Genomic DNA, 230,686 nt, shown 5'->3' with positions numbered 1-230,686 from the left:
CTCACTGCCAATCACTTCACCAAAAGCCGGGAAAACTTGATTATAAATAAATTGCCAAATATAACCTAAAACCAATCCACCAATTAAGTTAGGTATAAAAAATCCTGCCCGATAAATATTACGTCCCTTAATATTGCTGGAAACCAGCATGGCTAAGCCAAAAGATATAAAGTTAATCACAATCACATTGATAATGGCAAAAATAAAAGTAATCATTAATGAATATTGAAAGCGGGTATCCTTAAAACTCTGAATATAATTTTTAAAACCAACAAAATTTGTCTCAGCTTGTGTCACCCCACCCCAATCAGTAAAGGAATAATAGACTCCTAAAACAAACGGAATTGCAATAACTAATAGAAAAATAAATACCGCTGGTGCTACTAGAATGAAAAAATTACGCGATTCATTGCGTGTTCGATTAAACTTTTTAGGTTGATCTGTTGCCATAAAGCTCACCCTTTCTAATAAATAAAAAGCAGCAGAACTAGGTCTCCCCGTTCGCTGCTTTTCATAGACTGTGTCTACTAGTTACCTAACAACTCAGGAACTTTAGCAATTTCAGCTGTCATTAATTCAATAAATTGAGCTTTATCGATATTTCCTTGCGCGAATTGTCCGTAAATTGGACCTAAGTTATTCATACCAAAGCCATCTGGCATAAAGTACGTATTGTCAAATGAATAGACAGGTTTTTCAGCAGAAATCCATTCAGCTAAAAAGGCTGATAATGGTGCTGAAGGTGTTTCTTCTGTTGTTGAGAAAGCTGAAATCATATTGGCTTGGTTGACCATGAAATCTTGTCCTTCAGGCGTTGAAACCATATCTTCAAAGAATTTATTAATGGAATCTAAAGCAGCTGTGTCTTTGTTAACTACATAGTATGAAGGTGCTCCAATAAATAATCCTTCTGAATTTTCTTCATGAGATGTTTGATAAGGGATGAAGCCCATCGCAAAGTTTGCTTCTAATTGCGCTAAGTTAGGATCTTTCCAGTTACCTTGGTGTAAGAAAGCTGTTTGACCAGATGCAAAAGCGATATCCATATCATCTTGCGTTCCAACCGTTAACATTTGAGGGTCAGTATATTTAAATAATAATTCTACCCAATCTGCATAACCTGCCATACGATCGGCATCTGTTTCACCAGCAACTACTTGTTCCGTTACCGTACGGTCACCATTTGGTAATAAGTTTCCTAAGTATGCATTAAAGTCATGGTTACCCATAATCCAAGTTTCGCCTTCCATAGTTGCATTAGCAACAACTGAAATTAAACCTAATTCATCTTTACGAGCATCTAAATCAGCAAAAGCTGCTTCTAAAGCCTCAAATGAATTTAACGATTCAGGATCAATACCTGCTTCTGCTAATAAATCTGCATTATATGCCAAGCCATATCCTTCAACAGATACTGGGAAGCCATAAACTTCATCGTTTTGAATAAATTCAAATTCTGTTTGGTCTACCCAATCACCAGAAATAGGTTGTAACATATCTGCCCATAAATCATAGCCACTTTGCCCTTCAATAACAAATACATCTGGACCTTCTCCAGCTGTAAAGTCTGCCTTTAATTGATCGCCTAACGAACATGCCCCAGAACAAACTTTAACATTAATGTCTACTCCATTTGCTTCTCCCCAAGCAGCTGCATAATTTGTTAAAGCCTCTTGTGTTTCACTCTTATTGGAATAGAGTGTAAAAGCATTTGGGTCATCTGAAGCCGCCTGTGCTGTTGCTCCTCCAATTGTTGCGAATAAACTGGCGGTTAAAGCGACTTTAGCTAACTTTTTCATCCACTGTGACATACAATTCCTCCTCAATATTTTTTTTAAAACCATTTTCACTTATATTATAACTTAAATAGATCTTAATGCAACCGCTTTCGTTAAATATGTTAGCGGTAACATATAAATGTTTTAACATAAATAACAGCCAAGAATTTATAAGATTATAAACAATTAAAAACACCACTCATTCAAGTGATGTCTTCTAAGCTACCTATAAGATAGCCATACCCTTGCTAAATAGCAATTAATTATAAATGATGTGTTGGTTAATTTTATTAGGAAGTTTATACATTAAGACTGTAGCAACACCAATAATACCGGTGTTAATTGAAATAACATTGTAATAGTTAAGTGTGGAAACAACAATGAATGCAAATAGAATAATTCGATACTTTGATATTCTTCGCATGACTTAAAGCAACAATATCAAGAGCTCCTTGGATTACCTCATCTGTAATTTTATTCTAAATTCCAGATAAAAACTTTTAATTTTTCCACCCACTAAATTGAGGTAAAAAGCCAGGATTTTCAATAATGATCCCGATACCTTCCGGAATATGTTCTGAATTCTCATCTAGAACAATATCACCCACTCGAATCGTTCCTGAAGTCAATTGCATTAAACCACAAATTGACTTCATTAACATCGTCTTTCCTGCCCCGTTTCTCAAATCATCTGGCTTTAAACCTAAAATTACAAAAATGATCCAAACTAAACAACAAAAGTATCAAAATCACAAAATAGTTAACTTGTTTTATCTCATCCCCTTCACTATAATTATTCTATCGCTTACATTAAATTTTTATTATAAACTTAACAGTTGTATTAAATCAACTATATTCTTAACAAAACTGAACTGAAAAAATATGACTCATTAATTAAACAAAAAGACCAGTTTGCTTACGCCAATTACAAGCAAAATGAATCAGATATTTTACTGAAAGGTGGTCACGCTTATGAAATTCGATACAGTCATTGTTGGTGCTTCGATTGCTGGCTATAATGTGGCTAAACAGTTGCGAGCTAGTAATTATCCGGGAACCATTGCTTTAATTGATCAAGAATCTTTTCTGCCTTACGATCGCAAGGAGTTGTCCAAAAATTGGTTAGTCGATCGCGATCAACTAAATCCGCCCTACTTTCAAGATCAAACTTATTTTGATAAACAAAAGATTACGCCCCTTTTAAGCACAACAGTCACCTTTATTAACCCCACTAATAAATATATCCAAACTGCTGATGGCAGAGATATTTATTATGAAGATTTGGTTTTAGCAACGGGTTCACAATTAAGGAAATTAAATATTGAAAATGCAGATGCAAAAGGGATATTTTATTTAAGGAATTTTGAAGATGCTTTAGCGATTAAAAAATGGATAAAAAAAGTTAAGCAGGTGGCGATTGTTGGTGGAGGCTTTATCGGCTTGGAGCTAGCTGCCTCCCTTAACTCGATGGGAATCGAAGTAACCGTGATTAGTTCGTCCCCTCATCCTTTGGCGAAAACTTTAGGTAACGACGCCTCGAATTATTTTGTTAACATGCATCAAGCCCGTGGGGTTGAATTTGTCTTGGGACAAGTTGCTCAGAAATTTTTGGTGGATGCTGACAATCGAGTGAATGCTGTTGAAACGAATCAAGGAGAGGTTGTTCCTAGTGAAATGGTTATTGTTGGGATTGGGGTAGTCCCGAATGTGTCCATTGAGATAGAAGGATTAAACGTTGACCGTGGGATTATTGTTAATGAATTTGGAGAAGCTGCCTTACCGCATATCTATGCAGCGGGGGATGTCGCCATTTGGCCTTATCGTGGACAGATGATTCATATTGAGCATTGGGAAAATGCCTATCATCAAGGGCGGTCGGTTGCCAAAAATATTGTTGAAAATAAAAGCCATGCCTTTAGTTTGATGCCCTATTTCTGGACAGACCAATACGATGAAACTTTTGAATATTTAGGTTATACCCGTGATTGGGCAGATATTGTGGTACGTGGGGATGTCAAGAGTGGTAAATTTGCGCTGGCATATTTGGATCATGATGATATTGCGCAAGGGATATTATTTGCTAATAAGAGCGAATCACGTAAGGATATCCAAGCTCTATTAAATTTGAACAAAGCGTTAGACCGAGATAAATTTATGGATATAAACAAGAAATTAAGGTGATTATTTGATTAAGTTAAAAAGAATTTATGAAGATGTTGAGGAATCTGATGGTTATCGGATTTTGGCGGATCGTTTGTGGCCACGTGGAGTCAGTAAGGAGAAGGCCCATATTGACGAGTCGAACAAAAGTATAACCCCTTCTAATGACCTTGGAAAAAAATATCACAGCGAAGAAATAGATTTTTTAGGAATTAAAAAAAAGAGTTTCTAAAAGAATTGGAAAATACAAAAAAAGATTGTGAAGAGATTGCAAAAAGAAAAGATATAACAACTTTACTCACTGCAACAAAAGTAATCCACAAAAGTCATTTAGTTGTATTAAAAGAGTATATTGAGTCATTATCATAATTTTCCTTTTTGAGTCAAATTATTCGTTCTATATTCGGATAAGGAGTACAATGAATGTATACCGGAGGCGTATACAAATGAAAAACTCAATGAAAAAATGGATGCTAATTTTAAGTACAACAGCATTCATCCCAGGGTTAACTACCGGAGGTATTTATTTGGAGGTGTATCCTGAAACAGTTGTTGAAGCTCAGGATCTTTCCCCGAAAGATCAAGCTCAAAAGATTGTTGATGCGCTGAGTGAGAGTTATCCAGATGATACTTTGCCGACTTATGTGTTGCATGAAGACGATAAATTGTATTTTACGGCGGCGACGACAGGTCAAGAAGATCAAGAGAACTTCAATATTTTGTATTATGCAGAAGATGAGCCCATTGAATTGAATACAACAGCCTTAAATGAATTAACGCCGATTGCAGCTTTTGGAAAAACGACTTATGAAACTGAGGGAGAAGCAGTCGAAGCTGTGGAACAAATTCTGGATTTACAAGGTCAAGAAGTCGATTTAGGTTATGGTATTACGGGCTTTATGCAAGGTGCTGCTGGTTCAACCTATTTGAATTGGCAAGAAGGTAATTGGAGTTTAGTAGTGAAAGCTTCAAATATTGAGGAAGAAGATCCCGTTGCCTTAGCGGTGGAAGTGGTAGAGTATCTGGAAGAAATATACTTGCCTGCCCCAACTCAAGTCGGGCAAATCACTTTATCCATGCCAGATGAAAATAGCACCTATGAAACGAATTCTGTTGTGTGGCATGAAGACAATGTGGTCTATACAGTGACACATCAAGACGCTATGCAAGCCATTCGGATGGCAGGTTCGATTAGCAGTCCAACCGAACAGTAAATGATTTAATTTAAACGGGAAGTGAGCGATGATGCTTACTTCCCGTTTTTGGTGTGGTTGGGGGTGAAGTTTTCAGGGGGGAAGCTGCACGATTCCACTTAGTGCCGGATGTGGCACATTCCGTTGTCATATTGGCCACTTAAGGCGCTATCTAGAACATTCAACTGGCTTATGTGCCACTTAGAATGCAAAACTTGGATTAACAAAATGATCATCTTTCATAACTTGCTTCTCACACTACGATCTATTCAATATTATTTAAAACGAAAAAAATCTGTACTTTTACATTATAGTGTTAAGTACGGATTTTTGAAGTACCAACATTTATATTTAATCAATATTTTTTTCATTTATTAGTTGTTTTTTTCAGAAAAAAGGACTATGATTGTCCATTGTCTACTGACGTTTTTCGACTTCGATGGCAACAAATTCAGGTAAATAACTTGGCGTACAACTTTTAGAAACCATTTCGCCTTTATACAAACCAGTCTTTTCACCAATCGCGATACAACGGTCACGGTATTGTTCATCGTAAACACCAACCCAACCAGCGGTTAAATTCATGGTGAACTGAACTTCCGGTTTTTCATCAACAATATCGGCTTCAATTGCATCAAGCAATGCCTCAGTATTGTCCGGTGGTATCTGCCCTGTCCAACGTTGACGAGCCTGGTAATACCAAAACGTACGGCGTTGGAGTGGAATCTTACTGTGTTGCCAACCATCGATTAAATTTTGTAATTTCTTGAGCTTCGTTAATTGATTTGCATAAAACCAATCCATTAAAGAAATGCGTTGATCGTAGTCATGGTCTTCCATGTCTAGAATAATCCGATCAACATCGTCAGCCGACAACTGTTTTTTATCCATAATTAATAATGTCAATAAGCGAGGCGTATATTCGTGACTTGACCATAATTCCATTGCTAATGCGTGATCCATTTTAATTTCTTTGGCGATTTTTCTAAGTTCACCACGTAACGTTTCAGGACCTAATTGTTCCAATAGTTCTTGGGCTTTTGCTGATACTGCTTGATGTGACATAAAATGACCTCCTAATTAAATATAATTGACAGCTTTGTCTTGTAAACAGTCTTGGTAGCTTGCAGGATTATACACTTTTAATATCAAAAACGCTCTGTAAGTATTAAATCGCCCCATTTTTGACGATTCAACTTCTAAGAACGTTTTGCCAACTTAGCTAGACCCTTTGCCGATATAACCTTTTTTATACGTTTACGAACTAAGGTCAAGGCCGGCTCCATAAGTGACTCGCATGCAAAACCGTCCACCGCGAAGTATTCTAAAGCACGGATGCAGTCATATTTCCAGCGGGATGGGTATTGAAACCTTTTAAAATCTTCGCGAATGACCTCACCCGTTCGTAACGATTTAAATAAATATCTCTGCAACAAATATTCCTGCCCTAGCTTAACAGCTTTTTGGATATCCTTCAAACGGTAGTGATAGCCATTTTTTTCATAGTCTGCTAAACTTTCTAAAATAAGCAAAGTCGTATGAACCGAACTAACTGAAGAACGTCGGTGTAACGCGCATCCCATTGGCAATTCCAGCCACCATCATTTAATTGATGGGCTAAAACATAGTCGAATATCTCAGATATTTTTTCGCTTTGAAGCTTTCCGTATGTGGCTAAAGATAAGATCATCGACGCAATACAAAAATCCAAATGTCGGCCGGATTTTTCGGACGTGCCCTTTCGCCAAAGCTCATTCAATACAGTTTGGGTAGCTTCTTGATATACCGGATGCAAGCTTTCAATTTCCATATATTTTAATTCTAGCAAGACAAACGTACTCGAAACCCATTTATCTGAATAAATATCACTGCCCCAAATTTTTTTTCGTCATAGATGGCTAAGTAATCCGCTATGAGACCTTTATTATTATGATTAAATTTTTGGTCTAATAAATGACTTGAGGTTAATTGTTGTATCACTATATCGCCATCCATTAACATATCGATTACTTTCATAAGTTTCCACCTATTTTCCCTTTATTAATAAAGTAAAGTAACTATAATATAGTTATTATCAGATTTAAAGTCATAGGAGTGAATTAACATTAAACTACTCAACAAATTCGCTTTAGCCATATTTAAACCAAATGTCTCAAACTTGAGCAACGCCCAAAAGATTGCGATAAGTTTTTTAATCGTCATTTTTACAGGTTCGATTTTATTAAGCTTACCCATTAGTCAAACCGCAACATCCGATGCAACTTATTTTGACCATTTATTTATTTCTGTTTCAGCCGTTTGTGTGACAGGATTATTTATTGAATCGATTTTTGATACTTACAATATATTCGGTCAATTTATTATGATGTGTTTGATTCAAATTGGCGGTTTAGGACTGATGTCTTTTATCTCTGTTCTCTATTTTAGAATTGGACAAAATGTGCGTTTTAAAAATCAGATGGCAGTTAGTGATGCCCTAAATAATGCTTCGCTTGATAATATCAGAGATTGGCTGGGAAATATTTTTAAATATACCTTTGTCATTGAAGGCGTTGGTGCTTTACTATTTGCGACTTTCTTCATTCCACAACAAGGGTTTGCGAAGGGGATATTTACTAGTATTTTCATGGCCGTCTCAGCCTTTTGTAATGCAGGTTTTGATCCTCTAGGTAATATTTCCATGATTCCTTACCAAGATGTGCCGCTGATTAATTTTACGATTATGGCACTGATTATTCTGGGAGGAATTGGCTTTAGTGTTTGGTTTGATGTCATGGATCAAATTAAATCGATTGATTTCAAACAGGCAAAAATTAGTGTGAAAACCGCTTTAAGAAGGTTGCGTCCACATACTAAGTTAGCCTTGCTGATGACGGTGGGAATAATTTTCATAGGTACAGTTTTATTTTTATTGGTCGAATGGAGTAATCAAGGTACAATTGGTCAAATGAGCGTTGGCAATAAAATAATGACTGCTATGTTCCAAACGGTGACCATGCGTACGGCTGGTTTTGCTTCAATTGACTATACTCTAGCACATCCACTTTCAAATTTAATTTTTATCGTAACGATGCTTATTGGAGGAAGTCCTGGTGGTACTGCCGGAGGTTTAAAAACAACCACCTTTGCTTTAGTTATAATGTTAGCCGTAGCTGAAATCCGTCAAAAATCGCATATCAACTTTGCGCACCATACCATTCCAATGGCCATTGTTCGTAAAGCTTTTGTCATTTTCTTAATGTATATCACCATTTTAATCTTTGGTTCAGGACTCATTCTCTTGTTTGATACACATGTCGATTATTTATATGTTTTATTTGAATCCATTTCAGCTTTTGCGACTGTTGGTGTAACAGCTAACTTAACGGCTAGTTTATCGATAGCGAGCCAGGTCATTTTAATGCTACTCATGTTTGTCGGACGAATTGGTCCAATGACGATGTTTGTTTCGCTATTGCCGAATAAGAAAAAACAAAGCCCAGACATTCAATATACAACAACCAATATTATCATAGGATAGGAAGAGATTTATTTATGAGAAAAAATAATTTAGTCGGAATTTTAGGATTAGGAATTTTTGGTTCAACACTCGCAAAAGAACTCTCTTTAAATGGCGTGGATGTCATCGCCTGTGATTTGGATCAAAAAAACGTGGATCGGTTAGAAGGTTATTTAGCCGTTGGGAGTGTCGGTGATTTCACTGATTTGGATTATATGCGTGAACTCGGTTTTGGCCAATGTGATGCCATTGTAATTAGTACCGGAACGAGCTTAGAAGCTTCGGTGCTTGGCGTGATTAATGCCAAGGAGTTAGGCATTGATACGATTATTTGTAAAGTTAAAAACAAAACGAATAGTAAAGTTATTTCAGCCTTGGGTGTGAATATTTTAGTTCAACCTGAAAAAGAAGCCGGTTTGAATATGGCACAACGTCTAATCCATAATACGATTGAAGACATTATTAATTTGGATGACGTCACCTCATTGGTGGAATTTAGAGCCCCGGAACATTGGATTGGCAAGCCTCTGACTTCATTGGACTTACGCAAACGTTATGATATCAACATTATCGGAATTCGCAAAAACCGCCACGAAGTACTGAACACCACATTTCCTGCCCAATACATCATTGAAAAAGATGATATTTACGTAGCAGTTGCCAATACAGAAAAATTTGAACAAGCCGAATATTTGGAATATTTGAAGTAAATGAGGAGAGCCGCTATAAGCACTTGATAGTGTTTCTAGCGGCTTTTTGTTTGTTGCAATACTGGCTGTTTTATTCTAATTCGCAGCCATCGGTACCATCGTTCCTATAAACTTTCCAATGAGAGTGCTTGTTGATGGATCTAGTATTTCAGCCTCTACAATGATTTGTCGACTCCCTTTTTTAAGAATCGAGCCTATCGCATGAATAGTTGCGCTGGTAGCAGGTCGCAAATAATGAATTTTGAATTCCGAAGTCACCACAGTTTGCCTTTTTTCCAACACCGTCATCGCAGCCATCCCCGAACAAGTGTCAGCCAACGTTGCTAACACCCCACCGTGAACATATCCAATATGCTGCTGGATTTCCGGCTTGTTTTCAACCGCCAACACCACTTCGCCTTCCTTAACCGACACCAACTCCACACCAATAAACCCTAAAATCGACATCCGATCCAAACCCTTTTACATCGTTTCAAATAAATCCAAACCCTAACCCCCACTCTAATAAATATCACTGCTTTAAGTCTTAGTTTTCTATCGTATATCACTGAAATTTCCAGCGCGCTCGGATGGAATCACTCTTTCAAACGAGCGCGAACCAGCCGCTCGGATGAAATCCACTTTTCATCCGACCGCAGACAAACCGATCGGATGAAATCACTCTTTCAAACGAGCGCGAGCAAACCGCTCGGATGAAACCACCTTTTCAAACGAGCGCGAACCAGCCGCTCGGATGAAACCACCTTTTCAAACGAGCGCGAACAAACCGCTCGGATGAAATCCACTTTTCAAACGAGCGCGAACCAGCCGCTCGGATGAAACCACTCTTTCAAACGAGCGCAGACAAACCGATTGGATGAAACCACCTTTTCAAACGAGCGCAGACAAACCGCTCGGATGAAACCTCCTTTTCATCCGAGCGCTGCATTATCACCGATATTTATTCAAAAGGTTTTCATTTCAACTTGGACGCCAGTGGTGTCTACATGCAAAACATCGATTTGATAGTCTGCAAAATAATAACTTAAGTCTTTTTTTACCGACTCAGCCTTTCCAATGGGCACAAAAAATAGAATCGTTGGGCCAGCACCGCTTAAGGCACAGCCATAAGCATCCAGTTGAGCTAAATGTTCAATACTTTTAGCGAGTTCAGGAACAATTTTCATGCGGTAGGGTTGGTGAAAGAGGTCCTGACGCATCAATTTGCCTGCTAATTCCCATTGATTGGTCAGCAATGCCGCAACCAGAACATTGGAAATGGCACTGACTTTTACGGCATCGCGGTAGACTAAAACATTGGGCAACAATGACCGAGCTTCAACTGTCTTCAGTTGATAACTTGGTATCAGCGCAACCAATTCAACGTCTACTTGATTGGTATGAATGATTTCCGTTTGTGTTTCATCATGGAGGCCAATGACCAGCCCACCATAAACAGAAGCCGCGGCATTATCAGGATGCCCTTCGAAAATACTCGCTATTCTTGCCTTCTTCTTTCTAGATAAATTCAAAGCTAACAATTGATTCGCCAATTCCACCCCACCCACAATCGCAGAAGCGCTACTTCCTAAGCCCCGTGAAAGTGGAATATCACTAGACATGTTAATTCGAAAACCAGGTAAGCTCAGATTAAATTGCTTGGCAACAGATTCTGCCACCTGATAAATCAAATTATCTGCTCCCGTCGCAATCCCTGCTAAACTTTCTGTCTTTGGAATAAATATCGCTTCGTCTCCTGTTACTTCTACCTCTAAACGTAAATAGCGATTCAAGGCTAAGCCAATTGAATCAAATCCAGGTCCAAGATTTGCAGTTGAGGCAGGGATATTTATTGAAAAGATTTTAGGGGTCATGGTTTTTTTCCTAAAATGTGTTCGAAGACGATGTCTTGGTCGGCGGGCAAAACTTTCGGTTCGAAACTTGCGGTGTGGATGGCGGTTTCGGGATCTTTCAAGCCATTTCCGGTCAAGACAGCAACAACAGTGGCTCCTTGCTTAATTTTTCCGTTAGCAACAGACTTAAGAACCCCGGCAATTGAGGCGCATGAAGCGGGCTCTGCAAATATGCCTTCTTGCTTGGCTAGTAGTTGATAGGCAGAAAGGATTTCTTCATCCGTGACTGAATCGATATTCCCTCCAGATTCCTGAGCAGCCTTTACAGCCAACTCCCAGCTGGCAGGGTTTCCGATGCGAATGGCGGTAGCAATGGTTTCAGGGTTTTCTATCACTTGATTTTGGACGATGGCAGCTGCACCTTCGGCCTCAAAGCCGTGCATTTCAGCTAAGCCTGTGGCTTTTAAGTCATGATACTCTTTGAAACCTTTCCAATAAGCGGTTATATTGCCAGCATTCCCTACCGGAATAGCAAGGACATCGGGAGCTTGACCTAATTGGTCGCAGATTTCAAAAGCGGCCGTTTTTTGTCCTTCAATTCGATAGGGGTTCACTGAATTGACTAAGGTAATCGGTGCGATGTCACTTAAATTTCTTACCATCTCGAGTGCACGGTCGAAATTACCGTCAATGGCATAAATTTCAGCTCCATACATCATGGCCTGGGCTAGTTTTCCCATTGCAATCTTGCCATTTGGAATTAGAACAATACAACGTAGGTTGGCTCGTGCGGCATAGGCTGCAGCTGCGGCAGAGGTATTACCAGTGGATGCACACATAATGGCCGAGCTTCCTGCTTCTTTTGCTTTCGCAACTGCCATTACCATACCACGATCTTTAAATGATCCTGTCGGATTCGCTCCTTCATATTTCACATAAAGTTTAATGCCGAGTGGCTGAGATATTTTTTCAAGAGGAATTAAAGGGGTGTTGCCTTCCATTAAAGATAAAAAAGGGGTATTTTCTGTAACTAGTAAAAAGTCTTTGTATTCTTTAATTAATCCTTGCCATCCGTTCATTATTATTCTCCTTCAATCCGATAGTAACTTTTAATATTTTTAACAGCAATTGAATTCTCTAGTGCTTGTAATACTTTATTGAAGTTACTTTTTCTTGTTTTATAAGTGGTGACAACAATTTCAGCATGCGCTTCATTAGCGACGGGAAGTTGTAAAACTTTTTCCAAGCTGATGTCATTTTTTCCAAATAAGGTTGTAACTTCAGCAAATGTTCCTGGAATATCTACTGCTAATAAGCGTACAAAATATTTAGCCGCTACTTCATCGTCTGTCTTTAAATTCTTTTCATATTGTGGCGGCGTCATGCTGTTGCCGGTCACATTTAAGCGCATATTTTTAATCACCGTCATTAAATCCGACACTACTGCTGTCGCTGTCGGCAGCATCCCTGCTCCAGGGCCGTAAAACATTAATTCTCCAATAGCTTCCCCGTTGACATATACCGCATTAAATTCATTATTGACGGCCGCCAAAGGATGTTCATGCGGGATAAGCGTCGGCTCAACACTCACTTCCACTTTGCCATTATCACGGTTTGCTAGAGCAATCAACTTCATGCTATAACCTAATTGATGGCAAAATTCCAAATCATTTTGCGTCACATTTGAAATCCCAGCCACACTAACATCCGCTAAATCAATATCCATTGAAAATCCAAGAGAGGCTAATATTTTCAATTTACGAGCCGCATCTAAGCCTTCAACATCAGATGTCGGATCCGCCTCAGCAAAGCCTAAACTTTGTGCTTCCTTTAAGACATCCGCATAATCCCGACCTTCTTGTGACATTTTCGTCAAAATATAATTGGTCGTCCCATTCAAAATCCCCATTAGATTCGTTAAGCGATCTGGCGCCAACCCCTCTACCAAACTCCTAATAATCGGAATTCCTCCTGCAACACTCGCCTCATAATAAAAATCCACTTCATTCTCTTGTGCCAGCTGCAATAATTCATTTCCATATAAAGCCATCATATCCTTATTTGCCGTCACAATATGCTTTTTATTCCGCAACGCACGACTCACATAATCTTTCGTATCCTCAACACTTCCCATCACTTCAATCACAACATCAATAGTCGGATCATCAATAATATCATTCACATCCTGCGTCAACACAGCATCCTTCAAATCAACTTTCCGTGGCTTCGTTGGATCTTGAACCAAAATTTTACGAATCGACACCTGACACCCCAACTGATGCTCCAACCGATCCTGATGCGCATTAATAATATGAACCACACCACTTCCAACCGTCCCAAAGCCCAACAGCCCAATTGAAACATTCTCCATAAAAACCCCAACCTCTTTCCTTAAAATAAATATCACTGCTGAATATTATCAGCTGATTTTGTATTATTCCAGACTAAAAATTTTAATACGATTAAAACATTTTATTTTTTCTCATTATTATTTAATCATAGACATAATATAATGACTGCTGCTAAAGGTCAATAGCAATCGTGAGTTGAGTATGAAGTAATTGTTTTTTTGAAATGGGGACTGACTAATTGAAGGAACTAGGCGAATGTTTTAAACTCGTTGAAAAAACGAAGAACACTTTGGGTACTCGTCGAAAAAACGAGGAACACTTTGGGTACTCGTTCAAAAAACAAGGGACACTTTGGGTACTCGTCAGAAAAACGAGGGACACTTTGGGCACTCGTCAGAAAAACGAGGGACACTTTGGGCACTCGTTCAAATAACGAGGGACACTTTTGGTACTCGTTGAGAAAACGAGGGACACTTTGGGTACTCGTCAAAAAAACGAGGAACACTTTAGGTACTCGTCGAAAAACGAGGAACACTTTGGGCACTCGTCGAGAAAACGAGGGACACTTTGGGTACTCGTCGAGAAAACGAGGGACACTTTGGGTACTCGTCGAAAAAACGAGGGACACTTTGGGTACTCGTCGAAAAAACGAGGGACACTTTGGGTACTCGTTGAAAAAACGAGGGACACTTTGGGTACTCGTCAGAAAAACGAGGGACACTTTGGGCACTCGTCAAAAAAACGAGGGACACTTCCCGCTTCCAGAACTCAAGCACACAAAAAATCGTAAGCAGCTTTGCTTCATCTTAGCATAGCTACTTACGATTATGATATTTATTTTAACGACTAAGATTTCTTATCTTTGGATTTGCCAGTGGCATTCTTGGATGACTGCATCCATATCATTTGGATACATTAAATTAATGACTTTAATCGCATAGTCAGATGCGGCCATAGCACGTTCTTTCATGTGGTCTAAAGCGACGGCTTGGCCAGCCACACGGAGAGCAGCCATAGTTACCGCATCCGAACTTCTTTTGCTAATCGATGAATTTTAAAAGCTGTTTGACGGACATCGTGCATACGAGCCTTCTCTTTTTGCCAAAGTTCATTAACCGTAAAACCATCTTGAATCACATCAGAAGTGCGCCAATTATAGTCAACAAGCTCCAATATATGTTGAGCTAAATCAAGTGACCATTGTGCGATTTCAACTTTAGACTTCGTTTCATACAAATCATCCAAGATCGCACGAAATTCTTGGGGATCATTAATTTTCAGCTTAACTCTGATTGCCATTAAACAAAGTCCCTTCCAACCAATCGCGGTATCCAGCCGACTACAAAACCTGCTAAACCAATGAAAAATAGAATTGTTGAAAATAAATTTAATCCAATTAACAAGAAATTACTGAAGCTTATTTGTTGCGATTGCATCACGCTTAAGGCTGCACCAGCTAATCCTCCAACCCTGAACAATAGCCCCAGAACGGCCACAAGAAATGCTAGAACAATGTTTGTCCAATACAAATCACGCAATCAACTCGTTTCGTCTGATTCCCAGATCCATGTAAATTCATAACAAATCAATAATCTCGCCACTCGTCAGTTTATCCCACAAAGCCACATCTCCCGGCACATAGGACAAACGTTGATGAATTTCAAAACTTTCCTTCCAAACATCCCGATTAAATATCTCTGCTACTCCCGCATCTTTTTTGATAATACCTAATAATATACGGATGGTAGTTGACTTACCTGCGCCATTGGGTCCAATAAAACCAACAACTTCATCGCGCTTAACATCAAAACTTATATCTTGTAGAGCCATAACCTTTCCAAAATTCTTCGACAGATTTTTAATTTCAATAATTTTTCCCATTATATTTACTCCTGATAATTGTCTTTGTAAAAATGATTTAAAGTAGTTAATTTGATACAATAATCATGTGTCGGTTTTAACATCTGTTTTGTACATATCAACAGAAAATAGCCTATCTTAATTAGTTTTTGTATCTATATTAGTCCACCCAAGCAGCCTTATCCATTGCTGTAATCTCAATTGTCTGCATCATGGGATCTAACACCGGAAAAGACCAATATCCTTCCCATTGTGGCGCAGGGTTAAAACTTGTCACGCTAGCTTCTTGAAGTCTTTTTATAACATGACTAAATTCGTCACTGTCATAAGAAATTGACCAAGATGTTCTAGGCTCTGTACCACCTTCCCAACCTGGTTGCAGAGAAAATTCGGGACTTGATGCTTCCAAAGCTGTATCTAATTGAATACTTAGTTGATGGTCTTCGATTTGGAATGCAAGACTATCTTCTATATCCCAAATAAGTTGGAGTCCTAGCAATGCCTCATAAAAATGTTTCGCCTTAGCTAAATCATTGGTGTACATGTAAGTAAAGCCTAACTTGATTTCTAATCCACCTCTCAATGGATTTAATTTTTCTCTAATTGTTCCAATCGTTCAATTTTGGCCACAATTTCAGCAGATCCTACTGAATCATCTGCCTCTACAAACAAAGCTTGTGATGCCTTAAAATGTGACAAAGCTTTTTCATTCTTCAATTGAATTGCATACAATTCGCCCAAGCCTCGATGTGAGCATGCTTGAGCAATCAAATCCTCCGATTTTCCAGCATAAACTAAACTTTTTTCCAATAAATCTTCCGCCAAGGGTAAATGATTAAGGAGCAAATTCAAATAACCTTGTTCATATAAATTCACTGCTTGCTTTAAAACAATTTCAGAATAATATTTATTAATTAATCTTTCTTCCTCAGTAATGTGTTGCAAAGCCTCATCATATCTACCCATCTCTCGCAAAACCATCGCTACTTGATGATGTGCAACATGCTTTTCTTCATTACTCTCGGCTATTGCTAACAAACGTTTTTGACTGCTTAGCGCCTTTTCAAAATCCTTTTCTTCCAAATAAATATAACCCCACAACATCAATACATTAGCATTATCAATCACATGAATATCCTGATATTTATTTAAATACGCTTTAGCTTCATCAATATCGCCTTTAAACAGTGTTTCATAGACAAAATTGATTTCTTGATTGTCTATTGTTAACCTCTCCTTTCAGTCAATTTTATAGGCGTTCAAGTAAACAAACACACTCCACATGAACAGTTTGTCCGAAAAGATCCACTGGTTGGATTTCCACTAACTGATAACCAGCATCCGCAATCATCCGGCAATCTCTTGCACAAGTAGCAGGATTACAGGATACATAAACAATGCGGTCAGGTCCTAAATCCGTCAAAGTCTCTATAAACTGAGCATCTAAACCCTTGCGTGGTGGATCAACGACCGCTACATCAAAACGCACTCCTTCTGCCTGCCAGTTCGGTAATACCTCTTCTGCTTTTCCGACTTCAAAATGAGCGTTATTTATTTGATTTAAAGAAGCATTTTCTTTGGCCATTTCTATAGCCTCTGGCACAATTTCCATCGCATAAACAGACTTTGCTTTTGTTGCTAAGGCTAAGCTGATACTTCCAATCCCACAATAAGCATCTAAAACGGTCTCGCTTCCAGTCAAAGCGGCATAGTTGATGGCGGTTTGATACAATTTCTCCGCCTGTGGGGTGTTGACTTGGAAAAAAGACTGTGCTGAAATCTTAAATCTCAACCCTAACATCTCATCTTCGTAATAATTTTTCCCCCAATAAATATCACTTTCTCGCCCCATAATGACGTTGCTGTTCTTTAACTGGTAATTTGCCACAATGCTGACTAAATTGGGAATTTTTTTCACCATCATATGAATTATTTCGTCACGGTGCGGCAAAGATTTTCTATTCAGTACTAAAATCACCATGATTTCGCCGGTATAATGACCTCTTTTAACAATAATATGTCGAACCAAACCCGATTGATTGGCTTCATCATATGCTTTAATTTTAAATTTTCTTAAAATATCTCGAACAATTAGGATTGTTTGATCGATTATTGGATGCTGGATATAAAAGTTCTCAATTGGAATTAAATCATGGCTATTTTTTCTAAAAAAGCCTGTTTCTAATTGACCATTTTTCTCGCGAACAGGAATCTGAGCTTTATTGCGATACGCCCAAGGCTCTTCCATCCCGATAGTAGGTAAAATTGTTAAGTCACGAAACTTTCCAATGCGTTCAAAAGCCTCTTTCACTAATTTTTGCTTAAATTTTAGTTGCTCACTATATGCTAAATGCTGCAAAGTCATTGTCCCAATTTGGCGGCCTAAATCGTCTTTCATATCTACTCGATGTGGACTTTTTACTTCAATATTTAATAATTTACCATAAGCAAATTTTTTCCCTAATTTTATCACTTTAAATTCGATGCTTTCGCCAACGAGTGCTCCTTCAACAAAAAAGGGAAAATTATCTATTTTGACAACTCCTTCACCTTGGGACGTTAAGTCAACAACCACTCCCTTTAATTTTTCATTTTTAGATAAATTTTTGATATTCATGTATTATCTCCCATTTTCATTTTAATTAGTTTATAATAGATGTATCTATCTTACCAGATTATAGAATGAATTATTTATTTGGTGATTATTAAATCTAAAGAAGAATAACAATATATTGTATCAGTAAGGAGGCAAAATAATGAGTGATAAATTTGATATGGAAGCAGAATTTCTCAAGTTTGTTAAGAAAAATAGCGATTTATACAAAACAGAAGAAGAAATGGTTCAAGCATTTTTAAAAGATGTCTTCTCTGATTTAGCTTTTGATGATGAATTTTTTGATATCTATGACGATGTCGATGGTAATCCTCAGCAATCAATGGAGTTAGTAGATGAAGCAATGTCAACAACAAACCTAAAAAAACGCCAATCATTACTAAAACAAGCCATTGAAGCATGGCCTGAAAACTATGATGCTCATGTATTATCCATAGAGCCGGATACCAATGTTGTCGAGAAAATCAGCCGACTTGAAGAAGTTTATGATGAAGCTTTTGATAAGTATTTCATGCAAGAGCGAGATGGTTGGTTTAATTTTGAAGAGCGTCCATTTATTCGTTTACAACATTTTTTAGGTAGCCTGTACCTGGAAAATGGCATGTATAACCATGCCTTAGATATATTTTTAGATGTCACCTCAATGGATGAATATGATGGTTCTGGTGTTCGCTATCAGTTAATGACAACTTACACTTTAATGGATGATTATCAATCGGCTTTAGAATTATTCGAAGAAATCCCTAATGCAATTGAAGATGAAGGTATGATTATTCCGTTACTCTTTTCTGCTGTTTTAAACCGAGACGAAGAAAAAGCTAAATCATTACTATTTCAGCTAAACTCAATTAACAAACATGTTTCAAAATTATTTAAAGATGATTTTTGGCCTTTAGAAACACTTATTGAATTAGCTGATCAAAGTTTTGAAACGGCTCTTTCTCTTGATGGATATGTTTATTTAGCAACTGTTATTACAAATATTTTACCTCTTGTCACCAGTTCAGAATATTTGTACAATTATTTAAAAGCAGTTTATAGTGAAATAAAATCTGGTTCTAAATTCAATTATAAAAAGACATCAGAGACAGCGCCAAACAGTGATAATGTCATTGCCTTTCCTAAAGATAAAATCCGCTCGTCCAATGACGAATTAGAAAAACCTTTATATAGCGGGCTGAATCAAAAACAAGTAAAAGCTTTAGTTGAATATCAATTAACAAGCTTTGAAGCTTTTGAAAAGGTCACCGAAAACCATGTCCTCTCAATTTCAGGCATCGGACCTGCTACCATAAAAAAATTAAAAGATAACGGCGTTAAATTCCTAGATATATAAAAAAGACTCCCTGCTTAAAAACAGGGAGTTAATTTTTTATCTATCTTTTTTTTCGTCATCGTTATCAAAGGATTCTTTTACACCTTCGACTGCACCTTTAACGCTATCAGAGGCATCATTAATTCTTTCTTTTAATTTTCCGCCTTCATTTTGTGTTTTTCCTTCGGCTTCCGTTTTTTTGTCGCCCGTTAATTTACCAGCAACTTCTTTTGCTTTACCTTCAAATTGATCTCTTTTATCATCTTTCATAATCATAACCTCCTACTTTCTATATATTAAGGTTAACTAAATGACAGTGATAACACAATTAATATGCTTCATGAAGTTATTTATTTTGATGATTAATAAAAGTATCCATGTATTTTTCAATCTGATCCTTATCACGAGCTTTTTGCGCCTGTGAAATATTAGAAGGACTTAAAGTATAGGTAACTTGACGTTGGTTATTATCATCCATGGCAATAATAACTTCTCCTTCATCCGCATCCTCAGTTAAACGCTGAACTTTCGCATAGTGTTGTTCTAAATAAGAAAAAACTTCTTCTGCCACTGCTTCACGCAAAACCCGGTACATTTCTGCTTGTTGAGTGGGAATAAGATAAGCATCAATTTTTACAAATTCATCCTCTTCTCGATTCTTCCCATTTACTTTTCTTGCCATTCGATCACTTCCTCATAGAAACTAAATATGGTGAATACGATATTCTTCCATAAAATCTAAATTACCTTCTTTTAAATAACGTTCTAGTGTCGATAAAACTGCTTGGTCTTCGTTCGATTCAACTTGGAATCGACAACTGTCTGCTAAATCATGGTCAGCATTTTTCATCGCAACGCTGTATTTAACTTCTTTCATCATACTTTCGTCATTTAAACTGTCTCCAAATGCCATTGATTCATCCGGATGAATATTTAATGTTGCTTGTAAATGTTTAACAGCCGATCCTTTACCACCTTCAGCTGTATAAATATCTACCCAACCATCGCCACTCGTCACAGCATTAATCTCTTCAAAACGTTCGTTAAGAATCCGTACTAAGACTTTATTTTTTTCTAAAGAATGATCGCTCATCACAGCAATCTTTGTAATTAAAGCTTCTGAATCAATTTCATCAAAAGAATTAATTAATTCCAACTTATTATTATATGCGCGAATCCGACTAAAACCAGCTTCATCTTTTTTACGCATAAAAGCTTGATTACCTAAGCTGATATTAATGTAAAAGCCTTCAAACTCATCAATAAAATCAGCAATTTGCTTTAATAAAGACCTACTAATTCCAATAACACGACTCACTTTACCTTCATAAACTAAATAATTTCCATTATCTGTTGCATAATAAATATCGCTATGGTGTTCGACATCAAAATAATCAACAACTTTATGATATGAATTCCCTGTTGCAATACACATTACATGTCCAGCTTGATGTAATTCGGCAGAAATCTGATTAAACTTCTCTACATCATAAGATTTATCCTTACGCAAAAGTGTTTCATCTAAATCAATCATAATTAATTTTAAAGTCATGATATCTCCTTTGAACATTTATTGAAGTCAATGCATCTTTTCTTATTATAGCGAATTTTTTTCAACAATGTTAGGAATCATTTAATTTTTCTTGCTAAGTAGCCAATTTATACATAAAACTAATTTGTGTACATCAAAAATAAAAGACACAAACCAATACTGATTAGCATTGTTTGTGTCTTTATTAGTTTATGGTAATGTATTTCCTGAGCGTAAATAGATTTTATACCATTCTTCGCGGCTTAATTCCAAATCTGCACCTTCAGCAATAGCTTCAATCCGTTCAAGATTCATCGTACCAATAATCGGTTGCATTTTAGCAGGATGACGATTAATCCAAGCTATGGTTAAGGCTTCTAATGTTACTCCTTTTTCATCAGCCATTTCATTTAATGTCTGTGTTAATTCTTTATAGTCAGGGTGTTTAATAAATAATCCCTGTCCTAAATCAACTTGGAATGGAGACCAAGGCTGAATCGTAATATTATGCAAACGACAGTAGTCTAAAATACCACCATCGCGATTAATACCGGCTTCATTTAACATATTAACATTGAAACCAGCATCAACCATTCCTGTATGAGCAGGACCAAATTGCAATTGATTGGCTGTAATTGGCACATTAAGATATTTTTTCAAAAGCTCAATTTGGGAAGGATTTTGATTACTTACACCAAAATATCTTACTTTCCCTTGGCTTTTTAATAAATCAAAGGTTTCAGCAATTTCTTCTGGTTCATACAAGGCATCCGGACGATGCAATAATAGAAAATCTAAATAATCTGTTTGAAGTCTCTCTAAAGATCCATCAACCACTTTAATTAAATGTTCTTTTGAAAAATCAAACATTCCCTTGCGGATACCCGCTTTTGATTGAATAAATATCTCATCACGCTTGATATCGCTATTCTTTAAAGCTTGTCCAAAAAGCTCTTCTGATTTCCCGCCACCATATATGTCTGCATGATCAAAGAAATTAATTCCATGATTAAATGCAGTTTCAAGAATCGTTTGACTTTCATCAACTGTTTTCTCGTTCATGCGCATACATCCTAAAACTACTTGTGATGCTTGGATATCTGCACTGCCAACATTCATATATTTCATTCTCTCACTCTCCTCTATATTACTACCCTTCTATCTTATCATGTGTTTATGAAAACGCATAGCAATATAATATACTTTTTCTAGAGATTATTTATTTTTAAGTTATGCGGTTTCAAGATTATGTTTTGATTATTTTGTTAATTTTAATTTCACAAAGTTATTAATTATCGTTATAAAATCTTTACTTTTACTTATTATACAAGCTTTTGTTTAATTAAATTTATTCTCAAAATAGTGATATTTTCATTTTTTTGACAACAATCATCTTAAATTACAAACAAAAAGTTACCATAGATTAAAGTTTGTGGTAAAATGAACATAATAAAAATTATTTGTATTTTTTGTCTTTTAATCATTGCAAGAATTCTTAAATAATTTTTGTATGCTGATTCACATACATGAATGTTTTAGTCGATGATTTTCAAAAAAGACTTGAAAATACATAACAAGGAGGAAAATAATGAGTAAAAAGATGTATGAATGGCTGTTCCCTAGTCTTTCATTATTGTTATTCGTTACATTATTAGGTGCTATGTTGCTAGAGACTAATACTATGACTATGAAAGCTCTTATTTCATATTCTACAGGTCTATTAGCGTTTACGATGATGTTGGTTGTTACATTTATTGGATCAAGACCACGTTTCATCGAAAAAAATTTTGGTATGCCTGAAATGTATGAAGTCCATGCACTTATGTCAGTTGTTTTATCAATTTTAATCGTAATCCATATGCTTCTTCAATGGGGCGGCTTCAGAAATGTTATGAACATGTCAATCATTTCTCAAACAGGATTTATTGCTGTTGTAGCTTTAATCATTGTTATGTTCACAGGAATTTTTTCATTATCAGGTATTTTTGTTAGCAATAACAAAAAATTACGTGAGTTTAAAGAAACAAAACTAAATCGTGAAATCAACCTTTGGTTACACCGTTTAGCAATTGTTTCAATTATTGCTGTATATTTCCATCTGTATTTCTTACCATTCTTGCAACAAAATGTTATCTTTATGACCCTTTTAAATATTTATACCATTGCAACACTTGGTTACTACGCTTATTGGAAAATAAAAGTTGCTATTGCTCCAGAGTTTAAAGTTTCAAACATTTATCGTGGAACGCCTTCACTTTGGGTAATTGAATTTGAACCTGTTTCTAAACATATTTTACGATATACAGCTGGTGACTATTTCTTTATTCGTTTCATTGGTGATGCAAACATTACAAAAGAAGGACATCCATTCTCTACATCTAGTGCCATTACTTCTCGCTACAAAAATTCTATTGAATTTATGATTAAAGAAGCTGGTGACTGGACTGGTGCTTTACAAAACATTAAGGTCGGAGATAAAGCTAAATTAGAAGGTCCTTATGGTCACTTCTTGCCAGAAAAAGTTGAATATTCAAATGAAGAAGATGTTCCATTCATTTTATTAGCTGGTGGTATTGGCTTAACTCCTAACTTGAGTGTTTTAAGACATGAAATCGAGAAAAAATCTCAACGTCGTATTATTTTAGTTTGGGGACTTTCATATAAAGAAGATATGTTTATGTTAGATGAATTGGATGCCATGAAAGAAGTTAATCCAAACTTTAGCTACCATATTATCTTCTCTAACGAAGAAGTTGAAGGTTACCCATTTGGCTTTATTTCAGATTCATTCTTAAGAGAAATTGGGGCAGCAGAATTTTATCAAACAGGTGAATTCTTTGTTTGTGGTCCCCCAGCAATGTTAAATGCAACTAGAACTTTAATTAAAAATGCAAATATCCCAGAAGAACATGTTCACTTGGATGACTTTGGGTTCTAAACGCTATATTAATCTATATGAAAGGAAGTAAAAAATGGGCAAAAAGACAAAATTTGTTTTAGAACTAATTGCTGTTTCAGTTATCATTTGGATATTGACAGTTATCGTCTTCACCGACCAAGTTACTTTTAGGTCAGCTATTAATAATGAAGAAGTAGCTACAATGCCTACTGGTGAATTAACAGACGGTACATATACCGGTGAAGCGGATGGTCATAACGGTCCACTTAAAGTAGAAGTTGTTGTAGAAAATGGTGCAATTTCTGCGGTTAACTTATTAGAACATGTTGAATCTGAGGCAATTGCAGATCCTGCAATTGATCAAATTCCACAAGCTATTATCGATAATAACTCTACTGATATCGATAGTATCTCAGGCGCAACCGTAAGTTCTAAAGCAATCATCACAGCTGTTAATAATGCTTTAAGTGGTGATGCTAGTGAAACAACCACAGTAGTAACTGAAGAATCTACTGAGGAACCAGATGAAGAAACTCAAGCTGTTACTTTTGAAGATGGTACTTACAATGGTGAAGCTGAGGGACATAATGCTCCTCTAACAGTTGAAGTGACTGTCACTGATGGTGCGATTTCTGATGTTCAAGTTGTTGACCATCAAGAAACTGAAGGTATTTCAGATCCTGCTATCGAAGAAATTCCAGCAGCGATTGTTGAAGCTAATTCAACCGATGTTGATTTTGTATCAGGAGCATCTGTTACATCTGAAGCAATCGTTAATGCCGTTAATAATGCCTTAAATGCTGATGCTTCTACAACTGAAGAAGATTCAAAAGAAACAGATGCTGCAACTTACGAAGATGGTACTTATACAGGTGAAGCTGAAGGACATAACGCTCCTCTAACTGTTGAAGTAACGGTTGCCGATGGTGCAATTACAGATGTCCAAGTTGTTGAGCATGAAGAAACTCAAGGTATTTCAGACCCTGCTATCGAAGAAGTTCCAGCAGCAATCGTTGAAGCTAATTCGACTGATGTTGAAATAGTTTCAGGTGCAACTGTATCTTCACAAGCTATTATCGATGCAGTAAATAATGCTTTAAGTAGCGATGCAAGTGTTACATCTGAAGATTCAAAAACTACAAGCAGTTCAGACCTCACAGTCGTTGAAGTTCCTAATTCTTCTTCTGCAATCGTTGGTTATGTTTTTGCTGATGGTAGCTATACTGGTGAAGCCGAAGGTCGTCACGGTTTAATTGAAGTAGAAGTAACAGTTGAAAATGGCACTATCGCAGATGTTGAAGTATTGAACCATAATGAATCAGAAGACCTTGGTGTGCAAGCTATTGAGGAAGTTACAACTGCTATCGTTGAAAATAATACAACTGATGTAGAAGTCGTTTCTGGAGCAAGTTTAACATCACAAGGTGTCATCAACGCAACTAAAAATGCTTTAGGTATTTTAGTTCAAACAAGTACAGAACCACACTTAGTCTATGAAGATGGTACTTATTTAGGTGAAGCAGAAGGTTTTGGCGGTCCAATCCGCGTTGAAGTAATCGTTAAAGATGGTAAGTTAAATGAAGTTACAATCTTAGAACATGCTGAAACAGACGGTATTTCAGATCCTGCTCGAAACGAAATTCCAGCTACTATTGTTGAAAATAACACAACAGATGTAGCAGCCGTTTCTGGAGCAAGTTACTCATCCTTAGGTATCATTAATGCAGTAAATAACGCATTAAATTTACCAGAAATAACTCAAGAAGATTTAACATTCCTTGATGCTGATGCTCAAAACACTACTGAAGAAGAGTCAACTGAAGAAGAAGCTACTGAAGTAGTTTGGCAAGATGGGACATATACTGCTGAAGCAGAGGGACATAATGATACATTAGAAGTTGAAGTAACCATTACAGATGGCGCTATTACTGAAGTGAATGTTCTAAATCATTCAGAAACAGAAGGTATTTCTGATCCAGCAATCGAAGAAGTTCCAGCTGCTATCGTTGAAAACAATTCAACTGACGTAGACATCGTTTCTGGCGCATCTGTATCCTCACAAGCAATTATTGATGCTGTGAATGCTGCTTTAGCACAAGCTGAAGGCGATACTAATAACGAAGCTGCCTCATTCGAAGATGGAACTCATAATGGTACTGCAAAGGGACACAATGGTCCATTAGAATTAGAAGTCGTTGTTGAAGGTGGAGTTATTACAGAAATTAATGTTCTTAGCCACTCTGAAACAAAAGGTATCTCTGATCCAGCCTTTGAAGAAGTTATTCCAGCTATCATCGAAGCAAACTCAGTAGAAGTTGATACAGTATCTGGTGCAAGCATTACATCTAACGCTATCATCGATGCCGTTAAAGACGCATTAAATATCACTGAATAATTTCATTAGGTTTGGGGACATTGCTCTCAGCCAGCTAAAAACAGAAACCACTTTTCATTTATGAGTTAGTGGTTTCTGTTTTTTTATTGCTATCATTTTGGGAATAACTTTACAGCAGCCAGAAAATAGAACTGTTTTGTCACTTCAAGGGTCGGTTCACAGACAATAAACAGTCTTAATGTCACTCAATAGGTCAGTTCACCTACATTAAAAACACTTTAAATGTCACTCAAAAGCATTGTTCACTGACATTAAAAGTAAGTCCCAGAAATTGTGTAAATTGATTGAGCTATCATATGCAGTATGTATCCAATCTTTCTCTCGACGAGTTCCCAAAGTGGCACTCGTTTTCGCGACGAGTTCATGGATAAAAAAATTTCCAAAGAAGAAGTCTAAGTGAACAGTTTTTAATTGCAATGTTGGACAATTTTCAATTGACATATACATATAAACAAGCAGGCATAAACCGCTCGGATGAAACTAAGTTTTCAAACGAGCGCGAACCAACCGCTCGGATGAAACCATCTTTTCAAACGAGCGCACACGAACCGCTCGGATGAAACTACCTTTTCATACGAGCGCGAACCAACTGCTCGGATGAAATCAACTTTTCATACGACCGCACACCAGCCGCTCGGATGAAACCAACTTTTCAAACGACCGCACACCAGCCGCTCGGATGAAATCAACTTTTCAAACGAACGCGAACCATCCGCTCAGCATTAAATAGCTAATCGTTTCCTCCTCGAATACCAAAAATGACTTCGTTACTAAAACAAGTTTAAAACTTTAGCCTCGTCTATTCATGGTTTTTACACAATTTTATGGCCTTCATCGTCATTAAAGCCTTTTAATATCATTCCAAGTCACCACCTACTTTCTTCCCCCGTCATCATCCCCTATATAAAACACAATAACCTCTTAACAGCACAAAAAAGCCACCCTATCTACCAAAATAAGGTGGTGGTTGTTATGTTAGTTTTTTGCAGGGATATTTATTTGTTTTATTCAGCTGATTCTTCTGATTCTTCAGCTTCTTCTGTTTCTTCTACTTCAAAAGCTGGTCTTAGGTGGCCGTCTTTTTCTAGTTCAGCTAAGAAATCATAGACTTCTTGTGAAGTGAACGCTTCGATAAGTGCTTTAATTTCATCTGAATCAACGTTACCTTCACGTACCACTAATTGGATAGCGAAAGTATTGTCTTCTTGGTCTTCTAAGAAAATGGCGTCAGCAGGAGTTAAATCAATACTGGCAATGTAAGTTGGATAGTTGAAAACTAAATCATAACCATCTTCATAAGCTGCGGTTAAGTTTAATAAATCGATATGCTCAAATTCTAAGTTTAATGGGTTATCAGTGATATCTTCAACTGTTGCAAAGAAACCTGCTTCTTCATCTAAAGTTAGTAAACCTTGATCTTGTAAAATCAATAGGGCACGTGCTTCGTTGGTAGAATCTGAAGGAATCGCTACTTCTGCGCCTTCTTCAATTTCATCGATACTGTCATAAGTCGGTGAATAGAACCCTACAACAGCGTTATAAATTGGTTGTACAGCAACTAAGTCGCCGTCACGTTCTTGGTTGAATACTTCCATAAAAGGTTCGTGTTGAGCAAAGCTTGCGATAACTTCATCATTTAAGAGTGCTTCATTATATTGAATATTATCGGTTACTTCTACTAATTCAACTGAATATGGGTCAACGATTGCTTCACCAGCAATTTCAACAACATCCGTCATTGGTGGTAAGTGTGACGCAACGCGTAAAACATTTTCGTCTTGAGCTGTCACGATGGTTGTTGCGTTAACTCCTAATAATAAGGCTAATCCTGAAATAAATAATTTTTTCATCATTTTATCAATCTATCCTTCCTGTTTATCGTTTATCTAATGAATCGGCTGTTTTCAAACCGAACCACTGTACAATTTGAACTAAAATAATAATGACAACAATTGCTGTATACATTATATCATCTTCGAAACGTTGGTAGCCGTATCGAATAGCAAACTGACCTATCCCGCCTCCTCCAACAACCCCCATAATGGTTGAGTAAGAGATAAAACTAACAAATGAAGTTGTGAATCCTATAATTAAAGAGCTTCTAGCTTCCACATACACAAACTTAGTCACTAATTGTAGCAAGGAAGCTCCCATCGCACGTCCTGTTTCAACAACCCCTTTGGGTACTTCACTCAGAGATTGTTCAACGGAACGAGCATATAAGGCTACTGCAATAACCATCATTGGAAAAGATGCTGCAACTGGATTTCCTGTTGCTCTTCCATATAACATGCGCACTAAAGGTTGCAGGGCAATAACTAACAATAAAAAGGGAAATGAACGGATAATATTGACAATAATATTCGCTGTTTGATACATCCACTTATTTTCCAAAATACGCCCTCTTGCAGTTAAATACAAAAGCGTTCCCATTGGTAAACCAATAATAATTGCGGCAATCGACGCAAATCCGAGCATGATAGCAGTTTCCCAAAGACTTTCTACTAAAGTAGGGCCAAACTCGGCTAGGCGTTCAAAATATAAACTTAAAGCTTCACGATTCATCAGCTAATACCTCCATCGCACGCTCTCTATAAGTCTGGGATTTTAAGACCGAATCACTTGGTGTAATCGTTAATAAATCAATCAACTGTCCCTCTTCCATGATAGCCACACGCTGGCATAATGCTTTAACTACATTTAACTCATGCGTGACGATAACCGTTGTTATATTATATTTTTTGTTAGCTCTACGTAAAACATCAACAATCTCACTTGTCGTTTGTTCGTCCAAGGCAGAAGTAGGCTCATCACACAGTAATATTTTTGGTTTAATAATCAAGGCACGAGCGATTCCGACTCTTTGTTTTTGTCCGCCAGATAAATGAGCTGGATAACTATGTCGTTTATCTTCTAAGCCGACAAAACGTAAGATTTCATTCAAATCTAAAAATTCATCATAATGGTGCAATTTCAATGGCAATAAAATATTTTCTTCTACGGTTAAATTCGAAAGCAGATTAAATTGCTGAAATATCATGCCGATATCTTTGCGATAATAGCGTAAATCATTGGCATTCACTTGACACATATCAACCCCATCTACAATCACACTACCTTGATCTGCTACTTCAAGTTGATTGATCATTCGCAAAAGTGTCGATTTTCCTGCCCCTGATTGTCCGATAACGCCAAAAACTTCTTGTTCATTTATCGTAAAACTAATATTTTTCAAGGCATGTAGTTCTTTATTACTTTTTTCTAATTTATATATTTTACTAACATTCTTAAATTGGATCATTTGTTTCCACCTACCTCCCCCTATTTTACTCCAAACAATAATACAGATTCCTCGATGTGTTTCAGTACACTAACTTTATCATAGTATACATTTTTAAGCAACATTGCATTTTCAATAAAACAGATTACACTTTTCACAAACACAGATAAAAATTGTTCTTATACAAATTTCATAGCTATACCGCATTTTTTCTGAAAACGAATTGACTTATTTTCAAAACAACATTAAAATTATGAGAATATAATTATTTTTAAAGGTGGTATTTAATTGAAAGAAGCTTTTAAATTTGTATTTCCGATGACGATCCCGATTATGACCGGATATTTATTTTTAGGGATTGCATATGGATTTTTAGTTACTTCACAAGGTTTTGATATTTGGATTCCTATCTTTATGAGTATTTTTGTATATGCGGGATCGATGCAGTATGCGGCCATACCTTTATTAGCAGCCTCTTTTGATCCGATCGCTGCTTTTGTTTTGACCTTAATGGTCAATGCTAGACATATTTTTTACTCCATCGCTCTTTTACGTCAATACCATCAAATGGGTTGGCAAAAATGGTACAGTATTTTTACATTGAGTGATGAAACTTTTTCTTTGAATGTTTCTATGCGAATTCCAGAAAATATCAATCCAGCTTGGGCATATTTCCATGTTTCTTGGCTCGACCATTTCTATTGGGTTTTAGCAACAGCCATTGGCGCTTTTCTGGGGAGCTTTATTTCATTTAACACAAAAGGAATTGAATTTGTTTTAACTGCTCTTTTTCTGAGTATTTTTGTCGAACGTTGGCTAAATACAACTGATCATGGCGCTTCATTAATAGGCCTATTGGCGCCACTTTTATGTTTAGCCATTTTTGGGGCAAGCAATTTTATGATTCCATCTATGATCATGATCCTAATTATTTTTGCAGCAGAATATTTCTTAAAGGAGCAATCCCATGTCTAATACTCAATTGATTTTGACCATCCTCATAATTATGGCCGGAACCGTCTTAACCCGATTTTTAGCTTTTATTATTTTCCCACCCCATAAAACACCACCAAAATTTATTCAATATTTAAGCCACACCTTACCAGCTGCCGTTATTGGACTCTTAGTAGTCTATTCTTTTAAAGATACGATTATTTTTCCTTATCCATATGGATTACCTGAAATAATCGCTTCTGTCGTCTTAATTTTTCTTCATGTGTGGAGAAGAAACACAATGTTAACCATTGCTGTGTCAACAATCTTATATATGTTTTTAGTTCAAATTGTATTTATTTAAAATTATTATTTTAAAACCCCCTTAATAAATATCACTATTTTTTAAGGGGATTTTTCTATTATAATATTTTATTGTCTTTTTAAAGCGTTTTATTAGTAAATTTAATTATATTTGTTATAATCAATTTATGGATATAAAGAGTGTTTGATTTCTTTATCGTTCAATTAAAAAAATTTTAGGAGAGATTATAATGAAGAAATCTATTAAGAAATTATTGACAATTGGAACAAGCGCCATGCTAATGACTTCATTATTAGCTGCTCAATTTGTTGTTGCTCAAGAAGAAACTGAATCGGAAGAAACATCTGAATTAGTTTCAGAAGAAACTGAAACAACTGAAGAAAGAGACGCTACCGAATCCGAAGAAGAATCAACTGAATCCGAATCTACTGAAACAGAAACAGAAGAAACTACAACAGAAGCTACTGCGGAACAAACAGCATTTGAAACTGCCTTAAATAATTTCCGCGAAACTTATCCGGATGCGCAAATTAGTCGAATTCACATTTCTGAAATGAGTGAAGATTTATGGACTCAGTTCACCGAACTATTTAACGGTGACGACAACACAGACGAAGTAGACGATGCTGAAACAACTGAAGTTGTTGAAGACCCAGCCAACGTTGAAGAAAGTGTTGAAGTTGAAGGTGACTTAGAGAGCGTTGAGTCTGATCTCGAAGATGAAGTCGACAACCTAGAATCTGATGTTGATGAAGCAACAGCAACAACAGAAGATGAAGAAGAAGTTCACTATGAAATTCGTATTTTTGCTTTAGATGAAAAAACAGAATATGAAGTAGCTTATTATGAAACAGGCGACCTTATTGAAGGTGATATTAACGAACTTGATTCAGAAGATGCTACTGAACGTTTAGCAAATGAAACATTCGATATCGAACAAGCTTTAAGCTTTGATGAAATCAATCAAGCAGCTATTGACCATGTTGGTTACGGTGAAGCCGTTGAATGGGACTTAGTATACAACCAAGACGAACACACAAACCCATATTGGATGATTCAAGTCCACGAAGAATCAGACGAAATGTTTGGTAACCGCAACGCTGAAGTTTGGGTAGATGCGTTCACTGCCGAAGTGTTTGCTGCTTCAGGTGACGATGTTGTTGACCCTTCTGCACCTGCTGAAGAAGTCGCTGATCCAGCAACTGAAGAAGTCATCGAATCTGTTGAAGATCCAGCTTTAGAAAGTGTTGAAGAAGAAGTAGAAAGTGTAGAATAATCGTCTACTAAGATCTTACTGACATATAAATACTCTTTCATCCAGCTGCTTTATGTAGCTGGATATTTTTATTTAAATAAATATCAGTCTCATGACCGATGCTGAGCGATACAAAAACGACTATAATGATATTTATTAGGAGGGATTATTTCATGAATAGTTGGTGGAAAGACTTGCAGCGTATTTTATTGTGGCTCAGTGTTATTTTTGGCATTATTTTTACGATTTTCCTGTTTAATCAATTTATTTTACTGTATCAGCTTTTAGAAACAATCCATCCCCTTTTTGCAGTGGTTGTACTCAGCATCCTTCTAGGCGTTCTTGCCTATGTTGGTTATAAACTTGGTCGTTTGTTATTTAGCAAGCCTCTAACGATTGAATTAGCTGAAAATCATTCACAAGAAGAATACCAAGAGTATTTACAACAACTGGCTGAACAGTTACAAGCAAATTCACAGATTAACTTTGATACAAATCATCCAAATATTGAAGAGCAAATTGAAGAAAGCTTTACGAGTTTAAATGAATTATCACTGCCATTAATTAAAGAAAATGCCAATGCCATTTTCCTAAGTACAGCCATTTCACAAAATGGATCCCTTGATAGTTTGATGGTTATCTTTTCAAATATCCGAATGATTTGGCAATTAGCCAATATTTATGGTACGCGCCCTTCACTAGCGAGCTTAATTAAATTATATGCCCAAGTTGGAAGTATTATGTTTATGGCCAGAACTTTAGAAGATACCGATTTAATTGAAACACAAATGGAGCCATTAATTGCTTCCATTTTAGGTGAAAGTATCGCATCAGCCATCCCTGGTATGGTTCCAATAGCAAATCTTGTTGTCAGTTCGATGATGGAAGGTTCTGTGAATGCATTCTTAACCTTACGCGTTGGTTTAATTACACAAAATTATTTAAGTAGTTATCATAGGTTGAATCAACAAAGTTTGAAACGCAGTACTTCTATGTTGGCCATTAGTTATATGGGGTCAATCATTCAAAGTAATAGTAAAACAGTTTTGAAGACGGTCGGCAACGCCGCTAAAAAAGCTGGTGTTGGGACAGCTAAACGATTCTTTGGCTTTGATAGAAATAAAGAAGCTGCCAATGAAATAGACCCAATATAAAAAACTGGACTGAAATCGTCCAGTTTTTTTATATTACCTAAACTTTCTTAACTACCATACTAATCCCCATACCGCCACCAATACATAAGGAAGCTAATCCATATTCAGCCTCATCTTGGCGTCGCATTTCATGAACTAATGTCGCTGAGATACGTGCTCCGGAAGCACCGATCGGGTGTCCGATAGCAATGGCTCCACCATTCACATTGATTTTTTGAGATAGCTCTTCTTCATCCAAATCTAAATCCTCTGTTAATTGTTTTACAACGGATAGAGATTGTGATGCAAATGCTTCATTTAATTCAATAACTGACATTTGATCCAATGTTAAGCCTGTTTTCTTCAAGACAGAACGGATGGCGCTTACTGGACCAATCCCCATGATACTTGGATCGACACCGCCTTGACCAAATCCTAAAACTTCTACTAATGGTTCTAATTGATGTTCTTGAACAAACTTTTCTGACACTAAGAAAGCAAAAGCTGCCCCATCGTTAATGCCAGAAGCATTACCTGCAGTGACACTACCCTCAGGATCAAAAGCAGGTCTTAATGTACCCAATTTTTCTAAAGTAGTGGAATAATTAATATATTCATCTTCTTCAACAAGGACTTCCACTTTACGTGTTTTAACGGTAATAGGAATAATCTCATCTTTAAATTTACCATCAGTTTGTGCTTGACGTGCTTTTTCTTGCGAAGCAAAAGCAAAAGCATCTTGCTCTTGGCGGCTTAGCTGATATTTATTGGCAAGGTTTTCAGCGGTAATTCCCATATGAATACCTTCAAAGGCATCGGTTAAACCATCAGTCAACATCGTATCACTCATACTGAAATGACCCATTTTTTGACCTTTGCGCAGATTGTTAGCCGCAACAAATTTGGCTTGTGACATGGACTCGACGCCACCAGCAATGATACAATCTGCTTCACTGGCTTTGATATGTGTATAGGCTTCATAGATTGTCTTTAAACCACTTCCGCACAACATATTAACCCCATAAGCAGGCACTTCATTGGCAATTCCAGCATTAACCGAAACTTGACGCGCAACGTTTTGCCCGTGGCCAGCACTTAAAACATTACCGATAATCACTTCTTCAACGTTTTCTTTTACGATCGGATGGTCGGCCAACATTTTTTCTAGTAACTGAGACCCTAATTGAACGGGGGTTAAATCCGATAATGCTCCAAGAAAACTTCCTACAGCTGTCCGATTAATCGCTAAAATATATACTTTTTCCGACATTATATTCTCATGCCTCCATTAACTGCTAAAACATGCCCATTAATATAAGAAGCTTCATCACTGGCTAAGAATAAGGCTGCATTAGCAATTTCAATCGGTTCGCCTAAACGTTTCATCGGATTAGAATCTTTCATTGATTGAATGATTTTCTCTGGCACTGTATCAAGAATTGAGGTATTAATGTAACCTGGCGCAATACAGTTTGTTCTAATTTGAGCCCCTTTACGCGTGAATTCCTTTTCTGCATCGGTCACATTTAATTCAAAAAAATCAGCTTCAAAACCGGTAGGTGTTATCAAATCAAGCGAAACAACGGTTGCGCCCTCTTCTTTGAATCGTTTACACATTTCTCCACCTAAACTTTGACTACCACCCGTTACTAAAGCGATTTTATCTTTTAATCGACCCATCTTAAACTTCCCTTCTTTTTTACTTAGTAAATATCCCATTTTCTAAAATATGCATAAATTCGTCCGCTACCACTTCAATATCTTCATCATTTTTCATCATGCCATAGCGAACCCCTAAAAATGTATGAGCGCCAATCAAAATATAAGCTAATACTTCAGGGTTTTCAACTGATACTTCGCCTTTATCACTGGCAAGTTCAATTTGACGTATGTAAGATTTAGCAAAGTCATGATAATAGTTAAAGAAAATCTCTTTATCTATATAGATTGATTCCCATAAAATATTATACATATCAGGATTTTCACGAACAAGTTCAATAAATGTAACCAAACCTTGTCGTTCAGCTTCTTGTCGGTTATTGACTTTCCCTGTACGTTCTTTAAGTTTCGCACGAATTTCAAGTCCATATTGTTCGACGATGTATTTATACAAGGAATACTTATCTTGAAAATATAAATAAAACGCCCCAATACTTGTATTAGCTGAACTTGTGATATCTTTAATTTTAGTTTTATTGTAGCCTTTTGTATAAAAATGCTGACGTGCTGATTCTACTAGATCATCAACCGTCTTTTTCCCCTTATCCGACAAAGGTTCATTAATTAATTCCATGATAGTTCATTCTCCTAAATGATTTTATTCTTCTATTATAGGTAAATCGAGTCATGGAAACAAACCTAATCATCCAATTGATAAATGTGACGGAAGGGATAAAAAACCGATTAAAGCAGCTAAAAATTCGGCTGGTTTTTCATACATCGATGCATGACCACAAGATTGAATCACCGAAAAATGTGCATGAGGGATTGCTTCAATAAGCTGTTTTTGTTGATCAACCGGTGTAATCACATCATGACTGGCTCCCAGCACATAGGTTGCATGCTTAATTTTATGAAGTTCTTTTCGACTATCATATTTTTCAGCACTATTGATTAAACGATTCAATCTTTGTTAATATCCATCGTCACTAAATACAGTTAATAATAATTCTTTACGCTTGTTAAACCATTCTTGATTTTCATTGTAAAACATGGGCGAATAAATAATAGGGATTGTTGCTAAATAAAATGCCGGTGGACTATGCATCGCCTCAATCCAACTATGACCAATATCTTTTAGCCAAGCATTGGTATAGGGACATGTATTGGCCAGAAACAACTTATTAATATAAGAACCTGCACTGACAGCTAACTGAATAGCCACTTCCCCACCATAAGAAATCCCCATAACATGAACTGATTTTAAATCTAAAAATTTTGTAATTAAATCTACTTGATCTGCTTGTGTATATACGAATGTTGCAGCTTGTGTTTGTCCTTGATCCAACATATCTAATAGAATCACTTGGTAATTTTTAGATAAAGTTGGGACCATAAAGTCCCAACTTTTCGTTGTCATCATCAATCCATTTAAAACAAGCAACGGTTCACGTGAACGTTATTGAACCTAAATAATAACACATTAGATAAACATATCAAACGCTTTCATTTATTTGTTTTTTTCTATTACAAAACTGAATCAATATTTATGAAGTCATTAATTTTTATTTTTATTGTTTTTGAAATAAATAATATTATATTTTCTGGTTGAAAGTGATAGCGCATTCATTTTATTTCGAAAAAATCTGATGGTAAGTAAGTATTTATTAGCGAAGTTTGTGATACCTTCACAATAATATTTAATCAAGATTTCATTAACTGTCGAAATAAAATAATTTTATTTTCTGCAAAAATTTGCGTGTTTTTAGTTCTTTGCAATAAAAATTTGAGTTTTAAAGATAAACTTTACTTTTTATTAATCGAGCTTCTCTGAGCTTTTAATACTCTTAAAATAGCTTCGATGATTAAGCAATACTTTTTTACAAATAAATACAAAACGCAGGGAACTAAATCCAATTTAGGGTAACCCGTTTGTCAAACGCAGGGTACTAAATCCAATTTAGGGTAACCCGTTTAGCAAACACAGGGAACTAAATCCAATTTAGGGTAACGCGTTTGGCAAACGCAAGGAACTAAATCCAATTTAGGGTAACGCGTTTGGCAAACGCAAGGAACTCAACACAATTTACTGTAATGCGCTTGGCAAACGCAGGGAACTAAATCCAATTTAGGGTAACGCGTTTGGAAAACACAGGGAACTAAATCCAATTTAGGGTAACCCGTTTGGCAAACGCAAGGAACTCAACACAATTTACTGTAATGCGCTTGGCAAACGCAGGGAACTAAATCCATTTGAAGGTAACCCGTTTAGCAAACACAGGGAACTAAATCCAATTTAGGGTAACCCGTTTGCCAAACGCAAGGAACTAAATCCAATTTAGGGTAACGCGTTTGGCAAACGTAAGGAACTCAACACAATTTAGGGTAACCCGTTTGGCAAACGCAGGGAACTAAATCCATTTGAAGGTAACCCGTTTGGCAAACGTAAGGAACTCAACACAATTTACTGTAACCCGCTTGGCAAACACAGGGAACTAAATCAAATTTAGGGTAACCCGTTTGGCAAACGCAGGGAACTAAATCCAATTTAGGGTAACCCGTTTGGCAACGCAAAAAAAACTCTTCAAAAGCGCTGCGGTTCGCAACACTTCTAAAAGAGTTTTAGCAGAGATATTTATTTAGGGGTTCCAAGAGATCCGCCTTCTGTTAGGTGGACGGGTAGCCAAAGTTTTTTGGCAGGTTTGTTTTTGAGCATGTCATGTAGCATGTCGCTGATCATGTCGCTCCAGAGTTCAATTTCATAACCGACACTGGTTAGACGTGGGGTCACGATTTGTCCGAGTTCCGAATTATCAAAACCGGCGATCAGAATATCCTGACCGACTTTTAAATCGGTATTCAATAAATAACGGTAAACACCAACGGCCATCTCATCGTTAAAGGAAATCACTTTAAGAGGTTCGCCAGTGTATTTTTCATGCAAGGTTTTTCCGGCATAATAACCGGAAAGTTCCGTGAATTTCCCTGGAATAATTTCATAGTCGTGTTCATGTTCGTCCAGCCATTCAATCGTATGATTCAAGCGTTGCGAATTATCAAATGAATTATCGGGACCGCTAATAATGTAGATTTTTTCCGATGGCGTATTCGTCAAGCGGGTTAGGACCTGCTCTACCCCACTGTAATTATCCACTAAAACTTGCCCTACTCGATCAGATTCAATCTCTCGATCAAGTACTACAAACTTGCGTCCCATTTTAGTGTATTTCAAAATATCTTCTGTTGAAAACTTCCAGTCTAATATTACAGCTGCATCGACCATTTGCTCAGGAATAAAGCGATGTGACTTTATTCCTGTACAAACGATCATTTCATAGTGATATTTTTCAAGTGAAATCTTCAAAGCATCCAGTAAACGACCATAGAAGTTTCCCCCAAAGTCGGCCAAATAAATAGCGACGACATCAGTTGCTTTTGTCTTTAAAGTTCGAGCAGCACGATTGGGTATATAATTCATTTCATCTGCAATTTTTATAATTCTTTGACGTGTTTTCTCATTGACCTTATCAACACCATTTAGGGCGTATGACACAGTTGAAATAGAAACGCCAGCAGCTTTAGCAATGTCTTTGATATTAACCACGTAATCGTCACTCCTCTATATTCCTAAGTAAATAATATCATTAACGCAAGCTTTAAGATACTTAATCTTTAACAAAACCAAGCATCTCAGCACCGCGTTGGACAACTGGATGTTGCATGTATAAATCCCAAATTAAACCTGTTTCGTAATTTTCAATCATTAACAAGCCAATTCCTTTATCAATCCCGATATCACGCTCTGCAATCCAAATTTCATCTTCTTCCCAATTATAGGCATCTAAGAATCCATATTCGCCCCATAAACCTGGCACTTCGTTATAGAAGTATTCAACGGCTTTTTTTGTTTCTTCAGGCGTAAATACTAATGAACCTAATGCTGCACATGGTGCAATCGTACCATCATTAAAGAACTCAATCTCATGACCGGTTACGTAAGGTGGCGCACCGTAAGCACGGTAACCATTTGGCCCATCACAAGCTGTCCAGCCCCATGAATTCTCATGATAGGTCTTGAAGCCATTTGGATTATCGACTGCATATTGACGTTGAGCTAAGGTCGCATTAACGGAATTTTCATGCCAATCTACACCATTTTTGTCTTTAATGCCTTGGAAATTAAACCAAGCATGTGAGAATTGGTGAGTAAACAAAGGATTATTAACTGCTGAGATAAATTTGTAATCACTGTATTCAGCATCTAAACGGTCAAAACCGTCATAAATTTCAACTGGTACAGGATGTGTCGGTGATGCAACACCTAAAATATAGGTCATTAATTGTTCCGAATAGTTCCCCCAGTGTCCAAAACCACCCTTATCTTCTTGAATACCCATAAAGTATAAGTTGTGTGGCTCATCATAATAGACATTCCAATCAATGCGCTCATAAATCTGATCGAATAATGTAGCACACTCACCACCAAAATAAGATGCCGCTACGATAGCACCATTTAAAAACAATGCCGTATCGATAATGGATGGACAGTCATAAAAAGGTAAATTCTTCTCAGCTGTTTCCATATCTAAAAAGTGATAAAAGAAACCTTTATAATGTTCTGCATGATTCCAGAAAGTTTCTAATGTACCTTGTGCACGTTGCAGCCCTTCTTCTTTCGTAATCCAACCGCGCTCAATGGCAATCGGATAACTACTTAAAGCAAAACCAACCGCTGCAATACTCGCCATTTGACGATTATGTTTACCACTTCCATCTCGAACTAGACCATATCCTTTGCTATTTGGGTCTGTATTAGCTTCCTTCCAAAAATAATCAAAGCTCGCGCGAGCTTCTAATTGAAGTATTTCTTCTACAGTTTTCGGCATAATTATCTCCTTTAAAATCTTTTTATAACATTTTAATACAATACTACTCACCCGTAATACCGGATTTATCAATACTATCAACAAACCATCTTTGCGCAATAAAGTAAATAATGAGTAATGGAATGATTGATAGTAAGGTTGCTGCTAATTCAATTGCCTCGTTAATTCCACCTAAGCCATCGACATTTTGTCCGGCTGGGAACATGCTATTGTAGGAAGACACAAAGCGTTGCAATTCTAACTGCAAGGTCGTTAAGGAATCCCCAAAATAGATCGAAGCCAAGTAAGTCTCATTCCAATACCAAACAAGCGAGAACAAGAACGAAATGATAAAGGCTGACGCGGCCATTGGAACCGCAACTCGTGTAAATACCGTAAACTCATTCGCCCCATCCAATCGTGCCGCTTCAATCAAGGATGTTGGAATATTTTTAAAGTTCTGATAGAAAATCAAAATAAATATCGCGCTATTAATCCCTTGGCCTAAGCCCGCTGGAATTAGATAAGCTAAAATACTACCCAAAATACCTAAACGATTAAATAAAATATAGGTAGGAATAACCGTAACTTGTGAAGGTACCAAGAAAGTTGCTAAGACCAAGCCTAACAATAGCTTATGCCCTGGAAAACGATAGCGTCCAAAACCATAGCCTACTAAAGCAGCGACTAGAGTTTGGGCAATCGACGGTAACACAGCTACAATGATCGTTTGACCTAAAGTAGCGACATAATCTAATACTTCATAAGCTTTTCGAATGTTTTCTGTATAAAACTCTGTTGGAATCCAATTTACCGAACTATTAATCAAGTCTCCCATATTTTTAAAACTGGTAGAAATCATATAAAGTAACGGTAAAATAAAACAAAATCCAATCGCAATTAACAAAGTATAGGTTAAGAAACGGCGAAAGAAACCAACATTTTGATTACTTCCAAACAACATTTTGTGGATGCGTGACTGCCCTTTATTTTTCTTTGGTCGACTTGAAAGGGGCATAACACGTCTTCTTTTCGTTGAATCCATTATTTCCCCTCCTATCTCGTACTACTCTTGCGACTAAAGAACCACAGCACACCAACAAAAACTAATAAAATAACAATAATCATTAAGAAATACAGCCATGATAAAGCAGAGGAATAACCAAAGCCTGTCTCAATTTGGAACATATTCGCTTGAATATGATCAATCACTTGATTTAAGCCAGAGACGGAATACATCACTGTTGTGTAGATGATATTAACTAAAATCATCGGATACAGGCTTGGCAAAGTGATTTTCCAAAACGCTTCCCAACCTGATGCCCCATCAATGGCGGCGGCTTCGTAAACTTGCTTATCCACTTTTTGTAAAGCTGAAATAAATATCAGAATTTGAACCCCAGAGAACCAAAGTAGAATAATGATATTATTTACAATATAAGTAATAACACTACCAATCACACTTCCCATCTGCGTTGTCAAAAAGACATATAAGGGATCTGTGTCGACAAAAGGAATGGACGTAATGCCTAATCCAATCAATTTATCCAAGACTGGCCCACTGGAAATAATGACTGGCAAGAAGAACAATGTTCTGAAAAAGCCTTTAAAGCGAATCGGTTGATTCAGTAATACAGCGATAATCAAAGCCAGAATAACAATTAAAGGAACAGCAATGAAAATCTCTCGTAAGAAATTAACCATGCGGTTAATAAATTCAATGTCTCCCGTTAGAGCTTGTTGAAAATTTTGGAATTGCACTGGCTGCGTTTGAATCCCCGTCGAGGTAATCCGCACGGATTGGAAACTCAAATAGATAGAATAGCCTAAAGGAAAAAGGGTCAAGATTAAAAATCCAATAATCCAAGGTGAAACAAATAAGTAACCTTTGAGATTGGTGATCCAGTTTAGTTTCTTTTTCACTTTATTCAACTCCTTCCAAAATTAAATAATCCATAGCAGCAACCTCAAATGAATCATTTGTAAAAGCTTCATTGGTATAGTTAATGACAATGTTAACGCCATTTGAATAGCCTACTTCAACTACTCCATTCGCTAACAACTCACGGCTAGTGATGGTTGCTGCACGCGTAGCTTCATATACCGGCAAATATTGTTGATAATAGTGAACGATGTTTTCATGCCAGCCATCGGCTTGAGTTGTATATAAGTCACTAGACGGCGTATCAATCAAGAGAATTGGATTTTCCTGAGTTAAGATAAACGAAGGAAGAGCTCCATATTCAATATTTTGCAATAAATTTTGCGTTTGATCAGCGGAGAAATTGGCAAATGGTGCATAATAGTTTACATAGCCTTTTAAGACAATTTGCATAAACGGAACAACATCTGAAAAATAAGTATAATTGGAATGTTTCATGGAAATATCATAAATACTATCAGTCCATTCCCATACATAAGCATTCGCATCATAAAAATTTAATTTGTTCCCCATAGCTGAACTTAAATCAGCAACTAATGCTTGATGCAAACGTTTCGTGACTTCACGTGTAAACTGATTTCCAGGATTAAAGGTCGCAAAAAGTTCTTGCCCTAAGCGATCAATCGCAAGATGATGAATATGTGAATCTTGGTATTGGGCTACATCTCTCATAGCCAATTCGTAACTACCATTGGGTAACATCAAATTAACAGGAAGTTCCTCTTTGAGAATTTCAATATCTTGTGAATTCACTTGCTGGGCATAATTGTTCGCATTAACGCCAGCAGCTACGGTGGTAGCTGACACATAGTCGGCATAGAAACTAATGTCAATTCCATGTTGACTTAAGTCAGCTTGCAATTCTTCCAATTCCGCCACAGAACCTATTTGGTTGGCTACAGGAAATTTATTCGGAAGATTTTGCGACATCCCGCCAATGTTCCAGCCACGGTAAACAACTTCCAATTCCTTCATGTCTTGCTCGAGATATTTATTTAAAATATCACGCATTTGGCTAATGGTTGTCATCGTGATGTAGGAGTCAAAAATGAGGCCCTGTTCGGTTTCTCCTCCTAAAAACTCCAATCGCATCATATTAGCAGGATTTTCAAGAGGACTTAAAACCCCTTTTTCAACTAAATACTGCTGATAATCAAGTGCCATGCCAACGTAAGATGCATCCTCTTCACTTAGGAAATGATACTCCAGATTAACATTGAAACGATTCATAGGGTTCGTAAACAAGTTTACAGTTTGCGACCCACTACTATTGGTAGGTTGCTGGTAACTGTGACGGTAAATGAAATTACTGGTCACCCAGTTAAAATCGGTCGCTAAACCTGCTACCTGCGCTTCAATTTGAGCATAAGTATCACCATCGTTAATAATTCCCAACATGGCATGTTGACCATGTCCGTGAACGGCTCCAAAGACCGGCATATGCACACGTTCTACAACTTTAATTTCTGGGCTTAAGCGATTAACCCGAATCCCAGCATCTTGTCCATAAACCGAAGATACGTAAGGCGAACGCATTAAATTATCATTTTGATAATTAATTAAGGCGCCTGATCCATCAGGAACAAAAATATAGCCTGGAACTGAGGCTTCCTTGGTTGCCCCTAGGAAAGGATAAATGGTTAGCTGCATTAAACGGGCATTCTCATTTTCCACAATATGAGCCACTGGAACGTCTACGGATATCCCTTGGTCTGTTAAAGAAACAACTAGGCGCAAGGCTAATTCTGATGGTAAAACAATATCGGCTTGAAAACCATCATCCATTTGGACTAAATCAATCGTTGTTCCCTCAGATAAAATATTCTCTGTGGCTGTTTTATTATCTGCAGTAATAATTTCAGCCGTAATCGCTGATGCAACAAAGGCTTGCCAAGTCGCATTCAAGCGCTCATTATCCATGTCGTCCAGCGTAGAAGACCAGGTATAACTATCAGCCGTATTAATGACTTTAATCGCTAGAGAAGTTGGTTCAACATACAATTGAAACTGATCATTTTCTGCCATTAAGTCAAAGCCATCTAAACGATCATTGAATTGTGTGATTTTACTTTCATCGGTATCGATAAGTCCACTGTCGACATTTTCTTCAATGTCTTCTTCTGTAATAATCTCTTCTATCTCAACATCATCCAGTTCTTCTTGCGCAAAGATATTCGAAAGTGGCGTAAACATCCATTGGCTCGTTAGGCCAACCAGCATGAGCATACGCCAATATTTATTTGTCTTTTGATTAAACACGTAGACTCACCTCCCGAATAATGGAATCAACAAATTCATAAATTTGTGTCAACAACAAGTAAATAACATAAACGACAACTAAGAAAATAAAGATTAAGAACAAAGTCACCACGATATTACGAACAGTTTCCCAAAAAGTAAAATCATGGATTTCCTTAACCATCATAAAGAGTAAAAAGAGTGTATATACCACTAAAATACTCAAGAAAAGTTCGTAAACAAAGGCTTCATTATAAGTAAATATATTCGACATAATAATCAATGGAATCCCACCGATTAAAAATGGTGAAAACGCGTAGGCAGTCCCGATCGTTAATTCTTTAATCGTTCCTTCCCCATCAGTAATCGTACTAACTAAATAGTTCATCGAAACAAAAAGTACAACAGCAGCAATTAACAAGAATATAATGAATAAAATATTCATCGACTCGGTTAATTCTAGATTAAACAAGAAGCCTGTAAAGTAGTTATACAGAACAAAGATTCCGATAAGAGCGGCATAAATCACCATTGCAGTTGGAATAGATCCAATTCGTTTAATCGTAATTTCATAAAAGACATCGACTGGTTTAGTGATGACGTAACGAATCGATTTAAGATCCATCTTCAGATTCGATTGCGGTTCTGGGTTCAAGAAATCATAACTAGAAGCCGCCTCTTCAATCTTATCTTGCTGCGTCACTTTTTCTTCTTTTTTGATAAATCGACGATAGATGGCTCTTAAAACAAAGAAAGCGATGAGAATAGCGACGATAATGAGCGCATATTGTTGCAACCATTGATTCCTTATTTCCCAAAATGATTGGGAATAACCGCCATAAGCTTTACCTAATTCATATTGCTCAAGCGCTTCTTCGTAACGCTGTTCTTTGTATAAAGCATCCCCCATCCCATTTCGGGCTAAAACATAGGAAGGATTCAAATTCAACACTTCTTGCCAAAATGAAGAACTTTCAATGTAACGGCCATCTTCATAAAGAGCTAAACCAGCATGAATTTCACGAGCAAAAGCTGTCGCCGAAAAACGTTGAACAACGCCACCTTCTGCATCTAGAACATATAAAATTCCATCTTCATCCACTTCAATCGCTGATGGTCGAATAAATATCCCCAAACGTTGGGTCGTTGTATCCTGACTACCAAAAGAAAAAAGCAGATTCCCGTAACGAGTAAATTCACTAATCGTTCCTTGGGAAGTTAACACATAAAATCTGTTTTGCGGTCCCACGGTGACATCAATGGGATTTGTCGGATTGAAGGTATTATCAATCATGTTTTCGCCAGCGATATTTAATTTCTTGACACTTTCATTATTCAAAGCAGAAGTAACCGTATAGACTGCTCCTTCGGCATCCATCGTGATGTTTGTTGGCGCCGGTGGTAAGTTACTAAAGACGCGCGCATTCATCGCATCCGTTAAGAAAATATCTCTTAGGGTTTGAATGAAACCAGCTTCAACCGCATTGGCACCAAAGAAACCTAGAAATTCGCCTTCGGCATTTAATTGAATCAAACCATTGGTCGAACCTTCCCCAACAATGTACAAATTACCTCGCACATCCACATAAAGTTTAACGGGACTAAAAGGTGTTTTGGCTCCGAATAAGGGACTGGTTGGGCGTTCAAATTCTTGGACTAATTCGCCATTCGGATTGAATTTAAAAACCTTTTGCGCTACCCCATCCGCAACATAAACATTGTTTTCTTGGTCTAACGCAAGTCCAGTCGGCGTCATTAAGACTTCTTGCCCGAATTGTTGGACCATCGTTCCATCTTTTTCTAAAACAAAGACTTGCCGTGCTCTTGAATCAACAATATACAACAAGTCATTGGCAATGACTAAGTCTTCAGGTAACATCAATTCTTCATGTGTAATTACATCCACCGGCGCATAAGCATCTTGAACTTGAATCAGTTGTCCATCAGCTGAATATGAGTAGGTTTTTGACGTTGACTGGGCTTGGACCAAATTTACACTAGATTGAGCCAGAAATATCATCAGTGTTGTCAATACGAACATAAGCCGTATTGTCCAAGGAGATTGTTTCTTCATGACAATTCCTCCTCTACTTAATTCCAGAATGAGCCATTGTATCCATCACTTGTTTTTGCATGAAGATAAAGATGACTAAATTCGGAATAAACATAATTAAAGCAGCTGCCGCACTCATACCTTGCCCGGCAACCGTATTACCTTGCTGTGAAGATAAAGTACTCATATAAAATGCAAAAGTTTTTAATTCTTCGTTATTTATATATAAATCACTAACTTCCACATTGTTCCAAGTAGCTTGGAAAGCTAAAATTGCGACGGTCGCAATGGCCGGTTTTAACATCGGTAAAATAATTCTAAAGTAAATCGTTAAATCTCCTGCCCCATCGACAACCGCTGCCTCGATGACTTCATCAGGTATTTGATCAATATTTTGCTTAATCAAAAAGAGTCCGACAGGTAATGCTAAGGCAGGTAAAATATGCGCCCAAAAAGTATTAATAATCCCTAAGTTTTCAATCACTAAATAACGCGGAATAGCAACAGCGGTTGCCACAAACATTAACGAAACAGTATTGATTTCATTGATCACATATTTACCACGGAATTCTTTTTTGGATAAAGCATAGCCTGCCATCGTACCAATAATAACCGTCAACACTACAACGACCGAACACACCACAATACTGTTAAATAAATATCGCAGCATCGGCGTTGAGTTAGAATTCGCACTTGAAAACAAATTTTTAAAGTTTTGCCAAGTTGGATTTTGAACAATAAAGGTTGGTGGAAAAGCAAATAGTTCGTCGATTGGCTTAAAGGCATGATTGAAAATATAAACAATCGGTAAGCCCATAAAGATTGCTAGCGGAATTAAGACGGCATAAAACTTTAATTGACTTCTGTGATATCGTTTTGGATTAATTTTCATCCCTTGAAAAGATGCCATTTTTACTCCCCCTTTCTAGTCTGGTCCAAAGAGTTTATTAGCAACACGTGAGAATCCATAAATTAACAACAGTAATAGGACAGATATCCCTGCCGCATAGCCCATCTCATAACGGATAAAACCGTAGTCTTCAATATGGTTGACCATTAATTGACCTGCATATTGAGGCGTTGGGTTAGATCCGGATAATGCGACCCCAATATAACCGGATTGGAAGGCATTTACGACCGCCATTACTGCCCCGAATAACATTTGAGGTCTCATCGCTGGTACCGTAATATAAACAATTTCTTGGAATCTATTACTCAAACCATCGATGTAGGCTGCTTCATAAAGCTCAGGATTAATATTTAAAATCCCTGATAACATAGCTAAGAAACCAACCCCCATACTAGACCATAGTGAAACGATAATCATGATATTCATTAAATAATCAGGCGATTGTAAAAATTGAATGGGCTGTTGAATGACATTAAAACGCATCAAAACACTGTTTAAATAACCGGATGCATCACCACTAAAGATAATGGTCCACAAAACCGTCATAGCCACACCAGCGGTCATCGATGGTGAATACATAATCAGGGCTAAAATATTTCGTGGTCCTTTTGGAATTTGAGCTAACATCCATGCCACTAAAAAGGATATAACATAGCCTCCAGGGCCTACCACAATCGCAAAGCGTAAAGTATTAGGTAAAACATACTGCATAAAAACTTCATCTTGAGTTAATAAGGTAATGTAGTTACTAATACCCGCCCAGGTTGGAAATTGGATGGCATCAAAATAGAAAAATGACAGTAACATTGCTATTAATACCGGGACAATAATAAATACCCCAAATAACAATAGATAAGGTAATAGAAAACCCCATGCTGTCTTTTGATTTTTTGAAAGAGCCGTTGCTGCCATATTAATCCCCCCAACTTTCAACAGTTTCGACTGTTGGTATTTTATATGGTTTAACTACTTGATTATCTTCTATGTAACCAAACTCGGTCATCTTTTTCCTTACTTCACGATCGGCATAAATAATACTATCGTCGACTGTCGCACGAATATTAGCGCCATAGAAAACAATATCGGTCCAAACATTAGAGATTTCACGTTCAATCATATAAGAGCCTGGAATTTTTGGTACTTCTTTTAACTGAGACCATTGCTCTAAAATAATATCTTTGTCTGATTCAGGCCAGGGCAGTTGACTAAAAGCCTCCAAGTTGGCCGTATGCCACATAAACTCTGGACCGTAGGCTGTTTGTATTTCAGAAGCAAAGGCAATTTGCACATCGGCACTCGTCCACCATTTTAAGAACTCCCAGCTTTCATCTGGATAATCTGTTTTACTGAAAATCATTGCCGTTTGTGCGGATCCTGTTGATTGACGATTAATAGTGCCATCATCTTGTTCGACGCCTGGATACAAGGCCAACTTCCATGAATTTCTTATTTCAGGTGCAGCCGATGTTAATTGGACATAGGTTTGGAAGTTTGAAATACCAATCGGTAATTCTCCATATCGGAAAGAATTGTAAAAATTCGGTACTTGTAATGGAATACTATATAAGGTATATAAATCCGTCATAAATTTAATACCTGCTAAAGCTTCCTCAGAATCAATAGCGGTTGACATACCATCTTCAGCATAAATTTCTCCACCAAATTGATAAATAAATGGTGCCGTAAACATAAATGGTTTTGATCCAGCCGTACTCGATAAAGGTATGTAGAAATTCATCCCCGCTCTTTGTAACTCAGGTAAAATATTGACCACATCTTGCCAAGTATCAGGGACAGGTAAACCTAACTCATTCATAATATCTTCACGATAGAAGAGAACATAGAAGTCTTGTGTTTCTGGTAAACCGTAGGCTTGATCATCGAGCATTAAAGGCAGGAATGCCCCTTCTGAAAAACGGGTTGAAACTTCTTCAAAATCATCAAATTGATTTAAGCTCAAAGCAGCGCCTCGAATGGCTAATTCAAACGGCTGACCCACACTAACACCTAAAGCAACGTCTGGTTGTTGATTGGCTGAATTGGCTAAAATAATTTTAGACTCATTCGGCATAACTGATAATTTCACTTTAATCCCTGTTTCTTCAGTAAATTCACGGTCAACCATAGCTTGCATAATCTCAACATATTGTTGCGACCGCCCTACCCAAACTTCGATTGTTCCTTCTTCAACATCGGTAATATCCATATTGGGCTGAGTAAATGAATAGTAAAATTCTTGTGCTTTACTCACAGCCACGTCCGTCCAAGAAGCATTCGCAGCAGGTAATTTAGCATCGGTTTGATGAACAAAAATTTGGTCTAATTGTAATGGGCCCTTTTGTAATTCGACTACCAAATTCCCCATTGCTTGAGTGACAGACCCTGTTCCTTGGGATAATTCACCTAAGTTATTAGGCAAATCATTTGGATCTTCTTTTAAGGTTTTTAAACGGTCGATAATCACTTGTAGCGATACTTGATCAGGCGGGGTCACATCTTGATCATACAGCTGCGCTAACAAATCATAATCAGCTTCCAATTGACTAATCCATCCATCGAATTGTTCCATCAGGTTTGGCATATAATCCATAATTTCCCAATCACGATTCGAATCGATTCGATTACCGGTCAATTGGTTCAATTGAAGTCCTAACTGATTAATTTCTTGCATCATCTGTGTTAAACTTTCAACAATTGGGGTTAATAAGGAAATATCAACTTCTAAAGTCAATTGATTCGTACCTTCATTTAAATAAAATAAATACGGTTCCCCATTATCATCCGCTAAAGTTTGATTAACCCAACTGTCACTTGGAGTCAGACGATAATGCTTCATTTCAGCAAAAGGAATTTCCCCATTTAAATAAATATGTCTAAAAACAGGTGCTTTTTGCTTGGTATTTTGCAAGCTTTTTAAAGTTAATTGATATAAGCCAGCTTCTTCTACTTTGATATCCCAAGTCACACGTTGTCCACCACGCTGCCATGAATTACCACCAAAGGTATTTAATAGATTGCTGGTAGGGTCATAGGGATGAACAGAAATTGTTTTTTGGGCAATCGGACGGATATATGAATCGGATTTGGAGGCAGGTTTTTCTGCTTCAATCTCAATTAAACGCTCGCCCTCTTGATTATCCCATTGACTTATGTAAGAAGCATAATTCATGAGTGGTTTAGGTGTTTGAACAGTGACTTGCCCCATCAAAAACTCACCTGCTTGGTGCGTTATTTCGAGCGTATTATTTCCTTCATTCAATTGAACTAATAAGGGATCAGCTTGTTCAAAATTTGGATCATACATAAAACTACTATTCCATTGGGCCAAAGCAATTTGCTCAGGAATCATTTCATGACCATAGTCATTTACTGGAAAAGTATCGGTAGCGTTTGTCCATAAACTTTTGGCAATCACCCGTCGACTTTCATAATAAGGATATTCCCCATTAACTTTTATTGAAAACTCTGGTTCTATTAAGCCGTCATTTAAACGATAATAATCAAAAGCAAGTTGATAGAGACCCGTTTCTGGCACTTCTAACTCTATGATCGATTGACTTCCGTCTTTCATATGAACGACTGAATTTTGATAACCATTCGTTTCTTCTGCACTTACCAGTTCGGCAGTTGAACTTTCATTTTGGTCAGCCAATAGGAAAGATTCGTTATAATCGCTAGGACCCATGCTGTATTCCGCATTCCATTGATCAATGATTTCAGAATAGGAAGGCTCAACTAACCTTGCTACTTCCTCATCTTGAGCAGATACTTGGATGAGTGTTTGCGTACTAATCATCAAAACTAAAATAAATATTGAAAAAAGATTTAATCTTTTCAATGGTTGATGACACCGCATCCTAATTCAGTCCTTTCTATAATAAATTCGTTTAAGCAATAAAAAAGCTAGCTAATGAAGGTCAATGCAAAACCCATAATCATGCGGTCACAAGCGTTATTAGCGATTGCTTCATGCGATGTCCTATGGAATCTCACAGATCAAACCTTTAGCTAGCTTCATTCCATCAATTAAATACTTAACTTTTTACAATCTATTATTGGATTGCTTCCATGGCTTGAACAGCTTCATCATGGGCTGCTTGTGCCAATTCTTGTAATTGTGCGGCATAATCTTGGTAATTGACAGTACCATTAACAGATGCATTAATAATCGCACCGACATTAGCATTTTCTTGGTCACCTACAGAAACACCTGTTGGAGCTTCAAAACGTGATTGTGCATAGCCTGGAACAACTTTTAATGGATCAATCATGGCGTTATCAAGTTTTTCAAATACTTCAGCAACTCCTGGTGCATCAACTAATGACCAGTAACGGTCTAAGTTTTCTTGGTTAGAAGTGATCGGTAATGTATTGAATTGTAAATCATTTTCTTCTGTTAAATCCATACGTGTACTAAATCCTTCAACACCAAATGACATAAATTTAGCAAATTCATAAGCTTCTTGTGGATGTTCAGTACTTGATGCAATACCTAAGAAGTCGTTTACGATAACATTACGGTCACCTGGTAAACCAATAAATGACCAATCAAAGTTAGCTTGTTCAGCCATCGCTGTATTTAACCATGTACCATCATAGTGGAAAGCAACTTGTCCGCTACGGAAAGCTAGACCACCATCATCACCTGACATGCTGTCTTTAACATCTTGTGGTTGATCAGCATAAGTAAAGCCGTTAGCACCTAAGTCACGCGCCATATTCACCCCTTGAGCCATTTCATTGGAATCAAGTGAGAAAGTACCATCTGTACTGTTGTAAGTGAACCAACCAAAGTCAGGATTCATTGCGCCTGGATACCAGTCTGGAATACTACCTGCTTGAACAATCCCAACATAGCCTTGGTTAACGTCTGTTGCTGAACGAACTAATTCAAAGAATTCATCAACAGTAACATCTTCTGTCATTTGTAAGTTTGCATTATTTAAAATGTCATGGTTAACATAGTAACCTAATAAGTGAGTAGCAAACGGCACTGAATAAATACGATCATTAACTTTCGTTGAATCTATCGTTGCTTCAGGAATCTCAGCGAACTCAGGATCTGCTTCAGCAATATCTGTAATATCTAATAACCATTCATTAGTGTAAGCAGTTGGAATACTGTTTAACATAAATACGTCTGGTAAATCACCCGCACTTGCAGCAGTGGCTAATGAACCAGTCCAGTCACTTGTATCGATATTTTGATCAATCACAACTTCTACTTTATCTTGAGAATTATTGTAAGCCTCAATCATTAAGCGCTCAATACCAATTTCTCCTTCAGTACCAAAGTTCCAGTTCGCATAACGTAATTGAATACGATCGCCATCTTGAGCATGAGCTGTCGCTGGTGCAAATAAACTTGTTGTTCCTAACGCTAGCATACCAACAGATAGACCCAGCGAAATTTTTGATAACATTTTTTTCATTCTTTTTCCTCCTAATAGACTCATTTAAAAAGCCAAAATCTCCAAATTTCCAGACAATTGACTCAAGCAACATTGCAACTATTTAAAATTTTTGAGTAAACGTCTCAACCAAACAAATATCAGTGGTATCAACGATTGTATCAAGTTTTCTAAATTTCTTTGAACAAAAGCGAAACGTTTAACTAAAATAATTATAAGCGTTTACAATAATTTTTACAACTATATTCAACTATTTTTTGATGTTTTTTTAGATGAATGCTTGCAAACGTTGTCATATCAATAAATTAACGAACAAAATGTTATTTATTTCTGCTCTTCTATGCTAACATTAAAGTACAAATAAATATTTAGGGAGTGATTGATTTGAGTCAAAAAATCGTTCATGCAGAAAATTTAGATAATTTTGTAACAAAAACCGAAGTTGATCATTTTGAATACGTATTGGATTACGCCGACCGTAATCCAAATAACGAGTCGGTTGGAACAAGTCCAACAGGATTATTAGCCGCTGCTTTAGCAGGATGCTATGTTATGACAGCCCGTTCGTTTTTCCTTGCTCGTAAAATTGATTTTTCTATTTTAAAAGTAAAAATCGTCGCTGATTTCGATCATAAAAATTATGACTGGCGGATGAGTGCTGATACGAATATTCAAACAGATGCCAAGTTAGACGATCGTGAAAAAGAACGATTGGACTACTTTATCAAAAATCATTGTACAGTTTCCAATATCTTAAGTCATGGTAACACCTTAAATACAAGCTTTGACTTTATTTAGTTGATGGATGGGGATATTTATTTAAAAGGGTTAAATAATTTATAGGTGAAATTGACTTCAAAATTACTCCAAGGTACAATGAATGTATAACATCAATGACTAGGAGCGCAAATTATGGAAATTATTAGGGTTAAAAACAAAGAAGAAGGATCACAAAAAGCTTATGAATTGATTCGTGAAGCTCTTGATGGCGGTGCAAAAGTTTTCGGTTTAGCAACGGGGTCTACGCCTGAACTGGTGTATGAAATGTTAAGTGAGAGTGATGTTGATTTTTCCGATGCTGTTTCAGTGAATTTGGATGAATATGTGGGCCTAGCTGGCGACCATGAACAAAGCTATCGTTACTTTATGGAGCAAAAATTGTTTAATGCTAAACCTTTTAAGGCTTCGTATGTGCCAGATGGTTTAAATGAAGAAGCTGCTGAAATTGAAGCTTATGAAAAAGTCTTAGCTGAAAATCCGGTTGACTTACAAATTTTAGGGATTGGTTCAAATGGGCATATTGCATTTAACGAGCCTGGCACACCTTTAGATTCAGTGACGCATAAAGTTGAACTAACCGATTCAACGATTCAAGCGAATAAGCGTTTCTTCGAAAAAGAAGAAGATGTTCCACGTTTTGCCTATACGATGGGCTTGAGTTCAATCATGAAAGGTGAAAAAATTATTTTACTGGCTTTTGGTGAAGCCAAGGCTCAAGCTGTGAAAGATTTAGTGACAGCTCATACTCCAGATGAAGCCATTCCATCAACTGTACTCGTCGATCACCCAAATGTAACAGTCATTGTTGATGAAGCTGCGGCCGCTTTAATCTAATAACTATCTCTTTTTGAGTGCTAACTATGCTGGTGCATGGTTGGCATTTTTTGTTGAGTTTTGGATTCTGAGTGAGATTAAGGACGGGTATTGTCGGTTAATTGGGGGTTTGACTGATATTTGGGAGGCTTATTGTCGGTCGACGGTTGTGTCCACTGTCATTAAAGTCGTTTAATGTCGGTCAACGGCTTCGTTCACCGACATTATAGCTGTTATTGTAGGTCAACGCCCTACAATCGTCAATTTAGGTCCTAAACTTACAGTCAAGAGACCTGACAGTTGAGAACCCAAGACTGATTAGACGAATAACAGGATACTTTTCGTCTGATCCAGGGCCAATCTGACGAATAACTGGCTACTTTTCGTCTAATCCAGAGCCAATCTGACGAATAACAGGATACTTTTCGTCTAATCCAGGGCCAATCTGACGAATAACTGGCAAGGTTTCGTCTGATCCAGGGCCAATCTGACGAACAACAGGCTACTTTTCGTCTGATTCAGGACCAATCTGACGAATAACTGGCAAGGTTTCGTCTGATCTAGGGCCAATCTGACGAATAACAGGCTACTTTCCGTCTGATCCAGTGCTATTCTGGCACTTAATAGACATTTTTACGTCAGAACCGCAACTTATTCAATTTACACAATTTTATGGACTTGACTAACTGCTTCGTTCACCGATTAAAAGCGGTTATTGTAGGTCAACAACTTCGTTCACATACATTAAAGTCAGTTATTGTATGCCATCGGCTTCGTTCACCTACATTAAAGTCGTTTAATGTAGGTCAACGCCATCTTTTACATACATTAAAGCCAATTATTGTAGGTCAACGCCATCTTTCACATACATTAAAGCCAGTTATTGTAGGCCAACAACTTCGTTCACCGACATTAAAAACACCTTACCTCGGTTACAACACAAAAAAAGAAATTACTAACTCATCAGTGAACTAGTAATTTCTTTTTATTTAACTGAAATCTTTTGCCCATCCAGTTTCCGAAGATATTTATTTTTAGACGGCTATAAAATCATAGTCAGTATTTTGAGGAATAAAGACTAATATAATAACGGCAAAAGGATGGCAGGCTGCATAAAAAGGGGCTACTTCATCGGATTCTACTGTAGCAATCAGTGAACCGAATGCCGGTGCTGCTGTCATAGCGCCTGTGGAACAAGCTAAAGCGCCAAATAGTGGGATTTTGAACACATAATAAGCTAAGGAAAAACTTAACAAACACATAAGCGTCGTCATAACCACGCCTAATAGGAATAATAAGATACCGTATTCTTCAATGACTTCAATAAAGCCTGCTCCTGCATCAACACCATATCGTATTAAAAATAAGACCAGACCTAAATTTCGCAACAGATCTAAATGCGATTTTGATATATCGAGGTTGATTTTGCTAATTCGACGGAAATGACCAATAATGAGTCCAACAATCAAAGGACCACCTGAATTACCAAAACTAAATATCACATTATTACCAATAGGAACTTTGATACTACCAAACAAAATACCGAGAAAAGCGGTTAAAACAAAGACTAGAATTCCACATTTATTCAAATTGATTAAATTTAAAGGTAATATCTTTCGATCTTTATTTTAGAAGTTTCAGTTTTTGTAGCTCTCTTTCACGGTCTACTTTAAATAAACGTGGCATAATTTGTAGAAAGAATACGACACCAAACACATAGGTTAAACCATAACCAATAGTTGCCAACTGACCTGCTCCGATATCTTGTGCGGCTGCTAGTGCCGGAGAGCTTGTCATACTCGCCGCTATGATTCCTAAAGTTAAATCTAAGGGCAAGTCAAACAAGATGACATTAAAGGCGGTCAATATACCAACTGAAATAATGACCAAGGCAGACATGGTAACAAATGCAATCCCATTGTTTTTAAAGTAATGTAAAAAAGTATGACCAGCCGATAAGTCAACAGCGAATAAAAATATGACGAAGCCAAAGTTTCCGATAAATTCTGATACTACGACACCAAAATGTCCAAAAACTAAGGTCACTAATAAAACGGCTGAGTTGCCAAATTTGATTCCCAAAAAATTAATGCTTCCAATCAAATATCCAATGACAATAATCAGAAATAAATATGCAATTTCGTTCATGTAAAACCTTCTTTTTTTAAAAAAACAATTAACTAATCCTTTTTATAATATCAAATAATAAAATTTTATTGACTCCAACTCCTTAACACACTATCAGCAACAATAAAAAAATCAGCACAAACACCATAAAATGTTTGTACTGATTTATTAAGAGAGTTATTTATTAGAATATTGTGGGTAATAAATATCAATCTGATTGTTGTCGCTAGACAAGGCAGTCGCCAACACTTCTTGCGTTAAGTACAGGCCGCCTGAACGATATGGATTTTCTAGCTTCTCAGTTGTTGGCACCTCACCATTCACTTTAACTTCCAAGTCGCCTTCAGTCGCATGGAATGTAAAGTTAACTGGTTTATCAGCAAAAGCAAAGCGCATGCTTAAGCCATCAAATTCAGTTGCTAAAACCGGATCAATCACTAAACCATTGTTTAAGGTACGAATACCTAAAACATTACTGATTAATTGATTCAAGTAAATTCCTGGTCCACTTGAATAAATTCTCCAACCACCCATTACCGCAACTTCACCTGTTTGTAATTTCTTGAAGTTTTCTTGGGCTTGGTAGCGATCATTAAATTGACCATCAGAACTACTAAAGTAAGCATTACTTTGACGGGTTAAGGCATTTGGCACTTTATCTTGGATTAAAATCGGGTTAATCGTTTCTAAACCGTCAAACGTTAAGGCATTTTTACCAATTTTTGCCATGGCTTCAACAAAACGAATGTGTGCATGGACATATTGTAGACCTACTTCACGGCCAAATGTTGAGGCTTGTTCAGCACGTTTATAATTAGTACTTACCCCACCTTTATACGTCGCAGGTTGATTCATTAAGTGAGCCCCATCTGGGAATAACAAGTGTTCCTTAATGATTTCATAATGCGATTCCACTTGTTCTTTACTAAATAACTCACTGGTCATCCCTTGAATCATTGGTAATAAGCGATAATCGATATCTGATTGCTCATCGCTTGGGTGAATCATATAGGTAAATTCACCGGATTCAGTTTGGTAAACAAAACCTGGTACAACGTCATCAGATAAGATATATTTATTCACATCACCACGAATCGCTTCAGCTAAGCCATAAATTTGCTCGGCTGTTTTTTCATTATGCGACTTAATGCCATCCGCAAACATAACCAAAGCTTGATAAGTTAGTTGTACTGTCCAAGAACTTGCCATGTGTGATCTCAAACGCTCATTATACGGCTGTAACGTATCGTCCCAATCGCCATCGCCATAAGAAGATAAGAAAGTACCTTCTAAGAAATGGTTGGTAATGTACAAGAGTTGTTTTTGAATATGTAGCAATAAGCTTTCTTTTTCTTCCGTATAAGCTTTGGTTGCATGTGACATATAAGGCAATTCAATATCTAAAATGCTAATATCATCTGTTGCTTTAATATATTCCGCAACAACTTTCAACGGCCATACAATTATATCACCATGACTTTCGCCCGCTTGAATATTTGAATATTGATCAAACATAAACCATTGTGGCCAATTACCATCTTCCACAAATTGATGTGAGTAGATTTTCGTAATAATATCTTTGACCACATCGAAATGCTGCATCGTTAGGAAAAACTCCACAGGTCCTTGTGACACATCACGCGTTCCCCAAGCAGCTCCACCATACTGTTCCAAACCATGCGGCACCAAATAATGCACCAACATGTTGTGCGTGTACCAATATAATAAGCTGTTGTATTTATTAGTTAGGGTTTGATTTTCAGAACCAAAATCAAATTGCAATTGTTGCGTCAAACGACCAAAATACTCATTGAAAGCGGCATGTGCTTCATCAAAAGTCGCGAGCTCATTTTTGTAAGCCTGCCCATCAATCGTGCCTTGAATTGTTAATTCAAAGTCCGCTGTTTTTTCAACCTTTAAAATAAATAACTCTGCTTCTTGCCCAGCTTCTGCTAAACCTTCAAGCAGTTCCGTCTCGTCAGTGACGCTAAATGCCCCACCATTGGTTTCAACATTAAGATAAAATCTCAAGTCCGGCATTACATGATAAATAATCGATGGTTCAACCGCCTTGAATTCAATAAGATTATCTTTGACATCATAAGCATAGCCTGAACGGTTTTCAGCTTCATTCATAATCACTTGTTGCATAATTAGATATAGATATTCTTTGTTCGCTTCACTTTTTACAACAAGTTTTATGGTATTACTATCCGCTAATGTATAAGTTAAAACTTCTAAAACATCATCTTCAAGTTGGTAAATCCATTTTACATAATGATTGCCAATTTCAAATACAGATGGCATCGCTAATAGTTTCCATTGGTCATTGATTTTAACGTAAATTCTTTGACCAGATGTCATTAGGATATTTAATGGGTTACGTGTATTGGTAATCCATTTATTCATTGAAGTATTTCCAATTACCACTTGCGAATTAAATACCCCATCCATCCAAGCAGTCGTCGAGATAATAGGATTATCTACCGTCACTTCCGTTTTAGAGAATAGAATATGCCCATGTTGACGTTGCATCAAGCTTTCTTTAGCTTGTAAAACGACATGAGCGTGTTCATCTGTAAAGAATGAAAGAAGTTGATTATCTTCATCTTTTTCGACTAATTCTTGACTTGGGTATCTTTTATTCAATTCTTCAGCTGATAAAGGCTCGCCTACTAGCAAACCACCATGATTGTCTTTAAGTGAAATAGCAGGAGCTTCGTCAAATTTGTCTACTCGTTCAACTGCTTCATAGTCCATTTCAATGTCCTCTAAGAATTCAAGGGCTGTGATTGCCTCTTCATGATCAGCTTCATAATAATTATAGAAAACAACTTCTTGGCTTTCATTAGCGGTTAATTCAATTGGCTCAAGCAGTAAACCAGTATAAGCAAATTCATACTGTAATACTTCGTTCGCTAATTCGGTTTGTTCTAAAGCTACCGGTTCATCCGTTAACTTATAATCATTTCCGAAAAATTGAAAACCATCTGTTGAGTAGGATACAACTTTATTAAAACTACCTTGTTGCAAATAAGGGAAAGTATGCTCATGTTGTGGTTGCGTTTGACGTGATAAAATCGCAAAACCGTTTGGCCCTTCCATGGCATTATGATCAATATATTGTGATACATAAGCTTCATTCGATTGGATGGCACCTTTAGCAGATAAACCGATATCTTGGCCATATAAGAAATCAACGGTTACATCTTTATCACTTGCAATTTCAATGGTCCAATACCAAGCATTTAATTTTTGACTTAATTGGAAGTAAAGTGAATAGTGAATGCCCTCAACTTCACCTTGCCATCTCACTTGATTTTCAGCAACTGAAAATTGACTTTGTGAAGCAAGTCCCATTAATGGATGCGCAGTTTTTACTTTGCCATCTTCTAACACACGCATGTAAATTTGATTCAACGAACCATCTAAGTTGGTTGTTTCAACTTGGTTCACCATAATTGGTTCACTTGTAATATGAAACAGTTCACCTGTTGGTTTGAATTGGACTTCGATCGATTGATTTGACAACGTGACTTTTTGGTTATTGTGATATTTATTTTCCATAATAGCCCTCACTTTTTAGTTATTGATTTTGAAACAGTACGATTGACTTGGATTATTTTCCACCACTAATATCAAATCCAGATAAAATATATTTTTGGAATACGATAAATAGGAATAAAATTGGAATAATCATAAAGGTGGCCCCTGCCATTTGTAAGGCATAATTGGTACCATGTTGACCTTGTAATAATTGTAAACCAACTGATAAGGTATAAAAACGTTGATCATTAGCAATAATTAATGGCCATAAGAATGAATTCCAACCACCGATGAAGGTTAGTAAAGCTTGAACGGCTAAGATTGGACGTGATAAAGGTAAGCCTACTCTAAAGAAGACAAACCACTCACTGGCACCATCTAAACGAGCCGCTTCAAATAATTCCTCAGAGATATTTTCAAAGAATTGACGGAATAAGAAAATATTAAAGGCTGAACTTAATCCTGGTAAAACAATCCCTAAGTAACTATTCGTCAGTCCCATTTTAGTTAACATTAAATAAACTGGAATCATGGTCACTTGACTTGGGATCATCATGGTGGCTAAGACAGCTAAGAATAAAACATTTTTTCCTTTAAAATCATAACGAGCAAAACCAAATCCTGCCATCGAGTTAATCAGTAAACCTGTAAAACTCAAAAGTGTTACAATTACAGTGTTTTTTAAATAAACATCGAAGTTTAATCTATCAAATAGTTCCTTAAAGTTATTAAGTGTAGGTTCCAAAGGAACAATCGATATCCCTTGTGACGTAATTTCAGCATTAGTTTTAAATGAAGCAGAAATCATCCAAATAAAAGGAAAGAATGTTAAAAAGCCCCATAGTGCTAAAACAATACCGAGTACGATTTTTGTATTTCGACTAACATGTAACATTGACAAACCTTCCTTTCTACTGCTCTTTTGAGCGATTTTGGATACGCATTTGAACAATGGTTGCCCCAATTATTACTACAAAAAGTAACAAAGAACCTGCTGCAGCATAACCAAATCGGTTCAATTGGAAACCATTACGGTAAATAAATAATGACACACTCATCGTTGAGTTTAATGGTCCACCCTCGGTCATAATAAATGGTTCTTCAAAGAATTGTAGCCAGCCAATAATCGTTGTCACTAACACAAAAAATGTTGAGAATTTTAATTGTGGGATCGTGATATGGCGGATTTGTTGCCATTTATTGGCTCCATCAAGGTCAGCTGCTTCATAAATAGTGTCTGGAATATTTTGTAGGGCGGCAGAAAAAATTAACATATTAATCCCAATTCCCTTCCAAACGGCTAAAACAATCAGCGATAATTTAGAAATATTTGGATCCGTTAACCAACCAATTGGTCCAACTCCAACATAACCTAACAATTGATTTAATAGCCCAATACTTTGGTTCGGATTAAAAATAAAGTTCCAAACAATCGCAACCGCCACAATATTCGTAATTGATGGTGAATAAAATACTAAACGCATCAATGAAAAATAACGATTATTCCCCATATTAATAAATATCGCTAATGCCATCGACAACATTAAAACAAGCGGCACCCCAATAATGGCATAATAAAGTGTATTTTTAATGGATGTTAAAAAGACAGGGTCGTTAATAATATTCGTATAATTTTCTGAGCCAATAAAATTTATCCGTGAATAATCAGCTAAACCGGCTAAGTTCATATCTGTAAAACTGATCACAAGTGAAATGACTATCGGCACTAACGAAAACATAATTAATAAAATAAATGCAGGTGCGATAAATAAATACGGTGCATATTTATGTTTCATTACTTTCCTCCTCATATAAAAACAAATGGCAACCGAACAGCAGTCCAGTTGCCAATGTTATCGCCAACTTAATTATTGAATAAGACTTTCAATTTCTCCATTCAATTGATCAAGTGTAGCTTGTATATCTGCACCACCTACCATAATTTGTTCATAGGCTGATAAGTAAGCTTGAGCTACCGCATCCCATTGAGTAATTAATGGCATATGTTCTGAGTTTTCAAGTTGTTCACCAAAAGCAGAGATATGTTCTTCTTGTAAAACATTTTCTTCCCAAACCACTTCACGTGCTGGTAAAGAACTAGATGTTTCGTAGAAAGTTAACAAGCTTTCTGGTGTTAACATGTAGTCAATTAATTGAATTGCTGCATCAACATTGTCAGAACCATTCCAAACGGCTAAGTTAGCTCCACCTGTGTTAGAAATGTTGTTAACTGGTCCTTCTGGTAATGTTCTAACTGCCCAATTACCTTCAATATCTGGAGCATTTTCATTAATGATGCTAATCATCCAAGGTCCACTGATGAACATTGGTACAATTCCGTCTCCACCAAATGTTTGAGCTACATCTAGACCTAAGTCCATATTGGCAGCCGCCCCTGCTTTAACAAAACTATGTAAATATTCGATTGCTTCAACGAATTCTGGTTGGTTAACGTAGGCTTTACCATCTTCAATTAATGGTGAACCATTTTGACGGGCAAACATGAAACCGTAGCTTTGCTCTGGTAATTCAACACTGAATCCATACATATTGTCGCCACGTTCAGATAATTTAACCGCTGCATCATATAATTCTTCCCAGTTAGCAGGACCTTCTGGATATCCAACTGATTCTAATAAATCAGTACGGTAGTATAAAGCACGTGTTTCAGTATACCAAGGCACACCATAGTAACGATCTTCAAAAACAGTGGTATTGACATTTCCTTCAAAGAAGTTTTCAGGCGCTAAGGTTTCAGAGTTTGTCACATAATCCGTAATATCCATTAATGCTCCTGCATCAACGAACTCTGCCATAAATGTCGATCCCATTTGAATCACATCTGGACCTTCACCAGAAGCAACCGCTGTAAGTAAACGGTCATGGACGGCAGACCAAGGAATACTTTGAACATTTGTCGCAATACCAGTTTCTGCTGTAAAGCCATCAAAAATAGCTTGAGTATTTTCGTTACCGTCCCCCATAATCCAAACGCTTAATTCTTCTTGAGCTTGAACTTGTGTAGCGCTAGCAACTGTATTAAAGCTTAGCATCCCTAATGCACCTACTAAGGTTGCTTTAACCATTTTTTTCATGAACTTCATAAAGACTCTCCTTTAAATTTGTTTATTCGAAACGTTTCACTAAAATATATTATAAGCGTTTCCAGAATAGAATGCAATACTTTTGCTAGAAAAATATTCTTTATTTTTTTATAAGAGAGGGTTAAGGAGGTGGTTTTTGGGGAGGGATGGGATTCATTCATTTTTTCTCCATTAATATAAAAGTGTGTTGTGATTTTCCAAAAAAAATCTTGTTTTTTTATTTTGACAGGAGTAAAATATATTTATTGCATTACGGGGGTATAGCTCAGTTGGCAGAGCAACTGACTCTTAATCAGTGGGTCTAGGGTTCGATCCCCTATGCCCCTATAAAATAATTTTAAAAGCTTCCTTTAATGGAGGCTTTTTTCTTTTCAAATAAATATCACTTTCAAGCGAGGTGACAGCGGCGCTCGGATGAAACACCCATTTCATCCGAGGGAACCAACCGCGCTCGGATGAAACGACTATTTCAAACGAGCGAACCAACCGCGCTCGGAAGAAACACCCATTTCATCCGAGGGAATCAACTGCGCTCGGATGAAACACCCATTTCATCCGAGCGCACCTCCTCACCCAACAAATCCTCCACCGCTCCACTCATAAACAAACTAAAAAGCCACATATGTCTCCATACATGGCTCCTATCAAGCAATCTTATTTCCCAACGCGATCAGTTTGCTCACTATTATAGCGATCGCCCATAATTTCAAGTTGATCGACAGTGGTATTTATTTCAGTCATTTCATCTTTAGAAAATTCAATATTCACTGCCCTAACATTTTCGTCCACACGGTGTAATTTGGTTGTTCCAGGAATCGGAACAATATAATTTCTTTGTGCCATGACCCATGCCAATGCAATTTGCGCAATGGTTGCTCCTTTTTCCTTGGCAATAGATTCCAATAGGTCGAGCACCACTTGATTGGCTTCAAAGGCTTCTTCCGTGAATCGAGGCAATTCTGCACGATTATCATTTTCACTACTAATATCGGCTCGAGACAATTTACCTGTTAAAAATCCACGACCTAATGGACTGTAGGCGACTAATCCAATTTGCAATTCCTCCAAAGTTGGAAAAATTTCTTTCTCCAATTCACGCCACCAAATGGAATACTCACTTTGAACTGCTGTCAAAGGCAATACCGCATGTGCGCGACGGATCGTATCTGCACTGGCTTCCGACAAGCCCCAATGCAATAATTTACCTTCTTTTTTAAACTGACTCATTGTTTCCGCCACTTCTTCAATCGGCGTATTTGGATCCACCCGATGAATATAATACAGATCAATGTAGTCCGTTTTTAACCGCCGTAACGAACCTTCAATCGCATTCCGTAAAGTACCACGGCGACTATCGGGATAATAGTCCTGCCCATTTATCTTAAAACCACCTTTAGTCGCCAATTGAATCTCATGACGAAACGGCTTAATGGCTTCCGCAACAATTTCTTCATTCGTATACGGTCCATATACTTCAGCCGTATCAAAATGTGTTACACCCAAATCAAATGCATGCTGCACCACTTTGATCATTTCATTGCGGTCTTTGGCTAGCCCTCTGTGATGGTTCAACCCCATACAGCCAAACCCCATCTCCGACACCTTTAAACTCCCTAACTGACGTTTTTTCATCTACACCAACCTTTCATAAATAGTTTACCAAAACCAATCCAAATCCCCAAAATAAATATCTCTGCTTTCACCTGATAACTCCCGCCTTATACGCCACTAAAAAATCGACACCTATTACAAAATAAGTGTCGACGATATTTATTTTCTAAATTACTTCTAAATGATCCTTAGATAAATCTAAATCAAATTTTTGATGTGGTTCTTGTTGGTACCAGAAAACAGTAGAAGCGATGTCGTCTTGAAGTGGCAAGTAACGGCCTTCTGAACGCCAGCCCAATGCTTGAATGGTCACTTTTAAATCCTCTTCAAAACGAATTGGATCGAGTACGTGCCAACGATACATGCCAAACCGTTGTTGGCTACGGTATAAACCATCTGGTTTAATGACCTGTGGCATCCCCAGAAACGGTGTAGAGTAGGTCCCGTATTCACCATGTGGATGTTCAAAGTTCCAAGCACCCCCAAAGTAATCTTCCGTTCCAGTTCCTACAATAGTCGCGAACTCATCATCACCATCCATGTAGAACTTAATTTCACCTTCGCCCCACCAGCCAGTATTATTGACACCCCAAGCAATATAAGTACCAACATATTGGCCTTTACCTTTAATGCCATCCACTAAAACATGTTCAGTTTTATATGGAAGTGGATTGCTACGGCGCCATTGGGCATGGAAGTAACCTGTGTTTTCAGGGATTTCCATTAAACTATAATCAATCTGGTAATATAAAGGAAACTCCTCTGTCGCTAAACTTTCCACTGTGATTTTGGCAGATTTCTTAAACGGCATTTCCCAATAAGAATTCATCCCGCCTGCAGGATTCACGGCAATCGGTAACGAATTAACATTAACGCGCTCCGTCCAACCATTCGCAAAGAAATCACCAATTGGCACTTCAACCGACGGATGCTCTTCGCCATCCCAATACATTCTTAAAATCGCACTGCGCCAAAATGGTGGGAAGCAAGTTAACCAAATATGTTGAATGGCGCCAGGTCCTTCGATTTCAGCCAAAGTAACCGTTGAATTAGGTTGCACCATAATCGAAGGGGATACTTTCCAGCCAACCCCTAAGTCGCGAGCTGGACCTTGCCCAGTTCCTTCGGTTGCCATACCGCCCTTACCTTTTTCACCCGTAAAATTCTCAGGACTAATGGAACGTGTTTTTGCATCTGTAATTAACGACAAGTTGCTCATCATATTTCCCATAAATTGCATGTCTAAAACTCCTTATTCTGATTAAAATTTTGATACTATGGTTTCAAAAACTAAATGAAGTAAAAACCCAATATCTGCTTCTTCTGAAGCAATTACAACACTCTTTTCAAACTCAGGAAAAACCATTATTAACTGTCCAAAAGCCCCGTCAGCCCGATAATAATTTTTACGGCTATCTCCCCATAAGCCAATCCCATAAAAATCCGTATAAGAATTCGTAACAACATGAGTATTTTGCGGCTTGGCCATTTGGGTTAACCAGTCTGGATTTACAATTGTCTGACCATCAATCACTCCTTTATTAATAAATAATTTTGCCAGTTGTATAAGTGTTGCGGGCTTTGTTACAATGCCTCCTGCAACAAAATCAAAACCAAGTGGGTCTTTTTCCCATTCAATATCTTCAATTCCTAATGGTTGATATAACCGTTCTTTTAAAAATTCATTAATTGACAAAGCTGTTCTTTGTTGAATAGCACGAACTAATAAATAAAAACCAGCATTGGTATAAGTAAAATGATGGCCTGCTTCTAAATCAAATGGCTGGTTAAACACATATTGTGCCCAATCCTTTTCCTTAAGAGACGGTCGCACATCCATCATTAATTGCCCATTAGATTGCCCCATGGACATAGACGCCAAGTGCGGCACCTTCACGCGGGCCAAAATATCTTGATTTTCATCTGTCACTAATTCTGGAAACAAGTCAACTAAACTTTCATCGTAAAGAATAATCTTTTCTTCTAAGGCAAAACCCAGACATAAACCAGCGAAGGTTTTCCCAATCGAATGAAAAGCTTGTTTTCCTTGTGTCCACTCATATTGCTCAACAACTTTTTCCGCATCAACAAGATAAATTGAATTGACGCGATTACTTGATTGCTCAACAGCTTTAACAAATTCCGTTAACATATTCGTCTCCTTTTGCCTAACAGCAGAGATATTTATTATGGATTAAGTACTTATTTATAAGTGTAAACGATTACACATAAATTTTCAATCAATATCTTCCTTTTTCTAAATAAATATCCCCATAAAAAAACACGCCAATCCACTTACTTCTTGGATTGACGCGTTTTATTTAAATTTTAACTGCTTCATAACCTATTTCATTTATTTTATGCAGTATTTCTTTTTCGGTGATCCCTGCTTCATTATAAATAATTCGGGCTTTACTTGAATTAAATAATATTTTTATCTTCGCGATTCCCGTTAAGGCTGAGATGGTATCGATAATTTTTTGCATACATGACGGACAAGTTAGCTTTTCAAATTGTAAAGTAACTTGTGTCATTCTCCAAACTTAAGCTGCTTTCACACGTGACTTTAAAACGTCATAACCTAAGTCACGGATGGCTTTTTCGATCTCGTCGATTGAAATTTCGTCACCATTAAAGTCAACTTTAACACGGCTGGCATTGAACAACACTTTCAAACTATCTTTATTGATCCCTTTAAGTGAACTGACAGCACCTTCGATTTTTTGTAGACATGATGGACAAGTTAAAGTTTCTAATTGGATATTAGCTGTTTGCATATTTCATTCTCCTTTAAATGTATTTTTATTGATTACAACTATAGTATACTCCCTAAGTGAATTGTAAGAATTGACCTAGGTCAAGTTTGAGATATTTATTTTGCGGTGGTTGGTTCTTTGATTGTCACTTGTTTAGTGCTGCCTTTTTCTTTCAAGCGATATCTTAACAAACGCATACCATTTAAAATAACGACTAAGATACTTCCTTCATGGACTAACATTCCGATGGACATATTCATCCAGTCACTGTAGAAGACACTTGCTAATAAGACGAGCACAACACCAATAGCGATAATAATGTTTTGTAACATATTTCTAAAGATCGCTTTGGTTAAGCCAATGGCATGTGGCAAGCGACTCATATCTGAATTCATCAAAACAACATCAGATGTTTCGATTGCAACGTCGGTTCCTGCTCCCATCGCAATCCCAATATCTGCCAGAGCTAAGGATGGGCTGTCGTTAACCCCATCACCAACAAAGGCGACAATTTGACCTTGTTCTTGTAATTTCTTCAAGTAAGCCGACTTATCTTCTGGCAACAGGTTTCCATGCGCTTCGGTCAAACCTAATTCTTTTGCAACTAAATCAACAGTACCTTGATTATCACCAGATAAAACCACTAAGTTTTTAACGCCTAAGTCACGCATTGCTTGTAAATCCTGCTTGACACCAGGACGAATTTGATCGCGAATTCCCATTAAGGATTTCAACTCACCATCAACGGCTGTTAACACTAATGAGTTTCCACGTCTTTCAAAGGCTTCAACATCACGACGTGCTTCGGTACTTAAAACCACATTTTCCTTTTCCATCAAGGCAACATTACCTACCGCCACACGATGACCGTCAACTTGGGCAACAATCCCGCCACCTTTGACAACATCTGTTTCTTCAACATCATAAATTTGGATGTCGCCTAATTCGGATAAGACGGCTTTTGCTAAAGGATGGTCGGACTCTTTTTCGACGCTGGCTAAGTAACTTAAAGACTGCTTTGCATCACCATATGTTTTAGATTCTGCCACTTCAGGGTTCCCGACAGTTAATGTTCCAGTTTTATCAAATAAAATCGTATCAACATGACTGAAATCTCGGATTACTTCCGATCCTTTTAATAAAACTCCATGGCGTGCGCCATTTCCAATTCCTGCTACGTTTGAAACCGGCACACCAATAACCAAGGCACCAGGACAACCCAGCACTAAAATAGTAATGGCTAATTCAATGTCTTTCGTGATGAACCAGACGACAAGCGATAAAATCAAGACTGCTGGTGTATACCATTTTGAAAACTGATCAATAAATCGCTCTGCTTCTGATTTGGAGTCTTGTGCTTCTTCAACTAATTCGATAATTTTACCAAAAGTTGTATCTTCCCCAACCCGGTTCGCACGGATTTGAACGGTCCCATTTTCTAAAATTGTTCCCGCAAAAACATCTGAATCGACTTCTTTACGAACCGGATCGGCTTCTCCGGTTATACTGGCTTCATTGACATGACCTTCACCAACGATAACCGTCCCATCAACCGGAACTTTACCACCGGTTCGAACTTGTAAAATATCGCCTTCATCGACATCCCAAATATCTACTTCTTCAAATTCACCATTTTCCATTTGCTTAAAGGCTACTTCAGGAGCCATCTCTGTTAACTCTTTAATAGCTGAACGAGTTGAATTTAAGGTACGAGCTTCTAACCAAGCACCAAATAAAAACAAGAAGGTAACAATCGCCGATTCTTCATAATTTTGGATGAAAAATGCTCCAATTACAGCGATGGTAACTAACACATCGATACTAACAACTTTTACCTTTAAGGCACTGATGGCTTGAAGCGCAATCGGCGCAACTCCAATAATTGAAGCAATAATAAATGCCACATTAAACACCATTTCATTACTAAAACCAAAATGTGCAATAAAACCAATCGCAATGAGTATCCCACTAAGTAATGTAATAAGATTTTTATGACTCAAAATAAATTTTTGCATTTTATCCTCCTATAATCTTTTCTATTTAAGCTTGGTAAGCTGCGTCTACTTCTTCTAGCATATGATAAACAGCCTCGTAACTTTCACATGTATCCGCTGGTACCGTATAGCCATCTGTAATCGCACGTAATTGACTAAACTCATCATCCAACTCTGGCATATCATTTCCAGCTGCCATGGATTTTTCATGAATTGACTCCCATAATTTTTTCACCTTGAAAAATTCAGGATGATTCTTCCCGTGTACACGTGCGACGATTGGCGTAAATTGTGCTAATCTCTCAAAGTTTTTCTCTTTTGCTTGTTCGAATGTTAATGTTGTCATTTCATTTACCTCTTTCTTTGATTTTGTAATTTCATTATAGCCCGCCAACCTTGACTTGAAATTGACCTACGTCAACTTTTGTCAATAAACATAAAAAAGCCCTAGAAAATAGTGTTTTGACTATCTTCTAGGGCTTTATCGTTGTTATTTATTTAATTAAGCATCCGCTGGTTTGCCTAAATATCCTTTAAGCATCCAAATATGTTTATCTAGACCTGTTTTAATTTCAATAAGCATATCATTTGAAGGATAATCTTCATGCTCGTCTGTCAATTTGATTCCTTCTTGAAGAGATGCCACAATGGTTTCTAGGTCTTTTACAACCGCTTCAACCATTTCATCTTGAGAAAGATTTTTATCTTCCACTCTTTCATCAATGACTGAATGCTCAAGAAACTCTTTTAGCGTTGCGTAGGGTTGACCACCAATAGCTAATAAACGTTCTGCCACAACGTCCATATTTTCAGTTGTTTCGTCATACAATTCTTCAAATTTTTCATGTAGCGTGAAGAAATGTGACCCTTTTATAAACCAATGAAATTGGTGTAAACGGGTATATAAAACACCTTGCGTTGCTACTACTGTGTTCAAAAAGTCTTTTACTTCTGTACTTGCCATCAATAAATTCCTCCTTGTTTGATTATATCTATACTTTAACAGTTATTTATAACCATTACAAATAATATGTTCTAAGGAGACAGAATTATTTATTCAGTGGCGAAGAGCAATTCTTCAATACTCGGAATCCGAATAGTATTTTTTGGCAGTTGCTCGATCAAGCCACTAGTTTCTAAATCTTTAAACCGACGGCTCAACGTTTCCGGGGTGGTTCCTAAATATGAAGCCAAATCTCGACGTGTCATAGGCAAAGTAACCGTTGCATCATCCTCCGAATCAGCCCCAGCAAGATTTTCTAAATAATAAATAATCCGATTCGTCACAGGTTCCGTTGCTACTGAAGCCGTCTGTCTTTCAGATTGCTGCAAACGATCCGACATTGAAGACAATATTTCCATCGAAATTTCTGGATATTCTTTTAACAGTTCCAACAAGTCATTACGATTAATCGCACAAATTGCCGAATTCCTTGTCGCCTCGGCATAGTGCTCATGATAAGCATCGGTCGAAAATATAGTCCATTCACCCGTGAAATCCCCTGGATTCAACACCCGAATCAGCTGCTCTTTCCCCGATTCAGACAAATGAAAAATCCGAACCTGTCCCTTGTGCACAATATAAACAGAATCATCTGCGTCAGTCGCCTGATACAAATACTCCCCGCGTTTTAATCCTTTATGGTGCGCCTTTTCCGCCACTTTCATCATCGAAGCTTCATCTAAATGATTAAAAATCGGAACCAAACGGACACAATTTGCATGTGTATGGATTTGATTAGCTTCCATTAAACCACCCCTTTAAATAAATATCACTGCTTATTACATTCATTAATAAGTATAACATATGATTGTAAAAAAATAGACGACCTAAAATTAGACCGACTATTTGACTTGGATTAGAACAACATTTTAGTTGAACCGTATGTTTTACCTTGCGCTCTCATAGCTAATACATTTAAGAAATGCCATGGACGACTAAAGCCAGGTTGGAAGAAGAAATCAGCTTGGGCTAAATCGGTTACAGTCATTTGAGCTGTAATAGCTAAAGATAAAATATTAGCAGCATAAGTAATATCTTCAGTAGATAAGAATTGCGCTCCTAAAATGACTTCGGATTCAGCATCATATCGTTCAAAAATCGCATTCAGTAAGGTTAAAGCATAGGCCTTTTTCCCAAGCTGGATAATCTCTCCAAACTTATATTAAATTGAGATAACTGTGTGACTAAATTCGTTAAAGTTGACGTTACTAAATTGACAAGACCAACATAAACAACGAATTCTGATACATCAATTTCAGCTGTTTGAATCAAGTTAACACTTCTTAGATAAGCCATAGCTGATAAAAGAATTAACGCGAGTGTGATAAATACATTTTCGAGACGCTGTTGATTTTTTAAACTTTTATTGACTTGAAAAAACTGCGTCGTTAGTTGCGACTTTATATCTTCAAACCATTCGGTCATTTGATATAGACGCACATCTTTTGCAATTCGATTGTCTCCAATAATATTTGATAAGTAATATGATTGTCGAATATTTTTTACCTTTCCGGCATAACTGGCATCAGCAATCCGATTGTTTCGCTTTTTCAATAAGATTAAACCTATAATCACCATTATTACAATAAGGATAAAAGCCGGTTCTAATTGCACTAAAGTTCCAACATAAAGGAAAACGGATAGAAAAGCTGTTCCTATCGCAATCCATTCATCAAACACACGCCCTAATGAAGTTTGACGATGATCCAATAAATTCAAGGCTTCACGATAACGTTTGCTACCATCTTTATCTGTGATGAGCGGAAAGTCAAGCTGTAATTGCTAGGTCGTTATATTAGGTATGAGTTGCATACGAAAAGTTTCTGAAAAATAATCAAAACGATTCTCAATAAATTTTTCTAAAGTCGATAATACTATAATGCCAGCCAGCCATAATAATAACTCTCTCAAATAATTATCAATTGAAAGTCCAAGACCAAGCCATTGAATCACTTGCGACATTAATAATAGTTGGGCAAATGGGACTACCGTGGAAAGTGTTATTTTGACTAACATCCATAAAATAATTGTCGGCTTAAATTGATGCACGATTTGCCACAATAATTTAAAGTTCTCCCATTTAGTTTTATATTTTTGCATCCGTAAAATGCCTCCTTCTAACTAACTTATAATATGATTATACGGACTTTTAAGCCACATCAACTGAATTTTCGCCCAATTGTTGATATTTTTCTTCGAATGGTTGGATGGATTGTAAGTCTTTGTATTCATATACTCTTTGCATTGTATTTTACTGATGCGTAATAAGCTGTTTTACGTCAGTACCACCCTCTCCCCTCACCCCCTACAATCCCACTCAAGTTTCCCCAAACCAAAAAGCTTCAACCAAGCAAATATCAGCTCGGTTGAAGCTTATCAATTTACTACTATTGCTTTTCTACGTCCCATTCTTTCAACATCTTAGCTTTCAACGGCTCTTGAATCATTTCCAAGACTTGTTGACCTGTCAAGGCTTCAGGTTTGTCTGCCCAAAGTGAGAAATAGCTCCCTATAATGTTGTCACTGTCAGCTATTTGACCACCAGAAAAGACATTCACATCCCACTCTGCCGAAATTTTCTCGCCTGTAGGATAGGTATAACCGGCATTCTCTCCTAAAACAAAATAGAAGAAGTTATCATTGAAGTTAATAACCTTATAGCCTTTATCTAAGAAATCTTCAATCGGAGCCATATCTTTATGCCATTTAGTCCAATAGGTAATTTCCAACTCAGGATCCACTTCGATTTTAGCTTCTTGGTCCAAGCGTAACAAGCCATCGTTCCAAGCTCGTGGAATATAGCCAGCTTCTTTAACATATTGGGCCATTTGATTAACATAATCAATATAAGCATCGACAGCGGTGTGACCTTCGCCCCACTTTTCTACGGCATATTCAGTTAATTTTGGATATTCATGGATTTTTTCAAAACTCACAAACTCATCCGCCCCAATATGGAAGTAAGGCGCTTGACTAAACAAGTCAAAATATTCTGCATACAAATCTTTAATGGCTGAAACCGCAGCAGGATTAGTAATATCAATCGCACCTAAGTCCAAATGCGAATACAACTCTCCGTCTGTCAACTTCCAGTCTGGATATTGCGTTAAAAATTGACGCAAATGTCCAGGACCATCAATTTCCGGATAAACAACAATGCCACGTTCAGCTGCATAGGCAATAATTTCTCGAACTTCCGCTTTCGTTAAATATTCATCCGACACAATTTCCGGAAAACGTTCCGATTCAACACGAAAACCTTCATTTTCAGAAAAATGCATTTGCATAAAGTTCATATTATTCGCATGCATAATATCCAACAAAGTAAATATCTCTGCTTGTGAATAAAATTTTCTTCCGCAATCAATCGATAACCCGCGTTCACTTTGTTTAGCTTTCACTCTGTAACTACCGTCAGCTAGGTCTTCATCTAAAGCATAAAGCCAGTTCATGGCATAGAAAATTTCCGATTCAGTTGCAGCAGAAATTTTTACAGTATTCGCTGCTTTCTCAATTAAAAAAGCATCAACATCTTCAGTTAAATCTTCAGCACTTACATTCAACTCAATATCCCAGGGATATTTATTTAGGGGGTGGTTTTCAAAAGTCATTCGTTCTTACTCTCCTTCATTAGCATCGATCACTTGGAAAGCGGACCAAGGATGCATGGCGTCTAGCAAAATCAAATCGTCGGGAACAATGTGGCCTACAACGTTTACGCGTTCATCAGCTGGCATCTCCTTCAGCGCAATTTGCATTTCACCTTTATAGCGTAAGTAATTGCTGTTGTTGATGATAACATCGCCTGCTTGAATCGTTTGGTTGGTATGAGCAGGAATGTCAGCTTCTTTGTATAATTCACGCATCCATGACGAGCGGATCATATACTCTGAGTGGTCACCACGGTATGAATGGAGATTATTTAAAATAATATCGCGTTCAATTTTCGTTGCTTCTGCGTTAAATGTCATTCGTAAAGTCGTATGAGCTGCATTGAATGCTTCGGCTGCTTGGCGAAGTTCTTCGTCAGATGCATAGGCATTGGCAATGACAATATCATCAATTTCTTCAACGAGCTTCAGGTGTTTGACTTGGCTAACCAAATCCATCGTGCGATGCATTTCAAGCGTACATAAACCATCTGGCATCGGCCAAGGGCCAAACGTTGCTGCTTGAGCATTCACAAATGCCATTGTCCGCAAATGATATTGTTTGAAAATGGCATTACATTTATTGAAATGCTCTAAACTTAAACCACTGAAACGGTGAGGGTAAAAATTATGTGACCCAATCAGCTGATCTTTATTAGGTGAGTATGACATAATCGCATCTAGATGGCGTGTGCCCTGACTCATATTCAGTTCGATACTTAAACCTAGTTGGTTACGCGTCATCCGCGCTTCATCCGTTGCGGAAGTTTCATTATCCAAACGAATAATGTCTGCTCCCATTTCAGTAAAGGTTTCTAATTTAGAACTGTCAACGCCCATTTCTTTTAAGACATGCGGATTCACGTCTATGCCGACTTCATAACCTAATTCTTTGGCATATTTCAACGTATTTAAAAATTGCTGAAATCCTTTACCTTCAGTATCACTTGCATCCAACTGCAATAAACTTAAAAACAGTCGCTCATAGCCATAAACTTTGGCGCGCTCTAGATAGGCTTTATCTTCTTCAAAAGTTGATTGCTCCGGATACAAAGAGATTCCTAGTTTTCCCATTTTTAACCATCCTTTTTAATAAATAAAAGCTTGCTTTAGTTAATCCAAAGCAAGCTTGAGTTTTCAAATATTATATTATTGCTGATAATTAATCACAGCCCCAATTAAATTAGCCCGATTGTCAAAATAACAACGTTCAATGTCAAATTCTAAATCAATCAGTTTTTGTTTAACCAACATTTGCTGAACACGCACTGAAATTTCTTCTGCAAAATTCTCACGTGCCGAGACGCCGCCACCTAATAAAACTAAATCGGGATCAACCGTCACTAAGGTATTGAAAATCCCCTTAGCGATGTAATCATAAAATAAATGCACGCTTCGCCGTGCTGCATAATCATTTTGATCGTACATTTCGAAAATATCACGGCCAGTCACAGGGGTATTTATTTCATAGATGGTTTTAAATTCATCAATCATGCGGGCAGTTGAACCGATGTCACTGAGCATAATTTCATGGTCCATCAAAATACAACCTAATTCGCCGGCGTATAAATTGCGGCCCTTGTGCAATTTTCCGTTAATCATTAAAGCTCCACCAATGCCGGTTCCAATGACCATCAAAGCAACATTCTCATGGCCTTTGGCGTTACCAAAACGGTGCTCGGCTAATAAGGCACACTTAGCATCATTTTCAATCGAAACGGGCAGTTTGAAATAGTCTTCCAAGGCTTCCGTTACAGACATACCATGAATATATGGCACCGAGGTGTAACCACCAATCCAACCAGTTTTGGTATTTACCACTCCTGGAAAACTGCATGCAAGCCCCTCGATTATGGTGTCAGCTTTGTTTTGCATTTTCTCCATAATTTCAGCAATGATTTGCAAAAAGGCAGTCCAACTTTTAGGGGTCAAAACCTCATCATTAAATTGCAGCTGTTCCTCATGCCACAGACCATATTTTACATAGGTTCCACCCACATCCAAAGCCAGCAAACTCATATAATATACCCTCTTTGACTCAAATCAATCAGCCGCGTTTGACGAATAAAGCTAGATGCTGCCCCAATCAAATTGGCATGATTATAATATTTACACGCCATCACTTCACATTGCAAGCGCGGTACCCCATGAAGTGTCAACAAGCGTTTAACCCCTTTTTGAACCCCTTCAATAAATACATCATTTTTTGACACAGCTCCACCAATTAAAATGCGTTCGGGATTCAACATCACAATTAAATTATAAATACCTTGTGACATATAGTTATGAAAGCGGTCAACGCTACGGATAGCATTGTCATCTCCTTGACTGGCTAATTCATAAATTCGTTCGCCATTGGCATCAGCTTCTGCACTGTCCAAGTCTTGGTAAAATTCGACTAAGCGGCCAGTACTGCCTTTTTCACTAAAGGTGTTATTTTCATTGACTAACATTAAGCCAAATTCACCCGCTGCAAAATTCATGCCGTGGACAATTTCGTTATTCACAACAATGGTCCCGCCAACACCTGTTCCCACAACAACGACTACTATATTGTTGACATCTTTGGCATGGCCACGGTCTAATTCTGCAATGCTAGCACAATTGGCATCATTTTCTAATGTCACTCTAACGCCTAAAAGGTCTTCAAATTGATCACGAATCGGAAAATCATGTAGATAGGGAACGGCACTGATACCTTCAATGATACCTTCTTGAGTGTCGACCATTCCTGGAACTGAAAAACCATAGCCCAGAATTTCCTCCGTTGATTTCGCCCGTAATTGTAGGTCAATCTCTTTTAAGGCACTGTATAAGTCCTCTAAAGATGTTGGAGTTGGGATTTTGTGAATTTCTAATAATGCTTCATTTTCCCAAAGTCCATATTTTAAGTTTGTCCCACCAATGTCCACTACGCCTATTCCCATCGTTCTACTCCTCTTCTAGATAACTCTCATTAAATATCTAATTCATTTTTCTCAATGATCTCGCGTAACCAAAAACTACTTAATTTTGGTGTACGTTCAAGATTATTTTCTAAATCAACACGGTAATATCCATAACGATTTCTATACGCATTTAACCATGACCAGCAATCAACAAATGTCCATAAATGGTAACCAAAGCAATTTGATCCTTCATTGATAGATTTTAGTAACCAAGTTAAATGGTCCCGAATAAACTCGATACGGTAAGTATCTTGTACAATACCACTCTCATCAATAAATCGTTCTTCATCAGCAACACCCATACCATTTTCTGAAATAAACCATGGGACATTGCCATAATCATTTTTAATTCGCATCGCAATATCGTAAATACCACGTTCATAAATTTCCCAACCGCGATATTTATTCATCTTTTTCTCAGGCCAATCATAACCGGCGTATAGAGAAGATGGACGTTCGAGGGTTGATGGAATTTCTTCACGCGCTTTCACACGCAATGGCTGGTAGTAGTTAACGCCTAAAAAGTCAATCGCTTGTGTTAATAACTCATCGTGTTCCGCATAGAGTGTTGGCAATAAATCGTGTTCTTTTAAGATATCTACCAATTCTTGCGGGAACTGATTTAAGGCAATTGGATCAAGTAGGCTACGTGTATGGAATAAGTCCGCCCATTTTTGTGCTTCTAAGTCGGCCGCTTCTTCACTACGGGCATAGACTGGAGATAAGTTTAAAATTGTTCCAATTTTTCCTTCAACGCCACTTTGTCTAAATGAACGAACCGCTGCAAAGTGCGCCATGAGTGTGTGGTAACCGACCTGGATCGCTCGTTTGAAATCATTGACTCTAGGCCAGTGCGCATCGCCTAAATAACCACATTCAATATGCACCATTGGTTCATTAAATGTCGCCCAATTCTTTACGATATCGCCAAATTGCTCAAAGGCCACTTTTGCATAATAAGCAAAATGCTCAATAATATCCGCATTTTCCCAGCCACCTAATTCCATCATCCACCAAGGCATATCGAAGTGGAATAAATTGATGACAGGTTCAATCCCTGTATCAAGCATTGTTTGAAAATAGTCGCGATAATAGGCAACAGCTTTTTCATTTAACGTTTTCCCATCAGGAAGTAGACGTGCCCAAGAAATCGATGTCCGATAGGAATTTAAATTCATGTCTTTCATCAATTGAATATCGTCACGGTAACGATGATAAACGTCGGATGTTAAATCAGGACCTACTTGATTGAAAAAAGCTTCCGGTTCACGTTCATGCCATACATCCCAAGTTGTTGGGCTTTTGCCATCGACATTACTAGCCCCTTCAGTTTGCGGAGCAGAAGCTGCTGCTCCCCACCAAAAGTTATCTGGAAATTTATTTGTCAATTTAAACTCTCCTTTATGTAATTTCTGACTATCAGGATTGTTGAATTTGTTTTGTTCGGGTCGTTTTGCGAAACGAATGTATTTTTGTGTGCTCGTTGATCTTTCGAGTTAAACATTCTCAACTCGTCTTCGCTAAATCCACAGATATTTATTTAAAAACACGCTATCCCTAAATATTTAGCGATAGCATGTCATATATTAATGATTTAATCTGAAAGTGCGGATTTGGTTTTCGTTGATTTGCGTACCATAATCGGATGTTTTTGGTTTTTCAACCAGGTTCAACTCTTCTTTAACGATGTCTTCAGCAAACCATTGGCTTAAATCAAGCGTTTCATGACCTGCATTCCAAACGCGAATGACAGTATCATTCGAATAGTAGTGACGTTTAACGGCAGTCAACACAAGTTCTGTTGGCCATTCTGCCAGTCCGAGTTTTCCAGCCAAGCTCAAGCTCAGATCAACCGTATCACTTAATTTTTGTTGAACCGATTGACGGTTTGCATAGGCGCGTAATGCCACAAAGTGAGTCACTCCATTTCTAAAGCTTCCAGCACGTTCGTCTAGGCCAGTCCATGGCTGTACATATAACTTGGCGGTGTAGTCACCTAAACATTGGGCTTCTGGTGTTGGGAAGTAACCCCAGTCACCCATTTCGCCGGTTCCACGTAGGAAAGTAACCGCAACTTCGGTTTCGCCAAAGTGACGTTCTTGTTCAATGGAAACTTCGTATTCATGCAGGCCATCGGTCGAAATTGTTAAACCGAATTCTGCATCTTTATCCTTATTACTGATTGCCACACTATGACGCAGTACTTGTGGGTTTGATGGGTTTTCCCAGAAATCACTTACGGTGTTTTTGCGCTCTAGCCATTCATAAGAACTGTCCACAAAATTGTGTGAACTTTCTTCTGGTAAAGAAGCTAAGATTCTGAAGCGGTGATCTTTAACTTCGTTAGTGCCGTTTAATTCAACATCTAGACCTTCTAAGTAATCGGTCAAGGTTAATGTCATTTCAACTGTTTGTGTCTTCAAGTCATTTGAACGTTGTGCCGTTCTATGAGCAATATCCACCACGCTTTGTTGTTCGTAAGTTAAGGTGTCGTCAGCAGAAACTGGCAATTCAAATTCATAGGTTAAAATCATTTTCTCTGTTGAAGCTTGTTTTTCAATATGGAATTTATTCAATTTATTTATTGAATAAATACGGTACAAGTCTTGGCTTTCACGGAAAATATACTCATTTCCGATGTCTCCTGTTTCTTCAATAATTAATTGATTTTCGTATAAGCGATTGTGTTTTTTATCGAAAATATCAACGGTACCTTGCTGATTTAATGTCACTTTTAGACGTTCATTTTCAATCTCATTCTCTTCATACTCAGTCTCAACAACTGCCTCAACATCAGAAGTTTCTGCATTTTTATCTTCAGCTAAATAAAAACTTTGACCGCTTAATGGTGCCATGTCAACCATGGTAACAGTGATATTTGCATAACGAGCCATAAATGGTACACGGAAAGCATCTTTTGGTAAATCGTAGTCGAATGAAACACCTGCATCTTCAATAAGAGCCTCAACCGGATTACCAGCCCCATCCACTAATTTCAAGTTCCCAAAAGGTTTTTCTGCCATTTTTTGATAAGCAGCCTGTGGGTAATTGTCACGGAAGTAGGCACGGTCTAATTCAGCTTTAACAGTCACTGTATCACTTTTAACGGTCGATAAAGTATTCCAAACTTGAACTTGAGTCACAGCATTTTCAGGCAACTCAGCTGTATCCAAGCGACGAGTAACTAAAAAGTCTGCGATTTCTTTTTCAATGGCTTTACACATATTTTCAATCACTTCAAATCGAGCCATCATCGCACGGTGAACCTCGTCCACACTACATCCACAAATACTATCGTGCGGGTAGTTTTGCAATAATAATTTCCATGCTTGATTAATAAAATCATGCGGATATTCAAAGCCAAATTCGCCTGCCATAATTGCTAAAGGCTCTAAAACTTGTTCTAAATAATTGGCTAAATACATGCTGTATTGTTTCAAGTAAATACGTGAAGAAGCCGTATTAGCTAAGGTATACCAGCCATCAGTGTCTTGAGAACGTAATTCACCTTCAACAGTTGATAATGACTCTTCTAAGTCTTTTGGTAAAGACTCAAAGTATTCTGCAAAATTCGAATGAACAAATTCATAGTCTGGGAATAATTCATTGGCCACACGGAGCGCTTCTGTTAAATCTTTTTGCACTGGTTGGTGGTCAACCCCGTTCATCATCAATAATTGATCAGTCGCTGCATAACGCTCCACATCACTTAATTTTTTTGTCCAATAGGCTTGTGCTTCATCACGGTCCACAGGAATTTCATTACCGTTTGAATACCAATTCGCAAAAAGCACACCTAAAATTTCAGATTTATCTGCTCCACGCCAAGTCATTTCTGAATAAGAGGATTCAAAAGCCGCATTGTCGCCTGTTTGGTTGTTAAATCCAGTAGGTTTCACCCCTCGTCCATAAGCCGCATAGGTCAATTCAGAGTCTAAAACCAGCTGCGGGGTTTGCCCTAAAACACCAAATGTATCCGGATAATAACCAATTGGCTCAACCTCTGCACCCCAGCGATCTGTTTCATAACGTCCAATCAAGCCATTACGCACATTGGCTTCCCCGCTAATCAGGAAAGCATCTTGTAAAATATAGTAAGGCCCAATACGCAATTGGCCGTTTTGAATATATTTTCGCAATAAGTCTTCTTTTTCAGGACGAATTTCTAAATAATCATCTAAAATAATCGTTTGACCATCTAAGTGAAAATATTTAAAGTCCGGATCTGTTTCGAACAATTCCAAAACATCATCCATCAATTGCACCAAATGAATGCGGTGCTCTTCTAATGAGATATACCATTCTCTATCCCAATGACTATGTGAAATTACGTGTACTTTCTTCTTCATTGTTAACTCCTAACTATTGATAAATATCTCTGCAACAATCTTCTATTAACGTTTAACTTTTTGTCCGTAGTAGTCCAATAATAATTCACAGAACATCATGTTTGACCATGAGAACCACTCACGACTATATTTCGTTGGATCGTTCACATCAAATGATTCGTGCATTAAGTAGGTTCCACCATCGGTATTTACTAAAGTATTTAATAAATCACGTTTAGCATTACGGTCGCTAGTAGTTAAACCTTCCATTGATAAAGCGATTGGCCAAATATATTGGTCCCATGTATGCGAACTACCTAAACCACGTGCATATTCACCTTCAAAGTAGTATGGGTTTTCTTTACTGAAAATCATACGGCGTGTTGCTTGGTATAATTCATCATCTTCTTCGCAATAACCTAAATAAGGTAGTGATAATAAACTTGGTACGTTTGGATCATCAGTCAAGCTATAGTTACCTAAGCCGTCCACTTCATAAGCGTAAACTTTTTCACCCGCTTTATTTTCAACGATTGCATGATTTTCAATTCCAGTTTGAATTTCAGCACGTAAAGTAGAAATTTGGTCTACTAAACCTTCTGGGAAGTCTACAATATCAGCTATTTCAACTAAATAATCCAAAACAACAACAGCGAACATATTTGAAGGGACTAAATAGTGGTAAATACAACGGTCATCACTTGGACGGAAACCTGACCAAGTCATACCTGTTACAGCCACTTCTGAACCACGACCATCATTAATTAACGTATCTTCTTCACGATCTGTATCACGAACGAATGTATATGGAGAATTCGTATGGTCTTGTTCGACAATCCATAAATTAACAATTTCTTTAACCCCATCAATAAATGTTTGGTTAAAGTGATCTGTTCTACCTGTATTTTTATATAATAAATAAGCTAATTGGATTGGGTAGCATAAACTATCAATTTCATATTTACGTTCCCAAATTAATGGTGTCATATCCGTATGATCATCTTGGTGACCGCTACCATCTTCTGTACGGTTGAAGGCATTGGCATAAGGATCATGGATAATATAGCGGAATTGTTGTTCAACTAAACCAGCAATAATATCGGAAATTTTCTCGTCAATTGGCGCTAATAATAAATATGGGCGTACTTGTGCTGTAGAATCGCGCAACCACATTGCAGGAATATCACCTGTTAATACGAAGACAGTGCCATCTTCATTTACTTTAACCGTTGTTTCTAATGTATTAAGGAAGCATTTTTTGAATACTTCACCCCATTTCGGGTTTTCTGCTTCTGTTTTGGCAACAATTTCATCGATAAAAGCATAAATGTTTTCTGAGATTTTCATTTTTACTCTCCTTGTTTGTTATGGTGGTATTTATTTAAAGAATAAGGACGTAAGTTGTCGTCGATGGCTTTTAATGAAGGCATCATGCCGAGCTGTTGCTCGATGGTTAAACCACTCATCAGTTGATCATAAGTGACATATTGTTGATCATATTCTTCGCCGTCAACAGTACGATTTTGGACAATATTTAAATACGACTCTGTGTCCGTTGAATTAATAACGATGGTATTACCGTTATTTAAATGAATGCTGGCATGTTTGAATAAACTAATCCCTAAAACATATTGATCGGTACCCGGTGTAACAGAGTATAAGCCTAAGGCGTTCATTACAAACCATGAAGCTAAACTTCCATTATCTTCATCACCTGGATAACCATTAATGTCGTGGTGGAATAAGTTTAACATAAGGGCTTTCAATGTAATATGACTCATATGTGGGTAGCCCGCATAGGTAAACAGATGTGGGATATGGAAACTTGGTTGATTGGAAATGGCTAATTGACCGAATTTTTGAATAGCCAATTCAATCATTTCATGAATTTCAAATCCATAGCCACCTGATTCATAAATCGGCTCGCTGTTAACTAAGTTTTCTAGGTGGGCGTAAAATTCTTGGTCACCACCGTATAAATCAATTAAATCAGACACATTATGGAATACAGACAAGCTGTTTTGCCATGCACTTCCTTCGGTATAATGTTGTCCCCAACGGTGTGCCACTTCTTGATTAACAAAGTTTCCGTCTTTGTTTTTAGCAACCATTTGATTTAAATCTTTTTTGAACAGATGACGGTAGCTTAAGCTACGTTTGTAGTAGGTTTGTGCAATATCCTCTTTGTTTAGGTAATTGGCAACTTGGGCAATACAGAAATCACTGTAGGCATAATCCAAAGTCTTATTAACCGATTCATGATAGTCAGCCGGTAAATAACCATATTCGGCATAGTCATGGCCACCTTCACGACCTTCCAATTCATGCTCACTTGGTGTATCCGCATTAAATATCATTGCATCAAGCAATTCTTCAGCTAATTCAAGATCGACCAATCCCTTGACCACCGCATCGGCAATGACGGCATCAACTAATGTCCCTGGCATTAGACCACGTTCATCTGGTGACAACCATTTTGGAAGATAGCGGTCTTCGCGAGCAATCGAGATGATGCTATCAATAAATTGAGGAATGCGCTCTGGCACAACAATGGCGTAAAATGGATAGTTTGATCTAAAAGTATCCCAGTAGCCATTGGACGTATAAAAATGACCTGGTTCAACTTTTTGAGTATAAGCTGAATAGTGCTTAACTTCGCCATCAACCAATTCGTGTGCTGTTTGTGGGAATGTCGCTGTCCGATATAAATTGCTATAGAATGTCTTAATCAAATCTAAATCGGAATGTTGAACATCAATTTTGTTTAAATAGTTTTCCCACTCTGTTGTAATATGGTCTAATTGTTCAGCTTTGCTTGGATATGCTTGTAAGTGATTGCTGAGGTTTTGCTCAGCTTGTTCGACTGAAATATAAGAACCTGCAAAATCAATGCTAATTTCATCAGCCGTTACCCCTTCAAATTCCAAATAATAAACCGTCATTGCATGATTTTCTTCTTTATAATTAGTTTGATGACCTAAAGTCACTGGACTTGATAAATGGAAAGTAAAGTACATGCCATACTTTTTATATTTTGAACCTGACAATTGGTTCGTATAACCCGTGACAGTTTTCCCATCTTCTGATACAGATAACCAACCTGTTTCAGCAATGCCTAAAGACAGAAATGGATGCTTATTACGTTCGTAGTAGCGACGTTTGATGGCAATGTGAGCTCCATAAGTGTTAGGAATTAATTCAACCATCAATTTATCTCTTAAACGTTCATACATTAAATAATTTGGTTGAAAGACTGCATCAGTCGCTCGGTAGCCACTGGTTTGATGAGACATCAAAACAGCATCTTTTTGATTACCATCTTTTACTTGTTGGTAAGTCTCATCGGTTAAACTAAAAGTATTGATATTAATGAAAGCAAAGTCACCCATCCAAGGACTCGGCTGATGCGTAACACGGACTCCAACGTTAGCCGCATCATTTGGATTGAAATAACGCACATCATTTCGACGTGTTTGCATAACGAAATGATTCATCGCAAAAGGAGCAGCTGTGATCGGCAGTACATTTCCCTTTCCAATGGTGTGATGATTATTTGTACCTTGTCTTGTATCAATTAAATCAACAATTTTCATTTATACACCTCATTCATATAGTTTTTATCGAAACGATTAAAATATAATCGTTTACATCTCATGCATCTAATACTTTACCAAATCAAGGATGAAAATTAAAGGCTAAAACTCTGTTTTTCACAGATAAACACTGTGTTTTTATTGAATTAAATATTGTGTTTAATTACAATGGATTATGTAAATATTTTTGATGTGTTTTATGACTAATAAGGAGATGCATTCATGGATCTTATAAAGTTTTGGAAGCCTATGCAAGAAAATCTTGAAGCACTTGAAATCAGTCAAGTCGGCCTAAAAAGCCCAAATCGCAAAATTCTTGCCGAAGATGACCTCCAAACAAAAATACAACTGATCGCCAATGGTAATCTAAAATCCCCTGCTTTCCACCCAAATGGTAGCAGTATTTTCAAATTATATAATTTCAATTATTGGCAATATATTGATCAATATATTCACTGGGACAGTTTAATCCCCCCTTCCGACTTAATCGAAGCAGCCCATACCAATGGAGTCCTAATTTATGGAACACTGTTTTTCAATTGGTCCAACAGTTTTAGAGACCAACTCCGCCTTTTAGAATGGCTGACAGAAGACAGCGAAGACTCGGGCACATTCTTTTATGCCCGTCAACTAGTTGACATAGCCATTCATTATGGTTTCGACGGCTATTTTATTAACCAAGAAACGACCGGTCCTTTGCTCGAAGGCAAAGCTGAGAAAATGCGTCATTTTATGCTCTATGCCAAGGAATACGCCAGCCAACAAGATAAAGACTTCTACCTTGCCTGGTATGATGCCATGGCCAATGACGGCCTGCGCCACCATTACGACGAAGTCAACCCTCACAATGATTTATTTATTAAACCAACCCCTCAAATAAATATCCCTGCGGATGACTTTTTCATCAATTTTAACTGGAATCATGACAAAAACAGTCAGACCGTTGCTCATATGAAAAAAATAAATCGCAATCCATACGATGCCTATGCAGGTTTTGAGTTACAACAAAATTCATATAATACCGTCATCAATTATGACGCCCTATTTGCAAAAGACGAATCACAGCCAATGTTGTCGTTAGGCCTATTTGCTGCCGATTCTATTTTAGGTTTAGCTGCTGATGGAGAAGACTATCACCAACAAGAAGAACGCTTTTGGTCTGATTTTAGTTTGTTGGATAAAGAAAGCGGTCCAAAAAATTGGCAAGCTATTAGCCGCTTTGCGTCATTGAAATCCAATATTACAGGTTCAAATTTCCATACTAATTTTAATACTGGTCATGGTAAGGATTGGTTTATTAATGGACTTGCACAAGACCTTGGCGAATGGAACCAACGTGGCATGCAAGCTCAACTACCAAGTTGGCGTTGGCGAGTGGAAGGCGATGATTTAGAAAATCTTAACGCTGGCTTTCATTTTGATGATGCTTATAACGGTGGTTCTTCTGTTCAAATAAGTGGTGGGGCTAGTCAAGTAGACGATTTGCAGTGGTATTTATTTGGAGGATCTTTAAAGGTTTTAGATGGTTCTAAAATTAAAATCGTTTTAAAAGCATCAGCTAATCTTGATTTGGCTTTAGTTTTAGAAGTTGGTAAAGAAGAGGTTGTTTACCCCTTGGATGTTGTCGCTTCAACGTCAGAATGGCAAGTGGTCGAAGTGGCTTTAGGAGAATTAGCCGGCGCAACCGTCGATACAATCAGCTTACGCATCCATCCATTGACAGATGATGCAATTATGCTGAGATTGGGTGAGTTTTCATTTGTAACTGATGACTCTACTCCGGAAGCTGTAGCGGACATCAAGTGGTTGCAACAGTTTTTCTTTGATGGAAAACAGGCAGTTGGGGTTATCCAAGTGACGCATCCAAATCCTGAACAAGTGGCATATTACGAAATTTATCAAGAAACCGACCATGGTTGGCAAATAGTGAATGCCAGTCGAAATCAGACCATCCGTTTACCACGCTTATCGCGGATGCATGCACAAAAAGGACTCGAGCAAAAATTATCCGTCATCGCGGTTGGGGAAAATGGCCAACGTTCACTTGCAAGTGATACCTCACTTAAATGGCCAATTGCTGTCGATGAAATGACAGATCCAGTTGCTAGTTCAAATAATCTAATGCTTGAAGCAAAAGTCATTGATTTTTCTCACGAAGAACAAGCTGAACGTGCTCGCAATGCTTTAAACGGAACTCTTGCAGGTGTTTCAGACAAATGGGTCTCTTTAAAACCTGACCCAAATCACTTAAGCATTGCGTTTGAAAAAGCTGAATTGGTCCAATATATGGTATTTGACCATGCAGGTGTGGGCGGCGAGTCCGTTGATGATGGCTTAATGAATACGAAAGATTTCGATGTTCATTATCGAAACAGTGAACAAGAGGAATGGAATTTAGCCTTGAGTGTGCGGGATAATCGCCAACACCAATCGCATCATATTTTAGCTCAGCCGATTACCGCAAAATATTGGCGTTTAACGATTCACACCAGCCATAACGGTAGCCCTTGGGGTGGCGTGCGTTTGTATAATTGGGCCATGTATCCTTCAAGCCAGCAAAGTTTAGCTAATTTAGCATTATCCAATATGAAATTGCTTAAAAATTCTAAAGACGAACATACATTGTTATGTCTCAATGTTAAAGTGGGAATGGAAATCCAACTTTTCGATAGATTGACTGCAATTGAGCCAATTGTGAGTCAGTCGGTGGCGGATGACTTTTGTATGATTCCGATTGAAGCTGGTAAAACTTTCTACTATCAATTGAAAGACGCTCAGGGCGTTACGAGTAATCGTGTTAAAGTTGCTGACGAAATCCTAGTTATTGATGACTTAGAAATTGAAATTCAAAATTCTATAAATCCAGTAGCATTCAAAGATGGATATCTTTCGGTAAGATTTAACGATCAATCTTTAAACCAAATAAATATCCCCTTAAATCATCCATCGATTGAAATTATTGCGAATAATACTCTTTCTGCTTCAGTCGATTGGCTTGGTGAAAGAATGACTGACGACTACCCTATTTATCTAGTCGAGGATGAAGCAGCCGTTCTTAAATCGATCCGTATTTCTGCCCCGCCTAGACAATATTATTATATTTGGGAAGCCTTTGATCCGATGGATGGGATGGTAGAGTTAAATTATGCTGATGAAAGTGTTCGCTCTCAACTACCGGTAGCCCAATTAAATATTCAGGAGTTTGATACTTCAGAACTGGGTACTTTCGAAGGTCAAATGGCTTATTTAGGCCACACAGTTAAATTTAATTACCAAGTTTATCCATACCAATTGACGGTTAACAAAGAAAAACTCGAACAAAAAATTACGGAGATTGATGCATTTGTTAATGCTTTAGACGATTCTATCCGTCAAAAACAAGAAATTAAGAAATTGATTAACCTAACTCAAAAAACACATACTCAAATTTCCAATGCTGATTTTAGTCAAGCAGAAATTGATCAATTTTGGAAAGCACTAAATGAAGCGATGAAAGAAATTCAAGAATCGATTTAAAACAGGGATATTTATTTAAAGGAGGATTTTAATATGTGGGCAATGATTGCGACTTGGACGATGGCGCTAGATGGAGTGACGTTGGGGGCGGATTTGCTAAAAGAAAGTGGCTTTGCGGGGGACGCCATTGAGCGGGCGATTAAGGATGTCGAGGATGGCGAATATTACAAGTCGGTCGGTTATGGCGGTTTGCCAAATGAGCAGATGATGGTTGAATTGGATGCGGCTTATATGGATGGTGACCGCTTGGATTTTGGGGCGATCGGGGCTGTGCAAGATTTTGCAAATCCCATTTCGATTGCGCGTTTATTGAGTTCACTGCCCTTTAACAACTTTTTAGTAGGAACGGGCGCTGAGGAATACGCGTCAAAAGCTGGTTTTGAGCGAAAAGTCATGTTGACTGAGCGCGCAAAAATCTTCTACAAAAACCGCGTTCATAAAGAGAAAAATGACGTGCTATCCCCTTATGCCGGACATGATACGGTAGGAATGCTGGCGGTTGATGCGTCTAGACATTTAGTGGGCGGGACTTCTACCAGTGGCTTGTTCATGAAGAAAAAAGGCCGTGTGGGAGATTCTCCCATTATTGGATCCGGCTTGTATGTCGATAATCGTGTCGGTGGTGCAACAGCGACCGGTTTAGGCGAAGATTTGATTAAAGGTGTCACTTCTTTCCAAATTGTAGAGGCGATGAAAAACGGGCTGTCAGCTCAGGAAGCTTGTGAAAAAGTCGTTTTTGAACTTGATGCTGACTTAAAAGCCCGTCGTGGTGAAAGTGGCGATTTGTCAGTTATTGCTGTCAATAATTTAGGTGAATGGGGCTGCGCTTCAAATATTAAAGATTTTTCTTTTGTTGTTGCGACGGAAGAGATGGAGCCAACGGTCTTTATAACAAACCGTGTGGGCGATAAGATGGACCACCAAGTCGCTCCGACTGAATGGGTTGACGCCTATTTTGCTAAGCGTCAAGCTGAGGTTGAGGTTCAATATGATAACGATTGATCAAATAAATAACTTTATTGATCGGATTGAAGATCAAATGATTGCTGCAATCGCTGAATTAGTTTCGGTTAATAGTGTGCAAAGTGAGTCATTGGAAAATGCCCCATTTGGTGAAGGTCCAAAAATAGCTTTGGAGATAGCTTTGGAGATGGCAGCTCAGTTAGGTTTTAAGACAGTTAATCTAGATAATAAGATTGGTTATGCTGAATTAGGTGACAGTTCTGGTCTAGATGACTCGGATTATATTGGCATTTTTGGCCATGTTGATATTGTAGAGGCAGGTAAAGGTTGGACAACCGACCCTTTTATTTTACGGCGTGATGGGGATTATTTATTTGGACGAGGGGTTTTAGATAATAAAGGACCGATTTTGAGTAATCTGTTTGCCTTGTACGCTTTGAAGGAATTGGGAGTCGAGTTTAAACGGCCGGTTCGAATAGTGTTTGGAGCCAATGAGGAATCTGGTTTTGCCTGTGTCGAACATTATAATAAGCTTGCGGAGCCACCTGTTTTTGGCTGGACGCCCGATTGTAAGTGGCCGGTTGTAGTTGGCGAAAAAGGACGACTGAATTTGCGCGTCGTAAATTATGGCGATACGGCAGTTTTTTTCAAGTGGATTAATGACTATATTTTTTCAAGCTTGGCTGATGGGAAGGCTTTAGGAATTTATAGAGAATCAGAGCGTTTCGGTAATACATTGATGCGTGGTTTCCGCTTGGAGGAAGTGACCAAGGCTGGTGGTGGGCCCCGCGAGAGTTTTAGATGGTCGATTTCCTATCCGGATGTTTTGTCTGGTGAGGAGATTTTAAATATTATCGGAGGGCTACTCCCGGATAGTATTCAGCTGGAGGCTATTTCAAATCATGAAGCCATTCGTTATGCTGAATTCGATTCGCCTTTTGTTAAGTCCCTGGCTGAAGTTTACCACTCTTTTGTGGACACCTATGAAGCCGTGGTAACGACGAGTGGCGGAACTTATGCCCGTGCCATTCCTAATATTGTGGCTTTTGGTCCTTCTTTCCCCGACCAAAAAAATATCGCTCATTTACCCGATGAATGGGTTAAAGTCTCCGATTTGATGTTGAATACCAAAATCTATGCTGCTGCCTTGTATGCTTTGAAGGATGTGTAGTTTTCTTAATCGTGCTGGGTAGGCAATTTATAGTTGGAGCCTAGAAATACAGGTTTCACTAATAATTAAAACAGAAATCACTCTTTCATTCCTGAGTTAGTGGTTTCTGTTTTTTGTTGGCTTAATTTTTGGTTATTCTCTACTTTTGGTTTTTTTGGTTAATCATGGTGGTTGAGATGAACAAAATTCAGCGTTAATGTTACTCTATGATGCTGTTGACAGACAATAGAAGTGTTTAATGTCAGTGGACGGAAGTGTTCACAGACATTAGAATACTTTAATGTCACTCTATCAAGCCGTTAACTGACAATAAAAGGCTCTAATGTCAGTCTATGATGCAGTTGACAGACAATAAACGAAGGTGTATATAGTGCCAAATAGGGACACCTTAGCACTAAAGAGGAGATAGAGTTCATATAAAAAAGTTTATATACTAATGAGCTATCCATTCGGCATATAAAGGGCTATGCAACTTGTTAATTTTACAGATTTTTTGGACTTCATAATGATTTCATCCGAACGGCTAGCTCGCGCTCGGTTGAAATGGTGATTTCATCAGAACGGTTGGGTCGCGCTCGGTTGAAATGGTGGTTTCATCCGAGCGGTTAACCCGCGCTCGGTTGAAATGATGGTTTCATCCGAACGGTTAACCCGCGATCGGTTGAAATGATGATTTCATCCGAACGGTTAACCCGCGCTCGGTTGAAATGGTGGTTTCAACCGAGCGGTTGGTTCGCGTTCGTTTAACATAACAATTACATCCAAGCAGCTGGTTTACGTTCATTAGAAAAAATTATAAACTCCATAAAATTCAGATTTTATGCTTAATGAGTCATTCATTTGGCACATACGAACTCAGATATGCCAGCGAGAACCGACCACGGGCACATACCAACTCAGATATGCCAGGGAGAACCGACCGCCGGCACATACGAATTCAGATATGCCACTGAAGTTCGCTTTACCGCACACATCCCACCCCAAAAAACAAAACGCTACACAAATTGGCTCAATCAAATCAAACCAATCAGTGTAGCAGTGATATTTATTATAATTCCACGCTTTGGCCTTGTCTGGCAGACTCGTAGGCGGCTAAACCAACTTCCATGGCTTTCAAGCCATCATAACCTGTAATGGATGGCTCGCCTCCCCGACTAACAGTATCGGTAAAGTCTTTGATCAAATCAAAATCTGTATTGTTGCCAAAGCCATTGAAGTGATAAGTCCGCGGTCGACCGTCAGTCACCGGACCAAACTCAAAGATATTATCTAAAATATTGCTGACTTGGGCCGTTCCAGCTGTACCAATCACTTCCAGTTGAACATCGCCCCAGACAGGATATTCTTTATAGCGTGACCAAGATGCATCATGGCTGGCAATGACTCCATTGGCAAATTCCAAAGTCATGACACCCGCATCATCAATCGACTCCGCACTGTCACCATAATAGAAATTATCCACTTGACTGGTCACATTCACAACCTCAGAACCCAACAGCCAGCGCATAATATCCACCATATGGACGGTATGATCCAAAACTGCACCGCCTGCAGATTGCTCTAAATCAACAAACCAGCCGCCAGGATATTGGCCGCGATTGGTTGAGCGCATGGCCACAATTTCACCTAAGTTGCCAGCATCAACAATGCCTTTTAACTTTTGAATCGAGCGTGTGAAACGAACTGGGAATGCTGTCTGCAAAATCACGCCAGCTTTTTCACAAGCAGCAATCATCGCTTCAGCATCCACCACCGTTGTTGCCAATGGCTTTTCGCACAAAACATGTTTGCCGTACTTTGCGGCTTCCATCGTCATCCAGGCATGTTGGTTGTTTTCAGAACAAATGACCACTGCATCAATATCCAATTGGAAGAAACGATCCAAGTCTCCTTCAAATACCATTCCAAATCGTTCCGCCATCTCTTGCCCGCGCGCCACATTGTCATCAAAAATTGCCACTAATTCCACATCAGGGAGTAATTTTGCTGCCTCGGCATAAGAAAATGCGTGCATGTGCGCAAAACTCATAAAGCCTAATTTAACCATTTACACACCCTCCCCAAATAAATATCTCTGCCATTTTTCATAGTCATCTGTAATTTCTACCGCTGAATAGCTGCTTTCCTGCAACAATTCCGGTAAAACCTCTAGGCTATCATTCTGGCCTCCCGTATATTTCAATCCTAGTTGCAGTTCACTATCAAAAGACAACAATTGATGCACACCATTCCATTCCATCTGAAGCGCTACTTCACTCCCAACACAAAACTCCAAGTGTGCAATCGTGCGGTTAGCAAAACGCACTAAGACAATCCAGTAACCAATGCCAGCTAACTCACGCTTTTTAACATCCACTGCCACAATTTCTCCAAATAACCTTTCAAACAAAACAGAGTCTTCCACAAATAAATATCGCTGGTCTTCATCCGCAACTTTTCTCTGGTAGCGTAAAATGCCAGCTGAATTATTTTCTACTAAACGCTTTTTAAAGCTGCCAAAAGCAGCGATATTTTCTAAATGAAAATAGAAGCGTGACTGGGGATATTTATTTAAAAGAGAGGTTTTTAAAATGTCCAAAGCACTCACTCCTTATAAAGTTATTTCGCGTTTTTCGCGGGCCGATTGATAAATGCTGTCGAGAATCGACAAAACAGTCAAACCATCTGCAATCGGCGTTTCATTCGGCTTTCCCTCCACGCAGGCATCGATAAAGCCATCTAATTCACGTTTATAGGCATGGTTATGGAAGGATGGAAAATCGATTTGTGGTTCGGCATTTAAAATGACACCATTCTCTTCGGTCACCAACTGAAGTGACGGCTCAAGAATCGCCCCGCCATTTGAACCTGCCATTTGAATCAGCAAGTCATCTTTAGGGGTATGCATGGTGTAAGATGTTTCCAAATAAAACGAAGCCCCATTTTCAAAACGAATCAAGGCATTTGCAAAATCTTCAACATTGGATGGCTGATCGAGTTGGTCGGCGGCTTGATAGTAGGACAAATAACCAATATGGCCCCGATCGCCAAGATAGGACGCCGTATTCGCACTCACAGTTGTCGGCTTTGGTTTCCCCATTAGATACCAAACAATATCCAACAAATGCACACCCAAATCGACCATCGGTCCCCCACCAGAAATCGCCTGTTGCCCAAACCATCCACCCGGATGACCTAAACGACGCATCAAAGAAGCCTTCCCATAATAAATATCACCCATTTTACCGCTATCAATCCACTGCTTCAAAACACGAGCGTTATCAGCATAACGGCGCACCATTCCAACACTGGCTACCTTATCTGTTGACTCTGCTAATTTTCCTAGTTCAATTGCGTCAGCTGTAATACGACGGCTGAGTGGTTTTTCAACAAAGACATGTTTACCCGCTTTTAGAGCGGCTGTTGCAATATTGACATGGCTATCGTTCCACGTGCAAATAACTACCGCATCAATTTGATCATTAGCCAGCAATTCATTGTAATCCGTATACAATTGATTAACACCGTATTGACTACCTTTTGTTTGCAAACGATCAAGGTTAATATCACAAAAAGCAACCAGTCGTGCCTTTGCGCTTTCTTGAATGGCTTGAATATGAAACGATGAAATCGACCCGACGCCAATGATTCCGATTTTTAACATTTTGTGCCTCCTAAAGTAAATATCAGTTTAAGTATAGCGTTAATCTTATGCAAATTACAATTTAGGTTTTCTTCTCATGAATAATTTTATTAATATATTTAATTAGTAATAAACAATATCATTCAAAAAGGTTGATATATCAATAAAAGTTGACTTTTTATCAATTATTTAGTATATTAAATATATATTTTAGAAAAGGAATTTACAACTATGTCAACACCTTTATATAAATCGATTTATAATGATTTAAAAGAAAAAATTATCAATAATTATTATAAACTAGATGAAAAATTACCACCAGATTCAGAATTAACTAAAATCTATAGTGTCAGTCCAATTACAATAAAAAAAGCTATGGATTTGTTGAAAGAAGATAATTTAATTTCTAGGAAGCCAAGAAAAGGTACTACGGTTATTAATAACACTATAGAAATTAATCAAACTCAATCACCTGGCAGCAAATTACCATTAATCGGATTTATTATAACTAATTTCGATGATATTTTTGGTACAGATATTCTTAGAAATTTGTTAATTTATAGTCAAGATAAAGCTGAAATTTTATTAAAAATATCTATGGGAGATCCAAAGTTGGAATCACGTTTATTAGATGAACTTGTCTCATTAGGCGTTGAAGGCATAATATTATTACCCGCTTCTTCTGAATTTATTTCTCCAAAACTATTAGAGTTAGTTTCAAAAAATTTCCCCCTAGTTTTACTCGACAGACAAATGGAAGAACTACCAACTTGTAGTGTTGGTATTAACAATTCTGAAGCAGCACAATCACTAGTTGAACACTTATTCGAAAAAGGCCATGAGAAAATAGGTATTGTAACTGCAATACCAAAAGTTTCAACAATCCAAGATAGAATTGACGGTGCAATTTCAGCACATATAAAGAATCATAGAATAATTAAACAAAATCAAATATTATCAAGCCTCAAATCTATGGTTCCGAGTACAGACTCTACAGAAAAAGATGATATAGAAAAAATTAAACTTTTTCTAAGATCATCCAATGACTTAACAGCTATTTTTACCGGAGAGTTTACTATTGCAATTCTAGTATTAAAAGCAATTAGAGAATTAGACAATGAAGTCAGCGAGGATTTTTCTATTGTTTGTTTTGATCACTCTAAATATAATATGCTAGGAGATAAACAATTTACGTTTACTCATATCGTTCAAGATCAATATGAAATAGGAAAGCAATCGATTGATTTAATTTTAAGAAAAATAAAACAACCTGATATTATTGAAAAAATTAACGCTCCTTATTACCTTGTTCCTGGACAATCTGTAAAAAAAATAAACAAAAAATAATGATTTATATTAAAATAAAAAAATCGTAAGGACCTCAGAATTGTTAACTGAAGTACTTACGATTTTTATGCTATTTCCATAAAAAAATTAACAATTTAAAATTCGATTCTTTTATACAAACCCTAAACGTTCTAACTTCGCCATCGACTCGAAAAGAAATAGACCACTTAAATGTACACTTAAACTAGCACCATCATGTATATTCGGAAGTACTCCCCAATCATCATTGAAGATTAAGTACTCTTTATCAAATCCATTTTTCCATAAACTTCTGGCATTTTTCTTCATAAATTCAACAATAAAATTGGTTTCATCAGGCAATAAAGCAATGAATTCAGTTAAATATCTTATTAGTATCCCCTTAAACAAGCCCCCGTCACCAATACCTTCACTAATTAAAGTTCCAGTATCTTTATTTTCAAAAATTTCAATAGTATTTTTAGCAGTTAAAAGTGCTTTATCTAAGTAAACTCTATTATTTGAAATCTTATATAATTCAACACATGCGCCTATATAGACTCCTTGACAATAGGTATAAGCAGAAGCATCTATTTTTCCATCTTTATTATTATTTTTCCCATCATTTACAAAACCATTTTCAGGATTTACTAATTCTAATTCTTGCCATTTTAAAATTTTATTAGCCCATTCCAAATCATTTTCATTTTGAAACATTTGATATAATCTTGCTGAAAGTATAATAGCTGGAGCATTTGCTGGTGTATTTTTATAATGCATAATCTCCTTATGCCAAGCAATTCCTCCACCTGCTTCTTCAGTCCATCCTTTTTTAATATCTTCCCACAGAATCTTAACATCTCTTAAATATACTGGATCATTTGTAATTTTATAAACTCTCAGTAAAGCTAATGCCAACCATTCCATATCATCATAAAGAAGATTTAAGGGTTGACCTCCGTTCCTAAGCACTAGACCGTCATATTTTTCTCGAATAAAATTTAATATATCCTTTTCTTTAGTCCGTTCATAAGCATCTACTAAACTATCAATAGAATGTGCATACCACCAATAATGAAAAGTTAAATTTGTATAATTATCAATATTAGGATAATGATTATTAAACATACGTATTCTAGTATTCCAATAATTATCTATTAGACTCTTAAATCCAACTTCTGCAATCTCCGACCATTTAAATATTTTTTCCATATAATCCTCTCTTTTATACAAAATTTTCTCATATTAATCATCAACTTTTTTTGTTGTATACATTTCTAATAAAAAGCCATATGAACAAAACAGCTAGTTCATATGGCAAATTAATGTTTAAAATACTAAATGTTATTCAACCTCTTGATATTGGTCAAATCCTTTTTGATAAATACTTATCAATTCATCAATTTTCATTTTCTCGATTGTACTCATATATTCATCCCATGTTTCGTCAGTTAAGTCTCTATCCCCTGACACAAATTCAGCACGCATTCTAGTGACAAAAGTATTTAAGTCACGTTCAATTCTTTCTATCTGTCGCAAATCTTCATCAGAGAAGTATACACTTGGATATCTCGGAACTTGATATGGAACTAGTTTATCTTGTTCTTCTTGACGTAACCACTCATCATATGGATTATCATAGCTCCAATCATATGCATCACTAGCAAATCGTCTAATAGGAACACCAATTCCCCAATCTGGTGAAATAGATGAACGATAATCTTCTGGTGAATCAAATCCTTCAGGTGGATCATTTATTACTCTTGTTGTTTGATCATCATCAGCCCATGACCAATAGAAGCCTTCCAAACCATTATGCAAAAGATCTGCTCCTTCTTTTGTATAAGAGTAATCTATCCATTTTATCGTCTCGATTGGGTATTCATTTTCTTTAGTAATTGCAAATGTACCACCACCGATACCTGTCGATTCAAGAACTCGTGGTTCATCAATAAATTCACTTGTAATAGGATGGAAAACCGGATTACTTGTATCTTGCGGATCTGCTCCTAGCATAAATACAGGACTAGCATCAGCAAAAACACCAACTAAATTTTGATGTCCTTTTGCTTGTTTTTGTGGGTTGGTTTGAGAGAATGATTCATGGTCTAATAAATCTTCTTCCCATAATCGATTCATATATTCCAAATATTCACGATATCCAGGTTGTATTGGTCCGAACCCTACTTGAGAATAATCTTCTCCATACAAGCCCATCCCCATGCCTTGTACACCAAATGCCATTAATAGGAAATCATCAAATTCTGATAAACCACCATGATTACTAATTGGAATCTCGTCAGCTTCACCATTCCCATTAGGATCCTCATTTTTAAATCTAACTAATAAATCATATAATTCATCTGTAGTTCTTGGTAATTCTTCAATACCTAAATTTTCTAACCAATCACCGTTATACCACATACGCCAGTATGATGGTTCTTCGGTTACTGATGGTAAGGCATAAATATGTCCGTCGGGGGTAGTGATAGCTTTTCGAATTTCTGGTCTCTCATCCAACATTTTTTTAATATTCGGAGCATGTTCTTCAATTAGATCTTCTAAAGGAATAAAGAATCCATAACCACCATATTCCATTTGCTCTTGGTGAGTAATATCAGCTGCATAAAAAATATCTGGTAGATCATCACTTGCCAATAATAGTTGTTTACTTGTAGCAAAGTCATCTCTTGGAGGTGTGTTAAATTCAAAAGCAATGTTTGTTAGTCGTTCCATTTCTTGAAAATATTGTCTTTCATCCCAACTCCCCCTACCAACTTGAGGTCCAACCATAGTTAAAGTTATTTTCTCTTCTACTATCGGAAATTCAAAGTTGTTTTCATCATTTACTTCAGATGCATTTGCAACTACACTTGAAATATTTGTCATTAGTATGCTGCTAGCGATAACAACGTTGAATATTTTAAAGATATTTTTTTTCACAATAAATTAATCTCCTTACATATTTTATTTTTGATTATTATGGCCTGACTACTACTCTTTCCAACCTCCTTTTTAAATTATTAACCTTTGAGCGACCCAACCATAACTCCTTTCACAAAATACTTTTGAGCGAATGGATAAACAATAAGCATTGGCAATGTCGATACAATAATAACTGAATATCTAAGTATTGCACTCATGTCTGCTTGATAATTAGAAATCTGAGCTTGTCTAATAACTGCTTCAGGATTAGATGTTTGAGTACTTAATTCTTGTACTACTAAAATTTGTCTTAGCACCATTTGAAGTGGATACATTTTTTCATTATTTAGATAGATAAGAGCACTAAAATACTCGTTCCAATGACCAACCCCGTAGAATAACGCCATAACCGCAACAATAGGTAATGAGAGTGGCATTACTATCTTTGTAAATAGTTGAAACGGCGTTGCACCATCAATAATAGCAGCTTCTTCTAATTCATTTGGAATTGTTGATTTAAAAAAAGTTCTTGTTAAAATTATGTTCCAGACTGATGCGCCTCCTGGAAGCACCATTGCCCAAATCGTATTGAGCAAACCTAAGTCTTTCACTAACATATAGGATGGAATAAGCCCTCCACCAATGAACATAGTTACCAATAACATATTTGTAAAGATTTTTTTCCCAACTAATTTATCTCTTGATAAAGCATAAGCTGCTGGGATTGTTAAAAATAGATTTATTGTAACTCCAAGTGCTGTATATAAAATGGTATTGCTATAGCCTCTCCATATATCTTCGTTTTCCATAATCAATTTATACCCATCCAAAGTGAATCCTTTCGGAAAGAGCCACATCTGTCCTGAGTTGACCATAGTTGGGTCACTAAATGATGCACTAACTATGTATATCAATGGATATACGATAATGATTAATACGATTGCTAACATGAAATGGACAACAAAATTAATAATTTTATCTTGGCGGGTTTCTTTTACTGATGACACTTTTTTCACTCCTTTACCATAGACCAATTTCAGTTACTTTTTTCGATATCTGATTCACTGTAAGAAGTAGTGTGGCATTTATCACAGAGTCGAACAGTCCAACAGCCGTTGAATAACTATATTGAGCATCCAAAAGACCAGTTCTATACACAAATGTAGATATTACATCAGAAGATGACATATTTAACTCGTTCTGCATTAACAATATTTTTTGAAATCCAACAGACATAATCCCACCCATTTCTAAAATAAACATAACTACAATAATAGGTACAATAGCAGGAATGTTAATATGTCTAATTCTTTGTAATCTTGATGCACCATCCATTATTGCTGCTTCATGTAATTGTGGATCTACTCCTGATAATGCAGCAATATAGATAATTGCTCCCCAACCAGTACTTTGCCAAACTCCCGATAAAACATAAATCGTTTTAAACCATTTAGGCTGTATCATAAAAGGTATAGGACCAACTCCAAATAAACCTAATATATTATTAATTAATCCAGATGTTGGAGAAAGAAATGCGATTACTATACCTACCATAACAACTAATGAAATAAAGTGAGGTGCGTAAGTGATTGTTTGTAATCCTCTTTTATATAATCCATCTTTTACTTCATTCATTAATAAAGCTAAAATAATCGGTGCCGGAAAACCTACTATAATCTGATATATACTAATCCCTAATGTGTTCTTTAATAAATCAGTAAAATAGTAAGAATTGAAGAAGTCTTCAAACCACATAAATCCAACCCATGGACTATTCCAAACTCCAAGTGCAGGAGAATAGTCCTTGAACGCCATCAAAATTCCATACATAGGGACATAATGGAAAATGACAAAATATAATAGAGTTGGAAATAAAAATATATATAATTGCCAATTTTGCGTTACAAAATTCTTTTTTTTCTTTCTTTCTTTTGCGCGGAGTTCTTTTATTTCTTCAGTATCAATTTTTGAACGGAAAGAAAAATGCCTTCTAGTTGTTTCAGTATTTGCATGCAAGTAAATTCTCCTCACTTGTTGATTTTGGCATAAGCCAGGTATTAATTAATATACTAATTATACTTATTTACAATTTAGTATATTTATACTTATATAATATCATATCTTTAAGAATTGTCAACGTTTTCATTTCTGTTTTTAGTTAAAACATTCTAATAACGGAATACTTAGTTATTAGAATGTATTTTTCGTTCTAACTTGATACAAGCATAGTAACCTAAACCAATGAATGGGTATAATGTTAAAGAAACCCCCATAAAGAAAAATAGTATTGGAATATATGTATATAGAATTGCAATGAAAAAAACAACCAAAAGCATCCCTATAGATACCAGTGGCGATCCAAAAGCAATATATAAAGTTTGTTTAAAGTATTGAGAAAAACAAAGTTCATATCTTGAGAAAATAACAAGCAAATAGCAAGTATATATAATTAACAGCCAAAACAATATAACTATTACAGTATGGAATAAAGCAGATTGAATAAATTGCTCTGAAATATAAAAATCTAATTGTATAAAAGCAAATAGAGATATAATTAACAAACCAATTTTATTTGATTTAAAAAAGTTTTCTTTGTAATAATCAATAAATGTTTTAACAAAACTTATATCATGTCCCACGCTTAACCACTTATAAATTACATTTGCTAAAGAAAAAGTCGCCGGCGCGATACCAAACAAACCTAATCCTAAAACCGTAAAAATTATCCATAAAAAATTCAAAATAATTAATCTTACCAACCACATTACTATTTCAAAAATCATGCCGAAAAGTCCATCAAAACTCATTTAATTACCCCTTAAACAATTCAATTAATAGCTAATAATATAATATCTGACCCTTCCTTTCTTAGCATTATAATGCTAAATATTTTAAAAATCATTTGAACGCCAATTACAGAAAATTTAATTGTAATAAAAATGACAAAACCCTCTCGCTGTAATCGTTTACATATATTATTCTGACATATTGATTACTATATGTCAAATTAATCTTAAATTAAGTATATTAAATTTTAACTCTGTATATTAATATGCTTATAACTATATAATTTTATTAATATTAGATAATCAAATAGATATTTAGGTTCTACAATAAATTTTCAAAATCTGAATTCAACAAAAAAACCGAGCCAAATCTCTTCAGCTCGGTTAAACTATTTAATTATTGTCCTGCTTCGAACCAACGGTCGTATGCTTGTTGGTGAACGCGAACGTAGCCTTCAACTCCCATTGACTCAATTGTGCTTACATATTTTGCCCAAGTATCATCAATGATTTCTTGAACGCCAGTAATGAAGCGAGCTTCTTGTTCAACAATAAATGTATTTAAATCTGTTTGCATTGAAACAATAACATCTTGTTCGTCAACAGTTAAATAAGTAATTGGGATAGGAATAATTTAATAGTAAAAACTCGTTAAACTGATGTTTAACGAGCATTATATTAATAAATCTAATTATTATTAAATTACTAACTACTCTGCATTCCAACGATCATAAGCATCTTGATGAATACGAACAAACTCTTCAATATTCATATTTTCAATAGTTGACACATAATTAGCCCAAACTTCATCATCATTTATATCCATTTGTCCAGTTATAAATTGAGCTTCTGAGTTTTCTAAGAAAGTCCATAAATCAGTTTCAATAGAATTTATTACTTCTCTCTCTTCAGTAGTAAGGTATGTCAATGGATAAGGTATTTCTCCAAATGCAACTACTTTTTCTTGAGTTTCATTTCGAGTAAATTCTTGAAACTCAGTTAATTCTCCACCAATTGGCGGCAAAGTAATACGACGTCCTGGAGGGGCAATACCATAATCTGGTGTTATTTCTCCACGTACATCTTCAATTTCATCTACTGTAATTCCTAATTCTGGATTTAGAATTCTATTTCCACCTTCTTCATCTTCCCATACCCACAAGTATCCTTCAGGACCATGGTTTAAGAAAGTAAACCCTTCTTCAGTATAGAAGTAATCCGCCCATCTAAGAGATGCTTCAGGATATGGATTATTTTTTGTAATCGCAAAAGCTCCTCTACTAATTCCTTGACTAAGTGGTGCCAATGGTGTTTCTTGCCATTCACTTGTCAAAGGATGCATCATTGGATGCATCATTATTTCCCCTTGAATGAAGAATTGTGGGTTAAATTCTGAAAACATTCCCACTAAATTATTTTCACCTTTCGAAGCTTTTTGTTCATTTGCTTGAGAAAAAATTTCTTGATCGATTAACCCTTCTGAATATAATCTATTCATATACTGTAAATAAGCACGTGCTTCATCAAGTATCGGAGTGAAGCGAACAATCCCATCGTTTTCTTCAATTCCCCAAGTCTTCATTCCGAAAGCAGGAGCAAATGCTGTTCTAATTCTTAACATTCCACCTTCAGTAATTGGTATTTCATCTGCAATACCATTGCCATTTGGGTCTTCATCGCGGAATCTAATTAGTAGATCATACATTTCTTCAGTAGTTTTAGGTAATTCCTCAACTCCTAACGCATCAAGCCAAGTTTTATTAAACCACATTGGAGCCCCAACTTGAGGAGCATTAAATTCTTCTGATATCATAGGTAGTGTATAAATATGACCTTCATTTGTTGTAATAGATTTACGAATATCAGGTCTTTCTTCTAATAAAGCAAATAGATTTGGGGCATATTCTTCAATCATTTCTTCCAATGGTAATAAGAGTCCTTGTTCACCATAATCAACTTCTATTGCTGAAGAAAATACATCACCTCCGACACCAAAAAATACATCCGGTAAATCTCCACTTGCAAAAGCTAAATTAAATCTAGTACCAAAATCACTATTCGGTGGAGTTATATATTCAAAATCAATATTTGTCATGTCCTCATAAACTTGCAACATAGGCATATCTTCCCATTCAGCAATACCAATACCTGGCCCCATCATTGTCATCGTAATTGTTTCTTCAACAATCGGAAATCCTTCTCTTGCTACTTCAACTTCATCTTGAGCTAAAATTATGCTATTATTTAAACCTATTGTTCCAGCTAAGCTTAAAACTAGTGCACTTATACCAATTCTTTTTTTAACACAAAACATAAACTTTCCTCCTCGTATAATTTAAATCTTTACTAAATTTGCTGAGCACTTAAACTACTGACACAACTACTTCACGATAGAATACTATCCTTTAATAGAACCAATCATAACCCCCTTAACAAAATATTTTTGTAAAAATGGATATATTAAAATTATGGGTAAGGTTGCAACAATCATTACACCATACTTTATAATTGCTGCTAATTGTTGTTGCGAATATATAAAATGAGCCATATTGGCAGTTACTGTTGCTAATTGACTACTTGACATATCTTGTAACACTAAGATTTCTCTTAAAATCATTTGTAAAGGATATTTACTACGATCATCAATGTATAATAATGCCCCAAACCAGCCATTCCAATGCCCAACTCCATAAAACAAAGCCATTACTGCTATAATAGGTTTTGACAATGGAAGAATAATTGATGTAAATCGTTTAAAATCACTTGCACCATCCATAATAGCTGCTTCTTCTAATTCGACAGGTATTGTTGTTTGTATGAAAGTTCTTGTTACTACGATATTATATAGCGATGCAGCTCCAGGTAATATTAATGCCCACAAAGTATTAGATATACCTAAATCTTGTACTAAAATATAAGATGGAATCATGCCACCAGATATAAACATTGTCACTACCATCATTTTTGTAAAAAAGTTTTTAAATAGAAAATCTTTTCTAGATAAGACATAACCAGCTGGTAAGGTTACTGCTAAGTTTACAAAAGTTCCTACTGCTGTATAAATAATAGTATTATAATAACCTCTCCAAATAGAATCATTCTCAAAAATTGTCTGGTATCCTTCAAAGGTAACATCTACTGGGAATAACCACATTCGACCTGAGTTTACCGCATTTGGCTCACTTAATGATGCACTGATAATATAAATTAGTGGATATAAAACTACAATTAAGGCAATCATCAAGGCCAGATATATAAAAAATAAAAACACACGATCTGTTGGCGATTCTTTTATATGAGACTTTTTAGGTTTAGCTAATTGCATATATTTCCTCCTTAAAACAATGATACTTCACTATATCTTCGAGAAAGCCAATTGACAAAAATTAATAAAATAGAATTAATAACTGAATTAAACAATCCTACTGCTGCAGCATAACTATACTGTGCCTGTAACAATCCTTGTTGATAAGTAAATGTCGCTATGATATTTGAAGACGGCATATTTAATGGATTTTGCATTAATAAAACTTTTTCAAATCCTACAGACATTAATCCCCCAAAATTCATAATCAGTATTATTATCATAGTAGGAATTAAAACCGGAAGATTTATATGCCATAGTCTTTGTATTCTAGATGCTCCATCTATAGTTGCAGATTCGTGTAGTTGTGGATCAACTCCAGATAAAGCAGCTAAATAAATAATTGTTCCCCAACCAGTACCTTGCCAAACACCTGAAAAGACATAGATTGTTTTAAACCATCGTGGGTCTTCCATAAAATTATGTCCTGTTCCTCCAAAGAAACGAAGTATATGATTAATTATTCCTGTTGAAGGAGACAAGAATGAAATAATCATACCAACAATTACAACTGTTGAGATAAAATTAGGCGCATAAGTTACAGTCTGAACTAATTTCTTAAAAGGTTCGTAATCAACTTCGTTTAATGCTAAAGCTAAAATAATTGGTAAAGGAAATCCAACAATTAATGAATAAATACTAATTCCTAATGTATTATTAATCAAATCCCAAAAGTAATATGAATCAAAAAATTTTTCGAAATGTTTAAACCCTACCCAAGGACTACCCCATATTCCTAGAGACGGCATGTAATCTTTAAAGGCTATTTGTACACCATACATTGGCACATAGTGGAAAATGACAAAATATGCAAAAGCAGGAAATATTAATGCATATAATTGCCAACTTGTAAAAATTTGTTTAATTATTGATTGTGATTGAGCTCTTTGATCATCATTCTCACTCATTATTTTACCTGTAACTCTACTATTTGATTCCAATAACTTACTCCTTTCAAAACACATCATCGATTTGTATGCGTTTACTTTTCTAATAATAAGCTTAACAATAACTTTATTAACTTACAATATGTGAGATTATCAAGAATCTTAATGCAGAATCCTTATTAAAACACTAACAAATAAACGATTTTCAGAAAATAATAAAATCATACACATACAGTTACAAAATAATAAAAAACGTTAATGCTCGGTTAACAAAATTTGTTTCCCAAACATTAACGGATAAATTAATTCTATTACTTGATAATAGATTGATGTGCTTCTCGATACTGACTTGGAGTCAATCCAGTTTCTTTTCTAAATTTTCTAGTAAAATTAGATACATCAAAATAACCAACTTGAGTTACAATATCTTTAATTGGTTGATTTGTTTCAACTAATAAAGACTTAAATTTCTCCATCCTCAATGCTTGTATAATTGAAGAGAAAGACTCACCTGTTTCCTGTTTAACTAACTTACTTACGTAAGAAACTGAGATATTAAATTCTGAAGCTATTTGCTCTAAAGATAATGATGAAGAATCAAAATTTTCAAATATAATTTGAACTACTTGTTTCTCAATCACAATATTTAAATCCTCAATTTGATCTTTAGCTTGAGTAGCTATATACATACTTAGGTTGATTAAGGTATCCTTAGCTAATTCACTCTGAATAAAATCAGATAACTTAACTAAAAACTCCCATCCTAAAGTAATTTTCAATTCATTTGCTGTTTGTACTAAATGATTATAGATATACGATATTGTCATTTGCCTTGAAATTTCATTACTAAATTTATTATCAAATGATTCAAAAACATCATCGATTATCTCTTTACAAAGTTCTATGTCTCCTTGTTTTAACCCCTGACTTAAAAGCATAACTTGTTCTGTTGGATAATCAATAATTGTAGGTAGATCATCGATAGATTGATCAGTAACAATATCACTAAAGAATAAAATTGTATTTTTTCCACTGTCTTTATTATTAAGTAAGTCAATTACTGAGCTTGCCTCAAAATATGATTTTTTTATCTTATTCCAATGTGTGTAAGTATTACCAATCCCGATTTTTATAATTTGCTGTTTAAAGCTTTTCTCTGATAATAACGATTTACTCAAATATTCATATAAAGTTGTCCATATCTTATGCATTGGCTTATTAGAGTTAACAATAAGAAAAATTTGATTATTACGTAGATATGGAACCACACCATACACATTATATAAATCTGATACTTGATCTAAAAATACATCTGATAGTCTTTGGTCTATGTATTTAATATCTTTCTCTAATAAGGATTTATTCTTATCACCAATTTCAATAATAATTTGTGTAAAATATTCATAAGGAAAGATTAAACCTAATTCAAGTAAGTACTTATTAAAATCATCTTCATTGCTAATCCTACCTTCAATCAACTCTAGAATTGTTGCTTGTTTTACAATAGGTATTTGATCACTTACTTGCTGACTTAGTGTAGATACTTCTGTAAAGGCCTTGTTAACATTGCTTTCAATAATATTCCATTCATTATAATCATTTGAAATATTTGCATCAAAAATTGAAATTAAAGATCTCAAAGGCTGATAATATTTATTTGCAAAATAATATGCAATAACTAATCCTATAAAAAGCATAGCTATCAGTCCTAGAAAAACAACAATGATTATTTGATATAATGGTTGGTAAAATCGATTAGTATCTGTTAAGTTAATTAACCGCCAACCACTTAAATTACTATCTATACTACTTATAGAATAACTTGTTCCCTCAATTATAATATTTTCTGTATCTACCAAATCAGGCACAGCTATAGTTAATTCTTCTCTCGTCAATTTTGGATAGAGGGAGCTAGAAAGAACTATCTCATTAGATTCATTAACGAATAAAGCCATTCCTTCTTCTAATTCGGTTGCTTCTCTTAAGTTTGTTATAATATCATCCATATTCATGACAAAATAGATTGATCCAATAGGATTTGTGTAACTTCCCATTGGCATTGAGTAAAAAATTTCTCTATTAGACCATGGAGAATGTTTTACTGCAACTGATTCAGAAGTAAAAACCGAAATTCTCTCAAGTGGATTAGAAATTTCATCTATTAATCCTTCAATATTCTCCACTTGAAAATGTTTGGAGTGTTTTAACATTGCATCTAATGACATCGTTCCTCTTGATGATAAAACTGTATCTTGATTGATAAATACTAAATAAATAGCATCAATACCATTGTATGAATGCTCATAAATTTTTAATTGATTAATCAATTCATCTTCTTGTTCTGTGCCAAGTGTTGGAAAATATATTACTTGTGACATATTCAATAAGTTACCAACTTGATTCATTTCTGTTAATTGATTGTTTAACCTAGAATCAATTTGATTTAAATAATTCTCCTTAGTATTATTTAATTCTAATGATAGATTTCGTATATAAATCTGATGAATTCCAAGAGATAAGATAATAAATGGAATGGCAAATACGACTATGTAAGAAAAAATATAATGTTTGAACAATGTTGAGTACTTAGGAAATTTCCGCATTAGCTTCCCCTCCATTTTTATTCTTATTAATTTTTTTGTAACTCTTTTCTTGAAATTGCTTTATCTATACCTTCAGTTGTAAACCACACGATTGGTAATAACATCATTGGAATCCCAAAAAAAACTGCTAAAAAGATAAAAGTGGTCAGTAATTCAAACATTAGTAACAAACCTACACTTGTTGCTACAGTATATATAGGAACACTTAAAGATATATAAAAACTTTGTTTAACTGTATCAAAATAGCCATATTGACCTCTAATCATTGTAATAAATGAAAAAAATACTATAAAGGTAGTTAAAACTATTAATAATAACAAAATATAATGAATAGCTATTGAGTTAATAAATTGTTCATTAATTCTTAGATCAAAAACTAGAAATATATAAACTAAAAGGAAAGTATAACCAAGTTTATTAGATAAACTAAAATATTTATGCCAAGAGTTTCTATAACAATGATACATATTAAATGAATCTTCTGATTTCCTTAGCCATTTATTCAAGACAACTACTTGTGCAGCAAAAGATGGAAAGATTCCAAAAAGAAAGAGTCCTCGAAAACTATATAAAAAGAAAAGAAAATGTAAAATAAACAAATTGAAAATCCATTCTCCAACTTTGGTGATGATGATTATTAACCGGTTATTTTTGTTTCTCATTAAATCACTCTCCTTCAATTACAACTAAATATATATTAATAAGTTTACATATAATCCAGTATACATACAAATGTAAGCACTTTCTATATGTTATTTTTTACTAAACGTGTTTTTTTAGACTGTAGATATTTATTATGAGTAAGAGCTTTGAGATAGTATTTATCTAATAAAAAAACTTCAAAAGTAAATTTAAGACTCAAGAATTTTTGGTGTTGGTGAGAGAAATCTTGCTGACACCTCTTTTTTATACCTAAATATGAAAAGCCAGTGAATTCCTATATAATTTAGTTACCACACTAAACTATGTTAGGAGAATCCACTTGGCTTATACTGATTATATCGCAATTTACTTAATATTACAGATGAAAAAAATGAATTGACAGATACGATTATTGAAGAAAAGAGACGTGGCATTAATTGTAAAGTAATTGAAGGTTGATTATCATATCCGTTGGATACTTGCCCTTGTAGTGGTGTCGTCAATCAATCCACTGAAGATATGATTAAATATGAGATTGATGTTTCAACGATTACCTTAGGCCAATATAACAAACAACCGTTACTTCTAAGGTTAAAAAAACAACGCTATTGCTATAAACACTGCTTAACCACTTCGACAGTAACTACGTCAATAGTCGATAATGGATGATTTATCTCAAACGATATTAAGCGTCTAATCGTCAGAGAATTAACAGAAGTACAATCCATGAAGTTAATCCCTCAACATTTGTTTGTAGCTCGTTATACAGTCGCTAAGCAATTATGACGTGTGGGTCAATCCTTAGCTGCTCAAAAACGGTCGCTACCAGAGAGCACTTAGGCATCGATGAATTTAAATCCGTAAATACAGTCACTCAATCTAAGTGCTGCATCTTGATGGATACCTATAATCATACCTTAGTGGATATACCACCTAATCGCACACAAAATGTTTTAAGAGATTATTTTATGCGACTCTCTTATGACAGTCGGATGTAAGTAAAGACGGTAACGATGGACATGTATCGCCCTTATTATCAATTTTTATAACAGATTTTTCCAAAAGCGAAGATTATAATTGATCGTTTCCACTTAGTTAAATTACTGAATGATTCGATTAACAGAGAACGTATCCAGCTGATGAATGAGATAAGGTATAGTAGACCAAGAGACTACTAAAAGCTTAAACAGCAATGGAATGGAAACTCCTATTAAAGAATCAAGGTGATCTCGATTTCACCAAATACCGCACACATAGACTATACGATGGGCTTATGACTGAAAAAAGCATGGTGAATTACTTAATCAGTATTGATACTCAATTCCAACAAGTATATGATTTAATAAATCGACTCAAATCAGATATTAAACAACATAGTTTTCAGGCTTTAGAAAATGATTTATATGAGACTCATAAGTACTCATTGCCACGTAAGGTAAGGACAACGATACAGACCTTTGAAAAATAACTACCTGCCATTAAAAACAGTTTAAGGTATACCTTATCTAACGGTGTTGTTGAAGGAACAAATAATAAAATTAAGAATATCAAACGGAGTGGTTATGGCTATCGTAACTTTAATAACTTGAAATACCGCATTTTAATCATTCAAAAACAAGTATCTAAAGAAAAAGAATTACATCCACTATTATTTGAAGAAGAAAATGTGGTAAAAAGCACATTGCTTAATAAAAAAATGTAACTTAATAAAAAACGGCCAGGCGTGACTGCGTCACGCTGGCCTATGTTCACCAAAACTAAAAAATCATGAACCAATCTCTTCAGCTCGGTAAAACTATTATTTAATTATTGTCCTGCTTCGAACCAACGGTCGTATGCTTGTTGGTGAACGCGAACGTAGTCTTCAATACCCATTGACTCAATTGTGCTTACATATTTTGCCCAAGTATCATCATTGATTTCTTGAACGCCAGTAATGAAGCGAGCTTCTTGTTCAACAATAAATGTATTTAAATCTGTTTGCATTGAAACAATTACATCTTGTTCGTCAACAGTTAAATAAGTAATTGGGAACGGAACTTCAGCATATGGCGCCATTTTTTCTTCAGTTTCTTCTGCTACAAAGACACTAAATGCTGATGGATCTGTGTTGTTTGGATCTTGGTAGATACCTTGTACGTTAAAGGTTCCTTTTGGAACTGGGATACCGTAGTCAGGTGTGATTTGTCCACGATATTCTTCAGTATTTTCTGGATCTGCATTTTCAGTATTTAGAACTTTTACAGCTTCACCTTCGTCATTTTCGCCCCAAACCCATAGTGCACCTTCTGGTCCTTGGTTAAGTAATGCAGAACCATCTGGTGAGTAGAAGTAGTCAACCCAAGCAACAGCTAATTCTGGATGCTCAGCAGCACTTGTTACAGCAAATACACCTGTTTGTAATTGAGGTGATGCTGGTGAGATTGGCTCTTCAGCGAATTCGCTTGTTAATGGGTGGAACATTGGGTTAGCAACAGCTTCATCTTCAGTTCCGCCTAAAGTAAAGAATGAGAACCAGTCTTGGAATAAACCAATTTGGTTGTTTTGTCCTTTAGCTTTTTTCTGTTCGTTTGCTTGAATAAATGTTTCTTGGTCTAATAAACCTTCATCATATAATTTAGCCATGAATTCTAAGTAAGCACGATAGTTATCTGTAATTGGTGCATAACGAACTTCACCATCGACTTCTTCAATACCAAAAGCTTTCATACCAAATGAAGCGAGTAAGTATACTTTTGAGTGCTCTAAAGCAACGTCAGTGAATGGAATTTCATCTGCTTGACCGTTACCGTTTGGATCTTCATCACGCATTCTTACTAATAAGTCATATAATTCATCAACTGATGTTGGAACTTCAGCATCTAAAGCTTCTAACCAAGCACCATTATACCAAAGTGGACCAGTTGGCCATATACCAGTAGAACCACCAGATAAGAATGGCAAGCTATAGATATGTCCGTCTGGAGCAGTGATCGAACGTAAAATGTTTGGATCTTCTTCTGCTAAAGCCATGAAGTTTGGTGCGTATTCTTCTAAATATCCTTCTAAAGGAACTAGAATACCTTGACGACCATAGTCAACTTCCATACCACGAGTTAATGTACCTGAACCAGCACCATAAATTACGTCAGGTAGGTCACCTGATGCAAACGCTAGGTTCATACGCGTACCAAAGTCACTCATTGGAGGTGTGATGTAATCCCAAGTAATATTAGTCATTTCTGAGTATGCTTGTAAAGTAGGCATATCAGCCCATTCAGACATACCAGTACCTGGAGCCATCATTGACATATGAACAGGTTCTTCTGTTAATGGAAATTCAGATAAAGTACCTGACTCATAACCTTCACTCTCTTGTGCAGAAACTAAAACTGTTGTAGCTAATGAACCAGATGCTAATAAAGCAGCTAAAGTGGTTGTACTAGCTTTTCTTAACCATTTTTTCAAACTATTTCCTCCTAAAATTAAATACTGACCAAAGCAACATTGCAACCTTACTAACCTTTAAGTGACCCCACCATCACTCCTTTAACAAAATACTTTTGTAAGAAAGGATAAACCATAATAACTGGCGCTGATGAAACAATCATAACACCGTACTTGATAACTTCAGAAAGTTGTTGACGAGAATAAGCTAATTCTGCCATCGATGTTGTCATCGTATCTGGAGTACCTGTTGATGATAGGTCGTTTAAAACTAAGATTTCACGAAGTACCATTTGTAGTGGATACTTAGCACGATCAGATAAATAAATTAAAGCATTGAAGAAACCATTCCAATGTCCAACCCCATAATAAAGCGCCATAACCGCAATAATTGGTGTTGATAACGGAAGGATGATTTTAAAGAATAATGTAATATCATTAGCCCCGTCAATAACGGCTGCTTCTTCCAACTCAGTTGGAATTGATGATTCGAAGAACGTACGCGTAACTACAATATTATAAACAGATGCTGCACCAGGTATAATCATTGCCCAAATCGAGTCTAAAAACCCTAAGTTCTTCATTAATAAATATGAAGGAATTAATCCCCCACTAACGAACATTGTTACTAACATGAAGTTCGTTAAGAATTTACGTCCGTAAAAGTCTTTTCTAGATAGTGAATAGGCTACAGGTAAAGTAACGGCTAAGTTAATTAATGTACCTAAAACAGTATATACAATTGTATTCCAATAACCTCGCCAAATTTGTTGATTTTCAAAAATAGCCTCGTAACCTATAAAAGTAATGCCTTTTGGAATCAACCACATTTCTCCAGAGTTAACCGCTTGAGGATCACTGATTGAAGCACTCACAATATAAAGCATCGGATATAGAACCAAGAACAATGCTAAAAGTAAAAATACATAAACGAAGAACATATAGATACGTTCTGATGGTAATAATTTTTTATCAAACAATTTGTGTTGCTCCTTTCATTAAAATAGTGACGTTTCGCCGACACGGCGTGCAATAAAGTTTACGACAATCAATAACGCTGCGTTAATTACAGATTGGAAAAGTCCAACGGCTGCCGCAAAACTGTATTGAGCATCTAATAAGCCTGATTGATAAACGAAAGTAGCAATAACGTTTGATGATTCCATGTTCAATGGATTTTGTAATAGTAAGATTTTTTCAAACCCACCTGCCATCAATGATCCAAAGTTCATAATTAATAAAATAATCATCGTAGGAGCAATCGTTGGTAAATTGATATACCAGTTACGTTGTAATTTTGTTGCCCCGTCAATGGTTGCTGCTTCGTGAAGTTGTTCATCTACCCCGGACAAGGTCGCAAAGTAAATAACTGAAGACCAACCTGTTCCTTGCCAAACACCAGATAATACATAAATCGTTTTAAACCAACGAGGGTCTTGCATAAATGCAATTCTCCCAACACCAATCCAGTCTAAAAAGTGGTTGATAATACCTGTTGAAGGTGAAAGGAATGAAATAATCATCCCAGAAATAACAACAACTGAAATAAAGTTTGGTGCATAAGTTGCCGTCTGAGTGAATTTCTTAAACCAGCCGTCTTTAATTTCATTAAGTGCAAGGGCTAAAATAATCGGTAGTGGGAAACCAACGATTAACGAGTACACATTAATTCCTAAAGTGTTACCAATTAGATCCCAAAAGTAATAAGAATTAAAAAAACGTTGGAAATGTTTAAATCCAACCCATGGGCTTCCTAGTATTCCAAGTGATGGCATGTAATCCTTGAATGCTATAACAACACCATACATAGGAAAATATGCAAAAACTAAGAAATATAAGAATGCTGGAAATGCAAATAAATATAAATATTTACTATCCTTAATTTTTTGCCACCTTGATTTTTGATATACTTCATCGTTGTGACTTACTTGATTTGAACTAACCACCTCTGCCATTAGTCAAATTCCTCCATTCTTATAATAATTTTGATTGTAGCAAAATGATATATAAAATAAATACTCTATATTTGCTACATGTAATTTAATTATAGTTTTAAGATGAAAATAAATCAAGCGGTTTCATACCAAGCCTTTTAACATGGTTTAATTTGTATCATTTTATATTAAGATTTTACAATTCTTTACCGTTGACATCACCCCTTTAATTTGCTTCTTATTTTTATCATTTATTTTTAAATTTTAATATTTAACTTCCGTTTGTACTTATCCGCTTTCTTTTATATAATTACAATAATTATGTGTAAAGGTGTTGGCTAATGAAAAAAAGATATTTAATTATTATTTTTGCTTTATTGTTAATGTTACCTACTTTGTATCAGACCTTTATCGTCCCTTCTACAATGATTAATGGTTTTGATGTAAAAGGTCGTCTAGCAAATGAAGCTGATGTCGCAGAAGTTATTTCAGTTCTTGAACAAAATATTCAAGCTGCTAATGAAGAAGATTTAGATGTGTATGTTTCTACCCTAATTGAATCTGCACGTTCGCAAACCAGTCAAGAAATGCAAACTGTATTTGATGAATTTGATATTAAGCTTGTGCTTGAATCTATCGATGTGCTTGAGCAAACAGATGATTTGGTTAAATTAAGGGTACAGCAACGAGCAACAAGCGATAGTGAAGAATACCGTGATCATATTGCCACAGTCGGCATTACTTTTATTAAGGTAGACGGTCAGTGGCTGATTGCAGAATCGATGATGGAAGATACACAGTTTATATAGAGATATTTATTAAAAAGAAAAGGGGATTGTATGACGAACAATAAGTTTGTTAATGGGATTTATAAACTAGGGTTGTTTATGTTGGAGTTGTTTAAATTACAAGTTTGGGGAATTGTTTATAGTTTTAAAAGTTTTCTTGTTTTGGGTGTTTTCCCAGCAATTTCGGCCATTTTCGCTTCTATTATGTATAATTTGCGCACAGAAGACGAAGATTTAACCTCAATTTATAATGCTGAGCAATTTAAACAATATTATTCAGAAAATTTTAAGCAAAGTAACATTTTAGGTTATTTGTCACTTGCCGTTATTTTGTTTCTATACGTCGACTTACGGGTTTCACAACATTTTATTGGCAATAGCTATCTGCACTTTTTCTTAATTGTTATGTTTGTGATTGCTTTAAGTGTGATTTGTTATATTTTCCCAAGTATTGTCAGTTTTGATTTGCGTACTAAGGATCATATAAAGCAAGCTTTCTATCTGGCTTTATGTTCGATTAAAGAAACAATTGCTGCGGTGTTGGGGATAGGGGTGGCGATATTTATTATGACGCTCTTCCCTTTCTTACATCTATTATTATTTGTACCGATGTATATTTTCCCGATTGCATGGTTTGGTGATATTGCTATTAAAAATTTGTTGAAGCGTAATGAAGTAAATGAGACTAACAATAAAGGGAGTGTCTATTGATTATGAAGCAAAAAATAAGTCCGGATAAGCAATGGTTCGTTGACTCGCGCATTGGAATGTTTATCCATTTTGGGTTGTATTCTTCTATTGGGCGTGGCGAGTGGGTTCGTAGTCGTGAGAATTTAACGATTGAGGAATATCAACCTTATTTCGATTCGTTTAACCCCTCAGCTTTTGATGCTGACCAGTGGGCAAAAGCCGCGGCTGATGCAGGAATGAAATATATTATTTTGACGGCTAAACACCATGACGGCTTCTGTTTGTATGATTCGCAATATACAGATTATAAAATTACGAATACGCCGTTTAAACGCGACTTAGTGGCGCAATATATAGAAGCGGCCCGTAAATATGACTTAAAAGTTGGTTTGTATTTCAGTTTGATTGACTGGTATCATAAAGATTTTCCGAAATTTGATGATTGGCATCATCCAATGCGCGGAAATGAAGCATATCGTGATGAAACCATCGATTGGGATAATTATTTAAAATTTATGCATGCCCAAGTGGAAGAATTAGTGACAAACTATGGTCATTTGGACATCATGTGGTTTGATTTTTCTTACGGTGAGATGAGTAGTGACAAGTGGGAAGCGGAAGAATTAATGACGATGGTTCGTCAACATCAACCGCATATTGTCATCGATAATCGTCTTGAAACTTCAGGTGAAGGATTTGGTTCAATTATTGATAACGAACCTAATTCTTATTCTGGTGACTATATTAGTCCCGAGCATATCATTCCACCCTACCCCATTAAAGATGTGAACGGCGATTTCGTTCCTTGGGAAGTTTGCACCTCAATCAATAATTCTTGGGGATATGATCCAACCGACCGCAGTTATAAATCTGCCAAATTCATTATCCGCAAATTAGTTGAATGCATCAGTAAGAATGGAAACATCTTATTAAATATCCCTCCTGATGGCACAGGTCGATTTAATCAACAAAGTTTAGATATTTTATCTGAAGTTGGTGACTGGATGGAATTAAATCATGCATCAATTTACGAAAACCGTCCAGCGATCGACTTGGAAAAACCTGAATGGGGCTATTATACGCAAAAGGATGATAAAACAATCTACGCGCATATTTTTGACGGTCCACTTGGTGTCCTACCATTGCCTGGTATTGCAAGTTCTCAGATTGCTTCTGTCACACGATTGATGGATAATTCAGTGGTTAAGGTATCTGATAGTTGGACTGCATTAGCTTTTACTGATACAACTTTTGTTGAATTAAATAACAGCCATGCAACCGAAGCTTTAATGGATGATATTGATATGGTGTTGGAGATTAAGTTGAAATAGATTGGGTAGTTGGTAGGTAATGGTTTTTATGGTTAGAATAGAGGTAAGTGGCATATACTGAGGGGGGATGTGCTGGGGAGTGGCGACTGCAGGCATATAACAAGCCGGATGTGCCGGGGAGTGACGACTGCTGGCATATAACAAGCCGGATGTGCCGGGGAGTGACGAATGCAGGCATATAACAAGCCGCATGTGCCACCTATGGCACTTTCTGGCACATATTAATGATCCTAGCCATTCGGCACATGACTTAGTTTATATGCTTAATGAGGTAGCCATTCGGCACATAACTTAGTTTATATGCTTAATGTGGTAGCTATGCGGCCTACTTTCATCAATTCATGGCTACTTAAAGCACCCTATACCCAACTTTTAGCATTACATGGCCAATGGCAAAGCCATTCAGCCAACCTCATTCAATGTAATCAAATTTCGAATACACCAGTACACGCAGAATAACCGAACAGTTTAATTATAGTGTAAAGAACGGACTGGCGCACATCGAACTCTTAGACCTTTAGATCTTAGAGTTCGAGTAGCCAGCCGAGTCCCAAGACCTTGGCTTGGGACGGTTCCACTATAATTAAAATGTCCGGTTTTTCGTAGTATTCACACTCTTCATCAATGACTAATTACTCAAATCCTCACCATTGCTAGCAATCACTTTCTTATACCAGTCAAAGGATTTTTTCTTGCTACGTTTCAAACTACCATTCCCCATGTCATCGCGGTCAACATAAATATAACCATAACGCTTAGACATTTGCCCACTTGAAGCAGAAACAATATCGATACAACCCCAAGAAGTGTAGCCAATTAAATCCACACCATCTTCCACAACTGCATCGCGCATCGCTTCAATATGTTTTTGTAAATACTCAATACGGTAATCATCGACAACATAACCATTCTCGTCTGGTTCATCCTTAGCACCTATACCATTTTCCACCACAAACAATGGTAATTGGTAGCGACCATACAATTCATTGATGGTAATGCGGAATCCTAATGGATCAATTTGCCAACCCCATTCAGAACGCTCTAAATATGGATTCTTAATGGTTGGGAAAATATTTCCGCTCGTACTTTCATATGCTTCAGGATCAGCTGATGACACACGAGAAGAATAATAAGAGAAAGAAACATAATCTACCGTATTTTCTTTCAGTAATTTCTTGTCCCCCTCTTCAAACGGCACCACAATACCTTTACGCTCTAATTCCTTCAAAGCATAAGCTGGATATTCACCACGGGCTTGCACGTCCACAAAGAAATAATTCCCTTGATTATCAACTTGGGCTTTACGAACATCAGCAGGATTTGGTGTATTTGGATAATACTGCCCCGCTGCAATCATACATCCGATTTGGATGTCAGGATCAATTTCACGGGCAATCTTTGTCGCTAAGGCACTCGCGACCAACTCGTGGTGAGCAGCTGTGTACATTACTTGTTCATGGTTTTCGCCTTCTTCAAATACCAAACCAGCTCCCATAAACGGCGCATGCAAGATCATATTGATCTCATTAAATGTAATCCAATACTTCACTTTACCCTTGTAACGATTAAATAAAACTGTCACCAAATTAGCATAAAAATCAACCAATTTACGGTTACGCCAACCACCATACTCATTAATCAAATGAATCGGCATATCAAAGTGGGTAATGGTTACCACCGGTTCAATATTATACTTTAATAATTCATCAATCAGTTCATCATAAAACGCCAAGCCTTCTTCATTTGGCTCTAGCTCATCGCCTTTAGGGAAAATCCGCGTCCAGCCAATACTAAAGCGGTATGCCTTAAAGCCCATTTCCGCAAACAAGGCGATATCCTCTTTAAAATGCGTATACATATCAATCGCTTCTTTAGCCGGATAAAAATGCGAATCATCAAATGCCAAGTGCTTCATCTTACCACGAATAATTGGTCCACGGTCCTCGCCTGTCGGTACGACATCAACATTAGCCAGTCCACGATCACCTTTGTTATAGCCACCTTCACTTTGATTCGCCGCTGTGGCGCCACCCCATAAGAAATCCTTTTGGAATCCCATTTAAATCCTCCTTCTAAATCCTCTAATAAATATAACTGCTACAACCATTTTTATAAAGCACAGTTGTAGCAGTGATATTTATTTTAGTTAATGATCTTGATAATGTCTTCGCCAACAGTAATTTGCTTGCTTGAAACAGTTAAAATATCGTTGAGGTCGTTTGAATTGGTTACAACAACCGGTGTGATGATTGAATAGCCGTGGTCTTTAATTTTTTCGATGTTGAAAGTTAAAAGTGGTTGACCAACGGTAATTTTTTGATCGCGCTCAACGGCATAAGCAAAGCCTTCACCGTTCATTTGAACCGTATCAATCCCTACGTGAATCAAAAGCTCAACGCCATCGTCGCTCGTTAAACCAATGGCATGTTTGCTGTCAAAAAGAGCTGTAACAGTCCCATTGAAAGGTGCGTAAACTGTATCGTCAGTCGGAATTATCGCAACACCTTGGCCCAGAATACCTTGTGAAAAGACTTCATCTGGCACATCACTTAATTGACGTAAATGTCCGTTCATTGGAGAAACAATTTCAACAGAAGCTGTAGCAACTGCTGCATTCGTTTCAGTTGTTGTATCTTCATCAATGTTTTCAGTTACTTCTTGAATTTCTTCAGCAGCTTCTTCATCTTTATAAATAATCATTGTAACAATAAATGTCACTGCTGCGGCAATGGCTGCACCAGCAATTGCTAAGTAGAAATGACGTAAAGTATCTTCTCCAATGTATGAAGGTAATGTTAATAGACCTGGTGAACCACCTGAGAAGTTACGAACGCCAAAGATACCCATGAATAAACCACCGACACCCCCACCAACCATAGCAGCGTATAAAGGTGTTTTAAAGCGTAAGTTAATACCGAAAAGAACAGGCTCAGTAATACCTAAAACAGCTGTTAAACCAGACGAAAATGCCAATGATTTAACTTCTGTATTTTTAGTTTTCAATCCAACTGCCATCGCAGCAACACCTTGAGAGATGTTTGAAGCTAAGTTAGCTGGGTAAACAAAGGTATCGTAACCATTAGTTAAACGGTTGTTAATTCCAATTGGAATAATTCCGTAGTGCGTTCCAGTTGAAACAAGTAATGGGAAGATCGCACCGATAATGGTTGGAACTAACCAAGGAGCAATGTTTTCGATTGATACGATTGCATTTGAAATTAAATCTGAAATATAGTGACCAATTGGTCCAATGATAACTAAACTAAGAATTCCTACGACTGTAATAGAAATTAAAGGTTTGGTAAAGAATTTAACCGATTTATGTGACACACGGTCAGCAATTGGCTCTACATAAGATAATAACAAGATCGATAAAATAATTGGGATAACGGTTGATGAATAACCAACTGTACCAATAGGTAAACCAAATAAGTTAATAGAACCGCCAGATTCATTGGCTTGTTGTACCATTGCCACAAAGTTCGGATGTTGGTAAATTCCAGCAATCATTAAGGCTAGGTATTGGTTCGTTTTAAATTTATTAGCAGCTGAAACAGCTAATAAGAATGGCAAGAAATAGAATGCAGAGTCTGCCATAAAGTTGATGATTTGGTAGTTCAATGATTGGTTATCAACCCATTTAAATACAACTAGTAAAGATAAGACAGCTTTCATCATCCCTGAAGCTGTAATAGCTGGTAAAATTGGTGTAAAGATACCCGTTAGTGTATCAATAAGTGTGTTAAGGAACGATTTATCCTCTTGAGTTTCTTGTGAATCATTACCTGAGCCACCTTCTGTGTTTAAATCATATTGATTGTTAATTTCTCTAAAGACACTTCCAACATCACTACCAACGATAACTTGGTATTGCCCACCTTTTTCAACCGCACCCATCACACCAGGGATTTTCTTAACGGCATCGGTATTAGCTTTAGAAGAATCCTTTAAATTAAATCTTAAACGTGTGGCACAGTGGTATAGGTAAGAAACGTTGTCTTCCCCACCAATATTTTCAATTATGTTCTTGGCTGTTTCTTTGTAATCCATCGATTTGCTCCTTTTTAATCAATTTAGTTATTTATTCGAATAAAAAAAGACCTAAAATACCCATGCCAAATAAAGGTACTAAGGTCTCGCCTGATTTAACAGTAACAATCCTGATTATCTTGTTATTCGATTAATATGAATGGTTAAATACATCAGTTCATCTGACTCTAGTCGACGGTTGAAGTCATTTTCGATGTATTCAGAAATTTTTAAAGCTGTTTGATATTCTTTCCGATATTTTTCTTTTAAAATGAAAATAAAATCATTCTCATCTTTGGTTTCAAGTTTTTGACCAACGAACAAGCGCTGGACGAAAAATTTCAAATGGGTAATGAAACGCTCATAATCTAAAGAATATTCGTCCAATGACACATTAAATTCATAGGTAACAATTTTCAAAATATTCTGTATGATTCGCGTCATTTCTGTTATTTGTTCAACATTTGAATTTTTCAATTTAGCGTTGACGATGTGTAAAGCAATGAAACCTGCTTCATCTTCTGGGAGTTGATAGCCTAGCTTTTGCTGAATCATAACTAAGGCTTCTTTCCCAATGAGAAATTCATGATTGTAAAAGCGTTTAATTTCCCACAATAAAGCATTTTGAATCGGAACACCATTCTCAAAACGTTCAATCGCAAAATTAATATGATCAGTGAGTGTTAAATATAAATTCTCGTTTAAATCCTGTCCGAGTGAAGTCTTAGCATAGTTGATGATATCATTTGCAATTTGAACATGTTCAATTGGGATATTACTTAAAAGCTTTAGTAATCGATTACTACTTTTTGCATCTGAATTGACAAAAGTTTTCTCAATTAAAGTGGAATCGATCGGATTCCCTTTTTTCTGTTGAAAACCTATGCCTTTTCCTACAGCAATCAGTTCTTGCTCCTGTGCATCTCTTGCAATAACAATATTATTATTAACGACTTTTTCTATCTTCATACTCATTACTCTTTTTTTGCGACCTCTCCTAAGGTTTTGCCCATTTTTATTCGGTAACAATCCTTAAGTAAAGATTAACATTTATGTATTGAAAAAGCAAACTGATAATGAGTTCATTAGGAAAGTCTTAGCCGAGTACAGCTACGACAAAAAACCAAGAACAATAGCAGAAACAATTCTACTACCACTCTTGGCTTCTAGCAATACCCATCCACTCAAGCACGCAACAACGCATTCACTCGTCTTTGTACCGACTCATAATGATAACCCGCTGCAGTCAAAGCGATTTTTCGCGCTTCTCCTACAAACCACTTCCCCTGAATCACTTCCTCGGCCACCGCATCCACAGACTTCAACAAAGAAACCTCCCGATCAATCATCCCTAATTTCCCAGGATTCGCTGCTTCAATCCCAGCACGCCGATTCAACATCCCTTTTAAATAAATATCTCTGCCAACTGCCGCATAATCATACTTCGCTCCGCCAGGACGAAACAAGCCTGCAACACAAGTCGCAAAATCCGTAACATTTGCTACTTGATAAAGATGATCCCTACTTAATAAATAGACCCAATCTGCTAAAAAATCCTCAACCGTCTCATACCGAACATAGTATCCCCCTTCGCTTAATGGGCGCTTTAACCCAGGTGACTTAGCTATGCCCGGATTGCCAACATAAGTAGCAGACCAAGTAATCCCAGCCCAATTATTATCCGCTCGCCCAACTGCAGATTGCCCCCACAAAGACTCATAATGTAGCATCACAATCAGAAAACTCGGCAGAATCTGATAGTCTTTAGCCAAGCCTACAATTTTCATAACCAAGTCATCCTTTAAAACAAATCCATCATAAACTAAATCCATTTTAGTGACACCAGCCAATTCAGCATTAACCGCCTGCTGAACCGTATCATAATCATAACCGGCTACCACCAACTTCCGACGCCTCTCCTCACCATTTCCCCATAAACCACCAAAAACCTCTTGTACCACATTAGCCAATGACTTTCCAACCGCATACTTTGGCCGTGCAAAACCTATTATCCGCCAATCTTCCCAATTAAAACGATTTTTTGCCACCTGTCGATTGGAGTTTCCTTCAATGGTCGTAATAAACTTACCCTCCACCTTAGCGACAAAGCCAATATGGTCTGCAAAACCGCCGCCATCCCAATCAAAACACACCATATCCCCTACTGTAGGTTTTTGACGTCCTAACCAAATTCCCATCCCTTTAAACAACTCAATATGCCTTTGGACCCCGCATTCACGCCCAATGAGATGACTCGCACCACTTTCATCCCCTACAACACTGACAAATGCATCACACCAAGCATCTTCGTAGGTCATTTTATAACTAGCTGGACGAGGCAAGACCTGATTGTAACGATCAATCAAACTTCGATGGACCAAGGAATCTTGCACCACACCTACATATTTTTCTGCCACTGCTAAGACCTCTTGTGCCGTTATCATTCAATCGACCTCCTCATCTTTTTGCTGTTTATAGTAACTCTGGCTGGATAATTGCATCAACGAACCTAGAAATACGGCAAATAAATTAATTGCGGCAACCAACACATCCGCTTGTTCCCATGCAAAAAGGTCTCCCAAACTACTGACCAAGACTGCCAAAGCCGGCATAAAAACCAAAACAAGCCACTTGGCTTTATCATATAAGCTATTATTTAAATACAATGCTCACCCTCTCCTTTTTATAAAAACTCGTTCACCCAGCTAAAATAGCCAAATGAACGAGCCAAATGTTTTTAGTCAACCATATAAATATCTTCTACGATACGACGCACATATCGTGCACCAGCAGCCGTTGCATACAAATCAATTCCATCATTAATAAAGATATCTGAATCAACTAATACATCAACCAACTGCTCAACCGATTCACGATCCAAACCTTCAAGTGGATTTTTGATGTTTACTTTTTTACTAGCCCCTTGGCTGTCTTTAAAAAGTAATTCCAAAGTTAAATTTTCCTCCATTATGAACCTCCTTTCTCCTTTATAAATTCGAGCTATTAATAAATAGCAAAGATTTCAACCGCCGTCGTTTCAGCAATCACGTCTTTAAACACAGTTTGTAAAGCATCGCGAACCGCTACCATCTGACTATAGTCAGCTTGATTGGCTAAATTGGGCAAAGTTAAAGCACGCTTAACCTTGTCATCTGCTCCGATGGTCTTGAATTGCAGACTAGCGCTGATAAATTCTTTTTCACCTGGCATTCATATCCCTCCTTTTATTTATTTGTAAGATAAAAAAACCTTACACCCTATAAAAGAAAGTACAGTGATATTTATTAACTAGAATTTTAAAATATTTTTGAGGGAGGATAATTTCTCTTGAAGTTTTACTTTTCGTTTGTGGATAGCAGGGATGCTTATATCGTAGATTTGTGCGATGTCTTTCAGTGTGAAGGATGAATCATTGAGGAGCCAAAAGAGACCTTGTTCTTCGAGTGTTAAGTGTTTTTGCATGGAAGTCATAAAGGCGAGAAGATTCACCTGACTTTGATAGGGAGCTTGATGAGTAGATGCATTCAAAACAGTTTCAAAATCGATTGCCGAGAGGCTGACAGTTGGCCGTTCCTTCTTTAATATGTCTAACAAATACCAATACAAACCTTTGGATGCATAAGCAACAAACTGATAACGTTCCGTATCAACGGGATTACCATCAAATTTTTGATACAATTCCAACATTTTTAACCGTAATTCTTGTGCATAATCTTCATAAAATAAATGTGATGACCGAATACCCATTCGCGCAAGTGTTTTATGGACTAATGGATCAAATTGTAACAATACAGACTCTTTTTCAACTAAGCTCTTTCTCATAGAAACCCCCTTATTTTGTGTTAAATTCAATATATTCATTGCTTAAAAAAATGTCAATCCACTTTTTTAACGACCAAAACCCCTCCCTTAAATAAATATCTCTGCTTAAATACTTAGGGTTTGCATGAGGTCAAGCTTTCAAGCGTTTGTTATTATTTTTTTTTATATAATTTGTGAATGTTGGGCACAAAATCATCTTTAAAAATGATACTATTATATTAAAGAGTTATATCATGAATAAGTCCTAGAAATTGTGTAAATTGATTGAGTTATCGTAGGCATGAAGCAGCCAATCCCTCCCTCAAAGAATACCAAAAAATGTCTTCTTTGCTTCGTCGAGTTTAAACTTTAGTCTCGTTCCTTCATGTTTTTTCATAATTTTCTGTACTTTATCCTATTTCAAACGACCGCGAACCAACCGCTCGGATAAAAGCAACTTTTCAAACGAGCGCGATCCAACCGCTCGGATGAAATCACCTTTTCAATCGAGCGCACACGAACCGCTCGGATGAAATCACCTTTTCATCCGAACGCACAACAACCGCTCGGATGAAACACACTTTTCATCCGAACGAACACCAACCGCTCGGATGAAACCAACTTTTCAAACGAGCGCACAACAACCGCTCGGATGAAACACACTTTTCAAACGAGCGCACAACAACCGCTCGGATGAAAGTAACTTTTCAAACGACCGTGAACCAACCGCTCGGATGAAAGCAACTTTTCAAACGACCGTGAACCAACCGCTCGGATGAAACCATCTTTTCATCCGAACGCACAACAACCGCTCGGATGAAACCATCTTTTCATCCGAACGAACACCAACCGCTCGGATGAAATCAACTTTTCATCCGAACGCACAACAACCGCTCGGATGAAACACACTTTTCATCCGAACGCACAACAACCGCTCGGATGATAGCAACTTTTCAATCGAGCGCACACCAACCGCTCGGATGAAATCACCTTTTCATCCGAACGCACAACAACCGCTCGGATGAAACCATCTTTTCATCCGACCGCACAACAACCGCTCGGATGAAACCATCTTTTCATCCGACCGCACAACAACCGCTCGGATGAAACCATCTTTTCATCCGACCGCACACCAACCGCTCGGATGAAACCAACTTTTCATCCGAACGCAAGAGTAAGTCCTAGAAATTGTATCAATTATTGAGTTATCGTAGGCATGAAGTAGTCAATCGTTTCTTCAACGAATACCAAAAGTTTCTTCGTTGCTGCTACTAGTTTAAAACTTTAGTCTCGTCCTTTGGTGGTTTTTACACAATTTTATTGACTCTATCTAATACCGGTTTTTATTTATAATCATTATAAATAACTTGACTATGCTTCAAATACATAATAGAATTAGTTTATCCAAAACATTAGAATAGAAAGGACTTAATCATGTTAAAATTTTTACTTAATGAACGAGAAGGTCAATTCCTCCTAGTGGGAACGATTTTTCTCATTCTCGGTTTTCTACTTGGTTTTAATCCATTATATAGTAGAATATGTTTTTATATTGCCATTTTCTTCCTGGGATTCTTTGCTGCCAAAGATGCCATTATTGAAACCATTGAAAATCGCTCACCCAATGTGGACTTATTAATGATTCTTGCAGCCTTAGGAGCTGTTCTTATTAATTATGAATCCGAAGGCGCAATGTTATTATTTATTTTTGCGGGGGCTGAATTCCTTGAAGAATATGCGACCAATAAGTCTACCAAAGCCATCGAATCACTTTTAGAACAAGTGCCTGAAACCGCATTGTTGGTTATGGAAAATGGCGAAACCGTTAAAGTTCCAACCTCCGAATTGAAAGTTGGCCAAACCGTAGTGGTTGCTAAAGGTGAACAGTTACCAATTGACGGAAAGATTGATCGTCCTACCATCATTAATGAAGCAGCCTTAACTGGTGAAGCTGTACCTGTTGAAAAAGATAAAGGCGACGACGGCTATGCGGGAACCATTAACGAAGGTCATGTTTTGCATTTACATGTCACTAAAACCAGTGACCAGACCGTGTTTTCAAATATCATTCGGATGGTTGAAGAAGCTCAAGGGAGACCATCTAAAATCGCATCCTTTATCGACCGGATTGAATCTCGCTATGTTATAACTGTTTTAATTGCTGTGCCGATATTTATTTTAGCCTTAATGTTCATTAATAACATGACATTTTCAGATGCCTTTTACCGCGGAATGGTATTACTAACAGTCGCCAGTCCTTGTGCATTGGTTGCCTCAGCAACCCCTGCTACCCTATCCGCCATCTCAAATGGAGCAAACAACGGTGTTCTCTTTAAAGGTGGAGCGGCTATGGAAGCACTAAGTACCATGGATGTGTTATTTAGTGATAAAACCGGAACACTCACTCAAGGTGAATTTGAAGTTGAAGATTACGATATCCCGGAAGATATTTTAGCTGAAGTTATTTATATGGAGCAACAATCAAGTCACCCAATTGCACAAGGGATTGTCAATTCCTTCCCTAATACGAGTTTAGCGAATGTCAATAGAGACGAAGCCGTTGAAGAATTAGCTGGAACAGGTCTTAAAAAAGGTTCGATTGTCATTGGAAAACCTTCCTTCTTTTCCGATTATCATAATTCAAATAAATATCAGCAAGATAAAGATGGAACCTTGGTATTTGTTGGTAAAGACCGTGACGTAATTGGTTATTTCCAATTATCAGACCAAGTCCGTAAAGAAGCTAAAACAGCCGTGAATAATTTCCAAAATAATGATGTTGATGTTCAATTAATAACCGGTGACAATGAAAAGACGGCTAAAAAAGTGGCAGATCAAGTAGGTATTTCAACCTATTATGCGAGTTGTTTACCAGAAGATAAAATTAATTTTGTTCAAGACTATCAAGCAGAAGATAAAGTGGTAGGGATGATTGGTGATGGGATTAACGACGCTCCCGCATTAGCCAATGCTAATATTGGTATCGCGATGGGATCTGGTTCCTCAGTTGCCATGGAAACCGCTGATGTTGTAATTGTTAAAAATGACTTAAACAAACTTTTCTATAGTTATGAGCTAAGTAATCGCCTAAACAACATTATTAAGCAAAATGTTGCCTTCGCAGTTGGGGTCATCATCATCCTAATTATCCTGAACCTAGTTGGTTGGTTAGATTTGCCAATGGGAGTGGTTTTCCACGAAGGATCGACTATTTTAGTTATTCTTAATGGTTTGCGTTTGTTGTCACAAAAAGATGCATCTGAAAAACAAAGCAAACACTATCCTGAAGTTGAAAAAGTGAATGTAAAATAAAAAATAACATCGGTGTTTAGAATTCTGTTTATGTAGAGTTCTGGATGCCGATGTTTTGATTTTAAATAAATTTTACTACTTTTAGACATTAGACTCATTATTATCATTATTTATACTCATTATAATCTATTTTTGTTTAACAACTATAAATTAACAATAATTTATCAGTCATTGTCTTTTTTTATTTTCTAACCTTTTCATTTTGACTATTCGCATCTAATAATTAATGAGGTCCCAATTGAAATTAATACGATTAGCTCAGTTTCAACTTATCCATGGATTTCTGATACGATAACTTTTGTAGAACCTATAACACATGCTACGACTACCATAACAGCAACTGTTGATTTTAATACAGTATTAAATAAATTACTTCAAGTGACTAATTGGCCAATGACATCAGATAAAGAATTTAAATTTGATGAATTCAAAATATTACTTATCCAATTATCATTAGATGATGGAACCATTTTAACAGAATATCTAATAGCGACAAATGACAACTATCAATTAAATGTTGTTTTTAAAGTAGTTAATAGACTTCAAAACGTTGAAATAATTAGTTATCAAATACCTGATTTAGATCTGACAGGTAGAGTTGAACCAATTAAAACAGCTGTCATTAGTATCAATCACTGTGAATTGATACTTCCACAAAACCCTTCAAAATTTGGAGTGGTGAACGATATTAGTTTCGGCTCGCATGATTTATCTTATGGCTTAAGCAATTGCGATATACATCAAGCTGAACCATTTGATACAGAACTTTACTATTGTGAAACGCCCCTATTGTGGGACAGACAAACAATTATCCATTCTTATAATGTAGAATAAGACTCTCCAAGCACCCAAGATTTAACTTTCAATGAATTAAAATTAAATATCTCCAATCCTACACAACGGATGAATGATGGCATAGAAACTTTTACAACAACGATTGTGTGGTCATTACAAAATGCGCCATAAAAGATTGCATAAAAATATCCCTCTTTAAATAATTAGAGAAGGATTTTTTTTGATATTTACTTTTCACTATTTTGTCGTCGCTCTTTAAAGTGACCATATAATAATCCAATAGCAATGATGAAACAAAAGGCAACAAAAACTAAGGGATGGCTTAACCAAATAAGTATTTGCCCAAGATAAGGAATGTGGAACACATATTTTGCAACATAACTTTCAGGGGTTGCAATAAATTCATCCACAAACTCATTGGCATCACCTTTTGTTACATAACCATCATATATTCTATCAGCGATACGGTGTGTCACAATCAATTGGTTATCCAATTGAAATGTAATAATATTGCCAATTTCTAGATCCTCATAGTCTGTTTGAAAATCAACTAAATAATCCCCTGCCGAAAAGACGGGTTGCATACTATTACTTAAAACACTATAGCCTTTTAGCCCAAACAAGCCAGGACCTTTTGGATTCGACATCACATTCAAAAAAATCAAAAAGATGAGTGCAAGAATGAAAATCCACTTTACAATGTCTAAAAGACGTGAAATAACCTTCATTCTGTTACTTCTCCTTCACTTTGAATTGATTCAGTTTCATCTTGGCTTTCAACCACTACTGGCTCAATCACTTCCGATTCAATGTTTGAAATCGATTCTTGCAGCTCGGCGGTTGATTCTGTACTTTTAAGCTCTTCTAATGACGATTCATCGTTTGACTCAGAAGATGCATTGGATTGAACTGACTCGTTGACTGACTCACTACTCGATACTGCACTTGATTCCTCAGTTGATTCTTCTATTTTTTCTATCGTTTCAACCACATTAAAGTAAACCGTGTAAGATTGCGTCAGATTTTTTGAAGCATCGACAATCTTCACTTTCATCGAAGCCTTTTCAGTTACAGCAGAGTTATTTATTTCATTAAAAGCAACTGAGAATGTTGCTTTAATATATTTCTGGTTATCATGCACTAAGACATCGACAAGTTGGTAACCGGCTGGTAATTGTTCAAAGCTTATTTGTGCATTTTCGGATAAAGCCTGGTCGAATTTTAAATAAACATCTACGATCTGTTTTGAAGCCACACGCTGTGCACGCAACAGACTATTTGTTGTTGTTTGCGTTTGTTCAACTTTAAGTGCTGTGACATAGACAGAGGTTGAGTTATCTAACTTTGTAAATGTTGCTGATGGAACATCAAAGCTACTTGTTGTATTTGTTTTGACAGATTTTAAAACTCTTTCCAAAACAATTGCCCCTGTTAATTTGGAGCGTAATCGGACGGTTCCATTTTTATCAGTCCCACTATTCGTTTGACGGATGGACAATTTATTGTTCAAAAGTGTAGCAGCAAATGGCCCTGTTGTTTCAACCGTTAAATAATTTGATAGGTTTTCCGTCACGGCAGCAGCATACGTTTCCCAATCATCTTTAGCTAATAAATACAGTGTATGGACCGTACCAGTTGGTGAACTTGTAATGGTTCGGTCTGATTTCAAACTCACATAACCTGGTCCAGATTGACTAATGTCAGTATTTAAAATTAATGGTTGAGCAAAATCACTATACTGTGACCATTTAATATGGGTGCTTGAATTATATTGTCCTGTAGATAATAAGATATCCTCATTATGAATGAACATTGCTTCATTGTCCGAACCAGTCAAACCATCTTTCAAATAAATATCCAATTCAAAACCAAGATTTTTATGGTATTTAACTTCAAGACGATAGTTAGAGTTGAAACTGTTGAAGACATTTTGAATCAATTGTTGATCAGTAAAAGTAATGATAGGATTCGCTGGTAATTTAATATACATCTTCCCTGGAATAATGGTCTTTTTAGTTCCATTACCATTCGACTGATCCACTCCAAACAATAGTCTGTGGAAAACATAAACATGATTATCAGAGTTTAGAGAAATTGCTTGCTTAAATTCAGCTTCAGTTGGCCAAGCTGTTGAAACTGGTGGTTTCTCATTAGCTGTTAATTTTACTCCCATAGTTTCAACATCATTAAAACCTTGTACCGAAAGATTGGTTGTTGGAAACTGATTAACTAAATTAGTTTGCACAAGTCCAATTGTTAATTGATATTCTTCACTTGTATCGATTTCCATTGGATAAGCAACAGAAACTTTGAGTTTAATTTCCTGTCCCGGAGCCAATAGCTGAGGGAGGTTATTTTGTTTAAGCAATATATTTTGATTGAGTTGTGTGAATGACTGCTGATTCACGTAAATTTTTGAGTAAAATTTATTATTATTCGTAACCGTTTCTAGTCGTAAAAATACAGCGGCTTCGATCGTTCCATTATTGCGAATGATAACTTCATCTTCTTTTTCATTGGTTGAAAATTCAACAAATGACTTATCCACTTTTCCTAAGTCTAAATATCCAGTAGCCAATTGAATGGTTTCTACTTGTGTTAAAACATCTAAAAAATAAGCATGGACATGATTAGTTGTAAAAGTTGTAATGAAAAGTAACACAATCGATAAAATAAATACATGCCATTTTTTAAACATTTGAAACCTTCTTTCGTTTTAAAACCAAAGAGAATTAATTTATCAAAAAAAAAATATTATGGTTTAATTTCACCTTTTACAACAGTTTCATTTACTTGTTCTGTAATGTTGCTTTGAATAGCAGTAATTTTAAATGCATCGGTCAATGATGTTATTGTTCCGCCTTCTACGTTACGTCCAGAACCAAATGATTCATTATTATTTGATTGAACTGGTACACCTACGCGTAATTTAAGGTCATATTTTGCACCAGGTTGCACTTTTTCAAATGTTTCATGTGATTTAGCTGCTTTTCCATTGATAGTTGCCGTGATGTCGAAACCTGACACATTAGATAAAGTTGTATAATCAAAAGTAATATCTGCTGTTAATGATCCATCATAAGTCACTGTGTACTCTTTTTCAAAGTAATCACCAGGACGTAAATTAGCAAATGAGTTACCTGTTACTGTCTCACCAGCTTTTACAGTGATTTGGCTAGAACCATTGGTCATCAATGTATTTGCATGATCATTTAAAGGAGCATATTTCCATTCATTTGAATTATTATTATCGTCAGATAGACTAACTGTACCGGTTCTTAAAACAACGTCACCCATAACAGTATTATCAGTAAAATAAGAAAAAGTTCCATAAGTTCCAACGAATAAAAGTAAGATAGCTAAAATTAAATTATTATTCTTTTTGTTTTGCATAGGTAAATCTCCGTTCTTTATATGTATTATTATTATTCAAAGTGGCGTTACAGTTGGCTTTGCACCAACAAACAAAAAAAGTAACGACACACGTGAGTTAACTCTCTTTCACTAAAACTCCTTTTTTCTTTATTATTGATACCGATTCTTAAAATAGTATTGCTTATAAACGATTTGTTTGATAAAACATAATAATATTTTATGATAACGGAATCATGCTTTTAGCAAGAATGAATATAACATATTCTTATTTATTAAACAATCGTTTTCGTAAAAAATTAACTATTTAATATTTTCTGTTTTCACAATAGTATTAAAATATTTTGAGGAAGAGGGATATTAATGCTTTCAATTTTTCACTTTTATCGTGAAAAAAGACTGAGAAAACATTATATTATATTAGGAAGTTTTATACAATTGTACTTCTTATTCGACCAGAAGCTATTCTAATACTGATTATAATGAATTGCAAGTGTTTGCTATTAATTCTAATCAATTTAATAAAATATTTAGATTTCGAATTATATGATAACACTAAAAAACTTAACAGCTACAATAAAAATTCGTAACTGTTAAGCATCATTTTTTATGGAGTGGTTGATTCACGCTTATGTCTAACTCTAAATAAGGCTGCTTGAAGCTTAATGATGACCCGGTCTGTCATAATATCATCATAGTAAATAATCTCTTTATCTTTTAAGTCATCAATATGCGTATTGGTCAGAATAACATCGTATTTTGATTCCTCTAAGAGTTTTAAATCTGGTGTTATCGTTCGCAAAATTTCACAAGCAACATTATCGGAAGTATAAAAATCTGCTAAACCACATATCGTATTAGCATGAAAATCATCGATATCACTAATAACTAAAATATGTATTTTTTGATATTTCTGGTTGAGTTGAGCGATTAACTGTTTCCATGAGTTAAATATTATGAAAATAAGATGATTACGTAAAACATCTGTATCTTGAGGACTATATTCCTTCACAAAATAAGTCGCATATTTTTCAACTTCTGTATAGAAATTTGGATATTTTTTTTGTAGTTTAATACAAATATTTTGCATACGATCAGTTAATAAATAATTAGACGTCGTATTCTGACGATTGATGTAGATTGAATTATACAGCGTAAAAATAAATTCTTCAGGATTTTCTAACTTTAATTGAAACTTTCCTGTTATTAGATTAATCATTTTCTTGAGATCTAACAGTAGACTTCTTATTTCTTCATTTTCTTTACCAGCTTCTTTTAAATCTTCATATGTAAAATAAAATTGTGTCGATTTAAAGTTCAAGAATAGATCAAAAATGCGTTGATAATCTAATGTCATATCAAAATGCTCTTTGATAAATTCTGCTTGCTTTTTAAAACCTGGTTTTTCATAGTCATTTGCAAACATTTCACAGAAAGTATCATCAATATATTCTATATGATTTCCACTTTTACTGCGTAACAAATTTACTGCTAAAATAATTTTCATTGATCGAAAATTAGATAAATTCGTTGGAAAATCATAAGCTTCTATAAAATATAATAGGAATTCTTCTAAAGCCTTTTCGGGAATGGTTGGAAATGGCCATTCTAAAAAGAAAAATCGTTCTGAAAAATATTGATAATAGAAAAAACGAATATCGGCTTCAGACCCTTCAAAAGTATAAGGGCGGCCTTTTATTTCGATATTATACTGTTTACGTAGAAACTGATTAAATTCGGACAGCAAACGATAAATGGTCGATTCACTCGATTCAGAAGCTTCAGCTATTTCAAGTAAATTATTCACTGGATGATAAAGCATATTTTCGACCATTTGCACAATTGGAATCTCGGCTAAAAAATGCTGCTTTACGCGTTGAATATCTGAATCATTATTTAATTTAATACGATACATTTTTTGAATATTAATTATTTTTATATCCGGAAAGATTATTTCTAAATCCGCTATATCTTTAAAAAATGTTGTGTCAGAACATCCCAGAAATTCAATAATTGAATCCTTTGTTACCCAATCTTGTTCATCGTATAAAAATTGTATTAGATTGAATCTACGCAGACTAGTTCTGTTCATTAATTGCCGCATAAATGCATACCTCCAGACATCATAATGAATATTCAAATTAATCTTAGTTGGATTAATAATTATCTTAAAACAATAATTATTATAGCATATTTTTATCTATTTCATGATATTTAATACAGATATTTTTTCGTCATTAAAATTATATTTATCTAATTGTAATATTTACTTTATAGCTTTGATTAACTTTTTTAAATATGTTTCTAATTTTCCTAAATCTAATGATTTATATTGTTCGAAAAATATTCTCAAATGAGAAATGACTTTATGGTTAGAGCCTTCGACATCATTTTCTAATTGTAAAACGAGTAATGGTTCATGTAAACTCAGACGTAATAAAAACCAACCACTAGCAAATGGTGCGCTAACATTGACACGAATACCTTCTCGATTATCCTCTTCGAGTGTGAATCCTTCTGAACGATCAACAAAATCATTCATTTCCTCAATAACTTTTTGCCCATATTTTTTGAAATTTTCTTCATTAATATGGAAACGCAATTCTTGTGTTTCGGCTGGTTGTTGTAATGTTGTAATCAGATCACTTAATTTCAAATTTTCCTTTTGTAATTTTGGTAAAAACATTAATATTTTAGCAACCACATACGCTCCATCATCAAGGAAATAATTTTCTTTAAATGCCGCATGTCCACTCGTTTCAATTGCTAAAGGTGTATGAATACCAGCGTTATTTAATTCGATGGCTTTATTGATGACATTACGGTATCCCGAAATAAAGCGATATTGTTGTCCACCTAACTCATTAATAAATGTTTTCAAATGAGATGATGTCGGTGAATTCGTAACGATTGTAGCATCTTTTTCATCCTGCAAAATAATATGCGCTAAAACAGCAATTAGATTATTACGATTAATCACTTCTCCTGTTGAATCCACTACCGCAGCACGATCCACATCCGTATCAAAAATAATCCCTAAGTCTGCCTGATTATCAAGTACTGCCTTCTGGATACTTGCCATGGCTTCTTTATTATCTGGGTTGGGTACATGATTTGGAAAATTACCATCAGGATCTAAAAACTGACTACCGTTAGTATTAGCACCTAAAACTTCTAGCACATCTTTTGCAAAAAAACCGCCTGCCCCATTCCCAGCGTCTAAGACAATATGCATATCTTTTAGTGGTTCTTGGCTGTTAGAATCTTTTCTAATTTTTCCAACCAAATCGTCTGCGTATCGTTGAACTAAGTTAATTGAATCAACTTTACCTTCCTCATTGACTTCAATCGTTGCATCAGTATGTTGAACAATAAAGTCCATATCTTCATGTTCTGCCCCACCCGCTTTTGTAAAAAACTTCAAGCCATTATACATAAAAGGTAAATGACTAGCTGTAACCATTATGCTACCGTCAGCAGCAAACTCATCATATTGCGTTGCCATAAACATAGCGGGCGTTGTGGCCATACCGGCATCCAAAACATGAACCCCTAATTTAACAAATGTTTCTGTTAAAGCTGTTTTTATTTCTGGTCCACTAACCCTACTATCAATGCCAATCGCAACTTTTAAGGGTACATGCTTTAAGTTCTTTTCTTCTTTTAAAAAATAAATAAAACCATGTGCAATTTTTCTTACAGATTCTAAGGTCAAAGTTTGATCTAATCCCTCTGTTTTAATCGCAACTCCACGAATATCTGAACCATTGATTAATTTTTCTAAAGTCATTTTGATCACCTTTCTCAGCGTTATTTATTTAAATGGTCATGAACAATTACTTCATACTTAGGAATCGGCGGATTTGTTTTTTGAATGAGATTTTGTAGAAGTAGCATTAGCCAAGTAAAGGCTAGGAAAAAACAAATGATTTCAAAACCTGTTAAGGTCATATAAATACCATTAACAAACATGAGCGTCACCACAACTAGCGTCGCACCAATACCAATAGAAACTGTCAAAAATTCTTTTGAAATATCCGGTACAAACCATCGAATACCCACAATCATTGCAATCACTGTATAAACTAGCATGGCCGCTGCTCGATTATGGTAGGCAGGCATATTGCCTGGACCGTCTGCTGGGAAATACCCTACTAAACCAAGGCTAACCGCCATCACAAGCATCAAAATACGTAAAATCACTAAACCTTTATGTTTTGGATAACATTCGGATAAAGTCACAAATAAATAATCGATAAGTGCAATTAATAGCAAAGCTGAGAAAATAAGTGTTAGGTTAAATTGCCAACTATTCGCAGCATCAGCTGTTCCCAAAAAGCTTAAATTATCTTGCCACCACTGGGCTTCACCATTGGTAATCATCGCAATGAGCACACCCGATAAAATAACTGTAATTAAAATTTTAATCATCAAGGAAACGGAAAGTATTAATACAATGTTGATGGCCGTAAATTGAATGACTGAGAAAACCAAAAATGCAAATAATGATGCCAAATAAATATCTAAATATAAACCGACAAACAAACGCCCAAAAACCCAAAATATAAATAATAAACTGAGGGTGAGGATCAACGCAAATGACAAGGCAATTGTGGGGAAATTGCGCCAATATATTTTTTCTAAGTGTGGCAGTTTCTGGCGCTTTTTTCTAACAAAAAACGTAATGAAAGTAATCATCCCAGAGATGACTCCAAGTAAGATAATAAGTGAAGCAACTGAAATCCTCCCCGATAATGGGATTAACCGATCATCTCTAAAGACAAAAAACAAATAAAAAATGAAGGTTACGATTATTGAAGGAACTATAAATAAGCGTATGGCAATCGATTGGTCTTCAACTTGAGACGGATCCACTTCCAAATTATATAATTTTCCTTTAATTTCTAGTTGTATTTTTTTCTTATCGGCAATATTTAAAGGTTTTTCTGAGTTGACGATCAACTCAAGTTCGGGCTTGTTTTCCATACATTCATCTCCTTGTGGAATACGTTTTCTATTTTGAGTATAACCTAGTTGCGGTTAGTGAGCAATTTGTAAGTAATTGATAGTTATTTTGGGGAGGATTTAGGTTGAACCCGCATTGTTTGAATAGTTTTGGCTGGATTGTTAGACTAAAAGTAAGAAAATAAATAGGAGGACGAGCTAAATGAAAATATTATTTATTGGTGCAAATGGTAAAGTTGCGCGACATTTCGCGGATATAGTGCAAAATCATCCTACCATCACTGAAAAAGCAATGATTCGTAACCCAGAACAACAGGCTTTCTTCGATGAGCGGAATATTGAAACAGTCTTACTGGATTTGAGTAAAAATAGTATTGACGACCTTGCTGCTGTCGCAAAAGGTATGGATGCGGTTATTTTTAGTGCTGGTGCTGGCGGAAAAGGTTTAGATAAAATTTTCACGGTTGACTTAGATGGTGCAATTAAGTCAATGGTAGCAACTGAAAAAGCAGGTGTTAAACGCTTTGTCATGGTGAGTACATTTAGGACTGGCCGTGAAGAAATGGATAAGCAAAACGATTTACGTTATTATACAATCGCTAAAAATTATGCCGATGAGTGGTTAAAAAACCGTACCAATTTGGATTGGACGATTATTCATCCAGGTATCTTAACCGATGTCGAAGGTAGTGGCAAAATTACAGTTGGTATGGGACAAGACATTAAAGAAATCCCCCGCCAAGATGTTGCCCGTACAATCATCGCTGTGCTGGAAAATAATGATACGATTGGGAAAGAATTTGAAGTTCTTGAAGGTGAGACGGAAATTGAGGAAGCGATACAATCGCTGTAGAATAGGATGAACAGGGATAGTGGATGGGAATTAATTGGAAAGTTGGTTGGGATTTGATGGACGGCAGACTTGTATAGGTTAGGAAGAGAATGAACTGTCCCCTGTCAAGTAGATAAGTAAAAAAAAACCGCCATAAACGCTGTTAAGTCAACGTTTATGGCGGGTTGATTTTTCAATATTACTCCGATATTTCCTTTATTACTTTTGCAGGATTTCCACCTACTATGGTATGGGCAGGAACATCTTTGGTGACGACACTGCCTGCAGCTACAATGGATCCCTCACCAATCGTAACACCTTTTAGAATCGTCGCATTCGATCCAATCCAAACATTATCTTCTAAAACGATGCGACCAGGCGTTAAGTTCCCACGCTCACTAGGTTTAAAACCATGGTCAAGCGTAGCAAAAACCACTTGATGACCAATTAAGGCGTTATTGCCAATTTTGATTCCACCTTGATCTTGCATATGAACGCTGGAGTTAATAAAGACATTTTCACCAAACTCAATATTTTTACCAAAATCCATATAAAAAGGTTGGCGAATACGAATGGATTCAGGAATTGACTTCCCAAGTATCAAAGCAACTTCATCACGCATTTCAGCTTCGGTATGGTAAGTATTATTTATTTGTGAAAGTTTTTTCTGTGTGTCGATACTTACTTCGTGCATTATTTCATTAAATTCATTCCCTTTAATCAGTGGCTTACCGGCATTTAAATGTTTCAATAATTCTTCAAGCATCCTACTGCCTCCTAGTTATTTTCTATATATAGTTTACCAAATAATTACGTAAAAGATTATTTTCTAACTAATTGATAGAGAATCTCATCTTGCTCAACAAATACTTCAGTTACAACTTCCATCTGATATTTCGCCGCAATAGAATGCACTACCTTTTGATAATCATTTTTTTCATTCGGCTGCATGAGAACATAAAGCTTATCTTCCTCAACTTGCTCAGGCAAATTAGTGAGACTGTTGGTAATAACAGAAGCATAAACTTTGTAAAAATACGGCAAATCATCCACTTCACGTGCAACCTTCCAGTATTGATCACTTAAGACAAAAATCGTTTGATCTGTACTATTTTCAATCAAGGATACTAGACTTGGCTTATACAAAAATAAATACTCTGGCAATGTTGTCGTTAAACTGAATATAATCCCAATAGCTAACACTATATTAACAAAATATTCTGCTATAAAAGTGATATTTATTAAACTAAAAATACCTTTTAGACCGTAATACAAAAGTAGCACTAAACTGACGATAATCATGGGATAGACTGAATAAATATAGCGTGGTGTTTGATAGTGCGATAGTTCCTGAATCAACAAAATGTATAAAAGGGTTGGCAGCATCACTAAAACAAATCCTGAAATTTGGCTGAATTGTCTTCTTTTATAAAAATAAAACACCATGAAAACCGCTAATATAATCCCCAGCAAAACAACATATCGCAATCGAATATTTAACAATAATTCTTGTTTTATAAAAACTAAAAAAGGATTGCTGCGGTCTAATTGAAATTGATTGGCATTTTCCAATACTTCTACTCCACGATTTGAAGCAAATAAATGTGTAAAGACCGTTGGAAAACTAGCTAAAGCTAATCCTATTCCTAATAAGGCTACTAGTCCAACTTGAATGCCATCTTTCCATCGCCCTTGTAAAAACAAATAAATACAAGCAACCGCTACTAATAAAAATGCATAAATGTAAAAATAGTAATGCGTCAGCCCTCCAAAATAACAAATAAGTGCTAGTCCAAATAGTAACGATTTTTGATTAAACAATTTGCTCACATATAAAACTAATAAGTATAATAATATAACTTCCCACAAGGTCAGCAAATGATACATTCGGATAAAAACCGCACTACTCAAAGCACCTTTACTCAATGCCCAAAAAGATGCTCCAATTAGTGCGACCCATTTCTTATCTGATAGCTGCTTCAACAGCATCAATAAGACAAGAAAAATTAATAAATGTACAAACCCATTAAAGCTTAGTCCAATCCATTTTGTAAATACTCCTGGAAAAAAGGATGAAATCGTATGGATAAAAAAATAATACAAAGGCGGATGGACATCTTGTATTTGATTATAGATAACAGAGTCGTAAGCAAAACGTACTTCAGCAGTTGGGCTTAAATAATTTAAATAATAAGATCCGTCTAACCATTGATTAAAATCAAACGGCATAGGCTGATAGTATGAATTCGACAAACCATAAGTATAAATTTCATCGACATGGTAACCTTGTTTTAAATTAAAATAGTATAGCAATACTGCTACAATAATAAATAGCAAGCATAAAAAAGCTAATGGAAATTGATATTTCCTGCGCATAATACACCTTCTTCTCTAACAATAAATTCAATCTATTATACACCTTTATGTTAAAATTACTATTTAATTTCTGTTACTTCAATTTTAGACAGTGATACTTTATACATCTTATCATGTCGTTTCACAACAGCCCCGACGCCTTGACGGGCATATCAAATTGGTGGAGAACACGGGTCACATTAAGACCTTTCCCGCCAGCTGTCTATGACACGGTTTTACTTCTATTAACAGTATCCATTTGTAGCGTTTCAAGAGGATAAGACATATTAATTGACGGATTCATGGTAATAGTTATGATTATATTCATTCCCCTTAGTTATTTATTTATAAAAAATGAACTCAATATTGAGTTCATCCGTTACGAAGCCATATCTTTTTGTTCTTTTAATAACTCAATATAAGCCTCAAAAGACAAATTGTTTTCGAATATATACTTAGCGTGCTCTACCCCGACATAACGCAGGTGCCAAGGTTCGTAATCAATGCCCGTTTCGTTAATTTTATCAGCTGGGTATCGTACGATAAATCCAAATTCATGGGCATGCTGGTCTAACCAATCATAAACAGCTTGATCGTTTTCATTTTCCGAATTAATATCCACCGCCAAGCCCGTTTCATGCTCACTGTGTTTTGGAGCAGCCACTGTCCGCATGGTCTCATCAAGCGCTTCTTGCCAAGAATAGCCCTGGGCCATATAATGATTCACACGGCTATCGATGATCCATTGCTGCTCAGTTTCATTACGATATGCCGAAACCGTTAACGGGTACACACCAACGGCACGCGCTGCATCAAACATTGCTTGCAAGTCTGGATAAATCCGTTCATCCACATAAAATTCATTGCGAAGTTCCGTTAATTCTACCTCAAAATCATCCGCTAACGCATGCCATTCATTGACCAAGACCAACCGCCAATCCTCTTCAGCCTGTACAAGCGGTCCAAACCTTAACAAAAACATTAAAACCCCTAAAAATAAATATCTCTTTTTAAACACTTGCTCACTCCTCGAAAAGAAAATCAAAATAGCGTTGGTTTTGTACCGCCCATGTAGCTTCATTATGTTCACCATCTTCTTCTATATGAACCGTGGTGATTGCACCGACTTCATCTAATGCTTGTTGAAAATACTCAACAGCTTTTAAAGATTTCGGATAGTTTAAAACTTCTCTTTCACCAAAGCTGAAATAGAAGCGACTGTTTGTATCAATGTTGGCATTTTGCAGTTCATTCACCAAATCATTTCTAGTAAACATCAAGCTTGGAGATAAACAGACTATTTTTGAAAAAGTATCATTATGGGCTAAGCCACTGTAAAAAGCCATCAAACCGCCCATTGAACTACCGGCAATGGCTGTATATTCTCGTTCTTTTAAAGTGGGATATTTATTATCAATAAATGGTTTTAGGTCTTTAACAAGCCATTCCATGTACTCTTTACCGTAACCATCGATTGGGCCGGATCCGTATAGACCTTTTTCAATATAATAGGGTGAATATTCCCAGAGACGTTCACTGCCTTCATGACTACACTCAATTCCAACGATGATCATCGGCTGAGCTTGCTGATCCATAAAATCCTTCAGTCCCCAAGAAGTACCATAGGTTGCCCATGAGTCAAAAAATAAATTATGACCATCGTACATATACATCACAGGAAAAGGGCCAACCCCTTCTGGTAAATAGAGATGGATTATTTTATCGACTGCTTTCAATGGAAAATTAAAATCAAATGTTTCTACTGTCCCCATTTTCCAACTCCTTATTTTTTCTGCTATCATTGTCTATTTTAGCATAAGAGAGGTGGGAAAACTGGAGAAAAAAAAATTAGTAATCGATGATTTATTAGATAATTAAAAACAGCAATCCATGTCAATTTTATCCATGGATTGCTATCGAATTTAATGTAAATGCAACTACTCAAACTCCCACTACGTAAATCTTCAATTTTAGGGGATTTTCTAATTCAGCCATGATTTCACGACCACCATTGTTTATCCATGTTTCGACATAATTATCCCAATCGGCTTCAACATCGACAACAGCTGTAATTCCATTCATGCGAAATTCAGATTCAAGGGTGGTTAATTGCGCATCATAAGGTGTCGTTAATTACGCAAAGTCCGTTTCGTTAAAGAGGTCATGGCGGTAAGGACGGATACCCATTTTCTCAACGTACTCAGGCACTGCAAAGAAATGTTCCATCAATTGAATTGTTTTCGTTTCCGTTAACCATAAGTAACGATCATTTGGATAACTGCGTGGACTATAGGACCAAAATACCATTTCGCCCTCTTCTAATTCATATTCAAGACACACAATTAAAGTTGATTTACCTTCTTCAACACGCCAATCAAAATATTCGCCTGCAATACCATAGGTCATCCAAATTCCTTCAGGATCGTAAGTAATAAAGTCATAAATTTGTAAATAACGAGCTAGTTCTTTGTCCGTTACTTCAGATGATATATACATATCATCCCCTAAGTAACTTACCAGATAAAATGTTTGTTGATTTGATCACCATAAGGTCCCGTTTCTGGAAGGAAGGCTAATATTTTCGCATCAGGATTCATATCTAAAATATTTTGTGGTGCGCGTTTATCCATCCAATAAATACGTTCGTATCCATCACTAGCACCAGTATGTCTTCATTTGATCCAGCGACATACTATCAACCATCAAAAACCTCCTCCAATTACAATATAATCCATCGTAAACGTTATCATTATTTTAGCTAATGAGCAGGAAAAATGTTTTAAATATTTTATCGATAATCATAATAATTTAAGGAAAATGTTTGTTAATTATTTTTACATCGGATAAAAAACTTCTTCGGTAAAAACCTCCACAATGTAAAATTGTGGAGGTGGGTGTTGAAATTATTTATTTTATAAACGTTCGTCGTCTTCGATTACGTGTCCTTCAACGTCATCAATGTCTAATTCTTCACGGCGAGTTGTTTCAGTAACTGTTTCGTGATCAGTGTGATGTGTTTTTTCAACTTCAAACTCATCCGTTACAACAGTATCTTTAGATACAACCACTTCTTCTTCAGAAACTGGAATCACGATATCTTCTTCTACGAAAGCATCGCCATCAGCATTGCCAGTTGGAGTTGTACGACGGATATGAATTTCTTCACGTTCAACTGGAACTTCAATGGTTTCAGTTTCTTCAACAACTTCTTTTGAAATGTGAACTTCACCAGCTTCTTTACGTTGAACGTCAGCATGAATGCGTTCTTCGTGAAGACGGATGCGGTCAGTATCAGTATCTAAATCACGGTCGAAGTCTGTGTCAACGTCAACATCTAAATCACGATTGTAGTCTGTCTCTACTTCTAAATCACGATCTAAGTCCGTATTTAAACCATGATCTAAAGTAGTATCTACTTCTACATCGCGGTCAACATCAACTTCTTCAACGTGATAGTTGTTTGTACGTCCATGTAAATCATCATTTAAAGTATAGTCTGTCTCAACATATACATCTTCATCAACATATTCTTCATTTAAACGATCATCAACTGCAGGACGGTTCGCATCAAATAACGGAATTCGATCTTCGTAGTCACGGTCAACCAATACTAATAAGTCACCACGATCTAATGAATCTCTATATTCTGTAAAGTCTACATTTGCATAATCATTATTTAGGTCGTTGTCATCATCCCAATCGAACAAACGTGCAAAGAAACCGCGGTTATCTTCATGTTCATCTAACAAATCTCTATAAGAAACGAAGTCAACATCTCCACTATATCCATGCTCATTGTTACCTACAACGGATACACTTGAACGTGGAACCCCTTGATTTAAAATATAGGAAACTGCCTCTTCTGTTTCACTTACACTAGAATAAACTCCATAGACATATTTTCTTGCCATACTTTTTAACATCCTTTCTATTTAAAGATTAACTAAATTATATTACATTTCATTTATAAAGTGTTAGTAATATGACTCAATATATTTAAATAAATATCTGAGGTGTAAACACTATCATCTATATGGCGATTAATTATCAAAAATAATTTAATTGAATAAATTTTTGATATTTTTAAAAGAAAAAATAAAATTTTTAGTGGAAAAATGATTAGAAGGAATTTATAGTACGCAAAATATACGCTATAAAAAACCTCCGAAATCGTTCTTATATCATCGATTCCGGAGGTTTTTATAGTATTTAACTGTCAACTGTTACTAACTGCCTAATATCTTTAAATAAAATGTTTTTCACGAAACAGACTTGTTAGAAAATGTTCTAAAGAAATTGAATTATAATATAAACGGTATAGAATCCTAAAAGATCACAAATTCTTCACATACCAGGCAATCGCCTCGCGAATGCCACGCTCAAAACTATAGTCAGGATCATATCCCAACAACTCCCGCGCTTTCGTCACATCCGCATTACTATGCTTAATGTCACCTGGACGATCAGGACCAAAAACAGGTTCAACATCTTTGCCCAGTGCTTCAGCCAGCGCATGATACACATCAATCAAGAACTCACGACCACCGTAAGCAATGTTAAACGCTTGTCCTGCTACTTCGCTCGGAGCTAAACAGGCTTTCAAATTCGCCTCAATCACATTCTCGATATAAGTGAAATCGCGACTTTGTTTACCATCACCATTGATAACTGGCACCTCATCATTCAATAACTGCATAATAAATTTAGGTATAACGGCTGCATAAGCGCCATTTGGATCTTGACGACGACCAAAAACATTGAAATAGCGCATGCCGTAAGTATCCAAATTATAAAGCTTTTTGTATAATTTCCCATACTCTTCATTGGATTTTTTAGTCAACGCATAAGGTGACAAGAGATTACCTTCGCGACCTTCTTGCTTCGGCAAATTAGGTTCATCGCCGTAAACCGATGAACTTGAAGCATAAACAAATTTCTTCACACCATTTCGAACAGAAGCTTCCATCATATTTAACGTCCCTTGGACATTAACCTGTTCATAATACATCGGCATTTCAATCGACCGCGGTACACTCCCCCACGCTGCTTGGTGGAGGACATAGTCAATCCCGTCCGTTGCTTTCAAACACGTATCAAAATCAACAATGTCGCCTTCGATAAATTCGCACAAATCATTGCCAAAATATGGCTCGATATTTCCAATGTGTCCATTCGATAAATTATCTAAAATTCGGACAAAATAGCCTTTATTTAATAGGGCTTCGACCAGGTTGGATCCGATAAATCCCGCTCCACCTGTCACCAAAAACCGACTACCTTCTGGAAAAACCACCTCTTGATACCCCATAAACCCTCCTATAACTTCCAATAAATATAATTGCTATTCTCAAAGTCTTCGCGATTGTAAATAGATTTCACATCGATTAGCACTTTAGGTCCATCATTTGAATATAATGTGTCAAAATCTTCAACGGTTAAGTTTTTATATTCATTGTGGCTAACCGCTACAATGACCGCATCCATCTCTTTAATCGTATCAAAGTCAACAAAATCCAAACCATACTCTTGCTTCGCTTCATTTTTATCCGCTACAGAATCTGTAATCACCGGTGTAATTCCATACTCTTCCAGTTCATGAACAATATCAATCACACGTGTGTTACGCGTATCTGGGGTATTTTCTTTAAAGGTAAAGCCGATAATCGCAACTTTCGCATTTTTAACATGACGGTCTGCATCAATCAATTTTTTAATGACATTTTCGACAATATATTTCCCCATATCATCATTAATACGACGACCTGATAAAATAATTTGTGAATGATAACCTTCTTGTTCAGCTTTATACGTTAAGTAGTAAGGATCCACACCAATACAGTGCCCACCGACTAAACCAGGTGTGAAATTCAAGAAGTTCCATTTCGTTCCTGCCGCACGTAAAACATCGTTGGTATCAATATCCATCTTATTAAATATCATGGATAGTTCATTCATGAAAGCAATGTTGATATCACGTTGAGCATTTTCAATGACCTTAGCTGCTTCCGCTACCTTAATCGATTCAGCTTTATGAACACCGGCTTCAACGACGATTTCATAAACTTTCGCGATAATGTCAAGTGACTCTTCATCCATCCCAGACACAACTTTCACAATATTTTCTAGACGATGTTCATGATCCCCAGGATTAATTCGCTCAGGTGAATAACCAACTTTGAAGTCCACACCCGCTTTCAATCCTGATTCTTCTTCTAAAATCGGAATACAAATTTCTTCCGTCACTCCAGGATAAACCGTTGATTCGAACACAACATATGAATCTTTAGTTAAATTTTGCCCCAAAGTTTTTGTGGCTGAACGTACTGGTCTTAAATCTGGTACTTTATCTGCTGTTATCGGTGTTGGTACCGCCACTATATGGAATTTCGCTTCTTGTAGACGTCTTGGATCCGATGTAAAATCAACTGTTGTCGCTTTAATCGCATCATCCCCTACTTCATGGGTTGGGTCAATGCCTTGTTTATACAAAGCAACTTTTTCTTCATTATAGTCATAACCCAAAACATCGATATGTTTCGCAAAAGAGACCGCAATCGGCATGCCCACATAGCCTAATCCGATTAGCGATATTTTTTCTTCTCGATTAACGATTTTTTCATATAAATTCATAAATATCCCTCAAATTCATCTTAAAAGTTGTCTTGTCTATTATACTACATTTTAAATGCATAAATATGAAAGAAAAACTTAATTAGCAAACATTTATACAAATAAATATCAGCGGTATTAGCAAAGTTATTTATTAAAAAGTTTGGCTTCCATCCAGTCCCCAAGCTGAACTAATTTTGTCTTCAATCCGAATTCCAATTCTGCTTCATCCGTTGCTCGAAATTCATACCAAACAAAAACAAAGTTGTGAAGAAACCAAAACCACAAAAAGTTGAACAAGGTATTCGGGATAAAACCGGCAACAATAAAAGCTAATAACCAAGTCGCAACAAACATTTCGATGGCGCCTTTATACTTTAAACTCCAGAAAAAAGCACTCAGAAAAACTCTGACATGATACAAGCCATATAATAGAAAGAAAGGTAGGCCATATTCAACCAACATCCCCATCCACCAATTATGCATCACCGTGTAGCCAGCGGTATTATGAAAATTATAATGTGCCATGTAATATTCCGTATTGCCGGCACCGACCCCCATAAAACGGCTCAGTTTTAGGTGGTTCCAACCATTTTTAATTAAATTCAAACGAATAACAAAAGAACCGTCGCTCCACAAGGCATCGAGAATTTCTGAATATAGAAAGACAATGGTCAATAGAGCTGCGAGAAAAATCGTCGCAAAAGCAGTCCAGCGTATGCGGCTTTTCTTAATCTGCAAAATCAAATAAAAAATAATACCGTAAAAAGCCGCAAAAAGAATCCCCCGCGATTGCACAAAATAGATCATCAGAACACTCGATAATATAAATATCATTTTAAAGATCATGAGCCAGTGATATTTATTAGGAGGGGTTTGGGGTTTCCACGCCAGAACAAAAATGAGGCCAAAAAGGCTGAGCAAGGCAAAGTCATTAACGTTGCCAAAAAAGGTCATGCGACCTGATAGTTGGAAGCTGCTGAGTAACTGTGGTAAATCGAGTGGCGTGCGCCCCATATATTGAAAGAGGTCATACCAGCCAACGAGGTTGTGAATGACCATGATGGCAATGATTAGAAACGCGAGCTTTTTCCGAAAATCTTGGTTGGACATGAGGTAGCTGAGTGCCAAGGCAAATATAAGTGTGATAAAGATGATTAGAGTGGCAATTGCCCAACTTGTGCGATCCACAACCCAGAAAAGAGAAAGTAGAGACCAAGCGAGCAGGATGGTCATGAGGGCTGTATATGGATTCAGGATATGGCGAAAGCGAATATTTTGTTGGGCGATGTTCCAGACTAAAACAGTGAAGAGAAGCATCGCCATCGCAAATGCAAAAATACTACTGTTGGAAAACGGAAAGAAAGCCAAGAGAATCATGAGGTAGATAGGAACTGTTAACCATTTTTGCATCTAAACACTCCTTTTGTATCAGTTTGGCTTATATTATCTCATGAAAGGCGGGAGAAAAGTAGAGGTGTTTCGATGAAATTGATGGTGAGCTGGTTGATTTGACAGTTGGAAGGCGGATTTTCGTCTAATCAGAGGGGGAATAGACGCTTGGGAAGCAGACTTTCGTCTGATTGAGCGGGGATTAGACGGTTGGGAGGACGACTTTCGTCTGATTGGACGGGGATTAGACGGTTTAGAGGCCGAATTTCGTCTGATTGGGCGGGGATTAGACGGTTTGGAGGACGAATTTCGTCTGATTGGGCGGGGATTAGACGGTTTGGTAGCGGAGTTTCGTCTGATCAGGGGGTGAATGGACAGTTCTAGTGACTATGCATATGGCTCTAAGGGTTGCTGACAGAAAGTAGCTGTTTCACATCAGAACCCTTAACTTGCATACAAAGAGCAGAGATTTTCCACCAATTTGATAGTAAACCAGTTGTGGCAGTGATATTTACTTGTGGTATACTGAAAATGAGGTGAGTTATGGTTACGATTAAAGAGGTTTCGCGGGTAACGGGCTATTCGCAGGCGACGATTTCGCGGTTGTTTAAGAATGATCCGACTCTGAAGGTGAAAAACGAGACTAAGATGGCGATTTATGACACCGCTGTCAAAATGGGCTATCCCATGGAGAAAATTCGTTTTGCTTTTGATAATATTTTGTTTTTGTATTGGATTACCGATACGGATGAGCTACACGATGACTATTTCCAGGAGTTGTACAAGCAAATTATCTTTTTTGCGAACAAAAAGAATTTGAGCTTGAAAATCGTACGGAAAGGGAATTTGAGTGCGCTGGATCTCGGATCATACCAAGCTTTTATTGCGGTAGGATCCTTTAGTACCTATGATTTGAAATTGCTTGAAAAAAACTTTAGCTATGGCGTGTATGTTGAGTCGCTACATTTTCAAAATAAATTTGATTCGGTTAATCCGGATTTGGAGTTTATTACCAAAAAAGCGGTTCGGTTATTTTTGGACAAAGGCTATCGCAAAATTGGCTTTATGGGTGGATCATTTTTTTCACCGGATACGCATGTGGAATCCCGTGATATTCGAGAGGTTCATTTTCGGAATTATTTACAGTCTTATAATTTATTGCAGGAAAAATTTATTTTTTCAGGCGGAAAATTTTCAGTGGAAAATGGAAAGAAGTTAGCTAGGAAAATGTTGGCGCAGAACGAAAACGCTTCTTTGCCTCAAGCACTAGTGGTTGCTTCAGATACGATTGCTATCGGTGTTTTGGAAATTTTTGACGAGGCAAACATTCAATTGCCGGACGATCTTGAAATGATCAGTATCAACAACATTGTCTCCCCTGCTCATCAATCTCAGATTTTGACGAGTTTTGCGATTGATATTCGGGAAATTTCGCAGACGGCTATCAATCTCCTGTATGAGCAACTCACTTACCAACGGAAAGTGAGTAAGAACGTCTCCATCGGCTCGCTTTTAGTCGAAAGACAAACCTTTTTGAAACACCCCTAGTAAATATCTCCTGGTGAGGCAGAGGATTTAAGTGCTTAGGGGTGAGTCTGATTGGGCGAAGATTAGACGCTTTGGTGGCAGACTTTCGTCTAATTGGACGGGGATTAGACGCTTTGGTGGTGGACTTTCGTCTGATTGGGCGGGGATTAGACGCTTTGGTGGCAGACTTTCGTCTGATTGGGCGGGGATTAGACGCTTTGGTGGCAGACTTTCGTCTGATTGGGCGGGGATTAGACGCTTTGGTGGCAGACTTTCGTCTGATTGGCTGGGTAACAGACAGTTGGGTCATGCGAATCTGTGAGAATAGAGTTACTGACGGGAAAGGCGCGGTTTCGTGTCAGATCCCTTTCCAAATCCGTTCACAACCATACCAATAGGCCTAAGGCGAATTCTTTGCGAATTCGCCTTAGGCCTTCTACAACTTACGATTCAGTTTTTAAAACCTTCACTTCAAATGCGGGCAAATCAACAATGTTCGAAACTTCCTGCTTGGTTAACGCATCTACATAAACCACATTCTCTGCTAACCTAACTTCTTGATCTGCATCACTAAAGTTCATGACAAACACATACTCTGCCCCGTCCGCATCGGTACGGGTTTGGACTGACACGGCTGCAGATGACTTGCTAACACTATTTCCACCAATCCCCAATTCATCCACCAAGTCAGCATAGAAACTACGTAAGAAATCTAGCTCGGTTCTAGCCCCAATGAAATAGGCGCGGCCATCGCCATCAGCAGTGATATTTACTGTGAGGGATGGGGTGTTGCGGTAAAAATCATCACCGTAGGTGGCTAGCGGTGTGGCACCGGCGATTTCGAAGACGGTCGCGTAGTCGTGGACGGTGAAACTTTGGCTGTCGGTCACCAAGTGATTGGATTGCGACGGATAGTAGACGTCGGTTTCCAGTAGGCGGATGCCGAGCAATTCCTGCAAGCCAACCAACATGCCGTCATCGTGGACCAGGTCGTTTTCATCGGCCATGCCGGACATGTAGGTATAAACGACGGTCCCTCCCCCAGCAACAAAGGCTTCCACTTTGGCCAATAATTCCTCCGAATGCATGTACAACATTGGGAAAATCAACAATTTGTAGTGATCAAAGTCGTTGTTTTTGGTCACAATATCAACATTGATGTCTGCTTCCCAAAACGGGCGGTAATGCTCATGCAAGGTGCGGTGGTAGTGCATTTCGGACTTTGAAAAACCTTGGATGTCCTGGAGAACCCAGTCATTTTCCCAATCATAATAAATACCTACTTGCGCATGTTTCATGGCCCCAGTTAAATCGCTCAACTCATTCAAATGTGCCCCGAGCGTTTGGACTTCTTGATAAACACGGTTGCGGGCTGGTGGAACATGGCTAATAACAGAGCCATGGAATTTTTCTGACGAGCCTTTTGAAGACCGCATTTGGAAGTACATCACGCTGTCGGAACCATGTGCTAAAAACTGCATGGATGCTAGTTCATGCACTTTCGGACGTTTCGACCGGTTAATCGGATGCCAGTTAACGAAACTTGGGGTGGATTCCATGATTAAAAACGGCGCTTCCTTCAATGATCGATACAAATCGTTAATAAAGCCAATTTTCATGGCGAGATCGGCTTCGGTTTCCCAATCGTTATGCCAAGCCGGATAACAATCCCAGGTTAAGACATCGACGATTTGTGAAAACTTTGAGTAATCTAAACTTTGGAATGGAATTAAGTTTTCAGTGTCAGCCATAAAATTCGTTGTCACTGGGATATTTGTCGAATATTTTTGAACCGCTGCTTTTTCATGCAAATAAAAATCAATGGTTTGGTCGGTAACAAAACGACGCCAGTCAAGGTTTAAGGCATGGACCGCAGTCTCCCCTAATTGAGAAGGCGAATGAATTTGATCCCAATCCGTATATGTATGGCTCCAAAACGTATTCCAGTAATTAGCGTTAACCGCTTCTAAACTATTGTTGTATTTTTCTTTCATCCAATCTCTAAAAGCTGCTTGACAAAGGTCACAGTGGCAGTCGCCTGAATATTCATTGGACAAGTGCCACATGATTAAGTTGTCGCGTTGTCCATAGCGCTCTGCCAATTTTTCATTGATAATCCGAACTTTTTCGCGATAATTCGGCGATGTAAAGCAGTGGTTATGACGGCCACCAAATAGCATCTTTTCATTACGCGCATTCACCCGTAATACATCGGGATATTTATTGGCGAGCCAATGCGGTCGCGCACCAGAAGGGGTCCCAAGAATCACCTTCATGCCGTAAACTTCGGCTTTGTCAAAAACCTCGTCCAGCCATTCAAAATTAAATATCCCCTCCTCCGGCTCGAGAATAGACCAGGCAAACATGCCAACCGTAATGGTATTGATGTTGGCAGCTTTCAACAACTCAAAATCTTCGTCCAGCACTTGCGGCTGGTGTAACCATTGTTCAGGGAAATAATCCCCACCGTGTAAAATCATAATTTCCTCTTATCCTTTCGTCCCGCCGGTAGTTAAACCAGAAACAAAGTTATCTTGAAATAGCAAGAAAACAATAACTACGGGAATGCTAATTAAAATTGATCCAGCCGCAAATTTAGTGTAGCTGGCGGTCATTGGGTTAGTAACTAATTGATATAAACCAAGTGGCAATGTGTAACTTTCAACATTTCTTAAAATAACAGATGACAGCGCGAAATCTCCGAGTGGTCCTGTAAAACCGTTGATTGCAACGACGGATAGCATTGGTCTCGATAGTGGTACGAGGATATTTATTAAAATTCGCGTTGGACTGGCGCCATCAATTTTTGCACTTTCATCCAAAGAAATTGGAATGCTGTCAAAGTAGCCTTTCATTAAGTAAGTATTCATAGGAATTTGCCCACCCACATAAATAAATACCAGAAACATGTGATTGTTTATGAGACCAAGCATTTGCCCTAAAACAAAAATCGCAATTAAGGCTGAAAATTGTGGAATCATTTGTAGCAACATAAACATCATTAAACCATTTTTGCGTCCAGAAAAACGGAAGCGTGAAAAGGCATAGGCCGTGAAAGTAACAAAAATTGTTGACAATAGCATGGTTGATAGTGAAACTTTCACCGAATTTTTAAACCAGTTGATATATTGTAGCGAACCTTCATTCGCAAATAAGGTCCGGTAATGTTCTAACGATGGGTTTCCTGGAATCATACTTGTAGAAACCAAGCTATTGCCCGGGTTAAAACTAGCTCCTATCGTCCACAACAAAGGATATAGGATTATCATAGCTACAATCGTAATGACAATATACGACAATAATAAAGGAAAATCAAATTTCCGTTGACCTTTTTTAGTCTGTGCCATATCCTATTGAACCTCCTTGAATGAACTGGATCGTCTAAATTGCCACAAGGCAATTAAAATAACGAATATTGATAGGAGAATCGTTAAGGCTGCTGCGAGCGCATATTGACTGTTTTGCATCGTCAATTTGTATATCCATGAAACTAAGATATCCGTTCCACCTGCATTTGAACCTAAGACCGCTGGACCTCCACCATTAAATAAATAAATAATATTAAAATTATTAAAGTTAAACGTATATTGGGTAATAATAATGGGAGTCATCGAATATAAAATAATTGGTAAAGTAATTTTTCTAAATTGCTGCCAAGCCGTTGCCCCATCCATAACGGCCGCTTCATATAAATCCTCTGGAATCGACTGTAAGGTACCCGTTGTAACTAAAAAGATATACGGAAAACCAAGCCAAGTTTGAATGAGCAACAAGGCAATCCGTGTCCAATTTGGATCGGTTAACCAAGAAATTGGACTAATACCGACACTGGCTAAAATTTGATTATTGATAGCTCCAAAGGAATCATTAAATAAACCACCAAATATCAAGATGGTCACAAAACCTGGAACAGCCCAAGGTAAAATAAATATCGTCCGAATCAATTTCTTATGCTTCACATTCTTTTGATTGACTAAAACAGCCAGCAAAATCCCCACAGTTACTTGTAAAGTTGAAGCGACTAACGTCCACACAACCGTCCAACCTAGGACACTCACAAAGGTATTACGCCAAATATCGACTGTAAAAATCTTTTTGAAAGTTTCCAAACCGACCCAATCCGCTAAGTTAGCCGGTGCCGAATGATACAGATCATAGTTAGTAAAAGCTAAAGAAATCGTGAATAATATCGGAAAAACAACACTAAATAATAATATAAAAAAACTAGGTCCTGTTAATAAATAAGGATACCCTTCATTTAAAATCGCATGATAGGTTTCGCGAACAGAGTTTACTTCCATGCCTTGATCAAGACTTTGGCCATTTTTGTATGCATCACGAATAGTCAAAATATAAAACATGATGCCAACCGCTAAAACGATTAAAGCAACTAGTCCTTCTGACAAAAGAAAAATAGAATTGTCTCTGGGAACTTCCGTCCCCAGAGTGACAATTCCCCAAATGCCAGATTGGAAAAAGTCGCCAAAGACGACAAGAAAAGCTGTAAAGAATCCAAAAATTAGGAAACCTTTTAAATATTGCCGGTTATTTATTTGCCCTAATCCAGGAATTAACGACAAAGCCGCACTTGTCTGCGCTTTTTTTCCATTCATTCATACTCCCTCTTCCAATAAATATCTCTTATTGTAATGCTTGATTGGTTGAAATAATTTGTTGAACCGCAATATCTAGCGCTTCTTTAGCACCCGACTGCCCATTCATAATAATTTGTAGTGCCATATCAGCTGAATTCCAAACCTCATTCATTTGTACAATACCCGGAATTAAACGAGCATGTTCTGATTGTAAAGCAATTGCTTCTGCCGCATCATTTTCAGCCACCGATGGATGTTCTGATAGCGCTAAAACAGCTGGCACTTCTTGCGTTTCTTCGTAACGTACCAAAGAATTTTCCTCATTCGTAATAAATAATAAGAATGCTTCTGCTAGTTCAGGGTTTTTAGAATATGAAGAAATATTGTAGCTCTTCACACCTGCAACCGACTGCATATGCTCACCATTTGGCAACATTGGTAGTTCTTTTACCCCAAAATTTAAGCCAGCAGATTCAAACGGCTCAAGATTCCAAGGACCAGAAATAATAGCTTGAACACGGCCTTCAACGAATAAAGCTTCTAACACATTAATTCCTTGTTCACCAATAATGCCATCAGGGAACAAGCCTTCTGTATAAAACTTAGCTAAATAATCCACCGCTTCAACAGCACCGTCGTTATTCAAACCGATGTCTTCAGTTAAATAATTACCATTTTCATCTTGATTGAAAATATAACCGCCGTATCCTCCAATTGCGCCCATTGTATAATACAATTGATCAAACAAGGCTAAGAAAGCAAATGAATCATTGGTATTGTCTTTAGACAACTCATACCATTCATCTAAACTTGTTGGCAATTCTTCTTCAGAAATCAAATCTTTATTATAGAAAAGAATTTGTGTTTCAACTGATTTTGGCAATCCATAAAGTGTGCCATTAACTGTTTGTGACTGAATCGATGCATCGGTAAATGATTGCTTGACACTGTCTTCCACTTCAATCGGTCTCACTAAACCTTCGACAACTGCCGTCCCAATTTGATCAGCTGGCATCGTGAATACATCCGGTCCCGACCCAGCAGGTCCATCCAAACGTAAATCTTCCAACTGTTGGGCATAGGCTTTTTCAATGACTAAAATTTTGACACCATGCTCTTCTTCAAATTGTTCTACCGCCGCACTAATCCCAATACCTTTGTTAACATCTTCCCAAACAACTAAATCATATTCCTCTTGCGCTGTGACTGTACCGACACCTGCTACTAACCCACTAAATGCCAACATAGAACTCAACAACAACTTACCTAAACGCTTCATTTACTCCATCCTTTCTGTAATCGCTTACTGATTATGATTTTAGCAGAGCTATTTAGTAAGAAAAAGCGTTTTTATAGAAAAAGTTGAAAAGTTAGTAAATTAATTTACTGATTGTTGTTTCAATGAAGTGGTTACCGAGTAGTTGTAGCTAATTTGATGGTTTTTGTGTCAATCTGACGAAAGTGCAGTGGTTTTTCGTCTGATCTCCTTGCGATCGGACGAACGCACACCTGATTTCCGTCTGGTCTACTTGCAATAAGACGAACGCGTACCTGATTTCCGTCTGGTCTACTTGCAATCTGACGAACGCACACCTGATTTCCGTCTGGTCTACTTGAGATCGGACGAATGTGTACTGCTATTTCGTCTGATCTACTTACAATCTGACGAAAGTGTACCGTTATTCCGTCTGATCTACTTACAATCGGACGAATGTGTACCGTTATTTCGTCTAATCTACTGCCAATCTGACGAACGCACACCTGATTGCCGTCTGGTCTACTTGCAATAAGACGAACGCGTACCAGATTTCCGTCTGGTCTACTTGCAATCTGACGAACGCACACCTGATTGCCGTCTGGTCTACTGCCAATCTGACGAACGCACACCTGATTGCCGTCTGGTCTACTGCCAATCTGACCAACGCATACCTGTTCTCCGTCTAATCATAATCATTTCTCCACTTCTTTTAACTAAAATAATGGAATCGACATATTTTTACGTATATATGTATAAGAAGAAAAATTAGGAGGCTAAAGATGAATCATGAGTTAATAGTATTGAAAACCAAGTTGTCTCGTGGGATAAAAGTAAACAAATCACGTCTAAAAGCACTTCAAGCCGGAGTTGAAGGCGAAGCAAAATTCAGAGAGTTCGTGTTGGCACAAAAGCTAGATCACTTATTATGGATTGATGACTATTGGGTACAAATTGAAGAAAGCCCAAAACGACAAGCAGATTTCATTCTGATATTACCTTACGAATGGCTTGTCATCGACGTGAAGAATTATCATACAAGTTTCGAATATCGTGAAGGCAAATGCTATTCCAATGGTTGGCCTGAGCCGATGGATAACATCATAGCCCTAGCACAAAATCGCAATCAGTTGCTGCAGCGCATAGCAAACGATATCACTCAAAATATCACCGTTCGTTCAGCGCTTGTTTTTATCAACGAAAACTGCCATGTTACTCAAGACAACACCCCCTGCGACATTGAACTGATTCCACGAACCAAACTCCGCATCTTTCTAGAAAAATTCCGCGCTACTAAACCAGTCCACCAATGGCTTGCCGATAAAACTTTTGAACACCTCAATAAATATCACTGCGAATATGGTTTTCCATTTTGCGGACTTAAACCGGAAGAGTTTTCCGTAGTGAAAAAAGGAATTTTGTGCGGGGACTGTGGTAGTTACCATATGGAGATTAGTAAATTATTTGTTAAATGCTTGAATTGTAGTAAAAAAGAAAGTAAGCGTGATGTAGTGCACAGACATGCTATACAACTGAGATATTTATTTTATGATAATCCTCAGATGTTGACGGTAAAGAACCTTGTCGCATTAATGGGAGGTGAAATTCCACAAAGAATTGTGCGAATGCATATGTATAATTTGTTTAAAGTTGTGAACAGAGGAAGTGCTTCTTATTACCCAATTGATCTGAGCAGGAAAAGCCAACTTAAGTTGATAAAAAGGTAATACTTTACTTTTAGTTTCAAGTTAACTAACTATGTCTGAACCATTGAGTGATAAGCAAAAGGAAGAAATATTCAAAGAATACCAGGAATACCGTAAAAACGAGTATGAGCAATTAATTAAAGAAAATGAAAAAATGATCAAAGAAATAGCTATATTAAAGGAGTTACAAAAAAGTGGCTTAGGTAAGTCGCGTTCAAAAAAGAAAAGGTAATTTTTAAACATCTATTTGAGTAAAATAGTATCTGACGAGTGTGAACTCGTATTTCGTCTAATCCACCTCGAATCTGACGAATACGAGCTCATGTTTCGTCTAATCCAGTACCAATCGGACGAAACACAAGTTCATTTCCGTCTAATCCGCCTCAAATCTGACGAAACACAAGTTGAGTTTCGTCTAATCCACTACCAATCAGACAAAACACAAGCTGAGTTCCGTCTAATCCAGTACCAATCGGACGAAACACAAGCTGAGTTCCGTCTAATCCAGTACCAATCGGACGAAACACAAGCTGAGTTCCGTCTAATCCACCTCAGATTTGACGGATAACAAGTTGATTTCCGTCTAATCCAATACCAATCAGACGAAACACAAGTTCATTTCCGTCTAATCCAACTCAAGTCGGACGAATATGAGTCCAGGTTTCGTCTAATACAACTCAGATCTGACGAATGACTAGCTGATTTCCGTCTGTTCCAGCTCAAATCTGACGAATGCGAGGCCGGGTTCCGTCTAATCCACCTCAGTTCTGACGTTCTACACCCCAACACTCGTCAGATACACTCATCCTCTAACCGAACAACGAAAAAACCCCATCACCAATCTGGCAACGGGGGTTTTTCTCCACGATGAATCACACAACATCTCCATAAAACACAACATTCGAACTCACACCAGCTGCGCCATCACCCATCTCCAAGTCAATATACCGGATGCCTCTAAAGTCGCCTGCCTTCGGTTCCTTCCCGCAAAACATGCCATACACCAACTGAATGCCTTCCCACATCATCACAGCATTATTCAAATGGTTATGTCCGCAATACACACTGTGAATCTGCCTTGAGAAAAACAATTCTGAAAACAGCCCGGTATTAATCCTCGAGTGACTGATCAACTGACCAGGCTCGCGCAACTCACCACTAACAATATTTCCCTTCGCCATCTCATACTCAGGCAATGGAATATGCAGAAACACCAGATTATGACGCATGCCTGCATACTTACCCTGTGTCTGTCTAAACCATTCAACCTGCTCAGGCAAAATCCAATCGTTTGTGCGGTCCGGTCCGGGTGCCACCTGCCCAGAATCCATAACATACAACACATAGCGGACTTCACCCGAACCAGGATTTTTTATCTCAACTGTGTAGTTGTTAAAATCCTCAACATAAACTTCATTCGTACGCTCAACCCGCAACGCCACAGTTTCCAAAAACAACGCATCAATATCCGCTCGACTCATCTCATGCTCAGAATCATGATTTCCATAAGTAATGCCCACAGGAATCGCAAAGCGATTCAAAAATTCAAAAAACGTTTTATAAATATCTCTTTCATGACCGTTGCCATAGCTATTCACCAAATCACCAGTAATCATAATCATATCCGCATTCAACGTCCGTAAACCAGCTTCTAAATCCGCCAAAATCTCCTTATCATTCTCACTTAAAGGAAAATGAGTCAAATGGACATCGGTTACTTGCGCAATCCGTAATTTTTCATTCATCAAAACAAACCTCCATCAAAATCAGATTTATTTATTATCATTAACGCCGCTACGGCGTTCGCCTAATTGAGAACCGCGACCATAGACGAAGTACATGACCAAGGAACTAATGACCATCAACAAAACGGAGTAGACCAGGTTAATCGCTCGTGCGTCAATATTAGCACCCGGGTCAGCATTTTGGCGAATCGAAATCCCCAATGTCATCATCGACGGTTGGTACAAGAAGGCAGACAAGTCATAATCAGCTAAAAAGCCATTAAAATTCAAGGCTACCAGCGCCAATACGGTCGGCAACAAGGAAGGAAAAATAATTTGCCAAAAAGTCCGCAAGCCGCTAGAACCCAGTACCTTCGAAGCATCTTCCAAGTTGGTATCAAAGGAATAGTAAGCCGACTTCAAATACCGCAAAGTTGACGGCAACATCATAATTAAATAGGCGACAGGCAATATCCAAACGGTCCCAATCACCGCATTACCAAACAACAACGGATGTGGCGCATCATAGGCCAAAATCAAACCTAAAGCTGTCATCAAGGCGGGCAACAACCATGGAATATAATAAGTCAGCTCCAAACTTTCATAAAATTTACTATCACGATTTTTCATCACCATCCGCACCAAGACCACCATCATGACCACAGACCCAATAGCAGCCGTACCTGAGAACAAGAAACTATTCAGGACCGGTTTATAGGATTCCACATCCGATAAAATGCTAATGTAATGTTCCAAAGTAAAGTGATCCCATGACAAGACTGACTGGGCAATTCCCTGCGTATCCATAAATGAGAACAAGACCACCAACACGAGAGGTAATGTATAGATCGCAAACAATAAATACGCCAGCACATGCACCACTACATTCAGAGTAGGATTAGTAATTTTTTGCTTATTCAAACGCGTTTTCGTCTTAGAAATCGACAAATAAAAACCCTTCTTCTCATTCCGCGTCATTACAATTAACAAGACAATTTGCGCAAAGCCCAAAATCAAGGACAACAAAGCCGCAATATCACGCGAACCTGGTCGCTGTGTAAAAGTCAAAATCAAAGGCGAAATGGTTTGGAAACTGCCCCCAACCATTAACGGCGCAGCCATGGCACCCAAGCCTGTTTGAAACGCCATAATCGTCAAGGTAATAATGACAGGCTTCAAAGTCGGCAAGACAATATTTTTCAAAATCTCCCATTGGCTGCTCCCCATATTCTGAGCCGCTTCAATAATACTATTATCCATCCCTTTAACCGCATTTCTAAAAAACAGCATATGGTTGGACGTACAAGCAAAAGTCATTACAAAGACAACCGCCGCATAACCCGTAAACCAAGCAGGATTCATATCTGGAAAAATGTTCAGCAATAATTTCGTTAAAATCCCCTGCTCGCCATAAATATACAAATACCCATTATTCAAGACTAAACCGGAGAAAACCAAGGTCGACATAAAACCAACCCGCAATATTGCCGCACCTTTTACATCAAAATATTCCGTCACAAAAACGATAAACATCCCAACAATATTAACTGTAAAAGACAAAGTAATCGCTAAAATAATCGAATTTCCAATCGCCTGCATTGCCCGCTTCGAACTTATAATCTTCTCGACCGCCCTAAACGTCAGACTACCATCCACCCAAAAAGTATCCTTCAACACAGTAATATTCGGGTAAATCAAAAAAGTAAAGGCAAACCATAAGAAAATGACAACCGTCAAGATACTAAACAACGACGGCAGTTTAAACCGAGTTTTTTGAACAGATTGATTCATTTTACGACACCTCGTACTCTAAAATATCATCTGGATTCATGTAAAGCTTAATCGATTCCTTATTGCCAACCACATGATTCCCATCCAGTTTCTCCACCGTCTTCAAATCCGTATCCAAAATATGACAACGGAAAGTCGAGAACGTCCCAGTAAATATCTCATCCACAATCGCCGCATCCAAAGCCACATCACGTGGACTAGTTTGCGCAAACTTCACCTTTTCCTGGCGAATATAATGCCTTTTCGCCACATCAAACCTACTCTCGCCCGCCAAACGATTGAAATCTTCAATCAATTTTGGCCCCAAGTAATTGGCTTCGCCAATAAAATTACACACAAACTCCGTTTGTGAATTCGAATAAATATCTCTGGGTGTCCCAATTTGTTCAATCACACCATTATTAAATACCGCAATTCGGTCTGACATCTCCAGTGCTTCTTCTTGATCGTGGGTAACGTAAATCGTCGTCATCCCCGTTTCACGCTGGATTCGTTTGAGCTCTTGACGTAATTGCTTACGTAACTTGGCATCTAAGTTCGACAGTGGTTCATCAAACAAAATAATTTCTGGTTTTTTAGCGAGAGCTCTAGCAATCGCCACACGTTGTTGTTGGCCACCAGATAAATCAGAGATATTTTTTTGTAGTTGGTTTTCAGAGAGTTGGACCAGTTGGGCTAGTTCTAGTACTCGCTCTTGGATTTCCGCTTTCGATTTGCGGTCGACTTTTAAACCATAGGCAATATTATCAAAAACGGTCATGGTCGGGAATAAGGCATAGGATTGAAAAACCATCCCGATTTCTCTTTTTTCAACCGCTAAATGAGTAATGTCTCTATCATTTACAATAATCTGACCTTTTGATGGCGAATTAAAACCAGCAATAGCTCGCAAAGTCGTTGTTTTACCGCAACCAGAAGGTCCTAAAAAGGTGAAGAACTCCCCTTGCTTAACATGAAAGCTAATATTGTCAATCGCAGTAAAGTCACCATATTTAATTTCTAAATTATTTACTTCAATCATGAATGAATTCTCCTTATTTAAAGTCAAAGAAGCGAAAGAAAAACCCTTCCGCTTCTAAGTGAAATTGAATCTTTCCGATTCTTATAAAGGCATTAATTCCAATTCGATTTTTTCAATCCATGAGCTTAGGTTCTCACGCACGAAGTTCCAATCGATATCCATTGGTGTTGTTGCATCAACGATTTCTTTTACACGATCGATGGTTGACTCGTAAGCTACTTCGTTTAATGGATGTGAACCAAAGCGAACTGCCCAGTCAGCTTGAACTTGTGAACTACCAAACCATTCAACAAAACGCTCAGCTTCTGTATAGTCATGGTCGTCACCTTTATCAAGAATACCAATTTGTTCACGCATGGTGATTACACCTTGTTCAGGGTTTACTGGCGTTGCTGTATAGCCATAAGTTTCTTCTGCACCTGGAATTACAGATGTTGAGTAGTAGCTAATTGGAACAGTACCATCAGCAAAGTTTTGGTTGAAGTCTTCACCTTCAGGTGTCATATAACCTTTAGTTAAGTAAGCTTCTACTTCATCCCAACCTTCTTGAGAAATGCCAAGTTCTCCCTCTGGATCAATGTATTGGAGTAAAATACTCATGACAGCTTTTTGGTTTGTTCCGCCACCTAATTCATTTGGAACACGGAATTTACCTTCTAGATTTGGATTCGCTGCAAGGTCTTGCCAGTTTGTTGGCACATCGTCACCTTCAACAAATTCAGCATTGTAAATCATGAAGATACGTTGCTCAACTAATGGATAGTAGTAACCTTCACCAATGACTGCTTCTGGTAATAATTCGTCTACCCATGATGGCTCAAATTCAACGAGCATTTCTTCATCTTCTAATTGCATGAAACTACTTTCGTCCATCCCAAAAGTAACGTCCGCTTGTGGTGCATTTTTTTCAGCTAATAGACGGTTCAGGATATCTCCGCCACCACCTGCAACGAATTCTAAATTGAATCCTTCACTTTCAGATTGTTCTAAGATCCATTCTTGTCTTTCATCTGATAAAGAATTTGAATAAATTAAAATGGTATTATCTTGTGCTTGTACAGGCGCTGAGCCTAATAAAGCAAGAGAAGCTAATGTTGTTGCTGATAGTGTCGAAACGATTTTCTTAAAGTTCATTTGAACCCTCCTAAAATTTATGTCTGAAGAAAGTATAACAAGTGATTGTAAATTTTTAGTGGTTTTCATGTAAAGAGTGTGTAAATGTTGGTACTGGAGATAATGGTGGGTTTACATTATTTTTACAAATGTTAGGGAAAGTGAATATATGTGGGGATCCAGAAACGAATCGTTATTAATTGAAGATGAGGGCCTGTTGGATGAACGAGGTTAATATTTTAAACTTGTTGAGCAATCGATTTTAGTTTGAATTATTTTATGGTTCTTTGTCAAATAAGGTTGATGACAAAGAACCTAATATAATGGATATCTGCGTTTTTGTATAGAAACAAAGATGAGGTTGATGACAAATTTTCATCATCAACCTCATTCATTGTAGAACCAAATTTTTAAACGTCTTACCAACTAACTCCTACTCTTCCCTCTTTCTCGGTACAATCATTCCCAATCCCGCCAAGATAGCTAAAGCAGCCGCTCCAAAAATAGCATACTGTTGCTCTTCACCAGTATCCGGTAAAGTTTCTTGACCTTCTACCTTTTCAGCAGCTTCAACTTTCTCAGTATCTTTATCAACAGTCACATCTTTATCAGACTCCACAGGTTTCTCAACTTCTTTAGTACCACGTTCAACAACCTGCGTAATCGGATCAACTAAAACAACCCGTGATAGCTCAGTCCGGCTCACCTCTTCACCATTCACATAGGTGATTTCATAAGTTACTAACACTTCACCATTAGCACCAGGCGTAACAACTTCCTCTACACCCACTAACCATTCCGCATTATCAACGTATTCCGTATCAAAATCAATCACTTCAGAAACTTCTTCTACTTTAACTTCCTTAACACCAACTTGAATGATTTCATTGATCGCTGCCGTTGTTACTTCATCTTTCACAACTTCACGATCAACTTCTTCACCTTTAACCGTATAAACATTCTCAGTAATCGTACGTTCTCCATCCACTCCCTGTTGAGAAACCTCTTCTTCACCAACAAGCATTTCCGGATTATTCACACGTTCTGTTTCAAATGGAACAACTTCAGTACGAACTTCTTCCTTCACTTCACGAATCCCTTTAGCAACAATTTGTTTCACAGCTTCCTTAGTCACCTCAGAAGATAATTCAACACGCTCAACTTCTTCACCATTCACATAGGTCACTTCAAAAACCTTAGTTAAGACACCTTCAATACCTTCTTGAGTGATTTTTTCCTCACCCACTAACAAATCAGCAGATTCAACATATTCCACTTCAAAAGCTAGAACGCTATCCACAGACTCTTCTTTAACTTCTTTCGAGCCCACTTCCACAACCCGTGTCACAGGTTCAACCTTCACTTCACCTGAAATACGTTTTCGAGAAACCTCTTTCCCTTTAATAAATACCACTTCATATGTTACAGCTTCTTCACCATCAACACCAGCTGTCAACTCATTCTCTTCACCAACTAACAACTCATCATTTTGAACAAACTCTGTTTCAAAAGGAATCGCCTCAGTAACGACTTCAGTCTTTATTTCTTTGACTCCGACTTGGATGATTTCTGTGATTGATGCCTTAGTGATTTCGTTTGATAATTCTACTCGATTAGTTTCTACACCTTTAATAAGCGTCACTTCATCAGTAATTGTCCGTACCCCATTAACCCCCACTTGCGAAACCTCTTCCACACCTACTAGTAAATCTGGATTATCTACACGTTCTGTTTCAAATTCAACAACTTTGGTGTGAACCTCTTTCTTCACTTCACGAGTACCTTGAGTAATGATTTTATTCACTGGTTTAGTGGTTACTTCTTCATACAAGACATCACGATTTACTTCTACCCCATTAATAAAAGTAACCTCATATGTAGTTTCAAGAATACCATTCATACCTTCTTGAGTAACTTTTTCCTCCCCTACTAATAAATCAGCAGATTCGGTATAATTCACTTCAAACGGCAAAGTACTGGTAACAGTTTCCTCTTTTATTTCTTTAGTTCCTACTTCTACTACTCGTGTCACAGGTTCAACCTTCACTTCACCTGAAATACGTTCTCGAGAAACCTCTTTCCCTTTAATAAATACCACTTCATATGTTACAGCTTCTTCACCATCAACACCAGCTGACAACTCATTCTCTTCACCAACTAACAACTCATCATTTTGAACAAACTCTGTTTCAAAAGGAATCGCCTCATTAACGACTTCAGTCTTTATTTCTTTGACTCCGACTTGGATGATTTCTGTGATTGGGGTTTTAGTGATTTCATTGGATAGCTCTACTCGATTAGTTTCTTCACCTTTTATAAATGTCACTTCATCAGTAATTGTCCGTACCCCATTAACACCCACTTGCGAAACCTCTTCCACACCTACTAGTAAATCTGGATTATCTACACGTTCTGTTTCAAATTCAACAACTTCGGTGTGAACCTCTTTCTTCACTTCACGAGTACCTTGAGCAATGATTTTATTCACTGGTTTAGTGGTTACTTCTTCATACAACACATCACGATTTACTTCTACCCCATTAATAAAAGTAACCTCATATGTAGTTTCAAGAATACCATTCATACCTTCTTGAGTAACTTTTTCCTCCCCTACTAATAAATCAGCAGATTCGGTATAATTCACTTCAAACGGCAAAGTACTGGTAACAGTTTCCTCTTTTATTTCTTTAGTTCCTACTTCTACTACTCGTGTCACAGGTTCAACCTTCACTTCACCTGAAATACGTTCTCGAGAAACCTCTTTCCCTTTAATAAATACCACTTCATATGTTACAGCTTCTTCACCATCAACACCAGCTGTCAACTCATTCTCTTCACCAACTAACAATTCATCATTTTGAACAAACTCTGTTTCAAAAGGAATCGCCTCATTAACGACTTCAGTCTTTATTTCTTTGACTCCGACTTGGATGATTTCTGTGATTGGGGTTTTAGTGATTTCATTGGATAGCTCTACTCGATTAGTTTCTTCACCTTTTATAAATGTCACTTCATCAGTAATTGTCCGTACCCCATTAACACCCACTTGCGAAACTTCTTCCACACCTTCTAAAAGATCAATATTTTCTATATACTCAACTTCAAAAGGGATTTCTTCAGTGCGAATTTCTTCTTTTACAACTTTAGTCCCAATTTCTAAAATCTGGTTGGTAGGATAACTCCAAATTGTAGTTTCTGGTTCAGTCCTATAAATTTCAACATTATTTAAATAGTAAATAGAATAACTTGTTATTCCACGACCATTGATACCATTTCTAACAATCTTTTGTTCTCCAACTAACATATCTGAATTTTCTATATATTCTGTTTCAAATGGCAAAGTTAAAAAATCCGATTCGTATGTTTGATTATCATATAAAGGGCTAACAATAATATCGATAGACTGGGAAAGTCCTTGATAGCCACTACTAAAATCTGTAACATACTTTTCTTCTACTGTTACTGAATAAAAAGTATATAGATTTGGATATTTATTATTTACTGCTGTTAAAGCCTTTTGAATTGATTCATTAATAGTTTCATTCCCTTTGTAAAATTCTAAATGCCTCAAAAATCCACCACTATAAACTGTAACACTACGATGTGGATAGATAGTAGGATCATCGTAATATGTACTATTGATTTCATTTCTTAGCATGCTAGTACTATTTTCGTCTGAAACTTCAAAATCAGAAACAATTCCCGATTCTTGAACTATATTCTCTTCTAAAGGAAAAGTTGATTCAGTTTCTTCAATGGATATGGTTGAATCAATACTTTCTTCAGAATTGTTCTCAACTTTATTCATTTCCTCCGCTACTGGTTCCACAACTTCCTCAGTAACTACACTAAATTCCTCAACACTATCCACTTCATCAGCAAAAACTGCTAATATTTGCGAGCTCATTAAATGTGTTGTTAATATAACCACACTTAGACTCTTCGGCAAAATCGATTTATACAATTTCTTTTTCAAGACTTTTCCCCCTAATTATAAATAATAATTTGAAATTCTTAAATCAATTATACAAATTTAAAGTTGTTATTACTATACTAAAACCATAATTTTTATCTATAATTATTGCGAACCATATTTCCAATATTAAAACAAAAATATCATTACACTATTTAATGATATAAAATAACACTGCATTTCATAAAACTCTATTCTTTGTTATGACAATATGGAAAACCCTTTCTTAAAAATAAAATAAATAGGAATTCCTTTTATGATTCAATAAAATAATTAAATGTTCCTAAAGAAAAAATCATTTGTAACTACTTTTAATGATTTAATTAACTGATGACATAAAATATTTATATACGTTACTACTGGAAAGTAGTATGATTCAATTTTTAGATATAAGGCACATAAAGATTTGAGATGACAGCTATGGATTTATACAAGCTTGCTTTAAAAATTGCTACACATGTACATAAAAACCAAGTTGATAAAGCTGGTGTTTATTATATTAATCACCCAATGACACTTTCCTCTTATTTAGATTCAGAAGACGAAAAAGTGAATGCATTATTGCATGACGTAATCGAGGACTCAAAAATAACTATAACGACCTAATCCAAAGCATATAGTATATGCTGTTGTTTTATTATCTAAAGATCCTAATGTCAGATTTGAATATAATTTGTCTAAAGTAAAATCTAATGAGTTAGCAAGAAAAGTAAAACTAGACGAACTTAAACATAATTCTGATACTTCAAGATTACAAATACTTTCTCGTTTTTATTTAATAAAATAGAAAATAATTCTATTAATCTGACCGTTCCATCTGATTCCTCATGCATACTAAAGGTTGCATTTCCATGAATAAATTTAAACTCAAAAAACTTCAGTTCTTCATCCTCAATAGTAAAATGATAAATATTATTTTGTGTTCGTAAATGTCCACCATTTTTATGACTTCAACATTACCTTCTAATGATATATTATTGAAATCTTCTTTTATACGGTCCTTAATTTTAATTTCCAATGGCAAATCTTTGATTCTGCCTTGAGTGTCTTCAAAAATTGCTTGTTCAATTCCAGTATCATTTAATTGCAGGAACTGACTTAATTTACTTAAATATTCCCCTTCACCATAAGATAAATCGTAACCAGAAGCCATATCCTCAGGAGATATTACTTCCAATGTGTATCTGAACCAATTAATAATATCTTTAATAATTGCTTTACCTTCATTCGAACTAAATATTTTCTTACGTATATTAAGTTCCGTTAACAATAAATTGGTTTGAACACTTAAAATTTCTTCAGCATGAATTTCTAATCGATCAAAATCATCTTCGTTATTATCAAGATATTCTTTATTAATCTTAACCTCATTTTCACGTGTAAAAATCATGACTGCTTCTTCGGTTGAATCATATAACCATTCTTTTTCAATTCTACTCTCATTCAAAGTCAACGAAAATCCATAACTAAATATTTTATCTCCAATTTTTATATCATATTCAAAATTGGTTAAATTAAATTAATTATCCTGATTTTTTCGATTGTAATATTGAAGGAAAATCTATTTTTTAAGCCTTCAAAATTCACCCGTTTTACAAGCAAAAAATATCAATTCAATTGATAAAATCACTTATAATTTTTTTTTATTAATTTATTAACTTACCAGCCTAGATTTATATTCACTAAAGAAAAGTAATAAACCTTTAAACTCACCATCCCCCACACCCACCCACATTTATGTTGTTTTTGTACACAAAAAAACAGAAACCCAAACATAACACCGCTATTAATTGTTGTTTTATTACTTATATTGTTTGAACATGTTGCTTTCACATAAATACTTTGCTAAACTGTAAGCGTATTATTAAGAATATAAATACAGGAGGAAAAAAATGAATATAAAAAACGAATTGTTCGTAGAACGTGATGAGATTCTAAAAACAATTGATTTGATGATGGATAATCTAACCGAAATCAAAGACGACAGTGGAGAGTTCTTACTGGATTTCAATGGATTAAAGGTAGACGACAAAAGTTGGGCAGTGTGGAATTGGCCTCAAGGTGTGGGATTATATGGTATTTTCAAATATTGGAAATTAACCAATGATGAAAAAGCCTTAAAAATTGTCACCGATTGGTTTGAGCAACGCCTAGCAGAAGGTGCCCCACCAAAAAACGTGAACACAATGGCCCCACTGCTAACCATGGCATTTTTATATGAAGAGTTCGGCGATCAACGATTCGTTCCATACTTAGATCAATGGGCTGAATGGGTCATGTATGATATGCCTCGAACGGAAGAAAATGGTTTAGAGCACATGACATATGGACCTGCCAACACCAACCAATTGTGGGATGATACCTTATTGATGGCCGTTTTACCCCTGGCAAAAATCGGAAAACTATTTAATCGCCCACACTACATTGAAGAAGCGAAAAAGCAATTTTTAATTCATATTAAATATCTCGCTGATAAAAAGACAGGCTTATGGTTCCACGGTTGGACATTTGAAGGCAACCATAATTATGCTGAAGCACTTTGGGCACGTGGAAATTGCTGGGTGACCATTGCGATTCCAGAAATTATAGATATCCTTGAATTAAAAGAAGGCGATTTTTTAAGAGAATTCCTTTTAGATGCATTGAACAAACAGGTCAGCACATTAGCTAATCTACAAAATGAAAGCGGTTTGTGGCACACACTACTAAATGACCCGACCTCTTACCTAGAAGCATCCGCAACAGCCGGTTTTGCATACGGGATTTTAAAATCGCTACACCACAGATATATCGACAAAAAATATGAAAAGACAGCTGAAAAAGCCATTCTAGGACTACTGAATGAAATCGATGAAAGCGGCACTGTACAAAAGGTTTCAGTAGGAACAGGCATGGGCGACACCTTAGAATTCTACAAAGAAATCCGCACAACAACCATGCCTTACGGCCAATCACTAACCGTCTTAGCATTCGCAGAATTACTCGTCTCATTCGTTTAAATAAATAACTCAATAAATAAATAATTTTCTAGTTAAGGAGAAAAGCAAGTATAGCGGTATTTAGTTCAGCCCAAAAGCAGGTCGACTTTGCTATGTTATTTGCCGGTAAAATACCAGGCGTTCTCGTTCCGCAACAAGTAAAAGCAGGTTACGATAAAGAATACGCAGTTGCTGTTAATATCGCTTCACCCCCTACTGCAATGGTTATTCCTCCAAACACAGCCTTTAATATGTATTCATTAATTGCAGGAGGTGCGTCCATTTTAAGCTTATTCCTCAGTGGTTATGTCGTCGGATTCTTATGGGTACTAGGCATTATCGTACTCGCCATTTTCTTAGCACGAAAAAGAAATTATCCCATCATTGAACACGATACCAGTAAAAGTGTTGCAAAAGTCTTAATCGACTCAATCCCAAGTCTATTACTAACCTTAAATATCATCCGTGGCATCATGTCAGGATTATTTACAACCATTGAAGCCTCAGCCGTTTCAGTGATTTACGCCCTATTTCTAGCCCTATTCTACTACAAAACAGTCACATGACGCGATATCCAAAAAATGATTGTCCGAACAGTCAAAATGACCGGTACCATGATGTCCTTTGCGATGGCTTTTGCCAGAACCCCACAAGTCATCCGTAGTGGAATACTAAGCCTAACCAACAACCCATTCCTAATCTTACTATTAATAAATATTGTCTAATTAACCGTAGGAATGTTTATGGACGTGGCTCCAGCCATCTTAATTTTCACAAAAATCTTTTTACCCATCGTCACCCAAATCGGCGTTGATCCTGTTCACAACGGCTTATCCTCAATCATGAACCTATGGCGTCGGCTCCATCACGCCACCAGTCGGTACAGGCCTTTACGTCGAGCCAGCGTCGCCAAAGTAACAGTAGAAAAAATGTTAAAACCAATGATTCCATTTTATCTCGTCATCATTGCCATTCTTTTCCTAATTACCTACTTGCCACAACTAGTGATGTGGCTACCAAAGCTCGCTAATTAATATACAAAAAGACTCCGCTTCGGCAGAGTCTTTTTATAATCTATTAAATAAATATCGCTGTTACTTTCCGACACAACCACTTCTAAACTTTACAAACTCAGTCAAATCAAGGTTAAACTTCATCCATAAAATCCAGCAAAGTAGTTAACTCAATATCAGCACGACAAATCTTATCATCTGCCGCACCGTAAAATATTTTAACAACTCCATCTTCTAACAGTGCTCCACAAGTAAACACAACATTCCCAAAGAATCCATTGATTTCATATTCAGCGATAGGTTCCATAAACGGTTTGTTGGTTTTTGCTATAATTTTTGATGGATCATTTAAATCTAATAGAAACGCACCAAGACAGTAACGATCTTGTTTATCCGCTGCATGATAAATTTTTAACCAACCATGTTCTGTTTTGATCGGAACTGCTCCACCACCAACACGGCCATTATCCCAACGAGTTGGGTCACTGAGGTCAAGTCCATAAAAATGCTCTTGTTGACCCCAATGGATCAAATCTGGTGACTTAGCAATCCACATTTCTGGTCCACCAATGGCATTAGGTACTGGTCGGTTGAAACAAACATAGTAATCATTTATTTTTTCAGGGAAAATAGTAACATCTTTATTTTCAGGTGCAAAAATAACACCGTGGCGCGTATATTCCTTAAAATCTTTTGTACTAATTAAAGATGTAGCGGCTCCGGTTGGATTAACCGAAGTATAGTTAATGTAATAGGTATCATCGATTTTAGTCACTCTTGGATCTTCCATACCCCATGATTCTTCTTCAGTCAATTCAACCATTGGTTGATCATCTAATTCAAAATTAATTCCATCTTTAGAACGAGCAATTCGAAGATGGGATAAAGAAGTTAAATTAACAATCATTGGATGTGTTCCAAAAGTTGAAACTTTTCTTGAATCCGAAAAATTTAAGTCAGGATGTTCAGACTTAATATATTGTTTAAATTCAATTCTATTTTCACCATCAATATTACTTACCAACGGAATTAATATTTCATCATCTGATTGACTCATTCCAGATTCAGCAATCCGACATAAAAGTAGATATTCCCCTTGGTATGCGGTAACCCCACAATTAAAAACTCCTTCAACACGTAATTTCGGATGTGAAGGTTTAACATCTTGAGGTGCAATTAATGGATTTTGAGTAGCGCGTTTCACTAACATATTAAATCTCCTATTCATTTAAAATAAATACACCTTACTAAAAAGTAATGCCTTATTTAGTAAGGTGCTAATACTATATCAATTAAAACGTAAACGACGAGTTATTATATCAATACGACCATCAGTAGTTTTAACTTCAATTTGAACTCTTTTAGTTCCAGGTTCAAAATCATTAGTATCTATAACAATGTCATCAACATTTATAAAACTATTTGTAACGTCATCAATTGTAATATCAATGGCTTCAATCTCATAGTCATAATTAGTAGCAATCTCAGGAACAATAGAAATTGAACCTTCCACTTTTTCATTATTACTATAATTAATGTCATTTAAACTAATTAATTTACTTGATAAATATATATCATCAATATACAAATGCCCTTCTCTTTCAATTATCTCTGATTGAGTAGGAATTTCAGTAATAACCAAAGCACTATCTTTTGGAATAACTAATTCAACAGTATCATTAATATTCTCTGCTACAATTTCATTCGTCACTGAATCGAACAAATCAACTTGTTCATTTGACACTTTTTCATACACAACCGTCACGTTTTCATCATAAGGATTATAAAGTAAAAATGATTTAAAAATCTTTTCTTTATAAAATTGAGTTTTAGTCAACTCTAAACTCAATACCCCTTCTACATTTGTTTCGTTTATCATTGACGAAAGAATACCAATATGCGCTCCGCTGTATAAAGAAAAGTCTGTTTGAGCCCAGTCATAGACTAACGGATCTCCACCGACCCAAGGTGTTTTCCCTTGTCCATTTTTTCTAATTCCTTCATATGGGACGAATTGTTTTATTTCATCTTTTATCTCAAATTTATCACTAATCATTGAAAGAGATTGATTTTCTTCAGTTACATTTTCAGAAAAATAAAATCGGGAATTACTAATTAGATTTAAAGCCCAAATACCTAATGATCTAGCGTAGCGTGCATCATATTGAGCTGTTGGTAAAATAGCGCCTGATGCAGCAAAAGTATTCATTGCAAATACATAGCCACCACCATCCGTATCACTACCAAATAAGCCATTAACAGGATAATCACCCCACTTACCAACAACAGATCCCCAACCTCCACGAGGTATCGATGAAGCATTAAAATTATCATTGAATAATTCTAATAAATCATAGTCCGTTCCATGATAAATATTTAATTGACTGGCTAGATAAGGTCCGAAATACATAAGAGCTTCATATAGAGAGCTTCCGAAATAGGATTCAATGAAGTCCATACAATTAATTGCTGCTTCAATGTACTTCTCATCATTGGTCAATTGATAACCATAGTACATTATTAGACCAATTCCAACGGCACTATCTGGTTCTGTCCAGACATCATTTTTATATGGCTCCATGCTATTAAAATTAAAACCAGTATAATCAAAACTAGGATCACCATTGTTATACATAATTTCGTAAGCTTTATACCAACTATCAATTGTATTTAAAAGTGTATCGCGTATCTCTGTATTTTCAGGATACAAGTCACTAACATGTGCATACAATATTGTCGGATATAATAGGTACCACATGGATGTTGATTCACTTGAACCAGTAGGGTTGTTGAGAATTATTTGTTCCTCTTCACTATAAAATGCTGTTAATTGAGATACATACTCAGATTTATCAATTCCATTTAAACTTGCACTTAAAACAGCAGCAATGTTTGTTACTGCTTCTTGATTCCCATCTTGATGCATTCTCCCATCACCAACATAGGCTGGAATCCCAAAACTAGAATGAGTAGTATCCTCCCAAATAAGTGGTAAAAAATCACCCTCAGCATCATAGTTGAATACCAGTTCATCAAAGCCCAACGCCTTTTCAGTCCAGTTAATTAATTCGTAATTATCTGGAAAATTGGATTCATATTGTTCTATTCTAGCTATCGATTTACTTAACCTTTCAGATTCTTGATTAGACACAGCCAAGATATTTTTTGAGGTCAACTGAAAAATTAATAATATGGTGCTTAGTATACTTAAAAACTTAATCTTCATGAGACTAGTCCAAGTACATTACTTTCACTTCAGAGATTTCTACAGATGCCTCTGGATTACCAGAAGCAAAAATCCAAATGACACCTTCTAATTCTTCACCATAAAGATTAATAAATGGTTCGCCTAACTTATCTTTAATATCAACAACTGCATAGTTATTCCATTTAAAATTATTGTCTTCTACTAAATACATACCCCATTCGTGTTCTTCAATCTCTGGAACACTAGGTACAAATTTAGCACCCCATTTGAAGCCATCTCCATTTTCTTTAACTCGAATAAATAACAACGGATTTCTACTTAAGTCAATTTCAATCATATCTGATTGAATGCCACCCCAGCCATCAACTTCTTTAGCACGGATAATCGCAGCACCGTCACCCAATTCTACCGTACCTTGACCACCGCCTGGTGTTTCCATTGGTACCCAATTTGCAACATCTTCTGCTGTAAAATCATAGATGAATCGTTCTCTGTTAGTTTCTTGAGCAAAAGCACTAGTTGAAGTTGATGCAAAAAAACCTAATAAGACTAATAAAGAAAACACTACTTTGTTAATTTTTTTCATGATGAATTCTCCTAAAAATTATTTTTTATTTTTTCTAGTATACCTAAAAATTCTTGTTGTAAACTATCTGCTTTATTGATAACTTCAGCTTTTTCTTGATCAAAAACAGATAAATAAATCTTACATTTTGGTTCAGTTCCCGAAGGTCGGATAACGATCCAAGACCCATCTTCTAAAAAGAATTTTAGAACATTGGACTTTGGCAGAGATAATTGACTAGTTTTTTTTCTAGCAACATCATACGCTTCACCTTTTAGATAATCTTCAATCTTATGAACATTTTGTGAACCTATCTTTAATGGGTAATTAGAACGTAACTCATCTATCATTAGAGACATTTCATTCATTCCTTTAGAACCAACGAATGATTGTGTAATAAGTTGTTCTTTATAGTAACCAAATTCTTGATAAATTTCCTCTAAACGATCGAAAAGTGTCATACCATTTTGCAAGTAGAACAAAGCCATTTCACTTATAATGATAGATGCCTGTATAGCATCTTTATCCCTAACATAAGGTTGAATTAAGTACCCAAAGCTTTCCTCAAAACCGAATAAGAACGTTTCGTTTCTTGCTTCTATCTCAGCTATTTTTTCACCAATAAACTTAAATCCTGTTAAGGTTTCATTCAAAATTAATTGATTTTTTTCGGCAATTTTATTTGCTAGATCACTTGAAACGATTGTTTTTATTACATGTTGACCAGAAATATTCTTTTTTTGTTGACTTAAATAGTCTAGTATTAATATGCCTATTTGATTTCCATTCAATAATTCATACTTATTGTTCACTTTTACAGCTACTCCGACACGATCTGCATCAGGATCAGTTGCTAAAATAATATGGGCATCAAATTGCTGTGTATAATTAATTGCTTTTTCAAATGAAGCTTGTTCTTCTGGATTAGGATAAGCAACTGTTGAAAAATCACTATCATAATCAGCTTGGCTTTCAACAAGCTGGCTATTAGAAAAACCGAGTTCTTTTAGCCCTTTTTCAACAAGTTTTTGACCTGTTCCGTGTAATGGTGTGTAAAGTATCTTAATTTCTGAACCTTTTTTACGTATAAGATCTTTGTCAACAGTAACTTGCTTTAACTTTTCCAGATAAATATCATCGACTTCAGTACTCAACATATTGAGGTAACGCGGATTCATTTCAAATGTCAATAATTCTTCATTTTGAATTTTATCTAATAATTTATTTAGTTCTTCCGCATAATCTAATGTTATTTGACAGCCGTCACTGCCGTATACTTTAAAGCCATTGTACTGTGAAGGATTATGACTAGCTGTAATCATTATCCCAGCAGCTGCTTTTAGTTCACGTACCATTAATGAAACAATCGGAGTCGGGCGATTAAAGTCTGATAAATATACATTAATACCATTTGCTGTTAAAACACTTGCTGCAATATCTGCAAATTCTTTGGAAAAATGACGATTATCATAAGATATAACGACACCACTTGCTTGTCCGTTAAAGTTAATGATATGTTGGGCTAATGCATATGAAACACGTCGAATCATGACACTATTGATTCTATTTGTTCCAACACCAATGACTCCTCGCATACCACCTGTTCCAAATTCAAGATACCGATAAAATGCTTCATATTGTTGATTTTCATTTAGTTCTTGCAATTCTTCCTTAAGAAATTTTTCAACTGAATCGCTTTTCATCCAACTTTGCATTTTTTCTTTCCAACTCATTTTCCACCAACTCTTTCCATATCGTTTTCAACTATTCAGTTTTAAATTAATTCTCAGCGATATTTATTGAAAAGGGTGTGGAATTTCTATGGATTGAGCATCTGCATCGCTAATTCCACAATAAAGAGTCGCTATATTACTTCCACTTGAAAAATCAATTCCTCCACTAAATACAACATCAATTAAATCTGGTCGTTTACTTGGTCCGCTTAAAAAATCAGATCTTTCTGCTATTATTTTAGGATTTGAGATATCAAGTGTATTTATGTCTAGTAAAAATGTCATTGGATAATAGTGTCTATTGCCCTCATTATCAAAGTTCGCAATATGTCCTAAAACTCCTACATGGTCAGCATCTACTAAATACACATCATTGGCACCACCCCATTCTTCAAATTGAAAATTTTGTTTAAGTAACGGTGTTTCTTCAATGAGTTCAACGGTTAAATCATTTAAGCTATCAATAATAGCAGCTCCGATTTTACCTCTTCCACCTTTTTCACCTTGAGGTCGTGTTAAAACAAGAATTCTTTCATCTTCCAATTGCTTTAATCTTAAGTCTTTCATACCTTTTGGACCTGCAAAAATCCGTTTTAAATCGAATAAATCATTTCCTGCGTAAAAGACTGTCCACCAATCAAGTTCATTAGGTTTATCTTCTTTCGGTTGTGTTTCAACACCACCTACTACAATTTGCCCATCGATAAAAGTTACAAATGGATCTTGTAGTGCAAGAGTTGTAAAGTTGTTATCTTTTACATAAATATCATTTTCTTTTTTGAAAGCAAAAATTTCTGAGGACTCACTATCTCTACTTTCTACTCTTCCTAATAAATATGTCTCATCATTAATTACAAAAGGTGCGCTGATATTATAAATATCTTTTTCTTCATCAACTCCTTCAAATTTAATCCTTTTTGGATGATTTGCCTTAGTACCATTTCGATATTCATTTAACATTTTATTAAGTTCCACAAAATCCCTCATTTCATTTTGGTATGATTATGTTATCTAATTCCATATAATCATTTGGTATTTTATCAGTAATGATTGTTACATCATCAATATTTCCAAATTTAAAAACTGAAGTCGCATTAAATTTAGAATGATCAGCAACCACATATGGTTCGTGAGTTCTTTTTACTACCATTTCTTTTATCAATGATTCGTTTGGATCAGCATTTGATAAACCATTCACCTTATGAATCCCATTCGCTCCAAGAAAACATTTATCAAAATGATAATATTCAATTACTCTAGATGTAATTGCACCAACAAAAGCATAAGTTTCTGACTTCAATTCTCCACCAACTGCAGTTACCTTAAAGTTATATTTAAAAGCTTCCTCAATTGTTTTAAAACCATTAGTTACAATTGTTACATCTTTTACCTGGATATGTTTAATCATTTTCACATTAGTAGTTCCAGAATCAATGAAAATTACATCACCTTCATCGATTAAACTAGCAGCTAAGCGACCAATTTCTTCTTTTTCATCTGGATATAATAATTCACGCTGATCCATTTTTGTTTCTCGACTCGTATCAATGATTTTTGCTCCGCCACCATGTAGACGAATGACATGACCTTCATCTTCTAGTGCCTTTAAATCTCGGCGAACGGTAATTTCTGATACACCTAGAACTTCAGCTAAATCACTGATATAAATCACTTCACCATTATCCATATACTCAAGAATGCGTGATTTCCGTTCAAATGGTAACATTAAATTCTTTCTCCTGTTTCTTTATCAAATAATAAAATACGGTCTTGAGTCATCGTATATTTAATTTCTTGATCAATTTCATAATCAACATTTGACGTTGTCTTAATCATGATTGGATTTCCCATGAAATGAGTACTAATCACACTACTGTCTCCACGCATTTCAACGATGTCAACTTTATCTTTGAATACTTCTCTTGATCCAACTAAATCTTGTGTAACCACTACAAAATCCTCAGCACGAACACCCGCAACAATTTCTTTTCCTTCAAATTCATTTAATCTATTATATAAGCCTGGATTTAAAGAAATAGATTTGTCTCCTATCATGATTTGGTTGCCGGATAAAGTGACAGTAAATAGATTCATATCTGGGTCACCAATAAATGTTGCTACAAATAGATTTTGCGGATTATAGTACAATTCTTTTGGAGTACCAATTTGTTGGATTTTCCCCTTATCAAGTACTACAATTTTATCTGCCATTGTCATGGCTTCTACTTGATCATGAGTAACATAGACTGTGGTAACTCCTAGTGATTTATGCAGTTTCAAAATCTCAATTCGCATTCTATTTCTTAATTTAGCATCCAAGTTAGATAGCGGCTCATCCATCAAAAATATCTTAGAGTTTTGAACCATTGCTCGGCCTAATGCCACTCTTTGGCGTTGCCCACCAGATAATTCACTTGGCTGGCGTTCAAGATAATCCGTTAAATCTAATAGTTTTGCTACTGATTTAACTCTTTCATCAATAATAGATTTTTTTTCATGGCGTAATTTTAAACCAAATGCAATATTGTCATAGGTGGTTAAATGTGGATACAATGCATAGTTTTGGAAAACCATCGACATATCTCGATCTTTTGCATGAACATCATTCATTCTTTTTCCATCAATTATTAAATCTCCATAGGTTATATTTTCCAAACCTGAGATCATACGTAAAATAGTCGATTTCCCACATCCAGAAGGTCCGATTAATGCTACAAATTCATTCTTTTCTATTTCTAAATTAAAATCATCAATCGCAAGCGTTTTTTCATTATAAACTTTATATATATTTTCAAATTTCATATATGACATATTAGGTTTCCTCTCCCATCAACATTTGTGTGTTTTTTTGTTCAAAAGTTTCTCTTTGTAATTTAACAAAAATTATACCTATTACAAACGCAGTCACTAGTGAAACTATCACATCGTTTTTCCAAAAAGCCCAAAGGCAAAAATTAACAATGAGTCCACTTAAAAGGCTCAACGAAATCACTGGTATGATTGGTTTAAACTTCATCCTAGTTTTGAATACGAAATAAGTACCCAATACTAAGACAAGGAGAATAAATATCCACATTAATAACCGAGTCACTGAACTCACAAGTAAAGTTGAATCAGCTAAACCATTAAAGGTAAATACTATTAGATCAAATGCTGAAAAATTACCATTATCAGGATATTCAATTCTTTGAGTAAGATCTTGATTTTGAACGACTAAATAATCCTGATAAAAGATAATCTTTTTCTCACTACTAGTCTCATTATCAAAAGTAGAAATTATCCAATCAGCTACATTTACTTCAACATTGTCTGACTGAAGGTAGCCATTTTCAATATATACATCACTTAATACAGCGACTACTTCTTCATTATTAATATCTTGAAATGAAGTAATAACAAGATTAAATTGATGGATTCCATGTATAATAGATAAATTAAGTAGCATCCCAATGATGAGCAATGAGTGAAAATAAATGGGTAGATTTTGCCAAAAGCTGATTATTCTTTTAAACATTACTTAACTCCATCTTGTTTGTTCGAAGGAATAAAATACCGTTGTAATGAAAAGAATAGAATAATCATTGGAATAATCGAAATTGTTGTTGCTGCCATTAATAATGGCCAGTTAACATCAAACATACCTTGGAACATTGCCAACCCTACTTGAATCGTAAATTTACTTGAATCATTCAAATAAATTAATGGTCCTAGAAAAGCATTCCAGGTCCCCATAAATGACGAAATACCAATCGTTAAAATAGCAGGTATTGACATTGGAAAGAATACACGCCACAAAATAGTCCATGCACTTGCTCCATTGATATATGCTGCCTCAGCAAAATCTTTGGAAATTGTTCTAAAATATTGTGTCATAAAGAAAATATGAACTGCTTGCCCACCAATTGCAGGCAAAACAAGAGGGACATATGTATTAATAAATGAAGTATTGAAAAACTGCCCTAATCGAGCCCAAAAAATATAACCTGGGACAATAGTAATTTCTCCCGGAATCATAATCGTAATAAGTAAAAATAAAAACAATGGTCGTTTAAATTTAAAATTAAACCGCGCAAAACCATAAGCGACAATGACAGAAACAAATACTTCTAAAAATGTCACTGCAATTGTATAAAATACAGTATTGATAATATAACGAAGAAAAGGAACTGCCTCAAAAACCCCTGGATAGTTAGAATATTGTATTGGGTTTGGGATCCATTGTGGTGGAATCGAAAAAACATTATTAGATGTCTTTAACGATGTTGAAACCATCCAGAAAAATGGTAAAAGCATACTAATCGCAACAATTATTAATGCAATATGTTTTAGAGTAGAAAAAATGGTGCTTTTCAGCGAACGATTTTTCTTTTCTTCTTTAACTAAAAATCTTATTAATTCATCAGAATTATTGAATTGTCCAATTTCCATGTTCTACTCTCCTATTCTTCATTTTGTTGACTATATTGCCAGAAATCTGTAAATCGAAAAACGACAAGAGTTATGGACAATACAATTAATAAAAACACCCATGACATGGCAGAAGCATAGCCCATCTTGAAAAAAGTAAATGCCGTATCATAAATTTGTAATAAAATAAATTGTCCTTGATTTCCTGCTCCACCTAGAATATACGCATCATTGAATTTCTTAAACGCACCAATGATTCCCATAATCAAGTTATAATATAAGATTGAGCGAACATAAGGAAGAACAATTAAAAAGATACGTCTGAAATAGCCAGCACCTTGAATTTTTGCGGCTTCATGCAAATCTTTTGGCACTTCATTAATGGAAACTAAATAGGTTAGCATCCCGGCCCCTGCACCCCACAAACTCATAATGACATATGAAGGAAGCACCCAAGTAGGATCATTCAACCACGCTGGCCCTTGAATCCCAATAATTGCTAACAAGTTGTTGATTAGCCCATTACGTGGATCAAATATCCAACGCCAAATAATCCCAACCGCAACCCCGGAAACAACAGCTGGTAAATAGTAAATGGTTCGATAAACATTTAACCCTTTAGTATTTGATGCCATAACCAATGCAACCGTAAATGACGCAATCATCCCTAACGGTACAGAAACCAAAGCATATCTAGCCGTTACAAATAATGAATTTCTAAAAGCTCGATCAGTTAATAAATCTTGAAAGTTTCTTAGCCCAACCCAAGTAGGCTCTCCAATAACTGGCCAATCAGTAAAACTCATATAAATTGACATTAGCATTGGTACTAATGCAAATAAAGTGTATGCAGTATACCAAGGTGCAATAAACATGTAACCTACACTAAATTTACGTTTTTTATTAGATCTCTTGTTTAATTCTGCTATTTTTTCTGACTCATTTAAATTCTTTAAATCTTGCACTTTCTCACCTCATTAACAAGAAAGGGCTACTTTATATAGTAGCCCTTAAATTAGCTTTTTTTATCTAAGGATTCTTTCAAATTCAGCTTGAGTTTGATCTGTAATTTCTTGGATATCTAAGTCACCTGAACCGTAGTTATCACTAATAATTAATAAATCAAGATTTTGCCATTGTGCATTTCCTAACTCATTTTGTTGTGGTAAGTTATTAAATCCACGAGAGATTTCCATAGAACGTGTAATAACATCTAAAGCATATTCTTTATACGGATTGATTTCTGCAATTGATTCAGCTTTACTTTGAACTGGTGCAGGCACTTTCCAATCGAACATAGCATTAGTTAAATCTAATAATGCTTGAAACGCTACTTCTTGATTTTCTGTTTGTGATGAAATAAGTGTTGATGCAGTCCAGTTGAATGTAACATGTTCAGCAGGTCCTGCAGGCATTACTGCCATACCAACTTCAAAGTTTCCACCAGCCTCTTCAACTTTTTTCTCCACGTCATCGTTTGCCCCACCAACCATCATAGCAATTTCTCCATTTACAAATCCTGTCTCAACACCTAAAGAATTAGCTTCGTCATATGGCATTGTAGCAGTAGGATCAGTTGTAATTTCGTAAAACTTCTGTAAACCAGCAACAGCTTCTGGATTGTTTACTTGTGGAGTTCCATCTTCTGCAATGTAATCACTGCCTTCGCCCCAAACAAATACAGCACTTGGTACAGCACCAGTGTTAGCAAATCCATATACTCCATCAGCAGTTAGCGATTGAGCTACTGAATGAAAATCATCCCATGTCCAATCTAAAGATGGTAATTCAACACCTTTTTCTTCAAACAATGTTTTATTGTAAAATACAACATACGGTTGGCCAATCCAAGGCAAACCTACTGTTTTACCATCCCAAATCGCTGTGTTTAGTGATCCTTCGAAATAGTCTGACATGTCTAATTGGTCTTGATTAGCCAATAACTCTGTTAAATCAAGTACTGCATTATTCTCAGCATACGCTGGAATATATTCTTGAGCTAACCACATTAAATCAGGCGCTTGGTTTCCTGCGATCATCGTTTGAACTTTTGTGTAATAGTCTTGTGGGATAACCATTTGAGTAATCACATATTGATCAGAATTTGCATTTAGTTCATTGATAATTTCATCAAACTCTTTTGCTTCTGACTCATTTGCCCACGTTGCAATTGTTAACTCTACCTTATCTTGTGCACTAACAGTAGTAACTAACGAACTAACAACACCAAAGACAACTGTTAATAAAACAGCGAACAACTTAAAACTTTTCCTTGCCATAATCAATCTCCTCCATAAAGCGTTTTCTATTTGAATACAATATACACTAGTTATCAAAAAATATCAACAGTTATCATAAGTTTTCATAAAATTATTTTTTTCATAAGTTAATGAACCTTTTATTGTTTAAGATAGAATGTTAATGATTATCTACTTAGGCTCAATTCTTTCAACATCATTCTATTATTTAAAGTTAATAAATAACTCAATATTGTTCAATACAAAAGCAAAAATCAAGCGTCATTTTTGATGATTTTTCACATGATTTATCATTTATTTTCTTTTTTTATCATTTTTAAATTCTCTAAGTTAAAATTTACGACTTTAATAAGGAAAAGAATGACAATTAAATTCTTTTTAACATAAAAATATCAGTCAATGTTACTAAACAACACTGACTGATACTTATTAGCAATAAAATTACAGGAATCTCTACTTAAAACATTAATCTAGCTATTTTTGTCATGATAAAAACAAACGATAATCTTATATTACTTTTCTTTCCAAAATTGCAATAGCAAGTTATCCAATTGCATAAAAAATAATCAATAAGTTAAATTTGTACTTGTAATGCTTCTTCAAACAAATCATGTGGTGTTAAGTACTTGAATATCATTCTTGGATATTTGTTCATCCATAAGTTGATGTTTCTAATCATTGAATCACTGACTTCTGATATTCGTTTTCCCTTTGGTATAAAGCGTCTAATCCTGCGGTTATGATTCTCATTTATGCCACGTTCCCAAGACCTATATGGATGTGAAAAATACACATCAACCACATCGTGAATTGCTTCAACAAGTGATGTAAATTCTACACCATTGTCAGCAGTCATGCTTTTAAAAATATCTGTTACCATTTCGGTTTGCATGAGTGGTTTTAGCGCTTCTTTAACTACTTCGTCTGTTTTACCTTCAATCTTTAAAATCAGTTCGAAGCGTGTCATACGCTCTGTTAGGATTAATAGCACAGGATCGTGTTTGTCTTTAACCCCAATAACTGTATCGATTTCCCAATGCCCAAATTCACTTCTATCATTGATATGACCAGGCCTTTCACTGATTGATTTTCCATTAAGGCGTTTGTGCTCGTTTGGCCTCTGTTTATGGGTCTTTCTACTGAGTTTTTCTAGCAAGTCAAAGTTAGTTAAATCAGTTAGGTTTTGATCAATGTAGTTGTAAAGAGTCTTAGCAGAAACCATTTCATGCTTAGTGAATAAATTTTGTACATAAGCATAGCCACATACTGCTTCAGGTGACCAACATTTATTTCTAATCAGGTCTACAGCATAAGCAATAAACTTTTTTTACTCTAACGAGTTTAAAGCCTTTCACAGAACGTTCTCTGTTCGCTTTATAGAATCCTTCAGCAGCAAAAGCACAATATTTATAATAATATTCACATTTTCCATTCACAATGCGTACCTGCTTAATGGTGCCCCGTTTCACTTCATTATTATTGGTAGAATGTGGTCGATCTAACTCTCGACCAATCGCATGATTCGACTTACCTAAAGCAATCATCATCTCGATTAAAAATTGTTCTGTGAAATGTAAGTGTAGTGCTTTTTTTATTTTCTAGGAGTGGACAACTTCATTATACAATCTGCTTTAAATTTTGATAGCTTTAAATTTAATTAAAATACAAAAAAGACGTCAGCTAGCTCCCGCTCACCAACATCTTAAATTAAAAAACTAAATACCTGAATTAAGTCAATTACCTCTATTCCACCGGCTCACTATTCGCAGCATTTTCACCAGCAATCTTGCCAAAAGTAAATACATCCGCAATCGCATTTCCACCTAAACGATTACCAGCATGGATTCCACCAGTAACTTCACCGGCTGCCCATAATCCTGGAATAACATTCCCATCAATATCCAACACTTCAGTATTTTCATTTATCTTAATTCCACCCATTGTATGATGTAAGGATGCTTTACGAGGTGAAATTACTAAACCATAACCTTCGGTATTATCGATGTAATCTAAGTCAATTGCACCGGTTAAAACTTCTTTACCAAAATCAGGATCAAGTTGATTTTCAACATACTTATTATAAAGCTCAATCGTCTCACGTAATTGCTCTTCAGTAAATGAAGGTGTTTGCCCTGCAGCAGCTTCCTGAGTCGCTTCAGCTAATTCAGCTAATGTTTCTCCATACCAAACATGACCAGTATTTACCATGTTCTCAACTGTATTTCCAAATAACGAATCCTCTAACGTTGACCCTTTTAGCATTTCACCACTACCATCAGGTATACCTGCATAAATAATATAGAAAATGCCATTATCTTGTTCTAATGATGCTCTAGCTAAAACATCACGTTCAGCATACTCATTCACAAAACGTTCACCATCTGCATTAATCCAAATTTGAGATCCAGCATCTGCCCAGATTCCATCTGTCATTGTACCTTTTACAGGTGACGAAGATGGCATTAATTGGGCAATCTCCATACCAACTACATCTGCTCCAACAGCTTGAGCCATAATAATCCCATCACCTTCATTGGTCCCAACATTTGTTGACAAGGTTCGATCAGTTAAATCTTCACCCCAATAATCATCATATTCTTTAACCATTTCTGGATTTGCAGAATAACCACCTGATGCAATGATCACGCCATGAGTCGTATTGAAAGTGATTTGACTACCATCAGCTTGAACAGCTTTAATTCCAACAACTGCACCATCTTCATTAGTAATTAACTCTACCCCACGTGTTTCTTTATACACTTCTACACCAGCACTTTTAGCAGTGTCTTCTAAAATATCAATTCGTTCTTCACCAGCAATAAATTTATGCGTTCTTGGCCACATGGCTCCTAAAACAGTATAAAGACCTTTTTGACCATTTCCAGCTTCAGCATCTTGACCATATGATGGCTCTAATCCTACTTCATCCATCCATTCAACTGCTCCGAAAGCACCTTCAGCAAGAGTTTTTGCTAATTCAAAATCTGGGGCAACCCATGTTCCATCATTTAATTCTCTAACGCCCCCAGTATATGTATGCCACATAAACAATGCAACTGAATCAAATCCTGGCATATCATCTCCTGCAACTGTCCCTTCAGTATCTTCATAATATTTCGTGATATCAGCTTGCAATTGCTCTAATACTGCTTGCCATTCAGGAAACTCATCAAACTTCAATTCTGGATCATCAATACTCAATTCTAAATATCTATCTAACGCATCTTTTTGCGACTCAGATAAAATCATGATATCTTGAGCTTCAGTATCAACTGCATTAATAGCATCTCCAGCCATTAAAGTATTACCACCTAAGAATGAACTCTTCTCAATTAGAATAACATTTTTCCCTTCTTGAGCAGCTGTAATTGCAGCAGAAAAACCTGCTCCACCTCCACCAATTACTAAAATATCTGTTTCAATTTCTTGGTCTTCTTTTGGAGTTAGAACTACTTCATTTGCTTTTAAAGCATCCACATCTAAACCAGCTGCTTCAGCAGCTTCTCCTACAGCTCTTAAAATGGCATTACTAGAGAGTGTAGCACCAGTCACTGCATCCATCGACAAACTTTGATGTTCAATAATTTGTTGAGGGATTCTCTCAAAAGCAACTCTTGCGACTGAAATCGTCTCGTTATTTTCCGGAAAAGTAATATCAACAATCCTATTATCCTCAACTGTTATTTCAGCAGTAATTGGCCCCTGCATTCCTCCACTACTTCCCTGATAAACTCCATCCTCTGCCCCAACGAACCGAATCGTTCCCAAACTTAATAGTCCAACTAAAACTAGCACGACAACATTTTTAATTCTTTTCAACATCTAAACACACTCCTTGTTACTTTTTTCACTAAACATCTTGTGAATAGCATAACATTAAGAGTTTGTTTCGTCAATGATATTCGAGTTAATCGCATTTAAAAAATATCTAAAATGTAAATCATAAAAGTAGATATTTGTTTATATATTCACAAACCGATTTTACATTACGATATACTCTTCCAATTCCAAAAAATTTTCATTAAAGCTATTTTGAAAAATTTCATTTAAACATATCCAAAATATATTTGAAAGCGAACCTCCTGGTCCTAGGGTCTGTGTCATAAGTCCTTAAAAATAATGGAAAATAAAAAATAAACGAATCAATTATTAGGTATGTTCACCTTCTATTGATTCGTTTGTTTTTTATTTTTCTTTCTTTTGAGCATGGAGTAACAACTTGTGAAGATTACATGCCATTAAAGCAAGCCCAATCTCCTGACTTACTTTCTGTTTTCCTCTTAACCGGCATCGGGTAAACCCTAAAGAACCTTTGAGAAAACCAAAAGTTGATTCAACATCTAATTTTCTACGCTGATAGACAGCTTGATATTCTGGATTAGAAGAATAACTTCGTTGTTTTGCCTTGAAGTACTCCCAGGTAGGATTAACCATAATCTTTCGCAAGTATCCTTTAGGCGTTAGTGCTTCTGGAATCTCTTGATTATCTATCGTATAGCGTTCTGCTTTATATTCTTTGAAATCGCGAGTGACTCCTTGTTTATCAGTTCAGTTACGGTAAGCAGAAAAGTTAAAACGTACAGCTTTAGTATCAATGTAGTAATCATCATCTTCATTGGACTCCCAGTTCATCGCTTTTTTCTCATCCGTTAACCATTTTTTCGACTTTTCTTTTAACATCGTTCCGTAAGGGATAATAGCTGTTAGGTCTGGAAAATCATCTTCAAGAAAAACGATAATTGTCTTCACAACCATAGCCTGCATCCATATTGAGAAATTTCATGGAATTAATCAGTTTTTTGTGAGTCTTTATAAAGGGTTGAAGTGTCCGTGTAAAAGCTGGATTAGGAAAAACGGAATAAGCCAGTGCATATTGATTACTTGTCGCTATTTGAAGATTATATCGTGGCTTTAGTTGACCATTTCGCATCGGATTGTTAATGTCAACTGAAAAATGGTCCACCTTGCTATTCAAAAACGGACCACTTGGCGGCAACTTATGACGTTGTCAGTGACTCAATCCATGTACTCGTTTGTTTAATGCGGTAACTTTCACCTCGCATATCGATGACATTCGCTTGATAGGCTAATCGGTCCACTAAAGCCCCAGTTAAAGTGGCATCTTTAAAACATTCTTGCCATCGATCAAAGGTTAAATTAGTGGTAATCATAATGGATCCTTCATCGTTGCGATTCGATAGTAAATTGAATAAGAGCTCAGCGCCAGATTCATCGAAAGACAAGTAGCCTAATTCATCTTATGGAAAGCTTAATATTATGTGAAGTTGAATGCTAAAAGCCTTGTTTTTATGGAATCTTTAACATCCAACTTCGCATAATAAATGCTATATAAATTCTTTTAACCAGTTCAATAAATTATCTTTTTCATTTTTAGTAAACTTTTCTTCTGGAATTACATTATGACTTGCTTGTTCGATAGCTTTTCGTTTTACCTCTGGATTAGATTTTGCATAAATTTCAGTCGTAGTAACCGATGAATGTCCTAAAAAGTCTCTTATATATATCAAGTTAACGCCACCTTCTAACAAATGCATTGTTTTACTATGTCTAAATATATGTGGAGAAACTTTGTTTGGAAATAGGTCTGGACATTTTTTTCTGGCAGTCTCTATATACTTATTTAATATATATGAGATTCCAGCTCGTGTTAGTTTCTCTTGTTTTTTGTTAAAAAATAAAGGTGTTGAGATTTTCAATTCGTTAAATAAACCGTAATCATCTATATAAGCTTTCACGATATTTATTGTTTGAGGCATTATTGGAATAATCCTTGTTTTGTTACCTTTTCCAGTTAGACGTATTGTTGCTGACCCTTTGATTCTTATATCGCCCACTAATACATCTGCTAGTTCTTGGACTCTTGCTCCTGAATCGTAAAGTAATGAAAGAATGGCTAAATCCCTGCGACCTTCTTTTGATGATATATCAGGAGTAGCCAACAGTTCTTTAATTGCTGTTATAGATAAATAGTTCATTTCAACCACTGGCGTTTTTTTGGAACGTATTGATAATATAGAATTGCACAATTCCATATATTGTGGGGCTTCAATTTGTAAATATCGAAAGAATGCATGTAAAGCTGCCAATCTTTGATTTCTGGTTGAAATAGAATAATTTTTTGTATCTTCCAACCATGTTAAAAACTCCTCAACCATCTTCCTGCTTATCTTTGAGAAACATAATTTTTCCGGTTTAATTCGAAGAACTTCATTACAATATCTTAGATAAATTGTAAAGGTATCCCTATATGATTTAATTGTGTTATCACTGTATCCCGTTCTTTGTGTGATATATTCTAAAAAGTATTTAGATAAATATCTCCCAAAATCAGCACTATTCATTGATTTTCACCTCCGGAAAAACTCCGCTATAAAGAGGTGTAACAGAATCAATAATTTGTCCATAAGCTTCTCCTGTAAGTCTCAGATATTTTTCTGTACTTTCAATATCCCGATGTCCTAAGTAGGTACATAAAATTGGTAAAGCGCAATAAATGTCCTGGCCGTCCTGTACCATCTTTTCTAAAGCGTGAACTGCGAAAGTATGTCGAATATCATGAACCCTAGGGCCAATTTCGTTATCTGTAAATATTCCAGCCTTCTTCATAAAATGCTTAAATTTAACATACACAGGAGTATTGTTATATTTCCCATTATCCCGTGAGGGATAAAAATATCCATTATCGTGCATTTCAAATCCCATGTTTGAAGCATATTGTCGACAATAATTTTGTAATGATGTCGACATAGGAACTAGTCTGCTAGTATTGTTCTTAGCTTTTTTAACGGTTAGTATCCCGTTAACTAGATCAACATCAATCTTTTTTAATGATAGCGCCTCATTGATCCTTAATCCACATCCATACAACATTCTGAAAAGCATCGGGTAGATCAAGTGATAATGCTTACTACACGGGGTATAATCCAAGCTATCTAAAACTTTTATTATGCTGGCGATTTCTTTATGGGTAAAAATATAAGGAGTAAATGTTTTTATAATAGGGATTAATTCTTTAGGGTGCACGTAAAAATTAAAGCCCAAACTGTTCATAAAAATTGAAAATTGTCTAATAAGGCTCATTCTCATATGTTGAGTCTTTGTCGATTCATTGCCTCTTTTGCTTACATAGTCCTCGACCATATCCTTATTCAGCCTCAAAATGGCCATATCGTAGTTTTTAAAAAAATCATCCATGTACCTTAATTGATAAAGTGAAGACTCTCCAAATTTATAACCAAGATTTCGTTTATATTTAACATACATCGGACAATACTCTTTAAAAGGACCATCAAAGATGAAATTCTTTTCTCTATCTTTCATATGGCACCTCCAATGCAACCGTTCGAAGTTGTTCAATATCAATACGGAGATACAATTTCGTTGTATTTGAATTTTCATGACCTAGTACGCCTGTAATAATAGGGAATGGGGTGTTATTCTTAAGTAGGTTGCTTGCCATACTATGTCTCATGGAATGGAGACCGTGCTTCCTGCTATTGATGCTGATGCCTGCGGCATCCATATATTTATTTATATTACTCCAGAATACATTTCCTTTTACAAATGCAGTAAAGGGAGCCCGGTGGCGTATAAAAACATGAGAATCATCAGTTTTGGGTCGACTATTTTTTATATAATCAATCAAGGCGTATTTCAAGTTGTCAATTAGTGGAAGCCGTATTGAATTCTTGGTTTTCTCCTGTATAAATTCTATAGTGTCTAAGTGCCACTTTATGTTTTCAAATTTTAAATTTCTTATATCTCCAGCACGCATCCCCAACTGTACGGCTAATAATATTACTATATAATCTCTACGCCCAATTTCAGTGTTCCTATCCACCTGCTTAAGTATCTTTTGTATTTCTTCTATTGAATAATAGGATGGAATTCTCTCAAATTTATTTGTGAAAACAACCGGCAAGAGGTGACTAAGTGGCGATTTCGTATAGCCTTTTGAAATAAGAAAAGCCAAAAAGTCTCTTATAGTGAACAAAATCCCGGACCTTGTTGCACTTGCATATTTATTTAATGTTTCTAAATAAAGAAGTACATCATCAGGACTTAAATTATTTAGATCCATCAAATTTTTGTTACCAAGATAACTTAGGAAATCAATAATCTGTATTTTTTTACCCTGAAGAGTACGATGAGACAATCGAAGCTCCTTTTGGAGCAGAATATATTCTTCCAAAGGATTCTTAAATTGATGAGGAACCTGTCTTCCTGACCGTTGATGGCATAAATGAAACGAATTATGCTGGCGGAATTCTTCCAGAACCTTAATGCATCTGACCTTAAATACTTGAGAAGATGATAATTTTATATCTTCCCTAATGCCATAATAGTCTGATAGGAAATCTTCCCCTAACTTTAATGAGAAACTTTCGTGATTTTTAGTTTCTGCATATTTCATAAAATGCTTCCAGACAAGCCTATACTGATAAATGGTTCCTTCGGAATACTTTAAATCAACTAAATGTTGATTTGCCTGCTGAATTAATTCTGTAAGATTAGTAGTATCGGACATTTTTTAACCTCCTAAATAATGTTAGATACTACTTTATCAGTAAAATATTATGCAAAGTTAATTACTAAGAATCTTTTGTTACATCTAGCTTTTAGATCTTAACTTTACATAATATTTAGCTTTCCATAAGATGAATTAGGCTACTTGTCTTTCGATGAATCTGGCGCTGAGCTCTTATTCAATTTACTATCGAATCGCAACGATGAAGGATCCATTATGATTACCACTAATTTAACCTTTGATCGATGGCAAGATTGTTTTAAAGATGCCACTTTAACTGGGGCTTTAGTGGACCGATTAGCCTATCAAGCGAATGTGATCGATATGCGAGGTGAAAGTTACCGCATTAAACAAACGAGTACATGGATTGAGTCACTGACAACGTCATAAGTTGCCGCAAAGTGGTCCATTTTTGAATAGCAAGGTGGACCATTTTTCAGTTGACATTAACAAATTTGAAATAGCACGATCAAGAATGGCATCCGCAATCGCACCACCTCCTAACTTTTTATGCCATTCGCCAGTCTCCATTTGAGAAGAAAGAATAAGAGAACGATGTCTACTCCTTAACTCAAAAATCTCCATGAGATATTTTTGTTCATGTTCGGTTGTTGGCGTTAATAAAAAATCATCGATCACCAACACATCTGGTTAGCTAATTTCTTTAGGTATTGGGGTAATCGATCGTTCATATCCGCTTCAGATAGTTCAGAAAGTAAATCGTACATTCTGATATAACGTGCCGTATAACCCTCTTCAATCACATAACGACATAAGGCATTGGTTAGAAAGGATTTCCCGGTACCTGTAGCCCCTTGAATAATAACGTTTCGATTGTTGGTAATGAACTGACACGTCGATAATTGATGGATGGTTTCTTTGTTTATTCGACGACTGGGCGAATAATCAATATCTTGGATATGAGCTTGTGGTTGAGAGAGTTTGGCTAATTTAAGATTACGTTGCACGGTATTGTGTCGCCTCGATAGATATTCTTCACTCACTATTTCCTCAAGGATATCTAAGGTTGAACGTTGATCAGTGAGGAGACCCCATACAGATCGACTAAGCGATCCGCCATTACTGGTAACCTCATTTGTCTAAGGTAGCTAGTTAGAAGCTTAATCCTTTCGGTTGAATGAGTCATAATAGTCTGCTCCTCTCAAATAAGATTGTTCCATTTGGGGTAAAGTGTTAGAATTTGTTTGCGTCATAGAATGTTCGACTAACTGCTTAATTAAGTTAATGGTTGGGTGAGTTGACCGTTCTAGAGCAAAATGGCAGGCTTTATCTAATCTTTGGTCGGAGTAGGTATCTGCCATTTTTAATATTGCATGAACTCTTCTGTAATATTGTTGTTCAGGACCTTGGTCAAATAGTCTCGAAATCACCGTGTGGACGTTTGGTCCAATACGACTCGCCCAATTTAAATACCGTTCGCTGTTCCATTTTCCATAGTGTTGACTATCTTCAGGTAAGTGGGCTTGAATGGTTGAATAAGCACCTGGTCGCGTACCTGCGATTCGATGTTCACAAATAAGCAGTTGTTTTTGGTAGATTTTGTCACGATCTGTATATATTTTCAGAGAAACTTTTTCGCCAATGTATTGGTAAGGAACTGAATAGTAATGTTTGTTTAGGTGATATGGCTATTGTTGTAAGCTTTTGCGTCTTTAAAGTGGCATATCTCATAAGGATAGGTAGGCAACGGTTTTAAGCACTCCTGCTCAAATGTTTCATACATTGATTGGCGACTGCCTTCTTTCTTTTGAAAGGGTTTAGCATTGAACTCCGCCAGTGCAAAGAGTAAATAATGATTATATTCTTGGATACTAAGGCACTGATAGTGGCGCATTCGAGCAATCAGATGTGTGGTTAAGTGTTTGACGTGGCTTTCGACAGAGCCCTTATCTTTAGGTCGGTATACGCGTGTTGGTACGACAACGGTTTGATAGTGCGCTGCCATATCTTCGTAGGTTGCATTCAGTACCAACTCATTTTTAGTGTGTTTTGTGACACCTACTCGAAGATTATCTGGAATTAATAGCGTTGGAACTCCTTTAAAGAACTCAAACATCTTGACGTGAGCGTCTATCCAACTCGCTGATTTTTGATCCACACAAGCTTGAGCAAAACTATAGTTACTAAAGGGGAGCGTTCCGACAAATAATTCTCCTTTTATTATTTCACCCGTCATTGGATCAATCCATTGAGGCCGAGTCCCGGCCCAATCAACCTGAGCTTGTTCACCAGCTTTATGATGGAGTATATGGCTAAAGTTTGTTTTATTCAGATACTCATTGAAATGCTTTTTAAACTGTGTTAATTGATAAAATACTTTTCCCTCCAACCGACAATCTTGAGCATATTCTTCCCAAAGTAACTGCAAAGTTACCCCCGGCTTCACTAATTCTTTCGCAATCTGTTGAAAATCTGGCAAGACATAGTAACGACTGACTTGTTTTGTCTGTAGTAGACTAAACATCTCTTCAATTTCTTTGAAGGACCACTGCGATAGCACCTCGTACATTAAATCTTTCTCTTGAGCAATTTTGACGGTCCTTGTGACTGTGCTCCTACCAGAAGCCACGATTTTAGCAATTTTTCTTAAACTAAAACCAGCTTCGTGCAGCCGCACTATTTCTAAGTAATTGGGCATTTCTGCACCTCCATCCTAATTTTTGTATGGTTCAAACCATACATATTAGTTATACCATTAGAAAAACAAAAAGAACCACAAAAGTGGTTCAATCAAAGCGATTCATCTAGCTCAAGCAAGAGCGATTTAGGTGGTACAGTTTAACGCGACGACGTGGCTCTAATAGAGCGCCGTATCCAGTCCATTTAAACTCCGGTTCTTACAGTGGGACAGACCGAACTCTGGGATAAGCTGCAGATGCAGTCCTATACCGCTATACGCCAGAGAATCGATATTCAGTGCAAAATCCAGCCTATGGATCATTCCCAAGTACGTGAGTACTTGAAGAGTCATCTGGATTACGCAGGAGTGGATCGTGATATCTTCACGGACGAAGCCATAGAAGTGATCTACAGATTCTCAGGCGGCTCATCAAGACTGGTAAACAAGGCCTGTACAAGTGCACTGATCTACGGATATCAGAATGGGAAGAGAATTATTGATGACCATATTGTCAAGCTGGTTATCAGTGGAGAGTTAAGCTAAGAAAAATGGCATGCCTATAAAAGCATGCCATTTTCTCCAGCAGTTATCGGACACTGGACGCCGTCAGATCTTGGACAGAATGGAAAAGCATTAACACCATATAATATACAGCTAATCTAATATTCCCTTCTACCACTCTTGGATATTTTTTTAGCTTTGCAAGACTTTCAGCTGCCATCTGAACATGCTCTTCCATCTTGATTTTAGGAGTAGGTTTGATAGTCTTCTGAGAATAATTATCTGGTGCAAAGCACTCATTGGCAATATCCAGGTCCGTAAATATGGCTTCTATTAGCATACCGTGTTTTTGATAAATGTCTTTAATATCACTCATAGAACTGTATATAACATCAAATTTATAAGGCTTTATCCATTCCTTCTGAACACTAACTTTTTCAAGCTCCATTCTACATCTTTGGTTGACCTCATAGTCTTTTAGTTCTTTAATATAAGCTTCAATATCTTTAAGCGCATTTTTCGTCATATATTCATTAATTCGATTATGGACTGTAGCATACTTATGACAATGCGGAAATTGAATTTCTCGTAAAGGTATATTAATTTCTTTCAAAGCAAAGTATTTTTCCGGCATTTTCAACGTAAAGTATTTATCTATATTATCATTTATGCGATCCATCACAAGATCAAAGTTCATCTTATTGCTAAACATCATTCTTAGAATGCTTACATCGAAAATTGTCTGCCTTTCCTTTGATAGCAAGGGATGAATTTCCTTATATCCATCCACAATCACTTTTGAAATTTCGTTGTTATTTTTATTCTGCCTAGAAATTTCCAGACGAAGGTTAAATTCTTCCTTCATATCATTTAATGTTTTGTCCTGAATTAATATTTCATACTCTTGGAAGTACTGTATCGCCTTTTGTTTATCACCTTTTTGAAGGCTTGTATGAATAAGATTTTGAAACGAACTGTGTATTATCTCACGATTCTTTTGGTTTTTTGCTATTTCATAGCTCTGTCGGTAAAATGAAATGGCATCAGTAAGGTTTCCCTCCATGAATCGTAGTCTTCCATAGTTATTATATATCATGGCTTGTATATAGAGGCTCTTTTGTTTCAGAAGTAACATTTAATGCTTTTTGCCAGTATTCACTAGCCGTTTCAAGATTCATTGCATTTTCTTCTATCATCGCTTTTAGCATCAAATAATTAGGTTCAGATTCATCTTTAATATAACTCAAATAATGTTTTGCCTTATTCATATCACCTAATGTATAAAGTAAGAAAGCTTTTTTCCTTGATAAATCTGCTATTTCTTCTTCAAATAGTTTTTTATCATCTATAGACTGATATACTTCGTAGGCATCAGCAAATCTTTCTAGTGCTCTTAAATGTTCTGCTTTTAACTTTTGAAACTCATAATTCTCTGTATAATCAATTAAATAAAATGGCTTTTTCTCAAATAGCCTTTCATCATTTAAGCTATATCCTTTAACAAGCAAACTCCGCAAGTACTCTAGTTTCTTTTTTGAATATAGGATTGGCTTCTTGGACGCTAAATATGCTGTCATTGAGTATATTACAAGTAATACAATAAGCATGATAGTTGTCGGTAGGCTTGTGGACTCTATAATTATTACGTTGAATATTAATAACACCAAGATTACAAAAGTGATAAAACGCGCAAAATATCTAGGGTGTCTGAGTTGCTTAATTTTAACACCTAACCAGACTCCAGCTGCTACAATAAATAAGCTCGACGCTATAATCCCTGGAAAATGTTCATTAATAAAACTATATAGGTCTAATAATTCCAATCATATCACCCACCTTCAACTAAACCTACTCATCTTCTCCTCGATGCTGCACATTCATAGCATCAACCCAATCTTCCTCAACATACATCATCCCATTCCGACCTTCTACCTTCCGGTTTGGACCAGCTTTATACAGCTTGCAGCTTAATGGCCCATAACAGAAAGTCTCAAACCTATACTTCTTCCGTCCTTTAGGGTTCCAGTTATCTACAATAATCTCAACAGGCATCCTTGCTCCCCACATACAGCTGCTACACTTAGTGTCATATGTCCTAGCTGCCAGTCTTCGGTGTCCTCTTTCCCTGTAAACCTCTAGCTCCGGCGGCACCAGTTCCCAGGGAGATGATGTGTTAGAGATGGTAGTGCTTCGGGTGATTAGTTTTAGTTTAGAGACTTTGTAGTACTCAGTAGGTTCTAAGTCAGGATCCGCTACTGGAATGCACTCACCAGAGATCACATCGTTTACCTTGAATTGATGTTTAGTTTGGGCAGCTTTACCAATGCCGATGGAGAAGGTGGTGTTAGTGTTGTCCAGTTCTCCCTCCAAGGTAATGGCATAACCCAGGTATGTATGGGAGGCTTCATCGAAAGACCTGGTTAAACGGATCCGTGGTTGGATTGAAATTATAGTACCTTTGAAGATGTGTTTGTCCATAACTAGGAGGCCTCCTTTCAATATAGCAATGTGAATTATTCTGATATTGAGCATTCCCATTCTATTGTACTGCCGAATATAGGATCATATTTAACCGCATTACCAACTAAATTTCTACCTTTTTCACCAACAGTTTCTTTATCTAGATTTTTCATAATCGATACTACTGGCGAAGTTTAATTAATTTCCCTAGTCTCTGACTTAATATCAAACTTACATTCATTGTCCTTTACTTCCCCGCTAATAAATGATTTAGTTTCATTTGTTGTTAAGTGTAATATAAACCCATCTGGCAAAGTTGTTTTTATATGGAGCGATTTATTATCAGCTGTATAGTTAAACTCCACATCAATTGATTTCCCTTCAAGAGGTCCCAGTCTTTCCATACTTTCTGGAATTGGTGGTATTTCACCCATTCTAATTTTTCTACCCTTATAATACCATGAATGATTTTTGTCCATTTTGAAATAATTGCTATCTCTCATAATAAAAAAAGTGATCAACTTATTCTCTGCCTCGGGCAGTAAATGGGTCTTATATTTAGAACTTTGGATTTTGCTATACATAAAATAGATGTCTAACAAAGGTATCTGAAATCTCTGTGAGGCGTCAATGAATATTTCATATTCTCCCGCAATATACCCACTTGTTTTCTCATATCTATCACCATTTTCTTCTATGTAATCATAGACTTCTTTATCCAAATTAGTTGTCTTAACAATTTTATTAATAACTACTGTATTCCTAAGTCCAGAAATGCAATTAGATATTTGAGGATACCCTTTTTTATCTAAATCATATCTAACCTTCTCGAATAATTCATTTATTGATATGTTAGGAAGTAAAATATGGTTACATATCGCCTCTGTAAAATGACTTAGAGCATATTTAGTATAAGAAGCCACGGTACCAAACTGAGTTGCATATGCAATATAAGTGTCCTGAGGTAACGAAAAAGTTGATGTGTAATCTCCCTTATATTGTGCATCAAAATTATTTCGACAAGCATCAATAATAACAATTTTTATGATTTTTCTTTGGTTCCAGTTAAATAGATTTTCAACGTTGTATCCATTCTTTTCAATTGGCTTTGAAAGGTAAAAATCAATTGGCACAATATAATTCTGTCCTCTATAATGAAATCCGTGTCCGGTGAAATAAACAATGTTTATTGAATCCGTCGGTGCTTCCTCATAAAATCTATCTACTGAGTTTGTAATATTGTCGTACTTACAATTGAAATAAGTAACTAATGGTTACTGAACAAATGCCAAATTTTCGCGATAGGAAACAACTAGGAAAAGCCGCGAAAAAAGGGCGAAAAAATCATGGCAAATCTTCTTCAGATTCACCACGAGGATGGACAGGGCGATGACACTTTCGGTCGTTTCGGCAAGTCGGGTGTAGATTTTGCCCAAACCGCACTTCAGCTTGGCTAGGCTGAATTTTCGTTCGACTTCCACTCGCTCGCAGATGTCCCTGTAGTCTTGTTTTCGATCAGGTTTTTCGTTCTTCTTCGGTCTGCCCAGGGCTGGGCCGGATAACCGGATCCCCCGTTCCTTGCAGAAGGCCAAATTGTCCCGGTTCCGGTAGATCTTGTCCGCAAGGACTCGTTCCGGGTAAGTTCCTGTTCTCTCCCGATAGCGCTCGATGATAGCTTTCAGGGTCGTCGACTCGTTATCCGCTTCAAAGGACTGCTTCTCCAGGCGGGTGAACCCGCCGCACACGCTGATATCGAGCTTTGCGCCGAATTCTACCGGAGCCTTTATCTTTCCTCTGACAATGGGCCTCAGATAAGGCTGAGACAGGCTGACAATTCGATTTTCCACACTGTGGGTGTGGTGATCTAACATGTACTTCTGCTGTTCAAAGAGGGACCGGACGGTCCCAAGCCTCTTCTCCGATTTTGGGCTAAGAGTTTTTCCCTTGCTGAGCAGGATGTCGATGGATTTCAGGTTTCTCTCGAGATATTGCAGTTGCTTTCGAATTCCCTTGCGGATTTCCTTGGACGTCTTTCTCTTCTTCCGAACCATGTTCAGATAATCCTTGCGTGCCTGCATCTTGTAGGTTCTGGGCTTCCTGCCATCCTTCGGGTCATGGAGTTCCGTGATCATGTCCTCGGTGTTTTCACGGGCTTCGTTCAGCAGTTCAATGTCCTGTGGGTATTTGATATTGGATGGCGCACAAGTGGCGTCGACAATCAGCGTCCCATCAGTCTCCGGAGAGCCTCCTGGTCCGCTATTGCCGTCGTCCTCGTTCGAGTCCTATTTCTCGGCGTTTTTGATAATCATCTCGTTGATTTCCCCCACGATGGAAGGCGTCAGCCTCTTTCTGAAGTGGACCATCAGGGAGGGGTCGAAGGGCAGCTTGTATTCGTACTTCGCAAAGCCACAGAAATACTGGAGATATGGGTTTTCCTGGATCATCAGGGCGGTTTCCTCATCCGAGAATCCGTATTCCAACTGGATGATCAGTGCCCCCAAGGCAAGATGCAGTGGCTTCGCCACATTGCCTTTGCGGTTAGCAAACAGCTTCGCATACTTTAGTTCGATCTGCTCCCAGGGAATGGCATCTGCTTTCTTGATCCAGCGGTTGTCTGGATTCATTTCCATCCCCACAGGCTGGCCGAAATCGGAAAAACTGATCTGTTTGCTCTTGAACTTATACATCGTGCATCTCCTTGTGCAAGCATTTTCGTTAAAATCAGAGGTTTTCTATACCTTAATTATACGATAAAAGAGCCTTAAACACACCTACATCAACGGTTTTCAGATTATTCAGTAGCCATTAACTACTTCAAAAGATTACTGATTCAATTTATACTTTAGAGCGTCTAAGTCATTCTGCGCTGAAGTTACTTGTGTTATTGGCGCTTCATAATCTTTTACACCTAATAGCAATGGCCTTTTCCTCAAAATAACACCTCATTCCTAAGACCGAATTATTCCTTAATACAAGCTAAATACCCCCACAACTCGCTTCCCATTAATACAATATTCTGTAAATTATCCTTTTTAAAAAACGGACATCTCTGCAACTAAAAATGCCCGTTCTCTTTCACTGCTTATCTGAAAAGTTACCATCACAGCACATCCTGGTGTTAACATCACAGCTAATCTGGGATGTCAAACTTATCTCGCTGTCAAAGTAATCATGGCATATCTGCAATATCATCATTACTACCGATCTTGATACCAGCCTATTTGTCTATCTGTTTATTCTGTATAGCTGCTCATCTCTTTGTCCCGTATATCAACTTGTCCATTTGTCCGTGCCCGGCACCTCTCAAATCTAAGCTTTAGTTGATGTAACCCTTATTACTTCTAATGCCTCATATAAGATTCCCAAAATTTACTTATGTGGCGGAATAGTTTCTTGGGGAGTTGGTGGGATTGGCGATATGGGAGTAACAAATCATTGATCTTTTGAAGCTGAATCTGATAAAGATCTATCTAGATATTTTCCTTAATACTTTCCTTATGATTGCTTTCGTTACACCAGAAATCCCCATTTTCTTCACTGCCAATAATATATACAACTGATTATATTTTTTTGAGAGTTTCCCCATTTCAGTTTTAAAATAATCTAAATCATCTAATTCAACAGCCTGTTTGTAAACTATGTGACTTTTAGTAGAAATCTCTTCTCTCAAATCTTGTACTTTTCTTCTAAGTAACGGAATATCATTCGAAGCCTCGATCCTTTTCTTTGGGCGCCATTGATTTGCATTATCCTTCTTATATAATCTATAAGCTAGTTCATCATGAGTGTGTCTATAGTGTGCAGCTTGTGATCTAAAGATAGTCTCCTTATCTACAACGTCTAAATTGAGTCTCTCAGATTTAATTCCTTCTTTTATTAAATCATCAATCACAGGATTTCTAACTACAATGACATTATTCCCCTTGCTATCTTTTGTATATTCCGGTAACCATGCATCACCTAATGCTATATCTGCAGTTTCGTTCATTACATCATCTGTAAAATCTGAAGCTTTAGTTTTGAAATAACCTTGCCCCCAATCCTGTCCTAATAATTCCTTGGTGGGTTTCACTATTGTAACTTCTTCTCCATCAATTGTCCCTGTAATTTCTACTCCATAATTGCTTGCAGGTTTATCCAACAATTTTTTTCTAAAATTAATTTGTTTTAAATTTCCGGGTTTTATACCTACTTGCCAAGCCAAAGCTTCCGCAAATTTACTGCTCTTCTGATGACCACAGATTAGACCCACTGTAAACTTAATTCTATCTTTAATAATACCATCTTTCTCCGCCAAGAGTCGAACTGCCATAATAAAACTAGGTATTCCAATAATTGCATACCTTCCAGGAACCTCTCTAACTATTTTTAACACTTTAGAGAGCTCAACTGGATAATATCTCGTTTTTGAACCGGTTTTAATTTCATCAATAGATCTTGAAATATCATATTGAAACATTATTGGACTACTATTATCCTGATTTTCTTTTACATGAATAACGCCATCAATAAGATCTTTTTCGAAAAGTTCTTTTAAAATCCAAGTTCCCATACCACCAGAACTTGCATTCTCTCGATATTCACCTTCAGTTACATGACCAGCATATAAGGACTTAAAATACCCAATTCTCTCATCATATTGAATTCCCTGGATATTTTCATAAAGCTTTTTGGAAATCTCTGATTCATCTATTTGTTCATTTAAATATGGAGAAACATATTCAACAACTGGATCCAGCTCATCATCTTCAGCCAGTGATACTATTTCTTCATAAATTCCATATTCATTAAGATTCAACTTTATGTTGTCATCAACAACTGCACATGAACCACTAGCTTCACTGAATATTTTCTTTTCATTAAACTCGGCTACTTTCATTCTATCACCCCTATCATTTTACTGTAGCTATCTTACTAATCTATTAAAGAGTTTTCTGATTGGTTTACCTAATAAGTCTCGTTCATATTGATTCATGCCAAAAGACCACATGGAAGCAGAAAATATGAAAACATATATAATTCCAAGCCCTAAAAAATTGAATGGATTACTAAGATTAAAAAATTCATTAAATAACATACCCGCTATTGTTGGAGCAATAAGAGCCGGAAGAAAACTTAAAATTTGCTTCCAAAAAAACAACATGTCCAGCCCAACTTTCACATGATTATACCAGTTCATTAATAATCCATTTCCTACAAAGAATGACGCTGCTGTGCCAATCGCTGCACCAATACCACCATATGTCTTAGCTAAAGGGATAGTTAAAGCCAAATTTCCTATTGCAATGAAAAAATATACCCAAGACCTAAAATGATGCATATTTTTTGCTCGTTGAATCTCTATTCCAATATTTTGTATAAGCGGAATTGTAACAGGAATAATTAAGAGTAATACTATTGGATAAGAACCATCATAGTTCCCACCTGCCCACATGTTAATGAAAGCCCTACCGAAGAAAATTAGTCCACTTGAAATTAATGAAAGCATGATAAACTGTACCCTTCCAATTCTTGTAAATAGCTTAGTTAATTCAGTATTATTGTACGAATTTGCGACTAATCTATGTACTCTAGGAATAAATACACTCGATATTGCTGTAGATAGCGATAAATAGTAAGTGTTCAATTGTGCTGCTAACCCATATACAGCTACGGAAACCGCGCCATGAAATCTTCCTAAAATAAACTTGTCTATATTCCAATTAATCTGATCAATCAATAAATTTATAAAAATAAAAGAAGAGAATACAGTCATGTCTCTCATCAACTTGAAATCAAAATTCCTAAAAGAAAATCTCATTTTGAGTTTTTTAACACAGTATACTGCGTTAATTATCTCAATGGAAATATTTAGAAGCGTGGTAACAACAACCATCCCGACTGAACCATATCCCATTATAAGAACCGGTAAAACAACAAAGGGATTTATTACAACTCTTATCATTTCAATGAATTTTTGGAATATAAATTTTTCATTTGCTGTTATGTGCGAAGTAAAGACTATATTAGGAAATGAAATAGCTAGATTTATTACTAAAATCATCATCAAAATCTTTGCTCTTGATAATTCAACACCAGTCAGTTCAGAACCAAATATAACTTCAGTGTTCATTGCTAGTAATGTTCCTGCTATTACCGCTATCAATCCAATAACAGAAAAGATAATTAAAAACATACCATTCAAGGTAGCTATTTTTTTTCTGTCATCTTGAACTTTGTATCTAGAATAATAGCGCATATATGCACTACCGAATCCAAAGTTTAAAACACCTAAATAGGCGACAACAGATGCCACTAAGTTATACAGACCGTATTCACTTTGCCCCAATAACCTCAACATTATCGGAGTATAAATTATGGATACAAGATAACCTAGACCCATTGATATATATGATAAGGCAGCTCCGGCCTTTAATTGATTAGTATTGGATTTTAAATTCAAATTATTCACCTAATTATACTTGTATTTTATTCTGACAAAGCTTTACTTAAAAACTTTAATGATGACTCCTTTTGCAAATCGATAATTTTATCTATTGTATTAAAGTCCGGTAATATATCTAACAATTTATTGTCATCTATATCTGAAATATTTTGAACGATATACTTGTCAATACCGTACCTCTTTCCGAGGTCAATAAATCGAGTAGCTCTTAATTTCTCAGTGTAATATGCTAAAAATGGCTTGTGGTATTTTAAAGAAAACAAAACACCATGAAAAGAATCTGTATAAATAAACTTAGCATTTCTAAACATACTTATCCATTCATCAGGATTGAGATCATAAAAAACCTTATCGGCAAAATGAGAAAACTCAAAATTCATAGTCGGTATTTTTATAGAATAAACGGGTATGTTGCCATATTTATTTCTAATTTTTTCAATTGCTTTATTATGAGACCCATTTATTTCTTTACCCAATACATATGTTAAAATATACTCATGTTCCTCATCTCTAGCTTTCTCTACATTTTCAAAATCATATAATAAGGTTGGATCAGCAACTATTTCAACTTCTTTATTAATTACTGTTTTGACAAACTCATTACTATGGTCGTTTCTAACAGAAATATAATTAAATTCACTTAATGCTTTGTTCAATCTGGATAAATCTTCATTATTTACATCTTTTATTGTTGAATCAGGCGCATAACTTATTTTTTTGCCTTTGTACTTATCTACAAAATCTAAGAAATATATTGGGCTTTTTCTTTGACTTGGATTCCATACTTGATCACTTCCAACAATAATTGCTGAATAATTATTAAGTATTGACAATAATGAATCCTCATCAACTTGTTCTGAAAGACACATGTTTTTTTCTCTATATATATTAAACTTATTTATTATTGAATCGCAATACTTGTTCATTATCTTGATTTTTTTCGACATATTAAATATATTTAGGTTATTTAACTTGTTTAAAAAAATATTTTTTCTAATTCCTAAATTCCCAATAATATTATAAGGTTTATAGTTTTGGGGAATATAATTTATAACCTCAACATCGTATCCTAATTCTATTAATGTATTTTGTAAAGCTATGGCTTGTAAAACGCCTCCATAGTTATTCGAGTAATGAAATGTTAAAATCCCTATTTTGTCCATATTACTAGTCACCCCTTTCTCCACACCATCATATTTACTATCCCCGTATAGCTTTGAATTAACTTAACAACCTTAGTACTCACATTTTCATCTACATAATTTGGCACATCTACTCCTGCATCTCCTTGAACATTCATCTCTACAGCCATATTTACAGCTTGTAGTACTTGTTCAGTTGTTATGCTACCAATGACCATATTCCCCTTATCTAAGGCTTCTGGTCTCTCTGTACTAGTTCTCACAGACACTGCAGGAAATTTAAAATAGGAAGCCTCTTCTGCAACAGTCCCGCTATCAGAAACTACACAAAACGAATTCTGCTGAAGGTGATTATAATCAGCAAATCCAAATGGCTGCAAACTTCTTACATTTGAATGGAATTTAAATCCTCTTTGCTCTATGAACTTCTTGCTTCTTGGATGAGTACTGTAGATAACCGGAAGATCATAGTTTTCAGCCATGGCATTGACAGCATTCATTAAGGCCATAAAATTATCTTCATTATCGATGTTTTCCTCACGGTGGGCTGATAATAGAATATACTTACCTTTTTCTAATCCCAATGTCTCAAGCACATTACTACCATCGATTTTCGCTTTATTTACTTTTAATACTTCAGCCATTGGTGACCCAATAACGTAAGTACGCTCCTTTGGAACGCCTTCCCAATTCAAGTAATTCCTTGCGTGTTCTGTATAACAAAGATTTACATCACTTGTATGGTCAACAATTCTTCTATTAATCTCTTCTGGAAGGTTTTCATCAAAACATCTGTTACCAGCTTCCATGTGAAAAATCGGAATCTTAAGCCGCTTGGCAGAAATAACGCTTAGGCATGAATTAGTATCTCCTAAAACAAGTAAAGCATCTGGTTGTTCTTGAACCATGATTTCATAAGACTTAGCTAATACATTCCCCATGGTTTGGCCTAAATTATCGCCTACAACATTAAGATAAAAGTTAGGCTCTCTTATACCTAGATTTTCAAAAAACACTTGGTTCAGTTCATAGTCATAATTCTGACCTGTATGAACCAATATATGTTCAAAGTACTTATCACTTTTCTTAATCACTTCAGAAAGTTTTATGATTTCAGGGCGAGTACCCACGATTGTCATTAATTTTAATTTTTTCATTAAACCTGCCCCCTATTTGAAGTAATGTGGATAGAGATCTTTATGATTATCTATCCATTCTTTCATCTCAGCTACCATAACCTCATATCCAGGTACTTTAAATGAAAAATCAGTTCGATTGTTAATTAAAGATTTATCTAGTGAAAGATTATCACTTCGTAGAATCTCAATTTGACCATTTTTCATATACTTATTGAATAACTTCAATAACTCATACTTGCTTATAGTTTCATTATTAACCAGATTATAAAGTCCTGTTAGATTTTCTTTTAGGGCCTGTTCCATTGCTTTTGCTAATGTCAATGTTGTTACACCTGTCCATATTGCTTTAGTAAACCCATTAATCTGACTTTCTTGTTTCATGAACCAATTAAAAAGCCCTATTCCGCCTTTACTCATATCCGGACCAATTATAGAATTCCTAAACGTAAGATTTTTATTGTTTTCCAGTTCACCTAACGCTTTTGATCTATCGTAGAAGGTTTCTCCATCTCTAAATGATGTCTCTGAGTAACCACCAGTCTTTCCAGAAAAAACACAGTCCGTACTCATATGAATAACTCTCGTCTTCATTTCTTTTGTCGTATCACTTAGAAAATGCGGTAAGTAACTATTCAATAAGACTGCATTTGATTTGTGATCTTCTGCATTCTGGTTTAATATTCCAATAGCATTAATAATTGCGTCATATTGACCTTCATTTATAAGCTTCTTTAGATTCTCAAAATCAGTGATATCACCATTTACATTCTTGCAATAATCTACTTTGCTTCTACTAAAAGCAGTTACATCATGACCAGCTTCTTTAAAATAGATTGAAATGGTATGCCCTGCCATGCCTGTTCCGCCAAGGATTAGGAGCTTCATTACCTTCCCTCCCAGTTTCTTAACTCTTCCTGTATATAATCAAGTTTGAGTAACTTCTCTTTAATCTGCTCAATATTGAGTCTCTCTGTATTATGTGAGTTATAATCTTCTACTTGTTGAAGTTCTTCATTTCCTTCAACAAAATATTTATCATAATTTAGGTCTCTTTTATCAGCGGGTACTCGATAGAAACCACCCATGTCCTGCGCTCCAACATGTTCTTCCTTTGTTAAAAGTGTTTCGTATAACTTTTCTCCATGGCGAGTACCAATAATCTTAATTTCATTATCAGCATTAAACAGCTCTTTGACTGCTTGAGCTAAGTCTCCAATCGTAGATGCAGGAGCTTTTTGGACCATGATATCACCCGCTTCAGCATTCTCAAATGCAAACACAACAAGTTCAACAGCTTCTTCTAAACTCATCAAGAATCTTGTCATATTAGGATCTGTAACAGTCAAAGGTTGTCCATTTTTAATCTGATCTATAAACAATGGAATTACTGACCCTCTTGAAGCCATCACATTACCATATCTAGTACCACAAATAAGTGTTCTGTCTGGATCAACAGTCTTTGCTTTAGCCACAAATACCTTCTCCATCATAGCTTTTGAGATGCCCATTGCATTGATAGGGTATGCCGCTTTATCCGTAGACAGACAGATAACCTTTTTAATGCCCATCTCAATTGCTCCCGTTAGAACATTGTCTGTCCCCATTACGTTCGTCTTTACCGCTTCAAGAGGAAAGAACTCACATGATGGTACTTGCTTAAGTGCAGCTGCATGGAAGATATAGTCGACTCCATGCATTGCATTCTTAACGCTAGCTAAATCTCTAACATCGCCAATATAAAATTTTAATTTATCATTTTTGTATTGTTTTCTCATGTCATCTTGTTTCTTTTCATCACGAGAAAAAATACGGATTTCTTTAACATCTGTATGTAAGAATCTTTTCATAACTGCATTTCCAAAAGATCCCGTTCCACCTGTGATTAGTAAAGTCTTTCCTTTAAACATAATTAACATCCTCCATCAATTTAGATAAATAATCCCCTTTACTCTTATAATGCATATCTATATATTATCTCTGCCAAAAAAATAAATAAGGAATGATTTGTTTTGAGTTTATAATAGTTGTGAAAAACCATGTTGCACCTATCAACAAATAAGATATTGTTCCTATAGCCCTTATCGCTTTATCTTTTATAGAACCAAAAAGATTTGGCACATACACTATCATAAAAATGAAAGAATAATAGTATAATCTTAGTGTTATTGGGTTGTATCTTATTATTGGAAAAATAACAACACATGAAATCATCATATATAATAAGTATACGTTAATAGGATTTTTCGAATTAATTGTCTTCCGATATAAAACACCAAAGATTACAGTGATAATCATTAAGAAGTATAATTTTAGCCCTCCCGTATCTGAAGCACCATACTCTATTCTCGCATAACTACTCATAATGACTTGCAAATAATCTTTAGCTGCAAATATTAATAATCCACATAATAGAAGAAACAATAAATTTCTCCTATTTAATTTAAATCTGTTAAACCAATATGACGGGAGAAATACTAGCGCAGTTATATGAAAGCTCGAAGCTAAAATAGTCCAAAATAAGAATCTATTAAATTTTTTCTCTTTGATTTGCATAAAAGCTAAAATGATGAGTGACATCGCTATTGTTTGTCTGATCCCAGATAAAGAAAAAGTATAAAAATCAAAAAATATAAATAGCAAATAGCTAATCATAGGATTTTCAGAATACTTATAAATCAAATGTGAAACTATGCCAATATATAATATAGATGTAATTACTAAAAGTAACTGGAAATCATCAGAAATATTACCAATGAGTATTTGATATAATTGATATCCTATTTCAACATCGATATTAATAGCATTAGATATACTTAGTGAATTTACATGGTGAAATATGTTATTGTAATTCATAGTATCAATACCTATTGATACATGTCTGAAACCTGAAATTGAAATAAGTATGATAGATACAATATATACATATAATTTGTTATTTGTTAGTGTAACTCTACCATCTATAAAACGTCTTCTTTTTCCGATTAAAGGGTACAGAAGTATGATTATTAATATTGTAATTATAAAGACTGTCATATTTTCAACTCTGCGTACGATTCAAAATTATTATAAATATCTAAATATTCTTTACACATGTTTTCTCTAGAGTATCTATCTCTAGCTATTTTATAAATTTCATTTTTATGAAATGCTTTTTTGTCAATCCAATGTAATATTGAGTTTTCTAAAGAATCAAGATCTCCATAAGTAACAAATTCACTATATTGTGATAACGCTATAGATTCGGGACCACCGGCCTTAAATCCAATAACCGGAGTGCCACAAGATAGTGATTCTGCGGTTACCATTGAAAAGGTTTCTCTTACGCTAGTCAATAATGTGATATCAGCCATCGAGTAAAGTTCCGCAAGTCTTTTCTGATTATTTGTTTTAGGTAAGGCTATAATATTTTTTGGTAAATTATCAATTTTGCTATTCAAACCAACTATGATAAATTTCATATTATACTTTTCAAATCGTTTTGCAATTTCTAGTACATAATTCCCGCCTTTTATTGGATCTTTAAAATTAGCAGTAACATGAAGAATTATTTTCTCGTCCTTTAATGAAAGTTCTTCTTTTAAATCCCCAAATTCACTTGGCGTAAAAGTATTTGTATTATCAACACCATTTAAAACAACTTTTAATCGATTTTTCTTAAAAAATGGTGATTCTTTTGCTCTATTATTTACCCATTCAGAAACAGATGTGACCACCAAATTGTCAAATCCTTCAAAGGATTTTTTCATTAATTGCCATTCATTAGCACTGCGATCAAAAAACCACGATGCAGGTCTTCCACCATTTTTTCTTTGCGGGCATTCCCCACAACCATTTTTCCATTTTTCGCAATCCAGCGCATGCCCGCATCCAGCAGTATACATAAACTCAGCATGCAAAGTTAAAACTGTTGAAATTCTATTGTTTTTGAGAAAATTTAATAGTTTGTATATATTTACCATATATCCATTAATGCAATGTAGGTGAACTACATCAGGAGTTTCATTTCGTATTATATTGATTAAGTTTCTAGTTGAATAAAGACACCCTCCATAGGTATAACCTGTAGCTTTAGCTCTAAATGATTGAGCTTTCATAATAAACTCAGGTGCTATTTTATAAACGTTTTTCTCTCTAACCTCTGCACCTCTACCAAAACAAACTAAAGATTCGTGATTTTTTTTAATTAATTCATCATGTATGTCTTTAACAATTTTCCCCGTACTACCGTTAGGATAAACTACATTTATTTGCATTATCTTCATTCTAATCACCTTTCAATAATTCTTCCAATTTGTTGTATAGACTTATCCTTAAATGCTCTTGAGAATGATATTCAAGTCCATATTCTTTCATTTTCTCACTCTTTTCAATTAAAATTCTATTATTTTCTAATATCTTCTCAAGAATTACTTTTACTGCTTCTTTATCATTACTTGTGACAACTTCAGCAATATCAAGATTTTTCAGCATACTTATTGAAGCTACCTCAGTAGGTCCTATTGCCAAAAGGCAACTACCACTTTGGATACAATCTACTATTTTTGTTGAAAAAGATAGTCTGGTTTTTCTTATTTCCTTCCTTTCGAAAGACTCGACATGAACAACTATATCTGATTCTTTTAAAACTTTTTTTACTTCATCATAAGGTATACCTTTTCTTAAACACGAAGACCCTTTAATATTTAAAGCTTCCATCATTTTTCGATTATACAAACCAGATGTGTAAATATCTAAAAATAATTTTGTTGACTCCTTATTTTTTTCTTTAATTGCTTCAGATAATAAAGCAAGAACCTTCCATCTTCCATAAAATAAATTCCCAGTATAAGTTATCTTTAAGGGCACGTTAACAGAATCTTTGATCTCTGGAATATTATTACAAACTTTATATAGAGGAAATATCTTTTTTTTAAGAATATCCGAATACTCACTACACAACTCAGATGTAGCTCCATAAATCAACTGACTATGACTTGCTAATTTTTTAATTGATTTTCTGACAAAGTATTGATGTAACACATATAAAGGATTCAATCTTTTGTATGCATAAACATCGTCAGCAAAAAATAGAACAGTATTTGCCCCTGTTTTTATTCTGCAATAATCAATTATATTTGAGTAGTATACAGAATCTAAGCAAAATGAGAATATAATGTCCGGGTTAAAATCTTGAAGGAAATCATCCAATTCTTTTGTCTTCCATTTTCCGACCTTCCAGATAAATTCTCTAGCTATAAATAAAAAGGGGAATCTTAAACTTCTAAGAAGATCATAGATTTTTTGCTCTTTTCTATTAAATTCAGCATCTTTCATCTTGGCACCTGAGGTTTCACTTATATTGTTCTCTTTTCTAATTAGATTCAAAATTATTTTTTTCTCAGTCATTTGGTAATGCCTTGCTAGTATTTTTGATTCCGCGTTCCCTGGTTTGCAAAATAGGTTGGCAAACTCTACATTTTCCATATTTCTGAAAATATTGCTATACGTATTTCCAACGCTATTTTCTTCGCTCCATGGTACATCTGATATAACTAATATTTTCACATCGCTCCCCCTTTTTCATTTTCAAATCAATAGCTAAAATCACAACTAAATTTAAGTATCAAGTGATTTATAGATGTTTGAAATTATATTTTTAACACCCTTAATCTCAAATATCTTTACAACTTCAATATTATTTAAAGCCATTTCACTTCGTTTATCTAAATCATTATATAAACTTTTAATGTGTTTTGAAAAACAATCTACATCAGTTGGTTTGCAGATATATCCTGTTTTTCCATCCGTGGAATAGTCTACTATCCCATGGACGTTTGATGTTATAATAGGTAGCCCACACGACATAGCCTCTAAGGCAGCTATACCTAACCCCTCCCTATATGATGGAAAAACAAACAAATCGCTACTCTTACATATCTCGGTAATATCTTTTCTAAATCCTAGTAAATACACTTGATTTTCTATGCCAAGTTCTTTACTTAAGTTAGCTAAGTATTTGCTCAACTGACCTTTTCCACAAATTACATAGTATATATCAGGGTTATTTAACTTTGCTATAGCTCTAATAACAACTTCGTGATTTTTGTTTTTATTAAGTTCACCAACAGATAAAACAATAAATGCGTCTTTGGGTAAACCTAATTCACTACGCTTTAGATCTTTATCCACTTTGACTAAATTTATTTTTTCTAGATCTATTCCAACACCCGGTATATATTCAACTTTTCTCGCGTTAAACTTCCGCTTAGCTCTCTCATAATCTTCTTTATTAATGGTAATTAAAGTATCCGTATATCTAGCTAGCCATTTCTCAACTGGATAATATAAAAGCCAATTAATAAGAGGTGCACCGTTATGAAAGTGGAAACCATGGGCGGTATAAATAACTTTGATTCCTTTTTTTCTTAGTTCTATGGCAGCTAATCTTGTAAGCATTGCCGCAATAGGTGTATGACAGTGAATCAAATCAAATTTATTCTGTTGTATCAAGCTTTTTAATTTTTTATAAGCTATTAAGTTACTTTTACTTAAAGGATTTCTGTCAAACTGTACTTCATTAATTACGATATTTTTATTTATAAGTTCATTCTTAAACTCATTGATTCGTTCTTTGGAAGTATTATTTCCTGTTGTAAAATTTGCTGCTACTTGCACATCATAATTATCGAGTAATATTGATATATCATTCATGCAAAATTGATCTATTGTTGAAGCTACAGTCGTAACGACCAGTGCTTTTTTTTTCTCATTCATTTCATAACTCCTATCATCAAGAATCATTTGAATCTTTTGATATACTGCTTAACTTCAATCTGTATACCCTCTTCAAAACTCATCGGCTTATAGTTAAAATCACTCTTTGCCTCTTCATGAGAATAACTTCTATCCTCAGCCATCCTTTGAACTTTTTCTATATAATCAACTTTTCCAAAGGTAAACAACTTAGCTACTCTTGCTAAAAACACTCCGAATCCAAGAGGAATGCTAACAAAGGTTGTTTTCTTATTTAGTTTATCGCTTATCATCTTAAAAACTTCTATCATCTGTAGAGGCTTTTCACCTGATAGGTCATATGCTTTTCCATCTGTTTTCTCAGGAGATGTCAAAACAGTGTAGAATGCCTTTCCTAAATCCCTAGCATTAACCGGCTGTATTAAACTCTTGCCGCCATTAATGACTGGCATAACTCTCATTCTATCTATCATCTTTATAAACTTACTCATATTGCTATCACAGAGATCGCCATAAATCATCGTTGGTCTAAGAATCGTGACTTTTGTAGGGCAGTTTAGATCTGAAGTCAGTTCAGAAACTTTCTTTTCTACGTCTTTATAACCTTGTGACGCATATTTGAAATTTGAATATATTCCTGTTGTATGTACTAAGATTGCTCTCTTCACATTGTTCTCGATCGCTGCTTCTACAATCATCGGAGAATGATGTATATTATAGATGTGCACGATATTATCTACACCATTCATAACTTTTCTTATGAACTCTTTATCATTGAGATCTCCATAAACCTTCTCAATATTTAATCCGCTGTTATCTAACATTGAAGTGTCAGATGTTTCCCTAACGATGCAGCGGATTGGTCCTTCATATTTATGATCAATAAGTTCTTGTAAGAAATATCTACCTGTATGTCCTGTAATCCCTGTCACTAAAAACATCTGCTCACCCCTAATGTTTCGCTGACTCTTTATCAGCTTTTTTCGTTCCAGACCCACCTTCAACAACACCATCACTTCTAAGAACACTAAATATCGTCCCAAAGAAGCATCTGAAATCCATCAGAAGACCAATCTTTTCAGCGTACTCTCCATCAAGTCTAGCCTTCACATCAATCTCAAGTTCATCTCTACCATTAATCTGCGCCCATCCAGTAAGTCCAACCGGCACATTATTTGCACCATACTTGTCTCTTTCTTCAATCAGATCATATTGATTCCAAAGAGCAGGTCTAGGACCGATTATGCTCATCTCACCTTTAAAGATATTGATGATTTGTGGCAGTTCATCTAGCGAAGTCTTTCGTAGAAACTTCCCTACCTTAGTAATCCACTGATCCGGATTCTCTAACAAATGAGTAGGCATATCAGATGGCGTATCAATTCTCATGGTCCTAAACTTCAATATATGAAAATGACTCTTATGAATCCCGACTCTCTTCTGTTTAAAGAGAACAGGTCCAGGGGAGTCGACCTTGATTGCGATTATAAGTAATAAAAAAACAGGAGCTAAAATGATTAGTCCTAAACCTGAAAGTACGATATCTATTAATCTTTTGATTTTCAAGTAAACCATGATAGTTCCTCCTGCCCTATGTAAATGTATATTGGTGGTGTGTAGAACACCTTATTTCCTTGATCTATTATTGTATGTGGTACTTAATTAAACACTATATCTTGCACAAATATATGATTTGATCGAATGGGACTATGTGTAATGCCTCTGTAACATTAGTACATTTGTGAGTTATGCTGAAACCCTCGGTATTACTACCTTACAGCCTCTTTATCCTTTCAAGATACTCACGTCGTTATACTCATTCAATCAACAACACTATTTTAATTAAAGAATTGCATAGTCTCATATCACAATTTATATTTGTTCCATTCAATACTATTCATGCACATGTATCTTGACTGTGCACTCAATATTTTTTGTTCACTTATATTTTCTTTACGTGTAGTCATAAAATCGTTTAGAAGAATCCACTGTTATTTAATCTATTATTAGTCCTCTCAAAAATAACCTCACATCTTAATAATCTGGTCATTCTGGTTATTGTTACTACAAAACATCTCACGTCAATTCAAAAAGACAAGCCTTGTTTTAATAATAGACATTTCATCCTTCGAATCTTAAAAATCTGTGATAATTCATCAGAGTTTGTTTTTATAAGATTTCCTCAACTTTTATAATAGAATCACCTAATAGATAGATTTATCGATTGGGTGATTCGTACACATAGTTCTAACTTATATAATTGGAGATATGCTTTGGTACCTTAAGCTAATCAAATAACCTCATTCATTATCTTAACAACAAAAAAATTAAATCTTAACAAACCCTATTAATCATTTCATTTATTTTTAATTTCAGACGACAACTCTATAATATCATATTTTTCTATATAGGAACATACAAAATAAGCCAAAGTAAAAAAATCACATTGACTCGTTCGTCATTTTTTAGTTAACTTTCGTCTCTTAGCATATGGCTAATGAATAGGCTACACTAAGTTAGACAGTAAAATTAAGGTCTAGTAGAATGAAATAAAAGAACCTGAAACGGAGAGAATCTACCATGACTGAAAAAAGAGTACGCAGAACGTTTACGCCAGAATTTAAAAGCCAATTAATACGACTTTATGAAAGCGGAAAACCACGTGCAGACATTATACGTGAATATGATCTTACAGCCTCTGCATTTGATAAATGGGTGAAACAAAGCCAAGCTTCTGGCTCTTTCAAAGAAAAGGATAATCGTACCCCTGAAGAAGAGGAATTAATCAAGCTTCGCAAAGAAAATCAACGTCTAATGATGGAGAATGATATTTTAAAGCAAGCCGCGCTGATCATGGGACGAAAGCAGATGTAATCCGTAATAACGCTCACAAATACTCGGTATCAGCAATGTGCGAGGTCCTTGGAATCGCTAGAAGTACCTACTACTATGAATCCAAAAAAAAACCAGAGAACGAGGGACTTATTGCCCAGCCCCTATTCAACTTTTTGGTTCTTCTCTAGCGCTTAAACGGTATAAGTCTTCACGAAAATTCCCGCACGACAGAAGTCTCTTCAAATCGCATGGCTGTACTAGATTTGCTTAGTGTAATCGTTTAGTTCAACCCTTATATCCCTTAATAGTTCGAATCACGATGATTTTTTTAGAATAGTTTGTTAATCAGAGTCTCCAATAAGCATAACCTTTTGAAGTAAACTGTTCATGATCTAAGATACTCTTAATATCAATCAACACACGCTCTCCGTTTGTTAATTTGGGATTATATAATGCTTCAATATCTTCTACTGATAATGCTTTAAACGCTTCATGACCTACGGCTAAGACAACACAGTCTGCATCCTGAATGTCTTCATACTTAGATAGCGTTACACCATATTCTTTTAATGCATCTGTTTCAGACGCCCATGGATCGACTATCTCAGGTTTAATATCATACTCCGCTAATCTCTTGAGTATATCGCCCACTTTAGAGTTGCGCGTATCTGGGGTATTCTCTTTAAAGGTTAAACCCAATACCACCACTTTCGCCTCAATGACTTTTTTGCCTGTTTTGATTAAGCCTTTGATAATTTTATCAGCAATGAATTCACCCATACTATCATTGATCTCACGACCTGATTTAATTATTTGACTATGATAACCTAAGTTCTCTGCCTCATAGACGAAATAATAAGGATCGACCCCAATACAGTGCCCACCCACTAAACCGGGCGTAAAGCCTAAAGCATTCCATTTCGTATTCATCGCATCAATCACATCTTTTGAATCAATGCCCATACGGTCAAACACTAAAGCTAACTCATTCATGAAGGCAATATTTATATCACGTTGGCTGTTCTCAACCACTTTAGCTGCTTCCGCCACTTTAATACTTGGCGCACGGTGTACACCCGCCTTAATCACCAACTCATATACTTTCGCAATTTCATCTAAGGCTTCGTCGGTTGTTGCGGATACTTTTTTGATAATATTCTCTAGTGTGTGTACCTTATCTCCTGGATTAATTCTTTCCGGTGAATAACCCACCGCAAAATCAATGCCGTGTTTCAAACCTGATTCCGCTTCTAAAATCGAAATACACACATCTTCCGTAACACCCGGATATACCGTCGACTCATAGACAACAATGGATCCTTTACTTAAATTCTTTCCAATGGTGCGCGTTGCACTTTCCACTGGATTTAAGTTAGGCGTTTTATTTTGGTTAATCGGTGTAGGGACCGACACAATATGAAACAAGGCTTCTTTATAAACGTGTTGCATCACTTGTAAATTCAAGGCTTGTGGCTTTAATTGCTTCGTCCCCCACTTCTTTTGTCGGGTCAATGCCTTGATGGTATAACTCAATCTTGCTTTCATTGTTATCAAAGCCAATCACATCCGCAACCTTCGCAAATGCCACCGCTATCGGCATACCGACATAACCTAAGCCAATGACCGATAACTTCGTTTCTTTATTGATGATTTGATCGTATATTGTCATCATAATTCTCCTGTCCGAATATTCCCTTAGTCTAATTCCAAAATACTTTTCATTAAAAAAACAAAAAAAAAATCCGTACAGACTATTTTCCACAATACTTGAAACAAACCAACTGTCTGAATCCAGTATACTATGCATCACGCTATTTAGACAATCGCTTAAACGAATCGTTAGAAAACTTTTTTTTTTGAAAAGTTAACTAACATAAAAAAAGCCGGGGTAAATAAATTACCCCGACTTAACTCATGATGTTCTTAATCAATGCGTCCAAAAACTATTGTTCTACTTCTTTCTTAGCTTTCTCAATGACACCTGTTCCGCCTTCAACAACCCCGTCACTTCTTAAAACGCTCGTAATGGTTCCGATGAAACATTTCACGTCAAAAGCCAAACTCATTCTTTCAACGTAATCACCGTCTAATTTCGCTTTAATTGGAATAGGCAGCTCATCACGTCCATTAATCTGTGCCCAACCTGAAAGACCTGGTAAAACGTCATTTGCGCCATATCTGTCTCGCTCCGCTACTAAATCATCTTGATTCCATAAAGCAGGACGTGGTCCAATAATCGCCATTTCACCCTTCAGAATATTAATAATCTGAGGCAACTCATCAAGGCTAGTCTCGCGTAAAAACTTTCCTGACTTCGTGATAAAAGCATCTGGATCGGTTAATAAATGTGTCGGCATATCACTCGGTGTATCAGTTCTCATCGTTCTAAACTTGTAAATTTGGAAAAACTCTTTATTCTTCCCTACTCGTTTCTGTCTAAAGAAAACCGGCCCCTTAGAATCTAGTTTAATCCAAACAGCCAATATCAGAAAAATAGGACTCAGAACAATAAGTGCTAATAAAGAAAGCATAAAATCAATCACTCTTTTAATAATTATATACATAGTATACTCCTTAAAATTTCAATATAAACTACATAAACTATATTAACATAACAACATGTGTTTAAACCATAAGAAAATAGCCAAAACGATAAGCCGTCATGACTATTTTATAGAACATCTATTTTTTATTATAATATTCAACGTACCAATCAGTAAATTTCTGTAAACCATCCTGAATAGATGTTTCTGGCTTAAAGCCTATTGCTTCATTTAGTTTATCTGTTGCAGTATATGTAGCTGGCACATCGACTGGTTTGATTGGTTCGTAGATCTTTTCAAATTCAACTTCACGCCCTAGTGAATTGCTAAGAGCTTTCTCTAAACTAGTAATAAAGACCATTAATTTTTCTGGATTATTATTACCTATATTGAAAACAGAATGTGCAGGGCCATTTTCGTTTTTAACCGGTGGATGACTCATTAAAGAATCAATTCCCTTCACAATATCGTCAACATAAGTAAAATCACGATATAAATCATTCTCGAAATCGCCATTGTTATAAATATGAATCGGTTCATTATTAAAGAACATATCTGTAAATTTAAAGTAAGCCATATCAGGACGACCTAGAGGACCATATACAGTAAAAAAAACGAAGTCCACTGGCAGGAATATTAAATAAATGACTATATGTATGAGCCATTAAGTCATTGGATTTCTTAGTAGCGGCATATAGTGAAACCGGATTATCCACAAAATCAGTTTCCTCAAAAGGGATTTTTTTGTTTGATCCATAAACTGAGCTTGATGAGGCATATAATAGATGTTTCACTGGATATTTACGACACGCTTCCAAAACATTGTAAAATCCTATGACATTACTTTGGATATAGAAATCAGGATTCTCAATTGAATACCGAACACCTGCTTGAGCTGCTAAGTTAATTACAATATCGAATTGTTCTTCCTTAAATAGATCCATAATGAACTCTTTATCTGAGATATCGGCATGAACGAACTTAAATTTTTTTCATTACTTAATAACTTTAATCTTGCATCTTTTAGCTTTGGATTATAGTAGCTATTTAGATTGTCTAATCCAACTACGGTATGTTTTATACTTAGTAATTTTTTTGTTAAAAAGCTTCCAATAAATCCGGCTGAACCTGTAACTAAAATTTTCAAATTTCTCACACTCTCTATATCAGTTTTCAATAATTTATATATTTAAAGAATCTATCATTCCTAAATGTATTATTAATTATGTGTTCAAGCTTAGGTAAGACAAATTCCAAAGTGGAAGGCAAAAAAATTGCATTGATTTTCTTTTTATAACTCAAATAAAGATTTCGATTATGAGGTCTATGTTTTGTTTGATTGATTAGACCTATCATAGCAATCCAATTATCAATTACAGCTTTTACTTTAAATTTCTTAAGTATCTAGATAGTCGTAGTTCATGAAATAACAATTCATTTTTTGTATTTTTTCTAACCTTAAAAAATAACATAAATTAGGGGCTGGGCAAAAACTCCTCTAAAATAGAAAAACGGGTTTCCACAATCACTGTGAGAAACCCGTTTTTTTGATTAGTTAAAATTAAAATAGAAGCGCCTCCGTGGTGTAATAGTAATAACCACAAAACCATAGGGACCAAAAAAGGAGGACCTTCCATGTATAAAAATTATAACACACCCGATTGTTCGTTAGTACTAAATCTTGATTTTGATATCCCGCTCACTCACGATGCCCGTTTTATCAGTCTATTTGTTGACTCAATCCCGGATGAAGAGTTTACTCATGCGCCTGCGTTAACAGGTTGTCCCGCTCACCATCCGCGCATGTTACTCAAAATGTTATTATTTGCTTATTCTCGTGCCACTTTCAGCGGCCGTAAAATCGTACAAATAAATGAAGAGTTGATTCCGATGAAGTGGTTATCTCACGATGAATATATCTGTTATCGCTCGATTAATTCGTTTCGTGTCCAGCCAGAAACGTCATTATTGGTTCAAAAGACATTCATCTACTTCACGTTTCTTTTGAGTGAACATGGCTATTTGAAAGATGAGGCTTTATTTGTAGATGGGACTAAAGTAGAAGCGGATGCCAATAAGTATTCTTTTGTTTGGCGTAAAGCGGTCGAAAAATATGAAGCGAAATTGGATGCAGATATCAAAGCACTGTATGACGAACTCATTGAACGCAAGGTTGCCTTAGCGATGGCTGAGGATGAATTAAATACTAGTCAAGCCTTGAATCAAATGATTCAAGCAGCTGAAGCACGCATTGGAACGTTAGATGAAGTGATTGAGGCAGAAGCAAAGGCCATTAAAGGTGGTTCTGCGAATAAACGGGAGCGTCGCACAATCAAAAAACATTTGAGAAAGCTTGTGACTAATTTATTACCTCGCAAGCAGCGTTATGAGCAGGCGAACGCAACATTCCAAGGTCGAAATAATTACTCAAAAACAGACACTAGCGCGACCTTTATGTGCACGAAAGAAGATCCTATGAAAACCGTGAATTGAAACCGGGATATAATCTCCAAATTGCGACCAATGATCAGTATGTAGTTGGGTTTGAAATTTTTCCGAATCCAGGTGATTCCAGGACCTTACGGCCTTTTCTTGAGTCGCTACCAACGTTAAGTTTATTCAAAAGTATTGTAGCTGATGCAGAGTATGGAAGTGTGGAAAATTACGCTTACCTAATGAACGAGTTAGAAAAAGAAGCGTTAATTCCTCATGGCATGTACCGCAAAGAACAAACAAAAGCTTATAAAAACGATCCAACCAAACGACACAATTGTGCCTATGATGAAGTGTTAGACTGTTACGTTGATCATGATGGTGTCCAATTTAGTTTTAGCCATCACAGCCAACGGACTGACAAATCAGGCTTTACACGGGATTTCAAAGTGTATAAAGCAGATAAAACGCAAGCCAGTCCAGAACTAGACACTCTTGTGCTGACACCTTCAGGTCATCAACGGACAATCAGTATCAATGCCGTGTGGGACTTCTACAAAAAGCCAAGCAAAAGAAGCATTAGAAAGCGATTCAGGCAAACGAAAATACGCTCAACGTAAGATTGATGTTGAGACAGTTTTCGGGCGTATGAAGCGTAACTTTGGTGTGCGTAGAGTTCATGTCAGAGGAGAAGTCGGGGTGAGAAATGATCTCGGACTGCTTCTAATGAGCATGAATTTAACAAAGTTGAGTGGCATCCTAAGAAAAGGTATCACTCAGATTGGGTAATACTAGAAAGATTCTCCACAAAATGAAAATAACCATCACAGTCATTTGAAATCGACTGAGATGGTTATTTATATTGTTTGGTCTAAGTGTTGTTGGGACTTATTGCCCGGCCCCGAATTTTAAAAATTTTCTAAATTCATTATTGATGAAATTATTCAATGGAGCACTGTCGGATATAATACTTTGATACTTAAAAATTCAAAAATAAAATCTAAATTTATTATTTATATAAAAGAATCTTATAATGTAATGTGACTTTTGATTGATTAGTTAAGTAGACTTTGAGTTTCTTGCTTCTTATTTCAACAAACCTAGTAAACCAAGTACTATTAAAAAGTTACTATTTGTATTTCACTAAAAAACTATGTAAAAATAATGACATTCTCAATTTCTAAGCTTTAATTCCCTTCTGACTTCAAATAACTCCCATACCCATAACCGTATTGTTCTTTTTCACCTTGATGCATATTAGTCATAACAAATCCAAGGATATCTGCATTGATATTTTCTAATTCTTTTATGGCAGTTTTTAATGTGTCTTTTCTACTATAGTTCTCTTTTACAACGATAATGACATTATCGACTTTTGTTGCTATTATTTTAGCATCTGTAACTAACGTTACAGGTGGTGTATCATAAATAACAATATCAAAACTATTAGCCAATTCTCCCATTACCTGAGTCATCCTTGCAGATGACAATAACTCAGATGGATTTGGTGGAATTGGGCCACTCGGTAAAAAGTACATATTTAATTCTCGACTTTTTTGAACTATTTCGTTAAATTTCACTGTGTTGTCATAGAGTAAAGTCGATAGTCCTTGTGAGTTATCTAAGCTAAATGATCGATGTATCGTAGGATTTCTTAAATCTGCATCTACTAGCAGGACATTTTTATTATCTATTCCGCCAAAAACATGCGCTAAATTAGCTGAAACAGTTGATTTTCCTTCATTCGGCACACTTGATGTGATTGCAATTGATTTAACATCTTTGTTGAATTGTGCAAACTCTATATTCGTTCTGACTGTTCGAAATTCTTCTGCTTGAATACTTTGTGGTTTTACAAAAGAAATTAAAGGTATACGTTTTTTATTATTTCTATATTCTTCTTTTCTTGATCGATTAAACATATTAGATTAAACCTTTCTACGCTTATTGTCAGCTCTAGATGAAGGACCAAGTATATATTCTTTTGAATTAGCATCTGCAATATCAGTAATCCCACCTAAATTGACTAATCCTAACTCTTCTACAAAACTTGGATTCTTGATTCTCGTATCTAAAGCCGTATTAATAAATAATATTCCTAGACTTATAATAAAACCTAGCATTGCTCCAATCATTGTATAAAGTAAAACATTAGGAGATACTCGATTAGGATTAAATGATGCAGGGGATAATATCATAATATTCGGATTACTGGTTTGGTAAAAATCTTGAACCTGACGACTAAAGACATCAATCGTTGTTTGTACAACTTCTTGTGCATCTTGTGGTGACTCCATCTCTGCACTTACCACAAATGTTTGTGAATTCTGCTGTTGAGTTACATTCAATGCTTCTTTAATTTCGTTATTTGAAAATCGATTTCCTAATTCATCATTAACCATCTGAACTGTTGAGTCTGCTAAAATAATATTACGATATGTATTAATTAACATAATACTTGTATTAATGTCGGATTGAGCAATTGTTGTTGCTTCAGTCGATCTTTGGTTAACAATCAATTCTGCTCGAGAGCTGTATGTTGGGTTAATCAAAAATATAGCAACTAAAGCAGCTATTACTGCTCCTACTAATGTTGAAAATATAATTGTAAAGCTATGCTTGATTAAAAACTGAAAAATCTCCAAAAGTGAAATTTCTTCTTCCATGTGGTTCCTCCATAAACAATTAGTTGATTATCTTTTTATCTTTAAACCAGATACATTTCTGGCTTCAAAATCATTATTATTGAATGTCATCCATTCACTTTCCACTAACAAGTTCGCAATCCCCGTCATTACACCAAAATTGCCATCTATTTGATAAGGTGGGTGTAGACTTAAAAGACTTTTACTGGATGCTTTTGTAATGGCATGAATAATATGTTCATAAGCTTTTTCATATTCTCCCAATTTTACATGCAGGTTAATTAGCCAACCATTTGACCACCCTGTATGTCCTCCACCACTTTGCATTCTTTTTTCAACAGCTTTTTTAGCTGCTGGATAATAACTTACATCCAAATAATTACTTGGGTATATTCCATATAAATGCGAGAAATGTCTATGACCTGCTTCAACTTCTTTAAACGCTTCTTGATACTCCAAGATTGATCCATCTTCACCAATTTGTATTGAAGCTAAGTTGTCTTTTATATTAAGTGATTTATTTAAAACAGCAATACTCTCTTCATCTTCGATTTTTAGAATATCCATTGCCTGTTCAAACAATCCAATCACTTCATTAATCAATGTCAAATCCATTGTTGACGACACTGCTATACTAACAGCATTTCCTTCATCGTCATAATACTGATTTTCTGGCGATGTCGAAGGAATAGTATGATACACACCATCAATTTCTACGACAAAACCATTGATAAACTTCACATTTTCCAATAATACTGGAAACACGGTATCACGTAAATACTCTTCATCTTCTATGAATTCATAATGACGATATAAATCAGCTGCCATCCACAAACCAGCCATTGGCCAGTATGCCCAAGTCGTAGCACCTTCATCTCCACTATCCGCACCATATTGTCTACCTACAGGAGCTGTATTTCCCCACTTATCAGCATTATGGTGAATCACTGTACCTTCAATGTCGTATAGGTCCTGAGCCGTTTTCTTTCCTGACTCAGTCAACAACTTCACCAAATCAACATAAGGTTCAGAACATTCACTGAGATTAACCAAATCGGCACCCCAGTAATTCATTTGAACATTGATATTGGTTGTGTAATTACTTGACCATCGTGGTCGAATTTCCCAATTCCAAATGCCCTGTAAGTTGGCAGCCAACGTTCCAGGCCTTGAAGAGGAAATCATTAGATAACGTCCGAACTGAAAATATAAAGCAATCAGCTGATCATCTTTTTCTCCATTCCGCAATCGTTCCACCCGTTGGTCAATTGGTAATTCGACTTCCGGTCCTAATTGCATCGCAACTCGTTTATACAAGTTTTGATAATCATTAATATGTAATTCCAATGCTTCTTCAAATGGATTGATATCAATATCTTCTAACCTTCTAAAAGCAAACTGTACAATCGTAAAGTTACATAATTCAAATCCATTATCGGTTATAAACCAATCTCCATCGGTTCGTAAGAGTTCAAACACATAGTGATATTTCTCTGTTTCACCTTCATAGCGGACAGGATTAGGATCATTAATATAGTCAGGTACAACATGAGTGGGCGCTTCTACTTCAATGTATAATTTATGGTCTTTTGTTTTAGTCGATGATCTAAAGGGCGTTTCAAAAGTAACGCTCGCAGCTTTATCCAACTGCGTTTGCTTAAATTCAAAATACATGGTTTTATCTGGATAGGAAGCAAAGTAATTGCGTTCGTAGTTAACCCCTTCATGCGTAAAACATGTTTGAATGGTTGCTTCCTCAAGATTTAAAGTGTGAGAAAAATCCTCTACTTCTTGTTGAATATCCTGTATATATGACAAAAAACCTAATACTAAATAACTTTCAGTAAAATAACCTAACATATGCTTTTCAATTAAAGCTTCTGCTTCTTTAAATGCTCGGTTTTTAATAAGTTCTCTTATTTCTGAAAGATAATTTTTAGTATAGGTTTGCTGAGGTCGATTAGAAGTACCAGACCAAAAACGGTCATCATTTAAATTAATCATCTCATGAGCAATGGTTCCCTTTGACATTCCGCCAAGATGTCCATTCCCGAAAACAAGACTGTCCTCCCATTTATCTTGAGGCTTATCAAAATAAATTTTCATTACTACATTCCTCTCCTACTGTATTATTAAAAAACACCAAATATAAACATAAAAAATAAAAATATATATATGCATATAGTACTATTAAACACCGCTATAAATCAAGATTATTTAGAGTTTTTTTGTTTTCTATGATTTTTTTGAATCAACTCGAAGTCAATATAATTATTCGTTTGTATTTTTTATAATATTTTATTTTTTAAGCAAAAATAAAAACTTACATAAAACCTAGACTATCTTCGGTTTTGCAAACGGTTTAAGACTAAACACAATTTTATTGAAGTTTTAGTGGAATAATAATGCCTTCAACAATTTTACAATCACAGTTACTACTTTATTTATTATTTTTGTCTATCTAAATGATTAAAAAACAGAAAAATCATAACAAGAAAAAATGTATTATTCATTTTTACGTCTTATGATCGAATGATGATACTGCTCATATGTTTCACGATATTCAGTTGGTGATACATCTGTATATGTTTTAAATGATGATGAAAATGCTAATACATCGTTATAGCCGACAGTCTGGCTAATTTTTGTAATAAGCCAATCTGTATCAACGAGTAATTGTTTTGCCTTTTCCATTCTAACTTGCGTTAAATAATTTTTAGGACTTATGTCATATTCTTCTTTAAAAATTCTTGTTAGATAACTTCGGTTTAAAGCCATTGTTTCAGCTAATTCGTTGATTCGAATATCTTTAGCATAGTGAGCGTCAATATAATTTTTAGCTTGTATTGCATAAGTTCTTTTTTGTGATAAATTATTCAGTTCATCCCTTGCTGAGACAGCTATCAAGAGACTTAGAAGAGAATAAGTCTTTTCAAACAAAGATAAATGATAATAAGTATTAAAATTATTGAGCCCCATTAAATCAATAATCCCTCTAAATATCTCTTCAAATTTAACTGCATCTTTTTTGCTGATGTTAGTCAAAATATTCTCTATGTACAAAGTGGATTGTTGCAAATAATTCATGGATTTATTACCACTCAATCCAATCCAAAAATAGGACCATGGTTCTTCATCATCTGCTTGATAATAAGTTTCAACTCCAGGCTTTAATAAAAATAAGTCACCTTGTTTCAATGAATGAACTTGATTGTCACAATAAAACTTTCCGCTCCCTTTTTCTATAAAATGTAAGACAAACAATTCCCGTACTTCCGGACCAAAGGATTGATTCGGTTGACAATCTTCATATCCGTAAAATTCAACCTTTAAATCGGTTGTATTGGATTCATAGTCAGTATAATATAACACGCTTCCAAACTGCCACCCCTCTTAATAGTAACATTTTACCATATTACAGCTGCTTTTTTCTAGCATTTAGCGTTTTCATTATAGTAAAATAATATTATAGTTAGAGGAGGTATATGATTGACGATACAAATTAAGGATTCATTGTTTTTTATTCATTCGAAAGGTTTTTCACTTATTTTAGAGCAGTATCATGATTATTTAATGGTAAGACATATAGGAAAAAATGTTACTTCTTATAACAATTCCAACCGTTTAATTAACAAAGATCATGCTTTTTCGCCTGCTCCATATGCAGATGACAGAACTTTTTCTATGGATACCCAACGTCAAATTCTCGGACAACAAGGTTTAGGGGATTTTCGTTTGGCTTCCATTGTTATCGCAAACAAAAAAAATCAGTTATCTGATTTTAAATATAAGTCATACCGTATATATGACGGAGTTCCAGAGGAAAAGCCTTTACCATTTCCATATGATTTAAATCAACAAACGCAAACAATCGTATTTGAACTTGTTGATAATGTATTGGATTTGACTTTAGAAATACATTTTACGGTGTATGAAGAATCAAGTACGATTTCTACTTACCGTAAACTGATCAACCACTCGAATGAAAGATTGATGATTAAAAAATTCGATAGTTTTATGATTGATTTAGAGCCACATGATTATACATCCATCACATTCCAAGGTGCTTATGGACGTGAAAAAGAAATGGTTCGTTCAAAAATCAACCAAGGTATCCACAGCATCGCTTCTAATCGTGGCGCCAGCGGACATGGTCAAACACCTTCAATAATTCTAGGCGAAAAAGATGTGAATGATTCTTATGGAGAATGTTTGGCTATCCAATTAATGTATAGTGGAAACTTTCATGCAACGGTACAAAAAAATCAATTACGAGAATTACGTGCCAGCATCGGTTTTGAACCATCTGTTTTTGGTTGGGAACTAAGTCCACAAGATAGTTTTGCAACTCCTGCAACCATTATCAACTTCTCTTCTCAAGGTTTAAATCATTTGAGTCATGTCAGTCATCAATTTATCTTAGACCATATCGTACGTCCAGAGTATGCAAGACAAGAACGACCTATTCTCATTAATAATTGGGAAGCAACTTATTTTGACTTTAATTTTGATAAGCTAACAGATTTAGCCGACAAAGCACAAAACTTAGGAATTGAGCTGTTTGTATTAGATGATGGTTGGTTTGGTAATCGTTTTGACGACAACCGGGCTCTCGGTGATTGGACGGTCAACGAAGAAAAATTATCCCATAGTCTGGATCATTTAATTGAAGAAGTACATGGTAGAGGGATGAAGTTTGGTTTGTGGTTTGAACCAGAAATGATTTCTGTCGATAGCGACTTATTCCGTCAACATCCAGATTGGGCTATCCAAGTTGCGGATCGTCCCCACACTTATTCAAGAAACCAATTGGTATTAGACCTATCCAAACCAGAAGTTGCAGACTATATTAAAGAAACACTTAGTCACTACTTGTCTACTTACAAAATTGATTATGTTAAGTGGGATATGAACGGCAATATTACAAATGTGGGTTCTTATAATAATTTAAAAGAGAACCTCATGCTGCCACATAAATACATGCTAGCCTTGTATGATATCTTTGATTACTTAACAAATAAGTTTCCAGATGTACTATTCGAAAGTTGTGCCGGCGGTGGTGGTCGGAATGACTTGGGCATTATGCGTTATTTCCCACAAGTTTGGACCAGTGATAATACGGATGCTATCTCTCGTATCCAACTTCAAAACAGTATGACCTTTTTATATCCGACGATAACAATGGGGTCTCACGTTTCAGCTGTCCCTAACCACCAAACGGGTCGGATTACACCATTAGAAACGCGTAACCATATGGCCATGTCGGGGAACTTAGGTTATGAACTTGATTTAACCCAATTGAGTGACAGTGAGCTTAGCGAGATCAAAGAAAATATTGCTTTATATAAATCGATTCGTCCAATTATTCAATTAGGTGAGCGGACGCGATTAGAAACTGTTCATCCAACAAATGAGTTTGCCTATCAGTTTATCGGTGATGAAGGTGTTGTTGTCACTTACATTAAAGTTTTAAGTGATGTGGAGTTTACTGAAAGTGTGGTGAGATTGAAAGACTTAGAAAAGGATGCCTTGTACGAAGTTGACGGAGATATTTATTCGGGTGAAGAATTAATGGTATTAGGGTTTGTTATTCCAGTGAAGCAAGAAGATTTTTATAGTAAACAAATTATATTAAAGAAAGTTGAGGAAAAATAATGAAGAAAATGTCAAAATGGTTGATGTTATCAGCGACGGCTTTGAGTTTAGTCGTTCCTGCAACGGTGAACGCACAAGAAGGCAGATTAGAAATATTCAACCAGAAGATTGAAATGCAAGCAACTTTACAAGAAATTGTTGCAGACTTTAATGCTGAATTCGGTGTCAATGCAGAAGTTGTAACCGTACCAGATGCTGGGACAGTATTAAGAACACGCATGGCTAACAACGAAGCGCCAGATGTGATTAATGTTTACCCACAAAATGCGGATTTCAAGCAATGGGCAGCTGACAATCGCTTTGTTGATTTAACTGAAGAAGCATTTTTATCGAATTTAGTTGATGAAGCTGCTGAAAAATACGCGATTAATGATCGTGTCTATAACTTGCCTTTAACAACGAATTCATGGGGCTTTTTCTACAATGTGGATAAGTTTGAAGAGTTAGGTCTTGCTGTTCCGACAACTTGGGAAGAATTTGAAACGTTAGTAGCTGATATTAATGCAGCTGAGCATATTCCATTTGCAGGTTCATTTTCAACCGCTGATGCTTGGACTTTAAATGGTTACCACCAATTAGCTTGGGTAAATGCAACAGGTAGTCCAGAAGAAGCGAATGAATACTTGAGATTTAGTGATGTGGGTGCCATTTCTGCTGACGATGAAGTGACACAAAATGTGGCCAAACAGTTAAGCTTATTAGTAGATAACGCGCAACCAAATGCGAATGGTGCTTCTTATGCTGATGCAGTCGCAGCCTTTGTGAATGGTCAAGGATTAATTTTCCCTAACGGTATGTGGGCATTGCCAGTTATTATGCAACAACAACCTAGCTTTGAAGTAGGTACTTTTGCTTATCCTGGTCAAGAAGCCGGTCAGGAGTTAACCGTAGGTGCTGCGGACTTAGCATTTTCTGTTAGCGAAGAATCCCAAAACAAAGAATTAGCTTTGCAATTCTTAGAGTATATGACACGTGAAGATGTCTTAGTAAGATATTATGATGTTGATGGTATGCCAACCACTTTAACGGCATTACAAGATCACTTCCCGTTTGAGCAAACTGAGCCTGTTTCAAAATTAGTTAACACTGATCAACAATTTGTGTGGTTACAATCTGAATGGGATTCTGAAGATGCGTTCTGGCATGCAACCGTTGATTATATTAATAGTGGCGGCGACATCAGTGTTCTTGTCAATGGATTAAACAACCACTTCGACGCAATGAAAAACTAGAAATTACCAAAGAAATTGGGCTAGGCTATGATGTCCTAGCTCTTATTTATTATTAAAGGAGTATTTAATTTATGAAATCGAAGAGAAATTATCATTGGGGATATCTCTTCCTCTTAATGCCTATTATTTTACAGCTCATATTTTTCTTTGTTCCTTTGTTTCAAGGGGCATATTATAGCTTAACGGACTGGTCAGGTTTAACGCGCGAATGGAATTTTATAGGTTTCGGTAACTTTACAAGGGCTTTTAGTGATCCGCGTTTTCGAAACAGTTTAAGTTTTACGGCACTCTATACCATTATTTTAATTGTTGGTGAGATTGTGATCGGGATTGCTGGCGCTTTATTATTAAACTCAAAAATACCTAGTCGAAGCTTTTTTAGAACAACCTATTTTTTCCCAGCCGTTTTAAGTACCGTAACGGTTGGTTTGATTTTCAGTCAAATCTTTAACTATGGTATCCCACAAATTGGTCGTTTATTGAATATTGAGTTTTTACAACAAAACTTATTAGCCAATATTAATACCGCTCCATTTGCGGTTGCTTTCGTTGGTTTGTGGCAAGGTGTTGCGATGCCAATTATTATCTTTTTAGGTGGATTACAAAGTATTCCTCAGGAAATTATTGAAGCCGCACAAATTGATGGTGCAAATAAGTGGGAAACTTTTCGCCATATTATGTTACCTCACTTAGCCCCTTCGATTAGTATTGTATTTATTTTAGCTTTAAAAGCGGGTGTGACGGCTTTTGATAGCATTATGGCTTTAACAGGTGGCGGGCCGCAAAACGTGACGATGAGTTTAGGCTTACTTGTATATAACGCAGCTTTTTCTAACAATGATGTTGGTTATGCCAATGCCATTGCAATGATCTTGTTTGTGATTATTCTCGTTATTTCTTTACTTCAAATGTATTTATCGTCAAAAAGCGTTAGCAAATAGATTGTGAGGAAATTGATTATGAAGAAAACAAAGACCAACTGGTTTGCCTTTATTTTACTTGTCTTAGGCCTACTAGTAATTTTAGTTCCGCTTTATTTAACGGTAACGAGTTCATTTA

197 protein-coding genes, 1 tRNA gene and 11 pseudogenes (2 of these 209 cut by a window edge) are annotated in these 230,686 nt (G+C 36.2%); 46 read left to right on the top strand and 163 right to left on the bottom strand.

The window, feature by feature from the left end; all coding sequences use genetic code 11:
* The 3 genes from ACTQ54_RS01905 to ACTQ54_RS01895 all read right to left on the bottom strand — a co-directional run.
* Window positions 1-450 carry the 5' portion of a carbohydrate ABC transporter permease gene (locus ACTQ54_RS01905; RefSeq protein WP_441754176.1) on the bottom strand. The gene continues 480 nt to the left of window position 1, outside the view, so 450 of the gene's 930 nt are visible here — the first part of the coding sequence; the start codon lies at window positions 448-450; the stop codon falls past the left edge of the window.
* Window positions 451-527: 77 nt separating this feature from the next.
* On the bottom strand, window positions 528-1,811 hold the full coding sequence (locus ACTQ54_RS01900; RefSeq protein WP_441754174.1) for an ABC transporter substrate-binding protein: 1,284 nt from the start codon (window positions 1,809-1,811) through the stop codon (window positions 528-530).
* 467 nt (window positions 1,812-2,278) lie between these two features.
* A complete protein-coding gene (locus ACTQ54_RS01895; RefSeq protein WP_441754172.1) occupies window positions 2,279-2,464 on the bottom strand; it encodes an ATP-binding cassette domain-containing protein in 186 nt (61 codons plus the stop codon).
* Between the two features lie 286 nt (window positions 2,465-2,750).
* Between ACTQ54_RS01895 and ACTQ54_RS01890 the strand changes: the two genes are divergently transcribed.
* The 3 genes from ACTQ54_RS01890 to ACTQ54_RS01880 all read left to right on the top strand — a co-directional run bounded on the left by ACTQ54_RS01890 (window position 2,751) and on the right by ACTQ54_RS01880 (window position 5,152).
* Window positions 2,751-3,959: an NAD(P)/FAD-dependent oxidoreductase gene (locus ACTQ54_RS01890; protein ID WP_441754171.1), complete on the top strand. Its 1,209-nt coding sequence runs from the start codon at window positions 2,751-2,753 to the stop codon at window positions 3,957-3,959.
* A 4-nt stretch (window positions 3,960-3,963) separates the two neighbouring features.
* Window positions 3,964-4,170 (top strand): DUF488 domain-containing protein, encoded by a 207-nt coding sequence (locus tag ACTQ54_RS01885; RefSeq protein ID WP_441754169.1) that lies wholly within the window; start codon window positions 3,964-3,966, stop codon window positions 4,168-4,170.
* Between the two features lie 214 nt (window positions 4,171-4,384).
* The gene (locus ACTQ54_RS01880; protein WP_441754167.1) at window positions 4,385-5,152 is read left to right on the top strand and encodes a hypothetical protein; all 768 of its coding nucleotides are present in this window, start codon (window positions 4,385-4,387) and stop codon (window positions 5,150-5,152) included.
* A gap of 396 nt (window positions 5,153-5,548) precedes the next feature.
* Here ACTQ54_RS01880 and ACTQ54_RS01875 read toward each other — a convergent pair whose 3' ends face one another.
* The 3 genes from ACTQ54_RS01875 to ACTQ54_RS01865 all read right to left on the bottom strand — a co-directional run bounded on the left by ACTQ54_RS01875 (window position 5,549) and on the right by ACTQ54_RS01865 (window position 7,147).
* A complete protein-coding gene (locus ACTQ54_RS01875) occupies window positions 5,549-6,196 on the bottom strand; it encodes a DNA alkylation repair protein (RefSeq protein WP_441754165.1) in 648 nt (215 codons plus the stop codon).
* A 134-nt stretch (window positions 6,197-6,330) separates the two neighbouring features.
* Complete coding sequence (locus tag ACTQ54_RS01870) at window positions 6,331-6,714, bottom strand: hypothetical protein (RefSeq protein ID WP_441754163.1); 384 nt, start codon at window positions 6,712-6,714, stop codon at window positions 6,331-6,333.
* A gap of 238 nt (window positions 6,715-6,952) precedes the next feature.
* The gene (locus tag ACTQ54_RS01865; RefSeq protein WP_441754161.1) at window positions 6,953-7,147 is read right to left on the bottom strand and encodes a hypothetical protein; all 195 of its coding nucleotides are present in this window, start codon (window positions 7,145-7,147) and stop codon (window positions 6,953-6,955) included.
* A 142-nt stretch (window positions 7,148-7,289) separates the two neighbouring features.
* Here ACTQ54_RS01865 and ACTQ54_RS01860 point away from each other — a divergent pair, with 142 nt between their 5' ends.
* Together ACTQ54_RS01860 and ACTQ54_RS01855 are read left to right on the top strand one after the other, a co-directional pair.
* A complete protein-coding gene (locus ACTQ54_RS01860; protein WP_441754159.1) occupies window positions 7,290-8,651 on the top strand; it encodes a TrkH family potassium uptake protein in 1,362 nt (453 codons plus the stop codon).
* Between the two features lie 14 nt (window positions 8,652-8,665).
* Window positions 8,666-9,340 (top strand): potassium channel family protein, encoded by a 675-nt coding sequence (locus ACTQ54_RS01855; RefSeq protein ID WP_313794347.1) that lies wholly within the window; start codon window positions 8,666-8,668, stop codon window positions 9,338-9,340.
* A gap of 75 nt (window positions 9,341-9,415) precedes the next feature.
* Here the strand turns inward: ACTQ54_RS01855 and ACTQ54_RS01850 are convergent, their stop codons facing one another.
* The 9 genes and pseudogenes from ACTQ54_RS01850 to rlmD all read right to left on the bottom strand — a co-directional run bounded on the left by ACTQ54_RS01850 (window position 9,416) and on the right by rlmD (window position 18,000).
* Window positions 9,416-9,787 carry a PaaI family thioesterase gene (locus ACTQ54_RS01850; RefSeq protein ID WP_441754156.1) on the bottom strand — a complete coding sequence of 124 codons (372 nt, stop codon included), beginning with the start codon at window positions 9,785-9,787 and terminating at the stop codon, window positions 9,416-9,418.
* Window positions 9,788-10,284: 497 nt separating this feature from the next.
* On the bottom strand, window positions 10,285-11,193 hold the full coding sequence (gene thrB / locus ACTQ54_RS01845) for a homoserine kinase (protein WP_441754154.1): 909 nt from the start codon (window positions 11,191-11,193) through the stop codon (window positions 10,285-10,287).
* Complete coding sequence (thrC, locus tag ACTQ54_RS01840) at window positions 11,190-12,251, bottom strand: threonine synthase (protein WP_441754152.1); 1,062 nt, start codon at window positions 12,249-12,251, stop codon at window positions 11,190-11,192. The genes thrB and thrC overlap by 4 nt, the downstream gene beginning before the upstream one ends.
* 2 nt (window positions 12,252-12,253) lie before the next feature.
* The gene (locus ACTQ54_RS01835; RefSeq protein ID WP_441754151.1) at window positions 12,254-13,543 is read right to left on the bottom strand and encodes a homoserine dehydrogenase; all 1,290 of its coding nucleotides are present in this window, start codon (window positions 13,541-13,543) and stop codon (window positions 12,254-12,256) included.
* An 836-nt stretch (window positions 13,544-14,379) separates the two neighbouring features.
* Window positions 14,380-14,822: pseudogene (locus ACTQ54_RS01830) on the bottom strand (putative immunity protein).
* Between the two features lie 244 nt (window positions 14,823-15,066).
* A pseudogene (locus ACTQ54_RS01825) lies at window positions 15,067-15,404 on the bottom strand (ATP-binding cassette domain-containing protein); the annotation flags it as partial.
* Window positions 15,405-15,543: 139 nt separating this feature from the next.
* Entirely contained in the window at window positions 15,544-15,966 is a 423-nt protein-coding gene (locus ACTQ54_RS01820; RefSeq protein ID WP_441754149.1) for a VOC family protein, read from the bottom strand.
* A gap of 5 nt (window positions 15,967-15,971) precedes the next feature.
* Complete coding sequence (locus tag ACTQ54_RS01815; protein WP_441754147.1) at window positions 15,972-16,511, bottom strand: tetratricopeptide repeat protein; 540 nt, start codon at window positions 16,509-16,511, stop codon at window positions 15,972-15,974.
* Window positions 16,512-16,632: 121 nt separating this feature from the next.
* Entirely contained in the window at window positions 16,633-18,000 is a 1,368-nt protein-coding gene (gene rlmD / locus ACTQ54_RS01810; protein ID WP_441754145.1) for a 23S rRNA (uracil(1939)-C(5))-methyltransferase RlmD, read from the bottom strand.
* Between the two features lie 139 nt (window positions 18,001-18,139).
* Here rlmD and ACTQ54_RS01805 point away from each other — a divergent pair, with 139 nt between their 5' ends.
* On the top strand, window positions 18,140-19,333 hold the full coding sequence (locus tag ACTQ54_RS01805; protein ID WP_441754143.1) for a tetratricopeptide repeat protein: 1,194 nt from the start codon (window positions 18,140-18,142) through the stop codon (window positions 19,331-19,333).
* A gap of 36 nt (window positions 19,334-19,369) precedes the next feature.
* On the opposite strand, the gene ACTQ54_RS01800 is transcribed toward ACTQ54_RS01805, so the two are convergent.
* The 4 genes from ACTQ54_RS01800 to ACTQ54_RS01785 all read right to left on the bottom strand — a co-directional run bounded on the left by ACTQ54_RS01800 (window position 19,370) and on the right by ACTQ54_RS01785 (window position 21,971).
* A complete protein-coding gene (locus ACTQ54_RS01800) occupies window positions 19,370-19,582 on the bottom strand; it encodes a CsbD family protein (protein WP_441754141.1) in 213 nt (70 codons plus the stop codon).
* 76 nt (window positions 19,583-19,658) lie between these two features.
* Window positions 19,659-19,994, bottom strand: coding sequence for a hypothetical protein (locus tag ACTQ54_RS01795; protein WP_441754139.1), 336 nt, complete (start codon window positions 19,992-19,994; stop codon window positions 19,659-19,661).
* A gap of 21 nt (window positions 19,995-20,015) precedes the next feature.
* The gene (locus ACTQ54_RS01790) at window positions 20,016-20,864 is read right to left on the bottom strand and encodes an HAD-IIB family hydrolase (RefSeq protein WP_441754137.1); all 849 of its coding nucleotides are present in this window, start codon (window positions 20,862-20,864) and stop codon (window positions 20,016-20,018) included.
* A gap of 189 nt (window positions 20,865-21,053) precedes the next feature.
* Complete coding sequence (locus tag ACTQ54_RS01785; RefSeq protein WP_441754136.1) at window positions 21,054-21,971, bottom strand: aldo/keto reductase; 918 nt, start codon at window positions 21,969-21,971, stop codon at window positions 21,054-21,056.
* Window positions 21,972-22,431: 460 nt separating this feature from the next.
* Between ACTQ54_RS01785 and ACTQ54_RS01780 the strand changes: the two genes are divergently transcribed.
* Both ACTQ54_RS01780 and ACTQ54_RS01775 read left to right on the top strand, forming a co-directional pair.
* Window positions 22,432-23,781, top strand: coding sequence for a ferredoxin reductase family protein (locus ACTQ54_RS01780; RefSeq protein ID WP_441754134.1), 1,350 nt, complete (start codon window positions 22,432-22,434; stop codon window positions 23,779-23,781).
* 34 nt (window positions 23,782-23,815) lie between these two features.
* Entirely contained in the window at window positions 23,816-26,137 is a 2,322-nt protein-coding gene (locus ACTQ54_RS01775) for an FMN-binding protein (protein WP_441754132.1), read from the top strand.
* A 1,004-nt stretch (window positions 26,138-27,141) separates the two neighbouring features.
* Here the strand turns inward: ACTQ54_RS01775 and ACTQ54_RS01770 are convergent.
* From ACTQ54_RS01770 to ACTQ54_RS01760, 3 genes are read right to left on the bottom strand one after another with little or no spacing between them, the layout of a single operon-like run.
* Window positions 27,142-27,990 (bottom strand): MetQ/NlpA family ABC transporter substrate-binding protein, encoded by an 849-nt coding sequence (locus ACTQ54_RS01770; protein WP_441754130.1) that lies wholly within the window; start codon window positions 27,988-27,990, stop codon window positions 27,142-27,144.
* 22 nt (window positions 27,991-28,012) lie between these two features.
* Window positions 28,013-28,702 (bottom strand): methionine ABC transporter permease, encoded by a 690-nt coding sequence (locus ACTQ54_RS01765; RefSeq protein ID WP_441754129.1) that lies wholly within the window; start codon window positions 28,700-28,702, stop codon window positions 28,013-28,015.
* On the bottom strand, window positions 28,692-29,438 hold the full coding sequence (locus ACTQ54_RS01760; RefSeq protein WP_441754127.1) for a methionine ABC transporter ATP-binding protein: 747 nt from the start codon (window positions 29,436-29,438) through the stop codon (window positions 28,692-28,694). Before ACTQ54_RS01760 ends, ACTQ54_RS01765 begins: the two co-directional genes overlap by 11 nt.
* A gap of 267 nt (window positions 29,439-29,705) precedes the next feature.
* Between ACTQ54_RS01760 and ACTQ54_RS01755 the strand changes: the two genes are divergently transcribed.
* The 4 genes from ACTQ54_RS01755 to ACTQ54_RS01740 all read left to right on the top strand — a co-directional run bounded on the left by ACTQ54_RS01755 (window position 29,706) and on the right by ACTQ54_RS01740 (window position 33,084).
* Window positions 29,706-30,392: an AzlC family ABC transporter permease gene (locus ACTQ54_RS01755; protein ID WP_441754125.1), complete on the top strand. Its 687-nt coding sequence runs from the start codon at window positions 29,706-29,708 to the stop codon at window positions 30,390-30,392.
* Entirely contained in the window at window positions 30,385-30,714 is a 330-nt protein-coding gene (locus ACTQ54_RS01750) for a branched-chain amino acid transporter permease (protein WP_441754124.1), read from the top strand. The genes ACTQ54_RS01755 and ACTQ54_RS01750 overlap by 8 nt, the downstream gene beginning before the upstream one ends.
* Window positions 30,715-30,904: 190 nt before the next feature.
* Entirely contained in the window at window positions 30,905-31,951 is a 1,047-nt protein-coding gene (locus ACTQ54_RS01745) for a hypothetical protein (RefSeq protein WP_441754122.1), read from the top strand.
* 152 nt (window positions 31,952-32,103) lie between these two features.
* Window positions 32,104-33,084 carry a DUF697 domain-containing protein gene (locus tag ACTQ54_RS01740; protein ID WP_441754120.1) on the top strand — a complete coding sequence of 327 codons (981 nt, stop codon included), beginning with the start codon at window positions 32,104-32,106 and terminating at the stop codon, window positions 33,082-33,084.
* 37 nt (window positions 33,085-33,121) lie between these two features.
* On the opposite strand, the gene ACTQ54_RS01735 is transcribed toward ACTQ54_RS01740, so the two are convergent.
* The 15 genes from ACTQ54_RS01735 to ACTQ54_RS01665 all read right to left on the bottom strand — a co-directional run bounded on the left by ACTQ54_RS01735 (window position 33,122) and on the right by ACTQ54_RS01665 (window position 52,162).
* Window positions 33,122-34,333 (bottom strand): acetyl-CoA C-acetyltransferase, encoded by a 1,212-nt coding sequence (locus ACTQ54_RS01735; protein ID WP_441754118.1) that lies wholly within the window; start codon window positions 34,331-34,333, stop codon window positions 33,122-33,124.
* On the bottom strand, window positions 34,333-34,743 hold the full coding sequence (locus tag ACTQ54_RS01730) for an SDR family NAD(P)-dependent oxidoreductase (protein ID WP_441754116.1): 411 nt from the start codon (window positions 34,741-34,743) through the stop codon (window positions 34,333-34,335). The genes ACTQ54_RS01735 and ACTQ54_RS01730 overlap by 1 nt, the downstream gene beginning before the upstream one ends.
* A 19-nt stretch (window positions 34,744-34,762) precedes the next feature.
* Window positions 34,763-35,356, bottom strand: a complete 594-nt coding sequence (locus ACTQ54_RS01725; protein WP_441754114.1) for a TetR/AcrR family transcriptional regulator — start codon at window positions 35,354-35,356, stop codon at window positions 34,763-34,765.
* 69 nt (window positions 35,357-35,425) lie between these two features.
* Complete coding sequence (locus ACTQ54_RS01720; protein WP_441754112.1) at window positions 35,426-35,689, bottom strand: alpha/beta fold hydrolase; 264 nt, start codon at window positions 35,687-35,689, stop codon at window positions 35,426-35,428.
* Window positions 35,690-35,695: 6 nt separating this feature from the next.
* Entirely contained in the window at window positions 35,696-36,166 is a 471-nt protein-coding gene (locus tag ACTQ54_RS01715; protein WP_441754110.1) for an alpha/beta fold hydrolase, read from the bottom strand.
* 1,191 nt (window positions 36,167-37,357) lie between these two features.
* Window positions 37,358-38,326 (bottom strand): LacI family DNA-binding transcriptional regulator, encoded by a 969-nt coding sequence (locus tag ACTQ54_RS01710; protein ID WP_441754108.1) that lies wholly within the window; start codon window positions 38,324-38,326, stop codon window positions 37,358-37,360.
* Between the two features lie 61 nt (window positions 38,327-38,387).
* Entirely contained in the window at window positions 38,388-39,608 is a 1,221-nt protein-coding gene (locus tag ACTQ54_RS01705; RefSeq protein WP_441754106.1) for a glucoamylase family protein, read from the bottom strand.
* Between the two features lie 43 nt (window positions 39,609-39,651).
* Entirely contained in the window at window positions 39,652-40,632 is a 981-nt protein-coding gene (locus ACTQ54_RS01700) for a carbohydrate ABC transporter permease (protein ID WP_441754104.1), read from the bottom strand.
* Between the two features lie 11 nt (window positions 40,633-40,643).
* Window positions 40,644-41,510 (bottom strand): carbohydrate ABC transporter permease, encoded by an 867-nt coding sequence (locus ACTQ54_RS01695; RefSeq protein WP_441754102.1) that lies wholly within the window; start codon window positions 41,508-41,510, stop codon window positions 40,644-40,646.
* A 1-nt stretch (window position 41,511) separates the two neighbouring features.
* Window positions 41,512-43,788, bottom strand: a complete 2,277-nt coding sequence (locus ACTQ54_RS01690; protein WP_441754100.1) for a DUF5696 domain-containing protein — start codon at window positions 43,786-43,788, stop codon at window positions 41,512-41,514.
* Complete coding sequence (locus ACTQ54_RS01685; protein ID WP_441754098.1) at window positions 43,781-45,841, bottom strand: YIP1 family protein; 2,061 nt, start codon at window positions 45,839-45,841, stop codon at window positions 43,781-43,783. The genes ACTQ54_RS01690 and ACTQ54_RS01685 overlap by 8 nt, the downstream gene beginning before the upstream one ends.
* Before the next feature lie 13 nt (window positions 45,842-45,854).
* On the bottom strand, window positions 45,855-46,730 hold the full coding sequence (locus ACTQ54_RS01680; RefSeq protein ID WP_441754096.1) for a carbohydrate ABC transporter permease: 876 nt from the start codon (window positions 46,728-46,730) through the stop codon (window positions 45,855-45,857).
* A gap of 15 nt (window positions 46,731-46,745) precedes the next feature.
* Entirely contained in the window at window positions 46,746-47,642 is an 897-nt protein-coding gene (locus ACTQ54_RS01675; RefSeq protein ID WP_441754094.1) for a carbohydrate ABC transporter permease, read from the bottom strand.
* Window position 47,643: 1 nt separating this feature from the next.
* Window positions 47,644-50,568 (bottom strand): extracellular solute-binding protein, encoded by a 2,925-nt coding sequence (locus ACTQ54_RS01670; RefSeq protein WP_441754092.1) that lies wholly within the window; start codon window positions 50,566-50,568, stop codon window positions 47,644-47,646.
* Window positions 50,569-50,782: 214 nt separating this feature from the next.
* The gene (locus ACTQ54_RS01665; protein ID WP_441754090.1) at window positions 50,783-52,162 is read right to left on the bottom strand and encodes an ABC transporter substrate-binding protein; all 1,380 of its coding nucleotides are present in this window, start codon (window positions 52,160-52,162) and stop codon (window positions 50,783-50,785) included.
* Between the two features lie 363 nt (window positions 52,163-52,525).
* Between ACTQ54_RS01665 and ACTQ54_RS01660 the strand changes: the two genes are divergently transcribed.
* Both ACTQ54_RS01660 and ACTQ54_RS01655 read left to right on the top strand, forming a co-directional pair.
* Window positions 52,526-52,939, top strand: coding sequence for an OsmC family protein (locus tag ACTQ54_RS01660; protein WP_441754088.1), 414 nt, complete (start codon window positions 52,526-52,528; stop codon window positions 52,937-52,939).
* A 114-nt stretch (window positions 52,940-53,053) separates the two neighbouring features.
* The gene (locus ACTQ54_RS01655) at window positions 53,054-53,755 is read left to right on the top strand and encodes a glucosamine-6-phosphate deaminase (protein ID WP_441754087.1); all 702 of its coding nucleotides are present in this window, start codon (window positions 53,054-53,056) and stop codon (window positions 53,753-53,755) included.
* A 1,013-nt stretch (window positions 53,756-54,768) separates the two neighbouring features.
* Here the strand turns inward: ACTQ54_RS01655 and ACTQ54_RS01650 are convergent.
* The 6 genes from ACTQ54_RS01650 to ACTQ54_RS01625 all read right to left on the bottom strand — a co-directional run bounded on the left by ACTQ54_RS01650 (window position 54,769) and on the right by ACTQ54_RS01625 (window position 62,511).
* The gene (locus ACTQ54_RS01650; RefSeq protein WP_441754086.1) at window positions 54,769-55,323 is read right to left on the bottom strand and encodes a hypothetical protein; all 555 of its coding nucleotides are present in this window, start codon (window positions 55,321-55,323) and stop codon (window positions 54,769-54,771) included.
* 34 nt (window positions 55,324-55,357) lie between these two features.
* The gene (locus ACTQ54_RS01645; RefSeq protein WP_441754085.1) at window positions 55,358-55,882 is read right to left on the bottom strand and encodes a hypothetical protein; all 525 of its coding nucleotides are present in this window, start codon (window positions 55,880-55,882) and stop codon (window positions 55,358-55,360) included.
* Window positions 55,883-56,038: 156 nt separating this feature from the next.
* Window positions 56,039-59,428, bottom strand: a complete 3,390-nt coding sequence (locus ACTQ54_RS01640) for a GH36-type glycosyl hydrolase domain-containing protein (protein WP_441754084.1) — start codon at window positions 59,426-59,428, stop codon at window positions 56,039-56,041.
* 52 nt (window positions 59,429-59,480) lie between these two features.
* Window positions 59,481-60,302 (bottom strand): carbohydrate ABC transporter permease, encoded by an 822-nt coding sequence (locus tag ACTQ54_RS01635; RefSeq protein WP_441754083.1) that lies wholly within the window; start codon window positions 60,300-60,302, stop codon window positions 59,481-59,483.
* Between the two features lie 16 nt (window positions 60,303-60,318).
* Window positions 60,319-61,203: a carbohydrate ABC transporter permease gene (locus ACTQ54_RS01630; RefSeq protein WP_441754082.1), complete on the bottom strand. Its 885-nt coding sequence runs from the start codon at window positions 61,201-61,203 to the stop codon at window positions 60,319-60,321.
* A 72-nt stretch (window positions 61,204-61,275) separates the two neighbouring features.
* Complete coding sequence (locus tag ACTQ54_RS01625) at window positions 61,276-62,511, bottom strand: sugar ABC transporter substrate-binding protein (RefSeq protein WP_441754081.1); 1,236 nt, start codon at window positions 62,509-62,511, stop codon at window positions 61,276-61,278.
* Between the two features lie 254 nt (window positions 62,512-62,765).
* Here ACTQ54_RS01625 and ACTQ54_RS01620 point away from each other — a divergent pair.
* Window positions 62,766-62,838, top strand: a tRNA-Lys gene (locus ACTQ54_RS01620).
* 327 nt (window positions 62,839-63,165) lie between these two features.
* Here ACTQ54_RS01620 and ACTQ54_RS01615 read toward each other — a convergent pair.
* The 20 genes from ACTQ54_RS01615 to ACTQ54_RS01520 form a co-directional block, all read right to left on the bottom strand.
* Window positions 63,166-64,143: an aldo/keto reductase gene (locus tag ACTQ54_RS01615; RefSeq protein WP_441754080.1), complete on the bottom strand. Its 978-nt coding sequence runs from the start codon at window positions 64,141-64,143 to the stop codon at window positions 63,166-63,168.
* A 145-nt stretch (window positions 64,144-64,288) separates the two neighbouring features.
* Window positions 64,289-65,362, bottom strand: coding sequence for a glycoside hydrolase family 172 protein (locus tag ACTQ54_RS01610; protein WP_441754079.1), 1,074 nt, complete (start codon window positions 65,360-65,362; stop codon window positions 64,289-64,291).
* Window positions 65,363-65,383: 21 nt separating this feature from the next.
* Window positions 65,384-66,274, bottom strand: coding sequence for a serine hydrolase domain-containing protein (locus ACTQ54_RS01605; protein WP_441754078.1), 891 nt, complete (start codon window positions 66,272-66,274; stop codon window positions 65,384-65,386).
* A 169-nt stretch (window positions 66,275-66,443) separates the two neighbouring features.
* Window positions 66,444-66,656, bottom strand: a complete 213-nt coding sequence (locus ACTQ54_RS01600; protein ID WP_441754077.1) for a heavy-metal-associated domain-containing protein — start codon at window positions 66,654-66,656, stop codon at window positions 66,444-66,446.
* A gap of 9 nt (window positions 66,657-66,665) precedes the next feature.
* Complete coding sequence (locus ACTQ54_RS01595; RefSeq protein ID WP_441754076.1) at window positions 66,666-66,899, bottom strand: heavy-metal-associated domain-containing protein; 234 nt, start codon at window positions 66,897-66,899, stop codon at window positions 66,666-66,668.
* A gap of 95 nt (window positions 66,900-66,994) precedes the next feature.
* Window positions 66,995-68,893, bottom strand: coding sequence for a heavy metal translocating P-type ATPase (locus ACTQ54_RS01590; protein WP_441754075.1), 1,899 nt, complete (start codon window positions 68,891-68,893; stop codon window positions 66,995-66,997).
* Between the two features lie 25 nt (window positions 68,894-68,918).
* The gene (locus tag ACTQ54_RS01585; RefSeq protein ID WP_441754074.1) at window positions 68,919-69,218 is read right to left on the bottom strand and encodes an iron-sulfur cluster repair di-iron protein, ric; all 300 of its coding nucleotides are present in this window, start codon (window positions 69,216-69,218) and stop codon (window positions 68,919-68,921) included.
* A gap of 156 nt (window positions 69,219-69,374) precedes the next feature.
* Window positions 69,375-69,836 (bottom strand): Dps family protein, encoded by a 462-nt coding sequence (locus ACTQ54_RS01580; protein ID WP_441754413.1) that lies wholly within the window; start codon window positions 69,834-69,836, stop codon window positions 69,375-69,377.
* Window positions 69,837-69,925: 89 nt separating this feature from the next.
* Window positions 69,926-70,621, bottom strand: a complete 696-nt coding sequence (locus ACTQ54_RS01575; protein ID WP_441754073.1) for a Crp/Fnr family transcriptional regulator — start codon at window positions 70,619-70,621, stop codon at window positions 69,926-69,928.
* A 110-nt stretch (window positions 70,622-70,731) separates the two neighbouring features.
* Window positions 70,732-70,863, bottom strand: coding sequence for a hypothetical protein (locus tag ACTQ54_RS01570; RefSeq protein WP_441754072.1), 132 nt, complete (start codon window positions 70,861-70,863; stop codon window positions 70,732-70,734).
* A 125-nt stretch (window positions 70,864-70,988) separates the two neighbouring features.
* Entirely contained in the window at window positions 70,989-71,585 is a 597-nt protein-coding gene (locus tag ACTQ54_RS01565) for a hypothetical protein (RefSeq protein ID WP_441754071.1), read from the bottom strand.
* Window positions 71,586-71,657: 72 nt separating this feature from the next.
* Complete coding sequence (locus ACTQ54_RS01560; RefSeq protein ID WP_441754070.1) at window positions 71,658-71,975, bottom strand: hypothetical protein; 318 nt, start codon at window positions 71,973-71,975, stop codon at window positions 71,658-71,660.
* Between the two features lie 287 nt (window positions 71,976-72,262).
* Window positions 72,263-73,486 (bottom strand): family 20 glycosylhydrolase, encoded by a 1,224-nt coding sequence (locus tag ACTQ54_RS01555; protein ID WP_441754069.1) that lies wholly within the window; start codon window positions 73,484-73,486, stop codon window positions 72,263-72,265.
* Between the two features lie 6 nt (window positions 73,487-73,492).
* Window positions 73,493-74,599: a DUF871 domain-containing protein gene (locus tag ACTQ54_RS01550; RefSeq protein WP_441754068.1), complete on the bottom strand. Its 1,107-nt coding sequence runs from the start codon at window positions 74,597-74,599 to the stop codon at window positions 73,493-73,495.
* A gap of 75 nt (window positions 74,600-74,674) precedes the next feature.
* A complete protein-coding gene (locus ACTQ54_RS01545) occupies window positions 74,675-75,544 on the bottom strand; it encodes an ROK family protein (protein WP_441754067.1) in 870 nt (289 codons plus the stop codon).
* Entirely contained in the window at window positions 75,541-76,452 is a 912-nt protein-coding gene (locus ACTQ54_RS01540) for an ROK family protein (protein WP_441754066.1), read from the bottom strand. The genes ACTQ54_RS01545 and ACTQ54_RS01540 overlap by 4 nt, the downstream gene beginning before the upstream one ends.
* A 29-nt stretch (window positions 76,453-76,481) precedes the next feature.
* Entirely contained in the window at window positions 76,482-77,861 is a 1,380-nt protein-coding gene (locus ACTQ54_RS01535) for a glycoside hydrolase family 1 protein (RefSeq protein WP_441754065.1), read from the bottom strand.
* A gap of 198 nt (window positions 77,862-78,059) precedes the next feature.
* On the bottom strand, window positions 78,060-80,822 hold the full coding sequence (locus tag ACTQ54_RS01530; protein ID WP_441754064.1) for an alpha-mannosidase: 2,763 nt from the start codon (window positions 80,820-80,822) through the stop codon (window positions 78,060-78,062).
* Window positions 80,823-80,867: 45 nt separating this feature from the next.
* Window positions 80,868-82,148: a glycoside hydrolase family 125 protein gene (locus ACTQ54_RS01525; protein WP_441754063.1), complete on the bottom strand. Its 1,281-nt coding sequence runs from the start codon at window positions 82,146-82,148 to the stop codon at window positions 80,868-80,870.
* 2 nt (window positions 82,149-82,150) lie between these two features.
* Window positions 82,151-84,394, bottom strand: coding sequence for a GH92 family glycosyl hydrolase (locus ACTQ54_RS01520; RefSeq protein WP_441754062.1), 2,244 nt, complete (start codon window positions 84,392-84,394; stop codon window positions 82,151-82,153).
* Window positions 84,395-84,616: 222 nt separating this feature from the next.
* Between ACTQ54_RS01520 and ACTQ54_RS01515 the strand changes: the two genes are divergently transcribed.
* Genes ACTQ54_RS01515 through ACTQ54_RS01505 form a run of 3 tightly spaced genes read left to right on the top strand, consistent with a single transcriptional unit; the run spans window position 84,617 to window position 90,044 of the window.
* On the top strand, window positions 84,617-87,910 hold the full coding sequence (locus ACTQ54_RS01515) for an endo-beta-N-acetylglucosaminidase (protein ID WP_441754061.1): 3,294 nt from the start codon (window positions 84,617-84,619) through the stop codon (window positions 87,908-87,910).
* A gap of 33 nt (window positions 87,911-87,943) precedes the next feature.
* Window positions 87,944-88,912, top strand: coding sequence for a N(4)-(beta-N-acetylglucosaminyl)-L-asparaginase (locus ACTQ54_RS01510; RefSeq protein WP_441754060.1), 969 nt, complete (start codon window positions 87,944-87,946; stop codon window positions 88,910-88,912).
* Window positions 88,899-90,044, top strand: coding sequence for a Sapep family Mn(2+)-dependent dipeptidase (locus tag ACTQ54_RS01505; RefSeq protein WP_441754059.1), 1,146 nt, complete (start codon window positions 88,899-88,901; stop codon window positions 90,042-90,044). The genes ACTQ54_RS01510 and ACTQ54_RS01505 overlap by 14 nt, the downstream gene beginning before the upstream one ends.
* Before the next feature lie 1,048 nt (window positions 90,045-91,092).
* On the opposite strand, the gene ACTQ54_RS01500 is transcribed toward ACTQ54_RS01505, so the two are convergent.
* Genes ACTQ54_RS01500 through ACTQ54_RS01490 form a run of 3 tightly spaced genes read right to left on the bottom strand, consistent with a single transcriptional unit; the run spans window position 91,093 to window position 93,687 of the window.
* On the bottom strand, window positions 91,093-92,091 hold the full coding sequence (locus tag ACTQ54_RS01500) for a Gfo/Idh/MocA family protein (protein WP_441754058.1): 999 nt from the start codon (window positions 92,089-92,091) through the stop codon (window positions 91,093-91,095).
* Entirely contained in the window at window positions 92,092-92,622 is a 531-nt protein-coding gene (locus ACTQ54_RS01495) for a hypothetical protein (RefSeq protein WP_441754057.1), read from the bottom strand.
* 12 nt (window positions 92,623-92,634) lie between these two features.
* Entirely contained in the window at window positions 92,635-93,687 is a 1,053-nt protein-coding gene (locus tag ACTQ54_RS01490; RefSeq protein WP_441754056.1) for a Gfo/Idh/MocA family protein, read from the bottom strand.
* 210 nt (window positions 93,688-93,897) lie between these two features.
* On the opposite strand from ACTQ54_RS01490, the gene ACTQ54_RS01485 reads away from it, so the two are divergent.
* Window positions 93,898-95,013, top strand: a complete 1,116-nt coding sequence (locus tag ACTQ54_RS01485; RefSeq protein WP_441754055.1) for a GntR family transcriptional regulator — start codon at window positions 93,898-93,900, stop codon at window positions 95,011-95,013.
* 111 nt (window positions 95,014-95,124) lie between these two features.
* Here ACTQ54_RS01485 and ACTQ54_RS01480 read toward each other — a convergent pair whose 3' ends face one another.
* The 11 genes from ACTQ54_RS01480 to ACTQ54_RS01430 all read right to left on the bottom strand — a co-directional run bounded on the left by ACTQ54_RS01480 (window position 95,125) and on the right by ACTQ54_RS01430 (window position 108,198).
* Window positions 95,125-96,183, bottom strand: a complete 1,059-nt coding sequence (locus ACTQ54_RS01480) for a glycoside hydrolase family 76 protein (protein WP_441754054.1) — start codon at window positions 96,181-96,183, stop codon at window positions 95,125-95,127.
* 132 nt (window positions 96,184-96,315) lie between these two features.
* Window positions 96,316-97,914, bottom strand: coding sequence for an extracellular solute-binding protein (locus ACTQ54_RS01475; protein ID WP_441754053.1), 1,599 nt, complete (start codon window positions 97,912-97,914; stop codon window positions 96,316-96,318).
* 80 nt (window positions 97,915-97,994) lie between these two features.
* A complete protein-coding gene (locus ACTQ54_RS01470) occupies window positions 97,995-98,912 on the bottom strand; it encodes a carbohydrate ABC transporter permease (RefSeq protein WP_441754411.1) in 918 nt (305 codons plus the stop codon).
* A 4-nt stretch (window positions 98,913-98,916) separates the two neighbouring features.
* A complete protein-coding gene (locus ACTQ54_RS01465; RefSeq protein WP_441754409.1) occupies window positions 98,917-99,861 on the bottom strand; it encodes an ABC transporter permease in 945 nt (314 codons plus the stop codon).
* Window positions 99,862-100,079: 218 nt separating this feature from the next.
* Entirely contained in the window at window positions 100,080-100,703 is a 624-nt protein-coding gene (locus tag ACTQ54_RS01460) for a YesL family protein (RefSeq protein WP_441754052.1), read from the bottom strand.
* Window positions 100,704-101,079: 376 nt separating this feature from the next.
* Window positions 101,080-101,259: a hypothetical protein gene (locus ACTQ54_RS01455; protein ID WP_441754051.1), complete on the bottom strand. Its 180-nt coding sequence runs from the start codon at window positions 101,257-101,259 to the stop codon at window positions 101,080-101,082.
* A 132-nt stretch (window positions 101,260-101,391) separates the two neighbouring features.
* A complete protein-coding gene (locus ACTQ54_RS01450; RefSeq protein ID WP_441754050.1) occupies window positions 101,392-102,996 on the bottom strand; it encodes an extracellular solute-binding protein in 1,605 nt (534 codons plus the stop codon).
* 84 nt (window positions 102,997-103,080) lie between these two features.
* The gene (locus ACTQ54_RS01445; protein ID WP_441754049.1) at window positions 103,081-104,007 is read right to left on the bottom strand and encodes a carbohydrate ABC transporter permease; all 927 of its coding nucleotides are present in this window, start codon (window positions 104,005-104,007) and stop codon (window positions 103,081-103,083) included.
* 11 nt (window positions 104,008-104,018) lie between these two features.
* Complete coding sequence (locus tag ACTQ54_RS01440) at window positions 104,019-104,954, bottom strand: ABC transporter permease (RefSeq protein ID WP_441754407.1); 936 nt, start codon at window positions 104,952-104,954, stop codon at window positions 104,019-104,021.
* Window positions 104,955-105,244: 290 nt separating this feature from the next.
* Window positions 105,245-107,536, bottom strand: a complete 2,292-nt coding sequence (locus ACTQ54_RS01435) for a helix-turn-helix domain-containing protein (protein ID WP_441754048.1) — start codon at window positions 107,534-107,536, stop codon at window positions 105,245-105,247.
* Window positions 107,537-107,562: 26 nt separating this feature from the next.
* Window positions 107,563-108,198, bottom strand: a complete 636-nt coding sequence (locus tag ACTQ54_RS01430) for a DUF624 domain-containing protein (protein WP_441754047.1) — start codon at window positions 108,196-108,198, stop codon at window positions 107,563-107,565.
* A gap of 1,032 nt (window positions 108,199-109,230) precedes the next feature.
* On the opposite strand from ACTQ54_RS01430, the gene ACTQ54_RS01425 reads away from it, so the two are divergent.
* The 3 genes from ACTQ54_RS01425 to ACTQ54_RS01415 all read left to right on the top strand — a co-directional run bounded on the left by ACTQ54_RS01425 (window position 109,231) and on the right by ACTQ54_RS01415 (window position 109,880).
* On the top strand, window positions 109,231-109,356 hold the full coding sequence (locus ACTQ54_RS01425) for a transposase (RefSeq protein ID WP_441754405.1): 126 nt from the start codon (window positions 109,231-109,233) through the stop codon (window positions 109,354-109,356).
* Window positions 109,357-109,451: 95 nt separating this feature from the next.
* On the top strand, window positions 109,452-109,646 hold the full coding sequence (locus ACTQ54_RS01420) for a hypothetical protein (protein ID WP_441754046.1): 195 nt from the start codon (window positions 109,452-109,454) through the stop codon (window positions 109,644-109,646).
* Window positions 109,647-109,655: 9 nt separating this feature from the next.
* Entirely contained in the window at window positions 109,656-109,880 is a 225-nt protein-coding gene (locus ACTQ54_RS01415) for a transposase (protein ID WP_441754403.1), read from the top strand.
* 104 nt (window positions 109,881-109,984) lie between these two features.
* Here the strand turns inward: ACTQ54_RS01415 and ACTQ54_RS01410 are convergent, their stop codons facing one another.
* Genes ACTQ54_RS01410 through ACTQ54_RS01400 form a run of 3 tightly spaced genes read right to left on the bottom strand, consistent with a single transcriptional unit; the run spans window position 109,985 to window position 113,559 of the window.
* Window positions 109,985-111,625, bottom strand: coding sequence for an extracellular solute-binding protein (locus tag ACTQ54_RS01410; protein ID WP_441754045.1), 1,641 nt, complete (start codon window positions 111,623-111,625; stop codon window positions 109,985-109,987).
* A gap of 50 nt (window positions 111,626-111,675) precedes the next feature.
* Window positions 111,676-112,545 (bottom strand): carbohydrate ABC transporter permease, encoded by an 870-nt coding sequence (locus ACTQ54_RS01405; protein ID WP_441754401.1) that lies wholly within the window; start codon window positions 112,543-112,545, stop codon window positions 111,676-111,678.
* Between the two features lie 57 nt (window positions 112,546-112,602).
* Entirely contained in the window at window positions 112,603-113,559 is a 957-nt protein-coding gene (locus tag ACTQ54_RS01400; protein WP_441754044.1) for an ABC transporter permease, read from the bottom strand.
* Between the two features lie 320 nt (window positions 113,560-113,879).
* On the opposite strand from ACTQ54_RS01400, the gene ACTQ54_RS01395 reads away from it, so the two are divergent.
* The 3 genes from ACTQ54_RS01395 to ACTQ54_RS01385 are packed head-to-tail and all read left to right on the top strand — an operon-like array spanning window position 113,880 to window position 116,347.
* On the top strand, window positions 113,880-114,347 hold the full coding sequence (locus ACTQ54_RS01395; RefSeq protein WP_441754043.1) for a hypothetical protein: 468 nt from the start codon (window positions 113,880-113,882) through the stop codon (window positions 114,345-114,347).
* Between the two features lie 30 nt (window positions 114,348-114,377).
* Complete coding sequence (locus ACTQ54_RS01390; protein WP_441754042.1) at window positions 114,378-115,037, top strand: YesL family protein; 660 nt, start codon at window positions 114,378-114,380, stop codon at window positions 115,035-115,037.
* Between the two features lie 2 nt (window positions 115,038-115,039).
* A complete protein-coding gene (locus ACTQ54_RS01385; protein ID WP_441754041.1) occupies window positions 115,040-116,347 on the top strand; it encodes an alpha-L-fucosidase in 1,308 nt (435 codons plus the stop codon).
* Between the two features lie 628 nt (window positions 116,348-116,975).
* Here the strand turns inward: ACTQ54_RS01385 and ACTQ54_RS01380 are convergent.
* From ACTQ54_RS01380 to ACTQ54_RS01345, 8 genes are all read right to left on the bottom strand, one after another.
* Window positions 116,976-118,406: a 6-phospho-beta-glucosidase gene (locus tag ACTQ54_RS01380; RefSeq protein WP_441754040.1), complete on the bottom strand. Its 1,431-nt coding sequence runs from the start codon at window positions 118,404-118,406 to the stop codon at window positions 116,976-116,978.
* An 83-nt stretch (window positions 118,407-118,489) separates the two neighbouring features.
* The gene (locus tag ACTQ54_RS01375; RefSeq protein ID WP_441754039.1) at window positions 118,490-120,397 is read right to left on the bottom strand and encodes a beta-glucoside-specific PTS transporter subunit IIABC; all 1,908 of its coding nucleotides are present in this window, start codon (window positions 120,395-120,397) and stop codon (window positions 118,490-118,492) included.
* A gap of 114 nt (window positions 120,398-120,511) precedes the next feature.
* Complete coding sequence (licT, locus tag ACTQ54_RS01370) at window positions 120,512-121,345, bottom strand: BglG family transcription antiterminator LicT (RefSeq protein WP_441754038.1); 834 nt, start codon at window positions 121,343-121,345, stop codon at window positions 120,512-120,514.
* A 215-nt stretch (window positions 121,346-121,560) separates the two neighbouring features.
* A complete protein-coding gene (locus ACTQ54_RS01365) occupies window positions 121,561-122,820 on the bottom strand; it encodes a CHAP domain-containing protein (RefSeq protein WP_441754037.1) in 1,260 nt (419 codons plus the stop codon).
* Window positions 122,821-123,042, bottom strand: a complete 222-nt coding sequence (locus ACTQ54_RS01360) for a phage holin (RefSeq protein ID WP_441754036.1) — start codon at window positions 123,040-123,042, stop codon at window positions 122,821-122,823.
* Window positions 123,043-123,113: 71 nt separating this feature from the next.
* On the bottom strand, window positions 123,114-123,344 hold the full coding sequence (locus ACTQ54_RS01355) for a DUF2922 domain-containing protein (RefSeq protein ID WP_441754035.1): 231 nt from the start codon (window positions 123,342-123,344) through the stop codon (window positions 123,114-123,116).
* A gap of 35 nt (window positions 123,345-123,379) precedes the next feature.
* Window positions 123,380-123,586, bottom strand: a complete 207-nt coding sequence (locus ACTQ54_RS01350) for a hypothetical protein (RefSeq protein WP_441754034.1) — start codon at window positions 123,584-123,586, stop codon at window positions 123,380-123,382.
* Between the two features lie 78 nt (window positions 123,587-123,664).
* A complete protein-coding gene (locus tag ACTQ54_RS01345) occupies window positions 123,665-124,198 on the bottom strand; it encodes a sigma-70 family RNA polymerase sigma factor (RefSeq protein WP_441754033.1) in 534 nt (177 codons plus the stop codon).
* Between the two features lie 1,413 nt (window positions 124,199-125,611).
* Between ACTQ54_RS01345 and ACTQ54_RS01340 the strand changes: the two genes are divergently transcribed.
* Together ACTQ54_RS01340 and ACTQ54_RS01335 are read left to right on the top strand one after the other, a co-directional pair.
* Window positions 125,612-127,489 carry a heavy metal translocating P-type ATPase gene (locus ACTQ54_RS01340; RefSeq protein WP_441754032.1) on the top strand — a complete coding sequence of 626 codons (1,878 nt, stop codon included), beginning with the start codon at window positions 125,612-125,614 and terminating at the stop codon, window positions 127,487-127,489.
* A gap of 393 nt (window positions 127,490-127,882) precedes the next feature.
* A complete protein-coding gene (locus ACTQ54_RS01335) occupies window positions 127,883-128,323 on the top strand; it encodes a hypothetical protein (RefSeq protein WP_441754031.1) in 441 nt (146 codons plus the stop codon).
* A gap of 188 nt (window positions 128,324-128,511) precedes the next feature.
* Here the strand turns inward: ACTQ54_RS01335 and ACTQ54_RS01330 are convergent, their stop codons facing one another.
* From ACTQ54_RS01330 to ACTQ54_RS01305, 6 genes are all read right to left on the bottom strand, one after another.
* The gene (locus ACTQ54_RS01330) at window positions 128,512-129,012 is read right to left on the bottom strand and encodes a signal peptidase I (RefSeq protein WP_441754030.1); all 501 of its coding nucleotides are present in this window, start codon (window positions 129,010-129,012) and stop codon (window positions 128,512-128,514) included.
* Entirely contained in the window at window positions 129,009-130,982 is a 1,974-nt protein-coding gene (locus tag ACTQ54_RS01325) for a hypothetical protein (protein WP_441754029.1), read from the bottom strand. Before ACTQ54_RS01325 ends, ACTQ54_RS01330 begins: the two co-directional genes overlap by 4 nt.
* 56 nt (window positions 130,983-131,038) lie before the next feature.
* Window positions 131,039-131,677 (bottom strand): hypothetical protein, encoded by a 639-nt coding sequence (locus tag ACTQ54_RS01320; RefSeq protein WP_441754028.1) that lies wholly within the window; start codon window positions 131,675-131,677, stop codon window positions 131,039-131,041.
* A 586-nt stretch (window positions 131,678-132,263) separates the two neighbouring features.
* Window positions 132,264-133,760 (bottom strand): M protein trans-acting positive regulator PRD domain-containing protein, encoded by a 1,497-nt coding sequence (locus ACTQ54_RS01315; RefSeq protein ID WP_441754027.1) that lies wholly within the window; start codon window positions 133,758-133,760, stop codon window positions 132,264-132,266.
* A gap of 162 nt (window positions 133,761-133,922) precedes the next feature.
* Window positions 133,923-135,446, bottom strand: coding sequence for a phosphomannomutase/phosphoglucomutase (locus ACTQ54_RS01310; RefSeq protein WP_441754026.1), 1,524 nt, complete (start codon window positions 135,444-135,446; stop codon window positions 133,923-133,925).
* 20 nt (window positions 135,447-135,466) lie between these two features.
* A complete protein-coding gene (locus ACTQ54_RS01305) occupies window positions 135,467-136,642 on the bottom strand; it encodes a DUF998 domain-containing protein (RefSeq protein ID WP_441754025.1) in 1,176 nt (391 codons plus the stop codon).
* Window positions 136,643-136,823: 181 nt separating this feature from the next.
* Between ACTQ54_RS01305 and ACTQ54_RS01300 the strand changes: the two genes are divergently transcribed.
* Complete coding sequence (locus tag ACTQ54_RS01300) at window positions 136,824-137,474, top strand: SDR family oxidoreductase (protein ID WP_441754024.1); 651 nt, start codon at window positions 136,824-136,826, stop codon at window positions 137,472-137,474.
* A 178-nt stretch (window positions 137,475-137,652) separates the two neighbouring features.
* On the opposite strand, the gene ACTQ54_RS01295 is transcribed toward ACTQ54_RS01300, so the two are convergent.
* From ACTQ54_RS01295 to ACTQ54_RS01245, 11 genes and pseudogenes are all read right to left on the bottom strand, one after another.
* Window positions 137,653-138,219 (bottom strand): acyltransferase, encoded by a 567-nt coding sequence (locus tag ACTQ54_RS01295; RefSeq protein WP_441754023.1) that lies wholly within the window; start codon window positions 138,217-138,219, stop codon window positions 137,653-137,655.
* Window positions 138,220-138,275: 56 nt separating this feature from the next.
* Window positions 138,276-139,829: a hypothetical protein gene (locus ACTQ54_RS01290; RefSeq protein ID WP_441754022.1), complete on the bottom strand. Its 1,554-nt coding sequence runs from the start codon at window positions 139,827-139,829 to the stop codon at window positions 138,276-138,278.
* Between the two features lie 124 nt (window positions 139,830-139,953).
* A pseudogene (locus ACTQ54_RS01285) lies at window positions 139,954-140,130 on the bottom strand (tagatose-6-phosphate kinase); the annotation flags it as partial.
* Between the two features lie 57 nt (window positions 140,131-140,187).
* A complete protein-coding gene (locus ACTQ54_RS01280; protein ID WP_441754021.1) occupies window positions 140,188-140,826 on the bottom strand; it encodes a M15 family metallopeptidase in 639 nt (212 codons plus the stop codon).
* A gap of 4 nt (window positions 140,827-140,830) precedes the next feature.
* On the bottom strand, window positions 140,831-141,580 hold the full coding sequence (locus ACTQ54_RS01275) for an alpha/beta hydrolase (protein ID WP_441754020.1): 750 nt from the start codon (window positions 141,578-141,580) through the stop codon (window positions 140,831-140,833).
* A 169-nt stretch (window positions 141,581-141,749) separates the two neighbouring features.
* A complete protein-coding gene (locus tag ACTQ54_RS01270) occupies window positions 141,750-141,890 on the bottom strand; it encodes a hypothetical protein (protein ID WP_441754019.1) in 141 nt (46 codons plus the stop codon).
* Between the two features lie 51 nt (window positions 141,891-141,941).
* The gene (locus tag ACTQ54_RS01265; protein ID WP_441754018.1) at window positions 141,942-142,304 is read right to left on the bottom strand and encodes a hypothetical protein; all 363 of its coding nucleotides are present in this window, start codon (window positions 142,302-142,304) and stop codon (window positions 141,942-141,944) included.
* A 416-nt stretch (window positions 142,305-142,720) separates the two neighbouring features.
* Entirely contained in the window at window positions 142,721-143,719 is a 999-nt protein-coding gene (locus tag ACTQ54_RS01260) for a YsnF/AvaK domain-containing protein (protein ID WP_441754017.1), read from the bottom strand.
* Between the two features lie 422 nt (window positions 143,720-144,141).
* A complete protein-coding gene (locus tag ACTQ54_RS01255; RefSeq protein ID WP_441754016.1) occupies window positions 144,142-145,116 on the bottom strand; it encodes an SDR family oxidoreductase in 975 nt (324 codons plus the stop codon).
* Between the two features lie 8 nt (window positions 145,117-145,124).
* A complete protein-coding gene (locus tag ACTQ54_RS01250) occupies window positions 145,125-146,438 on the bottom strand; it encodes a nucleotide sugar dehydrogenase (RefSeq protein ID WP_441754015.1) in 1,314 nt (437 codons plus the stop codon).
* Window positions 146,439-146,564: 126 nt separating this feature from the next.
* Window positions 146,565-147,830, bottom strand: coding sequence for an O-antigen ligase family protein (locus tag ACTQ54_RS01245; RefSeq protein WP_441754014.1), 1,266 nt, complete (start codon window positions 147,828-147,830; stop codon window positions 146,565-146,567).
* Window positions 147,831-148,352: 522 nt separating this feature from the next.
* Between ACTQ54_RS01245 and ACTQ54_RS01240 the strand changes: the two genes are divergently transcribed.
* On the top strand, window positions 148,353-149,357 hold the full coding sequence (locus ACTQ54_RS01240) for a substrate-binding domain-containing protein (RefSeq protein ID WP_441754013.1): 1,005 nt from the start codon (window positions 148,353-148,355) through the stop codon (window positions 149,355-149,357).
* A 41-nt stretch (window positions 149,358-149,398) separates the two neighbouring features.
* Window positions 149,399-149,734, top strand: a complete 336-nt coding sequence (locus tag ACTQ54_RS01235; RefSeq protein WP_441754012.1) for a hypothetical protein — start codon at window positions 149,399-149,401, stop codon at window positions 149,732-149,734.
* Window positions 149,735-149,779: 45 nt separating this feature from the next.
* On the opposite strand, the gene ACTQ54_RS01230 is transcribed toward ACTQ54_RS01235, so the two are convergent.
* The 4 genes from ACTQ54_RS01230 to ACTQ54_RS01215 are packed head-to-tail and all read right to left on the bottom strand — an operon-like array spanning window position 149,780 to window position 155,210.
* Window positions 149,780-151,816: a beta-galactosidase gene (locus ACTQ54_RS01230; RefSeq protein ID WP_441754011.1), complete on the bottom strand. Its 2,037-nt coding sequence runs from the start codon at window positions 151,814-151,816 to the stop codon at window positions 149,780-149,782.
* A gap of 9 nt (window positions 151,817-151,825) precedes the next feature.
* On the bottom strand, window positions 151,826-152,683 hold the full coding sequence (locus tag ACTQ54_RS01225; protein WP_441754010.1) for a sugar ABC transporter permease: 858 nt from the start codon (window positions 152,681-152,683) through the stop codon (window positions 151,826-151,828).
* A gap of 3 nt (window positions 152,684-152,686) precedes the next feature.
* A complete protein-coding gene (locus tag ACTQ54_RS01220) occupies window positions 152,687-153,949 on the bottom strand; it encodes an ABC transporter permease subunit (RefSeq protein WP_441754009.1) in 1,263 nt (420 codons plus the stop codon).
* 28 nt (window positions 153,950-153,977) lie between these two features.
* The gene (locus ACTQ54_RS01215; RefSeq protein WP_441754008.1) at window positions 153,978-155,210 is read right to left on the bottom strand and encodes an extracellular solute-binding protein; all 1,233 of its coding nucleotides are present in this window, start codon (window positions 155,208-155,210) and stop codon (window positions 153,978-153,980) included.
* Window positions 155,211-155,968: 758 nt separating this feature from the next.
* Between ACTQ54_RS01215 and ACTQ54_RS01210 the strand changes: the two genes are divergently transcribed.
* The 3 genes from ACTQ54_RS01210 (at window position 155,969) to ACTQ54_RS01200 (ending at window position 157,460) form a co-directional block, all read left to right on the top strand.
* Entirely contained in the window at window positions 155,969-156,913 is a 945-nt protein-coding gene (locus ACTQ54_RS01210) for a nuclease-related domain-containing protein (protein WP_441754007.1), read from the top strand.
* A gap of 31 nt (window positions 156,914-156,944) precedes the next feature.
* Window positions 156,945-157,124, top strand: a complete 180-nt coding sequence (locus ACTQ54_RS01205; RefSeq protein ID WP_441754006.1) for a hypothetical protein — start codon at window positions 156,945-156,947, stop codon at window positions 157,122-157,124.
* A 90-nt stretch (window positions 157,125-157,214) separates the two neighbouring features.
* Window positions 157,215-157,460, top strand: coding sequence for a hypothetical protein (locus ACTQ54_RS01200; RefSeq protein WP_441754005.1), 246 nt, complete (start codon window positions 157,215-157,217; stop codon window positions 157,458-157,460).
* Window positions 157,461-157,764: 304 nt separating this feature from the next.
* On the opposite strand, the gene ACTQ54_RS01195 is transcribed toward ACTQ54_RS01200, so the two are convergent.
* From ACTQ54_RS01195 to ACTQ54_RS01175, 5 genes are all read right to left on the bottom strand, one after another.
* Window positions 157,765-158,637: a metallophosphoesterase gene (locus ACTQ54_RS01195; protein WP_441754004.1), complete on the bottom strand. Its 873-nt coding sequence runs from the start codon at window positions 158,635-158,637 to the stop codon at window positions 157,765-157,767.
* A 27-nt stretch (window positions 158,638-158,664) separates the two neighbouring features.
* On the bottom strand, window positions 158,665-160,407 hold the full coding sequence (locus ACTQ54_RS01190) for an ABC transporter permease (protein WP_441754003.1): 1,743 nt from the start codon (window positions 160,405-160,407) through the stop codon (window positions 158,665-158,667).
* A gap of 1 nt (window position 160,408) precedes the next feature.
* On the bottom strand, window positions 160,409-161,428 hold the full coding sequence (locus tag ACTQ54_RS01185) for an ABC transporter ATP-binding protein (RefSeq protein WP_441754002.1): 1,020 nt from the start codon (window positions 161,426-161,428) through the stop codon (window positions 160,409-160,411).
* Window positions 161,429-161,509: 81 nt separating this feature from the next.
* Window positions 161,510-162,562: an extracellular solute-binding protein gene (locus tag ACTQ54_RS01180; protein WP_441754001.1), complete on the bottom strand. Its 1,053-nt coding sequence runs from the start codon at window positions 162,560-162,562 to the stop codon at window positions 161,510-161,512.
* 412 nt (window positions 162,563-162,974) lie between these two features.
* Window positions 162,975-166,517, bottom strand: a complete 3,543-nt coding sequence (locus ACTQ54_RS01175; RefSeq protein WP_441754000.1) for a G5 domain-containing protein — start codon at window positions 166,515-166,517, stop codon at window positions 162,975-162,977.
* Window positions 166,518-166,934: 417 nt separating this feature from the next.
* On the opposite strand from ACTQ54_RS01175, the gene ACTQ54_RS01170 reads away from it, so the two are divergent.
* Window positions 166,935-167,120 (top strand): hypothetical protein, encoded by a 186-nt coding sequence (locus ACTQ54_RS01170; RefSeq protein WP_441753999.1) that lies wholly within the window; start codon window positions 166,935-166,937, stop codon window positions 167,118-167,120.
* A gap of 271 nt (window positions 167,121-167,391) precedes the next feature.
* On the opposite strand, the gene ACTQ54_RS01165 is transcribed toward ACTQ54_RS01170, so the two are convergent.
* A complete protein-coding gene (locus tag ACTQ54_RS01165; RefSeq protein ID WP_441753998.1) occupies window positions 167,392-167,961 on the bottom strand; it encodes a hypothetical protein in 570 nt (189 codons plus the stop codon).
* A 445-nt stretch (window positions 167,962-168,406) separates the two neighbouring features.
* On the opposite strand from ACTQ54_RS01165, the gene bglB reads away from it, so the two are divergent.
* From bglB to ACTQ54_RS01150, 3 genes are all read left to right on the top strand, one after another.
* Window positions 168,407-169,513: a beta-galactosidase BglB gene (bglB, locus tag ACTQ54_RS01160; protein WP_441753997.1), complete on the top strand. Its 1,107-nt coding sequence runs from the start codon at window positions 168,407-168,409 to the stop codon at window positions 169,511-169,513.
* 92 nt (window positions 169,514-169,605) lie between these two features.
* The gene (locus ACTQ54_RS01155; protein ID WP_441753996.1) at window positions 169,606-170,058 is read left to right on the top strand and encodes a TRAP transporter large permease subunit; all 453 of its coding nucleotides are present in this window, start codon (window positions 169,606-169,608) and stop codon (window positions 170,056-170,058) included.
* A gap of 171 nt (window positions 170,059-170,229) precedes the next feature.
* Complete coding sequence (locus ACTQ54_RS01150; protein ID WP_441753995.1) at window positions 170,230-170,526, top strand: TRAP transporter large permease subunit; 297 nt, start codon at window positions 170,230-170,232, stop codon at window positions 170,524-170,526.
* 112 nt (window positions 170,527-170,638) lie between these two features.
* Here ACTQ54_RS01150 and ACTQ54_RS01145 read toward each other — a convergent pair whose 3' ends face one another.
* The 20 genes and pseudogenes from ACTQ54_RS01145 to ACTQ54_RS01050 form a co-directional block, all read right to left on the bottom strand.
* On the bottom strand, window positions 170,639-171,715 hold the full coding sequence (locus ACTQ54_RS01145) for a glycoside hydrolase family 130 protein (protein WP_441753994.1): 1,077 nt from the start codon (window positions 171,713-171,715) through the stop codon (window positions 170,639-170,641).
* Between the two features lie 78 nt (window positions 171,716-171,793).
* Window positions 171,794-173,731, bottom strand: a complete 1,938-nt coding sequence (locus ACTQ54_RS01140; RefSeq protein ID WP_441753993.1) for a hypothetical protein — start codon at window positions 173,729-173,731, stop codon at window positions 171,794-171,796.
* Between the two features lie 4 nt (window positions 173,732-173,735).
* Complete coding sequence (locus ACTQ54_RS01135) at window positions 173,736-174,299, bottom strand: hypothetical protein (protein ID WP_441753992.1); 564 nt, start codon at window positions 174,297-174,299, stop codon at window positions 173,736-173,738.
* An 11-nt stretch (window positions 174,300-174,310) separates the two neighbouring features.
* A complete protein-coding gene (locus ACTQ54_RS01130) occupies window positions 174,311-176,011 on the bottom strand; it encodes a phospho-sugar mutase (protein WP_441753991.1) in 1,701 nt (566 codons plus the stop codon).
* A gap of 63 nt (window positions 176,012-176,074) precedes the next feature.
* Window positions 176,075-176,986 carry a DUF1861 family protein gene (locus tag ACTQ54_RS01125; RefSeq protein WP_441753990.1) on the bottom strand — a complete coding sequence of 304 codons (912 nt, stop codon included), beginning with the start codon at window positions 176,984-176,986 and terminating at the stop codon, window positions 176,075-176,077.
* A 13-nt stretch (window positions 176,987-176,999) separates the two neighbouring features.
* Complete coding sequence (locus tag ACTQ54_RS01120; protein WP_441753989.1) at window positions 177,000-177,737, bottom strand: DeoR/GlpR family DNA-binding transcription regulator; 738 nt, start codon at window positions 177,735-177,737, stop codon at window positions 177,000-177,002.
* The gene (locus tag ACTQ54_RS01115) at window positions 177,737-178,822 is read right to left on the bottom strand and encodes an ABC transporter ATP-binding protein (RefSeq protein ID WP_441753988.1); all 1,086 of its coding nucleotides are present in this window, start codon (window positions 178,820-178,822) and stop codon (window positions 177,737-177,739) included. Before ACTQ54_RS01115 ends, ACTQ54_RS01120 begins: the two co-directional genes overlap by 1 nt.
* Window position 178,823: 1 nt before the next feature.
* Window positions 178,824-179,525, bottom strand: a complete 702-nt coding sequence (locus ACTQ54_RS01110) for a hypothetical protein (protein ID WP_441753987.1) — start codon at window positions 179,523-179,525, stop codon at window positions 178,824-178,826.
* On the bottom strand, window positions 179,525-180,439 hold the full coding sequence (locus ACTQ54_RS01105; protein WP_441753986.1) for a carbohydrate ABC transporter permease: 915 nt from the start codon (window positions 180,437-180,439) through the stop codon (window positions 179,525-179,527). Before ACTQ54_RS01105 ends, ACTQ54_RS01110 begins: the two co-directional genes overlap by 1 nt.
* Before the next feature lie 11 nt (window positions 180,440-180,450).
* Window positions 180,451-181,383 carry a carbohydrate ABC transporter permease gene (locus ACTQ54_RS01100; protein WP_441753985.1) on the bottom strand — a complete coding sequence of 311 codons (933 nt, stop codon included), beginning with the start codon at window positions 181,381-181,383 and terminating at the stop codon, window positions 180,451-180,453.
* 60 nt (window positions 181,384-181,443) lie between these two features.
* Window positions 181,444-182,697, bottom strand: a complete 1,254-nt coding sequence (locus ACTQ54_RS01095) for an ABC transporter substrate-binding protein (RefSeq protein ID WP_441753984.1) — start codon at window positions 182,695-182,697, stop codon at window positions 181,444-181,446.
* Window positions 182,698-183,250: 553 nt separating this feature from the next.
* Window positions 183,251-183,973 (bottom strand): IS30 family transposase, encoded by a 723-nt coding sequence (locus tag ACTQ54_RS01090; RefSeq protein WP_441754399.1) that lies wholly within the window; start codon window positions 183,971-183,973, stop codon window positions 183,251-183,253.
* Window positions 183,969-184,271 (bottom strand): helix-turn-helix domain-containing protein, encoded by a 303-nt coding sequence (locus ACTQ54_RS01085; RefSeq protein ID WP_441754397.1) that lies wholly within the window; start codon window positions 184,269-184,271, stop codon window positions 183,969-183,971. The genes ACTQ54_RS01090 and ACTQ54_RS01085 overlap by 5 nt, the downstream gene beginning before the upstream one ends.
* A gap of 148 nt (window positions 184,272-184,419) precedes the next feature.
* Window positions 184,420-186,498 (bottom strand): FAD-dependent oxidoreductase, encoded by a 2,079-nt coding sequence (locus tag ACTQ54_RS01080; protein ID WP_441753983.1) that lies wholly within the window; start codon window positions 186,496-186,498, stop codon window positions 184,420-184,422.
* A gap of 363 nt (window positions 186,499-186,861) precedes the next feature.
* Window positions 186,862-187,110, bottom strand: coding sequence for a transposase (locus ACTQ54_RS01075; protein ID WP_441753982.1), 249 nt, complete (start codon window positions 187,108-187,110; stop codon window positions 186,862-186,864).
* 114 nt (window positions 187,111-187,224) lie between these two features.
* Complete coding sequence (locus ACTQ54_RS01070; RefSeq protein ID WP_441753981.1) at window positions 187,225-187,431, bottom strand: hypothetical protein; 207 nt, start codon at window positions 187,429-187,431, stop codon at window positions 187,225-187,227.
* Window positions 187,432-187,673: 242 nt separating this feature from the next.
* Window positions 187,674-187,922, bottom strand: a pseudogene (locus ACTQ54_RS01065) (ATP-binding protein); the annotation flags it as partial.
* Between the two features lie 99 nt (window positions 187,923-188,021).
* Entirely contained in the window at window positions 188,022-189,038 is a 1,017-nt protein-coding gene (locus tag ACTQ54_RS01060; RefSeq protein ID WP_441753980.1) for a tyrosine-type recombinase/integrase, read from the bottom strand.
* Window positions 189,031-190,017: a tyrosine-type recombinase/integrase gene (locus ACTQ54_RS01055; protein ID WP_441753979.1), complete on the bottom strand. Its 987-nt coding sequence runs from the start codon at window positions 190,015-190,017 to the stop codon at window positions 189,031-189,033. Before ACTQ54_RS01055 ends, ACTQ54_RS01060 begins: the two co-directional genes overlap by 8 nt.
* Window positions 190,007-191,224 (bottom strand): site-specific integrase, encoded by a 1,218-nt coding sequence (locus ACTQ54_RS01050; protein ID WP_441753978.1) that lies wholly within the window; start codon window positions 191,222-191,224, stop codon window positions 190,007-190,009. Before ACTQ54_RS01050 ends, ACTQ54_RS01055 begins: the two co-directional genes overlap by 11 nt.
* Before the next feature lie 141 nt (window positions 191,225-191,365).
* Between ACTQ54_RS01050 and ACTQ54_RS01045 the strand changes: the two are divergent.
* Window positions 191,366-191,614: pseudogene (locus ACTQ54_RS01045) on the top strand (ATP-binding protein); the annotation flags it as partial.
* Here ACTQ54_RS01045 and ACTQ54_RS01040 read toward each other — a convergent pair.
* The 21 genes and pseudogenes from ACTQ54_RS01040 to ACTQ54_RS00940 form a co-directional block, all read right to left on the bottom strand.
* Window positions 191,609-191,863, bottom strand: coding sequence for an ATP-binding protein (locus ACTQ54_RS01040; protein ID WP_441753977.1), 255 nt, complete (start codon window positions 191,861-191,863; stop codon window positions 191,609-191,611). The pseudogene ACTQ54_RS01045 and the gene ACTQ54_RS01040 sit on opposite strands and share 6 nt — an antisense overlap.
* A pseudogene (locus tag ACTQ54_RS01035) lies at window positions 191,860-192,249 on the bottom strand (ATP-binding protein); the annotation flags it as partial. The pseudogene ACTQ54_RS01035 and the gene ACTQ54_RS01040, both read right to left, overlap by 4 nt.
* 96 nt (window positions 192,250-192,345) lie before the next feature.
* Window positions 192,346-192,615, bottom strand: coding sequence for a hypothetical protein (locus ACTQ54_RS01030; RefSeq protein WP_441753976.1), 270 nt, complete (start codon window positions 192,613-192,615; stop codon window positions 192,346-192,348).
* A gap of 245 nt (window positions 192,616-192,860) precedes the next feature.
* On the bottom strand, window positions 192,861-193,883 hold the full coding sequence (gene istA / locus ACTQ54_RS01025; RefSeq protein WP_441753975.1) for an IS21 family transposase: 1,023 nt from the start codon (window positions 193,881-193,883) through the stop codon (window positions 192,861-192,863).
* 568 nt (window positions 193,884-194,451) lie between these two features.
* Window positions 194,452-195,429, bottom strand: a complete 978-nt coding sequence (locus ACTQ54_RS01020) for a hypothetical protein (protein ID WP_441753974.1) — start codon at window positions 195,427-195,429, stop codon at window positions 194,452-194,454.
* A 22-nt stretch (window positions 195,430-195,451) separates the two neighbouring features.
* A complete protein-coding gene (locus ACTQ54_RS01015) occupies window positions 195,452-196,189 on the bottom strand; it encodes a hypothetical protein (protein ID WP_441753973.1) in 738 nt (245 codons plus the stop codon).
* 25 nt (window positions 196,190-196,214) lie between these two features.
* Window positions 196,215-196,844 (bottom strand): hypothetical protein, encoded by a 630-nt coding sequence (locus tag ACTQ54_RS01010; RefSeq protein ID WP_441753972.1) that lies wholly within the window; start codon window positions 196,842-196,844, stop codon window positions 196,215-196,217.
* A gap of 176 nt (window positions 196,845-197,020) precedes the next feature.
* Window positions 197,021-198,076, bottom strand: a pseudogene (locus ACTQ54_RS01005) (caspase family protein); the annotation flags it as partial.
* A gap of 24 nt (window positions 198,077-198,100) precedes the next feature.
* Window positions 198,101-199,513: pseudogene (locus ACTQ54_RS01000) on the bottom strand (IS5 family transposase).
* A gap of 779 nt (window positions 199,514-200,292) precedes the next feature.
* Window positions 200,293-201,705 (bottom strand): Coenzyme F420 hydrogenase/dehydrogenase, beta subunit C-terminal domain, encoded by a 1,413-nt coding sequence (locus ACTQ54_RS00995; protein WP_441753971.1) that lies wholly within the window; start codon window positions 201,703-201,705, stop codon window positions 200,293-200,295.
* A 27-nt stretch (window positions 201,706-201,732) separates the two neighbouring features.
* Entirely contained in the window at window positions 201,733-203,268 is a 1,536-nt protein-coding gene (locus ACTQ54_RS00990) for a lipopolysaccharide biosynthesis protein (protein ID WP_441753970.1), read from the bottom strand.
* Window positions 203,269-203,294: 26 nt separating this feature from the next.
* Window positions 203,295-204,434: a polysaccharide pyruvyl transferase family protein gene (locus ACTQ54_RS00985; RefSeq protein WP_441753969.1), complete on the bottom strand. Its 1,140-nt coding sequence runs from the start codon at window positions 204,432-204,434 to the stop codon at window positions 203,295-203,297.
* Between the two features lie 8 nt (window positions 204,435-204,442).
* Window positions 204,443-205,570, bottom strand: a complete 1,128-nt coding sequence (gene wecB, locus ACTQ54_RS00980; RefSeq protein WP_441753968.1) for a non-hydrolyzing UDP-N-acetylglucosamine 2-epimerase — start codon at window positions 205,568-205,570, stop codon at window positions 204,443-204,445.
* A gap of 12 nt (window positions 205,571-205,582) precedes the next feature.
* On the bottom strand, window positions 205,583-206,437 hold the full coding sequence (locus ACTQ54_RS00975; protein ID WP_441753967.1) for an SDR family oxidoreductase: 855 nt from the start codon (window positions 206,435-206,437) through the stop codon (window positions 205,583-205,585).
* Window positions 206,437-207,459, bottom strand: coding sequence for a polysaccharide biosynthesis protein (locus ACTQ54_RS00970; RefSeq protein ID WP_441753966.1), 1,023 nt, complete (start codon window positions 207,457-207,459; stop codon window positions 206,437-206,439). Before ACTQ54_RS00970 ends, ACTQ54_RS00975 begins: the two co-directional genes overlap by 1 nt.
* Window positions 207,460-207,523: 64 nt before the next feature.
* Window positions 207,524-208,585 (bottom strand): EpsG family protein, encoded by a 1,062-nt coding sequence (locus tag ACTQ54_RS00965; protein ID WP_441753965.1) that lies wholly within the window; start codon window positions 208,583-208,585, stop codon window positions 207,524-207,526.
* Window positions 208,582-209,814, bottom strand: a complete 1,233-nt coding sequence (locus tag ACTQ54_RS00960) for a glycosyltransferase (RefSeq protein ID WP_441753964.1) — start codon at window positions 209,812-209,814, stop codon at window positions 208,582-208,584. The genes ACTQ54_RS00965 and ACTQ54_RS00960 overlap by 4 nt, the downstream gene beginning before the upstream one ends.
* A 1-nt stretch (window position 209,815) precedes the next feature.
* The gene (locus ACTQ54_RS00955) at window positions 209,816-211,096 is read right to left on the bottom strand and encodes a hypothetical protein (protein ID WP_441753963.1); all 1,281 of its coding nucleotides are present in this window, start codon (window positions 211,094-211,096) and stop codon (window positions 209,816-209,818) included.
* A 51-nt stretch (window positions 211,097-211,147) separates the two neighbouring features.
* Window positions 211,148-212,305, bottom strand: a complete 1,158-nt coding sequence (locus tag ACTQ54_RS00950; RefSeq protein WP_441753962.1) for a glycosyltransferase family 4 protein — start codon at window positions 212,303-212,305, stop codon at window positions 211,148-211,150.
* Between the two features lie 23 nt (window positions 212,306-212,328).
* Entirely contained in the window at window positions 212,329-213,225 is an 897-nt protein-coding gene (locus ACTQ54_RS00945; RefSeq protein WP_441753961.1) for an SDR family oxidoreductase, read from the bottom strand.
* 10 nt (window positions 213,226-213,235) lie between these two features.
* Entirely contained in the window at window positions 213,236-213,859 is a 624-nt protein-coding gene (locus ACTQ54_RS00940) for a sugar transferase (RefSeq protein ID WP_441753960.1), read from the bottom strand.
* Window positions 213,860-214,864: 1,005 nt separating this feature from the next.
* Here ACTQ54_RS00940 and ACTQ54_RS00935 point away from each other — a divergent pair.
* Window positions 214,865-215,250, top strand: a pseudogene (locus ACTQ54_RS00935) (transposase); the annotation flags it as partial.
* 214 nt (window positions 215,251-215,464) lie between these two features.
* Here ACTQ54_RS00935 and ACTQ54_RS00930 read toward each other — a convergent pair.
* The 3 genes and pseudogenes from ACTQ54_RS00930 to ACTQ54_RS00920 all read right to left on the bottom strand — a co-directional run bounded on the left by ACTQ54_RS00930 (window position 215,465) and on the right by ACTQ54_RS00920 (window position 218,809).
* A pseudogene (locus ACTQ54_RS00930) lies at window positions 215,465-216,791 on the bottom strand (nucleotide sugar dehydrogenase).
* A gap of 271 nt (window positions 216,792-217,062) precedes the next feature.
* Window positions 217,063-217,683, bottom strand: a complete 621-nt coding sequence (locus ACTQ54_RS00925) for a sugar transferase (RefSeq protein WP_441753959.1) — start codon at window positions 217,681-217,683, stop codon at window positions 217,063-217,065.
* A 118-nt stretch (window positions 217,684-217,801) separates the two neighbouring features.
* A pseudogene (locus tag ACTQ54_RS00920) lies at window positions 217,802-218,809 on the bottom strand (GDP-mannose 4,6-dehydratase).
* 488 nt (window positions 218,810-219,297) lie between these two features.
* Between ACTQ54_RS00920 and ACTQ54_RS00915 the strand changes: the two are divergent.
* From ACTQ54_RS00915 to ACTQ54_RS00905, 3 genes are read left to right on the top strand one after another with little or no spacing between them, the layout of a single operon-like run.
* Entirely contained in the window at window positions 219,298-220,155 is an 858-nt protein-coding gene (locus ACTQ54_RS00915; RefSeq protein WP_441753958.1) for a transposase, read from the top strand.
* Window positions 220,119-220,715, top strand: coding sequence for a transposase (locus ACTQ54_RS00910; protein WP_441753957.1), 597 nt, complete (start codon window positions 220,119-220,121; stop codon window positions 220,713-220,715). The genes ACTQ54_RS00915 and ACTQ54_RS00910 overlap by 37 nt, the downstream gene beginning before the upstream one ends.
* Window positions 220,633-220,884, top strand: coding sequence for a transposase (locus ACTQ54_RS00905; protein WP_441753956.1), 252 nt, complete (start codon window positions 220,633-220,635; stop codon window positions 220,882-220,884). Before ACTQ54_RS00910 ends, ACTQ54_RS00905 begins: the two co-directional genes overlap by 83 nt.
* 398 nt (window positions 220,885-221,282) lie before the next feature.
* On the opposite strand, the gene ACTQ54_RS00900 is transcribed toward ACTQ54_RS00905, so the two are convergent.
* The 4 genes from ACTQ54_RS00900 to ACTQ54_RS00885 all read right to left on the bottom strand — a co-directional run bounded on the left by ACTQ54_RS00900 (window position 221,283) and on the right by ACTQ54_RS00885 (window position 226,112).
* A complete protein-coding gene (locus ACTQ54_RS00900; RefSeq protein ID WP_441753955.1) occupies window positions 221,283-222,017 on the bottom strand; it encodes a CpsD/CapB family tyrosine-protein kinase in 735 nt (244 codons plus the stop codon).
* 6 nt (window positions 222,018-222,023) lie between these two features.
* Window positions 222,024-222,761, bottom strand: coding sequence for a YveK family protein (locus tag ACTQ54_RS00895; RefSeq protein WP_441753954.1), 738 nt, complete (start codon window positions 222,759-222,761; stop codon window positions 222,024-222,026).
* Between the two features lie 27 nt (window positions 222,762-222,788).
* Entirely contained in the window at window positions 222,789-224,846 is a 2,058-nt protein-coding gene (locus ACTQ54_RS00890) for a glycosyl hydrolase family 95 catalytic domain-containing protein (protein ID WP_441753953.1), read from the bottom strand.
* A 399-nt stretch (window positions 224,847-225,245) separates the two neighbouring features.
* Window positions 225,246-226,112 (bottom strand): AraC family transcriptional regulator, encoded by an 867-nt coding sequence (locus tag ACTQ54_RS00885; protein ID WP_441753952.1) that lies wholly within the window; start codon window positions 226,110-226,112, stop codon window positions 225,246-225,248.
* A gap of 117 nt (window positions 226,113-226,229) precedes the next feature.
* Between ACTQ54_RS00885 and ACTQ54_RS00880 the strand changes: the two genes are divergently transcribed.
* The 4 genes from ACTQ54_RS00880 to ACTQ54_RS00865 form a co-directional block, all read left to right on the top strand.
* Window positions 226,230-228,395, top strand: a complete 2,166-nt coding sequence (locus tag ACTQ54_RS00880) for an alpha-galactosidase (protein WP_441753951.1) — start codon at window positions 226,230-226,232, stop codon at window positions 228,393-228,395.
* Window positions 228,395-229,627 (top strand): extracellular solute-binding protein, encoded by a 1,233-nt coding sequence (locus tag ACTQ54_RS00875; RefSeq protein ID WP_441753950.1) that lies wholly within the window; start codon window positions 228,395-228,397, stop codon window positions 229,625-229,627. Before ACTQ54_RS00880 ends, ACTQ54_RS00875 begins: the two co-directional genes overlap by 1 nt.
* A 71-nt stretch (window positions 229,628-229,698) precedes the next feature.
* Window positions 229,699-230,568, top strand: coding sequence for a carbohydrate ABC transporter permease (locus ACTQ54_RS00870; RefSeq protein ID WP_441753949.1), 870 nt, complete (start codon window positions 229,699-229,701; stop codon window positions 230,566-230,568).
* An 18-nt stretch (window positions 230,569-230,586) separates the two neighbouring features.
* A protein-coding gene (locus ACTQ54_RS00865; RefSeq protein WP_441753948.1) for a carbohydrate ABC transporter permease crosses the window boundary here: on the top strand, window positions 230,587-230,686 show its start. Its footprint extends 728 nt past the window's final position; the window shows 100 of its 828 coding nt (coding positions 1-100); it begins with the start codon at window positions 230,587-230,589; its stop codon lies beyond the right edge, outside the window.

Source organism: Fundicoccus sp. Sow4_H7 (assembly GCF_052115865.1).
Classification (GTDB): domain Bacteria; phylum Bacillota; class Bacilli; order Lactobacillales; family Aerococcaceae; genus Fundicoccus_A.
Note: the sequence above shows the minus strand (reverse complement) of the source record. Positions and strands in the feature narration are given on the sequence as shown.

Bases quoted from the DNA above. Each gene is read 5' to 3' on its own strand.
- ACTQ54_RS01900 (WP_441754174.1), bottom strand. From the start codon at position 1,811: ATGTCACAGTGGATGAAAAAGTTAGCTAAAGTCGCTTTAACCGCCAGT.
- ACTQ54_RS01890 (WP_441754171.1), top strand. From the start codon at position 2,751: ATGAAATTCGATACAGTCATTGTTGGTGCTTCGATTGCTGGCTATAAT.
- ACTQ54_RS01880 (WP_441754167.1), top strand. From the start codon at position 4,385: ATGAAAAACTCAATGAAAAAATGGATGCTAATTTTAAGTACAACAGCA.
- ACTQ54_RS01875 (WP_441754165.1), bottom strand. From the start codon at position 6,196: ATGTCACATCAAGCAGTATCAGCAAAAGCCCAAGAACTATTGGAACAA.
- ACTQ54_RS01870 (WP_441754163.1), bottom strand. From the start codon at position 6,714: ATGGGATGCGCGTTACACCGACGTTCTTCAGTTAGTTCGGTTCATACG.
- ACTQ54_RS01865 (WP_441754161.1), bottom strand. From the start codon at position 7,147: ATGAAAGTAATCGATATGTTAATGGATGGCGATATAGTGATACAACAA.
- ACTQ54_RS01855 (WP_313794347.1), top strand. From the start codon at position 8,666: ATGAGAAAAAATAATTTAGTCGGAATTTTAGGATTAGGAATTTTTGGT.
- ACTQ54_RS01850 (WP_441754156.1), bottom strand. From the start codon at position 9,787: ATGTCGATTTTAGGGTTTATTGGTGTGGAGTTGGTGTCGGTTAAGGAA.
- thrB (WP_441754154.1), bottom strand. From the start codon at position 11,193: ATGACCCCTAAAATCTTTTCAATAAATATCCCTGCCTCAACTGCAAAT.
- thrC (WP_441754152.1), bottom strand. From the start codon at position 12,251: ATGAACGGATGGCAAGGATTAATTAAAGAATACAAAGACTTTTTACTA.
- ACTQ54_RS01835 (WP_441754151.1), bottom strand. From the start codon at position 13,543: ATGGAGAATGTTTCAATTGGGCTGTTGGGCTTTGGGACGGTTGGAAGT.
- rlmD (WP_441754145.1), bottom strand. From the start codon at position 18,000: ATGAATATCAAAAATTTATCTAAAAATGAAAAATTAAAGGGAGTGGTT.
- ACTQ54_RS01805 (WP_441754143.1), top strand. From the start codon at position 18,140: ATGAGTGATAAATTTGATATGGAAGCAGAATTTCTCAAGTTTGTTAAG.
- ACTQ54_RS01800 (WP_441754141.1), bottom strand. From the start codon at position 19,582: ATGAAAGATGATAAAAGAGATCAATTTGAAGGTAAAGCAAAAGAAGTT.
- ACTQ54_RS01795 (WP_441754139.1), bottom strand. From the start codon at position 19,994: ATGGCAAGAAAAGTAAATGGGAAGAATCGAGAAGAGGATGAATTTGTA.
- ACTQ54_RS01790 (WP_441754137.1), bottom strand. From the start codon at position 20,864: ATGACTTTAAAATTAATTATGATTGATTTAGATGAAACACTTTTGCGT.
- ACTQ54_RS01785 (WP_441754136.1), bottom strand. From the start codon at position 21,971: ATGAAATATATGAATGTTGGCAGTGCAGATATCCAAGCATCACAAGTA.
- ACTQ54_RS01780 (WP_441754134.1), top strand. From the start codon at position 22,432: ATGAGTAAAAAGATGTATGAATGGCTGTTCCCTAGTCTTTCATTATTG.
- ACTQ54_RS01775 (WP_441754132.1), top strand. From the start codon at position 23,816: ATGGGCAAAAAGACAAAATTTGTTTTAGAACTAATTGCTGTTTCAGTT.
- ACTQ54_RS01770 (WP_441754130.1), bottom strand. From the start codon at position 27,990: ATGATGAAAAAATTATTTATTTCAGGATTAGCCTTATTATTAGGAGTT.
- ACTQ54_RS01765 (WP_441754129.1), bottom strand. From the start codon at position 28,702: ATGAATCGTGAAGCTTTAAGTTTATATTTTGAACGCCTAGCCGAGTTT.
- ACTQ54_RS01760 (WP_441754127.1), bottom strand. From the start codon at position 29,438: ATGATCCAATTTAAGAATGTTAGTAAAATATATAAATTAGAAAAAAGT.
- ACTQ54_RS01750 (WP_441754124.1), top strand. From the start codon at position 30,385: ATGTCTAATACTCAATTGATTTTGACCATCCTCATAATTATGGCCGGA.
- ACTQ54_RS01745 (WP_441754122.1), top strand. From the start codon at position 30,905: ATGAAGAAATCTATTAAGAAATTATTGACAATTGGAACAAGCGCCATG.
- ACTQ54_RS01740 (WP_441754120.1), top strand. From the start codon at position 32,104: ATGAATAGTTGGTGGAAAGACTTGCAGCGTATTTTATTGTGGCTCAGT.
- ACTQ54_RS01735 (WP_441754118.1), bottom strand. From the start codon at position 34,333: ATGTCGGAAAAAGTATATATTTTAGCGATTAATCGGACAGCTGTAGGA.
- ACTQ54_RS01730 (WP_441754116.1), bottom strand. From the start codon at position 34,743: ATGGGTCGATTAAAAGATAAAATCGCTTTAGTAACGGGTGGTAGTCAA.
- ACTQ54_RS01725 (WP_441754114.1), bottom strand. From the start codon at position 35,356: ATGGAATTAATTAATGAACCTTTGTCGGATAAGGGGAAAAAGACGGTT.
- ACTQ54_RS01705 (WP_441754106.1), bottom strand. From the start codon at position 39,608: ATGCCGAAAACTGTAGAAGAAATACTTCAATTAGAAGCTCGCGCGAGC.
- ACTQ54_RS01700 (WP_441754104.1), bottom strand. From the start codon at position 40,632: ATGGATTCAACGAAAAGAAGACGTGTTATGCCCCTTTCAAGTCGACCA.
- ACTQ54_RS01685 (WP_441754098.1), bottom strand. From the start codon at position 45,841: ATGAAGAAACAATCTCCTTGGACAATACGGCTTATGTTCGTATTGACA.
- ACTQ54_RS01680 (WP_441754096.1), bottom strand. From the start codon at position 46,730: ATGGCATCTTTTCAAGGGATGAAAATTAATCCAAAACGATATCACAGA.
- ACTQ54_RS01675 (WP_441754094.1), bottom strand. From the start codon at position 47,642: ATGGCAGCAACGGCTCTTTCAAAAAATCAAAAGACAGCATGGGGTTTT.
- ACTQ54_RS01665 (WP_441754090.1), bottom strand. From the start codon at position 52,162: ATGAAAAAAATGTTATCAAAAATTTCGCTGGGTCTATCTGTTGGTATG.
- ACTQ54_RS01655 (WP_441754087.1), top strand. From the start codon at position 53,054: ATGGAAATTATTAGGGTTAAAAACAAAGAAGAAGGATCACAAAAAGCT.
- ACTQ54_RS01645 (WP_441754085.1), bottom strand. From the start codon at position 55,882: ATGAACGAAATTGCATATTTATTTCTGATTATTGTCATTGGATATTTG.
- ACTQ54_RS01640 (WP_441754084.1), bottom strand. From the start codon at position 59,428: ATGGAAAATAAATATCACAATAACCAAAAAGTCACGTTGTCAAATCAA.
- ACTQ54_RS01635 (WP_441754083.1), bottom strand. From the start codon at position 60,302: ATGTTACATGTTAGTCGAAATACAAAAATCGTACTCGGTATTGTTTTA.
- ACTQ54_RS01630 (WP_441754082.1), bottom strand. From the start codon at position 61,203: ATGAAACATAAATATGCACCGTATTTATTTATCGCACCTGCATTTATT.
- ACTQ54_RS01625 (WP_441754081.1), bottom strand. From the start codon at position 62,511: ATGAAGTTCATGAAAAAAATGGTTAAAGCAACCTTAGTAGGTGCATTA.
- ACTQ54_RS01615 (WP_441754080.1), bottom strand. From the start codon at position 64,143: ATGAAAAAACGTCAGTTAGGGAGTTTAAAGGTGTCGGAGATGGGGTTT.
- ACTQ54_RS01610 (WP_441754079.1), bottom strand. From the start codon at position 65,362: ATGCAATTTATGGGAAATATGATGAGCAACTTGTCGTTAATTACAGAT.
- ACTQ54_RS01605 (WP_441754078.1), bottom strand. From the start codon at position 66,274: ATGTTAACGGAATTTGTTAAAGCTGTTGAGCAATCAAGTAATCGCGTC.
- ACTQ54_RS01600 (WP_441754077.1), bottom strand. From the start codon at position 66,656: ATGACACAAGTTACTTTACAATTTGAAAAGCTAACTTGTCCGTCATGT.
- ACTQ54_RS01595 (WP_441754076.1), bottom strand. From the start codon at position 66,899: ATGCAAACAGCTAATATCCAATTAGAAACTTTAACTTGTCCATCATGT.
- ACTQ54_RS01590 (WP_441754075.1), bottom strand. From the start codon at position 68,893: ATGCAAAAATTTATTTTGAGTCATAAAAATCTTATTACATTACTTAGT.
- ACTQ54_RS01585 (WP_441754074.1), bottom strand. From the start codon at position 69,218: ATGACAACATTAACATTCGAACAAGCAAAAGAGAAAAACTTTGAGAGA.
- ACTQ54_RS01580 (WP_441754413.1), bottom strand. From the start codon at position 69,836: ATGGCAAGTACAGAAGTAAAAGACTTTTTGAACACAGTAGTAGCAACG.
- ACTQ54_RS01575 (WP_441754073.1), bottom strand. From the start codon at position 70,621: ATGGAAGCTAATCAAATCCATACACATGCAAATTGTGTCCGTTTGGTT.
- ACTQ54_RS01570 (WP_441754072.1), bottom strand. From the start codon at position 70,863: ATGACTGTAACCGATTTAGCCCAAGCTGATTTCTTCTTCCAACCTGGC.
- ACTQ54_RS01560 (WP_441754070.1), bottom strand. From the start codon at position 71,975: ATGCAAAAATATAAAACTAAATGGGAGAACTTTAAATTATTGTGGCAA.
- ACTQ54_RS01555 (WP_441754069.1), bottom strand. From the start codon at position 73,486: ATGACTTTTGAAAACCACCCCCTAAATAAATATCCCTGGGATATTGAG.
- ACTQ54_RS01550 (WP_441754068.1), bottom strand. From the start codon at position 74,599: ATGGGAAAACTAGGAATCTCTTTGTATCCGGAGCAATCAACTTTTGAA.
- ACTQ54_RS01545 (WP_441754067.1), bottom strand. From the start codon at position 75,544: ATGAGTTTGCTGGCTTTGGATGTGGGTGGAACCTATGTAAAATATGGT.
- ACTQ54_RS01540 (WP_441754066.1), bottom strand. From the start codon at position 76,452: ATGGGAATAGGCGTAGTGGACATTGGTGGGACAAACTTAAAATATGGA.
- ACTQ54_RS01530 (WP_441754064.1), bottom strand. From the start codon at position 80,822: ATGAAGAAGAAAGTACACGTAATTTCACATAGTCATTGGGATAGAGAA.
- ACTQ54_RS01525 (WP_441754063.1), bottom strand. From the start codon at position 82,148: ATGAAAATCTCAGAAAACATTTATGCTTTTATCGATGAAATTGTTGCC.
- ACTQ54_RS01520 (WP_441754062.1), bottom strand. From the start codon at position 84,394: ATGAAAATTGTTGATTTAATTGATACAAGACAAGGTACAAATAATCAT.
- ACTQ54_RS01515 (WP_441754061.1), top strand. From the start codon at position 84,617: ATGGATCTTATAAAGTTTTGGAAGCCTATGCAAGAAAATCTTGAAGCA.
- ACTQ54_RS01510 (WP_441754060.1), top strand. From the start codon at position 87,944: ATGTGGGCAATGATTGCGACTTGGACGATGGCGCTAGATGGAGTGACG.
- ACTQ54_RS01505 (WP_441754059.1), top strand. From the start codon at position 88,899: ATGATAACGATTGATCAAATAAATAACTTTATTGATCGGATTGAAGAT.
- ACTQ54_RS01500 (WP_441754058.1), bottom strand. From the start codon at position 92,091: ATGGTTAAATTAGGCTTTATGAGTTTTGCGCACATGCACGCATTTTCT.
- ACTQ54_RS01490 (WP_441754056.1), bottom strand. From the start codon at position 93,687: ATGTTAAAAATCGGAATCATTGGCGTCGGGTCGATTTCATCGTTTCAT.
- ACTQ54_RS01485 (WP_441754055.1), top strand. From the start codon at position 93,898: ATGTCAACACCTTTATATAAATCGATTTATAATGATTTAAAAGAAAAA.
- ACTQ54_RS01480 (WP_441754054.1), bottom strand. From the start codon at position 96,183: ATGGAAAAAATATTTAAATGGTCGGAGATTGCAGAAGTTGGATTTAAG.
- ACTQ54_RS01460 (WP_441754052.1), bottom strand. From the start codon at position 100,703: ATGAGTTTTGATGGACTTTTCGGCATGATTTTTGAAATAGTAATGTGG.
- ACTQ54_RS01455 (WP_441754051.1), bottom strand. From the start codon at position 101,259: ATGCAAACAGATTTAAATACATTTATTGTTGAACAAGAAGCTCGCTTC.
- ACTQ54_RS01450 (WP_441754050.1), bottom strand. From the start codon at position 102,996: ATGTTTTGTGTTAAAAAAAGAATTGGTATAAGTGCACTAGTTTTAAGC.
- ACTQ54_RS01445 (WP_441754049.1), bottom strand. From the start codon at position 104,007: ATGCAATTAGCTAAACCTAAAAAGTCTCATATAAAAGAATCGCCAACA.
- ACTQ54_RS01440 (WP_441754407.1), bottom strand. From the start codon at position 104,954: ATGAGTGAGAATGATGATCAAAGAGCTCAATCACAATCAATAATTAAA.
- ACTQ54_RS01435 (WP_441754048.1), bottom strand. From the start codon at position 107,536: ATGCGGAAATTTCCTAAGTACTCAACATTGTTCAAACATTATATTTTT.
- ACTQ54_RS01430 (WP_441754047.1), bottom strand. From the start codon at position 108,198: ATGAGAAACAAAAATAACCGGTTAATAATCATCATCACCAAAGTTGGA.
- ACTQ54_RS01420 (WP_441754046.1), top strand. From the start codon at position 109,452: ATGACTGAAAAAAGCATGGTGAATTACTTAATCAGTATTGATACTCAA.
- ACTQ54_RS01405 (WP_441754401.1), bottom strand. From the start codon at position 112,545: ATGTTCTTCGTTTATGTATTTTTACTTTTAGCATTGTTCTTGGTTCTA.
- ACTQ54_RS01400 (WP_441754044.1), bottom strand. From the start codon at position 113,559: ATGGCAGAGGTGGTTAGTTCAAATCAAGTAAGTCACAACGATGAAGTA.
- ACTQ54_RS01395 (WP_441754043.1), top strand. From the start codon at position 113,880: ATGAAAAAAAGATATTTAATTATTATTTTTGCTTTATTGTTAATGTTA.
- ACTQ54_RS01390 (WP_441754042.1), top strand. From the start codon at position 114,378: ATGACGAACAATAAGTTTGTTAATGGGATTTATAAACTAGGGTTGTTT.
- ACTQ54_RS01385 (WP_441754041.1), top strand. From the start codon at position 115,040: ATGAAGCAAAAAATAAGTCCGGATAAGCAATGGTTCGTTGACTCGCGC.
- ACTQ54_RS01380 (WP_441754040.1), bottom strand. From the start codon at position 118,406: ATGGGATTCCAAAAGGATTTCTTATGGGGTGGCGCCACAGCGGCGAAT.
- ACTQ54_RS01375 (WP_441754039.1), bottom strand. From the start codon at position 120,397: ATGGATTACAAAGAAACAGCCAAGAACATAATTGAAAATATTGGTGGG.
- licT (WP_441754038.1), bottom strand. From the start codon at position 121,345: ATGAAGATAGAAAAAGTCGTTAATAATAATATTGTTATTGCAAGAGAT.
- ACTQ54_RS01365 (WP_441754037.1), bottom strand. From the start codon at position 122,820: ATGATAACGGCACAAGAGGTCTTAGCAGTGGCAGAAAAATATGTAGGT.
- ACTQ54_RS01355 (WP_441754035.1), bottom strand. From the start codon at position 123,344: ATGGAGGAAAATTTAACTTTGGAATTACTTTTTAAAGACAGCCAAGGG.
- ACTQ54_RS01350 (WP_441754034.1), bottom strand. From the start codon at position 123,586: ATGCCAGGTGAAAAAGAATTTATCAGCGCTAGTCTGCAATTCAAGACC.
- ACTQ54_RS01345 (WP_441754033.1), bottom strand. From the start codon at position 124,198: ATGAGAAAGAGCTTAGTTGAAAAAGAGTCTGTATTGTTACAATTTGAT.
- ACTQ54_RS01340 (WP_441754032.1), top strand. From the start codon at position 125,612: ATGTTAAAATTTTTACTTAATGAACGAGAAGGTCAATTCCTCCTAGTG.
- ACTQ54_RS01335 (WP_441754031.1), top strand. From the start codon at position 127,883: ATGACATCAGATAAAGAATTTAAATTTGATGAATTCAAAATATTACTT.
- ACTQ54_RS01330 (WP_441754030.1), bottom strand. From the start codon at position 129,012: ATGAAGGTTATTTCACGTCTTTTAGACATTGTAAAGTGGATTTTCATT.
- ACTQ54_RS01325 (WP_441754029.1), bottom strand. From the start codon at position 130,982: ATGTTTAAAAAATGGCATGTATTTATTTTATCGATTGTGTTACTTTTC.
- ACTQ54_RS01320 (WP_441754028.1), bottom strand. From the start codon at position 131,677: ATGCAAAACAAAAAGAATAATAATTTAATTTTAGCTATCTTACTTTTA.
- ACTQ54_RS01315 (WP_441754027.1), bottom strand. From the start codon at position 133,760: ATGCGGCAATTAATGAACAGAACTAGTCTGCGTAGATTCAATCTAATA.
- ACTQ54_RS01310 (WP_441754026.1), bottom strand. From the start codon at position 135,446: ATGACTTTAGAAAAATTAATCAATGGTTCAGATATTCGTGGAGTTGCG.
- ACTQ54_RS01305 (WP_441754025.1), bottom strand. From the start codon at position 136,642: ATGGAAAACAAGCCCGAACTTGAGTTGATCGTCAACTCAGAAAAACCT.
- ACTQ54_RS01300 (WP_441754024.1), top strand. From the start codon at position 136,824: ATGAAAATATTATTTATTGGTGCAAATGGTAAAGTTGCGCGACATTTC.
- ACTQ54_RS01295 (WP_441754023.1), bottom strand. From the start codon at position 138,219: ATGCTTGAAGAATTATTGAAACATTTAAATGCCGGTAAGCCACTGATT.
- ACTQ54_RS01290 (WP_441754022.1), bottom strand. From the start codon at position 139,829: ATGCGCAGGAAATATCAATTTCCATTAGCTTTTTTATGCTTGCTATTT.
- ACTQ54_RS01275 (WP_441754020.1), bottom strand. From the start codon at position 141,580: ATGGGGACAGTAGAAACATTTGATTTTAATTTTCCATTGAAAGCAGTC.
- ACTQ54_RS01270 (WP_441754019.1), bottom strand. From the start codon at position 141,890: ATGAATGGAATTACAGCTGTTGTCGATGTTGAAGCCGATTGGGATAAT.
- ACTQ54_RS01265 (WP_441754018.1), bottom strand. From the start codon at position 142,304: ATGTATATATCATCTGAAGTAACGGACAAAGAACTAGCTCGTTATTTA.
- ACTQ54_RS01260 (WP_441754017.1), bottom strand. From the start codon at position 143,719: ATGGCAAGAAAATATGTCTATGGAGTTTATTCTAGTGTAAGTGAAACA.
- ACTQ54_RS01255 (WP_441754016.1), bottom strand. From the start codon at position 145,116: ATGGGGTATCAAGAGGTGGTTTTTCCAGAAGGTAGTCGGTTTTTGGTG.
- ACTQ54_RS01250 (WP_441754015.1), bottom strand. From the start codon at position 146,438: ATGAATTTATATGAAAAAATCGTTAATCGAGAAGAAAAAATATCGCTA.
- ACTQ54_RS01245 (WP_441754014.1), bottom strand. From the start codon at position 147,830: ATGCAAAAATGGTTAACAGTTCCTATCTACCTCATGATTCTCTTGGCT.
- ACTQ54_RS01240 (WP_441754013.1), top strand. From the start codon at position 148,353: ATGGTTACGATTAAAGAGGTTTCGCGGGTAACGGGCTATTCGCAGGCG.
- ACTQ54_RS01230 (WP_441754011.1), bottom strand. From the start codon at position 151,816: ATGATTTTACACGGTGGGGATTATTTCCCTGAACAATGGTTACACCAG.
- ACTQ54_RS01225 (WP_441754010.1), bottom strand. From the start codon at position 152,683: ATGGCACAGACTAAAAAAGGTCAACGGAAATTTGATTTTCCTTTATTA.
- ACTQ54_RS01220 (WP_441754009.1), bottom strand. From the start codon at position 153,949: ATGAATGGAAAAAAAGCGCAGACAAGTGCGGCTTTGTCGTTAATTCCT.
- ACTQ54_RS01215 (WP_441754008.1), bottom strand. From the start codon at position 155,210: ATGAAGCGTTTAGGTAAGTTGTTGTTGAGTTCTATGTTGGCATTTAGT.
- ACTQ54_RS01210 (WP_441754007.1), top strand. From the start codon at position 155,969: ATGAATCATGAGTTAATAGTATTGAAAACCAAGTTGTCTCGTGGGATA.
- ACTQ54_RS01205 (WP_441754006.1), top strand. From the start codon at position 156,945: ATGTCTGAACCATTGAGTGATAAGCAAAAGGAAGAAATATTCAAAGAA.
- ACTQ54_RS01200 (WP_441754005.1), top strand. From the start codon at position 157,215: ATGTTTCGTCTAATCCAGTACCAATCGGACGAAACACAAGTTCATTTC.
- ACTQ54_RS01195 (WP_441754004.1), bottom strand. From the start codon at position 158,637: ATGAATGAAAAATTACGGATTGCGCAAGTAACCGATGTCCATTTGACT.
- ACTQ54_RS01190 (WP_441754003.1), bottom strand. From the start codon at position 160,407: ATGAATCAATCTGTTCAAAAAACTCGGTTTAAACTGCCGTCGTTGTTT.
- ACTQ54_RS01185 (WP_441754002.1), bottom strand. From the start codon at position 161,428: ATGATTGAAGTAAATAATTTAGAAATTAAATATGGTGACTTTACTGCG.
- ACTQ54_RS01180 (WP_441754001.1), bottom strand. From the start codon at position 162,562: ATGAACTTTAAGAAAATCGTTTCGACACTATCAGCAACAACATTAGCT.
- ACTQ54_RS01170 (WP_441753999.1), top strand. From the start codon at position 166,935: ATGGATTTATACAAGCTTGCTTTAAAAATTGCTACACATGTACATAAA.
- bglB (WP_441753997.1), top strand. From the start codon at position 168,407: ATGAATATAAAAAACGAATTGTTCGTAGAACGTGATGAGATTCTAAAA.
- ACTQ54_RS01155 (WP_441753996.1), top strand. From the start codon at position 169,606: ATGTTATTTGCCGGTAAAATACCAGGCGTTCTCGTTCCGCAACAAGTA.
- ACTQ54_RS01150 (WP_441753995.1), top strand. From the start codon at position 170,230: ATGTTTATGGACGTGGCTCCAGCCATCTTAATTTTCACAAAAATCTTT.
- ACTQ54_RS01145 (WP_441753994.1), bottom strand. From the start codon at position 171,715: ATGTTAGTGAAACGCGCTACTCAAAATCCATTAATTGCACCTCAAGAT.
- ACTQ54_RS01140 (WP_441753993.1), bottom strand. From the start codon at position 173,731: ATGAAGATTAAGTTTTTAAGTATACTAAGCACCATATTATTAATTTTT.
- ACTQ54_RS01135 (WP_441753992.1), bottom strand. From the start codon at position 174,299: ATGAAAAAAATTAACAAAGTAGTGTTTTCTTTATTAGTCTTATTAGGT.
- ACTQ54_RS01130 (WP_441753991.1), bottom strand. From the start codon at position 176,011: ATGAGTTGGAAAGAAAAAATGCAAAGTTGGATGAAAAGCGATTCAGTT.
- ACTQ54_RS01120 (WP_441753989.1), bottom strand. From the start codon at position 177,737: ATGTTACCATTTGAACGGAAATCACGCATTCTTGAGTATATGGATAAT.
- ACTQ54_RS01115 (WP_441753988.1), bottom strand. From the start codon at position 178,822: ATGTCATATATGAAATTTGAAAATATATATAAAGTTTATAATGAAAAA.
- ACTQ54_RS01110 (WP_441753987.1), bottom strand. From the start codon at position 179,525: ATGTTTAAAAGAATAATCAGCTTTTGGCAAAATCTACCCATTTATTTT.
- ACTQ54_RS01105 (WP_441753986.1), bottom strand. From the start codon at position 180,439: ATGGAAATTGGACAATTCAATAATTCTGATGAATTAATAAGATTTTTA.
- ACTQ54_RS01095 (WP_441753984.1), bottom strand. From the start codon at position 182,697: ATGGCAAGGAAAAGTTTTAAGTTGTTCGCTGTTTTATTAACAGTTGTC.
- ACTQ54_RS01080 (WP_441753983.1), bottom strand. From the start codon at position 186,498: ATGTTGAAAAGAATTAAAAATGTTGTCGTGCTAGTTTTAGTTGGACTA.
- ACTQ54_RS01075 (WP_441753982.1), bottom strand. From the start codon at position 187,110: ATGGTTAATCCTACCTGGGAGTACTTCAAGGCAAAACAACGAAGTTAT.
- ACTQ54_RS01070 (WP_441753981.1), bottom strand. From the start codon at position 187,431: ATGGTTGTGAAGACAATTATCGTTTTTCTTGAAGATGATTTTCCAGAC.
- ACTQ54_RS01060 (WP_441753980.1), bottom strand. From the start codon at position 189,038: ATGAATAGTGCTGATTTTGGGAGATATTTATCTAAATACTTTTTAGAA.
- ACTQ54_RS01055 (WP_441753979.1), bottom strand. From the start codon at position 190,017: ATGAAAGATAGAGAAAAGAATTTCATCTTTGATGGTCCTTTTAAAGAG.
- ACTQ54_RS01050 (WP_441753978.1), bottom strand. From the start codon at position 191,224: ATGTCCGATACTACTAATCTTACAGAATTAATTCAGCAGGCAAATCAA.
- istA (WP_441753975.1), bottom strand. From the start codon at position 193,883: ATGCCCAATTACTTAGAAATAGTGCGGCTGCACGAAGCTGGTTTTAGT.
- ACTQ54_RS01020 (WP_441753974.1), bottom strand. From the start codon at position 195,429: ATGGAGGGAAACCTTACTGATGCCATTTCATTTTACCGACAGAGCTAT.
- ACTQ54_RS01010 (WP_441753972.1), bottom strand. From the start codon at position 196,844: ATGGACAAACACATCTTCAAAGGTACTATAATTTCAATCCAACCACGG.
- ACTQ54_RS00995 (WP_441753971.1), bottom strand. From the start codon at position 201,705: ATGAAAGTAGCCGAGTTTAATGAAAAGAAAATATTCAGTGAAGCTAGT.
- ACTQ54_RS00985 (WP_441753969.1), bottom strand. From the start codon at position 204,434: ATGGACAAAATAGGGATTTTAACATTTCATTACTCGAATAACTATGGA.
- wecB (WP_441753968.1), bottom strand. From the start codon at position 205,570: ATGAAAAAATTAAAATTAATGACAATCGTGGGTACTCGCCCTGAAATC.
- ACTQ54_RS00975 (WP_441753967.1), bottom strand. From the start codon at position 206,437: ATGAAGCTCCTAATCCTTGGCGGAACAGGCATGGCAGGGCATACCATT.
- ACTQ54_RS00970 (WP_441753966.1), bottom strand. From the start codon at position 207,459: ATGTTTAAAGGAAAGACTTTACTAATCACAGGTGGAACGGGATCTTTT.
- ACTQ54_RS00965 (WP_441753965.1), bottom strand. From the start codon at position 208,585: ATGACAGTCTTTATAATTACAATATTAATAATCATACTTCTGTACCCT.
- ACTQ54_RS00960 (WP_441753964.1), bottom strand. From the start codon at position 209,814: ATGAAGATAATGCAAATAAATGTAGTTTATCCTAACGGTAGTACGGGG.
- ACTQ54_RS00950 (WP_441753962.1), bottom strand. From the start codon at position 212,305: ATGAATGAGAAAAAAAAAGCACTGGTCGTTACGACTGTAGCTTCAACA.
- ACTQ54_RS00945 (WP_441753961.1), bottom strand. From the start codon at position 213,225: ATGTTTTTAGTGACAGGGATTACAGGACATACAGGTAGATATTTCTTA.
- ACTQ54_RS00940 (WP_441753960.1), bottom strand. From the start codon at position 213,859: ATGGTTTACTTGAAAATCAAAAGATTAATAGATATCGTACTTTCAGGT.
- ACTQ54_RS00925 (WP_441753959.1), bottom strand. From the start codon at position 217,683: ATGTATATAATTATTAAAAGAGTGATTGATTTTATGCTTTCTTTATTA.
- ACTQ54_RS00915 (WP_441753958.1), top strand. From the start codon at position 219,298: ATGTATAAAAATTATAACACACCCGATTGTTCGTTAGTACTAAATCTT.
- ACTQ54_RS00905 (WP_441753956.1), top strand. From the start codon at position 220,633: ATGCCGTGTGGGACTTCTACAAAAAGCCAAGCAAAAGAAGCATTAGAA.
- ACTQ54_RS00900 (WP_441753955.1), bottom strand. From the start codon at position 222,017: ATGTTTAATCGATCAAGAAAAGAAGAATATAGAAATAATAAAAAACGT.
- ACTQ54_RS00895 (WP_441753954.1), bottom strand. From the start codon at position 222,761: ATGGAAGAAGAAATTTCACTTTTGGAGATTTTTCAGTTTTTAATCAAG.
- ACTQ54_RS00890 (WP_441753953.1), bottom strand. From the start codon at position 224,846: ATGAAAATTTATTTTGATAAGCCTCAAGATAAATGGGAGGACAGTCTT.
- ACTQ54_RS00875 (WP_441753950.1), top strand. From the start codon at position 228,395: ATGAAGAAAATGTCAAAATGGTTGATGTTATCAGCGACGGCTTTGAGT.
- ACTQ54_RS00870 (WP_441753949.1), top strand. From the start codon at position 229,699: ATGAAATCGAAGAGAAATTATCATTGGGGATATCTCTTCCTCTTAATG.